General features: G+C 72.1%; 231 protein-coding genes, 1 tRNA gene, 4 pseudogenes and 1 riboswitch (2 of these 237 cut by a window edge). Of the genes and pseudogenes, 138 read left to right on the forward strand and 98 right to left on the reverse strand.

All coding sequences use genetic code 11. The annotated features are described in order from the left end of the window. From ACERZO_RS23340 to ACERZO_RS23355, 4 genes are all read right to left on the reverse strand, one after another. A protein-coding gene (locus ACERZO_RS23340; protein ID WP_372666848.1) for a haloalkane dehalogenase crosses the window boundary here: on the reverse strand, positions 1-697 show its 5' portion. The gene continues 131 nt to the left of window position 1, outside the view; the window shows 697 of its 828 coding nt (coding positions 1-697); it begins with the start codon at positions 695-697; its stop codon lies beyond the left edge, outside the window. Continuing rightward, the gene (locus ACERZO_RS23345; RefSeq protein ID WP_372666849.1) at positions 694-1137 is read right to left on the reverse strand and encodes a MarR family winged helix-turn-helix transcriptional regulator; all 444 of its coding nucleotides are present in this window, start codon (positions 1135-1137) and stop codon (positions 694-696) included. Before ACERZO_RS23345 ends, ACERZO_RS23340 begins: the two co-directional genes overlap by 4 nt. Before the next feature lie 97 nt (positions 1138-1234). After that, the gene (locus tag ACERZO_RS23350; RefSeq protein WP_372667214.1) at positions 1235-2428 is read right to left on the reverse strand and encodes a kynureninase; all 1194 of its coding nucleotides are present in this window, start codon (positions 2426-2428) and stop codon (positions 1235-1237) included. Further along, entirely contained in the window at positions 2425-2796 is a 372-nt protein-coding gene (locus tag ACERZO_RS23355) for a DUF5997 family protein (RefSeq protein ID WP_372666850.1), read from the reverse strand. Before ACERZO_RS23355 ends, ACERZO_RS23350 begins: the two co-directional genes overlap by 4 nt. 42 nt (positions 2797-2838) lie before the next feature. Between ACERZO_RS23355 and ACERZO_RS23360 the strand changes: the two genes are divergently transcribed. Beyond that, the gene (locus ACERZO_RS23360; RefSeq protein ID WP_372666851.1) at positions 2839-3549 is read left to right on the forward strand and encodes a LysR substrate-binding domain-containing protein; all 711 of its coding nucleotides are present in this window, start codon (positions 2839-2841) and stop codon (positions 3547-3549) included. Position 3550: 1 nt separating this feature from the next. Here the strand turns inward: ACERZO_RS23360 and ACERZO_RS23365 are convergent, their stop codons facing one another. Beyond that, positions 3551-3832 carry an isoamylase gene (locus tag ACERZO_RS23365; protein WP_372667215.1) on the reverse strand — a complete coding sequence of 94 codons (282 nt, stop codon included), beginning with the start codon at positions 3830-3832 and terminating at the stop codon, positions 3551-3553. Positions 3833-3990: 158 nt separating this feature from the next. Between ACERZO_RS23365 and ACERZO_RS23370 the strand changes: the two genes are divergently transcribed. Together ACERZO_RS23370 and ACERZO_RS23375 are read left to right on the forward strand one after the other, a co-directional pair. Next, the gene (locus tag ACERZO_RS23370; RefSeq protein ID WP_372666852.1) at positions 3991-4554 is read left to right on the forward strand and encodes a hypothetical protein; all 564 of its coding nucleotides are present in this window, start codon (positions 3991-3993) and stop codon (positions 4552-4554) included. A 62-nt stretch (positions 4555-4616) separates the two neighbouring features. Further along, positions 4617-4898, forward strand: a complete 282-nt coding sequence (locus ACERZO_RS23375; protein ID WP_372666853.1) for a hypothetical protein — start codon at positions 4617-4619, stop codon at positions 4896-4898. 35 nt (positions 4899-4933) lie between these two features. On the opposite strand, the gene ACERZO_RS23380 is transcribed toward ACERZO_RS23375, so the two are convergent. Continuing rightward, entirely contained in the window at positions 4934-6007 is a 1074-nt protein-coding gene (locus tag ACERZO_RS23380; protein WP_372666854.1) for a hypothetical protein, read from the reverse strand. A gap of 123 nt (positions 6008-6130) precedes the next feature. Here ACERZO_RS23380 and ACERZO_RS23385 point away from each other — a divergent pair, with 123 nt between their 5' ends. From ACERZO_RS23385 to ACERZO_RS23395, 3 genes and pseudogenes are all read left to right on the forward strand, one after another. Further along, positions 6131-7087, forward strand: a complete 957-nt coding sequence (locus ACERZO_RS23385) for a hypothetical protein (protein WP_372666855.1) — start codon at positions 6131-6133, stop codon at positions 7085-7087. A gap of 44 nt (positions 7088-7131) precedes the next feature. After that, entirely contained in the window at positions 7132-7923 is a 792-nt protein-coding gene (locus tag ACERZO_RS23390; RefSeq protein WP_372666856.1) for a metalloregulator ArsR/SmtB family transcription factor, read from the forward strand. After that, positions 7920-8406 (forward strand): annotated as a pseudogene (locus ACERZO_RS23395) (dihydrofolate reductase family protein). Before ACERZO_RS23390 ends, ACERZO_RS23395 begins: the two are co-directional and overlap by 4 nt. A 144-nt stretch (positions 8407-8550) precedes the next feature. Here the strand turns inward: ACERZO_RS23395 and ACERZO_RS23400 are convergent. Continuing rightward, positions 8551-8624: transfer RNA gene (locus ACERZO_RS23400), tRNA-Ile, on the reverse strand. A gap of 187 nt (positions 8625-8811) precedes the next feature. On the opposite strand from ACERZO_RS23400, the gene ACERZO_RS23405 reads away from it, so the two are divergent. Next, entirely contained in the window at positions 8812-9087 is a 276-nt protein-coding gene (locus ACERZO_RS23405; RefSeq protein WP_372666857.1) for a hypothetical protein, read from the forward strand. Between the two features lie 154 nt (positions 9088-9241). Then, a complete protein-coding gene (locus tag ACERZO_RS23410) occupies positions 9242-10225 on the forward strand; it encodes a phage baseplate protein (protein WP_372666858.1) in 984 nt (327 codons plus the stop codon). Here the strand turns inward: ACERZO_RS23410 and ACERZO_RS23415 are convergent, their stop codons facing one another. Both ACERZO_RS23415 and ACERZO_RS23420 read right to left on the reverse strand, forming a co-directional pair. Further along, positions 10226-10747, reverse strand: coding sequence for a dihydrofolate reductase family protein (locus tag ACERZO_RS23415; protein ID WP_372666859.1), 522 nt, complete (start codon positions 10745-10747; stop codon positions 10226-10228). It abuts the gene before it with no gap. Between the two features lie 69 nt (positions 10748-10816). Then, positions 10817-11785, reverse strand: a complete 969-nt coding sequence (locus tag ACERZO_RS23420; RefSeq protein ID WP_372666860.1) for a bile acid:sodium symporter family protein — start codon at positions 11783-11785, stop codon at positions 10817-10819. A 96-nt stretch (positions 11786-11881) separates the two neighbouring features. Between ACERZO_RS23420 and ACERZO_RS23425 the strand changes: the two genes are divergently transcribed. Beyond that, positions 11882-12715: a LysR family transcriptional regulator gene (locus ACERZO_RS23425; protein WP_372666861.1), complete on the forward strand. Its 834-nt coding sequence runs from the start codon at positions 11882-11884 to the stop codon at positions 12713-12715. On the opposite strand, the gene shbA is transcribed toward ACERZO_RS23425, so the two are convergent. After that, the gene (gene shbA / locus ACERZO_RS23430; RefSeq protein WP_372667216.1) at positions 12712-13308 is read right to left on the reverse strand and encodes an RNA polymerase sigma factor ShbA; all 597 of its coding nucleotides are present in this window, start codon (positions 13306-13308) and stop codon (positions 12712-12714) included. The two genes, ACERZO_RS23425 and shbA, sit on opposite strands and share 4 nt — an antisense overlap. Positions 13309-13454: 146 nt before the next feature. Further along, a complete protein-coding gene (locus tag ACERZO_RS23435; RefSeq protein ID WP_372666862.1) occupies positions 13455-13940 on the reverse strand; it encodes an RNA polymerase sigma factor in 486 nt (161 codons plus the stop codon). A gap of 159 nt (positions 13941-14099) precedes the next feature. Between ACERZO_RS23435 and ACERZO_RS23440 the strand changes: the two genes are divergently transcribed. Both ACERZO_RS23440 and ACERZO_RS23445 read left to right on the forward strand, forming a co-directional pair. Next, positions 14100-14732, forward strand: a complete 633-nt coding sequence (locus ACERZO_RS23440; protein ID WP_372666863.1) for an endonuclease — start codon at positions 14100-14102, stop codon at positions 14730-14732. 193 nt (positions 14733-14925) lie between these two features. Continuing rightward, the gene (locus ACERZO_RS23445) at positions 14926-15189 is read left to right on the forward strand and encodes a WhiB family transcriptional regulator (RefSeq protein WP_086679434.1); all 264 of its coding nucleotides are present in this window, start codon (positions 14926-14928) and stop codon (positions 15187-15189) included. 145 nt (positions 15190-15334) lie between these two features. On the opposite strand, the gene ACERZO_RS23450 is transcribed toward ACERZO_RS23445, so the two are convergent. Continuing rightward, positions 15335-16309 carry an RNA polymerase subunit sigma-70 gene (locus tag ACERZO_RS23450; protein WP_372666864.1) on the reverse strand — a complete coding sequence of 325 codons (975 nt, stop codon included), beginning with the start codon at positions 16307-16309 and terminating at the stop codon, positions 15335-15337. Between the two features lie 344 nt (positions 16310-16653). Between ACERZO_RS23450 and ACERZO_RS23455 the strand changes: the two genes are divergently transcribed. Then, positions 16654-17379 carry an SDR family NAD(P)-dependent oxidoreductase gene (locus tag ACERZO_RS23455; RefSeq protein ID WP_372666865.1) on the forward strand — a complete coding sequence of 242 codons (726 nt, stop codon included), beginning with the start codon at positions 16654-16656 and terminating at the stop codon, positions 17377-17379. Positions 17380-17565: 186 nt separating this feature from the next. Beyond that, on the forward strand, positions 17566-18762 hold the full coding sequence (locus tag ACERZO_RS23460) for an LCP family protein (protein WP_372666866.1): 1197 nt from the start codon (positions 17566-17568) through the stop codon (positions 18760-18762). A 4-nt stretch (positions 18763-18766) separates the two neighbouring features. Here ACERZO_RS23460 and ACERZO_RS23465 read toward each other — a convergent pair whose 3' ends face one another. The 7 genes from ACERZO_RS23465 to ACERZO_RS23495 all read right to left on the reverse strand — a co-directional run bounded on the left by ACERZO_RS23465 (position 18767) and on the right by ACERZO_RS23495 (position 25082). Further along, positions 18767-19957 (reverse strand): acyl-CoA dehydrogenase family protein, encoded by a 1191-nt coding sequence (locus ACERZO_RS23465; RefSeq protein ID WP_372666867.1) that lies wholly within the window; start codon positions 19955-19957, stop codon positions 18767-18769. Position 19958: 1 nt separating this feature from the next. Beyond that, positions 19959-20864 carry a 3-hydroxyacyl-CoA dehydrogenase NAD-binding domain-containing protein gene (locus ACERZO_RS23470; RefSeq protein WP_372666868.1) on the reverse strand — a complete coding sequence of 302 codons (906 nt, stop codon included), beginning with the start codon at positions 20862-20864 and terminating at the stop codon, positions 19959-19961. Continuing rightward, the gene (locus ACERZO_RS23475) at positions 20861-21607 is read right to left on the reverse strand and encodes an acetoacetate decarboxylase (protein ID WP_372666869.1); all 747 of its coding nucleotides are present in this window, start codon (positions 21605-21607) and stop codon (positions 20861-20863) included. Before ACERZO_RS23475 ends, ACERZO_RS23470 begins: the two co-directional genes overlap by 4 nt. Further along, positions 21604-22347, reverse strand: a complete 744-nt coding sequence (locus ACERZO_RS23480; protein ID WP_372666870.1) for a crotonase/enoyl-CoA hydratase family protein — start codon at positions 22345-22347, stop codon at positions 21604-21606. Before ACERZO_RS23480 ends, ACERZO_RS23475 begins: the two co-directional genes overlap by 4 nt. Positions 22348-22362: 15 nt before the next feature. Continuing rightward, positions 22363-23499 (reverse strand): CaiB/BaiF CoA transferase family protein, encoded by a 1137-nt coding sequence (locus ACERZO_RS23485; RefSeq protein ID WP_372666871.1) that lies wholly within the window; start codon positions 23497-23499, stop codon positions 22363-22365. 115 nt (positions 23500-23614) lie between these two features. After that, on the reverse strand, positions 23615-24520 hold the full coding sequence (locus tag ACERZO_RS23490) for a LysR family transcriptional regulator (protein WP_372666873.1): 906 nt from the start codon (positions 24518-24520) through the stop codon (positions 23615-23617). A 10-nt stretch (positions 24521-24530) separates the two neighbouring features. Continuing rightward, on the reverse strand, positions 24531-25082 hold the full coding sequence (locus tag ACERZO_RS23495; protein WP_372666874.1) for a TetR/AcrR family transcriptional regulator: 552 nt from the start codon (positions 25080-25082) through the stop codon (positions 24531-24533). A gap of 80 nt (positions 25083-25162) precedes the next feature. Here ACERZO_RS23495 and ACERZO_RS23500 point away from each other — a divergent pair, with 80 nt between their 5' ends. Then, positions 25163-25576 (forward strand): ester cyclase, encoded by a 414-nt coding sequence (locus ACERZO_RS23500; protein ID WP_372666875.1) that lies wholly within the window; start codon positions 25163-25165, stop codon positions 25574-25576. Here ACERZO_RS23500 and ACERZO_RS23505 read toward each other — a convergent pair. The 5 genes from ACERZO_RS23505 to ACERZO_RS23525 form a co-directional block, all read right to left on the reverse strand. Next, the gene (locus ACERZO_RS23505; protein WP_372666876.1) at positions 25530-26903 is read right to left on the reverse strand and encodes a sensor histidine kinase; all 1374 of its coding nucleotides are present in this window, start codon (positions 26901-26903) and stop codon (positions 25530-25532) included. The genes ACERZO_RS23500 and ACERZO_RS23505 overlap by 47 nt on opposite strands. Further along, positions 26900-27586, reverse strand: a complete 687-nt coding sequence (locus ACERZO_RS23510; protein WP_372666877.1) for a response regulator — start codon at positions 27584-27586, stop codon at positions 26900-26902. The genes ACERZO_RS23505 and ACERZO_RS23510 overlap by 4 nt, the downstream gene beginning before the upstream one ends. A 45-nt stretch (positions 27587-27631) precedes the next feature. Beyond that, complete coding sequence (locus ACERZO_RS23515; protein ID WP_372666878.1) at positions 27632-27817, reverse strand: hypothetical protein; 186 nt, start codon at positions 27815-27817, stop codon at positions 27632-27634. Then, complete coding sequence (locus tag ACERZO_RS23520) at positions 27814-28212, reverse strand: hypothetical protein (RefSeq protein ID WP_372666879.1); 399 nt, start codon at positions 28210-28212, stop codon at positions 27814-27816. The genes ACERZO_RS23515 and ACERZO_RS23520 overlap by 4 nt, the downstream gene beginning before the upstream one ends. Before the next feature lie 121 nt (positions 28213-28333). Next, complete coding sequence (locus ACERZO_RS23525; RefSeq protein WP_372666880.1) at positions 28334-28867, reverse strand: TetR/AcrR family transcriptional regulator; 534 nt, start codon at positions 28865-28867, stop codon at positions 28334-28336. Between the two features lie 23 nt (positions 28868-28890). On the opposite strand from ACERZO_RS23525, the gene ACERZO_RS23530 reads away from it, so the two are divergent. The 6 genes from ACERZO_RS23530 (at position 28891) to ACERZO_RS23555 (ending at position 32907) form a co-directional block, all read left to right on the forward strand. After that, on the forward strand, positions 28891-29325 hold the full coding sequence (locus ACERZO_RS23530; protein WP_372666881.1) for an SRPBCC family protein: 435 nt from the start codon (positions 28891-28893) through the stop codon (positions 29323-29325). Positions 29326-29391: 66 nt separating this feature from the next. Next, on the forward strand, positions 29392-29964 hold the full coding sequence (locus ACERZO_RS23535; RefSeq protein ID WP_372667217.1) for a TetR/AcrR family transcriptional regulator: 573 nt from the start codon (positions 29392-29394) through the stop codon (positions 29962-29964). A gap of 40 nt (positions 29965-30004) precedes the next feature. Continuing rightward, positions 30005-30376 carry a winged helix-turn-helix transcriptional regulator gene (locus ACERZO_RS23540; RefSeq protein WP_372666882.1) on the forward strand — a complete coding sequence of 124 codons (372 nt, stop codon included), beginning with the start codon at positions 30005-30007 and terminating at the stop codon, positions 30374-30376. Positions 30377-30418: 42 nt separating this feature from the next. Next, positions 30419-31168: an isocitrate lyase/PEP mutase family protein gene (locus ACERZO_RS23545; RefSeq protein ID WP_372666883.1), complete on the forward strand. Its 750-nt coding sequence runs from the start codon at positions 30419-30421 to the stop codon at positions 31166-31168. Positions 31169-31199: 31 nt separating this feature from the next. Next, a complete protein-coding gene (locus ACERZO_RS23550; RefSeq protein ID WP_372666884.1) occupies positions 31200-32198 on the forward strand; it encodes an aminotransferase class V-fold PLP-dependent enzyme in 999 nt (332 codons plus the stop codon). 88 nt (positions 32199-32286) lie between these two features. Continuing rightward, entirely contained in the window at positions 32287-32907 is a 621-nt protein-coding gene (locus ACERZO_RS23555) for a hypothetical protein (protein ID WP_372667218.1), read from the forward strand. 82 nt (positions 32908-32989) lie between these two features. On the opposite strand, the gene ACERZO_RS23560 is transcribed toward ACERZO_RS23555, so the two are convergent. Then, positions 32990-33922 (reverse strand): ferritin-like domain-containing protein, encoded by a 933-nt coding sequence (locus ACERZO_RS23560; protein WP_372666885.1) that lies wholly within the window; start codon positions 33920-33922, stop codon positions 32990-32992. A gap of 121 nt (positions 33923-34043) precedes the next feature. Between ACERZO_RS23560 and rimP the strand changes: the two genes are divergently transcribed. From rimP to ACERZO_RS23595, 7 genes are all read left to right on the forward strand, one after another. Then, positions 34044-34577 carry a ribosome maturation factor RimP gene (gene rimP / locus ACERZO_RS23565; RefSeq protein WP_372666886.1) on the forward strand — a complete coding sequence of 178 codons (534 nt, stop codon included), beginning with the start codon at positions 34044-34046 and terminating at the stop codon, positions 34575-34577. Further along, a complete protein-coding gene (nusA, locus tag ACERZO_RS23570) occupies positions 34574-35620 on the forward strand; it encodes a transcription termination factor NusA (protein ID WP_361094747.1) in 1047 nt (348 codons plus the stop codon). The genes rimP and nusA overlap by 4 nt, the downstream gene beginning before the upstream one ends. A 77-nt stretch (positions 35621-35697) precedes the next feature. Further along, positions 35698-36015: a YlxR family protein gene (locus ACERZO_RS23575; protein WP_364271753.1), complete on the forward strand. Its 318-nt coding sequence runs from the start codon at positions 35698-35700 to the stop codon at positions 36013-36015. A gap of 78 nt (positions 36016-36093) precedes the next feature. Continuing rightward, positions 36094-39072: a translation initiation factor IF-2 gene (gene infB / locus ACERZO_RS23580; protein WP_372666887.1), complete on the forward strand. Its 2979-nt coding sequence runs from the start codon at positions 36094-36096 to the stop codon at positions 39070-39072. A 73-nt stretch (positions 39073-39145) separates the two neighbouring features. After that, positions 39146-39439, forward strand: a complete 294-nt coding sequence (locus ACERZO_RS23585) for a DUF503 domain-containing protein (RefSeq protein ID WP_372666888.1) — start codon at positions 39146-39148, stop codon at positions 39437-39439. A 113-nt stretch (positions 39440-39552) separates the two neighbouring features. Then, a complete protein-coding gene (gene rbfA, locus ACERZO_RS23590) occupies positions 39553-40029 on the forward strand; it encodes a 30S ribosome-binding factor RbfA (protein WP_372666889.1) in 477 nt (158 codons plus the stop codon). Positions 40030-40033: 4 nt separating this feature from the next. After that, positions 40034-40852 (forward strand): alpha/beta hydrolase, encoded by an 819-nt coding sequence (locus ACERZO_RS23595; protein WP_372666890.1) that lies wholly within the window; start codon positions 40034-40036, stop codon positions 40850-40852. Here the strand turns inward: ACERZO_RS23595 and ACERZO_RS23600 are convergent. Both ACERZO_RS23600 and ACERZO_RS23605 read right to left on the reverse strand, forming a co-directional pair. After that, positions 40844-41467, reverse strand: a complete 624-nt coding sequence (locus ACERZO_RS23600) for a class I SAM-dependent methyltransferase (RefSeq protein ID WP_372666891.1) — start codon at positions 41465-41467, stop codon at positions 40844-40846. The genes ACERZO_RS23595 and ACERZO_RS23600 overlap by 9 nt on opposite strands. After that, positions 41464-42006: a TetR/AcrR family transcriptional regulator gene (locus ACERZO_RS23605; protein WP_372666892.1), complete on the reverse strand. Its 543-nt coding sequence runs from the start codon at positions 42004-42006 to the stop codon at positions 41464-41466. Before ACERZO_RS23605 ends, ACERZO_RS23600 begins: the two co-directional genes overlap by 4 nt. A gap of 138 nt (positions 42007-42144) precedes the next feature. Here ACERZO_RS23605 and ACERZO_RS23610 point away from each other — a divergent pair, with 138 nt between their 5' ends. Then, entirely contained in the window at positions 42145-42372 is a 228-nt protein-coding gene (locus ACERZO_RS23610) for a hypothetical protein (protein ID WP_372666893.1), read from the forward strand. A gap of 19 nt (positions 42373-42391) precedes the next feature. Then, positions 42392-43537: a flotillin family protein gene (locus ACERZO_RS23615; RefSeq protein ID WP_372666894.1), complete on the forward strand. Its 1146-nt coding sequence runs from the start codon at positions 42392-42394 to the stop codon at positions 43535-43537. Here the strand turns inward: ACERZO_RS23615 and ACERZO_RS23620 are convergent. After that, complete coding sequence (locus ACERZO_RS23620) at positions 43534-44565, reverse strand: TRM11 family SAM-dependent methyltransferase (RefSeq protein WP_372666895.1); 1032 nt, start codon at positions 44563-44565, stop codon at positions 43534-43536. The genes ACERZO_RS23615 and ACERZO_RS23620 overlap by 4 nt on opposite strands. Before the next feature lie 25 nt (positions 44566-44590). Between ACERZO_RS23620 and ACERZO_RS23625 the strand changes: the two genes are divergently transcribed. Next, positions 44591-45580, forward strand: a complete 990-nt coding sequence (locus ACERZO_RS23625; RefSeq protein WP_372666896.1) for a DHH family phosphoesterase — start codon at positions 44591-44593, stop codon at positions 45578-45580. Positions 45581-45694: 114 nt separating this feature from the next. Then, complete coding sequence (locus ACERZO_RS23630) at positions 45695-47014, forward strand: MATE family efflux transporter (RefSeq protein ID WP_372667219.1); 1320 nt, start codon at positions 45695-45697, stop codon at positions 47012-47014. A 123-nt stretch (positions 47015-47137) separates the two neighbouring features. On the opposite strand, the gene ACERZO_RS23635 is transcribed toward ACERZO_RS23630, so the two are convergent. Continuing rightward, complete coding sequence (locus ACERZO_RS23635; RefSeq protein WP_372666897.1) at positions 47138-47950, reverse strand: SDR family oxidoreductase; 813 nt, start codon at positions 47948-47950, stop codon at positions 47138-47140. A 154-nt stretch (positions 47951-48104) separates the two neighbouring features. Between ACERZO_RS23635 and ACERZO_RS23640 the strand changes: the two genes are divergently transcribed. Further along, positions 48105-49430: an MFS transporter gene (locus tag ACERZO_RS23640; protein WP_372666898.1), complete on the forward strand. Its 1326-nt coding sequence runs from the start codon at positions 48105-48107 to the stop codon at positions 49428-49430. On the opposite strand, the gene ACERZO_RS23645 is transcribed toward ACERZO_RS23640, so the two are convergent. Next, positions 49375-49884 (reverse strand): GNAT family N-acetyltransferase, encoded by a 510-nt coding sequence (locus tag ACERZO_RS23645; RefSeq protein WP_372666899.1) that lies wholly within the window; start codon positions 49882-49884, stop codon positions 49375-49377. The two genes, ACERZO_RS23640 and ACERZO_RS23645, sit on opposite strands and share 56 nt — an antisense overlap. 66 nt (positions 49885-49950) lie before the next feature. On the opposite strand from ACERZO_RS23645, the gene truB reads away from it, so the two are divergent. The 11 genes from truB to ACERZO_RS23700 all read left to right on the forward strand — a co-directional run bounded on the left by truB (position 49951) and on the right by ACERZO_RS23700 (position 59600). Continuing rightward, positions 49951-50856 (forward strand): tRNA pseudouridine(55) synthase TruB, encoded by a 906-nt coding sequence (gene truB / locus ACERZO_RS23650; RefSeq protein ID WP_372666900.1) that lies wholly within the window; start codon positions 49951-49953, stop codon positions 50854-50856. Between the two features lie 28 nt (positions 50857-50884). Then, the gene (locus ACERZO_RS23655) at positions 50885-51868 is read left to right on the forward strand and encodes a bifunctional riboflavin kinase/FAD synthetase (RefSeq protein WP_372666901.1); all 984 of its coding nucleotides are present in this window, start codon (positions 50885-50887) and stop codon (positions 51866-51868) included. An 84-nt stretch (positions 51869-51952) separates the two neighbouring features. Beyond that, positions 51953-52426: a helix-turn-helix domain-containing protein gene (locus tag ACERZO_RS23660; RefSeq protein WP_086683272.1), complete on the forward strand. Its 474-nt coding sequence runs from the start codon at positions 51953-51955 to the stop codon at positions 52424-52426. Beyond that, positions 52426-52929 (forward strand): RNA 2',3'-cyclic phosphodiesterase, encoded by a 504-nt coding sequence (gene thpR / locus ACERZO_RS23665; protein ID WP_372666902.1) that lies wholly within the window; start codon positions 52426-52428, stop codon positions 52927-52929. The genes ACERZO_RS23660 and thpR overlap by 1 nt, the downstream gene beginning before the upstream one ends. A 145-nt stretch (positions 52930-53074) precedes the next feature. Further along, entirely contained in the window at positions 53075-53344 is a 270-nt protein-coding gene (gene rpsO, locus ACERZO_RS23670; RefSeq protein WP_003084034.1) for a 30S ribosomal protein S15, read from the forward strand. A 221-nt stretch (positions 53345-53565) separates the two neighbouring features. Next, on the forward strand, positions 53566-55815 hold the full coding sequence (locus ACERZO_RS23675) for a polyribonucleotide nucleotidyltransferase (RefSeq protein ID WP_372666903.1): 2250 nt from the start codon (positions 53566-53568) through the stop codon (positions 55813-55815). A 79-nt stretch (positions 55816-55894) separates the two neighbouring features. Next, positions 55895-57259, forward strand: coding sequence for a M16 family metallopeptidase (locus ACERZO_RS23680; RefSeq protein WP_372666904.1), 1365 nt, complete (start codon positions 55895-55897; stop codon positions 57257-57259). Next, the gene (dapB, locus tag ACERZO_RS23685; RefSeq protein ID WP_372666905.1) at positions 57256-57996 is read left to right on the forward strand and encodes a 4-hydroxy-tetrahydrodipicolinate reductase; all 741 of its coding nucleotides are present in this window, start codon (positions 57256-57258) and stop codon (positions 57994-57996) included. The genes ACERZO_RS23680 and dapB overlap by 4 nt, the downstream gene beginning before the upstream one ends. Then, positions 57993-58439 carry a tetratricopeptide repeat protein gene (locus tag ACERZO_RS23690; RefSeq protein WP_372666906.1) on the forward strand — a complete coding sequence of 149 codons (447 nt, stop codon included), beginning with the start codon at positions 57993-57995 and terminating at the stop codon, positions 58437-58439. Before dapB ends, ACERZO_RS23690 begins: the two co-directional genes overlap by 4 nt. A gap of 82 nt (positions 58440-58521) precedes the next feature. Then, positions 58522-59355, forward strand: a complete 834-nt coding sequence (locus ACERZO_RS23695) for a Scr1 family TA system antitoxin-like transcriptional regulator (RefSeq protein ID WP_372666907.1) — start codon at positions 58522-58524, stop codon at positions 59353-59355. An 8-nt stretch (positions 59356-59363) separates the two neighbouring features. Continuing rightward, the gene (locus tag ACERZO_RS23700) at positions 59364-59600 is read left to right on the forward strand and encodes a DUF397 domain-containing protein (protein WP_372666908.1); all 237 of its coding nucleotides are present in this window, start codon (positions 59364-59366) and stop codon (positions 59598-59600) included. On the opposite strand, the gene ACERZO_RS23705 is transcribed toward ACERZO_RS23700, so the two are convergent. Further along, positions 59565-60083, reverse strand: a complete 519-nt coding sequence (locus ACERZO_RS23705; RefSeq protein ID WP_372666909.1) for a hypothetical protein — start codon at positions 60081-60083, stop codon at positions 59565-59567. The genes ACERZO_RS23700 and ACERZO_RS23705 overlap by 36 nt on opposite strands. 245 nt (positions 60084-60328) lie before the next feature. Here ACERZO_RS23705 and ACERZO_RS23710 point away from each other — a divergent pair. After that, positions 60329-60631 (forward strand): annotated as a pseudogene (locus ACERZO_RS23710) (GtrA family protein); the annotation flags it as partial. A 72-nt stretch (positions 60632-60703) separates the two neighbouring features. Here the strand turns inward: ACERZO_RS23710 and ACERZO_RS23715 are convergent. Further along, entirely contained in the window at positions 60704-61261 is a 558-nt protein-coding gene (locus ACERZO_RS23715; protein WP_372666910.1) for a GNAT family N-acetyltransferase, read from the reverse strand. 58 nt (positions 61262-61319) lie between these two features. On the opposite strand from ACERZO_RS23715, the gene ACERZO_RS23720 reads away from it, so the two are divergent. Continuing rightward, complete coding sequence (locus ACERZO_RS23720) at positions 61320-62534, forward strand: winged helix-turn-helix domain-containing protein (RefSeq protein WP_372666911.1); 1215 nt, start codon at positions 61320-61322, stop codon at positions 62532-62534. A gap of 133 nt (positions 62535-62667) precedes the next feature. On the opposite strand, the gene ACERZO_RS23725 is transcribed toward ACERZO_RS23720, so the two are convergent. Together ACERZO_RS23725 and ACERZO_RS23730 are read right to left on the reverse strand one after the other, a co-directional pair. Then, positions 62668-63582, reverse strand: coding sequence for a DUF4097 family beta strand repeat-containing protein (locus ACERZO_RS23725; protein ID WP_372666912.1), 915 nt, complete (start codon positions 63580-63582; stop codon positions 62668-62670). A gap of 11 nt (positions 63583-63593) precedes the next feature. Beyond that, a complete protein-coding gene (locus tag ACERZO_RS23730; RefSeq protein WP_372666913.1) occupies positions 63594-64109 on the reverse strand; it encodes a toxin-antitoxin system HicB family antitoxin in 516 nt (171 codons plus the stop codon). 74 nt (positions 64110-64183) lie between these two features. Here ACERZO_RS23730 and thyX point away from each other — a divergent pair, with 74 nt between their 5' ends. From thyX to ACERZO_RS23770, 8 genes are all read left to right on the forward strand, one after another. Continuing rightward, positions 64184-64936 carry an FAD-dependent thymidylate synthase gene (gene thyX, locus ACERZO_RS23735; RefSeq protein WP_372666914.1) on the forward strand — a complete coding sequence of 251 codons (753 nt, stop codon included), beginning with the start codon at positions 64184-64186 and terminating at the stop codon, positions 64934-64936. Beyond that, entirely contained in the window at positions 64936-65331 is a 396-nt protein-coding gene (locus ACERZO_RS23740) for an ACT domain-containing protein (protein ID WP_372666915.1), read from the forward strand. Before thyX ends, ACERZO_RS23740 begins: the two co-directional genes overlap by 1 nt. Positions 65332-65459: 128 nt before the next feature. Beyond that, the gene (locus ACERZO_RS23745; RefSeq protein ID WP_372666916.1) at positions 65460-66701 is read left to right on the forward strand and encodes an Nramp family divalent metal transporter; all 1242 of its coding nucleotides are present in this window, start codon (positions 65460-65462) and stop codon (positions 66699-66701) included. Between the two features lie 4 nt (positions 66702-66705). Beyond that, positions 66706-67140: a hypothetical protein gene (locus tag ACERZO_RS23750; RefSeq protein WP_372666917.1), complete on the forward strand. Its 435-nt coding sequence runs from the start codon at positions 66706-66708 to the stop codon at positions 67138-67140. 77 nt (positions 67141-67217) lie between these two features. Beyond that, on the forward strand, positions 67218-68702 hold the full coding sequence (locus ACERZO_RS23755) for a serine/threonine-protein kinase (protein ID WP_372666918.1): 1485 nt from the start codon (positions 67218-67220) through the stop codon (positions 68700-68702). A 101-nt stretch (positions 68703-68803) separates the two neighbouring features. After that, positions 68804-69817, forward strand: a complete 1014-nt coding sequence (gene dapA, locus ACERZO_RS23760; RefSeq protein ID WP_372666919.1) for a 4-hydroxy-tetrahydrodipicolinate synthase — start codon at positions 68804-68806, stop codon at positions 69815-69817. Then, positions 69814-71511, forward strand: coding sequence for a ribonuclease J (locus ACERZO_RS23765; protein ID WP_372666920.1), 1698 nt, complete (start codon positions 69814-69816; stop codon positions 71509-71511). Before dapA ends, ACERZO_RS23765 begins: the two co-directional genes overlap by 4 nt. 341 nt (positions 71512-71852) lie before the next feature. Next, positions 71853-73493 (forward strand): substrate-binding domain-containing protein, encoded by a 1641-nt coding sequence (locus ACERZO_RS23770; protein ID WP_372666921.1) that lies wholly within the window; start codon positions 71853-71855, stop codon positions 73491-73493. Positions 73494-73524: 31 nt separating this feature from the next. Here the strand turns inward: ACERZO_RS23770 and ACERZO_RS23775 are convergent. From ACERZO_RS23775 to ACERZO_RS23795, 5 genes and pseudogenes are all read right to left on the reverse strand, one after another. After that, positions 73525-74295, reverse strand: a pseudogene (locus ACERZO_RS23775) (amino acid permease); the annotation flags it as partial. A gap of 31 nt (positions 74296-74326) precedes the next feature. After that, positions 74327-75274 carry an EamA family transporter gene (locus ACERZO_RS23780; protein ID WP_372666922.1) on the reverse strand — a complete coding sequence of 316 codons (948 nt, stop codon included), beginning with the start codon at positions 75272-75274 and terminating at the stop codon, positions 74327-74329. Between the two features lie 49 nt (positions 75275-75323). Beyond that, the gene (gene wrbA, locus ACERZO_RS23785; RefSeq protein ID WP_372666923.1) at positions 75324-75938 is read right to left on the reverse strand and encodes an NAD(P)H:quinone oxidoreductase; all 615 of its coding nucleotides are present in this window, start codon (positions 75936-75938) and stop codon (positions 75324-75326) included. A gap of 59 nt (positions 75939-75997) precedes the next feature. Continuing rightward, positions 75998-76453, reverse strand: a complete 456-nt coding sequence (locus ACERZO_RS23790; RefSeq protein WP_372666924.1) for a hypothetical protein — start codon at positions 76451-76453, stop codon at positions 75998-76000. Between the two features lie 88 nt (positions 76454-76541). Further along, complete coding sequence (locus ACERZO_RS23795) at positions 76542-77357, reverse strand: lysophospholipid acyltransferase family protein (protein ID WP_372666925.1); 816 nt, start codon at positions 77355-77357, stop codon at positions 76542-76544. 157 nt (positions 77358-77514) lie between these two features. Here ACERZO_RS23795 and ACERZO_RS23800 point away from each other — a divergent pair, with 157 nt between their 5' ends. Then, entirely contained in the window at positions 77515-79995 is a 2481-nt protein-coding gene (locus tag ACERZO_RS23800) for a DNA translocase FtsK (RefSeq protein ID WP_372666926.1), read from the forward strand. A 36-nt stretch (positions 79996-80031) separates the two neighbouring features. Next, positions 80032-80460: a hypothetical protein gene (locus ACERZO_RS23805; RefSeq protein WP_372666927.1), complete on the forward strand. Its 429-nt coding sequence runs from the start codon at positions 80032-80034 to the stop codon at positions 80458-80460. On the opposite strand, the gene ACERZO_RS23810 is transcribed toward ACERZO_RS23805, so the two are convergent. The 3 genes from ACERZO_RS23810 to ACERZO_RS23820 form a co-directional block, all read right to left on the reverse strand. Then, positions 80453-81064: a nitroreductase family protein gene (locus tag ACERZO_RS23810; protein ID WP_372666928.1), complete on the reverse strand. Its 612-nt coding sequence runs from the start codon at positions 81062-81064 to the stop codon at positions 80453-80455. The genes ACERZO_RS23805 and ACERZO_RS23810 overlap by 8 nt on opposite strands. 49 nt (positions 81065-81113) lie before the next feature. Further along, on the reverse strand, positions 81114-81548 hold the full coding sequence (locus ACERZO_RS23815) for a phospholipase (protein WP_372666929.1): 435 nt from the start codon (positions 81546-81548) through the stop codon (positions 81114-81116). A 128-nt stretch (positions 81549-81676) separates the two neighbouring features. Then, positions 81677-82180 carry an amino-acid N-acetyltransferase gene (locus ACERZO_RS23820; RefSeq protein WP_372667220.1) on the reverse strand — a complete coding sequence of 168 codons (504 nt, stop codon included), beginning with the start codon at positions 82178-82180 and terminating at the stop codon, positions 81677-81679. Between the two features lie 99 nt (positions 82181-82279). On the opposite strand from ACERZO_RS23820, the gene rimO reads away from it, so the two are divergent. The 7 genes from rimO (at position 82280) to ACERZO_RS23855 (ending at position 89374) form a co-directional block, all read left to right on the forward strand. Beyond that, positions 82280-83716, forward strand: coding sequence for a 30S ribosomal protein S12 methylthiotransferase RimO (gene rimO / locus ACERZO_RS23825; RefSeq protein ID WP_372666930.1), 1437 nt, complete (start codon positions 82280-82282; stop codon positions 83714-83716). Next, positions 83713-84354, forward strand: coding sequence for a CDP-diacylglycerol--glycerol-3-phosphate 3-phosphatidyltransferase (gene pgsA, locus ACERZO_RS23830; protein WP_372666931.1), 642 nt, complete (start codon positions 83713-83715; stop codon positions 84352-84354). The genes rimO and pgsA overlap by 4 nt, the downstream gene beginning before the upstream one ends. Before the next feature lie 2 nt (positions 84355-84356). Beyond that, positions 84357-84818 (forward strand): CinA family protein, encoded by a 462-nt coding sequence (locus tag ACERZO_RS23835; RefSeq protein ID WP_372666932.1) that lies wholly within the window; start codon positions 84357-84359, stop codon positions 84816-84818. 99 nt (positions 84819-84917) lie between these two features. Next, on the forward strand, positions 84918-85376 hold the full coding sequence (locus ACERZO_RS23840; RefSeq protein WP_372666933.1) for a helix-turn-helix domain-containing protein: 459 nt from the start codon (positions 84918-84920) through the stop codon (positions 85374-85376). Positions 85377-85751: 375 nt separating this feature from the next. Next, positions 85752-86594: a PspA/IM30 family protein gene (locus tag ACERZO_RS23845; RefSeq protein ID WP_285998191.1), complete on the forward strand. Its 843-nt coding sequence runs from the start codon at positions 85752-85754 to the stop codon at positions 86592-86594. A 25-nt stretch (positions 86595-86619) separates the two neighbouring features. Beyond that, positions 86620-87612, forward strand: coding sequence for a phage shock envelope stress response protein PspM (gene pspM, locus ACERZO_RS23850; RefSeq protein WP_372666934.1), 993 nt, complete (start codon positions 86620-86622; stop codon positions 87610-87612). A 331-nt stretch (positions 87613-87943) separates the two neighbouring features. Beyond that, positions 87944-89374 (forward strand): allophanate hydrolase-related protein, encoded by a 1431-nt coding sequence (locus tag ACERZO_RS23855; RefSeq protein WP_372666935.1) that lies wholly within the window; start codon positions 87944-87946, stop codon positions 89372-89374. Here ACERZO_RS23855 and ACERZO_RS23860 read toward each other — a convergent pair. From ACERZO_RS23860 to ACERZO_RS23880, 5 genes are all read right to left on the reverse strand, one after another. Next, positions 89340-90383, reverse strand: coding sequence for a quinone-dependent dihydroorotate dehydrogenase (locus tag ACERZO_RS23860; RefSeq protein WP_372666936.1), 1044 nt, complete (start codon positions 90381-90383; stop codon positions 89340-89342). The genes ACERZO_RS23855 and ACERZO_RS23860 overlap by 35 nt on opposite strands. 65 nt (positions 90384-90448) lie before the next feature. Beyond that, positions 90449-91009, reverse strand: coding sequence for a GNAT family N-acetyltransferase (locus tag ACERZO_RS23865; protein ID WP_372666937.1), 561 nt, complete (start codon positions 91007-91009; stop codon positions 90449-90451). A 387-nt stretch (positions 91010-91396) separates the two neighbouring features. Beyond that, positions 91397-92443 carry an adenosine deaminase gene (add, locus tag ACERZO_RS23870; protein WP_372666938.1) on the reverse strand — a complete coding sequence of 349 codons (1047 nt, stop codon included), beginning with the start codon at positions 92441-92443 and terminating at the stop codon, positions 91397-91399. 123 nt (positions 92444-92566) lie between these two features. Continuing rightward, positions 92567-93376 carry a DNA-formamidopyrimidine glycosylase family protein gene (locus ACERZO_RS23875; protein WP_372666939.1) on the reverse strand — a complete coding sequence of 270 codons (810 nt, stop codon included), beginning with the start codon at positions 93374-93376 and terminating at the stop codon, positions 92567-92569. A gap of 3 nt (positions 93377-93379) precedes the next feature. Further along, a complete protein-coding gene (locus ACERZO_RS23880; RefSeq protein ID WP_372666940.1) occupies positions 93380-94273 on the reverse strand; it encodes a ParA family protein in 894 nt (297 codons plus the stop codon). Between the two features lie 106 nt (positions 94274-94379). Between ACERZO_RS23880 and ACERZO_RS23885 the strand changes: the two genes are divergently transcribed. From ACERZO_RS23885 to ACERZO_RS23895, 3 genes are all read left to right on the forward strand, one after another. Beyond that, positions 94380-95105: a methyltransferase domain-containing protein gene (locus ACERZO_RS23885; RefSeq protein ID WP_372666941.1), complete on the forward strand. Its 726-nt coding sequence runs from the start codon at positions 94380-94382 to the stop codon at positions 95103-95105. Between the two features lie 96 nt (positions 95106-95201). Then, a complete protein-coding gene (dinB, locus tag ACERZO_RS23890) occupies positions 95202-96416 on the forward strand; it encodes a DNA polymerase IV (RefSeq protein WP_372667221.1) in 1215 nt (404 codons plus the stop codon). A 748-nt stretch (positions 96417-97164) separates the two neighbouring features. Continuing rightward, positions 97165-97569, forward strand: coding sequence for a DUF3040 domain-containing protein (locus ACERZO_RS23895; RefSeq protein ID WP_372666942.1), 405 nt, complete (start codon positions 97165-97167; stop codon positions 97567-97569). A gap of 194 nt (positions 97570-97763) precedes the next feature. Here ACERZO_RS23895 and ACERZO_RS23900 read toward each other — a convergent pair whose 3' ends face one another. The 3 genes from ACERZO_RS23900 to ACERZO_RS23910 form a co-directional block, all read right to left on the reverse strand. Then, the gene (locus ACERZO_RS23900; protein ID WP_372666943.1) at positions 97764-100262 is read right to left on the reverse strand and encodes a transglutaminase family protein; all 2499 of its coding nucleotides are present in this window, start codon (positions 100260-100262) and stop codon (positions 97764-97766) included. A 130-nt stretch (positions 100263-100392) separates the two neighbouring features. Beyond that, positions 100393-101667, reverse strand: a complete 1275-nt coding sequence (locus tag ACERZO_RS23905; protein ID WP_372666944.1) for a DUF58 domain-containing protein — start codon at positions 101665-101667, stop codon at positions 100393-100395. A 28-nt stretch (positions 101668-101695) separates the two neighbouring features. Further along, positions 101696-102766 (reverse strand): AAA family ATPase, encoded by a 1071-nt coding sequence (locus ACERZO_RS23910; RefSeq protein WP_372666945.1) that lies wholly within the window; start codon positions 102764-102766, stop codon positions 101696-101698. Positions 102767-103072: 306 nt separating this feature from the next. Here ACERZO_RS23910 and ACERZO_RS23915 point away from each other — a divergent pair, with 306 nt between their 5' ends. The 4 genes from ACERZO_RS23915 to ACERZO_RS23930 are packed head-to-tail and all read left to right on the forward strand — an operon-like array spanning position 103073 to position 105277. Next, complete coding sequence (locus tag ACERZO_RS23915; RefSeq protein ID WP_372666946.1) at positions 103073-103423, forward strand: hypothetical protein; 351 nt, start codon at positions 103073-103075, stop codon at positions 103421-103423. Further along, positions 103416-103982 carry a DUF3558 domain-containing protein gene (locus tag ACERZO_RS23920; RefSeq protein WP_372666947.1) on the forward strand — a complete coding sequence of 189 codons (567 nt, stop codon included), beginning with the start codon at positions 103416-103418 and terminating at the stop codon, positions 103980-103982. The genes ACERZO_RS23915 and ACERZO_RS23920 overlap by 8 nt, the downstream gene beginning before the upstream one ends. Positions 103983-103994: 12 nt before the next feature. Next, on the forward strand, positions 103995-104552 hold the full coding sequence (locus ACERZO_RS23925; protein ID WP_372666948.1) for a PPE domain-containing protein: 558 nt from the start codon (positions 103995-103997) through the stop codon (positions 104550-104552). Continuing rightward, positions 104549-105277: an ESX secretion-associated protein EspG gene (locus tag ACERZO_RS23930; protein ID WP_372666949.1), complete on the forward strand. Its 729-nt coding sequence runs from the start codon at positions 104549-104551 to the stop codon at positions 105275-105277. Before ACERZO_RS23925 ends, ACERZO_RS23930 begins: the two co-directional genes overlap by 4 nt. Positions 105278-105343: 66 nt before the next feature. Here the strand turns inward: ACERZO_RS23930 and ACERZO_RS23935 are convergent, their stop codons facing one another. After that, a complete protein-coding gene (locus ACERZO_RS23935; RefSeq protein WP_372666950.1) occupies positions 105344-106300 on the reverse strand; it encodes a hypothetical protein in 957 nt (318 codons plus the stop codon). A gap of 529 nt (positions 106301-106829) precedes the next feature. Here ACERZO_RS23935 and mraZ point away from each other — a divergent pair. The 13 genes from mraZ to ACERZO_RS24000 all read left to right on the forward strand — a co-directional run bounded on the left by mraZ (position 106830) and on the right by ACERZO_RS24000 (position 122554). Then, positions 106830-107261: a division/cell wall cluster transcriptional repressor MraZ gene (gene mraZ / locus ACERZO_RS23940; protein ID WP_086670270.1), complete on the forward strand. Its 432-nt coding sequence runs from the start codon at positions 106830-106832 to the stop codon at positions 107259-107261. Between the two features lie 207 nt (positions 107262-107468). Then, positions 107469-108422, forward strand: a complete 954-nt coding sequence (gene rsmH / locus ACERZO_RS23945) for a 16S rRNA (cytosine(1402)-N(4))-methyltransferase RsmH (protein ID WP_372666951.1) — start codon at positions 107469-107471, stop codon at positions 108420-108422. Continuing rightward, positions 108419-109141 carry a hypothetical protein gene (locus ACERZO_RS23950; protein ID WP_372666952.1) on the forward strand — a complete coding sequence of 241 codons (723 nt, stop codon included), beginning with the start codon at positions 108419-108421 and terminating at the stop codon, positions 109139-109141. Before rsmH ends, ACERZO_RS23950 begins: the two co-directional genes overlap by 4 nt. Beyond that, on the forward strand, positions 109141-111063 hold the full coding sequence (locus ACERZO_RS23955) for a peptidoglycan D,D-transpeptidase FtsI family protein (RefSeq protein WP_372666953.1): 1923 nt from the start codon (positions 109141-109143) through the stop codon (positions 111061-111063). The genes ACERZO_RS23950 and ACERZO_RS23955 overlap by 1 nt, the downstream gene beginning before the upstream one ends. A 227-nt stretch (positions 111064-111290) precedes the next feature. After that, on the forward strand, positions 111291-112835 hold the full coding sequence (locus ACERZO_RS23960; RefSeq protein WP_372667222.1) for a UDP-N-acetylmuramoyl-L-alanyl-D-glutamate--2,6-diaminopimelate ligase: 1545 nt from the start codon (positions 111291-111293) through the stop codon (positions 112833-112835). Next, positions 112832-114334, forward strand: coding sequence for a UDP-N-acetylmuramoyl-tripeptide--D-alanyl-D-alanine ligase (locus ACERZO_RS23965; protein ID WP_372666954.1), 1503 nt, complete (start codon positions 112832-112834; stop codon positions 114332-114334). Before ACERZO_RS23960 ends, ACERZO_RS23965 begins: the two co-directional genes overlap by 4 nt. Beyond that, complete coding sequence (gene mraY / locus ACERZO_RS23970) at positions 114331-115413, forward strand: phospho-N-acetylmuramoyl-pentapeptide-transferase (protein WP_372666955.1); 1083 nt, start codon at positions 114331-114333, stop codon at positions 115411-115413. Before ACERZO_RS23965 ends, mraY begins: the two co-directional genes overlap by 4 nt. A gap of 1 nt (position 115414) precedes the next feature. Next, complete coding sequence (gene murD / locus ACERZO_RS23975) at positions 115415-116821, forward strand: UDP-N-acetylmuramoyl-L-alanine--D-glutamate ligase (protein WP_372666956.1); 1407 nt, start codon at positions 115415-115417, stop codon at positions 116819-116821. Beyond that, the gene (gene ftsW / locus ACERZO_RS23980; RefSeq protein ID WP_372666957.1) at positions 116808-118310 is read left to right on the forward strand and encodes a putative lipid II flippase FtsW; all 1503 of its coding nucleotides are present in this window, start codon (positions 116808-116810) and stop codon (positions 118308-118310) included. The genes murD and ftsW overlap by 14 nt, the downstream gene beginning before the upstream one ends. Beyond that, positions 118307-119431 carry an undecaprenyldiphospho-muramoylpentapeptide beta-N-acetylglucosaminyltransferase gene (gene murG / locus ACERZO_RS23985; protein WP_372666958.1) on the forward strand — a complete coding sequence of 375 codons (1125 nt, stop codon included), beginning with the start codon at positions 118307-118309 and terminating at the stop codon, positions 119429-119431. The genes ftsW and murG overlap by 4 nt, the downstream gene beginning before the upstream one ends. Further along, positions 119424-120812 carry a UDP-N-acetylmuramate--L-alanine ligase gene (gene murC / locus ACERZO_RS23990; RefSeq protein ID WP_372666959.1) on the forward strand — a complete coding sequence of 463 codons (1389 nt, stop codon included), beginning with the start codon at positions 119424-119426 and terminating at the stop codon, positions 120810-120812. The genes murG and murC overlap by 8 nt, the downstream gene beginning before the upstream one ends. 4 nt (positions 120813-120816) lie before the next feature. Then, complete coding sequence (locus tag ACERZO_RS23995; RefSeq protein ID WP_372666960.1) at positions 120817-121650, forward strand: cell division protein FtsQ/DivIB; 834 nt, start codon at positions 120817-120819, stop codon at positions 121648-121650. A gap of 79 nt (positions 121651-121729) precedes the next feature. After that, a complete protein-coding gene (locus ACERZO_RS24000) occupies positions 121730-122554 on the forward strand; it encodes an NAD(P)H-binding protein (RefSeq protein WP_372666961.1) in 825 nt (274 codons plus the stop codon). Here ACERZO_RS24000 and ACERZO_RS24005 read toward each other — a convergent pair. Further along, positions 122551-123720 (reverse strand): MFS transporter, encoded by a 1170-nt coding sequence (locus tag ACERZO_RS24005; RefSeq protein ID WP_372666962.1) that lies wholly within the window; start codon positions 123718-123720, stop codon positions 122551-122553. The two genes, ACERZO_RS24000 and ACERZO_RS24005, sit on opposite strands and share 4 nt — an antisense overlap. Before the next feature lie 74 nt (positions 123721-123794). Between ACERZO_RS24005 and ACERZO_RS24010 the strand changes: the two genes are divergently transcribed. Then, complete coding sequence (locus ACERZO_RS24010; RefSeq protein ID WP_372666963.1) at positions 123795-124325, forward strand: CGNR zinc finger domain-containing protein; 531 nt, start codon at positions 123795-123797, stop codon at positions 124323-124325. 52 nt (positions 124326-124377) lie between these two features. Here ACERZO_RS24010 and ACERZO_RS24015 read toward each other — a convergent pair whose 3' ends face one another. Beyond that, a complete protein-coding gene (locus tag ACERZO_RS24015) occupies positions 124378-124812 on the reverse strand; it encodes an OsmC family peroxiredoxin (protein ID WP_247024743.1) in 435 nt (144 codons plus the stop codon). Then, the gene (locus ACERZO_RS24020) at positions 124799-125257 is read right to left on the reverse strand and encodes a MarR family winged helix-turn-helix transcriptional regulator (RefSeq protein ID WP_372666964.1); all 459 of its coding nucleotides are present in this window, start codon (positions 125255-125257) and stop codon (positions 124799-124801) included. The genes ACERZO_RS24015 and ACERZO_RS24020 overlap by 14 nt, the downstream gene beginning before the upstream one ends. Before the next feature lie 77 nt (positions 125258-125334). Here ACERZO_RS24020 and ACERZO_RS24025 point away from each other — a divergent pair, with 77 nt between their 5' ends. Beyond that, positions 125335-125838, forward strand: coding sequence for a DinB family protein (locus ACERZO_RS24025; protein WP_372666965.1), 504 nt, complete (start codon positions 125335-125337; stop codon positions 125836-125838). On the opposite strand, the gene ACERZO_RS24030 is transcribed toward ACERZO_RS24025, so the two are convergent. Together ACERZO_RS24030 and ACERZO_RS24035 are read right to left on the reverse strand one after the other, a co-directional pair. Further along, entirely contained in the window at positions 125825-126586 is a 762-nt protein-coding gene (locus tag ACERZO_RS24030; RefSeq protein ID WP_372666966.1) for a DUF1295 domain-containing protein, read from the reverse strand. The two genes, ACERZO_RS24025 and ACERZO_RS24030, sit on opposite strands and share 14 nt — an antisense overlap. Beyond that, on the reverse strand, positions 126586-127851 hold the full coding sequence (locus ACERZO_RS24035; RefSeq protein WP_372666967.1) for a class I SAM-dependent methyltransferase: 1266 nt from the start codon (positions 127849-127851) through the stop codon (positions 126586-126588). The genes ACERZO_RS24030 and ACERZO_RS24035 overlap by 1 nt, the downstream gene beginning before the upstream one ends. 82 nt (positions 127852-127933) lie before the next feature. Here ACERZO_RS24035 and ACERZO_RS24040 point away from each other — a divergent pair, with 82 nt between their 5' ends. The 11 genes from ACERZO_RS24040 to ACERZO_RS24090 all read left to right on the forward strand — a co-directional run bounded on the left by ACERZO_RS24040 (position 127934) and on the right by ACERZO_RS24090 (position 137071). Next, positions 127934-129202 (forward strand): NAD(P)/FAD-dependent oxidoreductase, encoded by a 1269-nt coding sequence (locus ACERZO_RS24040; protein ID WP_372666968.1) that lies wholly within the window; start codon positions 127934-127936, stop codon positions 129200-129202. Next, the gene (locus tag ACERZO_RS24045; RefSeq protein ID WP_372666969.1) at positions 129196-129930 is read left to right on the forward strand and encodes a DUF1365 domain-containing protein; all 735 of its coding nucleotides are present in this window, start codon (positions 129196-129198) and stop codon (positions 129928-129930) included. The genes ACERZO_RS24040 and ACERZO_RS24045 overlap by 7 nt, the downstream gene beginning before the upstream one ends. After that, entirely contained in the window at positions 129923-130528 is a 606-nt protein-coding gene (sigK, locus tag ACERZO_RS24050; RefSeq protein WP_372666970.1) for an ECF RNA polymerase sigma factor SigK, read from the forward strand. Before ACERZO_RS24045 ends, sigK begins: the two co-directional genes overlap by 8 nt. Further along, positions 130525-131295 (forward strand): anti-sigma factor, encoded by a 771-nt coding sequence (locus tag ACERZO_RS24055; RefSeq protein ID WP_444843228.1) that lies wholly within the window; start codon positions 130525-130527, stop codon positions 131293-131295. The genes sigK and ACERZO_RS24055 overlap by 4 nt, the downstream gene beginning before the upstream one ends. A 245-nt stretch (positions 131296-131540) precedes the next feature. Next, positions 131541-132842, forward strand: coding sequence for a cell division protein FtsZ (gene ftsZ / locus ACERZO_RS24060; protein WP_372666971.1), 1302 nt, complete (start codon positions 131541-131543; stop codon positions 132840-132842). A 74-nt stretch (positions 132843-132916) separates the two neighbouring features. Then, positions 132917-133621: a peptidoglycan editing factor PgeF gene (gene pgeF / locus ACERZO_RS24065; protein ID WP_372666972.1), complete on the forward strand. Its 705-nt coding sequence runs from the start codon at positions 132917-132919 to the stop codon at positions 133619-133621. Continuing rightward, positions 133618-134349, forward strand: coding sequence for a YggS family pyridoxal phosphate-dependent enzyme (locus ACERZO_RS24070; RefSeq protein ID WP_372666973.1), 732 nt, complete (start codon positions 133618-133620; stop codon positions 134347-134349). The genes pgeF and ACERZO_RS24070 overlap by 4 nt, the downstream gene beginning before the upstream one ends. 96 nt (positions 134350-134445) lie before the next feature. Next, entirely contained in the window at positions 134446-135042 is a 597-nt protein-coding gene (locus ACERZO_RS24075) for a cell division protein SepF (RefSeq protein WP_372666974.1), read from the forward strand. A gap of 115 nt (positions 135043-135157) precedes the next feature. Continuing rightward, positions 135158-135433: a YggT family protein gene (locus tag ACERZO_RS24080; protein ID WP_072477845.1), complete on the forward strand. Its 276-nt coding sequence runs from the start codon at positions 135158-135160 to the stop codon at positions 135431-135433. 52 nt (positions 135434-135485) lie between these two features. Beyond that, the gene (gene wag31, locus ACERZO_RS24085) at positions 135486-136340 is read left to right on the forward strand and encodes a DivIVA-like cell division protein Wag31 (protein ID WP_372666975.1); all 855 of its coding nucleotides are present in this window, start codon (positions 135486-135488) and stop codon (positions 136338-136340) included. A gap of 122 nt (positions 136341-136462) precedes the next feature. After that, the gene (locus ACERZO_RS24090; RefSeq protein WP_372666976.1) at positions 136463-137071 is read left to right on the forward strand and encodes a hypothetical protein; all 609 of its coding nucleotides are present in this window, start codon (positions 136463-136465) and stop codon (positions 137069-137071) included. Here ACERZO_RS24090 and ACERZO_RS24095 read toward each other — a convergent pair. Further along, positions 137068-137814 (reverse strand): ArsR/SmtB family transcription factor, encoded by a 747-nt coding sequence (locus ACERZO_RS24095; protein ID WP_372666977.1) that lies wholly within the window; start codon positions 137812-137814, stop codon positions 137068-137070. The genes ACERZO_RS24090 and ACERZO_RS24095 overlap by 4 nt on opposite strands. 64 nt (positions 137815-137878) lie before the next feature. On the opposite strand from ACERZO_RS24095, the gene ACERZO_RS24100 reads away from it, so the two are divergent. From ACERZO_RS24100 to ACERZO_RS24145, 10 genes are all read left to right on the forward strand, one after another. Then, entirely contained in the window at positions 137879-139168 is a 1290-nt protein-coding gene (locus tag ACERZO_RS24100; RefSeq protein ID WP_372666978.1) for an MFS transporter, read from the forward strand. Between the two features lie 232 nt (positions 139169-139400). Next, positions 139401-142580 carry an isoleucine--tRNA ligase gene (ileS, locus tag ACERZO_RS24105; protein WP_372666979.1) on the forward strand — a complete coding sequence of 1060 codons (3180 nt, stop codon included), beginning with the start codon at positions 139401-139403 and terminating at the stop codon, positions 142578-142580. Between the two features lie 86 nt (positions 142581-142666). Next, entirely contained in the window at positions 142667-144283 is a 1617-nt protein-coding gene (locus ACERZO_RS24110) for a penicillin-binding transpeptidase domain-containing protein (protein ID WP_372666980.1), read from the forward strand. A 43-nt stretch (positions 144284-144326) separates the two neighbouring features. Beyond that, positions 144327-145010 carry an ArsR/SmtB family transcription factor gene (locus tag ACERZO_RS24115; protein WP_372666981.1) on the forward strand — a complete coding sequence of 228 codons (684 nt, stop codon included), beginning with the start codon at positions 144327-144329 and terminating at the stop codon, positions 145008-145010. Positions 145011-145105: 95 nt separating this feature from the next. After that, positions 145106-146584 carry a potassium/proton antiporter gene (locus tag ACERZO_RS24120; RefSeq protein ID WP_372666982.1) on the forward strand — a complete coding sequence of 493 codons (1479 nt, stop codon included), beginning with the start codon at positions 145106-145108 and terminating at the stop codon, positions 146582-146584. A gap of 363 nt (positions 146585-146947) precedes the next feature. Further along, positions 146948-147553 carry a M23 family metallopeptidase gene (locus tag ACERZO_RS24125; protein ID WP_372666983.1) on the forward strand — a complete coding sequence of 202 codons (606 nt, stop codon included), beginning with the start codon at positions 146948-146950 and terminating at the stop codon, positions 147551-147553. 81 nt (positions 147554-147634) lie between these two features. Then, positions 147635-147749, forward strand: a riboswitch (SAM riboswitch). Between the two features lie 37 nt (positions 147750-147786). Then, entirely contained in the window at positions 147787-149181 is a 1395-nt protein-coding gene (locus ACERZO_RS24130) for an aminotransferase class V-fold PLP-dependent enzyme (RefSeq protein ID WP_372666984.1), read from the forward strand. Between the two features lie 52 nt (positions 149182-149233). Continuing rightward, positions 149234-149851 carry a hypothetical protein gene (locus ACERZO_RS24135; protein WP_372666985.1) on the forward strand — a complete coding sequence of 206 codons (618 nt, stop codon included), beginning with the start codon at positions 149234-149236 and terminating at the stop codon, positions 149849-149851. A 98-nt stretch (positions 149852-149949) separates the two neighbouring features. After that, positions 149950-150522 (forward strand): signal peptidase II, encoded by a 573-nt coding sequence (gene lspA, locus ACERZO_RS24140; protein ID WP_444843230.1) that lies wholly within the window; start codon positions 149950-149952, stop codon positions 150520-150522. Continuing rightward, positions 150519-151448 carry an RluA family pseudouridine synthase gene (locus tag ACERZO_RS24145; protein WP_372666987.1) on the forward strand — a complete coding sequence of 310 codons (930 nt, stop codon included), beginning with the start codon at positions 150519-150521 and terminating at the stop codon, positions 151446-151448. The genes lspA and ACERZO_RS24145 overlap by 4 nt, the downstream gene beginning before the upstream one ends. Here the strand turns inward: ACERZO_RS24145 and ACERZO_RS24150 are convergent. Beyond that, the gene (locus ACERZO_RS24150) at positions 151445-152437 is read right to left on the reverse strand and encodes an AsnC family protein (RefSeq protein ID WP_372666988.1); all 993 of its coding nucleotides are present in this window, start codon (positions 152435-152437) and stop codon (positions 151445-151447) included. The two genes, ACERZO_RS24145 and ACERZO_RS24150, sit on opposite strands and share 4 nt — an antisense overlap. A 122-nt stretch (positions 152438-152559) precedes the next feature. Between ACERZO_RS24150 and ACERZO_RS24155 the strand changes: the two genes are divergently transcribed. The 4 genes from ACERZO_RS24155 to ACERZO_RS24170 all read left to right on the forward strand — a co-directional run bounded on the left by ACERZO_RS24155 (position 152560) and on the right by ACERZO_RS24170 (position 160905). Further along, the gene (locus ACERZO_RS24155) at positions 152560-157515 is read left to right on the forward strand and encodes a DUF885 domain-containing protein (RefSeq protein ID WP_372666989.1); all 4956 of its coding nucleotides are present in this window, start codon (positions 152560-152562) and stop codon (positions 157513-157515) included. 66 nt (positions 157516-157581) lie between these two features. Beyond that, positions 157582-158778: a fumarylacetoacetase gene (fahA, locus tag ACERZO_RS24160; protein WP_372666990.1), complete on the forward strand. Its 1197-nt coding sequence runs from the start codon at positions 157582-157584 to the stop codon at positions 158776-158778. Between the two features lie 82 nt (positions 158779-158860). Beyond that, positions 158861-159778, forward strand: coding sequence for a YhjD/YihY/BrkB family envelope integrity protein (locus ACERZO_RS24165; RefSeq protein WP_372666991.1), 918 nt, complete (start codon positions 158861-158863; stop codon positions 159776-159778). A gap of 86 nt (positions 159779-159864) precedes the next feature. Next, positions 159865-160905, forward strand: a complete 1041-nt coding sequence (locus ACERZO_RS24170; protein ID WP_372666992.1) for an LLM class F420-dependent oxidoreductase — start codon at positions 159865-159867, stop codon at positions 160903-160905. Positions 160906-161028: 123 nt separating this feature from the next. On the opposite strand, the gene ACERZO_RS24175 is transcribed toward ACERZO_RS24170, so the two are convergent. Next, the gene (locus ACERZO_RS24175) at positions 161029-161613 is read right to left on the reverse strand and encodes a class F sortase (protein ID WP_372666993.1); all 585 of its coding nucleotides are present in this window, start codon (positions 161611-161613) and stop codon (positions 161029-161031) included. A 225-nt stretch (positions 161614-161838) separates the two neighbouring features. Here ACERZO_RS24175 and ACERZO_RS24180 point away from each other — a divergent pair, with 225 nt between their 5' ends. Continuing rightward, positions 161839-162783 (forward strand): Ppx/GppA phosphatase family protein, encoded by a 945-nt coding sequence (locus ACERZO_RS24180; protein WP_372666994.1) that lies wholly within the window; start codon positions 161839-161841, stop codon positions 162781-162783. A gap of 40 nt (positions 162784-162823) precedes the next feature. Continuing rightward, positions 162824-163006 carry a hypothetical protein gene (locus ACERZO_RS24185; protein WP_372666995.1) on the forward strand — a complete coding sequence of 61 codons (183 nt, stop codon included), beginning with the start codon at positions 162824-162826 and terminating at the stop codon, positions 163004-163006. Positions 163007-163010: 4 nt separating this feature from the next. Here the strand turns inward: ACERZO_RS24185 and ACERZO_RS24190 are convergent, their stop codons facing one another. From ACERZO_RS24190 to ACERZO_RS24200, 3 genes are read right to left on the reverse strand one after another with little or no spacing between them, the layout of a single operon-like run. After that, entirely contained in the window at positions 163011-165419 is a 2409-nt protein-coding gene (locus ACERZO_RS24190; RefSeq protein WP_372666996.1) for a glycoside hydrolase family 65 protein, read from the reverse strand. Further along, positions 165419-166147 (reverse strand): HAD family hydrolase, encoded by a 729-nt coding sequence (locus tag ACERZO_RS24195; protein WP_372666997.1) that lies wholly within the window; start codon positions 166145-166147, stop codon positions 165419-165421. Before ACERZO_RS24195 ends, ACERZO_RS24190 begins: the two co-directional genes overlap by 1 nt. 9 nt (positions 166148-166156) lie before the next feature. Then, entirely contained in the window at positions 166157-166525 is a 369-nt protein-coding gene (locus ACERZO_RS24200; protein WP_372666998.1) for an ArsR/SmtB family transcription factor, read from the reverse strand. A gap of 123 nt (positions 166526-166648) precedes the next feature. On the opposite strand from ACERZO_RS24200, the gene ACERZO_RS24205 reads away from it, so the two are divergent. Further along, positions 166649-167155, forward strand: a complete 507-nt coding sequence (locus tag ACERZO_RS24205) for a PaaI family thioesterase (protein WP_372667000.1) — start codon at positions 166649-166651, stop codon at positions 167153-167155. On the opposite strand, the gene ACERZO_RS24210 is transcribed toward ACERZO_RS24205, so the two are convergent. Both ACERZO_RS24210 and ACERZO_RS24215 read right to left on the reverse strand, forming a co-directional pair. Then, a complete protein-coding gene (locus ACERZO_RS24210; RefSeq protein ID WP_372667001.1) occupies positions 167139-167453 on the reverse strand; it encodes a nuclear transport factor 2 family protein in 315 nt (104 codons plus the stop codon). The two genes, ACERZO_RS24205 and ACERZO_RS24210, sit on opposite strands and share 17 nt — an antisense overlap. A gap of 63 nt (positions 167454-167516) precedes the next feature. Next, entirely contained in the window at positions 167517-168674 is a 1158-nt protein-coding gene (locus tag ACERZO_RS24215; RefSeq protein WP_372667002.1) for an ROK family transcriptional regulator, read from the reverse strand. 142 nt (positions 168675-168816) lie between these two features. Between ACERZO_RS24215 and ACERZO_RS24220 the strand changes: the two genes are divergently transcribed. Then, on the forward strand, positions 168817-169557 hold the full coding sequence (locus tag ACERZO_RS24220) for a DUF427 domain-containing protein (protein ID WP_372667003.1): 741 nt from the start codon (positions 168817-168819) through the stop codon (positions 169555-169557). A gap of 28 nt (positions 169558-169585) precedes the next feature. On the opposite strand, the gene ACERZO_RS24225 is transcribed toward ACERZO_RS24220, so the two are convergent. After that, positions 169586-170344 carry a hypothetical protein gene (locus ACERZO_RS24225; protein WP_372667004.1) on the reverse strand — a complete coding sequence of 253 codons (759 nt, stop codon included), beginning with the start codon at positions 170342-170344 and terminating at the stop codon, positions 169586-169588. Here ACERZO_RS24225 and ACERZO_RS24230 point away from each other — a divergent pair. After that, positions 170343-170894 carry a sigma-70 family RNA polymerase sigma factor gene (locus ACERZO_RS24230; protein ID WP_372667005.1) on the forward strand — a complete coding sequence of 184 codons (552 nt, stop codon included), beginning with the start codon at positions 170343-170345 and terminating at the stop codon, positions 170892-170894. The genes ACERZO_RS24225 and ACERZO_RS24230 overlap by 2 nt on opposite strands. On the opposite strand, the gene ACERZO_RS24235 is transcribed toward ACERZO_RS24230, so the two are convergent. From ACERZO_RS24235 to mgrA, 4 genes are all read right to left on the reverse strand, one after another. Further along, positions 170891-171166 carry a cyclic-phosphate processing receiver domain-containing protein gene (locus ACERZO_RS24235; protein WP_372667007.1) on the reverse strand — a complete coding sequence of 92 codons (276 nt, stop codon included), beginning with the start codon at positions 171164-171166 and terminating at the stop codon, positions 170891-170893. The genes ACERZO_RS24230 and ACERZO_RS24235 overlap by 4 nt on opposite strands. Beyond that, the gene (locus ACERZO_RS24240) at positions 171163-172023 is read right to left on the reverse strand and encodes a TIGR03564 family F420-dependent LLM class oxidoreductase (protein WP_372667008.1); all 861 of its coding nucleotides are present in this window, start codon (positions 172021-172023) and stop codon (positions 171163-171165) included. Before ACERZO_RS24240 ends, ACERZO_RS24235 begins: the two co-directional genes overlap by 4 nt. Before the next feature lie 17 nt (positions 172024-172040). Continuing rightward, on the reverse strand, positions 172041-172706 hold the full coding sequence (locus tag ACERZO_RS24245; protein WP_372667009.1) for a TetR/AcrR family transcriptional regulator: 666 nt from the start codon (positions 172704-172706) through the stop codon (positions 172041-172043). An 85-nt stretch (positions 172707-172791) separates the two neighbouring features. After that, positions 172792-173820 carry an L-glyceraldehyde 3-phosphate reductase gene (gene mgrA / locus ACERZO_RS24250; RefSeq protein WP_372667010.1) on the reverse strand — a complete coding sequence of 343 codons (1029 nt, stop codon included), beginning with the start codon at positions 173818-173820 and terminating at the stop codon, positions 172792-172794. 63 nt (positions 173821-173883) lie between these two features. On the opposite strand from mgrA, the gene ACERZO_RS24255 reads away from it, so the two are divergent. Together ACERZO_RS24255 and ACERZO_RS24260 are read left to right on the forward strand one after the other, a co-directional pair. Beyond that, complete coding sequence (locus ACERZO_RS24255) at positions 173884-174765, forward strand: AAA family ATPase (protein ID WP_372667011.1); 882 nt, start codon at positions 173884-173886, stop codon at positions 174763-174765. Next, on the forward strand, positions 174762-176129 hold the full coding sequence (locus ACERZO_RS24260; RefSeq protein ID WP_372667012.1) for a vWA domain-containing protein: 1368 nt from the start codon (positions 174762-174764) through the stop codon (positions 176127-176129). The genes ACERZO_RS24255 and ACERZO_RS24260 overlap by 4 nt, the downstream gene beginning before the upstream one ends. On the opposite strand, the gene add (ACERZO_RS24265) is transcribed toward ACERZO_RS24260, so the two are convergent. Then, positions 176107-177084, reverse strand: coding sequence for an adenosine deaminase (gene add, locus ACERZO_RS24265; RefSeq protein ID WP_372667013.1), 978 nt, complete (start codon positions 177082-177084; stop codon positions 176107-176109). The genes ACERZO_RS24260 and add (ACERZO_RS24265) overlap by 23 nt on opposite strands. Before the next feature lie 175 nt (positions 177085-177259). Between add (ACERZO_RS24265) and ACERZO_RS24270 the strand changes: the two genes are divergently transcribed. Beyond that, complete coding sequence (locus ACERZO_RS24270) at positions 177260-177472, forward strand: antitoxin (RefSeq protein ID WP_444843229.1); 213 nt, start codon at positions 177260-177262, stop codon at positions 177470-177472. A gap of 1 nt (position 177473) precedes the next feature. On the opposite strand, the gene recQ is transcribed toward ACERZO_RS24270, so the two are convergent. Then, positions 177474-179309: a DNA helicase RecQ gene (gene recQ, locus ACERZO_RS24275; RefSeq protein WP_372667016.1), complete on the reverse strand. Its 1836-nt coding sequence runs from the start codon at positions 179307-179309 to the stop codon at positions 177474-177476. A 68-nt stretch (positions 179310-179377) separates the two neighbouring features. Between recQ and ACERZO_RS24280 the strand changes: the two genes are divergently transcribed. Then, a complete protein-coding gene (locus ACERZO_RS24280) occupies positions 179378-179815 on the forward strand; it encodes a DUF6314 family protein (protein ID WP_372667017.1) in 438 nt (145 codons plus the stop codon). Here the strand turns inward: ACERZO_RS24280 and ACERZO_RS24285 are convergent. Then, on the reverse strand, positions 179796-180683 hold the full coding sequence (locus tag ACERZO_RS24285; RefSeq protein WP_372667019.1) for an SDR family oxidoreductase: 888 nt from the start codon (positions 180681-180683) through the stop codon (positions 179796-179798). The two genes, ACERZO_RS24280 and ACERZO_RS24285, sit on opposite strands and share 20 nt — an antisense overlap. Positions 180684-180695: 12 nt before the next feature. Continuing rightward, entirely contained in the window at positions 180696-181436 is a 741-nt protein-coding gene (locus ACERZO_RS24290) for an SDR family oxidoreductase (protein ID WP_372667020.1), read from the reverse strand. A 238-nt stretch (positions 181437-181674) separates the two neighbouring features. On the opposite strand from ACERZO_RS24290, the gene ACERZO_RS24295 reads away from it, so the two are divergent. The 3 genes from ACERZO_RS24295 to ACERZO_RS24305 all read left to right on the forward strand — a co-directional run bounded on the left by ACERZO_RS24295 (position 181675) and on the right by ACERZO_RS24305 (position 183515). Then, positions 181675-182370, forward strand: coding sequence for a hypothetical protein (locus ACERZO_RS24295; protein ID WP_372667021.1), 696 nt, complete (start codon positions 181675-181677; stop codon positions 182368-182370). A gap of 2 nt (positions 182371-182372) precedes the next feature. Continuing rightward, entirely contained in the window at positions 182373-182918 is a 546-nt protein-coding gene (locus ACERZO_RS24300; protein ID WP_372667022.1) for a hypothetical protein, read from the forward strand. An 87-nt stretch (positions 182919-183005) separates the two neighbouring features. Continuing rightward, complete coding sequence (locus ACERZO_RS24305; RefSeq protein WP_372667023.1) at positions 183006-183515, forward strand: mycothiol transferase; 510 nt, start codon at positions 183006-183008, stop codon at positions 183513-183515. Here the strand turns inward: ACERZO_RS24305 and soxR are convergent. Then, positions 183512-183991 carry a redox-sensitive transcriptional activator SoxR gene (gene soxR / locus ACERZO_RS24310; RefSeq protein ID WP_372667024.1) on the reverse strand — a complete coding sequence of 160 codons (480 nt, stop codon included), beginning with the start codon at positions 183989-183991 and terminating at the stop codon, positions 183512-183514. The two genes, ACERZO_RS24305 and soxR, sit on opposite strands and share 4 nt — an antisense overlap. Before the next feature lie 98 nt (positions 183992-184089). On the opposite strand from soxR, the gene ACERZO_RS24315 reads away from it, so the two are divergent. Continuing rightward, a complete protein-coding gene (locus ACERZO_RS24315; RefSeq protein WP_372667026.1) occupies positions 184090-184683 on the forward strand; it encodes an NADPH-dependent FMN reductase in 594 nt (197 codons plus the stop codon). A 34-nt stretch (positions 184684-184717) separates the two neighbouring features. After that, positions 184718-184942, forward strand: a pseudogene (locus ACERZO_RS24320) (class I SAM-dependent methyltransferase); the annotation flags it as partial. Positions 184943-185304: 362 nt separating this feature from the next. On the opposite strand, the gene ACERZO_RS24325 reads toward ACERZO_RS24320, so the two are convergent. The 3 genes from ACERZO_RS24325 to ACERZO_RS24335 all read right to left on the reverse strand — a co-directional run bounded on the left by ACERZO_RS24325 (position 185305) and on the right by ACERZO_RS24335 (position 187906). Further along, the gene (locus ACERZO_RS24325; protein WP_372667028.1) at positions 185305-185793 is read right to left on the reverse strand and encodes a hypothetical protein; all 489 of its coding nucleotides are present in this window, start codon (positions 185791-185793) and stop codon (positions 185305-185307) included. Then, positions 185790-187151 carry an ATP-binding protein gene (locus tag ACERZO_RS24330; protein ID WP_372667224.1) on the reverse strand — a complete coding sequence of 454 codons (1362 nt, stop codon included), beginning with the start codon at positions 187149-187151 and terminating at the stop codon, positions 185790-185792. The genes ACERZO_RS24325 and ACERZO_RS24330 overlap by 4 nt, the downstream gene beginning before the upstream one ends. A 65-nt stretch (positions 187152-187216) precedes the next feature. Further along, on the reverse strand, positions 187217-187906 hold the full coding sequence (locus ACERZO_RS24335; RefSeq protein ID WP_372667029.1) for a response regulator: 690 nt from the start codon (positions 187904-187906) through the stop codon (positions 187217-187219). 110 nt (positions 187907-188016) lie between these two features. Between ACERZO_RS24335 and ACERZO_RS24340 the strand changes: the two genes are divergently transcribed. Then, a complete protein-coding gene (locus ACERZO_RS24340) occupies positions 188017-188913 on the forward strand; it encodes a phosphatase PAP2 family protein (protein ID WP_372667031.1) in 897 nt (298 codons plus the stop codon). Between the two features lie 297 nt (positions 188914-189210). Here ACERZO_RS24340 and ACERZO_RS24345 read toward each other — a convergent pair whose 3' ends face one another. Next, positions 189211-190782, reverse strand: a complete 1572-nt coding sequence (locus tag ACERZO_RS24345) for a hypothetical protein (protein ID WP_372667032.1) — start codon at positions 190780-190782, stop codon at positions 189211-189213. On the opposite strand from ACERZO_RS24345, the gene ACERZO_RS24350 reads away from it, so the two are divergent. Continuing rightward, positions 190777-192153: a pyridoxal phosphate-dependent decarboxylase family protein gene (locus ACERZO_RS24350; RefSeq protein WP_372667033.1), complete on the forward strand. Its 1377-nt coding sequence runs from the start codon at positions 190777-190779 to the stop codon at positions 192151-192153. The genes ACERZO_RS24345 and ACERZO_RS24350 overlap by 6 nt on opposite strands. Here the strand turns inward: ACERZO_RS24350 and ACERZO_RS24355 are convergent. After that, entirely contained in the window at positions 192150-193781 is a 1632-nt protein-coding gene (locus ACERZO_RS24355; RefSeq protein WP_372667034.1) for a thiamine pyrophosphate-dependent enzyme, read from the reverse strand. The genes ACERZO_RS24350 and ACERZO_RS24355 overlap by 4 nt on opposite strands. Positions 193782-193822: 41 nt before the next feature. Here ACERZO_RS24355 and ACERZO_RS24360 point away from each other — a divergent pair, with 41 nt between their 5' ends. Both ACERZO_RS24360 and ACERZO_RS24365 read left to right on the forward strand, forming a co-directional pair. Continuing rightward, entirely contained in the window at positions 193823-194497 is a 675-nt protein-coding gene (locus ACERZO_RS24360; RefSeq protein ID WP_372667035.1) for a GntR family transcriptional regulator, read from the forward strand. A 201-nt stretch (positions 194498-194698) separates the two neighbouring features. Continuing rightward, a complete protein-coding gene (locus ACERZO_RS24365; RefSeq protein ID WP_372667036.1) occupies positions 194699-195439 on the forward strand; it encodes an alpha/beta fold hydrolase in 741 nt (246 codons plus the stop codon). Here ACERZO_RS24365 and ACERZO_RS24370 read toward each other — a convergent pair. The 3 genes from ACERZO_RS24370 to ACERZO_RS24380 all read right to left on the reverse strand — a co-directional run bounded on the left by ACERZO_RS24370 (position 195413) and on the right by ACERZO_RS24380 (position 197814). Then, positions 195413-196417: a pirin family protein gene (locus ACERZO_RS24370; protein WP_372667037.1), complete on the reverse strand. Its 1005-nt coding sequence runs from the start codon at positions 196415-196417 to the stop codon at positions 195413-195415. The genes ACERZO_RS24365 and ACERZO_RS24370 overlap by 27 nt on opposite strands. Before the next feature lie 549 nt (positions 196418-196966). Next, the gene (locus ACERZO_RS24375; RefSeq protein ID WP_372667038.1) at positions 196967-197254 is read right to left on the reverse strand and encodes a hypothetical protein; all 288 of its coding nucleotides are present in this window, start codon (positions 197252-197254) and stop codon (positions 196967-196969) included. A gap of 116 nt (positions 197255-197370) precedes the next feature. Continuing rightward, on the reverse strand, positions 197371-197814 hold the full coding sequence (locus tag ACERZO_RS24380) for a single-stranded DNA-binding protein (protein ID WP_372667039.1): 444 nt from the start codon (positions 197812-197814) through the stop codon (positions 197371-197373). A gap of 126 nt (positions 197815-197940) precedes the next feature. Here ACERZO_RS24380 and ACERZO_RS24385 point away from each other — a divergent pair, with 126 nt between their 5' ends. After that, the gene (locus ACERZO_RS24385) at positions 197941-198525 is read left to right on the forward strand and encodes a PhoU domain-containing protein (RefSeq protein WP_372667041.1); all 585 of its coding nucleotides are present in this window, start codon (positions 197941-197943) and stop codon (positions 198523-198525) included. 22 nt (positions 198526-198547) lie between these two features. Here ACERZO_RS24385 and ACERZO_RS24390 read toward each other — a convergent pair whose 3' ends face one another. After that, positions 198548-198952, reverse strand: a complete 405-nt coding sequence (locus tag ACERZO_RS24390; RefSeq protein ID WP_372667042.1) for a zinc-ribbon domain-containing protein — start codon at positions 198950-198952, stop codon at positions 198548-198550. 101 nt (positions 198953-199053) lie between these two features. Here ACERZO_RS24390 and ACERZO_RS24395 point away from each other — a divergent pair, with 101 nt between their 5' ends. Beyond that, on the forward strand, positions 199054-199479 hold the full coding sequence (locus tag ACERZO_RS24395) for a nitroreductase/quinone reductase family protein (protein WP_372667043.1): 426 nt from the start codon (positions 199054-199056) through the stop codon (positions 199477-199479). Here the strand turns inward: ACERZO_RS24395 and ACERZO_RS24400 are convergent. The 5 genes from ACERZO_RS24400 to ACERZO_RS24420 form a co-directional block, all read right to left on the reverse strand. Continuing rightward, positions 199476-201590 (reverse strand): transglycosylase domain-containing protein, encoded by a 2115-nt coding sequence (locus ACERZO_RS24400; protein WP_372667044.1) that lies wholly within the window; start codon positions 201588-201590, stop codon positions 199476-199478. The two genes, ACERZO_RS24395 and ACERZO_RS24400, sit on opposite strands and share 4 nt — an antisense overlap. 36 nt (positions 201591-201626) lie before the next feature. Next, positions 201627-202448 (reverse strand): ABC transporter permease, encoded by an 822-nt coding sequence (locus tag ACERZO_RS24405; RefSeq protein WP_372667046.1) that lies wholly within the window; start codon positions 202446-202448, stop codon positions 201627-201629. Then, on the reverse strand, positions 202408-203211 hold the full coding sequence (locus ACERZO_RS24410; protein WP_372667048.1) for an ABC transporter ATP-binding protein: 804 nt from the start codon (positions 203209-203211) through the stop codon (positions 202408-202410). Before ACERZO_RS24410 ends, ACERZO_RS24405 begins: the two co-directional genes overlap by 41 nt. Continuing rightward, a complete protein-coding gene (locus ACERZO_RS24415; RefSeq protein WP_372667050.1) occupies positions 203208-203648 on the reverse strand; it encodes a MarR family winged helix-turn-helix transcriptional regulator in 441 nt (146 codons plus the stop codon). Before ACERZO_RS24415 ends, ACERZO_RS24410 begins: the two co-directional genes overlap by 4 nt. A 70-nt stretch (positions 203649-203718) precedes the next feature. Next, positions 203719-204039 (reverse strand): ArsR/SmtB family transcription factor, encoded by a 321-nt coding sequence (locus ACERZO_RS24420; RefSeq protein ID WP_372667051.1) that lies wholly within the window; start codon positions 204037-204039, stop codon positions 203719-203721. Between the two features lie 84 nt (positions 204040-204123). Here ACERZO_RS24420 and ACERZO_RS24425 point away from each other — a divergent pair, with 84 nt between their 5' ends. The 5 genes from ACERZO_RS24425 (at position 204124) to ACERZO_RS24445 (ending at position 207821) form a co-directional block, all read left to right on the forward strand. After that, positions 204124-205113, forward strand: coding sequence for a zinc-dependent alcohol dehydrogenase family protein (locus tag ACERZO_RS24425; RefSeq protein WP_372667052.1), 990 nt, complete (start codon positions 204124-204126; stop codon positions 205111-205113). Between the two features lie 225 nt (positions 205114-205338). Then, positions 205339-205896 carry a PspA-associated protein PspAB gene (gene pspAB, locus ACERZO_RS24430; RefSeq protein WP_372667053.1) on the forward strand — a complete coding sequence of 186 codons (558 nt, stop codon included), beginning with the start codon at positions 205339-205341 and terminating at the stop codon, positions 205894-205896. Between the two features lie 71 nt (positions 205897-205967). Further along, positions 205968-206378, forward strand: a complete 411-nt coding sequence (locus ACERZO_RS24435) for a VOC family protein (protein ID WP_372667054.1) — start codon at positions 205968-205970, stop codon at positions 206376-206378. A gap of 77 nt (positions 206379-206455) precedes the next feature. Continuing rightward, entirely contained in the window at positions 206456-207082 is a 627-nt protein-coding gene (locus ACERZO_RS24440; protein WP_372667055.1) for a hypothetical protein, read from the forward strand. Between the two features lie 61 nt (positions 207083-207143). Then, positions 207144-207821: a GNAT family N-acetyltransferase gene (locus tag ACERZO_RS24445; RefSeq protein WP_372667056.1), complete on the forward strand. Its 678-nt coding sequence runs from the start codon at positions 207144-207146 to the stop codon at positions 207819-207821. On the opposite strand, the gene ACERZO_RS24450 is transcribed toward ACERZO_RS24445, so the two are convergent. Further along, entirely contained in the window at positions 207818-208243 is a 426-nt protein-coding gene (locus ACERZO_RS24450; RefSeq protein ID WP_372667058.1) for a hypothetical protein, read from the reverse strand. The two genes, ACERZO_RS24445 and ACERZO_RS24450, sit on opposite strands and share 4 nt — an antisense overlap. A gap of 135 nt (positions 208244-208378) precedes the next feature. On the opposite strand from ACERZO_RS24450, the gene ACERZO_RS24455 reads away from it, so the two are divergent. Further along, complete coding sequence (locus tag ACERZO_RS24455; RefSeq protein ID WP_372667059.1) at positions 208379-208729, forward strand: hypothetical protein; 351 nt, start codon at positions 208379-208381, stop codon at positions 208727-208729. Here the strand turns inward: ACERZO_RS24455 and ACERZO_RS24460 are convergent. The 6 genes from ACERZO_RS24460 to ACERZO_RS24485 form a co-directional block, all read right to left on the reverse strand. Further along, positions 208726-210150 (reverse strand): APC family permease, encoded by a 1425-nt coding sequence (locus ACERZO_RS24460; RefSeq protein WP_372667060.1) that lies wholly within the window; start codon positions 210148-210150, stop codon positions 208726-208728. The two genes, ACERZO_RS24455 and ACERZO_RS24460, sit on opposite strands and share 4 nt — an antisense overlap. An 84-nt stretch (positions 210151-210234) precedes the next feature. After that, entirely contained in the window at positions 210235-211512 is a 1278-nt protein-coding gene (locus ACERZO_RS24465; RefSeq protein WP_372667061.1) for a sensor histidine kinase, read from the reverse strand. A gap of 85 nt (positions 211513-211597) precedes the next feature. After that, complete coding sequence (locus ACERZO_RS24470; protein ID WP_372667062.1) at positions 211598-213028, reverse strand: carboxylesterase/lipase family protein; 1431 nt, start codon at positions 213026-213028, stop codon at positions 211598-211600. A gap of 156 nt (positions 213029-213184) precedes the next feature. Further along, positions 213185-215359, reverse strand: a complete 2175-nt coding sequence (locus tag ACERZO_RS24475) for a xanthine dehydrogenase family protein molybdopterin-binding subunit (protein ID WP_372667064.1) — start codon at positions 215357-215359, stop codon at positions 213185-213187. Next, entirely contained in the window at positions 215356-216318 is a 963-nt protein-coding gene (locus tag ACERZO_RS24480; protein WP_372667065.1) for an FAD binding domain-containing protein, read from the reverse strand. Before ACERZO_RS24480 ends, ACERZO_RS24475 begins: the two co-directional genes overlap by 4 nt. Next, positions 216305-216757 carry a (2Fe-2S)-binding protein gene (locus tag ACERZO_RS24485; protein WP_372667066.1) on the reverse strand — a complete coding sequence of 151 codons (453 nt, stop codon included), beginning with the start codon at positions 216755-216757 and terminating at the stop codon, positions 216305-216307. The genes ACERZO_RS24480 and ACERZO_RS24485 overlap by 14 nt, the downstream gene beginning before the upstream one ends. A gap of 206 nt (positions 216758-216963) precedes the next feature. Between ACERZO_RS24485 and ACERZO_RS24490 the strand changes: the two genes are divergently transcribed. After that, positions 216964-217530: a TetR/AcrR family transcriptional regulator gene (locus ACERZO_RS24490; RefSeq protein WP_372667068.1), complete on the forward strand. Its 567-nt coding sequence runs from the start codon at positions 216964-216966 to the stop codon at positions 217528-217530. Here ACERZO_RS24490 and ACERZO_RS24495 read toward each other — a convergent pair. Genes ACERZO_RS24495 through ACERZO_RS24505 form a run of 3 tightly spaced genes read right to left on the reverse strand, consistent with a single transcriptional unit; the run spans position 217527 to position 220330 of the window. Then, the gene (locus ACERZO_RS24495) at positions 217527-217886 is read right to left on the reverse strand and encodes a hypothetical protein (protein WP_372667070.1); all 360 of its coding nucleotides are present in this window, start codon (positions 217884-217886) and stop codon (positions 217527-217529) included. The two genes, ACERZO_RS24490 and ACERZO_RS24495, sit on opposite strands and share 4 nt — an antisense overlap. 39 nt (positions 217887-217925) lie before the next feature. Continuing rightward, complete coding sequence (locus tag ACERZO_RS24500; RefSeq protein WP_372667071.1) at positions 217926-219419, reverse strand: CoA-acylating methylmalonate-semialdehyde dehydrogenase; 1494 nt, start codon at positions 219417-219419, stop codon at positions 217926-217928. Between the two features lie 41 nt (positions 219420-219460). After that, positions 219461-220330, reverse strand: a complete 870-nt coding sequence (locus tag ACERZO_RS24505; protein ID WP_372667072.1) for a Cgl0159 family (beta/alpha)8-fold protein — start codon at positions 220328-220330, stop codon at positions 219461-219463. Between the two features lie 119 nt (positions 220331-220449). Between ACERZO_RS24505 and ACERZO_RS24510 the strand changes: the two genes are divergently transcribed. Both ACERZO_RS24510 and ACERZO_RS24515 read left to right on the forward strand, forming a co-directional pair. Continuing rightward, positions 220450-221244 carry a GntR family transcriptional regulator gene (locus ACERZO_RS24510; RefSeq protein ID WP_372667073.1) on the forward strand — a complete coding sequence of 265 codons (795 nt, stop codon included), beginning with the start codon at positions 220450-220452 and terminating at the stop codon, positions 221242-221244. Positions 221245-221335: 91 nt separating this feature from the next. Beyond that, a protein-coding gene (locus ACERZO_RS24515; RefSeq protein WP_372667074.1) for a penicillin acylase family protein crosses the window boundary here: on the forward strand, positions 221336-222830 show its 5' portion. Its footprint extends 869 nt past the window's final position; the window shows 1495 of its 2364 coding nt (coding positions 1-1495); it begins with the start codon at positions 221336-221338; its stop codon lies beyond the right edge, outside the window.

Raw genomic sequence — 222830 nt, forward strand, 5'->3', positions numbered from 1 at the left:
ACCGCGCGACCTTCTCGCCGATGAGCAGTGTGGGGGAGCCGTCGAACGTCATGAGCAGCTTCGGCGTCCCGGTGCTGGTGGCCAGCCACTCGTCGTAGGCCTCGACGCGTGCGACGACCTCGGCCGGCTCGCCGCCGAGGGGCAGCTGCCGCGCCCACGCGAGCACCGGGCGGCGGCTTTCCGGGGTGGGGAACGGCGCGAGGTACGGCTCGAGGTCCGCGACCGGCGTGCGCACGCCGCCGGTGAACGCCTGCCGGACGAACAGGTTCTCCTCGAGCACCATCTTCTCGCCGACGCCGGGGGTGCGGATCTTGCGCGTGCGGTCCGCCGCCTGCGGCGACACGTCGTCCCAGGCCATCGGCTTGACGATCGTCTCGAAGAACGCCACGCCCCGGACGCGGCCCGGGTGCCGGGCGGCGAAGTCGAAGGCGAGCGCGCCACCCCAGTCGTGCCCGACGGGGACGACGTCGTCGAGGCCGAGCGCGTCGAACCAGGTGTCGAGGTGGCGGGCGTGGTCGGCGAAGGAGTACGCGATGTCGGGTTTGGGGGACCGGCCCATGCCGATGAGGTCGGGGGCCAGCAGGCGCCCGCCGCCGACGTGCGGCAGGACGTTGCGCCAGCCGTGCGACGAGCCGGGGTTGCCGTGCAGGAAGACGATTGGGGTGCCGGTGCCGGTTTCTTCGTGGTACAGCGTCATTTCTCGTCCTTCAGCGGAGTGTCGAGGAGGAGCGTGAGTTCGCGGCTCAGGGCCGCGGTGCGGTCGCTTTCGCGGCCGCCGAGGGGTTCGAGCAGGCGGTCGAGCAGTTCGGCGACGGTGGCGATCGCCGGCTCGACGACCTCGCGGCCGCGGGCGGTCAGGCGCAGCCGGATGGTGCGGGTGTCGGCGGGGTCGCGGGTGCGCTCGATCAGGCCGTCGGCGTCGAGGGAGCGCGCGAGTTTGGAGGTGTAGAGGGTTTCCAGCCCGGTCTCGTCAGCGAGTTCCCGCTGGCTCGGGGTGGTTCCGGCGCGTTCCAGGCCGAAGAGCGAGGACAGGAAGACGTACTGGGCGTGCGTCAGGCCCGCGGGGGCCAACGCGCGGTCGACCGCTACGCGCCACTTCATCGACAGCCGCCAGATGAGGTGCCCGGGTGTGCTCATGCCGGATATAGTACATGGCTACTGTTTACATGGCTACTATCGAACCGACGTGAATGACTCATTCATGTCACCTGACGACATGAATGAGTCATTCACGTCAGCCGGCGAGCTCGCGGATCCGGTCCATGGCCGCGCGGACCTCGGTGAACCCCGTCGTGAGCGGGCTCAACCCGATGCGAATACCGTCCGGCCGGCGGAAGTCGATGAGCACGCCGTTGTCGATCAGCACGCGGGAAAGCCGCTCGGCGTCAGGGTGCCGCAGGGTGACGTGCCCGCCGCGACGCTCGTCCTCCCGCGGCGAGGCCACCGTGAACCCGAGCGGGACGAGCCATTCGTCAGCGAGGGCGATGACCCACCGCCCCAGCGCGACCGCCTTCGCCCGCACCCGGTCGATCCCCGCTTCGGCCAGCAGCGCCACGCCTTCCTGGACGCCCACCATGCCGAGCACCGGCGGCGTCCCGGACAACGCGCGGCGGATGCCCGGCGCGGGCACGTACCGCTCGGCCATCCCGAACGTGTCGGCCGCGCCCATCCAGCCGGTGATCGGCTGCCCGAACGCCTCGTGGTGACGTGCGTTGACGTAGAGGAACGCGGGCGCGCCGGGGCCGGCGTTGAGGAACTTGTACGTGCAGCCGACCGCGAAGTCGGCGGCGTCGGCGTCCAGCGCGACCGGGATCGAGCCGACGCTGTGGCAGAGGTCCCAGACCGTCAGCCCGCCGCGCTCGTGCACCAGCCGCGTGATCCCGGCCAGGTCGGTGATCGCGGCCGAGCGGTAGTCCACATGGGACAGCACGACCGCCGCCGTGCGCGGGCCGGTGACCTCGGCGACGTCCTCGGCGCTCTCGATCCACCGGACGGTCAGGCCGAGTTCGGCGGCGACGCTGTCGACGAGGAACCGGTCGGTGGGGAAGTTCGCGGTGTCGGTGACGATCTCGTCGCGTCCCGGCCGCAGCGCGACGGCCGCCCGGAGCACCTTGTACAGGCACACGGACGTCGAGTCGGCGACGATCGTCTGCCCGGGCGCGGCCCCGAGGGCGACGCGGCCCAGCTCGTCCCCGATCCGCTCGGGCAGCTCGAGCCAGCGTTCGTCCCACGACCGGATGAGCCGGGCACCCCACTGCTCGGCGACGACTTCCTGAAGGCGTTCGGCGGTGGCGCGCAGCGGGCGGCCGAGGGAGTTCCCGTCGAGGTAGGCGACGACGCTCTCGTCGGTGATCGGGACGAACCGGTCCCGGAACGCGGCCAGCTCGTCCCCGGCGTCGAGGCGCGCGGCTTCTTCGAGCGTGGTCAGCGGTTCTTCTCCTTGACGCGCTCGGTTTCCTTGCGCACCTCGGCCTGGGTGGCGCGTTCGCGTACCAGCCAGTCGGGGTTTTCCTTCTTGAGCGCGTCGATCTCCTCGGTGGTGAGCGCCTCGGTGATCCCGCCGCGGGTGAGGCCGCCGATGGAGACGCCCAGCTTCGCCGCGACGACCGGCCGCGGGTGCGGGCCGGTGCGGCGCAGCTCGCGCAGCCACTCCGGCGGGTCGGCCTGCAGCGCGTTCAGCTCGTCGCGCGAGACGACGCCCTCCTGGAACTCCGGGGGCGTGGCTTCGAGGTACACACCCAGCTTCTTCGCCGCGGTCGCGGGCTTCATCGTCTGGGTGGTCTTGTGCGACGTCATGCCGTCCAGGGTAGCCAGCGCCCCGCCCGGTAGCCTGACCCGGTGACCTCGTTCCGTCTCGCGTACGTCCCGGGCGCGACGCCTGCCAAGTGGGTGCGGACCTGGGGCGAGCGGCAGCCGGACGTGCCGCTGGAGCTGGTGCCGGTGGCCGCGGCCGACGCGACGGAGCTGATCCGCTCGCGCGGGGCGGACGCGGCGCTGCTGCGCTCCCCGATCGACCGTGACGGCCTCCACGCGATCCCGCTCTACACCGAGACGACGGTGGTGGTCGTCCCGAAGGACCACCTGATCGCGGCGGCCGACGAAGTGTCCACAGCGGACTTGGCGGACGACGTCGTGCTGCACCCGCTGGACGACACGATCGAGTGGCCCGCGTTCCCGGGCCGTCCGGCGGTCTCGCGGCCGGAGTCGACGGCGGACGCGATCGAGCTGGTGGCGGCGGGCGTCGGCGTGCTGGTCGTCCCGCAGTCCCTGGCCCGCCTGCACCACCGCCGCGACCTGACGTACCGGACGGTCGCGGACGCGCCGCAGTCGAGCGTGGCGTTGTCGTGGCCGGAGGACGAGACGACGGAGCTGATGGAGACGTTCATCGGCATCGTCCGCGGCCGCACGGTCAACAGCACGCGCGGACGCCAGCAGCAGCCTGCGCCGGAGAAGAAGCGGCCCGAACGCAAGCCCGCGACCGCGAAGAAGCCGGCTGCCCGCCGGGGCGGCGGTGCCCCGAAGCGGGGCAAGCCGCGCCGGAAGTCCTGACTCAGTTCGTCGCGTACACGCAGTTGCCGTCCGCGCGGTCCGGCAGGTCGGGGTCGTCGAACCAGTGGCCGTCCTCGCCGAGGTAGCGGAACTGCAGCACCGTGCCCGGCGCGACGTCCACCGAAGTCGAGCGGCGGCCGTTGGAGCGCGGGGTCAGGTGGTGGCGGCCGGGCGTCCAGTCGTTGAACGAACCCACGACGCTCACCCGTCCGGGCGGTGCCCCGACCGGGAGGCTGAACGTGACGCGCTGGGTGCCGGCCCGGCTCTTGCTGGTCTTGATCACGTGCGGCGGCCTTTCGAAGAGGGTGGGAAGGAGGGCGTGCTCGGCACTGAGCGCCGACATGATGACACAACCGTAACGGTTCGGTCACCCGCAGTGCCCGAAGGTGGTACCCAGCCGCTCAACGGTTCGCCACCGACCGGGTGGTCCTGCGGTGAACCATGATCATCTTGCTGCCGGACGTGCTTTCCGGTGCGAGACTGGCTGCCGTGACCGTCGCCGCTGATCGTCAAGTCAAGGACCCGTGTGCCTGGCTCAGCGCCGTCACCCTCGAGCTCGCCGGCGCTCATCCCGCCGACACGCGAGGGGTGCTCTTGACGGTGTGGGACGGGTTGGTCGCCGCCCGGCTCGCCGGGTTGCACGCTGCCGCGGCTTCGCCCCGATGGCGGGCGCGGCAGCTCCACGCCGAAGCGGTCGAGTTCGATCTCGCCCTCCAGCTGGCCCGCAACTGCGCCATCGGCCCCGGCCTGGCCATCCCGGCCGGGCTGCCCGGAGCCGCGGTCGCCTGGCCGGTCGCGCGGGCCGACGCCGCCGTCGCCGCGATCATCTCCTTCTGCGCCACGGCCGAAACGATGCTCCGCCGGGCCGGCGAGCTGACGCCGGTGTGGGAGGACAGCCTGCTCGGGCCGGTCGCGCTGACCCGCTGGCTGGCCGACTGCTGGACGGGCCGCCACACGGGCTGCCCGCTGCGGCTGCCGGTGCCCCCGCCGTCGTGGTGGCGGTGACGGCCGTCCGTCAGGGGAAGGCTGGGCCGGCTTCGCCCGGTGCCGGGCGAAAGGAGGCAGGGGTGGCCGGATCAGCTGTCCCGCCCACGAGACTCGCGGAGACAACCCGCGCCGCGGTGCGCGCGGTCCTGCTGGCCGAGCTGACCGCGGCGGACACCCGGGCGCAGGCCGCGGGGTGGTCACGGGAGACGCTGTTCGAGGTACTGGCCGCGCGGTTGGACTCGGTGACCGGGGGACCGAAAACGCGTCCGGCGGCCGGGAACGCTTGCGAGCAGCCGAATCCCGCTCCCGGCGGCCGGCCCTCGATGGTGGACCGCGACCGGCCGGCCCGGTGTCCTGAATGACTCATTCACCTCAACCGAGGACTTGAATGAGTCATTCAAGACGTTCGCGCGCGGCCGAGGATCGCCAGCACCGTCGCGACGATCCGCTCGAGCCGGACCTCGTCGGCGAGGGCGGTGGCCAACCAGTCGTCGAGTGTGGATCCGTGGTGCGGCAACCGGTCCAACGCGCTCCCGCCGGCTCCGAACACCCGCCGGACGACCGCGCCCACCGCCGCCGGCGGGTCTTCGCCGCCGTCCAGCCTCGCCTCGATCGCGCGCAGCGCCTGCTCGGCCAGCGCCGCCAGCCGGGCGTCGTCCGCTTCGGCCGCGTCCACCAGCTGCAGCGGGACCGGCTCGGCCGCGCCGTCCGCCGGCATCGGTGCCACCGGGGCCCGCTTGTGCCCGAGAGGTCGCTCGACGTGCTCGGCGTACCACTTCGGCCGCCTGCCCATCGCCGCCAGCACCTGCCGCACCTCGAGGTCGAGCGTGTCGCGGCCCGGCGGCGGGGCGCCCGTGACCTCGGCCCGGCGCGCCGCCCAGCCGTCCAGGGGCCACAGCTCCGCGCCCGCCGTCGCTGGCACGCCGGCCCACACCAGGATCTGCACGGCGAGGTCGCACAGCCACGGGTCGCGGCCGAGGGCGTCGCCCAGCCAGGCCGGCAGCCGGGGCCGTTGCAGGGCCCCGATTTCGCCGCGGCGCCGCCGGTGCGCGTCGACCGTGGCCGGGCTCAGCCGGGTCGCCAGCCAGCCGTCGAAGTTCTCGATCGGGTCCGTCGCGCGCCGCAGCGCGTGCTCCACGACGGCTTCGACGTCGTCGTGGAAGCGGTCGAGGCAGTCGGGCCGCAGCCATTCCAGCCCGCGGGCGCAGTCCGGGTGCCGCCGCTGCCGTTCCAGTGGTTTGGTGATCCGCGCGAAGACCAGTGGCCAGGCGACCGTGTAGACCGCCCCGCGCAACCGGGCGAGGTCGCCGGGTGGGGCGGCCGACGCGGAGCCGGCGAGCCTGCCGTCGCGGGCCAGCCGCCGGACGCCGTCGACGTCCGCCGGTCCCGCGCACGGAAAAGTGGTGTCGAGCAACCCGTCCTCCCCGATGCCGTCGACCGGGACATGGTCGGTCAGCCGGGGAACGGGCAAAGGCCGTCGGCGGGCCGAATCACCGCGGAACTGGCCACGCGCTGGCCACCGGCGGGAATCACCTGATCGGCGCAGGCGCTGCCGCCGATCGCGCGGAAGTCCGCGTGCCACAATCGAAACCCCATGGCACACGAGGACGGGTTGCTCCGCGAGCTCACGACGTTGCGCCGCGGCTGGGGTCTGGAAGCCGACCGGCTGCGCGACCGGCTCGGCCCGATCGTCGCCGGCTGGTGCGAAATCCACCGCACGGCGAACGACCGCGAAGCGCGGCGGGTGCTGCGTGACGCGATTTCCGCCGCGATCGCGGAGTTCCCGGCCGACGATCGGCTCGCGGTCAACGTCGCGCTGGGCATCGCCCCCGGCTCGCAGCACGCCCTGCTCAGCGACCGGGTCGGCGTCCTCGCCGACCAGCTGCGCGTCTCCGAACGCACGGCGCGGCGCCGCATCGACCGGTCGTTCGCCCGGCTGGCCGCCGAGATCGAAGCCGCCGCGCGGCCCGGCGAAGACGTCCCGGACCCCGACCAGGGCTGGTTCGTCAAGCGGCTGCGGGCCATCGTCCGGCTCGACACGCCCGAGCCGGAGCTGATCGAGGAGCGGCTGATCGTCGCGACCCGCGACGGGCTGAGCCGGATCGCGGCCCAGTTCACCGTGCCCCGCCTCGAAGACGGCCACGACGGCGAGCGCGACGTGGCGGCCGATGCCCAGCACGGCGTCCGGATCACCGACGCGAAACGGGTGGGGCAGCGCCACTTCCGCTGGCTCCTGGACCTCCCGCGGCCGCTGTCACGCGGCGACACCCACACGTACGCGCTGGTGATCCGGATCCGCGACGGCCTGCCGATCCGCCCGTCGTACACGTTCGTGCCCCTGGTGGCGTGCGAGTCGTTCACGGTGCGAGTCCGCTTCGACCCCCGCAGCCTGCCGTGGCGGGTGTGGCGGGTCGACCGGGTGCCGCCGTCGGTGCTGGCCGACCCACCACAGCCGGGCGCGCCGCTCCCGCTGGACGGCGCGTGCGAGGTGGCGCAGGAGTTCACGGCCCCGCAGCTGGGCTACGCGTACGGCCTCCGCTGGCTCACCTGAAGTATTCCTTGACCTGAATATTCCACTGTGTGAATACTGTCCGCATGGACGGAATCGCGGCAGCACTCGGGGACGCGTCGCGCTGGCGTCTGGTCGAGCTCTTGGCCGAGCGTCCCCGATCGGTCGGCGAGCTGGCCGAGCTGACCGGCCTACGCCAGCCGCAGACGACGAAGCACCTGCAGACGTTGGCGCGCGCCGGCCTGGTCACGGTGTTCCCGCTGGGTCAGCGCCGGGTGTACGCGCTGGAAGCCGAGCCGCTGGCGGCATTCGCGGGCCGCCTGACGGACCTGGCGAAGGAGACCGAGGCGCACAAAGGGGAGCGAGACGTCGTAGCGCGATACCGCGAAGCGGTGGAGGCGGAGACGTCGGCCGCGGACCGAGACCAATGGGCGGACGGCCGCGCATTCGGCTTCGAACGAGCGCTACCGGCAGCGCGTGACGTGGTCTGGCGGTACTGGACGGACCCGGCGCTGCTGGCCTCGTGGTGGGTCCCACCATCGATGACGATCACCAGGTGCCTCCTGGAGCCACGCCCAGGTGGCAAGGCAGCACTGGCCTACCGAGACGCGGACGGCGAGTACCTCGCCGAAGGCTGGGTCCGAGTCGCGGACGTGCCAGGGCGCCTGGCATTCGACCTGGCGGTAACCGGCCGGGCGTCGTTCACCGGCCACTACGACCTGGAGCTGACCCCACTGCCAGGCGGTACCCGCCTACGACTGGGCCTGCGGATAACGGCGACAACGGTCGAGGCGGCACCGGCGATAGCCGGAATCGAAACGGGCTGGAGCCAGGTGCTGGACCGCCTGACGGAAGTGCTGACACAGCGAAAGGACTGACAAGTGCCTCGCAGAGTAACGGCAAACCAGGCGGGCCGGCGGACATGAAGGCAATAGTCTCGTACGCAACGACAGAGGTGGCCCGACGCCACTTGACGCGAATCTGGGAGAACGGGACAACAGCGCTACTGGGCCGCCTGAACGCAGAAGGATTCCTGGGATTCTGGCCAACGGTAGCGGCAGACGAGAGCACGGGTACGCAAAGTGGCTGGCAGAGGCGGAAAAGGTGGTCTTCTCAAGAACGCTGACGGAGGCCCCCTGGCAGCGAACGCGAGAAATCCCGATAAACAGCAGCGCAAGCATAATCAAGCCACTTTGGCAGCAAACCTACTGGACAGGCTGTACTTGATGATCTGCCCGGAAATAGCGGGCGGAGAAGAGCGCCTGTTCGAGAAGGGCCTACCACCCTCGACGTGGAGGTTGACCCACCACGAAACAGGCGACCTGGGAGAACTGGCCTTGGTATACGACAAACAAGCCTGAGGTCCTCTTTAGACGAACCCGGCAGACCAACCCGACCACAAGGACGGGGGTCCGGGGGCGCGCCCCCGGGCGGGGTGTGGGGGTCGCACCCCCACAGGGAGGAAGCGAACCGAGGGGTGCGAGCGAAGCGAGCACCGTGAAGGGTAGGGCGGGCGGGGCTCGAACCCGCGGCCAAGGGATTATGAGTCCCCTGCTCTAACCAACTGAGCTACCGCCCCCTGGCCCCGGCGCGCTGGCGGCTCGGGGATGTGCGTTTGCACAGAAGACCCAGTTCGCTTCAAGTTATCACAGCGGCCATCCGGGCAGATCCGGTAGGCCAAACAGGTTGAAGTGGCCACCAAGCGGCGCAGGCTCGTCTAGGTTGCAAGGGCGTCGCCGCTGAACGGAACGGCGGGAGGGTGAGCGATGGTCGCGGGACCGCGAGCCACTCCGTACGAACCGCGCGCTGTCCGGTTGGCGCTGCTGGACGCACTCACCGTCGGGTCGGGTCTGGGGTACCTGGCGCACCAGTACCGGGAGGCGCTCGTGGCGAACCTCGCGGCCATCGGCCTGGGCTTGTTGCTGGTTTTCGCGTTGGGGTACGTGGTCCGGGTGTCGGTGCGGTCGTTGCGCCGCGCGAATCGGCGTATGGAGGGGATTTTCGCGGAGGAACTGCGGAAGCCGTCGCCGCGGCCGCGGTGAGGGTGCGGATTCCGTTCAGGTGCTGTCGTCTGCCGGTGCCCGCGCGCCGGTAAGCCGGGGCGTCGTCCGGCGGCCCTTCGTTGCCACGCGCGAATCCTCGGATGTACACCCGGTTTGTACGGCGTGTGTACGCCGCCGTTGCAACCTCCGTCCCATGAACCTCTTCCCGACCACCGCCGGCCGGACGTTGTCCCGGCGGACGCTCCTCCGCGCGACCGCCGCCACCGCCGCCACGCTCGGGGCCGGCGCCGCCCTCGGAGCCGGGACCGCGCGCGCCGACGTCCCCGCCTCGCCCTACTTCGACATCACCCAGCCCTCCTACGACCTCTTCCGGAGCAAGATGCTCCACGAGTCCCACCACGTCATGCAGGGCTTCGCCTTCGACAACGTCAACCGCCGGCTCTTCGTCGTCCAGGCCCAGAACGGCACCTCCGGGGACGACCTCTGTGTCAACCAGCTCAGCTTCAGCGGCGAGCTGCTCGGCTCGATGCACCTCGCCCACGCCGGGCACGGGGTGTCGATCGGGGTGGAGCCCGTCGGCACCGCCTCCTACCTCTGGATGGAGTGCGACGCCGACGGCACCACCACCGACGCCCGCGGCACCGCGCTGGCGCGCTTCAAGTTCGTCGACGGTGGGACGCCGTCGGTGAAGAAGTTCCTCACCGGCAGCAAAACCATCACCTGCGCCACCGACCCCGTCTACCACCGGATCGCCGTGCGCCGCAGCGAAGGCGGCAAGATGTGGTACAGCGTCTTCCCCCTCGCGAGCGCGGCCGCCGGGGACTTCTCCGCGCCGCTCGCGCACTTCCCGCAGCCCGCGCTCAGCACGGAAAGCGTTGTCTTCCAGGGCTACACCATCTTCGGCGACCACCTGTACACATTGGACGGAGAGGGTCACGCCGACGCCGCGGACATCGACTCCTACGTGACGCGCATCGACATGAACACCGGCGCGGTCAAGAGCCGCGCGCTGACCAAAGCCGGGCAGTCGCTCGTCTACCGCGAACCGGAGGGCATGGCGATCTACCGCACGGCCGACGGGGAAACCCGGCTCTTCCTCGGCTTCGGCTCGCGCAGCAGCCTGGACAACGTCAACCGCTACGCCAACATCTTCTACAAGAACGTCCTCGTGGGGTGATCACCGGACGCGGTACCAGGCGTTCGCAACCGGCCCGGCGTGGCTCAGTTCCAGGACCTCGAGCCGCACCGGTGCACCGCCCGGCCGCTCGAACAGCCGCACGCCGTCGCCGAGCAGGACCGGGGCGATGTGCACCAGCACCTCGTCCAGCAGCCCGGCTTCCCAGCACCGCCGGGCCGTTGTCGCGCCCAGCACCGCCACGTACCCGTCACGCGCCGCCTCGGAAGCCGCCGACACGGCCTCCGCGAGGTCCGGGACCAGCGTGAACCCGGGTGACGGCGCCGCCGAGCGGGTCACCACGAAGATCGGGCCGTCCCAGCGGCCGCCGTAGACCTTGCCCTCCGCCGTCGTCGCGGGTGCGTACGTCCGGTGCCCCATCACGATCGCCCCGATCCCGCCGATCACCCGCTCGACGACCGGGTTCGGCCCCGCGTGCAGGCCGGACAGCCACGTCATGTCGTCGCCGGGTGCCGCGACGAAGCCGTCGAGGGACATCGTGATGTGGTAGAGGACCTTCGCCATGGTGCCGCCTTCCGTAGAGGTGTCACCCCGTACCGACGAAGGCCGCCGGAAAACTCATCGGTCGGAAGATCAGGCCGGGACGAGTTCCGGGGTGGCGGCGTACCGCCGCGCCAGCGACGCGCAGACGATCAGCTGGATCTGGTGGAACAGCATCAGCGGCAGCACGATCAGCCCCACCTGCGCGTGCCCGAACAGCACCGTCGCCATCGGCAGCCCGCTCGCCAGGCTCTTCTTCGACCCGCAGAACACGATCGTGATCCGGTCCGCCCGCGCGAACCCGAGCAGGCGGGCGCCCCAGCCGGTCGCCGTCAGCACCGCCGCGAGCAGCACGCCGCAGAGGCCGACGAGGACCAGCAGCGGGACGACGTCGAGCCGGTGCCAGATGCCTTCGGTCATGCCCGCGCTGAACGCGGTGTACACCACCAGCAGGATCGAACCGCGGTCGAACAGCTTGAGCGGCGCGGAATTGCGGGTGATCCAGTCGCCGATCCAGCGCCGCGCCAGCTGGCCCGCGACGAACGGCGCCAGCAGCTGCAGCACGATCCCGAGCACGGCCGAACCGTCGACGCCGGCGCCGTCGCCGGCCAGCAGCAGCGCCACCAGCAGCGGGGTCAGCACGATCCCGGCCAGGTTGGACAGCGACGCGCTGCAGATCGCCGCCGCGACGTTGCCGCGGGCGATCGAGGTGAACGCGATCGACGACTGGACCGTCGAGGGCAGCACGGCGAGGAACAGCACCCCGGCCGCGAGCTCGGCGGGCAGCACCGACGACGGCAGCAGCGTGAGCGCCAGGCCGAGTAGCGGGAACAGGACGAACGTGGCCGCCAGCACCACCGCGTGCAGCCGCCAGTGACGTAGCCCGTCGAGGGCCTCCTGCGTCGACAACCGGGCGCCGTACAGGAAGAACAGCAACCCGACGGCGATGGTCGTGGCGGTGCTGAAGCCGTCCGCCACGACGCCCGAAGCGGGCAGGAGGGTGGCGACCCCGACCGTGGCGAGGATGGCGAGGACGAAGGGGTCGAGACGTAACCGGGACATGGATCTCCTTCCAGAGCAATTCTCGGCTCCGCCACGCTCATTGTGAACCCCGATGACCGGACTGACTGTCATCGCGAATCACGATAAAGTGGCCGCGTGCTCGACCCGCGCCTGTGCCGTTCGTTCCTCGCCGTCGCCGAGACGCGCAGCTTCACCGCGGCCGCGCGGCGCCTGGGCGTCGGCCAGCCGACCGTCAGCCAGCACGTCCGGCGCCTGGAGCGCGACTCCGGCGGGCTGCTCTTCGCGCGCGACACGCACACCGTCGAGCTCACCGCGCGCGGCCAGGCGATGCTGGGCTTCGCGCAGACGATCGTCGACACCGAGGAACGCGCGGAGCGGCACTTCCGCGGCGCCGAGCTGCGCGGCCGCGTGCGCTTCGGCGTCTCGGAGGACTTCGCGCTCGGCGAGCTGCCGGAGATCCTGAACCGGCTGCGCCGCAGCCACCCGCTCGTCGACGTCGAACTGACCGTCGAGCTGTCGGACGTCCTCGCGCAGCGGCTGCGCGCCGGTCAGCTGGACCTGGTGCTGGGCAAGCGCCGCCCGGGGGCGCACCACGGGCGGCTGCTCTGGCGGGAGCCGCTGGTCTGGATCGGCTCGGCGGCGACGGTGCTGGAGCCCGGCCTGCCGGTGCCGCTGGTGCAGTACCCGATGCCGTCGATCACGCGGCAGCTCGCCGTCGAGTGCCTCGAACGCGCGGGCCTCGAGTGGCGCGCCGCGTGCCAGACGTCGAGCCTCACCGGCCTGCGGGCCGCGGCCGCCGCCGGGCTCGGCGTCACCCTGCACGCGCGCAGCCTGGTGCCCGCCGACCTCGTCGAGCTGGCCGGCCTGCCCGAACCCGGCGACATCGAGTTCATGCTGCTGGCCCGCGAGTCGAAGGAGGGACCGGCCGCGGCGCTGGAGGAGTTCGTCCTCGACTACGTCCGGCGCTAGTCCTCTTCGCCCGTCAAGAGCCTGCGCAGCCGCCCGAGCGCGCGGTGCTGGGCGACGCGGACCGCGCCCGGCGTCGAGCCCACCGCGTCCGCCGTCTCCTCCGCCGACAGCCCGACGACCACCCGCAGCACGACGATCTCGCGCTGCTTGGCCGGCAGGACGTCCAGCAGCCGCGCCAGCCGCTCGTTGAGCTCGAACCGCAGGGCGTGCTGCTCCGGGCCGTCCGCGTCGGACACGCCGTCGGGGATCTCCGGGACCGGGTCGGAGCGGTTGCGGGCCGCGGCGCGGTGGGCGTCGGCGACCTTGTGCTGCGCGATGCCGTAGACGAACGCGAGGAACGGCCGGCCTTGGTCGCGGTAGGACGGCAGCGCGGTGAGCACGGCGACGCACACCTCCTGGGCGACGTCGTCGGCCGAGGCGAACGACCGCTCGTGCCGCCCGACGCGGGCGCGGCAGTAGCGCACCACCAGCGGCCGGATGGTGGCGAGCAGGCGGGCGGTCGCGGCGTCGTCGCCGGCGATCGCGTCGGCGACCGGCTCGTCGTGGCGCCGCCAGTGCGCCGGGAACGCCTGCGCGGGCTGCGTCGCGGCGATCTCGCGGACGAGGGCGCGGCTGCGCACCCGCAGCAGCGTGCCCTCCACGTCGAGGCCGACCCGCAGCGAGTCGTGCAGCGCGGTGTTGGACTCCCGCAGCAGCTCGGTGATCGCCCGGTCCCCGTACTCGGTTGCCGGCATGGTGCTCACCCTTCCCTGTCCCGCTGGTCGCCGGGCGGTGCGGCCCGGTGGCGCCTGAGGCGTTCCCGCACGTGGCGGAGGTTGGAACGGACGGTCGCGGGGGCGATGCTCAGCGCGTTCGCGATCTGGGTCGGCGTGAAGCCGTCGAGCGACCACGCGAGCACCATCCGCTGCTGACCGGGCAGGGAGGCGAGCAGGTCGATGAACGCCGCGTGCTGGTCGACGAGCACGGCCAGCTTCTCGTCGTCCTGCGGGTCGTCCGGCGTCCAGTCCGCGCGCGCGTCGTCCACCGCGTCGAGCAGCCGGCCGGCGACGCGGCGCACCCAGGCCCGCGGGTCCTCGGCGACCGGCCACGCCTCCAGCGCGTGGAGCATCGCTTCGACGGCGACGTCACGGGCGATTTCGACCTCGAACCCGGCCTTGCACAGGAACGCCACGAGCGGGGGGAAGTCGGCGCGGAAGAACGCGTCGAAATCGTCGTCAGCGCACACGGACCCCTCACCACCCCTCGCCTCCACTGGAACAAGTGCGCCGAGATGACTCCCACGTGTAACGATTCGATCAAGACTGCTCGGTCGGAGTAATGGCCTGCTCCGGATCGGTGACGAGCGGTGACGAATGGGCGAGGGCATCTCGGGTACCCGGACCCGATGACCCAGCGAGACACGGTCCGGCGCCTGCTGGCGGAGGCAGGTCCGACCTACGCCGCCCAGGCGGGCATCAAGCTCGCCGACCAGCCGGCGCCGCTCTACCGGCTGCTGGTGCTGTCGGTGCTGCTCTCGACCCGGATCAAGGCGGGCATCGCGGTCGACGCGGCCCGGGAGCTGCGGGCCGCGGGGATGGGCACGGCGAGGGCCATGGCGGACTCGACGTGGCGGCAGCGGGTGGCCGCCCTCGGCCGCGCGCACTACAAGCGCTACGACGAACAGACCGCGACGGCGCTCGGCGAGGGCGCGCGGTACCTGCTCGACGAGTACCGCGGGGACCTGAGGCGGGTGCGCGAGGCCGCGAACGGCGAATTCCGGACACTGGCCGGGCTCCTCGGGAAGGTGCCGCGGCTCGGCCCGGTGGGTGCGGACATCTTCGCCAGGGAGGTGCAGCTGGTGTGGCCGGAGTTTCGTCCGCACCTGGACGGGAAAGCGTTGCAGGGGGCCGGAAAGCTCGGCCTCCCGACGCAGCCCGGTCGGCTCGCGAGGCTGGTCGGTCCCGGCGAGCTGGCGCACTTCGCGGCGGCTCTCGTGCGGGTCGCGCTGGAGCGCGGTCTCGCCGATCGGGTGACGTGATCGACATCGAGATCCCGGGAAGAAGGGCGTACTCTCATGTGTTGCAGTCTTGGTTGCCCGGAGGGTGAGCCGGGGACCGAAGCCAAAACCCCCTTGACCCACGCGGATGCGCTCGCGCGCCCGCGAGCGTCAAGTCGGTTGACGCGCCACGACAATGGGAAACAGAAGAAGTAGAGGGAGGTGAACGAAGGAAATGGAAGCCACGATGACGGGCTGGGCGGAACTCGCGGCCTGCAAGGACGAGGACCCGGAACTGTTCTTCCCCATCTCCGCGGTGGGCCCCGGCGCCCGGCAGACGGCGCAGGCCAAGGCCGTGTGCGCGCGCTGCCCGGTGCGCGCCGAATGCCTCGGCTACGCGCTGGACAACGGCCTGGACCACGGTGTTTTCGGCGGAACCACCGCCGAGGACCGACGCCGGCTGGCGCGTACCGCGCCGCAGCGGCACCGAGCTGCTTGATCGCCGCCCGGTGACCTCTTCCCGGCGGCCTCGAGGACGAACCCGAATCGGAAGAATTACTTTCCGGATGGGTGTGCGCCCGGGCGGGTGATTCCCCGTGAATCGCCCGCCCGGGTTTTTTCACGCCCGCCCGTGGTCATCGTGCTCATTCACGCAGGATTTCCGGCAGTCCCCACGCCGCCGCCGGGACGGACTCGAAGGCGGCCAGCTCCGTGATCAGCCCGTGTTCGATCGTGAGCAGGGAGACGCCGAACCAGCGGTACTCGGCCTCGCCCGGCCGTCGGAGCCAGGTCGCCACGGCGGGCTGGCGGTTGGCGCGCGTGGGGCGCATCCGGAAGCGGCCGACGCAGTGCGGCGACGCCGGGTCCATCGACAGCGACAGCGCGCGCACGATCGCCGCGGCGCTGCCGAACCAGAGCTCGTACGGCGGCATGACCGCGCGGGCGTCTTCGTGCAGCAGCCGGGCGACGGCTTGCGGGTCACCCTGTTCGTAGGCGGCGATGAACCGCTTGAGCAGCGCGGTTTCCTCGGCTGTCGGATCGCCGGCCGTCCACTCGGTACGGTGGGCGGGCAGTCGTTCACGCAGGGTCGCGCGGGCCCGCTGGAGGGCGCTGTTCGCCGACGCGACGCTCGTCTCGAGCAGTTCGGCGGTCTCCTTGGCCGACCACCCGAGAACGTCCCGCAGGACGAGCGCGGCCCGCTGCCGCGGCGGCAGGTACTGCACGGCGGCGAGGTAGGCGAGTTCGATGGTCTCCCGTTCGACGACGGCGGCGTCCGGCCCGGCCTCGTCGAGCAGGCGGTCGGGGAACGGCTCGAGCCACGGCAGATCGGCGGCCGCGATCGGGCCGTCGGGCTGCCCGGCGGGACCGAGCTGATCGGGCAGCACCCGCCGCGGCCGCCGCGCGAGGACGTCGAGGCAGGCGTTGGTGGCGATCCGGTAGAGCCAGGTCCGCACACTGGCCCGGCCTTCGAAGCGATCGCGGGCCTTCCAGGCGCGCAGGAAGGTTTCCTGGGCGAGGTCTTCGGCATCCCCGAGCGAGCCGAGCATCCGGTAGCAGTGCACCTGGATCTCCCGCCGATGCCGTTCGACGAGAGTCTCGAAATCCAGCGCACGCCCCACCGGGGCAAGGTAGCGCATGCGGGGGTGGGATTGAGGGCTTCGCGGCTGGTGGCGGGCGTCGGGGCCGCGGGGTGAGCGCTCGGGTTCGCGCCTGCCCGCCGCCCCCACCCCCGCCCCAACGGTCTTGAATGACTCATTCAAGACATCGGGTCGCGCGGTAGGCGCGCCCCCGCGGGTCCGGTGCTTGGCCTGCCTTGCGCCACCGCGTGCCTCGGCTCGCGCTCGCCCCCGCGGATCCCCGGCCAACGGTCTTGAATGAGTCACTCAGGACCTCCAACGCCCTGAATGACTCATTCAAGACAGGCGGCCCGCGCCCGGCCACCCACAGCTGGAAGACTGCCCCCGTGAGCGGAACAGTCCTGGTCCTCGGCGGCCGCAGCGAAATCGGCCTGGCCGTGGCGCGACGCCTGGCGAACGACCACGACAAGGTCGTCCTCGCCGCGCGCCCCGGCACGGACCTCACCGCCGCCGTCGCGAGCCTCGGGAAGGCCGAAACCGTCGACTTCGACGCCGACGACCTCGCCGGCCACGGCCCCTTCCTCGAGAAGGTCGCCGCCGAACACGGGCCGCTCGACGTTGTCGTGCTCGCCTTCGGCATCCTCGGCGACCAGGCCCGCGCCGAAGAAGACGCCGCCCACGCCGCCGCCATCGTGCACACCGACTACGTCGCCCAGGTCGGCGTCCTCACCCACGCCGCGAACCTGCTGCGCGCCCAGGGTCGCGGCAGCCTCGTCGTGTTCTCCTCCGTCGCCGGGGTTCGCGTGCGCCGCGCCAACTACGTCTACGGCTCCGCGAAGGCCGGCCTCGACGGCTTCGCGAGCGGCCTCGCCGATGCCCTCCACGGCTCCGGCGTCCACCTGCTGCTCGTCCGGCCCGGCTTCGTCATCGGGCGGATGACCGAAGGCATGAGCCCGGCGCCGTTCTCGAGCACGCCGGACCAGGTCGCCGACGCGACCGTCGCCGCGCTGCGGAAGCGGCGCGGGGTCGTCTGGGTGCCCGGTGTGCTCCGTCCGGTCTTCTTCGCGATGCGCCTGCTGCCGCGCGCGGTGTGGCGCAGGATGCCGCGCTGACCCACTGTGGCCGCAACCACAGCACTCGCGCGTACGCGTTCCGGCACAGTGCGTCGCGAAACTCCCCGGAACGCTCGGCCGTTCGGCTAGCGTCACAGTTTTTCGACAACTTTCTCAGCTGATTCCCAGCTAACGCGGTGATCCTCGAAGGAGGGGATCCACCAGAGGGAAGCAAGGGGAAGTGTCGTGCTGCTGTCGTCCCGGGGGCGTCGCATCGGCGGGCGGGTCGCGCTCGGCGTCGTGTCGGCGCTCGTGCTCGGCGCCACCGGGTACGCCTGGTCGCAGCTGAGCAAGCTGGACGACGGCCTCGTCACCGCCGACGTCATCCCGCCGTCGGCGCAAGTGGACGAAGAGGACACCATCCCCGGCGAACCGCTCAAGGTCGCCCAGAACATCCTGCTCGTCGGGATCGACGCGCGTACCGACGCGTACGGCAACCCGTTGCCACAGAACGTGCTCGACGCCCTCCACGCCGGCAGTGGCGACGACGGCGGCGACACCACCGACACGATGATCGTCGTCCACATCCCGGCGGGCGGTGCCGCCGCCACCGCGATCTCGATCCCGCGCGACTCCTATGTGGACATCGCGGGCGGCTACGGCAAGCACAAGATCAACTCCGCCTACAGCCGCGGCAAGAACGCCGCGATGTCCGGATTGCGCGCCCAGGGTCTCTCCGGCGCGCAGCTGGAGGTGGCGGCGAACGAGGCGGGCGCGAAGACCGCGATCCAGACCGTGCAGAAGTTCACCGGGCTGACCATCAACCACTACGCGGCCATCAACCTCGCCGGCTTCGACGCGCTGTCGCAGGCCGTCGGCGGCGTCGAGGTCTGCCTCAAGGAGCCGGTGCACGACAGCTACTCCGGCGCGGACTTCCCGGCCGGCCCGCAAACGCTTTCCGGCGCGCAGGCGCTCGCGTTCGTGCGGCAGCGCCACGGCCTGGCCAACGGCGACCTCGACCGCATCGCGCGGCAGCAGGCGTTCCTGTCCGGGATGGCCAAGAAGGTCCTGAGCGCGGGCACGTTCACCGACGTGTCGAAGCTGAACGCGCTGGTCAACGCCGTGCAGGGCGCCGTGGTCCTCGACAAGGGCTGGGACGTGCTGAGCTTCGCGCAGCAGCTGCGGGGCATGAGCTCCGGCGCGATCGCGTTCGCCACCATCCCGGTGCAGAGCCTCTCGCTGGCGACGCCGTCGGACGGCGACGCGGTGAAGGTCGACCCGGCGCAGGTCCAGCAGTTCGTCCGGACGGCGATCAGCACGCCGGCGGTCCAGGCCTCGGGTGACGACACCGCCGGTGGCGTCAAGCCGGTGGCGGCGACCACCACCAGGACCGCGGACAGCAAGCAGCCGGCGACCACGGCGGCCGCCGGCTGCGTCAACTGAGTGATCAGACGAACGCGGACTGTCCCGTGATCGCCTTGCCGACGATCAGGGTGTTCATCTCGCGCGTGCCTTCGAACGAGTAGATCGCCTCGGCGTCGGCGAAGAACCGCGCGACGTCGTAGCCGAGCACGATCCCGTTGCCGCCGAAGATCTCCCGGCTCCAGGCGACGACCTCCCGCATCCGCGAGGTGACGAACGCCTTGGCCAGCGACGAGTGCTCGTCCTTGAAGATCCCCGCGTCCTGCAGCCGGGCGAGCTGCACGAGCATGCCCCACGACGCGGTGATGTTGCCGAGGCTCTTCACGAGCAGGTCCTGCACCAGCTGGAACCGCGCGATCGGCCGGCCGAACTGCGTGCGCTCCTGCGCGTAGGCCAATGCGGCTTCGTACGCGCCGATCATCACGCCCAGCGCCTGCCACGCGACGCCGCCGCGGGTGGCTCGCAGGATCTCGGCGACGTCGCGGAAGCCGTTGATGCCCTGCAGCCGGTTGGCTTCCGGGACGCGCACGCCGGTGAGGGTGATCTCGGCGTTCTCGACGATCCGGAACGCGGTCTTGCCCTGGATCTTCTCCGGCACGAAGCCCGGCGTGCCCTTCTCGACGACGAACCCCTTGACGTGGTTGTCGTCGACGTCCCGCGCCCAGACGACGACGTAGTCGGCGAAGGTGGCGTTGCCGATCCACTTCTTGGCGCCGTCGAGGACCCAGGTGTCGCCGTCCCGCTTGGCTGTAGTCCTCATGCCGCCTGCGACGTCCGATCCACCCAGGGGCTCGGTCATCGCGAACGCGCCGATCTTGTCCATGGCGGCCATCTCGGGCAGCCAGCGGTCACGCTGCTCCTGGCTCCCTCCACTGTGGATGGAGTACATCGCGAGTCCGTTGTGGACACCGAAGAACGTCGCGACGGACGCGTCCGTGCGGCTCATCTCCATCGCCATCATGCCGGTGAGCAGGTGGCTGACCGCGGGCTTGTGCTCGCCGTAGCCCTCGTACGGCAGGCCGGCGAGGCCGCTTTCGCGGAACATCCCGATGAGTTCCTTCGGGAAGGTGCCGGCTTCCCAGTTCTCGTTCACCAGCGGCTTGACGTCATCGGTCATGAACTCGCGCGCCTTGACGAGCAGCTTGCGCTCGTCGTCGGGGAGCAGCGCCTCGAAGTCGTAGAAGTCGGCGGTCAGCTTGTCCTTGAGCGGTTCCATGTCAGTTCTCCTCCACTGCGTGCAGAACGGCGAGCTGCTTGCGGTCGCGCGTCTCGGCCAGGTCCGAGTACGTGGCGGAGCCGTAAGCCTGTTCGACGGCTTCGATGAGCCGTTCCTGCTCTTCGGGGCTCTGGCTGGGGTTGCCCAGGCCGGCCCACATCTTCTTCATGGACTTGCCGATGTGCTCGGCCATGTGCCGGTAGCCGCCGGGACCGCCACCGAGGTGCGAGCCGAGGAACGGCCCGACGGTCGCCCAGCGGATACCGAGCGACCTGGTCAAAATGATGTCCAGTTCGGCTGGAGTCACCACTCCCTGCTCGACGAGGTAGATCGCCTCGCGGCTCAGCGCGTTCTGCAGCCGGTTGCCGACGAACCCGGGGATCTCCTTGCGCTCCACGACCGGCGTCCGGCCGAGGGAAGTGTAGAACTCGACGGCGCCTTGCACTGAATCGTCGCTGGTCTGCTCGCCGGGGACGACCTCGACCAGCGGGATCAGGTGCGGCGGGTTGAACGGGTGTCCGATGAGGACACGCGTCCCGTCGATCTCTTCGGTGAACGCCGTCGACGGGATGGCGCTCGACGAGCTGAGCAACAACGCGTGGTCCGGGGCTTCCGCGACGAGCTGCTTGAACAAGTCCTTTTTGAACTCGACGTTCTCGGGACCGTTCTCCTGCACGACATCCGCGTCTCGCACGGCTTCGGTCACGTCGGCGGCGATGCTCACCCGGCTCGCCAGATCGGCGGCGGTCGTGCCCAGGTGTGGCGCGAACGTCTTCAGCGCGTCGGCGACGGCCTCGGCGAGGTCGGGCCGGGGATCGGTGACCCGGACGATCAGGCCGTGGTGGGCGAACAGTGCCGTCCAGGACAGGCCGATGGTGCCCGCGCCGATCACAGCGGCGTTCTTCATGACCGGGCTCCCTTCAGGTAGTCGAAGACCGGCTTGACCGGGGCGAGCGTCAGGTCGGTGCGGATGTGACTGGCGGAGACCACCTCCAGGACGGGCAAGTCCGCCAGCGGTGCGAGGACGTGCTGGAACAGCTGCAGCCGCGCGGGGCCGGTGTAGGCCTCCTTGACCACGACGTCGGTGATCTCGGTGCGGACCAGTTCCTGGACGCGCGGCGCGCCGTCGTAGCCGGGGATCGTCTTGAGCATGAAAGTCGGGACGGTGATCTGGCGTTCCGCCTCGCGGGCGTCCAGCTCGTGGTGCTTGTAGCCCATCGTCGCGGTCGCGACCCGCAGCGTCCCGTAGTCCAACGTGCCCACCAGGACACCGTTGTCGACATAGAGGTTCGGGCTGCCGACGGTCTTCGGGTACGCGCTCACCTCGCGCCCGGACGCGGTCGCCGGGAAGTTGTCGAGGTACATCGCGTGCAGGTACTCGCCGCGTTCGCCGTCGAAGCTGACCTCGATCGCCTGGCCGGACTCGGTGTACGGGCCGTAGCCGGAGACGTCGCCCATCTTCATGACTTCGAAGCGCACCAACGGTTCTTCGACCCGCAGCGGTTCCGGGACGACCGCGCGCAGGGCGTCGGCGTCGGTGCGGTAGACGATGTTCAGGTACTCGCGGTTCGTGAACCTCGGGACCACCGGCGCGAACGCCGGGGCGGTCAGGGGAGTGGTCACGTGCTGCCGGACTTCTTCGATCTTCATTCGCCTGTCCACTTCGGAGCGCGGCGCTCGGCGAAGGCGGTCATGCCTTCGCGGACGTCGGCGGACTGCATCAGCTTCTTGATTTCTTCGCGCTGCACCGCCGCGGGATCCGCGGCACGCACGATCTTCTTGACGGCGGCGAGCGCGAGCGGTGCGTTCTCCGCCAGCTTCTCGGCCAGCTGCAGCGCGACGGCGGCGGCGTCGCCGGCCGGCGTCACGCGGTTGACCAGGCCCAGCTCGCCCGCGCGGCGGCCGGTGACGGGCTCGCCGGTCAGCAGGAACTCCATCGCCAGGTGGTGCGGGATCCGCTGGGGCAGCCGGAGCACGCCGCCGCCCGCGGCGATCAGGCCGCGCTTCACTTCGGGGAGGCCGAACTTCGCGTCTTCGGCGGCGACGATCAGGTCGCACCCGAGGGCGAGTTCGAACCCGCCGCCCATCGCGAAGCCTTCCACCGCGGCGATCAGCGGCTTGGCCAGTTCGGCTTCGGTGAGGCCGCCGAACCCGCGTCCCGGGATGTCCGGGGACTCGCCCTTCAGCGCGGCCTTGAGGTCCATGCCGGCGCTGAAGGTGTTGTCGGCACCGGTCAGGACGCCCGCCCGGAGCGCGGGGTCGGCTTCCAGTTCGTCCAGGGCGGCGGCCAGCTGGGCGGCGACGGCGGCGTTGACCGCGTTGCGGGCCTGGGGCCGGTCGATCGTGATCAGCAGGGTGCTGCCGATCCGCTCGGTGCGTACTTCGGTCATGGTCGTGCTTCTTTCTCAGAGTTCCGCGAGGACTTCGGCGGTGTCCTCGCCGGCCAGCGGGGCCAGGCGGCGGATCGAGCCGGGCGTCGCGGAGAACTTCACCGGGATGCCGACCGTGCGGATGGTGCCCTCGCTCGGGTGCTCGACGGTGTCGAGCAGGTGGCCGTCGCGGACGTAGGGGTTCTCGTGGGCCTTGTCCAGCTCCAGCACCGGTGCCATCGGGATGCTGTGCTTCGCGCAGACCTCCGCCCACTCCTCGGTGGTCAACGCCGGCGCGCAGGCGGCGATCTGCTCGGTCAGCCACTCGTTGTCGGCGCGGTCGATGGCCTCGCCGTTGACACGCGGGTCCTCGGCGAGGTCCGGGCGCTCGGCGGCGGCGAAGAAGTCGCGGAAGTTCTTCGGGTTGTAGGGGATGACGCAGGCGAGACCGTCCTTGGTGCGGACCGCCGCGTGGCCCTTCGTCATCGACAGCGCGAACCCGGTGGGCCCCTCGGCCGGCTCGTAGGTGTGGCCCGCGAGGTGCTCGACCAGGTTGAACGCGAGCAGCGTGTCGGTCATCGGGATTTCGATCTGCTGACCCTGCCCGGTCCGGTCGCGGTGGACCAGCGCGGCGAGCACGCTGTAGGCGATGGTCAGCGACGACACCTTGTCGCCGATGATCGTCGGCAGGTAGACCGGCTCGCCGAGCGCGCGGTTGGCGACGTCGACCAGGCCGGAGGAGGCCTGCACGGTCTCGTCGTAGGCGGCGTTGCCGGCCTGGGGCGAGTCGCCGCGGAAGCCCTGCGCGTGGGCGTAGACCAGGCGCGGGTTGCGTTCGGCGACGTCGGCGTAGTTCAGGCCGAGCCGGCTCAGCGCGCCGGGGCGCATGTTGGTGATCAGGATGTCGGCGGTGTCGATCAGCTTGCACGCTTGCTCGCGCTCGGTGTCGTCCTTGAGGTTGAGGGCCACGCTGCGCTTGTTGCGGTTGACGTTGAGGTTGAGCGCGGTCATGCCCGGCGTGGTGCGGTACTGGCCCACCCGCACGGTGTCCGCGGGGGACTCGATCTTGATCACGTCGGCGCCCAGGTCGCCCAGGATCTGAGCCGCGTACGGGCCCATCACCACGGTCGAGAGGTCGATCACGCGCACGCCGTCCAGCGGTCCGGTCGTCATCTTTCCGTCCTTTCGCGCCTTGCTCTTTCGCTCTACTTACGAACGTAGGCGCGGTCGGCACGAAAGGGAATGATCATGATACGAACAATGGTGTGACCGCAGTGGTCATACCATTCTAGGTGGTCAGCGGCTCCGCGAAGATCTCTTTCGCGGCCTCGACGAGCTCACGCAGGTCGCCGTCGGCGCGATCGCGGCGCCAGAGCAGGCCGGTGTCCAGCTGCGGGCGGAAATCGGTGAAGGGCAGGACGATGACGTTGTCGAGCCGGTAGCCGTGCATCGGGCTCTTCTCGTCGAGCATCGAAATGGAAAAGGCTTCACCGCTGGAAATGATTTCCGACGTCCCGCCGTAGCCGGTGTTGGTCAGCCGGATGCGTTTCTTGACACCCAGTTCGGTCAATTGGTGGTCGAGCTGGTCGAAATACGCGGGGGTGATTTCCCCTGGTGAGGCCACGTACGGGAATTCGGTCAGCTCGGCGAGGCTCACCGAGTCCCGCCCGGCGAAGAGGTCGGCCGGGACGACTGCGCCGAGCCGTTCCGACATGACGGGCACCTGCTCCAGTGCCGGATCGGTGACGGGCAGCCGGGCCAGGGTGAGGGCGAGCTTGCCCTCGTGCACGCCCTGCACGAGATCGGCGGTGGTGCCGGGCCACCGTTTCAGCTCGTAGCTTTCGTGAACGCGCCCGGCGAGGGCGTTGACGCGGTCCCGCAGGTCGGGGTGCACGCCGGCAGGCATGCCGAGGAAGACGGTGCTGCGCCGCGGCCGGGTCGCTTCCCGCATCTTCCAGGGAATCGCGCTGACCCGTTCGAGGACGTCCCGCGCGAGCGGCAGCAGCGCGGTCCCGGCGGCGGTGAGGGTGACGTGGTGGGTGCTGCGGTCGAACAGCTGCTGGCCGAGCTCGTGTTCGAGGTCTTTGATCCGCTGCGAGAGGGGAGACGCGGCCATGTGCAGCTTCCGCGCGGCCGCGGAGAAGTTCAGTTCCTCGGCGACCGCGACGAAGTAGCGCAGGTGCAGCATCTCCATGCCCCGAACCCTACGGCCCGCCCGGGATCGACACGCCCCGGCGGACCAGGTCCAGGAGGCGGCCGCTGCGGTCCGCCGCGCCCGAGAGCGCGACGCCGGTGGCGAGCAGGAGGAGGTCGAGGGCCTCGGTGTCGGCGGCGATGGCGCCGGCCGCCTTCGCGCGGTCCACCAGGGCCGCGGCCGTCTCGTTCACCGCCGCGTGCCACTGGGCGAACAGCGTTTCGTGGTCGCCGGCCGGCGTGGTCAGCGACATGGCGAGGTCCCGCTTGTCCCGGACGTGCTCGACGAACGCCGCGAGCCAGGCGAACAGCTCCGCGCCCGGGTCGGCCGAGTCGAGACGCGCGTTGGCCGTCAGTGAAGCGACTTCGCTCGCGTACACGGCGATGACCAGTTCGCGGCGGCTGGGGAAGTGCCGGTACATCGTCGCGTTGCCGATGCCGGCGCGGCGGGCGACGCGGTCGAGTGGGGCGTCCGGGCCGTCCTCGGCGAACACCTCCTTCGCCGCGGCGAGGAGGAGCGCGTGGTTGTCGCGGGCGTCGGACCGGCGGGCTCGTGCGGGCATCGCGCTCCTTGCCAAACGGGGACTTCCCCGGTTAGCGTAGCCGCACCCTATCCGGGGAACTCCCCACTTAAGGAGCGAGCATGGACGCCGCCGAAGTGCACCGCCGGTTGATCGCACTGACGCCGTTCACGGCCGAGAGCGTCGCGGAAGGCCTGCGCTACATCGACCCGGACGTCGTCGACCACCGCGGCGGCGCCGGGGGCGACCACCACGGCATCGACGCCTGGCGGGCGAAGTGGGAGGCCATGCTGGACGGCGGGATCTTCGCCGGCTTCCGCGACATCGGCGTGCGGGTCGAGCAGAACGTCGCCGCCGGCGAGTTCTCGGTGAACCGCTACACGAGCACCGGAACGGAGATCGCGACCGGGCGCAGCTACGCCGTGACCAGCATGGACATGATCCGCGTCCGCGACGGCCGGGTGGTCGAGCACTGGGCGCTGATGGACGTCACCGACCGCGCGGCCCAGCTGGCGCCAGGGGGAACGCCATCGTGAACGCTGCGCCGCCTTCCGGGGCCGGGCCCGCCGTCAACGCCCCGCCCATCCGCGTCACCAGCCCGTGCACCAGGGCCAGCCCGATCCCGGACCCCACCGGCCGCCGGTCGCGGTAGCGCGCGTTCAGCACTCCCCGCTCGAACGCCACCGGGTAGTCCTCCGGCGCCAGCCCCGGCCCGCCGTCGCGGACCGACAGGTGCGCCGCGGACCCGTCGGTGGAAAGCGCGAACACCATGGGCGCGCCCGACGGCGTCACCCGCAGCGCGTTCTCCGCCAGCCCGTCGACCACCTGGCGCAGCCGCCGCGCGTCCGCCACCACCACTACCGGCGAAGGAGGCGCCGAGATCCGCAGCTCGACGTCCTCCCGCGCGCACCGCAGCTGCCACACCTCCGCGCAGTCGCGGACCAGCGCACCCAGATCCAGCGACGTCACGTCGAGGCGGAACTCGTCCGCGCCCAGCCGGGCCAGCTCCAGCAGGTCCGTCACCAACCGCTCCAGCCGCACTGCCTCGCGCTGGATCGTCTGACCCGCGCGCACCGCGTCGTCACCGGAAGCGACGCCGTCCGCGATCGCCTCGGCGAAGCCCGTCACCGCGGTCAACGGCGTCCGCAGCTCGTGCGACACCGACAGCAGGAAGTCCCGCTGCCGGGCCTCGCTCACCGCCAGCGCGTCGGCCAGCGAGTTCAACGACCCCGCGACCTCCGCCACCTCGCGCGGCCCCTGGACCGGCACCCGCACGTCCCGCCGGCCGGCCCGCAACGACCCCGCCGCCGCGGCCGCCCGGCGCAGCGGACGGCCCAGCAACCGGCCCGACACGAAGCCCGCGAGCGCGGCCACCAGCAGCCCGATCCCCAGCGCCAGCGCGATGTTGCGCACCAGCGCCTTTTGCGTCGCTTCGGCGTTGCGCGCCGGCAGGACCAGCGCGAACGCCGCGCCGCGCGTGCCGACCACCCGCGTCTCGACGAGGTACTGCGAGCCGCCGACCGTGACACGTCCGGAGTGGTCCGCGCCGAGCCCGAGCTTGCCCGCGGCCTGCACCGCGACCGCTTCGCCGAGCACCTGCGCGCCGCCCGCGCGCCGGACCACCACCGAGATGCCCTGCCCGCGCACGACGTCGGCCACCTTGCCGACGCCCAGCCGGTTGCCGATCCCGGTGTCGTCGAGCTGCGTCGCGACCACGTCGGCCTGCGCGGACAGGGACGACTGCAGCACGTTGTCCGCCGTCGTCCGGATCAGCCGGGCCGCGACGAGGCCGGCGACGATCACCGCCACGCCCGCCACCGCCAGGCACACGAGCGTGATCCGCCCGGCCAGGGTGCCCTTCACGCCGGGTCCGCCGCGTAGCCGATGCCCCGGACCGTCCTGATCGGACTGGCCGGCCCGAGTTTCGCGCGCAGCTGCGCCACGTGGACGTCGACCGTGCGCGTGCCCGCCGCGGCGGCGTACCCCCAGACGGCGCTCAGCAGCTGGTCGCGCGAAAGCACCTGCCCCGGGTGCCGGAGCAGGTGCGTGAGGAGGTCGAACTCCGTCGACGTCAGGGAAATCTCGGTGTCGCCGGCCCAGGCGCGGCGGCTGGTGACGTCGACGCGCGCGCCGCCCACGGCGAACGTCTCCGCCGCCGGCGTCGCCCCGGAAGCGCGCCGCAGCACGGTCCGGACGCGGGCCGCCAGCTCGCGCGGGCTGAACGGCTTGGTCAGGTAGTCGTCGGCGCCGATCTCCAGGCCCAGCAGGCGGTCCAGCTCGTCGTCGCGGGCGGTGACGAACAGCACCGGCGTCCAGTCCCCGGCCGCGCGCAGCGCCTTGCAGATCTCGATCCCGTCCATTCCGGACAGTCCGATGTCGAGCACGACCGCCACCGGCTTGAGCCGCCGGACGGCGTCCAGCGCGCGGCCGCCGTCGGCCTCGACGTGTACGCCGAAGCCGTCGCGCTTGAGGTACAGCGCGGCCAGCTCGGCGATCGCGGCCTCGTCCTCGACCACGAGGACGAGGCCGCGTCCCGGTGACCCCATGCCCGCTCCCGTCGCCGCCGTCACCAACGGGGAGACGCTAGCGGGTCAGGGGGAGCCATCGCTGTTCATGTCGGATTCGATGCCGTTGAGCGTCGACTCGATGCCGCTCAGTTCCGAGGACGCGGGCGGGTTGCCGGACGGCGAGCCGACCAGGTTGTCCCGGCAGGCCGAGCAGCCGAGCGCGATGAGCGCGGCGGCCCCGACCGCCGCCGCGACCCTCGCGCCCCTCACTTGGCCGGCTTGCAGTGCGCGGACGCGAAGGCGTCGAGCTTCTGCTTGGCCGCGTCGATCTCCCCGATCCGGCCCTGGCGCTTGGTGGCGCGGTCGTCGAGTTTCTTGGCGCGGTCTTCGTGGCCCTTGGCGCGCTGGTCCTGGGCCCGCGCCTTGAGGTTCGCGACCGAGCCGGGCACCTCCGGGCCGCCGTTGATCCGCGTCTTCAGGTTGTCGGCCTTCTTCTGCAGCTTCGGCACCCAGTCCGAGCAGACCTGCTGCGACTCCTCGGGGCTGAGCGTGATCGGCGCTACCGGCGCCGTTGTTTGGGCCGAGGCCAGTGGGGCCGCCACCAGGAGGCAGGCCGCGGTTCCGCAGCCCGCCAGTGCCAGCCTCGTCCAGGTGGTTCGTCGCATCGTTTCTCCCTTGGGTTCGTCGGGTGCGGGGAGAACTTTTGCGGGGTGGTGTTCGGGGGGCGTCCGTTCAGTGTTCGGGGTTTGTAAGGGCGTTTTTGCCCGGCACCCCGAAGCTCTCGCGTCACGTGGTCCGCTCGTACATTGACAGGAACTGCGCCATTGCCGCGTTCACCGCTTTGCGGTCGCCCGTCGTGACGAGGTCCAGTAGCAGACCTCGCGTTACGGCCAGGCCTAGGCGGGCGTGGGCGGGGCGGTCGGCTTCGGGCACGCCGCGCTCGGCCAGCAGCGCCTCGATCGGGGCCAGCCAGTCTTCGATGATGCCGTTCAGGAACTCTCCCGTGCCCGGCGTGCCGCCCAGGGCCTGGCCGTAGAGCTGGAAGAACAGCTTTTCGTTCGCGCGCAGGTCGTCGGCGGTGAGCCGGTGCCAGAAGTCTGCCGGGTCCAGGTCGGCCAGCGCTGCTCGCTGGCGGGCCTCGACCTCGCGCGCCACCGCTGTGAGCAGGCCTTCCTTCGAGCCGAAGTGGTAGATCAGCATGCGGTGGCTGGTGCCTAGGTCCGCGGCCAGCGCCCGGAGGCTCTGCCCGGCGCCGCCGTGGTGGGCGATGCGGTCGATCGCCGCGTCGAGGAGCTTCGCGCGCGGGCTTGCGTCGATCATGTACCGAATGGTACACGTACCAAATGGTACAGAAAATCTCGGTGCGCGGGGTGACCGCTGCGGACCCCGACACCGTGTACGCGCTGCTGCGGGACGGCGCGAGCTGGCCGCGCTGGTCGCCGCTGGGGTCGTTCGAGCTGGTTCGCGAGGGTAGGGACGAACCGGAGGGGCTCGGCGCGATCCGGCTGTTCCGGACCGGCGGCGTCCGCTCGTACGAGGAGATCGTCGCGCTCGAGCCCGGTCGCCGGTTCGGCTACGCGCTCGACCACGGGTTGCCGCTGCGGGACTACGTCGCCTACGTCGACCTCGCGCCGGTCGATGGCGGCACCGAGATCCACTGGCACTCGTCGTTCACGGCGAAGGTCCCCGGCACCGGCTGGTTCTACCGCCGGTTCCTCGCCCGCTTCATCGGGCGGGTCGTGGCGGGGCTGGTCGAGGCGGCGCCGGTGGCCCCATAAAGTAGGCGCATGTCAGCGCCACGACGGGGATCGACCGGCCGCACCCAGGAGGAACGCAGCGCGGCGATGCGCGTCCGGCTGCTCGACGCGACGATCGACTGCCTCGTCGAGTACGGCTACGCGGGCACGACGACGACCCGGGTGGCCGACCGCGCCGGCGTCACGCGCGGTGCGCAGGTGCACCACTTCCCGACGAAGGCCGACCTCGTGACGTCGGCGGTCCGGCACCTCGCGCGCAAGCGCACCGAGGTCGCGATGGCCGAGCTCGACCGGCTCCGCGCGTCCAGCGACCCGGTCGGCGACGCGTTGCAGCTGATGTGGGAGATGCACCAGGGGCCGGTGTTCTCGGCGACGGTCGAACTGTGGGTCGCCGCCCGGACCGACCCGGACCTGCGCGGCCAGATGGCGGCGGTCGAGCCGATCGCGACGTCGAGCCTGGTCGAGTTCGGCAAGGCGCTGCTGCCGGAGCACGCGGAGCACCACGAGTTCCTGCATGCGGTGTACACGGCGATGGACGTGGTGCGCGGCATCCTGATCGCGAGCTGGGCGACACGGGACCAGGACGAGCTGGAGGCCCGTTGGGAGCGCGGCCGCCGCCACCTCAGGCTGCTGTTCACGACGTTGATGGCCACTGTCTGAACGGCGTGTTACTCTCCCGCGGAAAGTAAGGAGACACGCCGTGCTGCCGAACCCGTTCGACCGCAACTGCCCGACCCGCCAGCTGCTCGACCGCATCGGCGACCAGTGGACGGTGCTGATCGTCGGCGCGCTGAGGGACGGCCCGCTGCGCTTCACCGAGATCGCCCACCGGGTGGACGGGATCTCCCAGAAGGTCCTGACGCAGACGCTGCGGAGCTTGGTCCGCGACGGGATCCTGACGCGCACGGCGTACGCGGTGATCCCGCCGAAGGTGGAGTACGAGCTGACGGCCCTGGGACGCAACTTGTCGGAGCCGCTGGACATGCTGGACCGCTGGGCCCGCCGGCACATGACGGCGGTCCAGGAGGCCCGCGAAGCCTACGACGCGGAGCACACCCCCGCGTCGGCCTGAGTTCGGCGTCCACCGAAGCGTCCCGCTCCTAGGTTCGGGGGCATGGACGAATTCCGCGCCCTCCACATCCCCGGTTCCCCGCTCCTGCTGCCGAACGCGTGGGAGTTCGGCGTCGGCGCATTCCTTGCCGCCCAGGGCTTCCGCGCCCTCGGGACCACGAGCCTCGGCGTCTCCGCGGCCGCCGGCGAACCCGACGGCGCCCCCTCGACGCGGGACGCCACCGTTGCCCTCGCGAAGCGCCTGACCCGGCTGGACGTCCTCGTCAGCGTCGACATCGCCGACGGCTTCGGCGCCGATCCCGCCGCCGTCGCCGATCTTGCCGCGGAACTCGCCGAGGCCGGCGCCGTCGGGGTCAACCTCGAAGACGGGCTCGGCCCGGCCGACCACCACGTCGCCCTGATCAAGGCCGTCAAAGACCGTGTGCCGGCCCTCTTCCTCAACGCCCGCACCGACACCCACTGGGCGGGCGACCACTCCGTCGAAGAAGCCGAACAACGGGCGAAGGCCTACGCGGACGCCGGCGCGGACGGCATCTTCGTCCCCGGCCTGGCCGCACCGGCGGACATCGAGAAGATCGTCGACCTGGGCCTTCCCGTCAACCTGTTGTTCCTCCCCGGCAAAGTCACCTTCGCCGGTTTGGCGGAGCTGGGCGTCGCGCGGGTCAGCCTCGGCTCGCTCCCGTACCGCATGGCCCTCCGAGCCGCGGCCGGGACGGCGGTGGCGATCCGCGACGGCCGGGACCTGCCGCCGAGCCCGCCGACCTACGCCGACGTCGTCGCGCTGCTGCCGTAATCGGCTTGCCCGGTCTGCCAGCCTGAAGCCCATGACCGACTTCGCCGTCCCGCCCGGATACCTGAACACGCCCAGCGTCGGCATCCCGCCGGCCCCGGTGGCGGCGGCGGTCGCCGAGTCCGTCGAACGGTGGCGCACCGGTGCGACGCGGCCGGGGGAGTTCGACCAGTACGTCGACCGGTCGCGGGCCGGGTTCGCGCGCCTGCTCGGCGTCGAGCCCGGGCGGGTCGCGATCGGCGCGTCGGCCTCGCAGCTGGTCGCCAACGTCGCCGCCGCGCTGCCCGCCGGCACCCGCGTGCTCGCCGCCGAAGGGGATTTCACCAGCGTGACGTTCCCCTTCGCGGCGCAGGGCCTCGCCATGACCGAGGTGCCGCTCGAGGCACTGCCGGAGCGGGTCGAGGGCCACGACGTCGTCGCGGTGAGCGTCGTCCAGTCCGCCGACGGCCGGCTCGTCGACCTCCCCGCCCTGCGGGCCGCCGCCGAGGCCGCGGGGGCGGCGGTGCTGCTCGACGCGACCCAGACCGTCGGCTGGCTGCCCCTGGACGTCGCCTGGGCGGACTGGGTGGTCGCCGCGGGCTACAAGTGGCTGCTGTCCCCGCGCGGCTGCTCGTGGCTGTACGTGCGGCCGGACGCGCACGAGCGCACCCGGGCGGTCGCGGCGAACTGGTACGCGGGGGAGGACCCGTGGACCACGGTCTACGGCCTCCCGCTGCGCCTGGCCGGCGACGCCCGCGCGTTCGACCTCTCGCCCGTCTGGCTCGCCCAAGTCGGCGCCGCCGCCGCGCTGGAGTACCTCGGCGGGCTCGACCTCGCGCAGGTCGCGGCGCACAACACCGGCCTCGCCGACCTGCTGCTCGAGAAGCTCGGGCTGCCGCCGCGCAGCACCGCGATCGTCTCGCTCGACGCCGATCCGGAGCGGGTCGCGGCGGCGGGCATCGTCTCGAGCGTCCGCGGCGGCCGGGTGCGCGTCGGCTTCCACCTCTACAACACCGCTGACGACGTCGAACGCGTCTTACGCGCATTGGAGTGAACGCCGCCGGGGCGGTGAACTACCGTATGGCCCCGTGGTTGGTGCGCATTTCACCCCAGGCCCGTCCGACACGGCCCCGCTGGGCGCGGTGCCCCCGCAGCCGCGGCCGCCCGCTCCCGGGCCGCCGCCGAGGGACACCAAGGCCCTCGCGCTGCGCGGCGCCGGGCTGGTCGCCATCGCCGTCGTCGCCGGGCTGCTGTGGTACCTGATCCGGCACGACTCGACGCCGGACGAGCCCGTCGCGCAGCCGCCGGCCCAGAACACCGGGCAGTACCAGTTCACCAAGGTCGCCGGGCCGGACCGCGTCAACGACTGCTCGGCCAAGTCCTACGGCGACACCCAGAAGTTCTTCGAAGACTCGCCGTGCCAGTCGCTGGCCCGCGCGCTGTACACGACGGAGACGGGTGGCGCGAAGGCGCTGGTGTCGGTGGTCGTGGTGGGCATGCCGGACTCGACGAAGGCGAAGGCGCTCAAGAGCCTCACCGAGAAGGACGGCACCGGCAACGTGACCGACCTGGTCCGGGACAAGACGTTCGCCGGCTCCGGCGTCCCGAACCTGAGCGGCAAGAACTCGGCCTACTCGTCCAAGGTCGAGGGCACGAACACGACGATCGTGCTGGCCGACTTCTACGACAAGCACACGGACAAGGCCCTGATCGAGAAGATCGCCGACGACGCCCTCCGCCTGTCGGCCGACCTCAAGGGCTGACCGGGCCCGATCCCCATGACATGAATGACTCATTCATGTCGCCTGACGACATGAATGAGTCATTCACTACATCGGTGCCGGCTCAGCTCGCCTGGCCGGGCATGGCAATCGCCGCCGGCTTCTCGCCCGCCTCCGCGCGCCACGGCGTCCCGCGCCGCGAAGCCGCCACCAGCGCGTGCAACGCCGTCGTCCGCAGACCCGCGTCGTCGGTGTGGTTGATCACCGCCAGCCACGCGTTCGCGCAGTCGGCCTCGGCCGTCGCGACGACCAGCGACGCCGACTTCGCGTCCGTCACCGGCTTCTTCGGGACGTACGCCGCTTCGGGCGCCACCGGGGTCGCTCCGGCCGCCGACAGCATCGTCTGCAGCAGGTCGCGACGCACCGCGTGCTCCGCCGCGCCGGCCTTCTCGGCGTCGCCGAAGTCGCCCGGCAGGAATGCGCTGACCAGGCCGTACACCCAGACGGCGGCGTGCTCGGCGGCGAGCGCGGTCTGCAGCGGGTCCACCGCCTCCGCGGGCGCCGCACCGGCGGACGCCACCGGCGCCGGCGCGTCCTCGCCGGGGCCCAGCGCAGGCGCCGTGCGCTGGAGCGCCGCGCAGCCCGCCGCCACCGCCGCGACCAGGCCGGCCCGGTAGCGCGGCAGCCCGCCGACGAGGTCCTCGGCCTGCTTGCGCGCGGTCGCCAGCCGCTCCTTCAGATCGCTCAGCGCGGCCGGCGCCGGCGGCGGCGCGGACGTCGACGGCTTCGGCCGGTTCAGCCGGTCCACTTCGGACTTCAGCGCGGCCGCGTGGGCCGCGCGCGCGTCGGCGAGCTGGCCGGCGGCGTCGGCGTTCTCGCCCTTGGCCAGCGCCCGCGCGGCGGCGGCGTCCGCCTCGGCGGCGGCCAGCAGCGGCTGCAGGGGGTCGGGGCTCTCGTCGTAGCCGGGCCCGCACGCGGCCAGCGGGACGGCCAGCGCGGCCAGCGCCCCCGCGCGGAGGGCGGCACGACGGGTCAGGTCGGTCGGTCTTCCGGTCACGTCGGCCCATCCTGCCAGGCCCCGGGGCGGCCCCGCCGCTCGCGCGGAGGGAACGGGGGACCGGATAAGCTGGTCCACCACCGACCCGCGCAACTCCAGCCCGAAACAAGGAGAGCCCCACGTGCCAGGAGAACTCGCCAGCCGGCTTCAGCCGATAGTGGCCGAAGCCGTCACCGCCGCGGGTTTCGACCTCGACTCGTTCGAGGTGCAGCAGGCCGGCCGGCGGCAGCTGGTCAAGGTCGTCGTCGACGCCGACGACGGTGTCGGGCTGGACGAGGTCGCCGAGGTCAGCCGCAAGGTCTCGGCGGCGCTCGACGAAAACGAGCACGTGCTCGCGAGCGCCTACACGCTGGAGGTCACCTCGCCGGGCCTCGACCGCCCGCTCACCCAGCCGCGGCACTGGCGGCGCGCGCGGTTCCGCCTGGTGAAGATCACCCCGGTCGAGGGAACGGCCTTCATCGGGCGGGTCGGCCACGCGGGCGAACACGCCGCCCGCGTCCTCGACGGCGGCAAGATCCGCGACGTCCGCTACGCCGACGTGGCGAAGGCGGTCGTGGAGATCGAGTTCAAGCAGCCGCCCGCCGAGGACCTGAAACTGCTCGAAGACGACGCGTCCGGCATGATCGCCGCCGAGACGGAGAAGGGGTCGAAGTGAACGTCGACATCGCCGCGCTGCGGGCGATCGAACGGGACAAGGACATCCCCTTCGAAACGGTGATCGAGGCCATCGAGACGGCCTTGCTCACCGCGTACAAGCACACCGAGGGCCACCAGCCGCACGCCCGCATCGACATCGACCGCAAGACGGGCCTGGTGCGCGTGCTCGCGCACACGCTGACCCACGACGGCCAGGTCGACGAGGAGTGGGACGACACCCCCGAGGGCTTCGGCCGGATCGCCGCCACCACCGCGCGCCAGGTCATCCTGCAGCGGCTGCGCGACGCCGAGCACGAGAAGACCTTCGGCGAGTTCTCCACCAAGGAGGGCGAGATCGTCGCCGGGGTGATCCAGCGCGACGCCCGCGCCAACGCCCGCGGCATGGTCGTGGTCCAGGTGGGTGACACCGAGGGGGTGCTCCCGTCCGCCGAACAGGTGGCGGGGGAGTCCTACGAGCACGGCAGCCGGATCAAGGCGTACGTGGTCACCGTCTCGCGCGGCAACCGCGGCCCGCAGATCACGCTCTCGCGCTCGCACCCCAACCTGGTGCGCAAGCTGTTCGCGCTCGAGGTCCCGGAGATCGCCGACGGGACCGTCGAGATCGCCGCCGTCGCGCGCGAGCCCGGGCACCGCACGAAGATCGCGGTCAAGTCCACCGTGCCGGGCGTCAACGCCAAGGGCGCCTGCATCGGCCCGGTCGGCGCGCGCGTGCGCAACGTGATGAGCGAGCTCGCCGGCGAGAAGATCGACATCATCGACTACTCCGAGGACCCGGCCCGGTTCGTGGGGAATGCCCTGTCGCCGGCGAAGGTTGTTTCGGTACGAGTCGTGGACGAGCGGGCGAAGACCGCCCGGGTCGTGGTGCCGGACTTCCAGCTGTCGCTGGCGATCGGCAAGGAGGGCCAGAACGCCCGCCTCGCCGCCCGCCTGACCGGCTGGCGGATCGACATCCGCAGCGACGCCGCACCGGCGGACGACGAGGGTGATCAAGACCACGCCCGTCCGCCGCGGCCCGCCGCGACAACCGGTTCGGCTGAGTGAAGGTCGAAGCGCTAGACTCAGGAGTGGTTCGAAGCCCGCGGCGGGTAGCCGAGCACCAGCCCCACCGGAATTCCCCGGTGCGGACTTGTGTCGGCTGCAAGCGGCGGGCATTGATCGGTGAGCTGCTGCGCGTGGTCGCGGTGGCCGGGCGGGTGGTCGTCGACGAACGTCGGCGGCTGCCGGGCCGGGGGGCTTGGCTGCACCCCGACCCGGACTGCCTGGCCAAGGCCGAACGGCGGCGAGCCTTCCCGAGAGCCTTGCGGGCTCCCGGGGCGCTCGACGCCCGCGAGGTCCGCGAGCACGTCGGGCGCACCACCCCGCACCACGAACCCGGGACGTCCCCGGGGTCGCGAGGAATCAAGGAAGCAGGTCGACCCGTCATGAGTCAGCCGTGAAGCTGAAGCCATGAGCGTCAGACAATAAGGACGAGGTCAGCGGGATTTCCGCCTGGCCTCCCCTAGATGAGGAGAGTTGTGCCAGGCAAGGCCCGCGTACACGAGCTCGCGAAGGAGCTCGGCATCACCAGCAAGGACGTTCTCGCGAAGTTGAAGGAACAGGGCGAGTTCGTCAAGTCCGCGTCGTCCACGGTCGAGGCGCCCGTCGCCCGCCGTCTCCGCGACGCGTATGCGCCGAAGGGCGCGAAGAAGCCCACCCCCGGCCCGTCGGCGCGCCCCGGCCCGCCGGCCGCCAAGCCCGCCGCCCCGAAGCCCCCCGCACCTGCCCAGCAGCAGGCTCCGGCGGCCCAGGCGGCGCCCGCTCCGGCTCCGGCCGCACCCCAGCAGCAGGCGCCCGCGGCGGCGAAGCCGGCCACCCCGGGGCAGCGCCCCGGCCCCCGGCCCGGCCCGCGTCAGCAGCCCGCCGCGCCCGCACCCCAGGAGCAGGTCCCGGCCGCGAAGGCCGAGGCGCCTGCCGCACCCAAGCAGGACACCCCGGCCGCGCCCGCGCAGGGCACCGGCTCGGTCGTCCCGCCGAAGCCGCAGGGCCCCAAGCCCGGCGGTCCCAAGCCCGGTCCGCGCACCCCGCGGGTCGGCAACAACCCGTTCGGCGTCGGTTCCGGCGCCCCGCCGCGTCCGCAGGCCCCGCGCCCCGGTGGCGGTCAGGGCGGCGACAACCGCCCGCCGCGTCCCGGTGGCGGTCAAGGCGGCGGTGACCGTCCGGCCCCGCGGCCCGGCGGCGGCGCCGGTGGCAACCGGCCGAGCCCGGGCAACATGCCCCCGCGGCCGAACCCCGGCATGATGCCGGGTCGCACGCAGCGTCCCGCCGGTCCCGGTGGCGGCGCCCGCGGTGGTCCCGGCGGCGGTGCTCGTGGCGGCCCCGGTGGCGGTGCTCGTGGCGGTCCCGGTGGCGGCGGCGGCGGTTTCCGCGGCGGTCCCGGTGGCGGTGGCGGCGGCGGTGGCTTCCGCGGCGGTCCCGGTGGCGGTGGCGGCGGCGGCGGTTTCCGTCCCGGCGGTGGCACGGGTGCCCCGGCCGGCGGCGGCGGTTTCCGCGGCGGTGGCGGTGGCCGTGGTGGCCCCGGTGGCCGTGGCGGTACCGCGGGTGCCTTCGGGCGTCCCGGTGGTCCCTCGCGCAAGGGCCGCAAGTCGAAGCGGCAGAAGCGCCAGGAGTACATGGACAACATGCAGGCGCCCAGCGTCGGCGGCGTCCGCCTGCCCAAGGGGCAGGGCGAGACGATCCGGCTGCCGCGGGGTGCTTCGCTGACCGACTTCGCCGAGAAGATCGACGCCAACCCGGCTTCGCTGGTGCAGGTGCTCTTCCACCTCGGCGAGATGGTCACCGCGACGCAGTCCGTGTCGGACGACATCCTCGAGCTGCTCGGCGGCGAAATGAACTACACGGTTCAGGTCGTCAGCCCCGAGGAAGAAGACCGCGAGCTGCTGGAGACCTTCGACATCACCTACGGCGACGACGCCGGTGGCGAAGAGGACCTGCAGGTCAGGCCGCCGGTCGTGACCATCATGGGTCACGTCGACCACGGTAAGACCCGCCTGCTCGACACGATCCGGAAGACGAAGGTCCGCGAGAGCGAGGCCGGCGGCATCACGCAGCACATCGGTGCGTACCAGATCGAGACCGAGCTCGAGGGCAACCCGCGGCTGATCACCTTCATCGACACCCCGGGTCACGAGGCGTTCACCGCCATGCGTGCCCGTGGTGCGAACTCGACCGACATCGCGGTGATCGTGGTGGCGGCCGACGACGGTGTGATGCCGCAGACGGTCGAGGCGATCAACCACGCGCAGGCCGCCAAGGCCCCGATCGTGGTCGCGATCAACAAGATCGACAAGGAAGGCGCGAACCCGGACAAGATCCGGCAGCAGCTGACCGAGTACGGCCTGGTCGCCGAGGAGTACGGCGGCGACACGATGTTCGTCGAGATCTCCGCGCGGCAGAACATCAACATCGACGGCCTGCTCGAGGCGATCCTGCTGACCGCGGACGCCGCTCTGGACCTCCGGGCCAACCCGGACATGGAGGCCCAGGGTGTCGCGATCGAGGCGCACCTCGACCGCGGCCGCGGCCCGGTGGCGACCGTCCTGGTCCAGCGCGGCACGCTGCGCGTCGGCGACTCGGTCGTGGCGGGTGACGCCTACGGCCGCGTCCGCCGGATGGTCGACGAGCACAACGTCGACGTGACCGAGGCGCTGCCGTCGCGTCCCGTCCAGGTCATCGGGTTCACCTCGGTGCCGGGTGCGGGCGACACCTTCCTGGTGGTCGACGAGGACCGCGTCGCCCGGCAGATCGCCGAGCGCCGTGCCGCTCGTACGCGCAACGCGCTCAACGCGTCGCGCCGCAAGCGGGTCAGCCTCGAGGACCTCGACTCCGCCTTGAAGGAGACGAACAGCCTCAACCTGATCATCAAGGGTGACAACTCGGGTACGGTCGAGGCCCTCGAAGCCTCGCTGCTCCAGCTGGACGTCGGCGACGAGGTCGAGCTGAACGTGGTCCACCGCGGTGTCGGTGGCGTGACCGAGTCGGACATCGACCTGGCGACCGCGTCCGACGCGATCGTCCTCGGGTTCAACGTCCGCGCCCAGGGCAAGGCGACCGAGCGGGCCACCCGCGAGGGCGTCGACGTCCGGTACTACACGGTCATCTACCAGGCGATCGACGAGATCGAGCAGGCCCTCAAGGGCATGCTCAAGCCGGAGTACGAAGAGGTCGAGCTGGGCCGCGCGGAGGTCCGCGAGGTCTTCAAGTCCTCCAAGATCGGCACGATCGCGGGTTGCCTGGTCATGTCCGGCGAGATCCGGCGCAACGCCCGGGCCCGTCTCCTGCGCGACGGCACCGTCGTCGCGGAGAACCTGCCGATCAGCTCGCTGCGGCGGTTCAAGGACGACGTGGTCGAGGTCCGCGAGGGCTACGAGTGCGGTCTGACGCTCGGTTCGTACGGCGACATCAAGGTCGACGACGTGATCGAGACGTACGAGCAGCGCGAGAAGCCGCGTTCCTGATGTTCGGGGCCGGGTGCGTGCGGGAAGTCCCGCACGCACCCGGCGCTTCCCTACTACACCACCAAAACTGCCTATGTTCGTCGGAGCTCTCGAGCTCGACATCCTGCTCGGCGACGTCCATTCGCTGAAGCAGAAGCGATCCGTGGTCCGTCCGGTGCTGGCCGAGGTGCGCAAGCGCTTCGCCGTGTCGGTGGCCGAAGCCGGGCACACCGATCTGCACCGCCGGACCCTCATCGGGGTCGCCGTGGTCGCCGAAGGTGGCGAGCACGTCCGGGACGTGCTCGACTCGTGTGAGCGGTACGTGGCGGGCAGGCCGGAGTTCGAACTGCTCTCCGTCCGCCGCCGGCTGCTCGGTCCAGACGATTGAGGCTTATTCTGGTTAGGCCGCCACGCCCCGCCCACACACTGTTGTTCAGGGCGAAAGTTGTGTGGCGGCCGACGGCTGAATAAGCCTCACCAGATCTTTTCTAGGAGAACGACATGGCTGATCCGGCTCGGGCTCGCAAGCTCGCCAAGCGGATCTCGCAGATCGTGGCGTCCGCGATCGAGCACGAGGTCAAGGACCCCCGGCTGGACCACGTGACCATCACGGACACGAAGGTCACCGGCGACCTGCACGACGCCACGGTGTACTACACGGTGCTCGGCGAGAAGCTGGACTCCGTCCCGGACTTCGCCGGTGCGGCGGCCGCGCTCGAATCGGCGCGCGGTGTGCTCCGCACGAAGGTCGGCCAGGGCACGGGGGTCCGCTACACGCCGACGCTGACGTTCGTCGCGGACACCATCCCCGAGGAGTCGAAGCGGATCGAGGACCTCCTCGCGAAGGCCCGCGAGGCCGACGCGGAGGTCGCGCGCCGCGCGACCGGAGCCCAGCACGCGGGCGACGTCGACCCGTACAAGGCACCGCGCGAAGACACCGAAGACGACGACTTCGCCGAGGAGGAGAGCCGGGGCTGACCCCGTGCTCTCCCGCCGCGGTCTGCTCGCCGGCAGCGCACTGGCGCTGCTGGCGGGCTGCTCGTCGCCGGAACCGGCGCCTGGTCCGCCCACGGTCCCGCAGCCGACCCGCCCTTCGCCGCCGCCCGACCCGGTGACGGTCGAGCGTGTGCACTCGGCCGCCCGCGGCACGGACGTCGACCTGGTCCTGATCACGCCCGAAGGCGTCCCGGCAGCGGGCCTGCCGGTGTGCCTGGCCCTGCACGGCCGCGGCGCCCGCGCGCGGACGTTCCTCGACCTCGGAGTTCCCGCGGCGTTGACGCAGGCCGTGCGCGAGGGCGTCCCGCCGTTCGCGGTGGCCGCCCTCGACGGCGACCACTACTGGGTCGACGTCGGCGGGGACGACGACCCGCAGCGCATGCTCACCGACGAAGTCCCGGGCTGGCTGACGGCCCGCGACCTGCGCCCGGCGTCGGCGGTGTTCGGGATCTCGATGGGCGGCTTCGGCGCGTTGCGCTTCGCCCGGGCACACCCGGACCTGAAGGCGGTCGCGACGGCGAGCGCGGCCCTGTTCGTCAGCTGGCCGGATGCCCGCGGCCGCAAGGTGTTCGCGGACGAGGCCGGCTGGCGTGCCGAGGAACCGTTGCTGCACACGGGAGAACTGCGCCCGGCGGCGTTGGGCGTCTGGTGCGGCGAGTCGGACCCGTTCCTGGGCGCGGATCGCAAGCTGGTGAAGGCGGTTCCGCCTGCCGTGTCGAGGTTTTCCCCGGGCGGGCACAAAGACGAGTACTGGCGTGGGATCCTGCCGGACGTCCTGAAGTTCGTGGGGCAGCGGCTAAGCTGACGCGCGCGCGAAGAGAATCGCTTGTGACACTTCGTTTCCCGGGTTGAGCGCCCAATCGGCTTCGATCGTGAACCCGGCCTCCCGGACCCGCCGCGCCAGCCACCACGGTTGCCGCAGGTGGACGTGGACCCGCATCGGGTGCCCGCCGTAGCCCTGGGTCTTCAACCGCGTCCCGACACCCACGTGGTGCCCGATGACCAGCAGCCCGCCGGGCCGCAGCACGCGCCGGAAGTGCCCCAAGGCGACCGGGACCGCGTCGTCCGGGACGTGGATCAGCGACCAGAACGCCAGCACCCCCGCCATCGACGCGTCGGGCAGCGCCAGGTCCGTCATCGAGCCGACGTCGAACCGCAGTTCCGGGTGCGCCTGGCGGGCCAGGTCGATCATCCCCGGCGAAAGGTCGATGCCGGACGCCTCGACGCCCAGCGACGCCAGGTGGGCCGTGAAGTGGCCCGGGCCGCAGCCGACGTCCACGGCCGGCCCGTCGACCTCGGCCGCGAACAGCGCCAGCGCCGCCCGCATGTACGGCTGCTTCTCCAGGGCGTCGGAAACGAATTCGGCGTAGCTCGACGCCACCGTGTCGTACGACGTGCGGGTGTCCGCGAGCCAGGTCATCGCGCCCGCAGCCCGTCGAGGACCATGCCGAGCGCGCGCCGCCAGTCCGGGGTCGCCGTCGCCGCGGCGAACACCATCGCCAGGTCCTCCGCGCGGAAGTCCTTCCGCAGCGCGCCGGCCTCCTGGGCGCGCGAAATGATCCGGTTCATCCCGGAGCCGTTGGCCTGCTTGGCTTTCTCCAGCGCCGACGCCGGGTCGAACGTCCGCGAGCACACCTCGGTGAAGCCGCGGTCGGAGACCTGCATCAGCACCGAACGTTCGAGAAACAGGACGAAACCCGCCCAGGGGTCCTCGCACGCGAGTGCCTCCGCCACCACGGCCTGGGCTTCTTCCAGCGTCGGCAGGAACGCCGCCTCGACCAGGTCGGCCCGGGTCGGGAACCGGTTGTAGAGCGTCCCGATCGCGACCTCGGCGCGGCGCGCGACCTCGTCCAGCGGCGCGTCGACGCCCTTGGTGCCGAACACCTCCCGGGCGGCCGCCACCAGCGCTTCCCGGTTGCGCCGGGCGTCCGCGCGCAGGGGGCGTTGCTCGACGGTCACGGTCGGAGAGTATAGCCGCGGAGGTTGCCTTCTGATCGGAACCTCACAGTGCCCACGGCCCGCGCCCGCCGGGAGCACAATGGGGGACAGCGGGGGCGATCCCCGCGTCGAGGCGGCCACCGAGGGAGGTCGGCACCCGTGCACTCCGATCTCTCCCCGGCCGGGCGCACCGGAGTCCTCCTGGTCGGCACCCGCGGGCAGCGGGGCCCCGGGGAGGTGCTGATCAGGATCAGGGGCGGCGTGGAAACCTTCCTGGCCTGGTCCGACACGGAGCTGCCGAAGGGCACGACCGTCCTGGTCGTGGAAACCCGGGGCCGGCGCACGGTCGACGTCGTGGCGTGGGACGCCTCGGAACCCACTTCCTAGTGTGCGAAGAAGGACAGCCATGTTCGGGTACCGCGTTCCCGCGCCCAACGAGGCGATGCTGATCTCCGGGGGCAAGCGCAGCCACGGCGACTCGCCGTTCCGGGTCGTGACCGGTCACGGCGCGTTCGTCATGCCGGTCTTCCGGAAGGTCCGGTTCCTCACGCTTTCCATGTGCGAGGCCGAAGTGACCGAAGTGTGCGTCACGAAACAGGCCATCGCCCTGACCGTGCGGGCGGTGATCGCGTTCAAGGTCGGCAACGACACCGAGAGCATCGTCAACGCCGGCCAGCGGTTCCTCTCCGACCAGGACCAGATGTCCGTGCTGACCGGCCGGATCTTCGCCGGCCACCTGCGTTCGATCATCGGGTCGATGACGGTCGAGGAGATCATCACCGAGCGGCAGAAGCTCGCCACCGAGGTGCTGGACGGCTCGGCGGTGGAAATGGCGAAGATCGGGCTCACCGTCGACGCGCTCCAGATCCAGTCGATCGACGACATGAAGCTCGGCTACATCGCCGCGATGGCCGCGCCGCACAACGCCGCCATCCAGCGGGACGCCCAGATCGCGCAGGCGGTGGCGAACCAGACCGCGGCGGAAGCCGAGCAGAAGTCCCAGCGCACGCAGGCGGAGTACGCCCGGCAGACGTCGATCGTCCAGGCGCAGTACCGCGCCGAGGTCGAGGCGGCGCAGGCCGAAGCCGCCCAGGCCGGGCCGCTCGCGCAGGCCAAGGCGCAGCAGGAGGTCATCGACGCGCGCACCGAGCTGGCCCAGCGCGAAGCCGAACTGCGTCAGCAGCAGCTCGTCGCCGAGGTGATCAAGCCCGCCGACGCGGAGGCCGAGCGGATCCGCATCCTCGCGCTGGCCGAGGCGGAGCGGATGCGCGTGCAGGCCGAGGCGGCCGCGTCGAACAACCGGGTCGCGCTCGACCGGATGCTCATCGACCAGCTGCCGCAGATCGTCAAGGAGGCCGGGCGCGGGCTGTCCGGGGCGAACGTGAACATCCTCAACGGCGCCGACGGCCTGGGCGAGATGGCCGCCGGGCTCGTCGGCCAGGGACTGTCCATCTTGGACTCGGTGAAGCGCGGGCTGAGCACGTCGCCGGCCCCCGCCGTGGCCCCCGAGGAGAACGGGCAGGTGACCAAGCCCGAGCTGACGCAGTCCTAGGAAGCGGGCTTCACCGCGACGACCAGGTCACGCAGGATGGCCTGGTCGACCCGGTGGGTGAAGTCGTCCCACGGCCCGCCCTCGCGGACGTCCAGCCCGGCCTTGCGCAGCACCTCGACGAGTTCTTCGCGCGGCAGCACGGTGGTGTTCCACGAGATGCCGAGCGCCCCGCCGGGCCGCAGCACGCGCGTCCACACCGGAACGGCCGCGGCGAGCAGGTCGCGCGGGCTGCGCTGCAGGCCCGCTTCGCGGTGGCTGCCGTGCTGGACGCCGTACGGCGCGTCGGTGACGATCACGTCGCACGAGTTCGCCCGCAGCACCTCGTCGGTGGTCAGCGTGTCGGCCTGGAAGTAGGTGAGCTTGCGCGTGTCGCCCGCTTTGTACGCTTCCTTGTCCAGCGCGTACTCGATGTCGAGTCGCCGGCCGAGCCGGACCTTGTTGCGCCGCAACTGACCCGAGTCCGCGGTGTGCTTGACGCGCTTGGTCCGCAGCCACGTCTTGATGAACGCCTCGTAGGCCTCGAAGTCCTTGGCGTCGACGTCCAGGCCGGTGGCGTGCAGGCCGTACATCATCGCCTGGTTCAGCGTGGTGCCGCGGCCGCACAGCGGGTCGAGCAGGTACTTCGGCCGGTCGGAGAACGGGTCCGCGGTCGCCAGCAGCGTCACGTTCAGCAGCAGCTTCGTGAACGACTCGTTGGTCTTGCCGGGGTACTTCTGGATGGTCAGCAGGTCCGAGTCCGCCTTCGCCAGCGGCGTCACGGTGACCGGGCGCAGGACGCCGTCGCCGAGCTCGAACAGCGCGTACAGCGACGAAAGGTTCGACAGCAGCGCGAGGTCGCGCTCGCCGAGGGGCACCGAGCTGGTGAAGCGCACGTACCCGACGCCGCCGAGCTCGACCTCCTCGATCCCGGACAGTTCGGCCGGCAGTGCCGCGCCGAACACCGCCAGCTCGGCGCGCAGCAGCGCGGGGGAGGAGGCGGCGTAGACCCGGTTGGCTGACGGGTGGACCAGGATCACGTACTCAGGCATCCCGCAGAGCGTAGCGTGACGCACCGTGACCCCTACTTTGGCGCAGGACATCCGGGACGCGGCCGCGCTGCTCGCGTCGGCGACCGACGTGACGGTGCTCGGCCACGTCCGCCCGGACGCGGACGCCCTCGGCAGCGCGCTCGCCCTCGGCCGGGCGCTGGTCCAGCGCGGCGCTCGCGTCCGCGTGTCGTTCGGCGAGCCCGACGAGGCGCCGGAGACGCTGCGGTGGCTGGACGAGGACGGCCTGCTCACCCACCCCGACGACCTGCCGGCCGGCGAAGCGCTGCTGGTCTGCGTCGACACGCCGGTGCCGCAGCGGCTGGGCCGGCTCGCCGGGCGCGTCGCGCTGGCCGGCTCGGTGCTGGTGATCGACCACCACGCGACCAACACGTTCTACGGCGGCTGCAACGTCGTCGACGAGACCGCCGAGGCCAGCGCGATCCTCGTGTTCCGGATCCTGGACGCGATGGGCGTCGAGCTCGACGAGCCGATCGCGCGCGGGATCTACGCGGGGATCGTCACCGACACGAGCGGGTTCCGCCGGGCGAGCCCGGAGACGCACCGGATGGCCGCGCGGCTGCTGGAGGCCGGCGTCGACCCGGAGAAGGTGGTGCGGCGGATCGTCGACGAGCGGCCGTTCGGCTGGCTGCCGATGCTGTCGTCGGTGCTGCGCGACGCTTCGCTGGAGCCGGAAGCGGCGCAGGGGCGGGGTTTCGTGCACGCGGTGGTCCGCATCGACGACGCGCGGGCGGTGCGTGGCGAAGAGGTCGAGTCGGTGATCGACGTCGTCCGCTCAGTGCGCGAGGCGGCGGTCGCGGCGGTGCTCAAGCAGGACGTGACGAACCCGGCCCAGTGGCAGATTTCCCTGCGTTCGATCGGGGTCGACGTCTCGGCGGTGGCATCGGAGTTCGGCGGCGGCGGGCACCGGCAGGCCGCGGGCTGCACGATCGCCGGGACCGCGCCGGAGGTCCTCGCCGGGTTGCGGGAGGCGCTGGAGCGGGCGCCGCTGCTGTAGGCACTCGCCTGACGAGGTGACGTTCGGCCGCCGGCGTCGGACGGCGGGCCGGGAAAGTTCCCGCGTTCCCGCCGGTCAGAACTGTCGGTGGGGGCGGTTAGAGTCCGGTTCGTGGTGAACGTGGAGGAGACGGAGCGGATCCCGGCGAAGCGCGTGCTCGGCCTGGCCGTGCCCGCGCTGGGGGTGCTGGCCGCCGAGCCGTTGTACGTGCTGGTCGACACCGCCGTGGTCGGCCACCTGGGCGCGCTGCCGCTGGCCGGGCTCGCGCTCGGCGGCGTGGTGCTGGCCCAGGTGTCGAGCCAGCTGACGTTCCTGTCGTACGGCACGACGTCCCGCACGGCCCGGCTGCACGGCGCGGGCCGCCGCGCCGACGCGGTGCGCGAGGGCGTCCAGGCGACGTGGCTGGCGGTGCTGGTCGGGCTCTTCGTGCTGGTGGCCGGGCAGCTGCTGGCGTGGCCGATCGCGCGGGCGCTGTCGGGCAGCGACGAGGTCGCCGGTGCGGCCGTGTCGTGGGTCCGGATCGCGCTGTTCGGGGCGCCGCTGATCCTGGTCACGATGGCGGGCAACGGCTGGATGCGCGGGGTGCAGGACGCCGCGAAGCCGTTGCGGTACGTGCTGGCGGGCAACGGGATTTCGGCGGTGCTGTGCCCGGTGCTCGTCTACGGGGCGGACCTCGGGCTGGAGGGCTCGGCGATCGCGAACGTCGTGGCGCAGGTGATCTCGGCGTCGCTGTTCATCGTGGCGCTGGTGCGCGAGAAGGTGGGGCTGCGCCCGGACTTCAAGGTGATGCGCGCCCAGCTGGGCCTGGGCCGCGACCTGGTGCTGCGCAGCTTGGCGTTCCAGGCGTGCTTCATCTCGGCGGCGGCGGTGGCGGCCCGCACCTCGACCGAAGCCGTGGGCGCGCACCAGGTGGTCCTGCAGTTGTGGACGTTCTTGGCGCTGGTCCTGGACTCGGTGGCGATCGCGGCCCAGTCCCTGGTGGGCGCGGCATTGGGCGCGAACGCGGCCCGCCAGGCCCGCGGGGTGGCGGCGCAGATCACGGGGTACGGGCTGCTGCTGGGGTGCTTCTTGTGCGTGCTGTTCGCGGCGTTGTCGTGGGTGCTGCCGCACGCGTTCACGTCCGACCCGGGGGTGCTGGCCGAGATCCCGCACGCGTGGTGGTTCTTCGTGGCCCTGCAGCCGATCGCGGGAGTGGTGTTCGCACTGGACGGCGTGCTGCTGGGAGCGGGTGACGCGGCATTCCTGCGCAACGCAACCCTCGGCAGCGCGGCGCTCGGCTTCCTGCCGCTGATCTGGGCCTCGCTGGGCTTCGGGTGGGGACTGACGGGGATCTGGGTCGGGCTGTCGCTGTTCATGGTGTTGAGGTTGGTGTTCGTGCTGGTCAGGTGGCGCTCGGGCAACTGGGCGGTGACCGGCGCGATCCGGCCGGCGTGAGGGTGCGGCCGGGGCGGGCGCGGGGCGAATTGGGCGGTACGCCATGGCCGCGCGACCTGCCCGCTGGTCGCGCGCCGGTAACCGCCGTTGAGCCCGAGTCACCCCGCGCGCCACAACACGCTCTCAAGCCCGAGCCCGGCGGGCCAGCCGGATCCGCCGGTCCACCAACCGCCTCAAAAACGGCGCCGCCAGCGGACCCAAAGCCGCCAGCAAAGCCACCGACCGGTCCGGATAAACGGCATACCGCTCCCGCTCCACCGCCCGCACGATCGCCGACGCGACAGCCTCCGCCGCCATCGGCCGGATCGTCCCGCTGATCGCCGCCGTCTCCGCCGGCTTCCAGCGGTTCTCCTCGGCCAGCTGCGGCGTGTCCACGTCCGGCGGATACACGCAAGCCACATGCACCCCGGCCGGGTTCAGCTCGTCCCGCAACGCCTCCATCAACCCGCGCACCGCGAACTTCGCCGGCGCGTACGCCGTATACCCGTAGATCCCCAGCACCGCCGCCGCCGACGAGATCGCCACGATCGACCCCGACCGCCGCCGGACCATCGACGGTGCCACCTCGCGGACCGCGTGCAACGTCCCGAAGTAGTCCACCTCCACCATCCGCCGGAACACCTCGTCGTCCAGCGAAAGGAACTCGCCCGGACGCGCCTGCCCGGCGCACGTCACCAGCACGTCGCACGGCCCGGCCGCGGCCACCAGCGAAGCGAAAGCCGCTGCCACTTCCCCCTGCGAAGAGACGTCGGCCACCGCCGTCCGCACCGCATAGCCGCGTGACTTCAACGACACGGACGCCTTCCGCAGCCGGGACTCGTCCCGCGCCACCAAGGACACCGACGCGCCACGCGCTCCCAGCGCGGCCGCCGTCGCCAACCCGATCCCGCTGGACCCGCCCGTGATCACCGCGTGCGCCCCGTGGAGCCCGGTCACCACACCACCCCCGAACGTGAAGGAGATTCACATAAAACCATGTGGTGAACGCCACCGGGATAACAGCTATGTTTCGCCGTTGCTTAGGCGCTACAAGTAGTAGGGACGGCAGCGCAGGCGTCCGCCACGAAACGCCGAAACCCTGGAGGAACTTGTGCCGCCCGCCACCGGCCGCGCCACCGCCCGGTCCTGGCTCATCTGGCTCGCCGCCGTCACCGTCTACCTCCTCGCGGTCTTCCACCGCACCTCCTTCGGCGTCGCCGGGCTGCAGGCGGCCGAGCGCTTCGGCGTGGGCGCGGCCGCGCTCGGGACGTTCACCGTCCTGCAGGTCGGCGTCTACGCCGCGATGCAGATCCCGACCGGCGTCCTCGTCGACCGCTACGGCCCCCGCCGCGTCCTCACCGCCGCCGTCCTGATCCTCGGCGCCGGCCAGCTGCTCCTCGGCGTCGCCCACTCCTACGGCCTCGGCCTGCTCGCCCGCGGCGTCCTCGGCCTCGGCGACGCGCTCACGTTCGTCAGCGTGCTGCGCCTGGTCGCCGCCCACTTCCCGGGCCGCCAGTACGCACTGCTGACGTCGTTCACCGCGGCCGTCGGCTACATCGGCAACCTCGCCGCCACCGTCCCGCTCTCGCTGGTGCTCGACAGCGCCGGCTGGACCCCCACGTTCCTGGCCGTCGGCGCGATCACCGTCCTCTACACCCTGGTCGTGACGCTCCGGGTCCGCGACGTCCCGGCCGGCGAACAGCCACCCGTCCGGGAGGAAGTCCGCCCGCGCCAGCTCGCCCACCAGGTCGCCGAGGCCTGGCGGACGCCGGGCACGCGCCTGGGTTTCTGGGTCCACTTCAGCACGATGTTCGCCCCCAACGCCCTGACGCTGCTGTGGGGCGTCCCGTGGCTGGTGCAGGGCCAGGGCCAGTCGAAGGCGACGGCCAGCGCGCTGCTCACCGTGTTCGTCTTCGGCTCGATGGCCGGCGGCCCGCTGCTCGGCGGCGTCATCGGCAGGCACCCGTCGCTGCGGATGCCGCTGGTCGGCGGCTACATCGGCGGCGCCGCGCTGATCTGGGCGGTGCTGCTGAGCTGGCCGGGCACGGTGCCCGTGCCGGTCCTGGTGCCCGCCTTCGCGTTCCTCGCCCTGGGCGGCCCGGCGTCGATGATCGGCTTCGCGCTCGCCCGCGACTACAACCCGCTCAGCCGCGTCGGCACGGCGACCGGCGTGGTGAACGTCGGCGGTTTCGTGGCGACGACCATCGCCGCCCTGCTCGTCGGCGTGCTGCTGCAGTGGACGGGCGGCAGCTTCCGGCTCTCGCTCCTGGCCATCGTCGCGATCCTCGCCCTGGGCACGTTCCGGATGCTCGTGTGGTGGCGCCGCACCCGCGCCCACCTCTTCCTGGCCGAGGCCCGCGGCGAGGAGCTGCCGGTCCGGATCACCCGCCGCCGCTGGGACGCCGCCCTGCCGGAGACACCGATCGTGGCCGCGTGACCGACGCCTGCAGCAGCTGCGGCGCGACCGCGAACCCGCGCCGCTCGTAGGCGGGCACGGCCGACCCCGAAGAGTGCACGGTGACGCGCTCCAGCCCCAGCTCCTCGGCCAAGCGCAGGACGGCTTCGATCAACAGCCCGCCGAGCCCGCCGCGACGGGCTTCCGGCACGACGTAGACGCTCTGCACGTCACCGGCGGCCCGCGCGAACGCCGTCGGGGTCGGCACGCGCGGGGTGACCGCCAGGAACGCCATCCCGAGCACCCGTCCGTCGCGCACCACGACGAGGCAGTGGTGGGTGGCCGCGTTCTCCCGCGCCCACACGGCGAACTCGCGCACGAACTCCGCGCGGCCGTCGCACGGGAGGCCGTCCTGCTCGGCCACCCAGCGCCACCGGAGTTCGGCGACGGCGGCCAGTTCGGCGGGCCGGGCGGCCCGGGCTTCGATCTCCGTCACGTCCCCATCCTGGCGGGTCGCGGCGGCCTGATCGACCCACGATCGGTGGCCGCTAGGGTTTGCCGCGTGTCGAGCCCCAAACCGCCCCGCCGTCCCGCCCCGCCGCCCGGTCTCCTGATCGTCGACAAGCCCGCCGGCATGACGTCGCACGACGTCGTCGCCCGCGCCCGCCGGATCATGGGCACCCGCAAGGTCGGGCACGCCGGCACGCTCGACCCGATGGCGACCGGCGTGCTGGTGCTCGGCATCGAGCGCGCGACCAAGCTGCTCGGCCACCTGGCGCTGGACCGCAAGACCTACCTGGCCACCCTCAGCCTCGGCAGCAGCACCACGACCGACGACGCCGAGGGCGAGGTCCTCACGACCGGGGACACCGAAAAGACCACCGACGACGAGATCGCCGAAGGCGTCGCGAAGCTGACCGGCGACATCCAGCAGGTGCCGAGCGCGGTCAGCGCGGTCAAGATCGACGGCAAGCGCGCCTACGCCCGCGTCCGCGCCGGCGAGGACGTCGTGATCCCGGCCCGCCCGGTGACCGTCTACCGCTTCGACGTCCTGGGCATCCGCCACGAGGACGACCACGTCGAGGTCGACGCCGTCGTCGAGTGCTCGTCCGGCACCTACGTCCGCGCGCTGGCCCGCGACCTCGGCGCCGACCTCGGTGTCGGCGGGCACCTGAAGGCGCTGCGGCGCACCACGGTCGGCCCGTTCACCCTCGCCAAGGCCCGGACCCTCGACCAGCTCGAGGAGAAGCCCGAACTGAGCCTGGACCTCGACGCCGCCGTCGCCGCGGCCTTCCCGCGCCGCGACCTCGACGCCGCCACGGCGAAGGCGGTCCGGCACGGCCAGCGCATCCCGGCCGCCGGCGTCGAAGGCACCTACGGGCTCTTCGGTCCCGACGGCCGCGTGCTCGCGCTGGCCGCCGACGAAGAAGGCGTGTCCCGCGCAGTGGTCGTTCTGCTGCCCGCCTAGGGTGGCTCTTGAGAGACGGGAGTCTGACGTGCTGCGGTGGCGTGGGCTGGGGGACCTCCCCGGCGGCTGGGGCCGGTGCGTGGTCACCATCGGCGTGTTCGACGGTGTGCACCGCGGGCACCAGGAGCTGGTCAGCCGGACCGTCGCCGCGGCGGCCGAGCGCGGGCTGCCGAGCGTCATGCTGACGTTCGACCCGCACCCGTCGGAAGTCCTGCGCCCCGGCAGCCACCCGGCGCAGCTGACCACGTTGCGGCGCAAGGCGGAGATCGTCGAAAGCCTCGGCATCGACGTCTTCTGCGTGCTGCCCTTCACCCTGGAGCTGTCCCGGCTGCTGCCGGAGGAGTTCGTGCACGAGGTGCTCGTCGACCGGCTGCACGCGGCCGCGGTGATCGTCGGCGACAACTTCACCTTCGGTGCCAAGGCCGCCGGCGACGTCGCGCTGCTGCGCACCCTCGGCCGCCGGTTCGGCTTCGCCGCCTACGGCGCCGAACTGCAGGGCAAGGAACTGTCCGAAGAGGACCAGTCGGCGATCACGTTCTCCAGCACCTACGTCCGGTCGTGCATCGACGCCGGTGACGTCGTCGCGGCGGCCGAGGCGCTCGGCCGCCCGCACCGGCTCGAGGGCATCGTCGTGCGCGGCGACGGCCGCGGCCACGAGCTCGGCTACCCGACGGCGAACCTGTCGACGCCGCGCTTCGCCGCCGTCCCGGCCGACGGCGTCTACAGCGCCTGGTTCACCCGCTCGGCCGACCCGTCGCGCCGGCTGCGCGCCGCGGTCTCGGTCGGCACGAACCCGACGTTCTCCGGGCGCGAGCGGACCGTCGAGGCGTTCGTCCTCGATGTCGACGAGGACTTCTACGGCCAGCACGTGGCGATCGACTTCGTGACGCGGCTGCGCGACCAGGTCCGGTTCGCCGACTCGGCCGGGCTGGTGACGCAGATCGACGACGACGTCATCGAGACGAGAAAGGCACTGGAACTGCCCTCGGACACCCCTACCGGGGGCGAATAGGGGATTTCGCGTTCACGCACGTGACAGCGATGGCAAAATGCTCACGGACGGTGTGCGCGAGCGGGGACAAGGGGAGCGGAACTGGTGGAGGACCACAAGATCGTCCAGCGGAACATCGCGTTGCAGCGCGAGTGGTACGGGGAGCCGCTCGGCGACCGCGTGCGCCGGCTCGTGGTCGCGTTCGACGTTTCGCAGGCGTTCCTGGCCGAGGTCCTCGGGATCAGCGCCCCCATGCTCAGCCAGGTGATGAGCGGGCGGCGGGCGAAGATCGGCAACCCCGTCGTGCTGGCCAGGATGATCATGCTCGAGCGCAAGATCCTGGTGCCCGAGGTCGCCGCCGGCAACCGCGACGCGATGCTGGCCGCGATGGAGGACGTCCGCGACTCCCGGCCCACCGTCGGCCGCGACAACATCCCGGTGATCAACGAAGACCGGCGCGTGCTCGCCTACCTGCGTGACGTCGCCGAGGACGAGGACCTCGGCGAGGCCGCCAAGCGCCTCGACGACGACTTCCCGGCCATCGCCGACCTGCTGCGCCGGGCGGGCAACGGCTCCTGATGCCGGTCCTGTTCAGCGCGCTGCTCCCGCCGGACGACGTCGTCGAGCAGGTCGCCGCGGCCCTCGGCGATCCCGGCGACGGCCTGCGCTGGGAGCCGCCGGAGCGCTGGCACGTCACCCTCGCCTACTACGGCCACGACGACCCGGGCACCCGCGCGGCCTGGCTGGCCGACCGGCTGGCCGGGCGGCGCGCCGTCGACGTCCGGCTGGAAAAGGCCGCGACGTTCCCCGGGGTGCTGTGGTTGACTGTCGCCGGATCGGAGCTGACACCCCTCGCGCACGCCGCGGGGGCCGACGCCGAGGCGAGGCCCTACACGGCCCACCTGACGCTCGCGCGGTTCCCCCGGGAAGATCCGGGGCCCGCCACGCGTTGGACCGAAAGGCTGGCCCGCTTCACCAGCCGCCGCTGGACGGCGGGCGAGGTGGCGCTGGTGACCAGCGAGCGCGAACCGGGTGGCCCCCGCTACCGGGTGGTAAGCGTCTTCGAGCTGGACCGTGCCTGAAGACCGCGCCTGAAGACGCTGTTCAGCGGGCTGGTAACCTCAACGTTCGGGTCCGGCTGCAGTCCGTGGCGGCCGTGACCGTCTTCCCGGCGTGCATCCGGCGTCCGGGGCCGCACGGCACTGATTATTTCGAGGAGCAACACAAGTGGCGCTGTCCACCGAAGAGAAGAAGTCGATCCTGGCCGAGTACGGCGTGCACGACTCGGACACGGGATCCCCCGAGGCCCAGGTCGCGCTGCTGACCAAGCGGATCGTCGGCCTCACCGAGCACCTCAAGGCTCACAAGCACGACCACCACTCGCGTCGCGGGCTCCTGCTGCTGGTCGGCCGTCGCCGCCGGCTGCTGAACTACGTGATGAAGGTGGACATCGAGCGTTACCGTGCGCTGATCCAGCGCCTCGGCCTGCGCCGATAGCTTTACCCGAGGGGGAGTGACCACGCGGTCGCTCCCCCTCGCCACACAAACGGCGCGAGCGCGCACGAGGGTCCGTCCGCCGGTCCTCGGTAGTGGTTCCCGGGAAGAGTCCCGGGGGCTTCGATCGAAGACCGGCCTCATTCCTCGAGCGTCCTCAGGCGAAACGGGTCCCAGGGTGGGAGACTCGCGCCGTACAGAGGAACCAAAGAGGAGAACAATCTATGACCGACTCCACCGGAGTCACCGTGCACGAGACCGAAGCCGTCATCGACAACGGCAAGTTCGGCACTCGCACCGTTCGTTTCGAGACGGGCCGCCTGGCCAAGCAGGCCGCCGGCGCCGTCGTCGCGTACCTCGACGAAGAGACCATGCTGCTCTCGGCGACGACCGCGTCGAAGCACCCGAAGGAGCACTTCGACTTCTTCCCGCTGACCGTGGACGTCGAAGAGCGCATGTACGCCGCGGGCCGCATCCCCGGCGCGTTCTTCCGCCGCGAGGGCCGCCCGTCGACCGACGCGATCCTGACCTGCCGCCTGATCGACCGGCCGCTGCGCCCGTCGTTCGCCGACGGTCTCCGCAACGAGATCCAGGTCGTCATCACCGTCCAGAGCCTCAACCCGGACGACCCGTACGACGTGCTGGCCATCAACGCCGCCTCGGCGTCGACCCAGATCGCCGGCCTGCCGTTCTCCGGCCCGGTCGGCGGCGTCCGCGTCGCGCTGATCGAGGGCCAGTGGGTCGCGTTCCCGACCTGGTCGCAGCTGGAGAAGGCGACCTTCAACATGGTCGTGGCCGGCCGCATCGTCGGTGACGACGTCGCGATCATGATGGTCGAGGCCGAAGGCACCGAGAACACGCTCGACCTGATCGCCGAAGGCGGCAAGGCGCCGGACGAGGTCGCCGTCGCCGAGGGCCTCGAGGCCGCGAAGCCGTTCATCAAGGTCCTGTGCGAGGCGCAGCAGCGCCTGGCCGAGGCCGCCGCGAAGCCGACCGGCGAGTTCCCGGTCTACCCGGCCTACCAGCAGGACGTCTACGAGGCCGTCGCCGCCATCGCGACCGACGACCTGGCCCGCGCGCTGCAGATCGCCGGCAAGCAGGACCGCGACGCCGCGACCGACGAGGTCAAGGCCGCCGTCCTGGAGAAGGTCGGCCTCGGCGAGGGCGAAGCCTTCGAGGGCCGCGACAAGGAGATCGGCGGGGCGTTCAAGGCCCTGACGAAGAAGATCATGCGCCAGCGCGTCCTCACGGAGAAGATCCGCATGGACGGCCGTGGCCTCACCGACATCCGGTCCCTTGCCGCCGAGGTCGCCGTGATCCCGCGGGCGCACGGTTCGGCGCTGTTCGAGCGCGGCGAAACCCAGATCCTGGGCGTCACCACGCTGAACATGCTTCGCCTGGAGCAGCAGATCGACTCGCTGTCCCCGGAGACGCACAAGCGCTACATGCACCACTACAACTTCCCGCCCTTCTCCACCGGTGAGACCGGCCGCGTCGGTTCGCCGAAGCGCCGCGAAATCGGCCACGGCATGCTCGCCGAGCGCGCCCTGGTGCCGGTGCTGCCGAAGCGCGACGAGTTCCCGTACGCGATCCGCCAGGTCTCCGAGGCGCTGGGCTCCAACGGCTCGACCTCGATGGGCTCGGTCTGCGCGTCCACGATGAGCCTGTACAACGCCGGCGTGCCGCTGAAGGCGCCGGTCGCGGGCATCGCGATGGGCCTGGTCTCCGATGAGGTGGACGGGGAGACGCGTTATGTCGCGCTCACCGACATCCTCGGTGCCGAGGACGCCCTGGGCGACATGGACTTCAAGGTCGCCGGCACCAAGGACATCATCACCGCGCTGCAGCTCGACACGAAGCTCGACGGCATCCCGTCGGAGGTCCTCGCGGCCGCGCTGAAGCAGGCGAAGGACGCGCGCATCACCATCCTGGAGGTCATCGCCGAGGCGATCGACAGCCCGGACGAGATGAGCCCGTACTCGCCGCGCGTCACCAGCGTGAAGATCCCGGTCGACAAGATCGGCGAGGTCATCGGCCCGAAGGGCAAGATGATCAACTCGATCACCGAGCAGACCGGCGCCGACATCTCCATCGAGGACGACGGCACGATCTACGTGGGCGCTTCGGACGGCCCGTCGGCGGAGGCGGCGATCGACCTGATCAACGCCATCGCCAACCCGCAGCTGCCCAAGGTCGGCGAGCGCTTCCTCGGCACCGTGGTGAAGACGGCCGCGTTCGGCGCGTTCGTCTCGCTGCTGCCGGGCAAGGACGGCCTGGTGCACATCTCCAAGCTGGGCAACGGCAAGCGGATCGCCAAGGTCGAGGACGTCGTCAACGTGGGCGACAAGCTCCGCGTCGAGATCGCCGACATCGACAACCGCGGCAAGATCAGCCTGATCGTGGTCAAGGACGAGGACGCGGCGGCCCCGGCCGACGCGCCCGCCGCCGACGCCAAGAAGGCCGACGCCAAGTAAGCACCGCTTGTTCGATCCGTGAAGGCCATCTCGGGGGTATCCCTGAGGTGGCCTTCACGGCAAGTTGAGTAAGGAACCCATGGCACGGCAGGTTTCCGGGCACGAGCAGCCCGTCGGCACCACCCGCACGCTCGAGTCCACCCCGGACGGCGCGGTCGTCAAGCGCAGCGTCCTCCCCGGCGGCCTGCGCGTGATCACCGAGCACGTCCCGGCGTCCCGCTCGGCCACGGTCGGGCTGTGGGTCGGCATCGGCTCCCGCGACGAGCCGGCCGCCGTCGCCGGCGCCGCGCACTACCTCGAGCACCTGCTGTTCAAGGGCACGAAGCACCGCGACGCCACGCAGATCGCCGAGGAGATCGACGCCGTCGGCGGCGAGTTCAACGCCTTCACGGCGAAGGAGCACACCTGCTACTACGCGCAGGTGCTCGACGCCGACCTCCCGCTCGCCGTCGACCTGGTCACCGACGTCGTGTTCGAGGCGCTCTGCACCGACCGCGACATGGACATGGAACGCAGCGTCGTCCTCGAAGAGATCTCGATGCGCGACGACGACCCCGAGGACCTCCTCCACGAGACGTTCGTGACGGCGGTCCTCGGCGACCACCCGCTCGGCCGCCCGGTGCTGGGCACCGAGAAGTCCATCATCGGGATGTCGCCGTCGGCGCTGCGGAACTTCTACAAGCGCCGCTACACGCTGCCGCGGATGGTGCTGTCGGTCGCCGGGAACATCGACCACAACCAGGTGCTCCGGCTGGTCCGCAAGGCTCTCCGCGAGAAGCTGACCGGGTCCGCGACGCCGATCGCGCCGCGCGAAGGCCGCGCCCGGATCAAGACCCTCCCGAAGCTGGCCCTGCACACCGACGACACCGAGCAGGCGCACGTCATGCTCGGCCTGCGGTCGATCTCGCGCCACGACGACCGCCGCTTCGCGCTGTCGGTCCTCAACGCGGCCCTCGGCGGCGGCATGTCGTCGCGGCTGTTCCAGGAGATCCGCGAGCAGCGCGGGCTGGCCTACCAGGTGTACTCGTCGGTCGCGAGCTACGCCGACACCGGCCACCTGGCCGTGTACGCGGGCTGCCAGCCGGAGAAGCTCGGCGACGTCGCCGGCGTCATCCGCGAGGTCCTCGACAAGGTCGGCGTCGACGGCCTGACCGACGCCGAGGTGGCCCGCGCCAAGGGCCAGCTGCGCGGCGGGATCGTGCTGGGCCTGGAGGACACGTCGTCGCGGATGTCGCGGATCGGCAAGAACGAGCTCAACTACGGCCGGTACCTGGGCGTCGACGACACGATCGCCCGCATCGACGCCGTCACCACCGAAGACGTGTGTGCGCTCGCTCGCACTTTGTTCGCGCGGCCGGGCGGGGTCTCGGCGGCGGCGGTCGTCGGGCCGTACGCTCACGCCGACGACCTTCCTGACGACCTGCACGAGGTGATCGCTTCATGACCGTCAACGTCGGTGTGCTCGGTGCGCGCGGCCGGATGGGCGCGACGGTGGTGAACGCCGTCGAGAACGCGGCGGACCTGAAGCTGGTGGCCGCGCTCGACGCGGGCGACGACTTCGCGGCGCTGGCGGACGCCCAGGTGGTCGTCGACTTCACCCACCCCGACGCCGTCATGGGCAACCTCGAGTACCTGGTCGAGCACGACATCCACGCGGTCGTCGGCACGACGGGCTTCAGCGAAGACCGGCTGGCCTCGCTGCGGACGCTTTTGGAGCCGAAGCCTTCACTCGGTGTGCTGATCGCGCCGAACTTCGCCCTTGGCGCGGTTCTGGCGATGCGGTTCGCGGCCCAGGCGGCGAAGTTCTACGCCTCGGCGGAGATCATCGAGCTGCACCACAACCGCAAGGCCGACGCGCCTTCGGGCACCGCCGCGCACACCGCCCGGATGATCGCCGCGGCACGCGCGGAGGCGGGCGTGACGCCGGGCCCGGACGCGACGACGGCCGAGCTCGACGGCGCCCGCGGCGCGACGGTCGAGGAGGTCCGCGTGCATTCGGTCCGCCTGCCGGGCCTGGTCGCGCACGAGGAGATCCTGTTCGGCGGCGAGGGGGAGACCCTGACCATCCGCCACGACTCCCTCGACCGGACGTCGTTCATGCCGGGCGTGCTGCTCGGCGTGCGCGAGGTGCTGAAGCGTCCCGGCCTGACGGTCGGCCTGGAGAACGTGCTCGACCTGTGAAGGCCCGCAATGTCGCGCTGCTGCTGACGGCGGCGCTGGTCGTCTACCTGTTCCTGCTCGCGGACCGGGCGTTCGCCCTGTTCGCTTCCGGCACCGGTGCGGGCATCGCCCTGGGCGTCGGCGTGCTACTGCTGCCGATCCTGGGGATCTGGATCGTGGTGGTGACCTGGCGCAACGGCCTGCAGATCCAGCGGCTGTCCCGTCGGCTCGATTCGGAGGGCGCGCTCCCGGACGTCTCGGACCTCCCGCGCCGGCCCTCTGGCCGCGTGGACCGCGACGCGGCCGACGCGTGGTTCGCCGAGCGCCGCGCGGAGGTCGAGGCGGACCAGGAGAACTGGCGGACCTGGTACAAGCTGGCGTACGCGTACGACATCGCGGGCGATCGTCGGCGCGCGCGAGAGACGATGAAGAAGGCTGTGGAGCTGGAAGCTTCCGACCGCTGAATCTTCTTGAAACTGTGGTGTGGCATTTCGCTGACAGTTGTCGTTCATTCGGGAAATGCGCGGTGTTCGTAGTATCCGCGGCATGAAACCGACTTCATCGTCACCGGGGTTGCGTGCGTTGTCCGCTTCGCTGCGCGAAGTGCGCGAAGCAAGGAAGTTCGGGTTACGAGAGCTGGCGCGAGCGCTGGAGATCGACCCGAGGTTGTTGTCCCAGTGGGAGCTGGGGTTGCGGGTGCCGCCGGTGGAGGAGGTGGCCCGCATCCTCGGCTACCTCCGCACCACGAAGGAAGTCGCCGAGCGCATCCTGTTCCTGGCCAAGCACGCCAAGGACCCCAACTGGCTCGACTCCAACCCGTCGGATCTGCCCGCGGCCCTCACGGCGGTCATGCAGTGCGAGCGCACGGCAAGCCTGATCACCAACTGGTCCCCGCTCATCGTCCCGGGCCTGCTGCAGACTCCCGACTACGCCCGCGAACTCCTGAATGCCTCCGACATCCGGGTGCAAGATGCCGATGCACGGCTCGTGGTGCGGCTGAATCGGCAGAAGGTACTTTTCAAGCGCGCCCCGGTGCGGCTCAAGGCGATCATCTCCGAGTTGGCGATCCGTGAGGCGGTCGGCGATGCAGCCGTCATGTCCGACCAGATCGACCACCTGCTCGCCTTGAGCGCTGCCCCGAACATCTCAGTGCGGATCGTGCCAGCGGATATGGGCTACTACCCGGGCAAGATCGGCATGTTCACCCTTTACGACTTCTCCGATGCGCCGCCGATCGTGCTGCTCGAGCACTACCACGCAAGCGGCTTTGTCCACGATTCGGAGGGTACCGCCCCGTACCAGAAGCTGGTAAAGCTGTTACAGGGCAAGGCATTGACCGAGGAAGCTTCGCAAGCCCTGCTTCGGGAGGCTGCGAGATAGGGGGCAGGGTGTTCACCTGGCGCAAGTCGAGCCACAGCGCGAATGAAGCCGAGTGCGTCGAGGTGGGCTTCGCCTGGCGGAAGTCGAGCTACACCGCGAAGGACGAGTGCGTCGAGGTGCTCCTCGCCGAAACCGTCGGCGTCCGGGACACCAAAGCTCGCCACCTCGGCCAGCTCACCGTCTCCCGCGCCGCCTGGACCGCCCTGACCTCAGTGGTGCAGCCACCCCGCGAACACCGCAGGTGAAGCCGCTATCAAACTGAAGCGGATCCACCTTCCGGCCAAACCCGTGGTCAGGAAGGTCGCGAGCCGCATGCGCACCACGCCGGCCAGCACGCTCGTCGCCATGAACGGGGGCAGGCCCACCAGGGAACTGACCCCGTAGGTGCCCGCCATCCAGTGCGGGTGCCGGTGGCAGCGCTCGCGCAGCGCCTCGACCCAGCCGCGCATCCGCTTGGTGCGCAGCTGCCAGCGGACGCGTCGCTCGGTCAGCGGCCGCTCGCGGTGCAGGCGGTCGTGCAGGGCCTTCGGCAGCTTGATCGTCCCGCGCGCGGCCAAAAAATACAGCGTCTTCCCGGCGATCTGCCCGACGGCCACCGCCGCCCCGAGCCACAGCCAGTGCAGTCCGGGCTGGCTCGCGCACAGCCCGAGCAGGAACACCTCGGCGTTGATCAGCGGCACGATGGCCGAACCGAACGCGACGCCCAGCGTCAGCAGGATCCAGCTCATCGTGTCACCTCCGCAAATTCGCTCGTGTACTCCAAGTTATCAGTTCGAAATCTCCGCGCACTGGGGTTAACCCCCCTCTTCGGCGGGTGGTCCGCACCAGAAGATCACCTGCGCGACGTCTTCCGGCCACCTCCCGCTGGAACCCTGACCGGGTGGCCGCCGAGCAATCCCGAACGCCCGCCGACCGATTCGGCGCCCTCTGCCAGGCGATCGTGCGCGTCCTTCCCTTCGGCCTGTCGCGGATCGTGGCGCCGACGTTCCTGGGTTTCTGCGTCATCAACGGTCTGACGTTCGGCGTCGACCTCGGGTTGCTGACGATCTTCCACGGCTTGCTCGGCTGGCCGGTGTGGCTCGCGATCACGCTGGCGTACGTCTGCGCGTTCGGGCTGAGCTTCGTGCTGAACCGGACGTTCAACTTCCATTCCCACGCGGCCGTCGGAATGCAGCTCGTGCTTTACATCGGTGCGATTGCTGTCAATTACGCGGCGTTTTTGCTGGGTGTGGGCGCGGGGCTGACGGCGCTGGGCGTCGAATACCACGTGTCGCGGCTGCTCGCGGGCGCGTGCGAGGGCGTGTTCATGTACGCCGTGATGCGGTGGGTGATCTTCCGGGACGCCGGCTCAGGTGAGAGCGAGGTCGAGGGTGCCGGTGAGCCGGACCTCGCGGACCATGCGGTCGCCGGTGTCGAGGGTGCGGACCGTGCCGTCGGGGTTCCAGCCGGCGCGGCGGTAGAAGCCGAGGGAGGCGTGGTCGCCCTGGGCGACCCACGCGATGCCGCGCGTGGCGCCGTCGGCCCGGAGGCCTGCGGCGGCCGTCGCGAGTAGCCGTCCGGCGTGCCCGCGCCGGCCCCACCGCGGCTCGACGAGCAGGGTGGCGATCAGGCCGGTGGTCTCCGCGTCTTCGGGCAGGCTGCCGTCGGCGGCGGCGACCTCGCCCTCGGGCGCCCGGCCGGCGACGCAGAAGCCGACGGTGAAGTCACCCTCGGTGGCGACGTAGACCTGGCTGCCGGGGTACTCGATGGTCTCGGCCCAGGTGCCGTCGAGGTCGGCGGCGTCCAGCTCGGCCAGGGCGTTCTTGCCCAGCAGGTCCTCGTAGGCGGCGTGCCAGGTGTCGCGCTGGAGGCGGGCGATCTCCGCGGCGTCGGACAGGTCGGCGGGACGGACGGCGGCGTCGCTCATGCCCGTGAAGATAGCGGTGCCGGTTTTTGTCGGTGGTGGGTGGCACCATGACGGCACCATGCAAACGATCAGCGTCTCGACGGCCCGGAAGACCTTCCTGGCCGCACAGGGCTTCGCCGACCCCCGTCCGTCCGTGGCGCCTTCGCGGCGGCATCTGAAACGCGTGCTGTCGCGGGTCCAATTACTGCAGCTGGACTCGGTGAACGTGGCGGTCCGGGCGCACTACATGCCGGTGTTCTCCCGCCTGGGAGCGTACGAGCCGTCGGTGCTGGACGGCGCGGCGTGGTCGCACTCGGCACGTCAGCCGAGGTTGCTGGTGGAGACGTGGGCGCACGAGGCGAGCCTGCTCCCGATCGAGGACTGGCCGCTGATCCGTTCGGGCGCGAAGCGCGACGGCTGGTGGAAGCACTACGGCCCGCTGATCGAGAAGTCCCCGGGCCTGGTCGACGAGATCCTGTCGGTGGTGAAGGAACTGGGCCCGATCGGCGCGGGCGGCATCGAGCGCGAGGTGGCGGCGGACGCCCAGCGCCGCGGCCCGGGCTCGTGGTGGGAGCGGTCGGAGGTCAAGCGCGTCTGTGAGTACTTGTTCGGCATCGGCCAGCTGACGACGGGCACGCGCCGGTCGTTCGAGCGGCTCTACGACTTGACGGAGCGGGTGGTGCCTCCGGAGATCCTGTCGGTTTCGGTGTCGCCGGAGGAGGGCGCGCGGGGCTTGATCGAGCGTTCGGCCCGGGCGCTGGGGGTGGCGACGGAGACGGATCTGCGCGACTACTACCGCTTGGGCCCGGCGCCGGCGCGCCAAGCGGTGGCGGAGCTGGTGGAGTCGGGCATCCTGGAGCCGGTGCAGGTCCGCGGCTGGAAGGCGCCGGCGTACCGCCATGCGGAAGCCCGCATGCCCCGCACGGTGACGGGCCGGGCGCTGCTGTGCCCGTTCGACCCGCTGATCTGGGAGCGCGCCCGCACGGAGCGGCTGTTCGGGTTCCACTACCGCATCGAGATCTACGTCCCGGAGCCGAAGAGGGTGTACGGGTACTACGTGTTCCCGTTCCTCCTGGACGGCGAGCTGGTGGCCCGGGTGGACCTGAAGTCCGACCGGACGGCGGGGGTCCTGCGGGTGCAGGGAGCGTTCGCGGAGGAAGGCGCCGACGTGGCCCGGGTGCTGCCGGAGCTGGCGGCGGAACTGAAGCACATGGCGGAGTGGCTGGGCTTGTCCGGCGTGGCCGTGGGCACGCGCGGGGATTTGGCTCCGGCGTTGAAGAAACTGGTGCGCTGAAGCCGAAACACGAAGAAACGGGCCGTTCCCGGAGATCCCCGCCGGGAACGGCCCGCCACCCCCTTCGACCGGACGGCCGCGGGAAGCCCGCCCGGTCGTGCGAGTCGCTCCCGGCCCCCGCCGGGAACGACCCTCAGCCGGCCGCGCGCGTCACGACCGCGTTGCCGGAGCCCGTCCGGGCCCGCACCTTCAGCTGCACCCCGCCCTCGGGCGCGCTGTCCGCGACGTCCAGCTCGCTGGACACCCGCCCGCCGCTCGACGTCAGCTCGACCTCGGCCGCGGTGCCACCGCGGATGCCGACCCGCACCTCGCCGGACCCCGTGATCAAGTCCAGCGACCCCGAAGCCGCGTCGGCCACCGAAAGGTCGCCGCTGCCCGTGCGGGCCATCACCTCGCCCGACACCGCCCCGAGCCACACGTCGCCCGTGCCCGTCGCCAACGTCGCCGACCCGGCGATCGACGACGCCTCGACGTGGCCGCTGCCGCTGCGCAGCTGCAACCCGCCCAGCGTCGGGCCGAGCTTGATCGCGCCGCTACCCGTGCGGACCGTGGCCGAGCCGTCCGCGCGGTCGAGCTTGACCTCGCCCGAACCCGTCAGCAGGTCGACGCGCCCGGCCGAACCGGTCACCGTCACGTCCGCCGCGCCCGCCCGGACGTCGACGTGCGAACCCGCCGGTGCGCGGACGATCACCGACAGCGCCACGTTCCGCAGCTGCCACGCCTTCGGCGCCTGGACGACCAGGCGGTTGCCCAGCTTCTCGATCCGGCTCTGCCGCACCGCCTCGGCCGGGTTGGCCCCCGACGGGTCGACACCCAGCTGGTCGCCGAACCGCTCACCGACCCAGGACAGCAGGCTGTTGACCCCCGCCACCCACGGCTGCTGCTCGCCCTGGTCGTGGCGCAGCTCGACGCGGGCGCCGGAGTCGCCCTCCAGGACGACCTCCACACGGCCGATCGTCACGCCGACGTCCAGGTCCAGCGGGCCTTCCGCCTCGAACTCGTCGATGCGGACCAGTTCGTCGTTCGAAGCAGTCTCTTCGTCACTCATTTCGAATCCCCTCAGCTCTCGACCCAGCCGTGCAGGTGCGACCCGGGCCGGTCGCCCTTGCCGTGGTGCTTGGGGCCGCCGCCCAGCGAGCCGTGCCCCAGCGCCCCCTGCACCGCCTGGGAGACGAACGTGTTCAGCGAGACGCCCTGCGCCGCCGCCGCGCGCTCGGCCTGGCCCTTGATCTGCTCGACCAGGCGCAGCGTGATGCGCGAGATGTCGCCGCCGTCGATCGGCGGTGGTGGCGGCGTGGTGTCACGTGGTGTCGCGCGTGACGTCGGCTCCTCGGCAGAACCGGTGACGACCACGCGGACGTCCCGGCCGTCCAGCCGCACGTCGACCACCTGGCCCGGCAAAGCGGCCGTGACCTCGGCGGCGAGGTCGGCGAGGGCGTTCATGAGCGTCAGGCGGACGGCGGGTTCGAGCGCGGAAGACAGCAGCGCGGCCGCCCGCCGGGTGTGCTCGTCCCCGGCGGCAGCCGTGTTCGCGAGGTCCTCGCGAAGGTTGGCGATGTACGGCGTCAGGTCCATGACACCACTATGACGTCACTCGTGGTGTCAGTCAAGGAAGCGGTTAGGCTCACGGGAGAGCTTGTGGAAGGAGCGTGAACGTGGCCGTGTCCCCACGGGTGCAGCTGATCGCGAAGACGGAGTTCTTCCCGCCGGAAGACGTGCCCTGGTCGACCGACGCCGAAGGTGGCGAAGCGCTCGCCGAGTTCGCCGGCCGCGCCTGCTACCAGGCGTGGGACAAGCCGAACCCGGCCACCGCCACCAACGCCGGCTACGTCGAACACGTCATCGACGTCGGTCACCTCGCGGTGCTCGAGCACGGTTCGGTGACCTTCTACATCACCGGGATCTCGCGCTCGCTGACCCACGAGCTGGTCCGGCACCGCCACTTCTCCTACTCGCAGCTTTCGCGCCGGTACGCGCCGGAGCGCGACGCCGCCTTCGTCGAGCCGGAAGTCATCGCGAACGACCCCGTGCTGCACGAGAAGTTCGTCGCCGCGACCCAGGCGAGCGTCGACGCCTACACCGAGCTCCTCGCCGGCCTCGAAGAGAAGTTCGCCGACGTCCCGAGCGCGACCCTGCGCCGCAAGCAGGCCCGCCAGGCCGCCCGCGCGGTGCTGCCGAACGCGACCGAGACCCGCATCGTCGTAACCGGGAACTACCGGGCCTGGCGGCACTTCATCGCGATGCGGGCCACCGAGCACGCCGACGTCGAAATCCGGCAGCTGGCCGTGGAGTGCCTGCGGCACCTGCAGAAGGCCGCGGCGAACGTGTTCGCCGACTTCACCATCTCGACGCTGCCGGACGGCACCGAGATCGCAACGAGCCCGAAGGTGTTCGAAGGCTGATGAAACGACTGGCGATCGACGTCCGGCCCGGCGACTACGCCGTGGTCCGGCTGCCCGCGGACGCCCCCGTGCCCGCCGAGCTGCTCGCGCCCGGCGAACCCGCGTTCGTCTCGGTGACCCGCACGCCCGAGGAGCTGTCCATCATCTGCCCGGCCGGGCGGGAACCGGCCGGCGGCACGGCCGAGGACGGCTGGCGGCTGCTCTCGGTCCGCGGGCCGCTGGAGTTCACGCTCACCGGCATCATCGCCGCGCTGGCCTCGGAGCTGGCCGCGGCCGGCGTCGCGCTGTTCTCGATGTCCACGTTCGACACCGACCACATCCTGGTCCGCGGCACCGACCTCGACCACGCGGTGAAGGCGCTGCGGGAGTCCGGTCACGAAGTCGCGCACTCCTGACGCTTTTCGGCGGGCGATTCACGGGTACTCCCGGCGCGAGGGTGGGAGCCGTCACCCTTGAAATCGAAAGTTCGGCACGCCTAAACTTCGATTTGGGATCCCCGACACCCCGTTGAGAGGCAGGCGCCATGGCGGTCACCGAGGCTGTCCGGCCGAGACTCGCGTCGCGCCTGCGCACCGGGTCGGCCCTGCTCGGCCCGGCGTTCGTCGCCGCGATCGCCTACGTCGACCCGGGGAACGTCGCCTCCAACATCAGCGCCGGCGCCCGCTACGGCTACCTGCTGGTCTGGGTGATCGTCGCGGCGAACCTGATGGCCGTGCTCGTCCAGTACCTGTCGGCGAAGCTCGGCCTGGTCAGCGGGATGTCGCTGCCGGAAGCCCTGCGCGCCCGGCTGTCCCGGCCCGCGCGGCTGGCCTACTGGCTGCAGGCCGAGGTCGTGGCCATCGCGACCGACCTCGCCGAGGTCGTCGGCGGCGCGATCGCGCTCTACCTGCTGTTCGACCTGCCGCTGGTCGCCGGCGGCCTGATCACCGGCGCGGTCTCGCTGACGCTGCTCGCGGTCCAGGACCGCGGCGGCCAGCGGACGTTCGAACGCGTCGTCACCGGCCTGCTGCTGGTCATCGCGGTCGGCTTCCTGGCCAGCCTGTTCGTCGAGCCGCCGTCCGCCGCGGACACGCTCGGCGGGCTGGTGCCGAAGTTCGACGGCGCGGGCAGCATCCTCATCGCCGCCGCGATGCTGGGCGCGACCGTCATGCCGCACGCCGTCTACCTGCACTCCGGCCTGGTCCGCGACCGCCACGGGCTGCCCGACGTCACCACCCGCCGCCGTCTCCTGCGCGCCACCCGCGCCGACGTCGGCCTGGCGATGCTGCTCGCGGGCGCGGTGAACCTCGGCATGCTGCTGCTCGCCGCGACGAACCTCCAGGGCCAGGACGGCGTCGACAGCATCGAGGGCGCACACCACGCGGTCTCGCTGGCGCTCGGCCCGGGGATCGCGCTGATGTTCGCGATCGGCCTGCTGGCCTCGGGTCTCGCGTCGACGTCGGTCGGCGCGTACGCGGGCGCGATGATCATGCAGGGGCTGCTGCACAAGCGGATCCCGCTCGTCCTGCGCCGGCTCGTCACCCTCACCCCGGCGATCGTGGTCCTCGCCCTCGGCGCGGATCCGAGCGCGGCGCTGGTCGTCTCGCAGGTGGTGCTGTCGTTCGGGATCCCGTTCGCGCTGGTGCCGCTGATCCGGCTGACGGCGGACCGGCGGCTGATGGGCGCGGACGTCAACCGCCGGCTCACGACGGTCGCGGCGTCGGTGGTCGCGGGCGTTATCATCGCGTTGAACCTGGTCCTGATTTACCTCACCTTCACCGGCTGATCGGATGGCCCGGATCTACGCCCTCAACGCGGAATGCGGCGGACGGGAAACCCACGCCCGCGACCTCGCCCGCCACTTCGAAAGCCGGCCTGCCCGGGTTTTCTCGGACGGCGCCGGCTGGTGGTGCGGAGTGGCGCCCGAGGGCCTGAGCCGCACCGGCGCGCACACCGCCGAGGAGGCGGCCGCCATGACCGCGGCCGGGCGGCAGCTCTACTGGCTGCTGCGGACCGCCCCGCCGGTCTACCGCTACGCCCTCGCCGGCGTCGAGACCGACGAATTCCGCACGTACGCCGAGCTGATGGCCGAGAAGGACCTGACGATCTTCCCGGGGCTCGTGGTCAGCGAGGACATCTGGGCGGCCACCGGCGGACGCGCCGAGTTCAGCGACTTCGCACCGGGCTACCGCTGGATCCCGTACCGGGGCGAAACACACCGCTGAGTCACGATTGCGCGGAACCCCGAACGCTCCGCGGCGGTCCGACTAGCATCTGCGCGACCGCCGCCAAAAGGAGCACCGTGACCGACGAACAGACCCGGCCGTATCCACCCCAGGCGCCCGCCACGCCTGGTCAGCGGGTGGTCGCGGGCCGTTACGCGCTCCTCGGCGAACTCGGCCGCGGCGGCATGGGAGTCGTGTGGCGGGCGCAGGACCAGGTCATCGGCCGCCAGGTCGCCGTCAAGGAGCTGCGGCTGCCCGACGCCGAGTCGGCCGCCGTCTTTTCCGAGCGCGCGCTGCGCGAAGTGCGCACCGGCGGGCGGCTCAACGACCCCGCCGTCGTCACGGTGTACGACGTCGTCACCGACGGCGGCACCACGTTCATCGTCATGGAGCTCGTCGAAGCGCCCTCGCTGGCCGATCTCGTGCGCCAGCGCGGCCCCATGCCCGCCGCGCAGGCCGCGCTGATGGGGGAGCGGGTGCTGGCCGCGCTGCAGGCGGCGCATGCCGCCGGGATCGTGCACCGCGACGTCAAGCCGGCGAACATCCTGGTCGCGCCGGACGGCCGCGTGAAGCTCACCGACTTCGGCATCGCCCACGCCGTCGACGACCCGCGCCTGACCACCAGCGGCATGATCGTCGGCTCGCCCGCGTTCATGGCGCCCGAGCGCGTCGAAGGCCGCGAAGCGATGCCCGCGTCCGACCTGTGGTCCTTGGGCGCGACGCTGTTCTTCGCCGTCGAAGGCACGCTCCCGTTCGAGCGCGCGACCACGGCGGCGACGCTGCACGCGATCATGACCGAGATCCCGTACCTGACCCGCGGCCACGGCCCGCTCGCCGCGGCCATCCTCGGCCTGCTCGTCGCCAACCCCGACGCGCGCCTCACCGCGGCGCAGGCGCAGAACCTGCTGACCACGGCGCAGGGCATGCGCCCGACCCCGCCCGGCGGGACGGCGATGGTCCAGCCCATGACGCGGCTCGCGCCCCAGCCGCCGAAGAAGAACCTGCGCGCGCTGTGGCTGTCCCTGGCCGCGGTGGCGGTCGTCGGCGCCCTGGTCGGCGGGTTCTTCGCGGGCAAGGCGTTCGAGGCGCCGGCCGTCGACGAGCAGAAGCTGCCGACCGTGACGTTCGGCCTCGGCGGGCAGATGCGCGTGGACGCCAGTTCCAGCTACCCCTGCTACAACGCCGCGGTCCAGGACGGCGGCGTCATCAGCGACGCCAACGACGGCGACTGCAAGGAGAGCCACACCCTCGAGATCTACGACGGCGGGGACGTCATCGGCACCGCGAGCTGGTCCGACAGCGACGCGACCATCGCCGGCTACCCGGGCCTGGGCGCCGTCACCGCGGCCGCCGAAGCGCGCTGCGCGGCCTCGTTCCGCTCGTCGATCGTCCCCGAGACCAAGCGCGACGGCCTGAAGTACCGGGCGCTCGTGCCGACCCAGGCGCAGTGGCAGAGCGTCCCGACCGAGAGCGGCGAATACCCGACGCGCGAGTTCTACTGCGTGCTGGCCAAGTCCGATGGCGGGCCGATCTCCTCGCCCATCGTGACCAAGGTCAAGTAGAAGTTCCGCGACGAGCGGCCGGGCTCCGGAAATCCTACGCACTTCGCCGCCCACGACCAGGTCGGCGCGGTTTTGTCGGTGCGACGGGGTACCGTCTCAGCATGTCCAACCCACCTACCGCAGCGCCCGGACGGCCGTTCGGGCGCGTGCTCACCGCGATGGTCACCCCCTTCGACGCCGAGGGCGCGCTGGACCTGAAGCGGGCGCAGGAGCTGGCCGAGCACCTCGTGGAGCTGGGCAACGACGGTCTCGTGGTCAACGGCACCACCGGCGAGAGCCCGACCACCACCGACGCGGAGAAGCAGGAGCTGATCCGCGCCGTGGTCGAGGCCGTCGGCGACCGCGCGACGGTCGTGGCCGGCGCGGGCACCAACAACACGGCGCACAGCATCGAGCAGGCGAAGCAGGCCGAAGCGGCCGGCGCGCACGGCCTGCTGGTCGTCACCCCGTACTACTCGCGGCCCAGCCAGGCCGGCCTGCACGCGCACTTCACGACCGTCGCCGACAGCACCGGGCTGCCGGTGATGCTCTACGACATCCCGCCGCGCTCGGTCGTGCCGATCGAGGTCGACACGCTGCTGCGGCTGGCCGAGCACCCGCGGATCGTCGCGGTCAAGGACGCCAAGGGCGACCTGATCGCCGGCTCCGAGGTCATCGCCAACACCCACCTCGCGTACTACTCCGGCGACGACGGCCTGAACCTGCCGTGGATCTCCGTCGGCGGGACCGGCGTGGTGAGTGTGATCGGTCACGTCGTCGCGGGCCGGATCCGCGCGATGATCGACGCCTACGAAAACGGCGACACGTCCACCGCGCGCACCAACCACCGCGGCATGCTGCCGGTGCTGCGCGCGATGTCGCGGGTCGGCGGGGTCGCGTTCAGCAAGACGGCGCTGCGGCTGCGCGGCTTCGACGTCGGCGACCCGCGGCTCCCGATCGTCGCCCCGACCGCCGAGCAGACCACCCTGATCGCCGCCGATCTCGGCCAGGGCGGCGTGCCGCTGGGCGACACGGCGGCCCAGGACTGGCATGGTGAGCGGGTGGCACAAGCAGACTCGAGGGCCGCCTACGTGGCGCCGACCTCGCACACCAGCGTTGGGACCCTGCCTCGGTGAGCTCACTTCCCCCAGGTCCAGGCCCCACCAACGCCCCGCCCGCACTCCCCGAGGGAGCCCTGCGCGTCGTCGCGCTGGGCGGCATCGGAGAAGTCGGGCGCAACATGACCGTCTTCGAGTTCGGCGGCCGGCTGCTCATCGTCGACTGCGGGGTGCTCTTCCCCGAGGACGACCAGCCCGGCGTCGACTTGATCCTGCCCGACTTCCGCGCGATCGAGGACCGCCTCGACGACATCGACGGACTGGTGCTCACCCACGGGCACGAGGACCACATCGGTGCCGTCCCGTTCCTCCTGCGCCTGCGGCCGGACCTGCCGATCTACGGCTCGAAGTTCACGAACGCCCTGCTCGCGGCGAAGGCCAAGGAGCACCGGCAGCGGCCGAACCTCATCCAGGTCCGCGAGGGCGAGCGCCGCGACGTCGGCGCGTTCAACCTGGAGTTCTTCGCGGTCAACCACTCCATCCCGGACGCGCTCGCGGTGGCGATCCGCACCCCGGCGGGCGTGGTCCTGCACACCGGCGACATCAAGCTCGACCAGCTCCCGCTCGACGGGCGCCTCACCGACCTGGCCGGCTTCTCCCGGCTCGGCGACGAGGGCGTCGACCTGTTCTGCGTCGACTCGACCAACGCCGAGGTCCCCGGGTTCGTCATGCCCGAGCGCGACATCGGCCCGGTGCTCGACGACGTCATCCGCCGCGTCGACCAGCGCGTGATCGTGGCCTGCTTCGCCAGCCACGTCCACCGCGTCCAGCAGGTCCTCGACGCCGCCGAGCGGCACGGCCGCCGGATCGCGTTCGTCGGCCGGTCGATGGTCCGGAACATGGGGATCGCGGCCGAGCTGGGCCTGCTGAACGTGCCGGACGGCCTGCTCGTCGATCTCGACCAGGCGAGCACGCTGCCGGAGAGCAAGGTCCTGTTCGTCTCGACGGGTTCGCAGGGCGAGCCGCTCTCGGCGCTGTCACGGATGGCGCGCGGCGAGCACCGGCAGATCTCGATCCGCGCGGGCGACACGGTCGTGCTGGCCAGCTCGATGATCCCGGGCAACGAGACCGCGGTGTTCGGCGTGGTCAACGGCCTGACCCGGCTCGGCGCCAACGTCGTCCACCAGGGCAACGCGAAGGTGCACGTGTCCGGCCACGCGTCGGCGGGGGAGCTGCTGTACCTGTACAACGCGGTGCGCCCGAGCAACGTGATGCCGGTCCACGGCGAGTGGAAGCACCTGCGCGCGAACGGCGAGCTGGCGATCCGCACCGGCGTCGCCCCGGAGAACGTGGTCATCGCCGAGGACGGCGTGGTCGTGGACCTCGTGGACGGCAAGGCGGCCCGCACCGGCCGCGTCGAGGTCGGCCACGTGTACGTGGACGGCCTGTCGGTCGGTGACGTCGGCGAGTCGACGCTGTCGGACCGGCTGGTCCTCGGCGAGGGCGGGTTCATCTCGATCAGCGTCGCGGTGGACTCCAGCACGGGCCGCGCGGTCAGCAGCCCGACGGTGTCCGGCCGCGGCTTCTCCGACGACCCGAAGGCGCTCGCCGCCGTCGTGCCGCTGGTGGAGATGGAGCTGGCGCGCACGGAGTCCGAGGGCATCACCGACACGCATCGGATCGCCCAGGCGGTCCGCCGGGTGGTCGGCCGCTGGGTGGCCGACACCTACCGCCGCCGCCCGATGATCGTCCCGACGGTCATCCCGGTCTAGCGCCCCAAGGCGGCCTTCGGTGCGTCAGACGCACCGAAGGCCACATTGGGGCGCTTTCCTCAGCGCGTCACGGTAGCCAAGCCCAAGGCGAAAGCGACCGCGGCGATTTGGCGGAACAGCGCGCGGCGTGCCCGGCGCTGGTCGGTTCGTGTCGGTTTCATGCGTGCCCCCAAGCGGTAGGCATCCAGTGTTCCGCGCCCGCGGGGCCGGCACATCCCGCTCCGGGACGACAGGCGCCTCCCTCCCCGGTATGAGCCGTTGTTAGGCCGTCCGGACCACGAACCGGTGCTTTGCCCGGCGCTAACCTTGGTCCCAGCCCGCCTCGGGAAGAGAGGCCGCCGATGGGACGTCACTCCGACGGGAAGCGCCGGTTGCTGGTGCCCGTCGTCGCGACCGGGCTCGTCGTCGTCCTGGGGGTCGCGGCCTGGGTGACCGTCTCGGCGGTGCGGTCCCGGCCCACCTGCGTACAGCCGGCGAAGGTCCTGGTCACCGCGTCCGCCGACGTCGCCCCGGCGCTTTCGCTCGTCGCCCGGGGTCTGGACCTCCAGTGCGGTTCCGTCGAGGTCCAGACCAGGGAAGCGGCGTCGGCCGCCGAGCGGCTCGCGATGTCGGACGGCAGCCCGCGGCCGCAGGTGTGGGTGCCGGACTCGACCCTCGCCCTGCGGCGCGCCCACCGGCTCGGCGCCGGCGACGTCCCCGAGAGCGGGGCGTCGGTGGCCAGCTCGCCGGTCGTGCTGGCCACCGCGGAGGACGTCGTCAAGGGCATCGGCTGGCCCGAGCGCACTCCGACGTGGGCCGACGTGCTGGGCGCGCAGGGGGCGGTCCCGGGGATGTCCGACCCGGCCCGCGACGCGGTCGGCGCGCTGGCGTTGCTGGGGCTGAAGGAGAGCGTCCGGTCGGCCCCCGAGCCCGCGGGCGCGTACGTCGCGTTGCTGCGGCGGGTGTCGGCCAACACGCTCGGCGCGGAGACGGACCTGATCGCGCGGCTGCCGGGCTCGAGCGGCAGTGGGGGCACGGCCTCGGTGACGGCGTTCCCCGCGTCGGAGAATTCGGTGCTGCGCCACAACATCGAGGACCGGACGTCACCGCTGGTCGCCGTCTACGCGACGGCAGTGCCCACTTTGGACTACCCGTTCGCGGAGCTGGGCGGGATCACCCCGCAGCAGCGCCCGATAGTCGACGCGCTGCGCACCGCGGTCCTCGGCGACGCGGGCGCGGACGCGATCGCGAAGACGGGCTTGCGCGCGGCGGGCGGCCAGGCGCTGCGCGACCACACGGACGACCCGCGCGTGTCACCACCGGGCATCCGGACGGCGAACCTCCCGCCGGCGGGGTCCGTCGACGAGCTGCTCAACCAGTGGGCCGGGGTCAACCTGAGCGCGCGGGTGCAGGTGCTCGTCGACGTGTCGGGGTCGATGAACGCCCAGGTGCCGGGGACGGGACTGAACCGCATGCAGGTGTCGATGCAGGCGACGGAGAAGGCCCTGCACCTGTTCAAGCCGACGACCCAGCTGCGCATGCTGGCGTTCTCGACCCGCCTGGACGGCGACAAGGACTACCGAGAGCTGTTGCCGATGGCGTCGGTGGCCCAGCACTTGTCGAGCGGCGCGTTGCAGCGGCTGGCCCAGGTGAAGGCCACACCGGACGGCGGAACGGGGTTGTACGACAGCGTCCTGGACACGTACCGGACGGCTCGCCGGGAGTGGGAGCCGGGCCGGCTGAACCTGGTGATCGTCCTGACGGACGGCCGCAACGAGGACGCGCACAGCATTTCCCGCGAGGAGGTGCTGGCAGAGCTGACGAAGCTGCAGGACCCCCACCGCCCGATCCCGTTGATCGGAGTGGGCATCGGCCCGGACGCGGACAAGGCGGAACTGGACCAGCTGACCGCGGCGACGGGTGGTCAGGCGTTCGTGGCCCCGGACCCGGCGAAGATCACGGACGTGTTTTTCGGAGCGCTGAGCCGGATCGCCGGCGGTTAGCTGAACCAGGCCCCGAACATCGAGCCGTGGGAATCGCCTTCCACGGCACCCACGCGCGTTCGTGTCCGCAATCCACGAGGGCGCCCACCCGTGCCGCCGCAGGGCGAACAGCATGCGGGATGCCGTGTACAGCCCCGAATTCAGCATCGACAGCGCCGCCGTCAACACCACCGCGCTGACCAAAGTGGACGCCGCCGGGACGCCGAAACGGCCGAACGCCGACGCGAACGGGCTTGTCTCGCTCGGGATTTCGCGCCACGGCGTGATCATCACCAGCAGTGCCACCGAACCCACGTAGAACACGATCACGCGCCACACGATCGTCGACGTCGCCTTGCGGATCGCCGTCTCCGGCTGGTCGGACTCCGCCGCTGCGATCGTCACGATTTCCGCGCCGAAATAAGAGAAAATCACGATCACCACGCCGTGGACGACCGAGAACCCTCCGTTCGGCACGAATAAGTGCGCGTCCGGCCAGAGCCCGAGCACGAACAGCAGGCCCAGCACCAGGAACACCACGATCGTCGCGACCTTGATCGACGCCAGGTTCGTCGCCGTCAGCAACAGCATCAGCGCCAGCGAAAACACCCACTGCGGCACGCCGGGAAGCCAGCCCTGCAGGATCTTCGCGCCGGCGACCGCCTCGAACGCGACCACGCCGACCCAGAAGTACCAGTACAGCCAGCCGATCGTGAAACCCGCCCAGCGCGTAGGACAGCACGGCCGCCGGACCCACCGTGTGGATCACCGCGCCGCTGCCGGAGTTCGGGCCGCAGCCCCGACGTCGTAATGGTGGGGGGATTCTCGCATTCCGACGCCAGTTCGTGAAGAACTCAGCTCGTCAGGATCTCCGACTTCCGCTGCACCAGGTACGCGCCGCCCAGCAGGATCGCCGAACCGAGCAGCTGCAGCCACGTGAGCTCCTCGCCGAGCAGCGCCCACGCCGTCACGGTGACGATCACCGGCTCGACCAGGCCGACCACGCTCGCGACCGACGCCGGCAGGTGCCGCAGCGACGAAATCCCGAAGACGTAGGCGAACACGGTCGCCACCAGCACCAGAAGGACGAGCAGCAGCCACACCGGTGGCTGCCACGGACCGAACGCGACGTCCGTGCCGAGCAGCTCGACCGGCCACGTCCACGGCGGTGCGACGATGCCCACCAGCACCGCGCCGATCACCATGCCCCAGGTGACCAGGCCCAGCGGGTCGATGTCGGCCACCGCGCGCTCGCCGAGCAGGAAGTACCCGGCCGAACAGAGCGCCGCGCCGAAGCCGGCGAGCAGCCCGAGGCCGTTCAGCGTGACGCCCTGCCAGACCTGCGCCACCAGCGACAGCCCGAGCATGGCCAGCGCGATGCCGCCCCACACCGACCGCGGCAGCCGGTGGCGCCGCACGAACCGCACCCACAGCGCGATGAGCACCGGCGAGACGAACTCCAGCAGGATCGCGATGCCGACCGGGATCCGGCCCGCCGCGACGAAGTAGAGCAGCTGCACCCCGGCCACGCCGAGCAGGCCGTAGCCGGCCAGCACCGGGAGCTCGGCCCGGCGCACCCGCAGCTTCCGCGGCGCGACCAGGGCCACGCCGGCGAGCAGCACGAGCCCGGCGACGCCGATCCGCATCGAGGCCACCTGCTCCGGGCTGAAGCCGGCGGACATCGCGGACTTGCCCAGCGTGCCCGACGTGCTGAAGAACAGCGCGGCGAGCAGGACGAGGGTGGTCCCGCGGCCGCGGTGGGCCACCCGGGGTGGGGCGAGGACGGGCAGCTCGGTGGTCACCACCGCGACTGTAGGGCCCGCCGCGTCACTGCCAAAGCGCTTTTTCCGGTTATTCGGACTGCTTGAGCCCGGTGGCGACGTGGGTGGTGATCGTCGCGAGCCGGCGTCCCTGGACGCGCAGCGCACCGAGCGCGAGGTCGTCCGGCGCCGCCGACTTGCGGGAGACGAAGGAGCCGCCGTAGGGGTTGCCGGACTCCATCAGGTGCGGGTCGGTGTAGCCGAGCGGGACGACGATCGCGCCCCAGTGGTAGAAGACGTTGTTGATCGCCAGCAGCGTCGACTCCAGGCCGCCGTGCCGGGTGGACGCCGTCGTGAACGACGTCGCGACCTTGTCGGCCAGCTTTCCCTGTGCCCACAAGCCACCCGTGCTGTCCAAATAGGACTTCAGCTGCGCCGCCGGGCCGCCGAACCGGGTCGGGCTGCCGACGGCGAACCCGTCCGCCCACTCGAGGTCCTCGAGGGTGGCGAGCTCGTGGTGCGGCCCCGAGTCGATCCAGGCCTGCCACCGCGGGTTCTTCGCGATCGCCTCGGCGGGCACGGTCTCCGGCACGGTCCGCACCCGCACCTCGGCCCCGGTTTCCCGCGCTCCGGCGGCGAGCGCCTCGGCGAGGGCGGCGGTGTTGCCGGTCGAGCTGTAGTAGACGACGAGTATCCGTGTGCTCACGCCCACCGACTCTAGGGGAGCCGCGCGCGAGTCCCAGGATCCGGACGGGGGCGACGGGATCAGCAGCCCTGGCGGCCGCTGCTGATCCCGTAGTACTCGCCGCCCCAATAGACCCAGCCGACGGCGGCCACGCAGCGGTTTGCCGTGCCGGTGACCCCTCGGGGGCCCGCGTAGTACTTGTAGGTGCCGGTGTCCGGGCTCGACGAACGGTCGGGAGTGCAGTACTGGCCCTCGCCGCTGGTTTCGACGCAGCGCTCGATCCGCACGTAGGTCTCCGCGGCCACCCCGTAGAGGGAGCCGCGGTGGTAGAAGCAGGCGCTGTTGGTCCCGCCGTCGGCGCTGTTGTAGTAGATCGTCAGCTCGCCCAGGCCGAGGGCGCCGCTGCTGTTGTCGTAGGTCTTCGTCCCCGAGCACGACACCGCGGCGTTCGCCGGTGCCGCGGTGACGGCTGCGGTGGTCACCGCGATGCCGAACGCGGCCAAGATCGAGCCCACGGTCTTCGCGATCCTTCGCATGGGTACCTGCCCCTCCACGTCACCGACGAGAACGCAGCACCCACGTCCGCGGCGGGCAAAGGGTTTAGCCCGTGCGCGGAACCAGACGTCAGGACCCGGACTTCGGCTTCCAGGGGCTGACCGTGTCGGTGGGGCGCGTCGGGTCGTGGAAGCGCGGCCGGTCCAGCTCGCCCGCGCGCAGCGGGACGAGGCCGTCGGTGATCGCCTGCATGATCTTCGCGTGCGCGCGGACTCCGGCGCCGGGGCGTTCCGGCTCGACGTCCGACAGGTCGACCGGGTCGCCGAAGTGGACCCGGAACTTCGGGCGGCGCAGGGGAGCGCTGAGCCCGGACCGGGCGAGCGGGACGAGGTCGGCCGGGCCGTTGACGGTCTCGGTGCCCCAGTAGACCGCTTCGTGTGCGCCCCACTGGCTGATCGGGATCACCGGCACGCCCGAGGCGAGGGCGAGCCGGGCCGCGCCGGTCTTACCGCGCTCGGGCCACAGGCCGGGGTCGTGGCTGATCCGGCCCTCCGGGTAGACGATGATCGGCTCGCGCGTGGTCTTGAGCGCTTCGACGGCCTCGGCGAACTGCCCGACCGCGGTACCGGCGTGCTTACGGTCGACGCGCAGGTGGCCGCTGACCCGCAGCGCCGGCCCGATGACCGGGGCGTCCAGGATGCCGCCGGCCAGCATGAACCGCGGGTTGATGCCGATCCGCTTGCACGCCGCCATCAGCACGAACGCGTCGAACACGCCGATGTGGTTGGCCGTCATCAGCAGCGGCTTGCCGCGCAGCTGGGCGGGGATCCGCCCGGTGACGGTCAGCCTGCCGACCAGGTTCACCAGCCCGCGGTCGATGTTCAGCATGGTCCGCCAGATGGCGGGGGCCCGGCGGGAGGTGTTGTCGGAGTGCAGCGCGACCATGGGGCAGAGCATGGCAGACGCCGTTTTTCACCCGGATGCGCACCGGGCGGACCGATTCACCCGGATGGCCGCTCAAGCCCCCGTGTGAGGCAGAAGTTCACCCTGGGCCGAGAGTGGCGCATGGGACGAACGCCGACGGCCGGTTACCGTAAAAGGCATGGCTGGGTCGGCGACGAGGAAGCGAAGCACGAGTAGCGGCGCGAAGGGGGCAGCGGCGCGTAAGCCGCGTACACCCGCGAAGTCCCGTCCAGCAGCACGCAAGCCGGCCCCCCGCTCGCGCCGCAAAACGCCCGGGATCTTCGGCAAAGGCGTCCGCGGCACCTGGAACCTGCTGGCCAAGGGCATCGGCACGCTGGCCCGCACGGTCGGCCGCACCCGCGAACTCGAACCCGAACACCGCCGCGACGGCGTCGCCCTGGGCCTGATCGCCCTGGCCATCGTCGCGGCCGTCGGGGTCTGGTGGCGCGCCGCCGGCCCGATCGGGGCCGGGGTCGAGATCGCCACCCGGACCGTCCTCGGCGCCGGGGCCGTCACGCTGCCCCTGGTCCTCGTGGTCGTCGCCGTCGCGCTGATGCGGTCCGAGCCGCACCCGGAAACCCGCCCGCGGATGGTGATCGGGACGATCATGGTCGTCCTGTCCGTGCTGGGGATGCTGCACATCTTCACCGCGCTCCCGGCCACGAACGACGGCCGCATGTACGCCGGCGGCATCATCGGCGCCTTCTCCGGCGGCCTGCTCACCATGGGCGTCACGACCTGGGTCGCCGTCCCGCTCCTCATCCTCGCGCTCGTCTTCGGCGTGCTCGTCTTCACCGGCACCCCCGTCCGCGAGATCCCGCACCGCCTGCGCAACTGGGGCCTCGACGAAGACGAACTCGCCGAAGCCGAGCAGCAGAAGTCCGGCTTCGCCACCGACGAGGACACGGTCACCGAAGCCGACCCGAAGGCCGCGCGCCTGCGCAAGCCGTCGCGCCGCCGTCAAGCCAGCGACGCCAACCCCGAGCAGCTCGACATCGACGCCGCCCTCGCCGAGGTGCCGACGCCGATCAAGCCGCCCAAGCCGAAGCCGGTCGCCGAGGTTCCCGAGAAGAAGCCGAAGAAGGCGCCGGAACCGCCGCTGGCCGTCACCCGGACCGTCGAGGGCGACTACCAGCTCCCGCCGCCCGACCTGCTGAAGCTCGGCGACGCGCCGAAGTCCCGGAGCAAGGCCAACGACGCCATGATCGAGGCGATCACCGGCGTGCTGGAGCAGTTCAACGTCGACGCGCAGGTCACCGGCTTCACCCGCGGCCCGACGGTCACGCGCTACGAGGTCGAGCTCGGCCCGGGCGTGAAGGTCGAGAAGATCACCGCGCTCACCAAGAACATCGCCTACGCCGTCGCGACCGACAACGTCCGGCTGCTGGCGCCGATCCCCGGCAAGTCCGCGGTCGGCATCGAGGTGCCGAACTCCGACCGCGAGATGGTCCGGCTGGGTGACGTCCTGCGGGCGCCGTCCACGGTCAAGGACAACCACCCGATGGTGATCGGCCTCGGCAAGGACATCGAGGGCCACTTCGTCACCGCGAACCTGACGAAGATGCCGCACCTGCTGGTCGCCGGTTCCACCGGTTCCGGTAAGTCGAGCTTCGTCAACTCGATGCTGGTGTCGCTGCTCGCGCGCTCGACGCCGGACGAGTGCCGGATGATCCTGATCGACCCGAAGATGGTCGAGCTGACGCCGTACGAGGGCATCCCGCACCTGATCACGCCCATCATCACCCAGCCGAAGAAGGCCGCCGCGGCGCTGGCCTGGCTGGTGGAGGAGATGGAGCAGCGCTACCAGGACATGCAGGTCAACAAGGTCCGGCACATCGACGACTACAACAAAAAGGTCAAGTCCGGCGAAATCACCGCGCCGCCGGGGTCCGAGCGCGAGTACCGGCCGTACCCGTACATCATGGCGATCGTCGACGAGCTCGCCGACCTGATGATGACCGCCCCGCGCGACGTCGAGGACGCGATCGTCCGGATCACCCAGAAGGCCCGTGCCGCGGGCATCCACCTGGTCCTGGCGACGCAGCGGCCGTCGGTCGACGTCGTGACCGGCCTGATCAAGACGAACGTGCCCTCGCGGCTGGCGTTCGCGACGTCGTCGCTGACCGACTCGCGGGTCATCCTCGACCAGCCGGGCGCGGAGAAGCTGATCGGCATGGGCGACGCGCTCTACCTGCCGATGGGCGCCGGGAAGCCGGTCCGCATCCAGGGCGCGTTCGTCGGCGACGAAGAGATCGCGGCCGTCGTCAACTACGCCAAGGAGCAGGCGCAGCCGGACTACCAGGACGGCGTCACCGCGCAGAAGGCCGGCGAGAAGAAGGAGATCGACCCGGACATCGGCGACGACCTCGACGTCCTGCTGCAGGCGGCCGAGCTGATCGTGACGTCCCAGTTCGGCTCGACGTCGATGCTGCAGCGCAAGCTGCGGGTCGGGTTCGCCAAGGCGGGGCGCCTGATGGACCTGCTGGAGAGCCGCGGGATCGTCGGGCCGTCGGAGGGTTCGAAGGCCCGCGACGTGCTGATCAAGCCGGAGGAGCTGGACTCGGTCCTGTACCTGATCCGCGGCGGCGACCCGTCGCCGTCGGACTCCGACGACGAGTAGTGCAACCCGCCGGCGGGCCCGTTCCGTCCTGAGCGCATGGACCCGCAGCGCATCGCAGCCGGACTGTTCGCCATTGCCGTCGTCGCGGTGGGTGCCGGGAGCACGGCGGCCGCCCAGCAGGCCGCTCCTCCGCGGCCGTCGTCGCCGTCGACCGTCAGCACCGCCCCGCGGGGCGACGTCACCCTGCACGTCGGGCAGGAGGCCGCGATCCAGGGGAAGGACCTGGCGGTGCGGTACACGCGCCTGGTGAGCGACTCGCGGTGCCGGCCGGACATGACGTGCGTCTGGCAGGGCGAGGCGACGCTGGCGTTCCTGCTGAGCGAGCCCGGCCGCGGCGAGAGCACGACGGCCGAGCTGCACAGCGGCCCCCGGACGGGCCCCCAGGCGACGACGTACGCGGCCAGCCGGATCGAGCTGGTGTCGGTGAGCGAGGACAGCCTGGAGGCCACGATCCGGGTCAGCTGAGGGGCGTGCCCCAGTGGTCGAGGTAGGCCACTTCGGCCAGCGGGATCCGCTCGGCCGGCTTGAAGTCGGGGGTCGTCGTGTAGGCGACCGGCAGCAACCCGGCCTGCGTGTAGCCGTCGGGCACGCCGAGGATCTCCGCGGCCTCGGCCTCACGCGAGAGGTGGTACGTCGTGAGCGTCGAGCCCAGACCGCGGGAGCGCAGCGCCAGCTGGAAGTTCCAGACCGCCGGGAAGATGCCGCCGTAGAAGGCCGCGTCGGTCGCGTTGTCGCCGGTGGGACGGCCGCGCAGGCAGGGGATCACGAACACGGGCACCCGCTCGATCACGTCGATCAGGTGCCGCCCCGACGCCAGCGCCCGCGACGGGCCCTCGGCCGCCCGCCCGGCGAGGTAGGCCTCGCCCACCTCGCGGAAGAGCGCGCCGAGCCGCTCCTTGACGCCCTGGTCGCGCACGACCAGCCAGCGCCACGCCTGGGCGTTGCCGGGGGTCGGGGCCTGCAACGCCAGGTTCAGGCACTCCTCGAGGACCGCGGGCTCCACCGTCCGGTCGAGGTCGAGCTTGCGCCGGACGGCGCGGGTCGTGGACAGCAGGTGATCGATCTCCATGACCCCATCCTGGCCCGGGTCCGGCACGACCCGGGCCAGGGGAGCGGGCTCAGCCGCCGAACTTGCGCACCGCCTGGTAGTACGTCCAGGCCGCGCCCTTGCAGGCGATGTTCGACCCGCACACGCTCTTCAGGTCCGAGTACAGGTTGTCGTCGATCTTCAGCCGGTTCGCCTCGGTGAACCGGCCCTGCTTCTTGTAGTTGCGGTACCCGAAGTCGTGCCGGTGGCAGCCGGGGAGGAACTTCCAGCCGAACGGGTTGTCCGGGGCCCACGAGCAGCCGTCGGACGACCAGTCGAGCTGGCCGTTGTACGGCGCCTGGCCGCGGATCGTCTCGAAGCTCGAGAGCGAGGTGCTGAAGAGGTACTGGTCGGTCACGGTCGGGATGTCGACCGCCGCCGCCGTGCCGGCGCCCAGCAGGGCGCCCCCGCCGACAGTCGCGGCCACCGCGATGGTGGCCCCCAGGTTCCGCAGAGTCGTGCGCATCTTGTGCGTTCCTTGCTGATCAGGTGAGGAATTGACCGGATCATCCTGGGACACCGAGGTGGCGCGCGTCACCGCCCGGAAGGATGTTAAGGGGAAACCTTCAGAATCCGGGCGGTGAATAGGGGTCTTCAGAGCTCGAGCAGCATCCGGGAGTTGCCCAGGGTGTTCGGCTTGACGTAGGGGAGGTCGAGGAACTCGGCGACACCGGTGTCGTGCGAACGCCGCATCTCCTCGTACACCTCGTGCGACACCGGGGTGCCCTGGATCTCCACGAAGCCGTGGCCCTGGAAGAAGCTCGTCTCGAAGGTCAGCACGAACAGCCGCTTGAGACCCAGCTCACGGGCCTCCTCGACCAGCCGCGCGACCAGCACCCGGCCGACACCCTGGCCGCGGACGGCCTTGTCGACCACCACGGTCCGGAGCTCGGCGATGTCCTCCCACAGCACGTGCAGCGCGGCCGCGCCGACGACCTCGCCGCCGACGTCGGCGACCCAGAACTCCTGGACCGCTTCGTACAGCGTGACCAGGTCCTTCTCCAGGAGGACGCGGCCGGCGTCGGAGTCGACGAGGGCTTTGATCTTGCGAACGTCGGCGATCCGCGCGCGGCGGACGGCGGGGGAGGCGGACGGCACGATCGTCAACACTGCCACATCGACGGGAGCCGGCTTCTCCGGCACGACCGGGCTACGCCGTCGTCGGGCCGCGCGGGACCGGCGGCTACCCTGAACGTCGTGCCTTCTCCTGCCGTTGACCCTGCCGCCACCCGACGCGTCTCCCTGCTGACCCTGGGCTGCGCCCGCAACGAGGTCGACTCGGAGGAGCTGGCGGGCCGGCTCGCGGCCGGCGGCTGGGAGCTGGCGGCCGATCCGGAGGACTCCGACGTCGTGGTGGTCAACACCTGCGGCTTCGTCGAGTCGGCCAAGAAGGACTCCGTCGACACGCTGCTGGCGGCCTCCGACACGGGCAAGAAGGTCGTCGCGGTCGGCTGCATGGCCGAGCGCTACGGCCACGAGCTCGCCGACAGCCTCCCCGAGGCCGACGCCGTGCTGGGCTTCGACCACTACGCCGAGCTCTCCGACCGGCTCGACGACGTCGTCGCGGGCCGCAAGGTCGCCTCGCACACCCCCGGCGACCGGCGCAAGCTGCTGCCGATCAGCCCGGTCCAGCGGCCCGCCGCCGCGGAGAACGTCGAGGTCCCGGGCCACGCGCAGCACGGCTGGGGCCCCCGGGTGCTGCGCACGCGCCTCGACGACTCGCCGGTCGCCGCGCTGAAGATCGCCTCCGGCTGCGACCGGCGCTGCTCGTTCTGCGCGATCCCGTCGTTCCGCGGCTCGTTCGTCTCGCGGCAGCCCGACGAGGTCGTCGCCGAGGCGATGTGGCTGGCCGAACACGGGGTCAAGGAGCTGTTCCTGGTCAGCGAGAACTCGACGTCCTACGGCAAGGACTTCGGCCGCGACGGCGCCACCGCGCTGGAGCGGCTGTTGCCGCGGCTGGCGGAGATCGACGGCGTCGAGCGTGTCCGCGTCTCCTACCTGCAGCCGGCCGAGACGCGCCCGCAGCTGGTCAAGGCCATCGCGACCACGCCGGGCGTCGCCGAGTACTTCGACCTGTCCTTCCAGCACTCCAGCGAGCAGGTGCTGCGCCGGATGCGCCGGTTCGGGTCGACCGACTCGTTCCTCGCGCTGTGCGAGCAGATCCGCGAGTACGCGCCCGAGGCGGGCATCCGCACCAACGTCATCGTCGGCTTCCCCGGCGAGACCGAGCACGACCTGAGCGAGCTCGAACGGTTCCTGACCGGCGCGCGCCTCGACGCGGTCGGCGTCTTCGGCTACTCCGACGAGGACGGCACCGAGGCCGAGACCTTCGACGGCAAGCTCGACGCCGAAGAGGTCGCGAAGCGCGTCACGCGGATCTCCGCGCTGGTCGAGGAGCTGACCGCGCAGCGCGCCGAGGACCGGATCGGCACGTTCGTCGACGTCCTCGTCGAGCTGGACGACGACGGCGAGCTCACCGGCCGCGCCGCGCACCAGGCCCCCGAGGTCGACGGCGAGTGCGTGATCCTCGACGCGCCGGAGAAGACCGAGGTGGGCGACTTCCTCCGCTGCGAGGTCGTCGACTCCGCGGGCGTGGACCTGATCGTCCGCGCGTCACCGGACGCCGACCGGTGAGTGCGCTCCCCAGCGACGCCGCCGACGAGGGCACGGCCCACGACGGCCCCGCTCAGGTCCCGGTGGCGACCCCGGTCCCGACGCTCAACGTCGCCAACCTGCTGACGCTGTCCCGGCTGGTCCTGGTCCCGCTGTTCGTCGTCGCGCTGTTCACCGGCGACGGCCACGACACCACCTGGCGCGCGATCGCCACCGGCCTGTTCGCCGTCGCCTCCTTCACCGACCAGCTCGACGGCTGGGTGGCCCGCAAGTACGGCCTGATCACCGACTTCGGCAAGATCGCCGACCCGATCGCCGACAAGGCGCTGACCGGCGCCGCGCTGGTGGGGTTGAGCGTCCTCGGTGAGCTGGGCTGGTGGGTCACGATCGTCATCGCCGTCCGCGAGATCGGTGTCACGCTGCTGCGCTTCTGGGTGATCCGGCACGGCGTGATCCCGGCCAGCCGGGGCGGCAAGGCCAAGACGATGGCGCAGATCGCCGCGATCGTGGCGTACCTGCTGCCGCTGCCCGCGGGAGCGGACCCGGTCCGGTGGGCGCTGATGGGCCTCGCCCTGGTGCTGACCGTCGTGACCGGCGTGGACTACCTGGTCCGGGCCGTGCGGCTGCGCGCGGCCGGGCGCCGGGCCACCGGGAGCTGAGAGTGGACGAAAAGGCCCTGGTCGCGGCCCTGACCGCGCGGGGCGAGACGGTCGCGGCGGCCGAGTCGCTGACCGCGGGGCTCGTCTGCGCCACCCTCGCCCGCGTTCCCGGCGCGAGCGCGGTCCTGCGCGGCGGCCTGGTGGTCTACGCCACCGAGCTGAAGACCGCGCTGGCCGGCGTCGACGCGGCCCTGCTGGCCGAGCACGGCGCCGTCCACCCGGAGGTGGCCGCCCAGCTGGCCGAGGGTGCGCGCGACCGGTGCGGGGCGACGTGGGGCCTCGGGCTGACCGGCGTGGCCGGGCCGTCGTCCCAGGACGGCGTCGAGCCGGGCACCGTGCACGTCGGGCTCGCCGGGCCGGGAACACGGACAGTCCGTACCCTGGCCTTGTCCGGCGACCGGGACTTGATCAGGACTCAAGCGGTCCGGTCCGCGTTTGCCCTGCTCGGGGAACATTTGAGGTGAAACGGGCGTTCGCCCTTGGCGTACGGGCACACCAACTCCTGCGCTCGGGGCACCGCTCTGGGTAACGTAGGGAGTACTTGTACGGAAGGGAGGCGCGTGATGACCGTGCTGTTGCGTGAGGCGATCGGTGATCGGCTCCGTCATGCCCGCACCAACCAGCGTCGTACGCTGCGCGACATCTCCCGCGCCGCCAGGGTCAGCCTCGGCTACCTCTCGGAGGTGGAACGGGGCCAGAAGGAGGCGTCGAGCGAGCTGCTCGCGTCCATCTGCCAGGCCCTGGACCTTCCGCTCGGCGAGCTGCTGCACAACGTGGCGGCGGACGTTTCGGCCCTCGACAACGTCGAGGTCGCACCGGTCGACGAGCGGATCGTGGAGGGCGCGCCCCGGGAGAAGAGGGGCGCCGAGGCCTCGGCGGCCGGCATCGAAGGCGGTCGCCTGATGTCCGGGCTGATCGGGAACGACCTCGCCGACCTGCGGGTTTCCCCGGCGCCGAGGATGAACACGACGTTGCGGACGACGATCGGGCAGCCCAAGCTGGCTTCGACGATCGCTGCATAACCACAGGTCGGACACGACGACGGCCCCGGGCGACCCGCCCGGGGCCGTTCGCGTCCGACTCTGCTCCCGGCCGCCGGCTTGGCGAGGTCTTGAATGACTCATTCAGGACCTCCGACGTCCTGAATGAGTCATTCAGGACGTTTCCGGCGGGCCCCGATTTCGCCCTCCGGCCCGGGCAACCCGCCCGGGGCCGGCCGCGTTGTCTACGGGTGGTGATCGGGGCGATCCCTGAATTCCGCCGGGTCGCCTGGAACGGACGTGGCCGACCTGACACGATGGAACCCAACGCCGGGGTCGGTGCGTTGCACATGCAGGGGAGCGACGCCCCACCTCGAGGACCTAGGCCCGTGGGACGCAAGAAGGCAGGCGGAGGAGATGGCCAACCCGTTCGTGAAGTTCTGGAAGTACATGATGGCGGCGTTCTCGTCGAAGATCGACGAGCACGCCGACCCGAAGGTACAGATCCAGCAGGCCATCGAGGAGGCGCAGCGCAACCACCAGGCGCTGACGCAGCAGGCCGCCTCCGTGATCGGCAACCAGCGTCAGCTGGAGATGAAGCTCAACCGGCAGCTCGGCGACGTCGAGAAGCTGCAGGCCTCGACCCGGCAGGCGCTCGTCCTCGCGGACGAAGCCCGCTCCAAGGGTGACGAGCAGAAGGCCGTCGAGTTCGAGAACGCCGCGGAGAGCTTCGCCACGCAGCTCGTCACGGCCGAGCAGAACATCGAGGACCTGAAGACGCTGCACGACCAGTCGCTGCAGGCGGCGGCCCAGGCCAAGAAGGCCGTGGAGCGCAACTCGCAGATGCTGCAGCAGAAGCTGGCCGAGCGCACGAAGCTGCTCTCGCAGCTGGAGCAGGCGAAGATGCAGGAGCAGGTCTCCGCTTCGCTGAACCAGATGAGCCAGCTGGCCGCGCCGGGCAACACGCCGTCGCTGGAAGAGGTCCGCGACAAGATCGAGAAGCGCTACACCACGGCGCTGGGCTCGGCGGAGCTGGCGCAGAACTCGGTCCAGGGGCGGATGATGGAGGTCCAGGCCTCCACCACGCAGCTGGCCGGCCAGTCGCGGCTGCAGCAGATCCGCGCGTCGATGCACGGTGACTCGGTCGCCCAGGTGACCGACGGCGGCAAGGCGGCCCAGGCGCCGGCCAGCAGCTCGGCCGACATCCAGCGCGAGATCCAGGCGCGCGTGCAGGCCGAGCAGGGCAAGAACCCGGCCTGACGCCGGCAGTCCGAAGGGGGCGAGCATGGGGCAGCAGGGCAGACGACGCGACTTCAGCGAGTTCGGCGCGAAGCTGGAGAAGCACATCGAGAAGCTGCCCGACTACGCCGTGCGCGCCCAGGAGAAGCTCCAGAAGGTGCAGAAGTACTTCCCGCCGGCCGACCAGGCCGGCGGGAAGCCCGCACCGCAGCGCCCTCGGCCGAACCCGTTGCAGCGGCCGCCGGTCCGCCGGCCCGACGTGTCGGCGACGTTCTCGACGATGGCGAACCAGGTGCCCGCGTTCGCCGAGGCCCGCGCCAAGTGGGACCGCTGGAACCACCCGGCCGCGAAGCTGGAACGCCGCAAGCGCCGGACGTCGCGTGCGATGACGCTGTGGATCATGCTGACGATCCTGTGCGGCGTCCTCACCGTGGCGGCCGGGATGGGCTGGATGAGCGCCACCGGCGCCGCGATGATGCCGCAGGCGATCATGGCGTTCGCCGGCGCCGTCGTCTTCGGGACGTTCGGCGTCCGAAGCGGACTCAAGCTCCGCGAACTCAAGAACACCCCGCTCCCGTCCGCGCCGGCCGGCCCGCCGCCGCTGCCGCCCGCCGGGTCCGCCGCCCGCGAGCCGATGGAACGGCTGGCGGAGTGCGAAGCGTCGCTGGCCGAACTGCTGCGCCAGCTCTCGGTACCGTCCTCGGTGGGCACGGCGCCGGTGTCCGAAGTGTCCGTCGCGGATGCCCGGCAGACCGCGACCGAAGCCGCCGCCGCCCTGCGCGGTCTCGCCGGACGCGTCCAGGCGATCGAACGCGGCCGCAACTCCGCGCCGGCCCGCGAGCAGGCGGCTTTGGACGCGGCGGTCGGCAAGCTCCGCGAACAGCTCGACGACGGCCTCGAGGGCTACCGCGGCCTGGTCGCCGCGGCCGGCCACACGGTCGCCGCCTCGAGCGACGGCCTCGTCACGTCCAAACAGGCCCTCACCGACGCCACCGACCGCTTGGCCGGCCTCGCGATGGCGTTGCGCGAGCTTTCCTAGTCCGAACCGGCGCCGATCACGCGAATCGGGCCCTCGTTGCGCCGCCCGAGGTTTCAAACTCGGCCGTTCGGGTGCCGCCGACCGGGCGAATCGGATCTTCGTCACCCGGCGTGCGTGATCGTGCGTTTCACCGCGGCGACGCGCCCTGTTCACCTCCCGGCTCCGAAACCCGCACGTAATCGGAAACTGATCGCGACGGAAACGTAAGCCAGCTAACGTTTCCGTCATGCAGGTAGAGGTGTCACTCGTCGGGAGGCCCGCCGTGGACTGAGGTTCGGCGGCGCCGACCGTACACAGTGGACTTTCTCGACCGCCGAGGAAAGGACGCCCCGTGAACACGCTCCCGCCGGATCCGGACCCCGTCCCCGCCACCCCGCCCACCGCCTCCCGCCGTGTCATCGAGGCCTTCGAGCGCATCACCGAAGCCGACCGCCCGGACCTCTGGTCCACCCTCCGCGCCGTCGAGGACGTCCTCGTCGACGCGAAGGCCGTCGACGAGCGCGTCAAGGCGGGGGAGGACCTGCCGCTCGCGGGCACGGTCTTCGCCGTGCCGGAGCTGATCGACGTCGCCGGGCAGCCGTCCGGCCGCTCGGTCCCCGAATCGAGCGCCACGATCGTCTCGCGGCTCACCGCGGCCGGCGCCGTCGTGCTCGGCAAGACCGGCGCGGGCACCGTGGCCTCGGCCTGGGACCGCACCAAGGTCGGCGGCCGCGGCGCGGCGGTCGCCGTCGCGCTCGGGATCGTCGACCTCGCCCTGAGCACGGCGGGCGCGGTCCCGGCCGCGCTGAACGCCGTCGTCGCGGTGAAGCCGACCCGTGGCCTGCTGCCGATGACCGGCGTCCGCTCCGCCGACGCCGTCGCCGTGTACGCGACCGGGCTGGTCGCCGCCCGCCGCGCGCTCGCCCTGATGACGGGACCGGACGGCGTCTCGCCGGCGCGCACCTGGCCCGCCGACGTCCGCCTCGGCGCCGGGGAGCACCCGCGCATCGCCTACCCGAAGAACCTGCCCCTGAGCGCGGCCGCGGCGATGGCGTTCGACAACGTCGTGAAGCGGCTGACGGCGGCCGGCGCGGTCCTGGAGCCGGTCGTCCTCGGCGAGCGGGACTTCGAGGACGCGCTCCTGCTGCCCACCGTGCCCGACCACCCGGACCTGGTCGAGGCGCTGGCCGACCCGGCCGCGGTCCAGCACCGCCTGGCCGCGTGCACGGCGTTCGCGAACCTGCTCGACCTGGCCGCGGTCACCGTCCCGGTGCTGCCGGGGGACAAGCGCCCCTTCGGCGTCACGTTCCTGACGCGGGCGTTCGAGGACCAGATCGGTCTGGACCTCGCGACCGTCTGCACCGACGAGCCCATGACGCCCTACCCGGAACCAGGCGAGGACGTCGTCGTGTTCGGCGCGCACCTGCGCGGGCAGCCGCTCAACGCCGACCTCACCGCGCTGGGCGCCCGGTTCACCGGACCGGTCCGGACCACCGAGGGCTACCGGATGGTCCTGCTGGACACCGAACCCCCGCAGCCCGGCGTCCTCGAAGGCGGCACCACCCTCGACGGCGAACGCTGGCGCCTGTCCCCGGCCGCGTTCGAGCGGTTCGCCGCCACGCTCAAGGAGCCCTTCGTGCTCGACCGCGTCGTGCTGGACGACGGCACCGCGCCCCTGGCCGTCCGGTGCCTGGCGGCCGAGGGACCCGGTCTGGACCGCTACGAGTCCTGGCGCGGGTACGTCCGGTTCACTTCGACGGCCGGGCTGCGAGTCCCCGGCTGACCCGGCGCACCAGGCCCGGGCCGTGCAGCGCGAACCCGGTGTAGAGCTGCACGAGCGACGCCCCGGCGTCCACCAGCCGGACGGCGTCGTCGGGCCCGGTGATCCCGCCGACGCCGATGATCGGCAGGCTCCCGCCGGTGTGGTCGTGCACGAACCGCACGACCTCCGCCGCGCGGGCGGTCAGCGGCCGGCCGGACAGTCCTCCCGCCTGTCCGGTCAGGCCGCTCTCCGACGGCGCGATGCCGGCGCGGGACAGCGTGGTGTTGGTGGCGATGATCCCGGCGACGCCGTGCTCGAGCGCGACCTCCAGGAGCTCGGCGAGGGCGTCGTCGGTCAGGTCCGGCGCGACCTTGACCAGCACCGGCGTCGGGGTGCCCGCTCCGGCGAGGTCCGCGGACGTCGTGCGCAGCTCGCCGAGCAGCTCGGCGAGCGCGGCGCGGTCCTGCAGCTGCCGCAGCCCCGGCGTGTTGGGCGAGCTGACGTTGATCGCGAAGTAGTCCGCGTACGGGTACAGCGCACGCAGGGAGAAGCGGTAGTCCTCGACGGCCTCGTCGAGCGGCGTCACCTTCGACTTCCCGATGCTGACCCCGAGCGGCACGCCGGGTTTCCCGTCGCGCGCGAGCTTGGCGGCGAGGGCTTCGGCGCCGTCGTTGTTGAAGCCCATGCGGTTGATGATCGCGTCGCTGGCGGGAAGGGTGAACAGCCGCGGCTTCGGGTTGCCGGGCTGCGCCAGCCGCGTCACGGTGCCGACTTCGACGAACCCGAAGCCGAGCGCGGCCCACGCGGGCAGCGCGCGCCCGTTCTTGTCCATACCGGCGGCCAGGCCGACGCGGTTGGGGAACCGCAGGCCCAGCACGGTCACCGGATCGTCGACGCGCAAGGCGCCGCCGAGGGCGGGCGCGACCTTCCCGAGCCGGGCCAGGACGCCGACCGTGCGCTCGTGCACGAGCTCGGGGTCGTGGTAGGACAGCCGGTACAGCGCCGGGCGGACGATCTTGTCGAAGAACACGCCCCCATGCTGCCAAACCGCCCGGAGACCGCTACCCGAGCGTCACTTCGGCGTGAACGCGACCACTAGCCGCGGTCCTTCCACTCGTCCTCGAGCATCGCGTAGACGAGCTCGTCGGTCCACTCGCCCTTGACGATCTCGTTCTCCCTCAGGTGCGCTTCGCGGCGCATCCCGAGGCGTTCCATCAGCGCGGCGGAGGCTTCGTTGCGGCCGTCGCACCGGCCGATGATGCGGTGCAGCCCCAGGTCCTCGAAGCCGAGCCGCAGCAGCTCGGTCGTCGCCTCGGCGGCCAGGCCCTTGCCGTGGTGGTCCGGGTGGAAGACGAACCCGATCTCGCCCTGGCGGTGCTCGCTGCTGAGCCACTCGAGGTTCAGGTCGCCGATCAGCTGCCCGGTCGACGCCAGCTCGACCGCGACGGCCAGGAACTGCCCTTCCTTCGTCAACGTCGAGCTGTGCACCCGTTTCGCGAGCGCGGCGGCCGATTCGGCGCGGCTTCGCGGGCCCCAGTACAGGTAGCGGGCGACGTCGGCGCGGGACTGGAAGGAGTTCAGCGCGTCGAGGTCGTCGGGCGTGAACGGGCGCAGGAGCAGCCGATCCGTGGTGATCGGGTAGTCGGGCCTGAGCATGGCTCCAGGCTAGCGAGTGACAGTCGTCGGCGGGACGGAACAGCGCACCGCGATCGTCGAATCCCGCGGTCGGATCGCCGGACGGTCGTTCGACGGCGATCGGCGGCCTGACCTGCACAAATGAGCGCATGAAGGAACCCCCGGGGGGCCTCTCGGACGCCGTCAAACGGCCGAGCCCGAGCCGGACTGGTGCTCGGGAACCCCGGGGGCACGGTGACTGCCTGGTATTCGCTATCAGGCATCACGTGAAGCAGGCGATGAGCCAGAAGGTGGCTCAGTTGTAGCGCTGCTCAAAGTCCTTCACGTGCCATCCGCTAGCGGACAGCCACCTCACGAGTCCTGTTGGAATACAACTTAGGACCACCTCCTTTCTCGTGTACTGCCACGCTAGGCGAAGATCCCGGTGCCCGGCAACGTCATTTCTGTGATCTCGGTCCGCAGGACCGCTTTCCGCCGCTCGTCGAGGAAGGACGCGTCGACGGCGTTCTCCGCCAGCCGCCCCAGTTCGGCCGCGGTCAGCCCCAGTGCCTCGGCGACGGCGACGTACTCGCCGGTGAGCGTCGCGCCGAACATCGGCGGGTCGTCGGTGTTGAGCGTGACGACGACGCCGTGGTCGAGCATCCGCCGCACGGGGTGCGCGGCGACGCTCGGCACCTGCCCGGTGCGCACATTCGACGTCGGGCACACCTCCAGGGGGATCCGGTGTGCCGCAAGGTGTTCCAGCAGTGCGGGGTCGGCGGCGCAGCTGGTGCCGTGGCCGATCCGCTCGGCGCCGAGGTCGTGCAGCGCGGACCAGATCGTGGCCGGGCCGGTGGTCTCGCCGGCGTGCGGGACGCTGTGCAGCCCGGCTTCCCTGGCTCGCGTGAAGAACGGCTCGAACCGCGCCCGGCCGACGCCGAGTTCGGGGCCGCCCAAGCCGAACGACACCAGGCCGTCGGGGCGTTCGCGCAGCGCGAACACGAGCGTTTCCCGTCCGGCCTTCGTGCCCTTTTCGCCGGGAATGTCGAAACACCAGGCCAGTTCGACGCCCAGTTCCGCGGCGCGGGCGCGGCCGGATTCGAGGCCGGCCAGGAGGTCGTCGCCGGGCATGCCGTCGAGCAGGTGGTTGTACGGCGTCACGGTGACTTCGGCGTAGCGACAGTTCTGCGCCGCCAGGTCCGCGGCCAGGCCGGCGACCAGCGTGTGGATGTCGTGGCGGTCGCGTACGAGCGAGGTGACCGCGAGGTAGACGGTGAGGAAGTGGTCGAAGTCGCGGAAGGTGAAGAACTCCGCGAGCTCGTGCTCGTCGGTGGGGACGCCGGCGGCGGGGCGGCGCCGGGCCAGTTCGAGCACGGTCGGCAGGCTCGCCGAGCCGACGAGGTGGACGTGCAGTTCGACCTTGGGCAGGGCGTGCGCGAAGGCGCGCAGGGCCTGCCCGGCCGGGATTCCGGGCATGACTGAGCTCCCTGGGGGTTTCGGAAGTGGGTGACGGGAAGCGCGCGCGGCTCAGGGAGCGAGGTCGCCGCGTTCGGTGTCGGCCCCGTAGAGCGGGAGCTTGAACGTCGTCACCGGGCCAGCTTACTGCGGCGGGTACGGCCCGTGCTGGTCCTTCGGGCAGAACCACGTCGGCCGCCGCTGGACGTCGTGGCCCTGCGTGCGCACCAGGAGCTTGCCGCCGCAGCGGAAGCAGCCCTGGCGGGTCCGCTCGTAGACCCAGTTCTTGCGGTTGCGGTCGAGGTGGCCGGTGGTGCTCTGGTCGAAGCGCCCGGAGCGGGCGTTGGCCAGCAGCAGCTTCCGGGCGAGCGTGACCGTGTCGCCGGCGTCCACTTCGGACACCGGTGTCCACGGGGTGACGCCGAGCAGGAAAGCGATTTCGCACTTGTAGAGGTTCCCGACCCCGGCCATGACGCGCTGGTCGAGCAGGGCCAGCCCGAGTTCGCGCTCCGGCTCGGCGGTGAAGTTCGCGATGGCGCGGTCCGCGTGCTCTTGCGTCCACTGTGGATCGAGCAGGTCCGGGCCGAGGTGGGCGACCAGGTCGGTTTCCTTCGGTGTGGCCACGAGTTTGAGGTCGTGCACGCGGAAGCCGATCACCTGGGTGTCCGCCGCGGTGAAGATCACGCGGGCGTGGTGCCCGGGCCGGCGCCACTTCGCGCCGGCCGGGTAGACGTCCCACATGCCGTCCATCATCAGGTGCGAGTGCAGCGTCAGGTCGCCGGAGAAGCGGGTGAACAGGTGCTTGCCGACCGTCCCGACGCCGAGCACCTCGCGCCCGGCGAGGTCCACAGTGGCCAGTTGCGGCACGCGGAACTCGCCGCGCAGCAGCGTCTTCCCCGCCAGCGCCCGGTCAAAGCGCTTTCCGACGAGGTAGACGGTGTCACCTTCGGGCACGGCTCACCCCGCGGATTCGGACACCTCGGCGGGGGCCTCCGGGGTCTCCGGCGCCGGGCCTTCGGGCCAGTCGGGGCCTTCGGGTTCCTCGCCGGCGATGCGGTGGCGGCCCGCCCGGTTGGAGCGCAGGATCTTCGCCAGCACCATGTTGAACGTCAGCGCGATCTCCTGGGCGCCCGGCGAGTGCCACTCGTGGATCGGGCTGCACGCGCCCTGGGCCTGCTGGACGGCCAGCCGGTCGGTGATCGCGGTCGGCATCACCAGGGAGCCGAAGTTCTCGCGCAGCTCGGCGATCCGGAACTGGTGCTCGTAGGACCGCACGCGCAGCTTGTTGACCAGGACGCCGATCGGGCGCAGGTCCGGGTTGAGCTCCTTGCGGATCTTCTCGATCGCTTCGAGGGCCCGGTGCGCGCCGGCGACGGCGTACATCGTCGGCTCGGTGACGATCAGCGCGCTGTCCGCGCCGACGAGCGCGGACTTCGTCAGCCGGCCCAGCGACGGCGGGCAGTCGAGGATCACCAGCTCGTACGGCGTTTCGCGCAGCGGCTCGCGGTGCAGCTCGTCGAGCGCGCGGGAGAAGTTCGCGAGGCGCTCGGGGTCGGCGTCGGGGTCGTTGAGCATTTCCAGCTCTTCGGCGCCGACGAGCACGTCGACGTCCTCGCTCCAGACGCTCGGTGCGATCGCGCGTTCGAGCATCTCCCGGGTGGGGGTTTCCAGTACGTCGGCGAGGGTCGCGTCGGTGTACGGCGGGTCCAGCGAGGTCGTGGCGTTGCCCTGCGGGTCGAGGTCCACGACCAGCGTCCGGGTGCCCCTACGCAGGGCGGCGGACGCGATACCGAGAGCGACCGTCGTCTTGCCGACGCCTCCCTTGAGGCTGAGTACGGCGACCGTGTGCACGTTCACCAGCCTACGGGTGTGCGCGAGAGGTGCCGCCGGGCAAGGGCCGTTCACTCGAAGGGAGGAGGCCGGGAGGCGGCCGCGCGCGGGCACTACCCTGTGCGGCATGAAGACGGAGACCGTGGCCGCCCGGGGTTCGGGCGCCGTCCGCCGGGTGCTCGAGGCCGAGATCGAGGCCGCCCGCGCCCGGGGCGCCGAGCACCCCCGCGTCGTCGACGTGGGCGGCGGCAGCGGCGGCTGGGCGGTGCCGTTCGCGGCGGCGGGCTGCCGGGTGACCGTCGTCGAGCCGAGCCCGAACGCCCTCGCGACGCTGCAGCGGCGGGCCGAGGAAGAGGGCGTCTCCGAGCTGATCACGGTCGTCGCGGACGACTCCGACGCGCTGGGCCGGTACGTCGAGGCGGGCTCGGCCGACCTGGTGCTGGCCCACGGGCTGCTGGAGATCGTCGACGACCCGGCCGCGGTGCTCACCGCGCTGGCCACGGCGGTCGCCCCGGGCGGCGCGGTGTCGGTGCTGGTCGCGAACCGGCACGCGGCGGTCCTGCACCGCGCGCTGGCGGGCCGGGTCGGCGAGGCGAAGCAGCTGCTCGAGAGCGTCGACGGCGTCGTCGCGGGCGACACGGTCCTGCGCCGCTTCTCCGCGGCCGGCCTGCGGGCCGACCTGGAGGCGGCCGGCCTGGACGTCACGCTGCTGCAGGGCGACCGGGTGATCTCCGACCTGGTGCCCGGCGACGTCCGCGAGGACGAGCTGGCGGAGTTCGAACGGGCGGCGGCGGGGTCGCCGGCGCTGCGGGACATCGCGGGCCGGCTGCACGCCGTCGCGCGGCTCGCCTGACCACTCCTGCGGCGGGTTCCCGCGCTTGATCCGAAACTGTCGGTGGTGCCGGGTAGCGTCCTCGACGTGGGGCGAAATGCTGAGTTGCCGGGCGGGATGGCCCGGTTCCGGATCCGGCCGGGGGAACCGCCGCCGGACGACACCGGGTGCGGGATGCTGCACGTCGACATGGACGCGTTCTTCGTGTCGGTCGAGCTGCGCACCCGGCCCGAGCTGGCGGACAAGCCGGTCGTGGTGTCCGGCGGAGGGCCACGCGCGGTCGTGGCGGCGGCCAACTACCCGGCGCGGAAGTTCGGCGTGCGCTCGGCGATGCCGTTCTCGACGGCGAAGCGGCTGTGCCCGCACCTGATCAACATCCCGCCGACCGGCGGGCTCTACAGCGAGGTCTCCCGCGGGGTGATGGGGATCTTCCGCGAGCTGACGCCGCTGGTCGAGCCGTTGAGCCTGGACGAGGCGTTCCTGGACGTCAGCGGAGCGTTGCGGCGCTTGGGGGCGACGCCGGCGGCGCTGGGCGCGGAGATCCGTTCCCGGGTGGCGGCGGAGCACGGGATCACGTGCTCGGTCGGGGTGGCGAAGGTCAAGTTCGTCGCGAAGCTGGCGTCGGGGATGGCGAAGCCGGACGGCATGGTGGTGGTGCCGGCGGCGGAGACGCTGGCGTTCCTGCACCCGCTGCCGGTGTCGGCGCTGTGGGGAGTGGGCGCGCGCACGGAGGAGAGCCTGCGCCGGCTGGGGCTGGACACGATCGCGGACGTGGCGGCGTTCCCCCCGGACCGCCTGCGGAAGTCGCTGGGGGCGGCGGTGGGCGAGCACCTGTACCGGCTGGCCCACGGCATCGACGAGCGCGCGGTGGTGGTGGATTCCCCGGAGAAGTCGATCGGCGCGGAGCACACGTTCGACGTGGACCGCCACGACCGCGGAGCGCTGGGGCTGGAGCTGCTACGGCTGTCCGAGCGAGTGGGGGCGACGCTGCGGGAGCGCGGGGTGCGCGGGCGGACGGTCTCGATCAAGGTGCGGTTCGCGGACTTCCACACGATCACGCGGGCCCGGACGCTGGTGTCGGCCACGGACGTGGCGAGGGAGATCCACGCGGTGGCGGTGTCGTTGCTCACGGAGCACGCCCCGACGGGGGCGGTCCGGTTGATCGGGGTACGTGTCGAGGGGCTCGACACGGGGGAGGCGGGGGAGCAGCTGGTGTTCGACTCCCCGGCACCCAGGTGGAGGGACGCGGAGGTGGCGGCGGACGTGGCGAGGTCGAAGTACGGGTCGGCGGCTGTTCGGCCGGCTTCGCTGCTCGGGCCGCGGGAGGGGTGAGGCTCTTCCGGGCCCGGCCAGGCTGGCGGTATGGGTGGGGCTGCCTTCGCGCTCCAGGCGGAGGGTCCGGCAGATCTTTCGCGGCCCAGGCGGGCGGGCGGCGGCTGGCGGCTCGCACGGCAGCCGCCTCGGCGGCGAGCGCGGCGCCCAGCCCGCGCCTCGGGTCGGTTTGGCGAGGCTGGATCCGGTGCCTGGGGTTGGCTTGGCGTGCCTGGATCCGGTGCCTGGGGTTGGCTTGGCGTGCCTGGATCCGGTGCCTGGGGTTGGCTTGGCGTGCCTGGATCCGGTGCCTGGGGTTGGCTTGGCGAGCCTGGATCCGGTGCCTCGCGCCGGCCTGGCGTGCCCGACCCCCGCCCCTCCCTATCCCGCACCGATTCACCCACATTCCCCGCAACTCGCCGCTGCCGACCTCGCTGCGCCGAGCCCGCCGGAGCGCCCCTCCGTTCCCGCGGCAACCGCCGCCACCGCGCCCGCGCCGCGCCGTGCACAGGCAGTGATCTTCACCCTCGGCAGCCGTCCCCCACATCGCCGCTCACCCCGTAAATCGGTCACAACCCGCGACGGTGACCGTCCGCAACCCCGATCCGGAAGGATTTAGCCCAATTCGATCCCTTCTGGATGCGGGATCGGGTAGTCGTCCGGGCGCGGGCCTCGTATCCTGGACAGTGCCACCCCGCCTGGGGTTGGCTGTTGGGTCCAGGACGTTGCGCGGCCCGGCGCCCGCGACAGCTGTGCCGGAGGAGGAAAGATGCCACTCTCCGAGCATGAGCAGCGGCTGCTCGATCAAATCGAGCGCGAGCTCTATGCCGAGGACCCCAAGTTCGCATCCACGGTGCGTGGCACCCGGTTGCGTCGCCCCGCTCGCCGACGGCGTATCCAGGGCATCGCCCTGTTCGTAGTGGGCGTGGCCCTGCTGGTGCTGGGCGTGGTGGTGCCGCAGTTCCGGGTGGCCGACATCCCGCTGATCAGCGTGCTCGGGTTCCTCGTGATGTTCTTCGGGGTCATGTTGGCCGTCACATCGATTCGGCACGGCGCCGACGGGGACGGCAAGGGCGGTGGATCGGGATCTCGCGGGGCCAAGCAGTCGGGCCGCCGGAGCTCGTTCACCCAGCGGATGGAAGAGCGCTTCCGCCAGCGCTTCGAGGAGCAGTAGCGCCGCAAGACCAAAGAGATCCGCGTCCCGGCCGGGACGCGGATCTTCTTGTGTGCTCAAGTCGACAGCCACGCCCGCGGTGACAACGGGTGACCCCCGGCCGGGTGACCCAGTCGCGGCGCCGACGACGTGAATGACTCATTCCTGTCGTCAGGCGACAGGAATGAGTCATTCACTACAACGATCGGCCGATGTCAGTCGCGGCCGCGGAACAGGGACTTCGGGAACAGCCGGCCCTTCCACGACAGCGGCGCGTTCCGGTGCAGGCTTCGCCGCAGGTGGTCGAACGCCGACGGCAGCGTCGGGTCTCCCTGGCCGTCCTCGCCGTACCAGGACTTCTCGACCACGCCGATCACCGTGCGGAGACCGTCGCGGCCTTCGTCGTCCAGGTGGTGCTTCGCCGCCAGCTTCTGGCCCGCCACGCGGACCGTGTCGCTCGGCGGGATCGGCAACCCGCGGTCGGCGCACTCGGCCCGCAGCTCGGACCACGCCGCGTCGGCCGCACCCGGGCGCTGCGAGACGATCTCCTGCAGCCGGCGGCGCCGTCCGACGTCGCGCGCGGCCGACGGGCCCAGCAGACCCGCCAGCAGCAGCACCACGATGAGGCTGAACCACCAGGCCACCAGCCAGGTCAGCACGCCCAGCACCGCCACCCACAACGCGGCCGCGATCAGCGGCAGCCAGTTCTTGAGCACCGCACCCAACCCGGACGCCGCGGGCTCGCGGTCCGGCCGTCGGCGACGCCCGCCGACGACCACCAGGACCGTCGCCACCAGCGCGAGCGCGACCAGCACGCCCACGAGCACCCACACCGCGGCCGGCGTGCCCTCGTCGGTGTCCTGCGGGCCCTGCGCCTGCTGGTTCTGCTCGGTGTCGCGGGGCGCGCCGGTCGGCGCCGCGCTCGACTGGACCGTGCTCGGCGCCACCTGCGTGTCGTCGGGCTGGTTGCCGTCCTGGGTGCCGGCCTGCAGGTACGACGGGGTGATGCCGCGGCCGTCGGACAGCGGCGTCGGGTCGAACGTCACCCAGCCCTTGTCGCCGAAGTACGCCTCGACCCACGCGTGCGCGTCCTGCGTGGTGATCGACAGGTAGTCGTTGACCTGCACGCCCGGCGTGAACCCGATCGCCACCCGCGACGGGATGCCCGCCACCCGCAGCATCACGGCCATCGCCGACGCGAACTGCTCGCAGAAGCCGCGTTTGCCGTTGAGGATGAAGTCGGCGAGCGCGTCGGAGTCGTTCGCCGGCGCGGTTTTCGTGTCGTAGACGAACCCGTTCTGCGCCGTGAAGTAGCGCCAGATCGCCGACGCGCGGTCGAAGTCGTTGGACTCGTTCGCGATCAGCTGCTGGGTCTTCGCGCGGACGCGGTCGTCGACGCGGTCGAGCTGCGTGTAGCGCGGCGGCAGGTCGTCGACGCGCGGGGTCACGCGCAGCTCCTGGGCCGTGGGCTCCTTCAGCGACGCGTATTCGGTGTAGGCGGGCGGGACCTCGCTGCGCGTGGTGAAGACCGTGCCGCTGACCTGGTCGTAGAGGTAGCCGTTGGCGGCGCCGTCGATCACCCGCGGCGCGCCGTAGACCGGCAGCCAGTTGTCGCGCCAGCTCGCCGGTTCGACGTCGATCCGCCGCGCGGCGCCGCTGCCGTCGTCGCCCGGCGCGGGCGGCAGCTGCGGCCCGACCGGGACGCCCTGCTGCGAACGGCCTTCGTCGTGCAGGCCCCAGCCCTTGTTGGGGTAGTAGGTGTCCAGCGTCATCGCGCGCAGCAGCCGCCGGTCGGTGCCGAGGCCGCGGACCTTGAACAGCTCGCGGTTGGCGCCCTGGTCGAGCATGCCGCGCAGCTCGGTGAACGGCTGGATGCCGAAGCCGCCGGCGCCGGCGCCGGGGCCGTCGCCGCCGTTGCCGAACGGGATCCGCCCGACCGTGCCGACCCACGTGATCGCCCCGCCGAACAGGCCGAGCACGATCGCCGCGGCCACGACCGCGACGGGCGCGGACAGCACGCCCGGCTTGCCGCTGCGCCCGGGTGCTTCCCGGGTCCGCCAGCGGCGGTGCCGGTGGTTGCCGTCGACGGCGAGCAGGCCGGCGAACGCGGCGCCGCCGAGCAGGAACGTCCACCACGGCAGCATTTCTTCGGAGAGGGCGGCCGGTACGGCGTAGACGCAGAGCAGGACGAGCCCGGTGGCGGCGGGCGCCGCGGCGGCGACGGTCAGCGTGTCGACCAGGACGGCGACCAGGCCGATCAGGATCGTCACGAGGCACAGGATCGGCTGGCTGCCTTCGACGGGCGGCAGCCCGACGCGGATCTGCTCGGCGGCGGCCGACAGCGTGTTGCCGATCTCGCCGAACGCTTCCGGACCGGGGATGACCTGCAGGATGCCGTGCGTGGTGAAGGCACCGGTGATGAGGAAGAGCAGGACGACGAGCTGCCCGAGGCCGACGAGCACGGTCGGCACCTGCAGCGAGCGCAGCGCGAGCCCGGTGGCGGCGATCAGCAGCACGGCGACGAACAGGTAGCCGAACCAGGCGAGCCCGGAGACGACGCTGGTGACAGAGGTGGCGGCGCAGAGGGTGGCGATCCCGGCGGCGGCGGGCGCGAGCAGGCTGCCGCGCCAGGCGGAGAGGGGGTGCTGCGAAGCGGGACGCCGAGGCGGGGTCGCGGCGGAACCGGACGGCCGCGGCGGGGCGGTGGTGCTCATCGCGAACCGCCGATCGGCGAGAAGGGATTGGCTGGATGGCGCCTGGCGGCCGGCTCGACGGTGCTCATCGCGGACCGCGGCTCGGTGAGCGGGCTGTGGTGGCGAGGCGTGCTCGGCTCTACGACGGTGCTCATCGCGGACCGCCGATCAGCGTGCCGCGGCGGGCGCCGCTGCGGCACAGCTCCGCCCACACCTGGGGCATCGGCGAGCCCGGTCCCGCGATCACCACGCCCCAGCCGGCCGCGCGCAGCAGCGCCGCCGAGTCCTCGGTCGCCGCCGCGCGCTGCTCCGGGGCGCTCACCCCCGCCGACCACGTCGGCGTGTCCAGCAGGACCGCGAGACTCCGGATCCCCCGTGGGCGGTACTGGGCCAGCTCGTGCACCGCTTCCGTGCTGACCGTGCCGAGCACGGCGATCAGCTCCTGCCCTTCGCCCGGGTCGCCGGCCAGCGTGATGTCGCGCTGGTGCGCCGGCTGCAGCGCCGCCAGCGCGTCGAGCACCACGTTGTCGTAGTGGTCGCCGCCCTCGCCCGGGGTGTCCGCCAGCGTCACGCCGTGCTCGCTGACCAGCCGGACGCGGTGCCCGGACCGGCGCAGGTGCACCGCGGCCGACGCCGCGAACGACACCGCCCACTCCAAGCTCGCCGCGGGACCGCTGCCGTGGTGCGCGGCCGCGCGGTGGTCGAGCAGCACCGTCGTGCCGCCGCGCCACGGCCGTTCCTCGACGCGGACCATGATCTCGTCGCGGCGGGCCGTCGAGCGCCAGTGCACCTTGCGCAGGTCGTCGCCCTGGCGGTACTGGCGGACGATCACGTCGGCCTCGCCCTGCCCGGCGTGCAGCCGGACCGTGCCGTCGTCGCCGACGCCGATGCCCGCGCCGCTCGGCAGGCCCCACAGCGGGACCACCCGGGGCACGACGACCAGCCGTGAGTGCCCGATCAGCTCGCGCTCGAACTCGCACAGCCCGAACGGGTCGGTGATGGTCGCGCGCAGCGGCCCGACCTGCTGGATCCCGCGCAGCACCGGCTGCAGCGGGTAGCGCAGCGCGACCTTCCGGTCGTGGGGGAGGCGTTCGACGACGAACCGCGGCCGCGAGCCCAGCGCGTACGGCACGCCGTCTTCCAGCAGGATCTCGCCGGCCGGCAGCCGCCCGCTGCGCCACAGTTCCAGCTGCACTTCGCCGTTGCCGCCGACCGCGACCCGCTGGGGGTGCAGCGCGCGGGTGGCGCCGATGCGCAGCCGCGTCGCCGAGATGAACACGGCGACCAGCAGCGGCAGCGCCACCACGAAGACGGCGACCCGCAGCAGGTCGCGTTCGTTGAGCACGAACGAGCACACCGCGGCCGCCAGCCCCGCGGCCAGCAGGCAGCGGCCGCGGGTGGTCAGGCCGGACAGGGCACGCAGCACGTCGTTGTTCTCCCCTTCGCCGGTGCGTCTACTGGGACCGGGAGCCCTGCGGCACCGGCACGCGGTGCAGCACCGCCCGCACGACGTCGGTCGCCGACCGGCGCGCCGCGTGGGCCTCGGTGGTCAGCACCAGGCGGTGCGCGAGCACCGGCACCGCGACCGTGTGCAGGTCGTCCGGCACGACGTAGTCGCGCCCGGACAGCGCCGCCTGCGCCCGCGCCGCGCGGACGAAGTGCAGCGTCGCGCGCGGGGACGCGCCGAGCCGGATCTCCGGGACCTGGCGGGTGGCCGCGACGACGTCGACGGCGTAGCGGCGGACCTCCGGCGCGATGTGCACGCCGCGGACGGTCTCGATCAGCCGGTGCACGGTCGCGCCGTCGGAAACCGGCTGCAGGTCGTCCATCGGGTTGTGGCCGGCGTGCTCGTCGACCATGGCCAGTTCGGCCTGCTGGTCGGGGTAGCCGATGGAGACCCGCGCGGTGAACCGGTCGCGCTGGGCCTCGGGCAGGGCGTAGGTGCCTTCCATCTCGATCGGGTTCTGGGTGGCGATCACCATGAACGGCTCTTCGAGGTGGTAGGTCGCGGTGTCGACGGTGACCTGGTGCTCTTCCATGCACTCGAGCAGCGCCGACTGCGTCTTCGGCGAGGCGCGGTTGATTTCGTCGCCCACCACGATGTTCGCGAACACCGGGCCGGGCCGGAACTCGAACTCGCCGCTCTGCCGGTTGTAGATGGAGACGCCGGTGACGTCGCTGGGCAGCAGGTCCGGGGTGAACTGGATGCGGCTGACCGTGCAGTCGATCGACCGGGCGAGGGCCTTCGCCAGCGACGTCTTGCCGACGCCGGGCACGTCCTCGACCAGGAGGTGGCCTTCGGCGAGCAGCGTGACCAGCGCGATCCGGATGACGTCGGGCTTGCCGACCAGGACCCGCTCGACGTTGGCGGCGATCCGCCGCGCGGTCTCGTGCAGTTCGTCCAGCGACACTCTGGCGGGGCGGCCGGGGGCCCGGCCGTTGCCCGTGGACTCCGCCGGATAAGGCGGCCGCCCGGATGCCTGCTCGCCCGATCCGGGCGCCGCAGACTGGATTCTCGACGTCACTCGACCTCCTGGTGGCGCATGGCCGCGCGCACTGTGCGCACCGCCGGGCCGAACGGCCCCCATCGCTGCTGTCCGCGCGCAGCGACCAGCCTTCCATCCAGTGTGTCAAACCCGGGCGAACCTGGGGGCGGAACCCCGCGAAGCCCCGGCGATCACGCCCGGCACGACGGTCGATGACACTGCGCAAGCAGGGACGATACCCCGAACGGGTGTGTTGTCACCCGATTCTGGGCGCTCCCGCTGACACCCCGCGCTGTTCTATGCTCCGATACGAGTTCGCCCGGCTACGGAGAGGCGTGATCGCTCATGAGCGAGGTCCGGACGCAGCCGCCGTTCGACCTGCGCGGCTTCGCGGTCGCGCCCGAGCTGGCCACGGACGCCTACACGAAGCTCGGCCAGCTGCAGGACGTCGTCGGCGAGATGGTCCGGGAGGCCAAGGTGCTCGGCCGGACGGTGCCGCTCGGCGGCGGGTACGCGGGGGAGATCGGCAAGTTCATGGCCGAGTACGGCATCGGCGGGCGGGGTTCGGCCGTCCAGCAGCTGACGGCGTTCGGCAAGGAGCTCGACACGCTGAAGCACCGGATCGGCGAGGCGCTCGCGAAGTACCAGCACGCCGACGAGCAGGCGGCGGACGGGGTGGACTGCACGGGTGGCTGACCGGGTGCACGAGAAGAAGGCCGGGCCGCGCCGGTGGTGGGCGCTCGCTCTGCTGCTCCCGCTCGCCGCGTGCGGGCAGCAGCCCGCCCAGCCTGCCACCGCCGGGCACACGTCGGCTTCCGCTTCCGCCGCCGCCGAACCCCCGCCCGTGGCCTGGACCGGTCTCGCCGCGATGGATCCCTGCGCGTTGCTCTCCCCGCAGGACCGTTCGGCCGCGGGGATCGGCGTCATCGGCAAGCCGAAGGAGATCGCCGGCGCCCGCGCGTGCGACTGGAGCGTGCCCGGCACGTTCGGCGTCACCGTGACCCTCAGCGACACCGACGGCCTGGCCGACCTCGAGGTCGCGAAGAAGACGGCCACGAAGACCAAGGTCGGCGTCCACCCGGCGCTGCAGGTGGCGGACAAGAAGGCCGCCGACGGCACCTGCGCCGTGCTGCTCGGGGTGGGGGACGCGGCCAGCGTCCAGATCGACGTCAGCAACACCGGCTTCTCGGACACCCCGCTCGCGTGCCGCCGCGCGGGCACGGTGGCCGGGCTGGTCGAACCGAAGCTGCCCTGAGGAAGGTGCGCCGTGCCCGAACCCCCCGTTCCGACCGCGCGGTACGAGTCCTACAGCCACGAGGCCATGGCCGCCGAGGTCGAGCGGGACAACGACCCGGTCGCCGCGGGCGAGGCGGGCGCGCGCTGGGACGGGCTGGCGAAGCGGCTGCACGAGTCGACCGCCGACCTCGCCGCGCTGGTCGCGTCTTCGGAGGAGAACTGGCGTGGCCAGGCGGGCGACGCGGCGCGGGCGGCGCTGGGCCGGGCCGCGCGGTGGCTGTCGCATTCGGCCGCGGTCTCGGCGTCGGTCGGCAGCGCGGTCGGCGCCCAGGCGGACGCGGCCGCGCGCGCCCGCGCCGACATGCCGCCGCCGGTGGTCTACGACCCGGCGTCGATGATCCGGGACGCGGCGTCGTCCGGGAACGTGCTGGTCCTGGCCGGGCTGGCCGACGAGATGGCGGCCCGCCGAGCGGAGGCGGAAGCGGCGCGCCAGAAGGCGATCGACGTCCTGCGAACGCGCGACGCGGCGTTGCGCGGCCACGTGCCGGCCGCGGACTTCGAGGATCCACCGACGCTGGGGCCGGCTTGATCCGCGTCTCGGCGTCGGCGTTCGACATCCTCTGGACGGACCTCGGCCACGACCGCCCGCCGGAGCCGCTGACGGTGCGCAGCGTCGGCGGCACGGAGGAGGAGCGCGCCGAGGTGCGGAAGGCGGTGTACGAGAACCTGGCCGGCCGCGGGTTGTACGACGGATCCCGCCTCGAGCCGGCGCTGGCGGCGCGGTTGGAGGTCCTCGCGGGCGGCGAGGTGTACGTGGCGTGCGAAGCACTGGCGGACATGACGTCGGACTTGCCGTTCCGCGCGGTGACGGCGGTTTGTGGCCGACGCGGGGTGCTGGCGACCCAGCCGGAGCAGACGATCGCGCTGGATTCGATCGGCGCGGGCGAGTTGTGTTCGGCGATCGTGGACGTGTTGCCGGAGTTGACGGCCGGGCCGGGATACGGGATCAACCTGTCGGCTTCGGCGTTGACGGACCCCGGCGCGGCTTCGGGGGCGGCTGCGGCGCAGTTGCAGGAGGTGCTGGCGATCCAGGCGCGGCCGGTTTACGCGGCGGGGCAGTTCAGCGTGAGCCGGCGGGCGGCGTCGGGGCGGGTCGAGCGGGTGGGCGGGTTGACTTGGTTCGACACCGACGTGGGTGCTTACTGCGCGACGAAGACCGCGGGGCGGGGTGGGCAGGAGTGGGTCACCGTGAGCCCGGTCGACAGCGCCCGGTTGGCCGCGCGCATCGCCGCGGTGGTGGCGCCCGACGACTGACCCGCCCGCTGCCGCAGGTGGTCTTGAATGACTCATTCAGGACCACCGGAGACCTGAATGAGTCATTCAAGACGCCAACCGGACCGAGGGACGGGGGCGGATCGACGAGGCGCGGTATGCATCGACCAGTTCGGCGACGACCGCGGCCGGCTCAGCGCGGAGCCGGCTGGGCACCGTCTGCACCACCGCGACGCCGGCCGCGGCGTAGCGGTTGTTGCGCGCCAGTGTCGCGGCGTAACCGGGTTGTCCGAAGTGGAACTCGTAGGAGTCGATCTCCCAGGCGAGGGCGACTTCGTCCCACCACGCGTCCGGAGTGGCGACGTACCGGCCCCGTTCGTCGCGCAGCTCGAGATTCCAGACCGGCTGCGGGAGCCCCGAGCGGCGGACCAAAGCCATGGCATCAGCCTCGGCGGCCGACCGGGCGCCCGCGGCGATCTCCCGCAGCGCCGCACGAGACAGGGCACTGCCGCGGGAACTCCCGTTCTCCAGCTCGGTCGACAGGTCCACCGGGGCGACCTTCAGCTGCTGGACCGCTTCGGCGAGCAGGGCCCGGACATCGCCCGGCACGGTCAACCGCCGGCATGCGTCGAGTACCGACCGGACCGCCGGGGCGCAGGGCAAGCCGTCCACGGGAACCGCGACGGGCATCCGGGTCGTCCGTTCGACGAGAACGTATCCACTGCTCATGACCTTGAGGTGGGCGGGCAGCAGAAGATGGATCGGGTCACCGGGTTTCGCGGGACGACGGAGCCCTTGGTGCCGGCACGACTCCAAACCCGTGATCACGGCCTCCTCCCCGCCGTAGAGGAGAGCTCCTTCGAGCAGTTGCCGGCGAGTCGGCTCGCCGCTGCGCAGCAGGACCACGCCGGGCAGGAGCCGTTGCCACGGCCGGCCGGGTAGGCAGCGTCGGTAGCTGGTGCGCTGCGGTACGCCGAGCGACTCCAGGTGCGCCACGGTGATGACACCCAGCCTGCTGGCGGCGAAAAGAGCCTCGGCGTCACGCGCCCACGTCCGTCTGACCACGCCTCGATCGTCGCGGCGGGAACTGCCGAACGGAAGGCCCCTCCGTGATCTGTGGACTACTGACGGTTATATCGGGTGACTGTGGACAACTCGCGGACCATGTCCCATGCCTTGAATGAGTCATTCAGGACCTCTGAAGACCTGAATGACTCATTCAAGACACTTGGGGGCGGCCGACGGTCCCCACCGAGCCCCACCCGTGTCCCCACTGGCCCCCACCCCGGGGCCCCCACCGGTCCCCACCGGAGCCCCCAGGGTTCTTTCGCGGCCGTTATGCGGACGCACGGCATACAGCTGAGGTTGCTCCGGCCCCCGGCAAGGGGGATCTTGGCCACCGTCCCCCACAGCACCCCCCACCTGCCCCCACCCTGCTGACCTGCGCAAACAGAACACACGACGGAGTGAGCCGCCGGTTTCACGCGTTGACTGTGGTGAAAAGTGGGGTACGGTGGTGGCCAGTGGGGCGGAAGGGAAGCCCCGGAGCCGCAGACGGAGGTTCGCCACCGGGTGCGGTAGGGAGGTGGAGGCCGTGTTTCTCGGCACCCACACCCCGAAGCTGGACGACAAAGGGCGGCTCGCGCTGCCCGCGAAGTTCCGTGACGCCTTGGCGGGTGGGCTGATGCTTACCAAGGGGCAGGACCACTGCCTCTTCGTCTTCCCCCGCGCCGAGTTCGAGCAGATGGCGCGCAAGGTCGCCGAGGCCCCGTTCACCAACGAGGCGGTTCGGGCCTACCAGCGCTACCTGTTCGCGGGCACGGACGAGCAACGGCCGGACGGCCAGGGGCGCATCAGCATCGCGCCCGAGCTCCGCCGCTACGCGGGGCTCAGCAAGGAGTGCGTGGTGATCGGGGCGATCACCAGGCTGGAGATCTGGGACGCCCAAGCGTGGCAGGGCTACCTGGAGGAACACGAAGACAGCTACGCGAAGGCTCGAGAGGAAGTACTGCCGGGCGTCTTCTAGACGTGCGGTCGCGGTGCACCGTCGTCGTCGGGGGACGAGGGGTTCGCCGCCCGCGCCACGGGGGAAGCCCACCCGGATGCCGTGAGGCCTCTGTCCGCTCAACAGCCCTGGTGCACCTTCCCCGGTACCAGGTCGGCAGCGGGCGGACAGGGACCTGACGGCATCCGCCATATTTCCCCCGGGCCAGGCGAGAAAGGGGGAGGGAACATGACGGCACCCGAGCACGTCCCGGTGCTGCTCGACCGTATCGTCGAGCTGTTCACTCCCGTGTTCGCCGAGCGCGACGGCGTCCTCGTGGACGCGACCGTCGGCCTCGGCGGCCATTCCGACGCCCTCCTCGACGCCTTCCCGCGGCTGCACCTCGTCGCCCTCGACCGCGATCCCGCCGCTCTCGAAAAGTCACAAGAGCGCCTCGCCCGGCACGGCGACCGCGTCGACTTCGTGCACACCGTCTACGACGGACTCCCGGAAGCCCTCGACGGGCTGGGCATCGCCAAGGCCGACGGCATCCTGTTCGACCTCGGCGTCTCGTCGATGCAGCTGGACCGCGCCGAGCGCGGTTTCGCCTACTCGAAGGACTCGCCGCTGGACATGCGGATGGACCCGACCACCGGGTTCACCGCCGCCGACGTGCTCAACACCTACGCGCCCGGCGAGCTGATCCGGATCCTGCGCGACTACGGCGAGGAACGCTTCGCGCAGCGGATCGTCAAGAGCGTCGTCAAAGCCCGCGAACAGGAACCGTTCACGACCAGCGGGCGCCTGGTCGAGCTGCTCTACGACGCCGTCCCGGCCGCCACCCGCCGCACCGGCGGGCACCCGGCCAAGCGCACCTTCCAGGCGCTGCGGATCGAGGTCAACGGCGAGCTGGAGGTGCTTCGCCGCGCCATGCCGGCCGCGCTGGGGGCCCTGAAAACGGGCGGGCGGATCGTCGTCGAGTCCTACCAGTCCCTGGAAGACCGGCTGGTCAAGCAGGCGCTGGCCGAGCTCGCGAAGTCCCGCACCCCGGAGGGACTCCCGGTCGAGCTGCCGGGACACGGACCGGAGCTGAAGCTCCTGACCCGGGGCGCCGAGAAGGCCGGCGAAGAGGAGATCGAACGGAACCCGCGCGCCGCCTCGGTGCGGCTGCGGGCCGCAGAGAGGATCGGAGAGCCGCGATGACCGCTCCCGCGAAGTCCCGCCGCCCGGCCGCGCCGGCGACGCGGGGCCGCAGCGAGGCCGCCCGCACCTCGACCACCGTCGAGCCGGACCCGCAGACCACCCAGCCGGGCAAGGCCGCGCCGCGCCGCGCGTCGCGGGGCCGCACGTCCGCGGCCGAGCGCGCCTACGCGCGCCGCGCCCAGCGGGCCGACCTGCTCAAGGAGCGCGAGCCGCGGCCGCGGCCGAAGGCCGAGCCGGCGGAGCCGAAGCCCCGCTTCAAGCTGCGGCTGCCGAAGTCGCGCGCCTCGTTCGTGCTGATGATGATGGCGCTGCTGGCCGCCGGCGTGGCGACCACGCTGTGGCTGACCACGCAGGCGATCGCCGACTCGTACCGGCTCGAGCAGCTGCGCACCACGAACGCGAACCTGGCCGAGACGAAGGAACAGCTGCAGCGCGACGTCGCGAAGGCCGAGTCGCCCGCGTCGCTGGCCCCCGCGGCCCAGCAGCTGGGCATGGTGCCGGGCGGCGACCCGGCGCGCATCGTCGTCGGCCCGGACGGGAAGACGTCGCTCGTCGGCGAGCCCAAGAAGGCCAAGGCGGACACGCCGGCGGCACCGGTCGCGCCGCCCGCCGCGCCCGCGGCGGGCACGCAGTCGCAGCAGGGCGCGCCGATCGAGGGCGACCAGCCCGCCGTGCCCGCCGACGCGCAGCCGCCGGCGCAGCCGGGAGCCGGCCAGTGATGGCTTCCGGCCGGGGACAGGCCCGCGCCCGCACCAGGGGCAGCGCCCGGCGGACCTACGCCGCCGGGACGCGCAGCGCGGCCGCCCGGCGGGGCAACGGCGGCCACCGCGGCCGGTTCTCCGCCGTGCGCCTGATCCTGGTCGCGATCCTGCTCGTCGCGGGCGTGAAACTGGTGCAGGTGCAGTGGTTCGACGCCGCGGCGCTGTCGGCCGCGGCCGAGCGGCAGCGCACCCAGACCATCGACATCCCGGCCCAGCGCGGGTCCATTGTGGACCGCAGCGGCGCCAAGCTGGCGTTCAGCGTCGAGGTGCGCTCGCTTTCGGTGAACCTCAAGGCGTTCCACAAGAGCATGGACGACTTCGCCGCGAAGAACCCCGGCACGAAGAAGACGTTCGACAGCGAGACCGCGGCGGCCGCGAAGTACATCGCGGCCAAGGTGCCGAACCAGCTCACCGAGCAGCAGCTGCTCGACCTGTTCCACAAGCCGGCGTCGTTCACCTACCTGGAACACAACGTCGAGCCGTCGGTCGCCGCCGGCATCGTCAAGAACTACCCGTGGATCGGGGTGGAGAAGCGCGCGCTGCGCGAATACCCGGGCGGCAGCCTGGCGTCCAACATCGTCGGCGCCGCGAACTGGCGCTCCGACGACCCCGACGTGTCCAAGCACAACCTGCACGGCCTGGTCGGGCTGGAACTCGTGCGCGACAACGACCTCGCGGGCACGCCGGGCCGGATGCTGGTCAACACGAAGAACGGCAGCGACAACGTCGTCATCCCGGGCACCGAGCGCGACCTGCAGGCCGCCGTGCCGGGGTCGGACCTCGAGCTGACCATCGACTCCGACCTGCAGTACGAGGTGCAGCGGCAGCTGTCGGACTACGTCCAGCAGTCGCACGCCAAGGGCGGGCAGGCGGTCGTCCTCGACGCCAAGACCGGCGAGGTCTACGCGCTGGCCAACGACACGACGTTCGACCCCAACGACCAGAGCACGTGGACCCCCGACGACCTCAACAACCCGGCGGTCACCACGCCGTTCGAACCGGGGTCGGTCAACAAGGTCGTCACCGCCACCGGGGCGATCGACTACGGCATCGCGACGCCGGAGTCGACGATCCAGGTGCCCGGCGCGCTGCAGGTGGCCGACAAGACCGTGCACGACGCCTGGACCCACGGCACGCAGACGTTCACCACCGCCGGGATCTTCGCCAAGTCGTCCAACATCGGGACGCTGCTGCTGGCGCAGAAGATCGGCGAGGAGCGCTACGCCGACCTGCTCAAGAAGTTCGGTCTGGGCCAGCGCACCGGCGTCGGCCTGCCCGGCGAGAGCGCGGGGGTCGTGCCGGCGCGCAGCCAGTGGTCGGCGACGACGTTCGGCAACCTGCCGATCGGGCAGGGCCTGTCGATGACCGTGCTGCAGATGGCCGGGATGTACCAGGCGATCGCGAACGACGGCCTGCGCGTCGAACCCCGGATCGTGAAGGCGAAGGTGAACCCGGACGGGACGACCGTGCCGGAGCCCGCGCCGAAGCAGGTCCAGGTGGTCAGCCCGCAGACGGCGAAGACGGTGCGCGACATGATGCGCGCGGTCGCGCAGAACGGCAAGGGCCTGCAGAAGGGCACCGCGCCGTCGGCCGCGGTCGAGGGCTACCAGATCTCCGGCAAGACGGGCACCGGCCAGCAGGTCGACCCGCGGACGAAGGCCTACAGCGACCACCTCTACAACATCACCTTCGCCGGCATCCTGCCCGCCGACCACCCGCGGTTCGTGGTCGGAATCCGGCTGGACGCGCCGGACACGACGCTGCCGGTCGGGCACTCCGCCGCGCCGCTGTTCCACACCATCGCGTCGTACCTGACGCAGCGGTACCAGATCCCGCTGTCGGACGGCCCGTCGCCGGAAGTCCCGCTCATCATCCCGTAGGCACGGTCCGTGAAGGCCCCCTCACCTGCGTGAGGGGGCTTTTCGGCGTCCACTGTGCACAGCGGACGCGGAAAGCGTTGCGCTGCAACGGAGTGCGTGACGTCACCTAGCACATGTGCCTCAGCCACGCGCAATCGCCGTACCGCGTGCGGGTGCCCCAACCGGCCGCCGGTAGCCTCTTGGCCGTGTCCGTGTCCTCGTCCAGTTCCCAGGTGCCGGAAAGCCCGGTGAAAGCGGTCCCCGCACCGCCCCGCCCGGCGCGCATCGACCCGGTCCCGCTGGCGACGCTGCTCGCCAGGGCGGACGCGCGGCTGATCGCCGGCTCGCCCGACGCCGCCGACCTCACCGTCACCGGCACCACCCTGCGGGCCCAGCACGTGCTGCCCGGCGACCTCTTCGCCGCCCTGCCCGGCGCCCGCGCGCACGGCGCCGACTTCAGCGACCAGGCGGTCGCGGCCGGGGCCGTCGCGGTGCTCACCGACGCCGAAGGCGCCGAGCGCCCCGCGCTGCGCGACGCCGGCGTCCCGATCCTCGTGCACGCCGACCCGCGCGCCGCCCTCGGCGAGATCGCCGCCTGGATCTACGGCGAGCCCTCCCTGCGGCTGGCCGTCCTCGGCGTCACCGGCACGTCCGGCAAGACCACGACGTCGTACCTGGTCGACGCCGGCCTGCAGGCCGCGGGCCTGACCACCGGCCTGATCGGCACGGTCGAGACCCGGATCGCCGGCGAACGGCTGGTCAGCGGCTTCACCACCCCCGAAGCGCCGGACCTGCAGGCGCTGCTCGCGGTGATGCTCGAACGCGGCGTCACGCACGTGCCGATGGAGGTCTCCAGCCACGCGCTCGCGCTCGGCCGGGTCAACGGCACCCGGTTCGCGGTCGGCGCGTTCACCAACCTCTCCCAGGACCACCTGGACTTCCACAAGGACATGCAGGAGTACTTCGCCGCGAAGTCGCTGCTGTTCGACGGCCGCTCGACCACCGAGGTCGTCGTGGTCGACAGCGCCTGGGGCCAGGCCCTGCTCACGCCGCGGACGATCACCGTCAGCACGGACCCGGGCACCGACGCCGCGTGGAAGGCCACCGACATCGAGGCCACCCCGCACGGCGAGCAGACGTTCACGCTGCACGGCCCCGACGGCGTCAGCGCGCCCGCCCGGATCCCGCTGCCCGGCGAGTTCAACGTCGCCAACGCCGTGCTCGCCGCCGCCATCCTCGGCAGCGCGGGCATCGCGCTGGAGCACATCGTCACCGGGCTCGCCGAGGTGCAGGTCCCGGGCCGGATGGAGCGGGTCTACGTCGGCCAGGAGTTCACCGCCGTCGTCGACTACGCCCACAAGCCGGCCGCGGTCGCTCAGGGCCTGGACGCGCTGCGGGCCCGCGCCGAGGGCCGGATCATCACCGTCCTGGGCTGCGGCGGGGACCGCGACACCGCCAAGCGCCCGATGATGGGCGAGGCGGCGGCCCGGCGCAGCGAGGTCCTGATCGTCACCGACGACAACCCGCGCTCCGAAGACCCCGCGGCGATCCGCGCCGCGATGCTCGCCGGCGCCCGCGCCGTCGGGCCCGCCGAAGGCGGCGAAGTCATCGAAATCGGCGACCGCCGCGAAGCCATCGAGCACGCCGTCGCGCTGGCCGGGCCGGGCGACATCGTCTTCCTCGCCGGCAAGGGGCACGAGTCCGGCCAGGAGGCCGGCGGTGTCGTGCACCCGTTCTCCGACCGCGACGAGCTGGCCGCGGCCATCCGCAACAAACTCGAGGTGAGTGTGTGATCGTGCTCAGCCTGGCCGAGATCGCCGACGTCGTCGGCGGCCGGCTGCACCGCGCCGACCCGGGCGCGCAGGTGACCGGCACCGTGGAGTTCGACACCCGGAAGCTCACGCCCGGCGGCCTGTTCGTCGCCCTGCCGGGGGAGAAGGTCGACGGCCACGACTTCGCCGCGCAGGCGGTCGAGGCCGGCGCGGTGGCCGTGCTGGCCGCCCGCGAGGTCGACGCCCCCGCGATCGTCGTCCCGCCGATCGGCGCGGGCGAGGCCCACGAGCGGTCGGTCGCGCTGACCGGCGACAAGGACGGCTCCGGCGCCGCCGTGCTGGCCGCGCTGGCCAAGCTCGCCCGGTTCGTCGTCCAGCGCCTCGCCGAGGGCACCCTGACGGTCGTGGGCGTCACCGGCTCGTCCGGCAAGACCTCGACGAAGGACCTGATCGCGCAGCTGCTGGAGCCGCTGGGGCCGACGGTCGCGCCGCCCGGGTCGTTCAACAACGAGCTGGGCCACCCGTGGACGGCGTTACGCGCCGACGCCGAGACCCGCCACCTGGTGCTGGAGCTGTCCGCGCGCGGGCCCGGCCACATCGCCCACCTCGCCGAGATCGCCCCGCCGCGGATCGGCGCGGTGCTCAACGTCGGCAGCGCGCACGTCGGCGAGTTCGGCTCCCGCGAGGGCATCGCGAAGACCAAGGGCGAGCTGGTCGAGGCCCTGCCCGAGGACGGCGTCGCGGTGCTCAACCTCGACGACCCGCTGGTCGCGGCCATGGCGAGCCGCACGAAGGCCCGCGTGGTGTTCTTCGGCGAGAGCGCGTCCGCGCAGGTCCGCGCCGAGAACATCACGCTCGACGACCAGGCCCGCGCGTCCTTCCGGCTGGTCACCCCGGCCGGGGCGGCGGACGTGGCGCTGCCGCTGCACGGCGAGCACCACGTGAGCAACGCCCTCGCGGCCGCCGCGATCGCCCTGGAGCTGGGGTCCTCGCCGGACGAGGTCGCCGCGCGGCTGTCGGCCGTGCAGCGGCGCTCGGCGCGGCGGATGGAGGTCGTCACCCGCGAAGACGGCGTCACGATCCTCAACGACTCCTTCAACGCCAACCCCGAGTCGATGCGGGCCGGCCTGAAGGCCCTCGCGGCGATGACGCGGGACTCCGGCCGCCGGTCCTGGGCCGTGCTCGGCGTGATGGGCGAGCTCGGCGCGGACGCGGTGACCGCGCACGACGAGATCGGGCGCCTGGTCGTCCGGCTCAACATCGCCAAGCTCGTCGTGATCGGCCCCGAGGCGGCGGCCATGCACCAGGGCGCGCACCAGGAGGGTTCCTGGGGCGAGGAGTCGGCACTGGTACCCGACGTCGAGGCCGCGATCGCCCTGCTGCATGATCAGCTCCGCCCGGGGGACGTGGTGCTGGTGAAGGCCTCCAAGGCCGCCGGCCTCTGGCGGGTCGCCGAGGCCCTCCTCGAACCCCGGGAAACCGACAACTCCGAGAATCGCTCGAACGGTGGTGACGCGTGATCAGCATCCTGATCGCGGCCGCGGCGGGCCTGCTGATCTCCATCCTGCTCACGCCCTACCTGATCCGGGTGTTCTCCCGGCAGGGCTTCGGCCAGGAGATCCGCGAGGAAGGCCCGCAGGGACACAAGTCCAAGCGCGGTACCCCGACCATGGGCGGGGTCGCGATCATCGTCGCGATGGTCGTCGGGTACTTCGCCGCGCACTTGATCAACTGGATGTTCAACTCCCGCAGCGGCGCGCCGACGGCCTCCGGGCTGCTGGTCCTGATGCTCGCGGTGGGCCTGGGGATCGTCGGGTTCCTCGACGACTTCATCAAGATCCGCAAGCAGCGCAACCTGGGGCTGAACAAGACCGCGAAGCTGGTCGGCCAGCTGGTCGTCACGGTCGCGTTCGCGGTGCTGGCGCTGAACTTCGCGGACTCGCGCGGCATCACGCCGGCGTCGGAGAGCCTCTCCTACGTCCGCGACCTGGCGCTGATCACGTTCCCCGCGGTGTTCTTCGTGATCTTCTGCTACATCGTGATCTCCGGCTGGTCGAACGCGGTGAACTTCACCGACGGCCTCGACGGCCTGGCCGGCGGCTCGGCGGCGATGGTGCTGGCGACCTACGTCGTCATCGCGTTCTGGCAGGAGCGCCTCAACTGCGCCAACGGCCCGGCGCCCGCCTGCTACGACGTCCGCGACCCGCTCGACCTGGCCGTGGTCGCCGCGGCGGCCACCGGCGCCTGCGTCGGGTTCCTCTGGTGGAACGCGGCCCCGGCGAAGATCTTCATGGGCGACACCGGCTCGCTGGCCCTCGGCGGCCTGGTCGCCGGCCTGTCCATGACCACCCGCACCGAGCTGCTCGCCATCGTCATCGGCGGCCTGTTCATGGTCGAGATGATCTCGGTGGTCGCGCAGATCGCGGTCTTCCGGACGACCCGGCGAAGGCTCTTCCGGATGGCCCCGTTCCACCACCACTTCGAGCTCGCCGGGTGGGCGGAAACCACGGTCATCATCCGGTTCTGGCTGCTCTCGGCGATCTGCTGCATGTTCGGCCTGGGCCTGTTCTACAGCGAGCAGCTCGGCTTCGGCGGCTGACGTGGAGATCTCCGGTCGTCACGTGCTCGTCGCCGGTGCGGGGGTCACCGGCAAGTCGATCGTGCCCGTGCTGGTCGACCTCGGCGCGCGCGTCACGGTCACCGACGGCAACGCCGAACGCCTGGCCGAGCTGGAGGGCCTGGGCGCCGAGCTGGTGCCGGGCCTGACCGAGCCGCCGTCCGACGTCGTCCTCGTCGTCACCAGCCCCGGCTGGCGGCCGACGTCGCCGCTGCTGGTGGCCGCAGCCGAGGCCGGCGTCGAGGTGATCGGCGACGTCGAGCTGGCCTGGCGGGTCGGGCAGCTGCGCGAGCACCCGCCGGCGTGGCTGGTGGTCACCGGCACGAACGGCAAGACGACCACCGCCGGCATGCTGGAGTCGATCCTCAAGGCGGCCGGCAGCAACGCCGTGGCCTGCGGGAACATCGGCTACGCGGCGCTCGACGCGGTCCGGGCGGGCTACGACGTGCTGGCCGTCGAGCTGTCGAGCTTCCAGCTGCACTGGTCCTCGACCCTCGCCCCGGACGCGGCCGTGGTGCTCAACCTGGCCGAGGACCACATCGACTGGCACGGCTCGATGGACTCCTACGCCGCCGCGAAGGGGCGCGTCTACACCCGCGCCAAGGTCGCGGTGCACAACGCCGACGACGAGTGGTCGACCCGGATCGCCGAGGCGCACGCGCCGGAGAGCGCCCGCCGCATCGGTTTCCGGCTGGACACCCCGCGGGCCGGTGAGCTGGGGATCGTCGAGGACCTGCTGGTCGACCGCGCTTTCGTCGCCGACCCGGCGACCAGCGCCGAGGAGCTGGCCACGCTGTCGGACGTCCGCCCGGCCGGCCCGCACAACGTCTCGAACGCGTTGGCCGCGGCCGCGCTGGCCCGCGCCCACGGCGTCTCGCCGGAGGCCGTGCTGAAGGGCCTGCGCGAGTACCAGCCCGCGCCGCACCGGGCCGTCGAGGTGGCCGAGGTCGGCGGCGTCCGGTACGTCAACGACTCGAAGGCGACCAACCCGCACGCGGCCGCCGGGTCGCTGCGGGCCCACGAGTCGATCGTGTGGATCGCCGGGGGCCAGCTCAAGGGCGCGTCGGTCGACGAACTCGTGAGCAGCATCGCAGGCCGTCTGCGCGGGGTTGTGCTACTCGGCGTCGATTCACCCGTGATCGCCGCCGCGGTCGCGCGACACGCGCCGGATGTCCCGGTGAACAGCCTCCGTCCGGGTGACCATGAACCCATGACTGCGGCGGTGAGTGCGGCCAGCGCGATGGCCCGGCCAGGTGACGTGGTGCTGCTGGCACCCGCCGCGGCGTCGTTGGACATGTTCCGCAACTACGGCGAGCGCGGCGACGCGTTCGCCGCGGCGGTGCACGTCCTCCGCGACGACGCAGCGGGGGAGCCGAGTGACGGTCACTGAGCCCAAGCCCAAGACACCGCCGAAGCGGCCGCGCCGCGAGCGCAAGGAAAGCGGCTTCGTCGCGTTCCGGACCGCGCTGACCGCGTGGCTCTCGCGCCCGCTGGCGTCGTTCCACCTCGTGCTCGCCCTCACCGGCGTGCTCACCGTCATCGGCGCCGTCATGGTGCTCTCGGCGTCGTCGGTCGCGTCCTACAACCCGAAGACCGGCAGCGGGGTGTACTCGCTGTTCGTCAAGCACCTGGTGTTCGTCGCCATCGGCTCGGTCGTGTTCTGGCTGGGCCTGCGGGTCAAGCTGGAGCGGATCCGCGCGATGTCGGCCACCGCGACGGTGATCTGCCTCGGCCTGCTGGTCCTGGTGCTGACGCCGCTGGGCTCGACGGTCAACGGCTCGCAGGGCTGGTTCAAGCTCGGTGACTTCACCTTCCAGCCGGTCGAGGCCGCGAAGGTCGCGCTGGCCTTCTGGGGCGCGCACATCCTGGTGATCAAGTACAACGTGATCCACCAGTGGCGGCACCTGCTGGTGCCGGTCGTGCCGATCGCGCTGCTGATGTTCGCCCTGGTCATGCTGCAGCCCGACCTCGGCGGCACGGTCACCCTCGCCGTCGTCCTGCTCGCCCTGCTGTGGTTCGCCGGCGCCCCGAAACGGCTGTTCGGCGTGATCCTCGCGGGCGGCCTGGCCGGGGTGCTCGTGCTCGCCCTCATCGCGCCCTACCGGCTCGCCCGGGTCATGTCGTTCCTCTCGCCGGACGCCGACACGACCGCCGAGGGTTTCCAGGCCAACCAGGCCAAGCTGGCGCTGGCCGACGGCGGCTTCTTCGGCAAGGGCCTCGGGCAGGGCGCGTCCAACTGGGGCTACCTGCCGAACGTGCAGAACGACTTCATCTTCGCCCTGATCGGCGAGGAGCTCGGGCTGATCGGCTGCGTCGTCGTGCTCGCCCTCTTCGCCGGGGTCGCGATCGTGGGCCTGCGGATCGCCACCCGCAACATCGACCCGTGGATCCGGATCGTCTCCGGCACGCTGACGGTGTTCCTGGTGGCCCAGGCCGGCATCAACATCGGCTACGTCGTCGGCCTGCTGCCGGTCACCGGCGTCACGCTGCCGCTGATCTCCTACGGCGGGACGTCGCTGGTGATCACCATGCTCATCATGGGGGTGCTCGCGAACGCCGCCCGGCACGAACCGGAGGCGGTGGCCGCACTGCGCACACAGGGGCCGGGTAAATTCGGACGCCTGCTGCGGCTGCCCGCGCCCGACCCGTACCGCCCGCCCGCCACGCGCAAGGGGGCGGGGCGCAGCGGGGCGAAGGCGGCCAGGCCCGCGCCCCGTGCGGCGCGGCCCGCCCCGGCGCAGGAACGACGCAGGTCGGTCCGCGAACCGGTGCGCCGCAGCGCGGCACGGACGAGCACGGCCACGTCTCGCGGCGGGGCCGCGCGGACAACAGCGAGCCGTGGTACCCGGAGTACCGCGAACCGGAGAGGTCATTGGTGAGTAAGCCCGTCAAGGGAACCGAGCGATCCGCCGAGGGCAGAGGGCCCGTGGTGGTGGTCGCCGGAGGTGGCACCGCAGGACACATCGAACCCGCCCTCGCCCTGGCCGACGCCGTCAAGCGGCTGCGCCCGGACGCGACGGTCGTGGCGCTGGGCACCGAGCGCGGTCTGGAGAACAAGCTCGTCCCGGCCCGCGGCTACGAGCTGGAGCTGATCCCGCCGGTGCCGCTGCCGCGCAAGCCGACGCCGGAACTGCTGCGGCTGCCCCTGAAGGTCCGCGACTCGGTCCGTCGCACTCGTGAGGTGCTGGAGCGGGTCGGCGCGGACGTCGTCGTCGGCTTCGGCGGCTACGTCGCCCTGCCCGCCTACCTGGCCGCGCGCGGACGCGTCCCGATCGTCGTGCACGAGGCCAACCAGTCGCCGGGGCTGGCGAACAAGGTGGGCGCGCGGTTCGCGCGCCGCGTCGCGGTGGCCGTCCCGGGGACGCCGCTGCCGAAGGCCGAGGTCGTCGGGATCCCGTTGCGGCGCTCGATCACGTCGCTCGACCGCGCCGCGTTGCGTGCCGAGGCCCGCGAGCACTTCGGGCTGGACGCGGACGCGCCGACGCTGCTGGTGTTCGGCGGCTCGCAGGGCGCCCAGTCGATCAACGCCGCGGTGTCCGGCGCGGCCAAGGACCTGGCCGACGCCGGCGTCGGCGTGCTGCACGCGCACGGCCCGAAGAACACGCTGGTCGTGCAGGAGTTCCCGGGGCGGCCGGCGTACGTGCCGGTGCCGTACCTGGAGCGGATGGACCTGGCCTACGCGGCGGCCGACGTCGCGATCTGCCGCTCGGGCGCGATGACGGTCGCCGAGGTGACCTCGGTCGGGCTGCCCGCGGTGTTCGTCCCGCTGCCGATCGGCAACGGCGAGCAGGCCACCAACGCGCGGCCCGCGGTCGACGCCGGGGCGGCGCTGATGGTCGCCGACCCCGACCTGAGCCCGGCCAAGGTCGCCGAGCTGGTCGTCCCGCTGGTCACCGACGCCGACCGCGTCGCGAAGATGGGCGCGGCGGCGGTCGGCATGGGTCACCGCGAAGCCGACGAGACCCTCGCCCGCATCGTTTTGGAGGCCGCCGGTGCTTGAACTGCCTGAAGAGCTGCGCCGGGCGCACCTGATCGGGATCGGCGGCGCCGGCATGTCCGGCATCGCGCGGATCCTGCTGGCGCGCGGGGCTTTCGTGTCGGGCTCGGACGCCAAGGAGTCGCGCGCGCTGCTGTCGCTGCGGGCCCAGGGCGCCGAGCTGTTCGTCGGCCAGCAGGCCTCGAACATCTCGTCGCTGGCCGAGCCGCCGTCCGCGGTGGTCGTTTCGACGGCGATCAAGGAGACCAACCCGGAGCTGGTCGCGGCGCGGGAAGCGGGGATCCCGGTGCTGCACCGGGCGCAGGCGCTGGCCGGGCTGATGGCGGGCCACCGCGTCGCCTGCATCGCGGGCACGCACGGCAAGACGTCGACGACGTCGATGCTGACCGTGGCGCTGCAGCACTGCCGGCTCGACCCGTCGTTCGCCATCGGCGGCGACCTCAACGAGTCCGGCGCCAACGCCCACCACGGCGAGGGCGGCATCTTCGTCGCCGAGGCCGACGAGAGCGACGGCTCGTTCCTGACGTATTCGCCGTCGGTCGCGGTCGTGACGAACGTCGAGCCGGACCACCTGGACCACCACGGCACCGCCGAGGCTTACACGAAGGTGTTCACCGAGTTCGTCGGCCGGATCGTGCCGGGCGGGCTGCTGATCGTCTGCGCTGACGATCCCGCTGCGGACGAGCTGGGGTCGCAGGCCGAGGAGCAGGGCGTGCGCGTGCGCCGGTACGGCCGCACGGCGACGGACGCCCGGGTCCTCGATTACACCCCGGCGCCCGACGGCGGCGTCGTGCGGCTGCTGCTGGACGGCTCGGAGCTGTCGGTGCGGGTCGCGGTGCCGGGCGAGCACATGGCGTTGAACGCCGTCGCGGCGCTGCTCGCCGGGCTGGAGCTGGGTGCGCCCGCTGCCGAGCTGGCGGACGGGCTCGCGGCGTTCGGCGGCGTCCGTCGTCGCTTCGAGTTCAAGGGGCGGGCGGGTGACGTCCGCGTCTACGACGACTACGCCCACCACCCGACCGAGGTGGCCGCGCAGCTGCGCGCGGTGCGGACCGCGGCCGGGTCCGGCCGGGTCGTCGTCGTGTTCCAGCCGCACCTGTACTCGCGCACGAAGATGTTCTCGGCGGAGTTCGCCACGGCGTTGTCGTTGGCGGACGAGGTCGTCGTGCTGGACGTCTACGGCGCGCGGGAAGAGCCCGAGCCGGGCGTCACGGGCGCGCTGATCGCGGACCAGGTGACGGCGCCGGTGCACTACGAGCCGGCGTTCGACGTGGCCGCGCCGCTGGTGGCGAGCCTCGCTCACGCGGGCGACCTCGTCGTCACCATGGGCGCGGGGGACGTGACGCAGCTGGGGCCGGAGATCCTCGCCGAGCTGGACAAGCGCTGAGCCGATGAGTCCGACCAGGGAACGCCGCCGTCCGTCCTCCGACGAGGAGGAGACACCGGATCGCGCCACCCTGGCCCGCCAACGGAGAGGGCGGCGCTCCGAGGAGGAGCGCCGCCGCACCCGGGTCGCGCGCTCGGCCCCGCGCAACCGGCCCAACCGGCGGGTCGAGATCCGCCGCCGGTGGGTGGCGCTGCTGTCGGTGCTGACCGTGATCGCCTTGGTGTACTTGCTGTTCTTCAGCTCGATGCTGGGGGCGCAGGAGGTCTCGGTCAGCGGCTCCCGGACTGTTTCCGCCGACGCGATCCGCGGGGTGGCGGCGGTCCCGCTGGACAAGCCGATGCTGCGGCTGAGCACGGACGAGATCCGCGACCGCGTGGCGGCGATGCCGGGGATCGCGACGGTCGAGGTGTCGCGGTCCTGGCCGAACACGGTCGAGATCACGGTGACCGAGCGAACGGCGATCGCGTTCTTCGACAGCGGCCCCGGAGGCGACGGAGTCCACCTGGTCGACGGCGGCGGCGTGGTGTTCAAGACGGTGCCCGCGCGGCCGTCGGGGTTGCCGGAGCTGAAGCTGCCGAAGGTGTCGGCGGACGACCCGGTGACCCGCGCGGTGACGGCGGTGCTCGGGGTGATCCCGGAACAGCTGCTGAAGCAGGTGACGACGGCGACGGCGAAGACGCCGGCGAGCGTGGAGTTCACGTTGTCGAGCGGGAAGATCGTCCGCTGGGGGACGGCGGAGCAGACGGACCGGAAGGCCAAGGTCCTGGCGGCGCTGCTGACCCAGGAGGGCAAGGTCTACGACGTCGCGGCGCCCGAGCTGCCGACCATCACTTCCTGAAGTTGTGCTTTTGGGGTGCACCCGGGTTCCCGTATGCCGTACGATCTCGTACGACATACGGGAATGAGGAGGGTGCTCGATGACAGTTCTGGTTACGGGGGCGACGGGCAGCGTCGGGCGGCTGGTGGTCGACGAGCTGCTCACCGCGGGAGCCTCGGTGCGAGCCCTGACCGTGGACCCCTCGCGCGCTCAGCTGCCTCCGGAGGCCGAAGTGGTCGTCGGGTCGCTGGCGCGGCCCTCGACGCTGCCTCTCGATGGCGTCTCCGCCGTCTACCTGGCGCCGATGGCGCGGACCGTCGGACGGTTCTGCGAACTGGCGACCGACGCGGGCATCAAACGGGTCGTGGCGCTGTCGGGGAGCAGCGTCGGCGACGGGCACGAAGGCTCCAGTGGCAACGAGTACGGCGCGGTCGAGGCGGCCGTCCGCGAGGCGGGGTTCGCCTGGACCTTCCTGCGCCCCGGCGTCTTCATGAACAACACCCTCGACTGGGCGGACATGGTCCGCGCGGGCGAGGTGGCGATGGCCTACGGAGACGCGACGCAGACCCCGATCGACCTCGGCGACATCGCGGCGGTCGCGGCCCGGGTGCTGCTTTCGGAAGGGCACGTCGGGGCCACGTATGTCCTCAGTGGACCGGAGGCGATCAGCCTGCGCGGGCAGGTCGCCACCTTGGAATCGGTGCTGGGCAGGGAAATCCGCTTCCACGAGCTGACCCGCGACGAACAGCGCGCGCGGTGGATCGGGTACGGCGTCCCCGAGCAGGCCGTCGACTGGCTCCTCGACGGCTTCGAAGAAACTTTGCGCCATCCGCAGGTGCCGACCGGTGTGGTCGAGGAGCTGCTGGGCCGCCCCGGGACGACGTACGCCCGGTGGGTCGAGGCGAACCGTGAGGTGTTCGCTTAGACCTCAGTGCGGGTCATCCCGGCCAGCCCGAGCAGCGGGAGCGCGCCCGCGAAGACGACCACCGCCGTCCAGCCGCCGAGGTGGTAGGCGATCGAGCCCGCCTGGGAACCGATCGCGCCGCCGATGAAGAACGTGCCCAGGTAGACGCTGTTGACGCGGGCGCGGGCCGACGGGTCCAGCTGGTAGATCACGTGCTGGCCGGTCACCAGCGTCGCCTGGACCGCCATGTCCACCGCGATCGCCGCGATCGCCAGCAGGACGACGCTGTGCGCGCCGAAGCCGGCGAGCGCGAAGGCCGCCGCGCACAGCACGAACGCGCCCGCGGTGAGCCGCCGGCCGTGGCCGTGGTCGGACCAGCGCCCGGCCAGCGGGGCCACCAGGGCACCGGCCGCGCCCGCCAGCGCGAAGAGCCCGACGCCGAGCTGGGTGTAGTTGAACGGCGGCGCCGTCAGCACGAACGCGATCGTCGTCCAGAAGGCGCTGAACGCCCCGAACATCGCCGACTGGTACAGCGCGCGGTGGCGCAGCGCGGGGTGCTTCTTCGCCATGGCCAGGGTCGAGCGCAACAGCTGTCCGTAGTGGACGTCCGTTTTGGGCGCCCGCGTCGGCAGGATGAACCGCAGGACGACGGCGAGCGCGGCCATCGCGGCCGCCGAGATGAGGAAGACGACGCGCCAGCTGGTCACCTCGGCCAGCAGGCTGGCGACGACGCGCGAGAGCAGGATCCCGAAGAGCAGCCCGCTGACGACGCGCCCGACGATCCGGCCGCGGATGGCGTCGGGGGAGATGTCGGCGGCGAACGGGATGAGGATCTGCACGACGACCGACGCCGCCCCGACGACCAGCGAAGCGATCAGCAGCACGGCGAACCCGGGCGCGACCCCGGTGACGACGAGCCCGGCGCACGCGACCGCGAGCAGCGTCGCGACGAGCCCGCGGTTTTCGAGGCGGTCGCCGAGCGGGACGAGCAGCAGCATCCCGGCGGCGTAGCCGAGCTGGGTGGCGGTGACGACCCCACCGGCGGCGGCCTCGCCGACGCCGAAGGTGTGCCGAAGCTCCGCGAGCAGCGGCTGGGCGTAGTAGAGGTTCGCGACGGTCAGTCCACAGGAGACGGCCAGCAGCAGCACGAGCCACCCGGGCGGGGCCTTTTGCTCGGTCTCGGTCATCGTTACCCCCTGGAACCGGTTTGATCGGTTCCCGACGGTACCAGTCAAACCGGTTCCGGCGTACTGTGACCCGTATGACGGACCGATTCCGCAGTGGCGCGGGCAGGCTGTGCCTCGACTTCGTCCGGACGTTGCGCTATCGAGGCACGCCTTCGGAGTCGGAGGAGCTGCCGGACACCGAGGCGTGGGGAGCGTGGATCGACCAGCTGGGCCCGTTCACGACCCCGGTCCGCCCGGCTTTGGTCGGTGACGCGCAGGCGCTGCGAGAGGCGATTCACGAGCTGCTGACCGGCGAGGTGCGAGAGGCGGTGCGCCGCCGGGTGAACCGCTTCGCGGCGCTGCCGGTGCCTGCGCCTTCACTGACGACTGCGGGTCAAGTCCGTTGGCAGGCGGCGGATCCCGCGGAGGCGATGCTGGCGCTCTTGGCTCGAGACGCGTTGGAGTTGGTGACGTCGCCGGAGTTCGCGCGAGTGCGCCGGTGCGCGGGTCCGCAGTGCGGGGCGTTGTTCCTGGACACGTCGAGACCGGGGACGCGGCGGTGGTGTTCGATGGAGATCTGCGGCAACCAGGCCAAGAAGTCGACTTATCGAGCCAGGGTGCACTGACGTGGAACGGCCCCCTCGGTGAATCCGAGGGGGCCGCGTTCGAAGCCGAGCCTCAGTTGAGCGCCGCGTCCAGTGTGATCGTCGTGCCGGCCAGTGCCTTCGACACCGGGCACGTCTTCTCCGCCGTCTCCGCGTACTCCGCGAACTGCTCCGCCGTCACGCCCTCGATGGACGCCCGCAGTGTGATCGCGATGCCGCTGATCTCGAAGCCGCCCCCGGCGGCCGGGCCCAGGGTCACCTCCGCGCTCACGTCGATCGAGTCCGCGGTGAGCTTCTGGGCCTCCAGCACGCCCGACAGGTTCATCGCCAGGCACGACGAGTGCGCTGCCGCGATGAGTTCCTCGGGGCTCGTCTGGCCGTCCGGGTTGCCCGCGCGGGTCGGGAACGACACGCTGAACGTGCCGGCGTTGGACGAGTCCAGCGTGACCTCGCCCTTCCCGTTCTGCAGTCCGCCGACCCAGTGGGTGGTCGCGTCACGGCTGGGCATCAGGGCCTCCATGTGTGTAGGCGGTGGCCGACGCCGTCAGCCGCCGCAGGGTCGCTATCAGTTCCCGCCGCACGACGTCGTCGAGGCCCAGCGCGCAGCCGATGGCCGAGGGGACGCCCGCGGCGCGCGTGCGCGTCGAACGGCCCTCCTCGGTCAGGCTGACCACCACCGTGCGTTCGTCCTCGGGCAACCGCGCCCGGGTGACGAGCCCGTTGACCTCGAGCCGCTTGAGCAGCGGGGAAAGCGTGCCGTAGTCCAGGTGCAGCGCCTCGCCGATCTCCTTGACCGGCCGGGCGTCGGACTCCCACAGCACCAGCAGCACGAGGTACTGCGGGTAGGTGAGCCCCAGTTCGCCGAGCAGGGGACGGTAGGTGTCCGTCACCGCGCGCGACGCCGCGTACAGCGCGAAGCAGGCTTGCTCGTCCAAGAGGAACTCATCCGGCACGTCCGTAAACCTAGCCCACGATTACATCGTGTGCAAGGTATCCGGAACTGTCGGACCCCTCTGGCAAAGTCCCCGGCATGACCAGACCCGACCGCCCGCAGGTCCCGCTCACCGGCGGCGAGCGCGAAGTCCTGACCGCCCTGCTCGACTACCACCGCGCCACCGTCGCGTGGAAAGCCGGCGGCCTCACCGAAGACCAAGCCCGCGCCGCGCACCTGCCGAGCGAACTGATGACCGTCGCCGGCCTGGTCGCGCACCTCACGCTCGACGAGTGGTTCTGGTTCGGCGTCGTCGTCGACGGCGAGGAGGACACCTGGGAGGAGAAGCTCGAGCAGGACCCGGACGCGGAGTTCCGGGTCCCGCCGGACACCGAGCTCGAAACCCTCCTCGCCGACTACGAGAGGCAATGCGCCCGCAGCCGCGAGATCGTTGCGAAGCACGACTTCGCCGACGAAGTGACCCACAAGGACGAGACCTTCAACGTCCGCTGGGTGCTCACGCACATGATCGAGGAGACCGCGCGGCACGTCGGTCACCTCGACGTGCTGCGCGAGCTCACCGACGGCCTCACCGGGGAGTGACCTTCTTCGGCGGCAACGGGAAGAACCCGCTCGTGCGCTCGACGTAGTGCGCGTACGCCGGGCGCGTGCGCGCCATTCCCTTCTCCAGCATGGGTTTTCCGGTCCCGCGGGCCAGGGTGAACGTCATTGCCACGGGGGAGAGGATCGTGAGCGCGCCCGGCCACGTCGAGCACGCCAGCAGGTAGAGGCCCCACCACACGCACGCGTCGCCGAAGTAGTTCGGGTGGCGCGTGTAGCGCCACAGCCCCGTGTCGAGCACCTTGCCCTTCGAAGCCGGGTCGGCCTTGAACCGGCGCAGCTGGTCGTCGCCGACCGTCTCGAAGGCGAAGCCGACCGCCCACACCGCCACCCCGATCCAGCCCAGGACGCCGATCCCCGTGCCGTCGACCGCGAACTGCACCGGAAGGGAAACGAAGTACAGCACCACCGCCTGGAACAGGTAGATCCGCACGAACATCTTGAGCGGCCCGTAGCCCATCCGCGCGTACCGCGGGTCCTCCGGCAGCTTGTGGTTGCGCAGGTGCAGGTGCACCGACAGCCGCACGCCCCAGACGACCGTCAGGAGCACCACCACGAGCCGCAGGTACAGCGGCCCGTCGCCGAACGGGAACGCCGCCACCGCGACGATCGCGAACCCGAGCCCCCAGAACGTGTCGATCGTGTCGTAGCGCTTGCGCGCCCGCGCGATCCCGAAGGTCACGACCACCGCCACGAGCGTGACGGCGGCCGTGACGAGCAGCTGCGGCATCAGCACCACTCCCGCGTCGCGGGCATCCCGGACCGGCCGTGCTCGTCGGGCCGCACGGAAAGGATCTGGTCCACGCCCATCCGGTTCTCCTCGAACGCCAGTGCCCCGCCCACCAGGTACAGCCGCCAGACCCGCGCGCCGGTCTCGCCGATCAGCGCGACGACGTCGGCCCAGTTCTCCTCCAGGGTGTCGGCCCAGGCGCGGACCGTCCAGACGTAGTGCTCGCGCATCGCGTGCACGTCCCGCACCTCCAAGCCGGCTGCTTCCAGGTGGTCGACGGTGCGGCCCACCGGCCGCATCGTCATGTCGGGGGCGATGTACCGCTCGATGAACGCGCCGCCGCCGGGGGCGACGTTCCCGCGGGACATCTGCTGGATCAGCACGCGCCCGCCGGGTTTCACCATGCGGTGCAGCGTCGCGGCGTACGTCGGGTAGTTGATCTCGCCGACGTGCTCGCCCATCTCGATGGACGCGACCGCGTCGAACGGCGCGTCCGGCAGCTCGCGGTAGTCCTGGCGGCGCACCTCGACGCGGTCCTCGAGGTCGTGCTGGGCGAGCCGGGCGCGGATGTGCTGCAGCTGCTCGGCCGACAGCGTGATGCCGACGGCGTGCACGCCGTGGTGCTTGGCCGCGTGGACCAGGAGCGAACCCCAGCCGCAGCCGATGTCCAGCAGCCGCATGCCCGGCCGCAGGCCCAGCTTGCGGCAGATCATCTCCAGCTTGTCGTGCTGGGCCTGTTCGAGGCTCTGGGACTCCGAGGTGAAGTACGCACTCGAGTAGGCCATCGACTCGTCCATGAGCAGCTGGTAGAAGGCGTTGCCCAGGTCGTAGTGGTGCGCGATCGCGGACTTGTCCCGCCGCAGGCTGTGCAGCTTGCCCGACAGCCGGGCCTCCTCGGCGGGCGGCTTCGGCGGCGGCCCGACGACACCGAGCGCGGCGGCGAGCCGGACGGCTCCGGCCCATTCGCGCGGGCCGAGTTTCGCCCGCTTCAGCTCCCCCGTGCGGGTGAGGGACCAGATGCGGCGGAAGCCGTCCGTCAGGTCCCCCTCGACATCGAGGTCGCCGGTGACGTAGGCGCGGGCGAGCCCCAGCTCGCCGGGCGCGTAGAGGAGACGGCGGAGGGCACGGCGGTTGCGCAGCACCACCGTGGGCGCGTCCACTGGGCCGGCGCGGGTTCCGTCCCAGGTCCGCAGGCCGACGGGGAGCTGCCCGCCGAGGAGCTTTTCGGCGAACGAGGCGAGGCGGTGCGCGGTGCTGTTCGGCATGTCCGGGATTCGCTCTCCGCGGCGGCGTGGATTGGTCGCCGCGCGCGCCAATCCGGGCGGCCCGCGGTCCCGAAGGACCGGTGTGGAGATCACGGGAGAACGCATCGCCGTCATCGGCAGCGGGGTGGCCGGGCTGACGGCGGCATACCTGCTGCAACGCAAGTACGAGGTGCTGCTCTTCGAGGCGGACGACCGCCTCGGCGGGCACGCGCACACGCACGACGTGCCGAGCTCGCACGGCGGCACGATCGGCGTGGACTCCGGCTTCATCGTCCACAACGAGCGCACCTACCCGACGCTGCTGCGGCTGTTCGGCGAGCTCGGGGTGCGCACGCGCGACACCGAGATGTCGATGAGCATCCGGTGCGACGGCTGCGGCCTGCAGTACGCCGGCGCGAAGGGGCTGGCCGGCCTGTTCGCCCAGCGCGGCAACCTCGCCCGGCCCCGCTACCTGCGGATGCTCACCGAGGTGAAGCGGTTCCACCGGCACGCGAAGCGGCTGCTGGCGGAGAAGGACGCCGGCGACGTCACGCTCGGCGCGTTCCTCGCCATCGGCGGCTACACCCGCTACTTCGTCGACCACTTCATGCTGCCGCTGGTGTCGACGGTCTGGTCGGCCGACCGCAGCGACACCCTCCGCTACCCGGCGCGGTACCTGTTCGAGTTCCTGCGCAACCACGGCATGCTGAGCGTCAAGAACTCGCCGGCCTGGCGGACCGTCGTCGGCGGGTCCCGCGAATACGTCGAACGCGCGGCCAAGCAGCTCACCGCCGTCCACCTGTCGACGCCGGTGCGCTCGGTGCTGCGGACCGCGGGCGGCGTCGAGATCCGCGACGACGCCGACACGCCGCACCGGGTCGACAGGGTCGTCGTCGCCACGCACGCCGACCAGGCCCTGTCCCTGCTGGGCAACCCGACCGACGCCGAGCGCGAGGTGCTCGGCGCGTTCCGCTACTCGGCCAACGAAGCCTGGCTGCACACCGACACGAGCGTCCTGCCTTCGCTGGCCGACGCGCGCGCGGGCTGGAACTACCGCGCGCCCGTCTGCGGCGCGCCGACCGGGGCGGTCCAGGTCAGCTACGACATGAACCGCCTGATGCGCCTCGACGAGCCGACCGGGTACGTCGTCACGCTCAACCCCGGCGACGGTCCCGAAAAGGAGCACCTCGTCGCGCGGATGGAGTACGAACACCCCGTCTACACGCCGGAATCCGTTGCGGCGCAACGACGGCTGCCCGAGCTCAACGACGGCGTGCTCGCCTACGCCGGTGCCTACCACGGCTGGGGCTTCCACGAAGACGGCTGCTCTTCGGGGGCCCGCGCCGCCGAAAGCCTGGGAGCCGTGTGGTGACGAACGCGCTCTACGACGCCACGGTCGCGCACGTGCGGCGGATCGACCCGCCGCACGCCTTCGCGCACCGCGTGTACCTGTGGCTGGTCGACCTCGACGCGCCGCCGCGGCTGCCCTGGTGGTCGCGGCCGTTCGCCCGGTTCGACCGCCGGGACCACTTCATGGCCGGCGACCCGCGCGGGATCCGGGAAAAGCTGGACTCGTGGCTGGCCGAACGCGGGGTCGACCTGCGCGGCGGCAAGGTCGTCATGCTCGCCGCCGCGCGCGTGCTCGGGTACGTGTTCAACCCGATCAGCGTCTACTGGTGCCACGACGCGCAAGGCCGCCTCGAGTGCGTCGTCGCCGAGGTGCACAACACCTACGGCGGCCGGCACGCCTACCTGCTGCGCCCCGACGAAGCCGGGCTCGCCCGCGCGGCCAAGGAGTTCTACGTCTCGCCGTTCCAGGAGATGGACGGCGAGTACCGGATGCGCCTGCCCTGCCCGGAAGCGTTGCTCGACCTCACCGTCGCGTTGCGCCGCGGGACCTCGACGCCGTTGGTCGCTACGCTGCGGGGAGTTCGCCGCCCGGTGAACCCGCGGTGGCTGGCCCGGCTCGTCCTGGCCCGGCCGCTGCTCCCGCAGCGGGTGTCCGCGCTGATCCGCCGCCACGGCGTCGCGTTGTGGCTGCGCAAGGCCGCGGTCGTGCCGCGCACCCCGCAGACCGCCGGAGGACAGCTCCATGGATGAGCAGGCCCGCCAGCGTTCCCTGGCGCCCGTGCCCGAAGCGGCCCCGGCCGGTCCGACCGCGGAGGAGCTGATGGTGCGCGTCGCGAAGGGCGACGAGCGCGCCTTCGAGCTGCTCTACGACCAGCTCGCCGGGCCGATCTTCGGGCTCGTCCGGCGGATCGTGCGCGACGCGGCGCAGTCCGAAGAGGTCGCGCAAGAGGTCCTCGTCGAGCTGTGGCGCACCGCGACGCGGTACGCCCCCGACAAGGGCTCGGCGCTGAACTGGGCGATGACCCTGGCACACCGCCGCGCGGTCGACCGCGTCCGCTCGGCGCGCGCCAGCACCGAGCGCGAGCAGAAGGCGACCTTCGAAGCCGCCCGCGGCCGCCCGTTCGACGAGGTCGCCGAGTCCGTCACCGCGCGGCTCGAACGCTCCCAGGTGCGCCGGTGCCTGTCCTTCCTGACCGATCTGCAGCGCGAGTCCGTGCTGCTCGCCTACTACCAGGGCTATACGTATCGCGAGGTGGCCGAAGTGCTGTCGACGCCGCAGGGAACCATCAAGACGCGGCTGCGGGACGGGCTGATCCGCCTGCGGGACTGCCTGGGGGTGACCGCTTGAGCACGCCCGAAATGCACACCCTGGCCGGCGCCTTCGCCCTCGACGCGGTCAACGACGTCGAGCGCGCGGAATTCGCCCGCCACCTCGAGCAGTGCGACTCCTGCGCGCAGGAGGTCGCCGAGCTGCGCGCGACCGCGGCCCGGCTCGGCGCGGCGATGGCCGAGGACCCGCCGCCGGAGTTCAAGGAGCGCGTCCTGGCGGCCATGCACGCCACCCGCCAGCTGCCGCCGCGGACGCGGCCCGGCGCGCACGAGCGGTCCCGCCGCTCGGCGCGGGCGCCGCGCTGGGCGGTCGTCGTGGCGGCCGCGGCCGCCGTCGTCGGGCTCGCCGCGGGCGGCGTCTTCGGCGGCATCGCGCTGACCCAGCAGCAGGAGCTGCAGTCCGCGCAGACCCGGCTCGACCAGGCCCGCGACCGCTACGAGCCGGTGGCGGCGCTGCTCGCCGCGCCGGACGCGAAGACCGCGCACGGCGAGGCACCCGGCGGCGGCGGGGTGACGGTCATCCTGTCGAAGTCGCTGGACCGCGTGATGGTGATGGACGCCGGGCTGCCGGCGCAGCCGGGCGGGAAGGTCTACGAGGCCTGGCTGATCACCGGGACCTCCGCGCCGCGCTCGGCCGGGGTGATCGCCCCTTCCGCCGACGGCGGCCTGGTCGTGGCCCAGGGGATCGGCAACGCCGACCACCTCGCGGTGAGCGTCGAACAGGCCGGCGGATCACCCAGCGGGGCGCCCACCGACGTGCTCATGAGCATGCCCGCGCCGGCCTGACCGGACCGCCATAGCAGATCGGGCCGGGGCCGTGTTCGCGACTCCTCGCTCTTGCGCGCTCGAACGTGTTGTGGCAAAACACCTTTGCGACACACGGCGTGCCTACTGGATTAGAGCCTGCCTGGTGCCTACCGTCCTGCCTAACGTCGGCGGTTGACATAACTCTCGATCTGGGGTTGAGGTCGAGAGTTCGGATCTTCGGCCGGCGGGCTGTACGGGCACAACGATCAGGAAGGCGGACTTCGATGACGCCCCCGCACAACTACCTTGCGGTGATCAAGGTGGTCGGCATCGGCGGTGGCGGCGTGAACGCCGTGAACCGCATGATCGAGGTCGGCCTCAAGGGTGTCGAGTTCATCGCGGTGAACACCGACGCACAGGCACTGCTCATGTCCGACGCCGACGTCAAGCTCGACATCGGCCGTGAACTGACCCGCGGCCTCGGCGCGGGCGCCGCCCCCGAGGTCGGCCAGAAGGCCGCCGAAGACCACCGCGAAGAGATCGAAGAGGTCATCAAGGGCGCCGACATGGTGTTCGTGACCGCCGGTGAAGGCGGCGGCACGGGTACCGGTGGCGCCCCGGTCGTGGCGCAGATCGCCCGCAAGCTGGGCGCGCTGACCATCGGCGTCGTGACGCGCCCGTTCACCTTCGAGGGCAAGCGCCGCGGCAAGCAGGCCGAGGACGGCATCCAGCAGCTGCGCAACGAGTGCGACACGCTGATCGTGATCCCGAACGACCGGCTGCTGCAGCTCGGCGACATCGGCGTGTCGCTGATGGACGCGTTCCGCTCCGCGGACGAGGTGCTGCTGTCCGGTGTCCAGGGCATCACCGACCTGATCACCACCCCGGGCCTGATCAACCTCGACTTCGCCGACGTCAAGAGCGTCATGTCCGGCGCGGGCTCCGCGCTGATGGGCATCGGCTCGGCGCGCGGCGAGGGCCGGGCCATCCAGGCGGCGGAGAAGGCGATCAACTCGCCGCTGCTGGAGGCGTCGATGGACGGCGCCCACGGCGCGCTGCTGTCCATCGCCGGCGGCTCCGACCTGGGCCTGTTCGAGATCAACGAGGCCGCGTCGCTGGTGCAGGAGTCCGCGCACCCGGACGCCAACATCATCTTCGGCACGATCATCGACGACTCCCTCGGCGACGAGGTCCGCGTCACGGTGATCGCGGCCGGGTTCGACGCGGGCGCGCCGACCCACAAGAAGCTCGACCCGCCGGCCTTCGGCTCGCGGTCGTCGTCGAACACCGCGTCCGCCTCGGCCGGGCAGGTCTCGAACCCGCCGACCCCGCCGTCGGGCGCCACCCCGGTGCCGTCGGCCGGCAGCTCCGGCTACCCGGTCGCGCCGCCGCGGTCGCACTCGCCGCTGCCCTCGGCCACCGGGAACCCGCCGTCGGGCGGGCTCCCGCAGCCGGGCGGCGGCTCGCGGGGCTACTCGCCGCTCGGCTCCAACGCCACGCAGGGCAGCCTGCCGGGCCGCGCGATGCCGGTGCACGACGACCCGTCCGACGACGAGGTCGACGTCCCGCCGTTCATGCGGCGCTAGCCACCACGCTGAAGGCCATCGCCCGCTGACTAGAGTCGGTGGGCGGTGGCCTTCATCCACGTTCGGGAGGATTCGTGCGGGTTCGGCGAGTGGTCACGACCAGGGCGGGCGGCGCGTCACGGCCGCCGTACGACACGTTCAACCTGGGGGACCACGTCGGCGACGACGAGGGGAACGTCTACGCCAACCGCAAGCGGCTCGCGGCCGAGCTGGGCCTGGCCGAGGACAAGCTCGCCTGGATGGAACAGGTCCACGGCCGCACGGCGACCATTGTGGACGGCTCGGAGACCCGGGCCGCCGAGGCGACCGACGCCCTGGTGACGGCGACCCCGGGCGTGGCGCTCGTGGTGCTGGTCGCCGACTGCGTCCCGATCCTCCTGGCCGACGCCGAGGCCGGGGTGGTCTCGGCGGTGCACGCCGGCCGCGTCGGCGCGCGTGTCGGAGTCATCCCGGCGGCGGTCAAGGCCATGCAGGAGGCCGGTGCCGAGGTGGGCCGCATCGAGGCGTTGCTGGGGCCGGCCATCTGCGGCGACTGCTACGAAGTCCCGGCCGACATGGCCGCCGACGTCGAGAAGCACGTCCCGGGCAGCGCCTGCAAGACCCGCAAGGGCACGCCCGGCCTCGACCTGCGCGCCGGGCTCTGGCGGCAGCTGGCCGACCTCGGCGTCGGCAAGATCGGCGTCGACCCGCGGTGCACGAACGAGGACAAGACGCTCTTCAGCTACCGCCGCGACGGCACCACCGGCCGGATCGCCGGCATCACCTGGATCGAGGCATGAGCACCGACCGGAAGGCCGAGCTGGCCGCGAACCTGGCCGAGGTCGAGGAGCGGATCGCCGCCGCCTGCCGGGCCGCCGGCCGCGCTCGCGACGAGGTCAAGCTGATCGCGATCACCAAGACGTTCCCCGCGTCCGACGCCGCGCTCCTGACCGACCTCGGGGTGGCCGACCTCGGCGAGAACCGCGACCAGGAGGCCGGCCCGAAGGCGGCCGAAGTCGCCGAGCTGCGGCCGGACGCTGCGCCGCGGTGGCACATGGTCGGGCGTCTGCAGCGCAACAAGGCACGGTCCGTGGTCGGGTGGGCACACGAAGTGCAGTCCCTCGATTCGGCCCGGCTCGCCGACGCGCTCGCGAAGGCCGTACGTGCGGCTCGGGACGCCCAGATACGTGACGAACCCCTCGACGTGCTGATCCAGGCGAGCCTCGACGACGACCCGGAACGCGGCGGCTGCCCGCTGGACGAGCTCGGCGCGCTCGCCGAGCGCGTCACTCACACGGGTGAACTGCGGCTTCGCGGCCTGATGGCCGTCGCCCCCCTCGGCGCCGACCCCGCGGCCGCCTTCGAACGGCTCGCTCGCGCGGGTGAGGGCCTCCGCAAAGATCACCCGAATGCCGCAGACGTGTCCGCCGGGATGAGCCATGATCTCGAGCAGGCGATCACGCACGGCTCGACCTGTGTGCGTGTCGGAACCGCGTTGCTCGGTGGACGCGGTTTAGCCTCGCCGTAGGGAGCTCGCGCGGTCGTCACGTTTAGTGGTCGCCCGTGCGGGGCACTGACGGCGTGGAAACAGTCAGTGCGGGAGCGGCTAGGGCTAGGGAGAGGCATGAGCGCGCTGCAGAAGCTGAAGGCCTACTTCGGGATGGTGCCCGCGGACGACGACGGCTACGACGACGGGGACGACTACCGGCGCGGTTACGACGACGACTACGACTCCTACGAGGAGCCGGCGCCGCGGACGTCCCGCTCACGGTACCGCGACGTCGACGACACGTACGACGAGCCCGTCAGCCGCAGCCGGTCACGCTCCGTTGCCACTGCCGAGCCCACCGTCCACGGCGCGCTCGCGGTCGACCGGCAGCCGGAACCCGTGGCGCGCCTGCGCCCGGTCACCGAGCCCGTCCGGCCGCCGCTGCGTGATCCGCTCAGCCGGATCACGACGCTGCACCCGACGAGCTACGTCGAGGCGCGGGCGATCGGCGAGCACTACCGCGAGGGCATCCCGGTGATCATCAACCTCACCGAGATGGAGAACGCGGACGCCAAGCGGCTCGTCGACTTCGCCGCCGGGCTGGCGTTCGCGCTCCGCGGGTCGATGGACAAGGTCACCAACAAGGTGTTCCTTCTCTCACCGCCCGATGTGGACGTGACGGCGGAGGACCGTCGGCGGATTGCCGAGGGCGGATTATTCTTGCGCGGCTGAAGTCGCGCTTACCGCTGAGCGCAAGCAGACGTGATTTTGTCGACCCGATGCCGCGTCGACCCCCTCAACTGCGTCTTCTGCGAGGACGCCCGGTTAGAGTAGGTACGTGGAAGCTGTGTGGCTGGTCGTCTGGTACGTGCTGTTCGCCTTCTGGCTGCTGCTGACGGCGCGGATCGTGATCGAACTCGTCCGGACCTTCGCGCGTGAGTGGCATCCGGCCGGGGGGGTTGCGGTGACGCTCGAGACCATCTACACAGTGACGGACCCGCCGGTTCGTCTGTTCAGACGAATCATTCCGATGGTTCGAATCGGCGGCGTCGGACTGGACTTGTCGATTATGGTGCTGCTGTTGGTTGTGTTCTTCGCGATGCAACTGGCGACTCCAAGTTGATCGGGGAGACTTGGGTGGACCCTGCAGGCCATGGAGTGCGTGAGGTGATCTGATGTCGTTGACCCCCGCTGACGTGCATAACGTCGCGTTCAGCAAGCCGCCCATCGGCAAGAGGGGCTACAACGAGGACGAGGTGGACGCGTTCCTCGACCTGGTGGAGACCGAGCTGGCCCGCTTGATCGAGGACAACAACGAGCTGCGCCAGCAGATGGAGCAGCTCGACGCCGAGCTCGAATCGACTCGTTCCGAGCTCGAGAACGCCAAGGCGAACGTCGGCGCGCCCCCGATGCGCGAAGAGCCGTCCCGGCGCCTCGCGCCGGTGCCGCCGCCGCAGTCCGCCATGGAGCAGACCCAGGCGCACTCGATGGTCGGCGACAGCGCCGAGCCGAACGTGCAGGCCGCCAAGGTCCTTGGCCTGGCCCAGGAGATGGCCGACCGGCTGACCGCCGAGGCGAAGACCGAGTCCGACGGGATGCTGGCCGAGGCCCGCACCAAGTCCGAGCAGCTGCTCTCGGACGCCCGGGCGAAGTCCGACTCGATGGTGAACGAGGCGCGCACGCGCGTCGACACGATGCTGAACGACGCGCGGACCCGGGCCGAGACGCTGGAGCGCCAGGCGCGCGACAAGGCGACGACGCTGGAGCGCGAGTCGCAGCGGAAGTACACCGAGACGATGAACAGCCTCAACGCCGAGAAGGGCGGGCTGGGCAAGAAGATCGAAGAGCTGCGCACGATCGAGCGGGAGTACCGCACGCGGTTGCGCGGGTTCCTCGAGTCCCAGCTGCGCGAGCTCGACGACCGCGGCTCCGCGGCCCCGGCGTCGGCCTCCTCGGGCTCCGGCCAGTCGTCCGGTTCGTCCAGCGGCGGCCAGGGCTACTCGTTCGGCCCGCGGGCCGAAGCCGGCTGAGTTTCGTCCCGTGCCCGCCCCGCCGACCCGGTCGGCGGGGCGGGCCACGGTTCGGAGTCGATCCGGTACCGCACGTGGGCGGGTCGGCGGACGATCTTGCCCTGTTCGTGCTGTAATTCAGCGTGCTTTACATCGTGCTGGTACTGGTACTGGCGGCTCTGGGGTTGCTCGTCACCGCGCTCATCACCGCGTCTTCGCTGTGGGCGTGGGTTTCCATCGGCCTCTCGGTGCTGGCGGGGCTGATCCTCGTCGCCGACTGGCTGCGCCGCCGTCGCCGGTCCGCGGCTCCGGCTCAGGCTGCTGCCGAGCCCGAGGTAGAGGCCGAGCAGGCGCCCGCCGACGAACCCGAACCGGCCCCGGCCGTCGAGAAGCCGGCCGAGGAAGAGCAGACCGTCCTCATCCCGGCGGCCGGTGACCTGGGCGGCCCCGCCGACACGCCCGAGCCGGAACCGGCCGCGGCCGTCGAGAAGCCGGCCGAAGCCGATGGCGAGACCGGCGCCGAAGGCGAGCCGGGCGAAGAAGAGACACCGGCGGCCGACCTCGCCGTGCTGGCCGACCTCGAGGACGAGGTCGTCGTGGTCGACGAACACCCGCGCTACCACCTGAGAACCTGCATCTGGCTGGGCAGCCGCGACACGATCCCGATCGGCGTCGGCGAAGCCCGCCAGCTCGGCTTCACCCCGTGCGACCGCTGCAGCCCCGACGCGACGTTGGTGGCCGCGCACCGCTAGGCGGCGAGACCGGCCAGGCCGAGGTGGGTCTCCAGGGCCCGCACCCCTTCCGGCGTCAGCCGCAACGCGCGGTGGGCCTGCCCGCGCCGGCGCACCCAGCCCGCGGCCACGAACCGCGTCGCGACCGCCGCGCCCAGCGCGCCCGCCAGGTGGTGGCGCTGCTCGCTCCAGTCCAGGCAGAACTTCAGCAGCGGACGCCGTCCCGCCGCGACCGCGTCCAGGTCGACGCCCAGTTCGCCGAACACCGCCCGCGCGGCCGGACCCAGCGTGTACGGGTGTTCGCGCAGCGGAGCCGAAATCCGGTCACCCGGCCGCCGTCGCGTGTCCGGAGCGCCGGACAGCGCGCCCCGCTCGAGCAACGCCGACGTCACCGCCACCCCGAGCCGGCCCGCCAGGTGGTCATAGCACGTCCGGGCCGTCCGCAACGCCTCCGCTCGCGTCCCTTCGCGCAGCGAAGACACCGGTTGCGCCGGCGAGAACCGGGCCAGCGTCTCCAGCAGCTCCGCGGTGCCCGGCCCGGCCAGCCGGTAGAACCGGTGCCGCCCCGACTTCTCCGCGACGACCAGTCCCGCGTCCCGCAGCTTGGCCAGGTGCGCGCTGACGCCTTGCGCGGACAGCCGCGCCTCGGCCGCCAGCACGGACGCCGCCAGCGCCCGGCCGTCGGCCAGCGCGAGCAGCACGCGGACCCGCGCCGGGTCCGCGAACAGCGCCGCGGTGCGGGCGATGTCGGCGTCGCCTTCCATGACTCCAGGATGCCCCCGGCACACTTCCACCGCGACGGAAGCGTCCGCGCGGTCCACTGGGGACATGCTCCTGTTCACCATGTGCGCCGGGATGTTCCTGGTGCAGCTGGACGTCACGGTCGTCAACGTCGCCCTGCCCAGTATCGGCGCGGACCTGGACGGCGGCCTCGCCGCGCTGCAGTGGGTGGTCGACGGCTACGCGGTCGTCCTGGCCGCCCTGCTGCTCACCGGCGGCGCCCTCGGTGACGTCTTCGGGCACCGCCGGGTGGTCGTCGCGGGCTTCGCGCTGTTCGGCGCGGCATCGGCCGCGTGCGGGCTCGCCGGGTCGGCACCGTGGCTCGTCGCCGCGCGAGCCGGTCAGGGCCTGGGTGCCGCGCTGCTGCTGCCGGGCACGCTGGCCGTGATCACGAACGCCCACCCCGGACGCGCCGAGCGCGCGCGAGCCCTCGGCATCTGGGCCGGGGTGTCGGCGCTGGCCCTGGCGGCGGGCCCGGTCCTCGGCGGGGCGATCGTCGCCGCGGCGGGCTGGCGGCCGGTGTTCTGGCTCAACGTCCCGATCGTGCTGGCGGCCGCCGTCGCGACCCGCCGGCTCCTGCCGCGCGGCGACCGCGGGCCGGGCCGGATCGACTTCGCCGGCATCGCGACGGCCGCGCCCGCGCTCGGCGCCGGGGTCTACGCGGTCATCGACGAAAGTGTGCTCGCCGGGGTGTTCGCGGTCGTCCTGCTGGCGGCGTTCCTGGTCGTCGAACACCAGTCGGCGCACCCGATGCTGCCACTGGACGTCGCCCGGCGAACGGCGGCGGCGAACTTCGTCGCGGCGGCGATGAACTTCGTCGGCATCGGCACGATCCTCGTGCTCACGCTGTACCTGCAGGGTGTGCGGCACGCGAGCCCGCTGCAAGCCGGCCTCGAAGTCCTGCCGCTGTTCGGCCCGCTCGCGCTCCTGGCCCCCGTCGCGGGCCGGCTCACCGGCCGTTTCGGACCCCGCCCGCTCATGGTGACCGGCTTGGCCCTGGGCGCGCTCGGAATGCTGAACCTCCTGCGGCTCAACGAAAACAGCGGGTACCCGGCCCTGCTGCCGACCCTGCTCGACCTCGGCGTCGGGATGGGCCTGCTGACGACGGCGGTCGTGACCGCCGCGCTCACCGGGATCCCGGCCGGGCGTGCGGGCGTCGCCAGTGGCATCAACAACACGGCCCGCCAAGCCGGTGGTGCGTTCGGGGTGGCCGTGCTGGGCGCGGGTGGGCCGCACCGGGCCGGCCTGATCGCCGCGGTGCTGTGGCTGGCCGCGATCGGCGTGACGCTGGCCTGGGTACGTGCCCCTCGTGACAACCCGGTTGCGCGGGCCGGTTAACCTGGTACCAGCAAGGCGTCGATCCGGCCATCACCGGGGAGCCTCCGGAAGAACCGAGCGCCACGCTCTCAGTAGAACCGGACGGGTGCGGCCCGTGACAGCCGTCAACGAAGCGGCCTGTGAGAGCAGGCAAGCGGGGTGGTACCGCGGTGCGCCGCCAGGCGTTTCGTCCCCGTGTGGGTGACCGGGAACCGGTCGTCCGTACGAGAGCGACGAACCGAGGAGCACCGGGATGTACCCCCAGGCCCAACTGGACGACGGCGCGACAGGCGTTCCGTCGCAGCCGTCCTTCCCCGCGCTGGAGAAGCAGGTCCTCGCCTACTGGGAGACGGACCGGACGTTCCAGGCGACCATCGACGCCCGCCCGGCCGGCGAACACGGCGACAACGAGTACGTCTTCTACGACGGCCCGCCCTTCGCCAACGGCCTCCCGCACTACGGCCACCTGCTCACCGGGTACGTCAAGGACCTGGTGCCGCGCTACCAGACCATGAAGGGCCGCAAGGTCGAACGCCGCTTCGGCTGGGACACCCACGGCCTGCCCGCCGAGCTCGAAGCGATGCGCCAGCTCGGCATCACCGAGACGTCCGAGATCGAAGAGATGGGCATCGCGAAGTTCAACGCGGCTTCGCAGGAGTCCGTCCTCCGCTACACCGACGAGTGGCGCGACTACGTCACGCGCCAGGCGCGCTGGGTCGACTTCGACAACGACTACAAGACCCTCGACGTCACCTACATGGAGTCGGTGCTGTGGGCGTTCAAACGCCTGTGGGACAAGGGACTCGTCTACGAGGGCTACCGCGTCCTGCCGTACTGCTGGCGCGACGCGACGCCGCTGTCCAACCACGAGCTGGGCATGGACGCCGACGTCTACCGCAACCGCCAGGACCCGGCCGTCACGGTCGGTTTCCGGTTGGAGGGCAACGACAACGACGGTGTCGAACTTGACGGAACGTACCTCCTGATCTGGACGACGACCCCGTGGACGCTGCCGTCGAACCTCGCGACCGCCGTGCACCCCGAGGTGGACTACGTCGTAGTCGAGAGCGAAAGCTTGCCCGGCAAGCGGTTCCTGCTCGCCGAAGCGCGCGTTGCCGCGTACGCGCGTGAACTCGGCGAAGAGCCGGCGGTCGTCGCGCGCTACACCGGTTCGCAGCTGCTCGGCACCCGGTACGCCCCGCCGTTCCCGTACTTCACCGGCACCGAGAACGCCCACCAGGTGCTGGCGGCGGACTACGTCACGACCGACGACGGCACCGGGATCGTCCACATCGCACCCGCCTACGGTGCCGACGACAAGGTCGTCACCGACGCCGCCGGCATCCCGCCGGTCACGCCGGTCGACGCGCACGGCAAGTTCGACGCGACCGTGCCGGACTACGAGGGCCAGCAGGTCTTCGACGCCAACCCGAACATCGTGCGGGACCTCAAGAACGGCACGGGATCGGCGGGCCGGCAGGGCGCTTTGCTGCTGCGCCACGAGACCTACGACCACTCCTACCCGCACTGCTGGCGCTGCCGGAACCCGCTGATCTACCGCGCGGTCTCGTCGTGGTTCGTCGCGGTGACGCAGTTCAAGGACCGGATGGTCGAGCTCAACCAGCAGATCACCTGGTACCCGGAGAACGTCAAGGACGGCCAGTTCGGCAAGTGGCTGGAGAACGCCATCGACTGGTCGATCTCCCGCAACCGGTACTTCGGCACGCCGATCCCGGTGTGGCAGTCCGACGACCCCGAGTACCCGCGCACCGACGTCTACGGCTCGCTCGACGAGCTGGAGGCGGACTTCGGCGTGCGGCTGGACAACCTGCACCGGCCCTACATCGACGAGCTGACCCGGCCGAACCCGGACGACCCGACGGGTCAGTCGACCATGCGCCGCGTGCCGGACGTCCTCGACGTCTGGTTCGACTCCGGCTCGATGCCCTACGCCCAGGTGCACTACCCGTTCGAGAACGCCGACTGGTTCGAGCACCACTACCCGAGCGACTTCATCGTCGAGTACATCGGGCAGACCCGCGGCTGGTTCTACCTGCTGCACGTGCTCGCGACGGCGCTGTTCGACCGGCCCGCGTTCCGCACCTGCGTCTCGCACGGCATCGTGCTGGGCTCCGACGGCGCGAAGATGTCGAAGTCGCTGCGCAACTACCCGGACGTCAACGAGGTCTTCGAGCGCGACGGCTCCGACGCCATGCGCTGGTACCTGATGGCGAGCCCGATCCTGCGCGGCGGCAACCTCGTCGTCACCGACAAGGGCATCCGCGACGCCGTCCGCCAGGCCGTGCTGCCGCTGTGGAACTCGTACTACTTCCTCGCGCTGTACGCCAACGCCGAAGGCGTGGAAGGCAAGTGGCGCACGGATTCGCCGAACGTGCTCGACCGGTACGTCCTGGCGAAGACGCACGAGCTCGTCACCGACGTCGAGTACGCGATGGACCACTACGACGTCGCCGGCGCGTGCCAGACCGTGCGGGACTTCCTCGAGGTCCTCACGAACTGGTACGTCCGCCGCTCGCGGGACCGCTTCTGGGCCGGCGACCAGGACGCCATCGACACGCTGCACACCGTGCTGGAGGTGACTTCGCGGGTGACGGCGCCGCTGCTGCCGCTCACCACCGAGGTCGTCTGGCGCGGCCTCACCGGCGGCCGCTCGGTGCACCTCAGCGACTGGCCGAACGCGAACGACCTGCCCGCGGACGCGGCGCTGGTCACCGCGATGGACCGGGTGCGGCAGGTGGCGTCGTCGGCGCTGTCGCTGCGGAAGGCGAACAAGCTGCGCGTGCGGCTGCCGCTGTCCTCGCTGGTGGTCGCGGCCGACGACGCCGAGACGATGGGTGCCTTCGCCGACATCCTGCGCGACGAGGTGAACGTCAAGGCGGTCGAGCTGACCACCGACGTCGCCGCGCACGGCGGGTTCGAGGTCGCGGTCAACGCCCGCGCCGCCGGCCCGCGGCTGGGCAAGGACGTCCAGACCGTGATCAAGGCCGTCAAGGCGGGCGACTGGTCGTTCCAGGGCGGCGCCGTCGTCGCGGCCGGCTTCACGCTGCGCGAAGGCGAGTTCGACCGGCGGCTGGTCGCCAAGGGCGGCGGCGCGGCGGCCGAGCTGCCCGGCGGGTCCGGCCTGGTCCTCATCGACACCGAGGTGACGCCGGAACTGGCGGCCGAAGGCCTGGTCCGCGACCTGATCCGGGTCGTGCAGCAGGCGCGCCGCGACGCCGGGCTGGACGTCGCCGACCGGATCGCGCTCACCGTGGACGCGCCGGCCGGCGTCGTGGAGGCGGCCCGGACGCACGAGGAGTTCCTGGCGTCGGAGACCCTCGCCACGTCGGTGACCTACGGCGCGGTGTCCGACGGTTCCGCCGGCACGGTCGGCGACGGCACGAAGGTCACGGTCGCGGTCGAAAAGGCCTGAACTGTCGGAGGTGGCCGGTAAGGTGATCGCTTGACCGGCCACCCCGACGCTTCGTGGGCGGCTTCCTTGGGGGAGGGGATCGCGAAATGAGTCCTGCCAGAAGACGCGGCATCCTGATCGGCGGCGCCCTGCTCGTCGTCGTGGCGGTGGTGGCGGCGTTCTTCCTGCTGAACGGCGGTTCGACGCCCGAGGCGGAGGCCGGGGCGACGAGCGTCGAGAGCCCGGGCGCGGCCGACCCGCGCACGGCGATCACCGAGTACCTGCAGGACGTGGCCGAGAACAACCCGGACGCGGCGGCCAAGCTGACCGATGCCGCACCCGCGGCCGGGGTGGCGCTGCGGGACGCGCGCAACACGCTGAACCCGAGGTCGGTCGTGGCCAAGCTGACCGTCCTGCAGCCGACCCCGGCCGGGGCCAAGCGGACCAGCGGGACGTTCAGCATGTCCTGGGCGCTGAAGCCGGGGAACTGGACCTACGACGTGCCGTTCGAGCTGACCCAGGCCGACGGGAAGTGGCTCGTGCACTGGGCGCCGTCGCTGCTGCACCCCAAGCTCGAAGCGGGACAGCGGCTGGTGGTCAGCACGGCGGTGCAGGACACGACGGCGGTCGCCGACCGGGACGGCAAGCCGCTGCTGATCAACGGGGCCGGCGGCCTGCGCGTCGTCGACGGCGACCCGGCGCCGCTGCTGCGGTCGGCGCTCGGCGGGCAGGTCACGGCGGCGAGCGGGAGCGGCTTCGCCGTCCAGCGCGTCGACACGAGCGGGAAGAGCGTGGAGACGCTGTTCGGGAAGGCCGACGGCGAGGCGAAGGCGCTGACGTCGAGCCTGAGCCTGACCGCGCAGAACTCCGCGCAGGCCGCGGTCGACAGCTTCAAGGGCTCGGCCATGATGGTCGCGCTCGACACCGGCTCGGGCGACATCCTGGCCGTCGCGCAGAACTCGGCCGCCGGGAAGGACCCGAAGGCGCTGCACGGCCTGTACGAACCCGGTTCGTCGTTCAAGATCGCGACCTCGGTTGCGGCGGTCCAGCAGAGCGGCCTGAACGCGCAGTCGCCGGTCGACTGCCCCGGCGTCGCGACGATCGGGACGCGGACGGTCAAGAACGAGGGCTTCGAGCTGGGCGCGACGAACCTGCAGACGGCGTTCGCGCGGTCGTGCAACACGACGTTCGGGCAGCTGGCGCTGGACCTCCCGGCCGACGGGCTGGTGAAGGCCGCGAACGAGCTGGGCCTCAACGCCGACTACGAGATCCCGGGGATCGACACCGAGCTGGGCAAGGTCGAGCCGGCGGCGAGCAAGGACGAGCAGGTCGAGGACGGGTTCGGCCAGGGCCGGATCCAGGCGAGCTGCCTCGGGGGAGCGCTGATGGCGGCCACGGTCGCGTCCGGCAAGGCCATCACGCCGCGGCTGTGGCACGACCTGGACACGAACGTCGTCAAGGGCTATTCGCCGCCGCCCGCGGCGGTGCTCGCCCAGGTGCGGAAGATGATGCGGGCCGTCGTGACCAGCGGGACCGGCCGCGGCGCCGGGGTCGCGGGCGAGGTCTACGGCAAGACCGGCACCGCCCAGTTCGGCGACGGTTCGGACGCCACGGGCTGGTTCGTCGGGTACCGCGGAAACGTGGCGTTCGCGGTGCTCCTGGAGGAGTCCAACGACTCGGGCCCGGCGGTCACCGTGGCGGCGAAGTTCCTGAAGGGGATCTGACGCTTCGGCCGCGGCTGAAGAGCGCGGGTCGTAGCGTGGGGGCATGGAGACGATCGCCCTCGCCGAGGTCGCCGCGGTGCTCGCCGACCCGAGCCGGGCCACCATGTGCCTCGCGCTGCTCGACGGCCGGGCCTGGACCGTCGGCGAGCTGGCCAAGGCGGCCGGGATCGCGCTCTCCACGGCCAGCGAGCACGTCACCCGGCTGGTCGACGCCGGGTTCGTCGTCCGGGTCAAGCAGGGCCGCGCGAGCTACGTCCGGATCGCCGACCCGCGCGTCGCCGAGCTGATCGAGCACCTGGCCCAGCACGCCGAGCACCGACCGGTGACCGGGCTGAGGTCGTCGCTGCGGGTGAAGCGGCTCGGCTTCGCGCGCACCTGCTACGACCACCTCGCCGGCGTGCTCGGCGTCGCCGTCCGCGACGGCATGCTGGCCACCGGTCTCGTCGACACGGCCGACGGGCTGACGCTGACCGGCCGCGGCCGCGAGGTGCTGGCCGGGCTCGGCGTGCCGGTCGCGGCCGGCCGCCGGCCGCTGCTGCGCGACTGTCTGGATTGGACGGAACGCCGCGACCACCTCGCCGGCGCCCTGCCCGCGGCGTTGCTCGACCGGGCGGTCGAAGCAGGTTGGGTCGGCCGGGACGGCCACCGCGCGGTGAAGGTGCATCCGAGTGCCGTCAAGCCGTTCGCGGCGCTCGGTGTCGATCTCGCTGCGCTCGGTGGTCCTTAACACACCAAGTGTCCGACTCGGGCCGGCGGTACACGAACGAGTTAACCCACCCGCTTCACTATTCTGAGTGCCCACGGCACTCGGAGGGAGGCGGCATGGACCAGCTCCCCGTGTTGCTCGGCGTCGGCGGCGTCGTGCTGCTCGCGTCCGTGCTCGCCGTGCGCGTCTCCATCCGGCTGGGCCTGCCGTCGCTGCTGCTGTACCTCGGGATCGGCGTGCTGCTCGGCGAAGCCGGCTTCGGCATCCGGTTCGACAACCCCGAGCTGACCCAGTCGCTCGGCCTCGCCGCGCTCGTCATGATCCTCGCCGAAGGCGGGTTGACGACCCGCTGGTCGGCCGTGAAACCCGCGCTGGGCCTGGGAATCGCACTGTCCACAGTGGCCGTTGTGGTGAGTGTCGCGGTCACCGGCGCGGCATTGCACTTCCTGCTCGGCCTCGACTGGCGGTTCGCTCTGCTGTGGGGCGCGGTGCTCGCGTCGACCGACGCGGCGGCGGTGTTCTCGGTGCTGCGCACGGCGGGGATCGGCAAGCGCCTGGTCGGGGCGCTGGAGCTGGAGTCCGGCATCAACGACGCGCCGGCGTACATCGCCGTCGTCGTGCTGGCCGAAGGCACCACTGTGGACTGGACGTTGCCGCTGCTGGTGGTCTACGAACTCGGCGCGGGCCTGGCGATCGGGCTCGCCTTCGGCTGGCTCGGCGGGATCGCCCTGCGCCGGGCCGCGCTGCCGGCGACCGGGCTCTACCCGCTCGCGACGGTCGCGGTCTGCGTGGTGGCGTACTCGTCCGGGCAGCTGGCGCACGCGTCCGGCCTGCTCGCGACGTACGTCGCCGCGCTGGTGCTGGGCAATTCGCGGCTGCCGCACCGGTCGGACACGCTGTCGTTCGCCGAGGGGCTCGGCTGGCTGGCGCAGATCGGGCTGTTCGTGCTGCTCGGGCTGTTCGCGTCGCCGAGCCGGCTGTTCGAGACGCTGATCCCGGGCCTGGTCGCGGGCGCGGTCGTGCTGCTGCTGGCCCGGCCGATCTCGGTGGTGCTTTCGGTGCTGCCATTCCGGCTGCCGTGGCGGGAGCAGGCGTTCCTGTCGTGGGCCGGCCTGCGTGGCGCGGTACCGATCGTGCTGGCGATGATTCCGCTGTCCCAGGGGTTGCCGGGCGCGCAACGGCTGGTCGACGCGGTGTTCGTGCTGGTGATCGTGCTGACGCTGGTCCAGGGCGCGACGCTCGGCCCCCTCGGCCGCAAGCTCGGGCTGGCGAAGAAGTCCGAGCCGCACGAGGTCGAGGTCGACAGCGCACCGCTGGACGAGCTGGGCGCGGAGCTGCTCCAGGTCCGCATCCAGCCGGGCTCCAAGCTGCACGGCGTGTACCTGTCCGAGCTGAGGCTGCCGACGGGGGCGACGGTGAGCTTGGTCGTCCGCGAGGGCGCGGGGTTCACGCCGCAGAAGACGAGCCGGCTGCAGGAGAACGACCAGCTGCTGGTGGTGACGACGGCGGCGGTCCGCGACGCGGTCGAGCGCCGGTTGCGAGCGGTGGACCGGGCCGGCCGGCTGGCCCGGTGGCGCGGCGAGTCGGGGCGCTAGCCCGTTCGTGGCGTGGCCGGGCTGTGGCCCGATGGGACGAGTCCGCGCCGGCTCGCCAAGCGCGCGCCCGACCAAACCTGCTACTGCGAGGGGCCACCTTCCCAGCGCGCCCGCTCACCCGGGCGCACGAGCCGCCCCAAGCCGGTGCGCCGATCCGCCAAGCGCGCGACCGAACCTCTGCTTGCTGCCTCGACCCGCGCGTTGTCCGGTCCCTGTCCACTCTCCGCGCCGACCTGGTGATCTTTTCCCGCCAGGGTGATCTTCCCCGTCCAAGATCTTCCCCATGATCCAACCTTTGGCCTACTCTCCGCCCGATCGAGTTAGTTCGAATGGGTGAGCGTTAAGCCAAAGGGAGTACGCACGGTGACAAAACTGCACGTCCGCAGGACCGCCCTGGCCGTCGCGATGACCGCCGTCCTCGGCCTGCTCGCCACCCCCACCGCCACCGCCGAAGCGGCTCCCTTCCCGGCGCTCGCCCTTCCGTTCAAAGCCGGCCAGCAGGTCTACTCTGCCGGCATCCACTCCGACGACGGCGGCACCGGCGTCGAGAACGCCATCGACTTCAGCCCGGCCGACAGGACCGTGCGCGCGCCGCTGGCCGGGACCGTGCACCTGCGGCACTGCGCCGGCGGGGACTGGGTCACCGTCGACCACACCGGCGGCTGGCGGACCGGCTACTACCACCTGGAAGGCATCGCCGTCACCGACGGTGAGCACGTCGAGGCGGGGACCGTCCTCGGGTCGACCGGCAACGCGCTCCCGTGCGGCGGCACCAGCTCCGGTGCCCACGTCCACTTCACGCTCTGGACCGTGAGCGGGGACGGCCAGGCGGTCGCCGAACCCGTCGACGGCAAGAGCATCGGCGGCTGGCGCTTCACCGCGGGAGCCGAGCAGTACACCGGCACCGCGACGCACCTCGCGGACAACGCCGTGACGCAGCTCCCGGGCCACTTCCGCGCCAAGCTCTGACGCTCACGGGCTGTGAGCGGCGTCTCAGAATGTGAGTCGGGGGTTGGCCGCCGGCCGCGTTCTCGGTTACCTTCGGGCTCAGGTCATGAGTGCCAGCGATAAGCCCCGGCTTGCTGGCCGGCAACCCTCCTACCGCGGTGGGGTGCCCCGGGTGAAGACCGGGCCGGTCGCGCCGTGCGACGGGCAAGCGCGGGCCCCTCGCCGGGGTCCCCCGGACCGCCGAGGAGGCACCGATGACCCTCGCCATCGACCGCACCAGCACCACCACCGCACTGGCCGGACCCGGCACGCTCACCGAAGCCGCGCCCGTCGCCCTCCAGCCGGAACCCGTTGCCACGCCGGACATCCCGGCCGTCGCCGGGGCCGCCCTGCGCGTCCCGCTCGTCACCGGCGAGACCATCGGCTACGCCAACCTCGACCACGCCGCGAGCGCTCCCTGTCTCGACGCCGTCCGCGCGAAGGTCGACGAATTCCTGCCCTGGTACGCCAGCGTCCACCGCGGCGCCGGCTTCGCTTCCCAGGTCTCGACGAAGCTTTACGAGCGCACCCGCGACGTCCTGCGCCGCTTCGTCGACGCGCGCCGGACCGACACCGTCGTGTTCACCCGCAACACCACCGACTCCTTCAACCTGCTCGCCCGCAGCCTGCCCCGGCACACGACGGTGGTCGTCTTCGACACCGAGCACCACGCCGCGCTGCTGCCGTGGCAGGGCCCGAACGTCCGGCGGATCCCGACCCCGCGCACCCGCCTCGCGGCAGTGTCCGCTGTGGACGAAGCGCTCGCGGACGCCCCGCAGGGACCGCGGTTGGTCGTCGTCACCGGAGCGTCCAATGTGACCGGTGAGCTGCTCCCGGTCGCCGAAATCGCCGCCGTCGCGCGGAAGCACGGCGCGCGCATCGCGCTCGACGCCGCCCAGCTCGCGCCGCACCGCCGGATCTCGATCAAGGATCTGGACGTCGACTACGTCGCGCTGTCCGGCCACAAGCTCTACGCGCCCTTCGGTGCGGGCGCACTGATCGGCCGCGCCGACTGGCTGCGTGCCGCCCGGCCGTACCTCGCCGGCGGCGGCGCGACCAAGCTCGTCACCGAGGACGCCGTCGTCTGGAACACCGGGCCCGAGCGCCACGAAGCCGGCTCGCCCAACACCGTCGGCGTGTACGCGCTCGGCGTCGCCTGCGAGACCCTGGCCGAAAACTGGGCCGCGATCGAACACCACGAGCAGGCCCTGCTGACCCGGCTGCGCAAAGGGCTCGAGGGCATCCCCGGCTGCGCCGAGCTCCGGCTGTTCGACGCGCCGGTCGACCGGGTCGGCACGGTCAGCTTCGTCGTCGACGGCTTCGACCCGGGCTGGGTCGCCGCGGTGCTGTCGGCCGAGTACGGCATCGGCGTCCGCGACGGCGCCTTCTGCGCCCACATCGCGGCCAAGCGCCTGATCGGCACCACCGGCGGCAGCGGGCAGCAGGCGATCCGCGTCAGCCTCGGCCTGGGCAGCACGGAGGAGCACGTCGACCGGGTGACCCGGGCGCTGCGCCAGATCGTCGCGCGCGGGGCCCGCTGGGAGTACGCGAAGGTGGACGGCCGCTGGGCCCCGGTCGGCGACCCGCGGGAGCTGCCGCCCTTCTGCTGAGCGGCCGGCCCGGGCCGGCGAGCTGCTCGCCGGCACCCGATACCCTGCGGTGATGGGGAAAGCGCGACGGTCCTGGTTCCCGTTGGCGGCGCTGGGGTTCGCCCTGCTGGTGATGGTGGCGGTCGAGCTGCTGCCGGAGGACACCGCCCGGGGCCACCAGCTGACCCAGGGCCTCGGCACGGGCGGGATCAGCGGCACCGGACTCGCCGACAACCAGCTCTCGGGCATCGCCTTCGCCACCGCCACCGCCACCGACGTGGTCCCGTCGGCGAAGCTCGGCTGGCTCGCCTGCCTCGCCTGCGTGGTGCTCGCCGTGGCCGGCTGGTACTGGCTGTCCCTGCGCCGGGCCGGGACGCCGCCGCGGCCCGTCCGGTTCGTGCTCGGCACCCTCGGCGCGCTGGCGGCCGTCCCGCTGCTCGACCTCGTCGGCGCGCTGGAGCTGCGGCTGCCCGGGGACGTCCGCGGCGCGCTCCTGGCCGCGCTCGGCCTCCTGGTGCTGGCCGCGTACGAGCGCAGCTGGTTCCTCGCCGCCGTCGACGCGGTGTTCCTCCTGGTCGCGACGGTCTTCCCGACCGCGTCGGCCGGTGCGCTGGTCTCGGCGGGCCTGCTGTTCGCCGCCGCGTTCGCCGTGCTCCTGCGCGGCCCGGTCACCGCCGCCGACACGGCCTGACCAGCACCGTGGAGAATGGAGCGGTGAGCACCGAGCCCAGCCACTCCGAACCCGACACCGAATCCGACGCGGTCGCCGCCGAGGCGCTGCCCGAGACCGTGCAGGAGACGCCGGAAGAGCCGGCGAAGCCGCTGCCGAAGCGCCGCGTGGGCTGGGTGTTCGCCGTCGCCGTCGTGTTCTGGGCGATCGACCTGGTGACGAAGAACCTGGTCGTGGCCAACCTGGAGGGCAAGGAGCCGGTCAAGGTCCTCGGCGGGCTCGTCTACCTGCAGGTGATCCGCAACCCCGGTGCCGCGTTCTCGATGGCCACCGGCATGACGTGGGTGCTCGCGCTGGTCGCGCTCGCCGTCGTCATCGCGATCATCTGGCTGTCCCGGCGGCTGCGCTCGATCGGCTGGGCCATCGGTCTCGGCCTCGTGCTCGCCGGCGCCACCGGCAACCTCACCGACCGCATCTTCCGCGCGCCCGGCGGGCTGCAGGGCCACGTCGTCGACTTCATCTCGGCGTTCGCCCCGAACGGCAAGGGCTTCGCGATCTTCAACATCGCCGACTCGGCCATCTGCGTCGGCGGCGCGCTGATCGTGCTGCTTTCGCTGCTGGGCAAGGACTACGACGGCACGTCGACGAAGGACAAGAAGAAGGTCGAGAAGGCTCAGGAGGAGCAGGCGTGAGCGCGCGGATGCTCCCGGTGCCCGACGGGCTCGACGGGATGCGGGTCGACGCCGGTCTCGCCAAGCTGCTCGGCCTGTCGCGGACCGTCGTCGCGGAGCTGGCCGAAGCCGGGGACGTGCTGCTCGACGGCCGTCCGGCGGGCAAGTCCGACCGGCTCTCCGGGGGCGGCCTGCTGGAGATCACGCTGCCGGAGCCGGCGAACCCCGTCGAGGTCGTCGCCGAGCCGGTCGAAGGCATGCAGATCCTCCACGACGACGACGACATCGTGGTGATCTCGAAGCCGGTCGGCGTCGCCGTGCACCCGAGCCCGGGCTGGACCGGCCCGACGGTCGTCGGCGGCCTCGCCGCGGCCGGCCTGCGCATCGCGACCTCGGGCGCGGCCGAGCGCCAGGGCGTGGTCCACCGGCTCGACGCGGGCACCACCGGTGTGATGGTGGTGGCCAAGAGCGAGCACGCGTACACCGTGCTGAAGCGCGCGTTCAAGGAACGCACGGTCGACAAGGGCTACCACGCGATCGTCCAGGGCCACCCCGACCCGACGCGCGGCACGATCGACGCCCCGATCGACCGCCACCCGCGCCACGACTACAAGTTCGCGGTCGTCCAGGGCGGCCGCGAGAGCGTCACGCACTACGAGGTCGTCGAGGCGTTCCGGGCGGCGTCGCTGGCGCACATCAAGCTGGAAACCGGGCGGACGCACCAGATCCGCGTCCACTTCTCGGCGCTGCGCCACCCCTGCGTCGGCGACCTGACGTACGGCGCGGACCCGGTCCTGGCCCGCCACCTCGGCCTGAGCCGCCAATGGCTGCACGCGAAGACACTGGCGTTCGCGCACCCGGCGGACGGCCGCTGGGTCGAGTTCGAGTCCGAGTACCCGGACGACCTGGCGAAGGCCCTCCAGATCCTGCGGGACGAGAGCTATTAGTCCTCGATCGACCAGGTCAGCGTGCGCTCGTCCGGCTCCGGCCGCGGGCTCCAGCGCACCGACACCACCCGCGTCGCGTCCGGCAGGACGTACACCGTGTGGCCGCCCAGGGTTTCGCCCGGCTGGACGCCGATCTTGTGCGGCGGCCGGGACGTCAGCGACACCGGCGCCTTGCCGATCGCGGAGCCGTCGGCGGCGAGCAGCTCGAGGTAGTTGTCCGGCAGCGACGCGAACGGGATCGACCCGCGGTTGGTGATCTCGGTGTGCACGACCACCGCGCGTTCGCCCGCCTCGAGGCGGTACCCCGCCGCGCTGAACAGGTAGTCGGCCGGGTCCTGGACCTCCAGCAGCTGCACCGTCAGCTGTTCGCCCTCCAGGCCCTGGGTCTCCATGACCTCGCCGAGCTTGCCCTTCTTGCCGGTGCCGGCCGGCCGGGCGGGCTCGTCGCCGCGGGCCCACGACGCCGTCTGCGGCAGGCCCCACGTGCTCACCACGGGATCGACCGGAACCGGCGGCGGGGCGAACTGGGGCCGCGGCGGCGGGCCGGGATAGCGCCCGGATGGCGTGCCCTGGACGTTGTAAGGGCCCGAAGGCGCGCCCTGGACGGTGTACGGACCCGACGGCGCGCCTTGCACGTTGTACGGCCCCGAGGGCACCCCCTGCGGGCCCGGGCCGGGCGGCGGCATCGGCGGCGCGGGCTGCTGGGGCACCGGGTGCGACGGCGGCGCGAACTGCTGCGGGGCCGGGCCCTGCGGCCGCGGCCGGTTCGCCCACGACGGAGGCGCGCCCGCGATCGCCGCGCGCAACCCCTGCGGGTCGCTCTCGACGCCGACGAGCAGCGGCAGCCCGCTGCCGGACAGCGCGACCAGCCGGTAGGCGACCTCGCGGGGATCCATGCCGACCTTGGCCGCGAGCTCGTGCACCGCGGTCTTGCCGAGATCGGCGAGCGCGGCGAGCAGGCGGATGTCCACGGGATCGGTCACGGCCACCCGCAGAACGCTACCGCCTCGCCGATCCTCCCGTACCAGGCCCGTCCGGCGGCTCACCGTTCTTGTCGGTGATCTCCGTTAGGGTCGGTACGAGCACAACATCGAAGCTGGGGGTCCTGCCCATGACCGCGGTCACCGAACTCGCCGAGGAGTTCGTCGAAGCCCTGTTCGCCGCCGATCCGCTGACGCCCGCCATCCTGGGCATCCGGCCGGCCGAGCCCGGCCTGCCGGACTTGTCCGCCGAGGCCGAGCAGGCGCACCGGGCGACGCTCGCGGGGTTCGCCGACCGGGCCCGCGCGCTGGACGCCGGGGAGCTGTCGGCCGAGGACCGCGTCACCCGCGACGTCCTGATCGCCACGGCGGAAGACCGCGTGGCGGCGATCGACAGCCGGATGGCCGAGTTCACCGTCACCGACATCATGGTCGCGCCGGCGGCGTCGCTGCTGATGGTGCTGCCGATGACGACGGTGACCGCGGGCGAAGCCGCGGAGGCGCAGCTCGGGCGACTGGCCGCCGTCCCGGGGTACCTGCGCCAGGCCGCCCGGCGCCACACCGAGGGCATCGCCGCCGGCCGCACCCCGGTGGCGCACCTGGTCGAGGCCGCGATCGCGCACCTCGACCGCTACCTCGCCGCCCCGGAGGCGGACCCGCTGCGCCGCCAGCCCGCGCCGGACGAGGAGTTCGGCCGGCGGCGCGACGAGCTGCTGGCCGACGTCGTCCGCCCGGCCTTCGCCGAGTACCGCGCGTTCCTCGACACCGAGGTGCGGCCGCACGGGCGGCCCGCCGACCGGCCCGGCGTGAAGTGGCTGCCCGGCGGCGAAGAGGCGTACGCGCGGCTGGCGAAGGTGCACACCACCACCGACCGCACGCCCGAAGAGCTGCACCGGACCGGCCTCGACGTCATCGACTCCCTCTCCGCCGAGTACCGCGAGCTGGGGCAGAAGGTGTTCGGCACCGACGACCTGGCCGAGATCTTCGAGCGGCTGCGCACCGACCCGGCCCTGCGCTGGACCGACGCCGAAGAACTGCTGGAGACCGCGCGCACGGCGGTCGCCCGCGCGACGGCCGAAGCCCCGAAGTGGTTCGGCTCCGTGCCGTCGCAGCCGTGCCTGGTCGAGGCGGTGCCGGAGGAGGCCGCGCCCGGCGCGCCCCCGGCGTACTACCTGCGGCCGGCCGCCGACGGCTCACGCCCGGGCATCTACTTCGCGAACACCTACGAGGCCACCGAACGGTTCCGGCACTCCGCCGAGTCGGTCGCGTTCCACGAAGCCGTGCCGGGCCACCACTTCCAGCTGAGCGTCGCGACCGGCCTGACGGACCTGCCGCTGCTGCGCCGCATCGGCACCTTCACCGCCTACACCGAGGGCTGGGGCCTCTACAGCGAGCGCCTCGCCGAGGAGATGGGCCTGTACTCCGACGACGTCGCGCGGCTGGGCATGCTGACCGCCGACTCGATGCGAGCGGGCCGGCTGGTCGTCGACACCGGCCTGCACGCCCTCGGCTGGAGCCGGCAGCAGGCCGTCGACTACCTGGCCGAGAACACGCCGATGGCCCGCGTCGAAATCGAGGCCGAGGTCGACCGCTACATCGCGTGGCCCGGCCAGGCGCTGGCGTACATGGTGGGGCGGCTGGAGATCCAGCGGATCCGCGCCGGCGCCGAGGAGCGGCTCGGCTCCCGCTTCGACATCCGCGCGTTCCACGACCTGGTGCTCGCCGGGGGTGCCCTGCCGCTGTCGGCGCTCGCCGCCACCGTCGACGACTGGGTGGCCGGCCACGGCGACACCGCCAACGGCCTGGCCGCCGAGCTGGTCGAGCTGACCTTCGAGCACGAGCCGCTGTACCCGTCGGTCTTCGGGCTGCCCGGCGACCACGACCGGCTGGCCGACCAGTCCCGGGCGGCGCAGGAGCGGTACCGCGTCGCCTATCGCGAGCTCGCCGCCCGGGCCCGGGCGCTGCCCGCGGACGGGCTGACGGCGGAAGAGGCCGTGACGCGCGAAGTCGTGGTCGCCGCCGCCGAGGTGGAGGCCGACCGGCTCGGCGCCCGCAGCGCCGACATCGCGGTCAGCGACGGGCTGACCGCGCCCGCGCTGGGGCTGCTGCTGTACCTGCCGTACTACAAGCTGGACGACGAGAAGAAGGCACGCGGCTACCTGGCCCGGCTCGCGGCGAGCGCGACCTTCCTCGAGCAGCTGACCGAGCGGCAGCGCGAAAGCCTGGCCGACGGGCTCGTGCCGGCGGCCTACCTCGCCCGCGTCGGTGTCGAGTACATCGACCGCTACCTCGCGGCGCCGGAGTCCGACCCGCTGAAGGTGGGCACGACCGCGGACGTCGAAGGCTTCGAGGCCGAGCGCGACCGGCTGCTCGCCGAGGTCGTCCACCCCGCGTACGCCCGTTACCGGGACTTCCTGCGCACCGAGGTCGAGCCGGTCGGCCGGCCCGACACCGCGCCCGGCATCGGGCACGTGCCGGGCGGCGCCGAGCGGTACGCGGCGCTGATCCGCGCGGAGACGACGACCGAGCGCACCGCCCAGGACCTCCACGACACCGGGCTGGCGATCATCGAAAAGCTCGCGGACGAGTACCGCGAGCTGGGGCGGAAGGTGTTCGGCACCACCGATCTCGCCGAGATCTTCGAGCGGCTGCGCACCGATCCGGCGTTGCGCTGGCGCGACGGCGAGGAGCTGCTGTCGGCGGCCCGCGACGCCATCGCCCGCGCCGAAGCCGTGGCACCGCGGTGGTTCTCGAGCATCCCGGCGGAGAAGTGCGAAGTCGCGCCGGTGCCCGAGGCCGACGCGGCGAGCGGCACGATCGCGTACTACCTCCAGCCGTCGCTCGACGGGACGCGGCCGGGGACCTACTACGCCAACACCTACGAAGCCGACAAGCGCCCGCGCTTCACCAGCGAGGCGATCGCGTTCCACGAAGCCGTGCCGGGGCACCACTTCCAGCTCAGCCTGGCCCAGGAGCTGACGGACCTGCCGCTGCTGCGGCGGATCGGCATGTTCAACGCCTACGCCGAAGGCTGGGGGCTCTACGCGGAGCGGCTCGCCGACGAGATGGGCCTGTACTCCGACGACGTGGCGCGCCTGGGCATGCTGACGCAGGACTCGATGCGGGCCGGCCGGCTCGTCGTCGACACCGGGATGCACGCGCTGGGCTGGAGCCGGCAGCAGGCGATCGACTACCTCGTCGACCACACGCCGATGGCGCGGATGGAGATCGAGGCGGAGATCGACCGGTACGCCGGCTGGCCGGCCCAGGCCCTCGGGTACATGGTGGGGCGGCTGGAGATCCAGCGGCTGCGGGCCGAGGCCGAGGAGGCGCTCGGTGACCGCTTCGACATCCGCGCCTTCCACGAAGTCGTGCTGGGTCACGGCATGCTGCCGCTTTCGGCGCTGGCCAAGGTCGTCACGGACTGGGTCGCGGCCCGGGGCGACACCGCCGACCGGCTGGCCGACGAGTGCCTGGAGCTGATGTTCGAGGCGCAGCCGCTGCTGCCGTCGCTCTACGGCCTGCCCGGCGCGCACGACAAGCTCGCCGACCAGTCCGCCGAAGCGATCGCCCGGCAGCGCGCCGGGTTCGCCGCGCTCATCGCGCGGGCCGAGGCGCTCGAGGCGCCGTCGCCCGCCGAGCGCGTCACGCGGGACGTCGTGATCTGGCAGGCCCGCACGCTGATCGACACGCTGGACTCGGGCCGCGCGGACATCGCGGTGAGTGACGGGCTGGCCGCGCCGGCGCTGGAACTGCTGATGATGCTGCCGCAGACGGTGCTCGACGACGAGGCCAAGGCCCGCGGCTACCTGAGCCGGCTCGGCGCGATCGGCACGTACCTGGACCAGCTGATCGAGCGGCAGCGGGCCGCGCTCGCCGAAGGTCTGACACCGCCGGAGTTCCTGGCGCGCATCGGCGTCGGCTACGTCGAGCGGTACCTCGCCGCGCCGGAGGGCGACCCGCTGAAGGTGCCGGTCCACGGGCTCGAGGCCGAGCGCGACCGGCTGCTGGCCGAGGTCGTGCGACCCGCCTACGCGCGCTACCGGGACTTCCTGGCCGACGAGGTGGTCCCCGTCGCGCGGCCGGAGACGTCCCCGGGCATCGGCGACCTGCCGGGCGGCGCGGAGCGGTACGCGAAGCTGATCCGCGCGGAGACGACGACCGAGCGCACGGCCCAGGACCTGCACGACACCGGGCTGGCGATCATCGAGCGGCTGGCGGGGGAGTACCGCGAGCTGGGCGCGAAGGTGTTCGGCACCACGGACCTCGCGGAGATCTTCGAGCGGATCCGCACGGACCCGGCGCTGCGCTGGCGTGACGGCGACGAGCTGCTGAACGCGGCGCGGGAGACGATCGCGCGGGCGGAAGCCGTGGCGCCGCAGTGGTTCCTGCGGGTGCCCGAGCAGAAGTGCGAGGTCGCGCCGGTGCCGCCCGCCGAGGCGGAAAGCGGCTCGATCGCGTACTACATCGACGCGTCGCTGGACGGTTCGCGGCCGGGCACGTACTACGCCAACACGCACGAGGCCGACCAGCGGCAGCGGTCGCTGGGGGAGGCGGTGGCGTTCCACGAAGCCGTGCCGGGGCACCACTTCCAGCTGACGCTCGCGCAGCAGCTGACGGGAGTCCCGCTGCTGCGCCGGATCGGCATGTTCAACGCCTACGCCGAGGGCTGGGGGTTGTACGCGGAGCGGCTCGCCGACGAGATGGGGCTGTACTCCGACGACGTGGCCCGGCTCGGCCTGCTGACGCAGGATTCGATGCGCGCGGCCCGGCTGGTGGTCGACTCGGGCCTGCACGCGCTGGGCTGGAGCCGGCAGCGGGCGGTGGACTACCTGGTCGAGAACACGCCGATGGCCCGCATCGAGATCGAGGCGGAGATCGACCGGTACGCGGGCCACCCGGGCCAGGCGCTGGGCTACATGGTGGGCCGCCTGGAGATCGAGCGGCTGCGGGCGGAGGCGGAGCAGGCACTGGGCGAGGAGTTCGACATCCGCGAGTTCCACGACACGGTGCTGGGCAGCGGAACGGTTCCGCTCCCGGTACTGGCGGACGTGGTGGCGGAGTGGGTGGCGGCCCGCGCGAAGTGAAGGGCGCCCGGGCCCGGCGGCGGTGACTCGTCGCCAGGCCCGGGACTACCAAGACGAGGAGCACACGTGACCTGGCTCGACCTCGCCGACGACACCGCGTTCGGCCTGGACAACCTGCCCTACGGCGTCTTCTCGGTCGGCGGCGCGCCCGAGCGGCGCGTGGGCGTGCCCGTCGGTGAGCACGTCCTCGACCTCGCCGCCGCGGCCGAAGAGACCGCCGCCGCTTTCGCACCACTGCTCGGCGAAGGTGTCCTCAACCCCTTTCTCGCCGCCGGGCCCGACACCTGGCGGGAAGTGCGCGAAACCCTCCGGGAGTGGCTCACCGAACCCCGGTACGCCGACCAGCTCCGCCCGCACCTGCACCCGCTGACCGAGGTCACCACGCACCTCGCCTTCGATGTCGCCGACTACGTCGACTTCTACTCCAGCGAGCAGCACGCCCTCAACGCCGGCCGGATCTTCCGGCCCGACGCTGCCGAGCTCCCGCCGAACTGGAAGCACGTGCCCATCGCCTACCACGGCCGGGCGGGCACGGTCGTCGCGTCCGGCACCCCCGTCGTCCGCCCGCACGGGCAACGCAAGCCGCGCACCGCCGACGCCCCCTCTTTCGGACCCTCGAAGCGGCTGGACATCGAAGCCGAAGTCGGGTTCGTGGTGGGCGTTCCGGGCGCGCGGGTGTCCACTGAGGACTTCGCCGCCCACGTCTTCGGCGTCTGCCTGGTCAACGACTGGTCGGCCCGCGACATCCAGGCGTGGGAGTCCCAGCCGCTGGGCCCGTTCCTCGGCAAGTCGTTCGCGACGTCGGTGTCGCCGTGGATCGTCCCCCTCGCCGCGCTCGACCACGCGCGCGTCGACGGCCCGCCGCAGGACCCGGAGCCGCTCGACTACCTCCGCACCCCCGAAAAGCAGGGCCTCGACCTGGCGATCGAGATCCGGCTCAACGGCCACCTCGTGTCCAGCCCGCCCTTCGCGACGCAGTACTGGACGGCGCCCCAGCAGCTGGCGCACATGACGGTCAACGGCGCGAGCCTGCGCACCGGCGACCTGTTCGCCTCGGGCACCGTCACCGGCCCGGACCGCGACCAGCGCGGCTCGTTCCTGGAACTGTCCTGGGGCGGCCGGGAACCCCTGGAACTCCCGGACGGTCGGACCCGCACGTTCCTGGAGGACGGCGACGAGGTCACGATCACCGCGACGGCCCCCGGGCCGGGCGGCGCGCGGATCGGCTTCGGGGAGGTGCGCGGCACGGTCGTCCCCGGCTGACGCGTGCCGATCCGCCCGCCGCCGGGTCCGGACTGCGGGGGACACGTGCGGATGAGAGGGTCGGCCGGTGGGGAAAGCCGTCGTGAAGAAACCGCTGAGGCGTGCCGGTGCCACGCTCGCCCGGTACCGCGAACGCGACGGCGACCACTACGCCGCCGCCGTCACGTTCTTCAGCCTGCTCGCGCTGGTGCCGCTGGTCATGGTCGCCGTGTCGGTGGCCGGGTTCGTGCTGGCCGGCGACCAGCTGCTCGCCGCCGAGCTCGACCGGGTCATCGACGGCGCGCTGCCGCCGGAGATCGCCGGGCGGGTCAACGACGTCGTGCACACCGTCGTGGGCGAACGCGGGCGGATCGGGCTGCTCGCGCTGACCGTCGCCGCGTACTCGGGGTGGAGCTGGATCAGCAACGTCCGCGACGCCGTCACCGCGATGCTCGGGCAGGAGCGCACCACCCGGCCGCTGCTGCGCGGGATCGCCGCGGACGTCCTCGCGCTGATCGGCGTCGGGCTCGCGATGGCGGTGTCGTTCGGGCTGGCGGCGCTCACCGGCGCGGCCGGGTCGTGGCTGCTCGGCCTGACCGGGCTGACCGGCGGGTTCGCGCAGTTCGTCCTCGTCGCCGGTTCGCTGCTGCTCGGCCTCGCGGCGAACTGGCTGGTCATCGCGTGGTGCCTGGCCCGCCTGCCGCGCCGTCCGCTGCCGTTGCGGTCGACGTTGCGCCCGGCCGGGGCCGCCGCGGTCGGGCTGGCCGCGCTCCAGCAGGCCGGCGGGCTGTACCTGCACCTGCTCGGCCGCTCGCCCGCGGTCGCGGCGTTCGGCACGCTGGTCGGCGTGCTGCTGTTCGTCTACCTGGTGGTCCGCTGGCTGCTGATGGTGACGGTCTGGCTGACGGTCCGCGACGACCCACCGGCGGCCACGCTCGCTGCCGACGTCCGCTACGCCGGGACGACGCTCGGAGCGGGGGCATCGGCGGAACTGGTGGTCCGCACCCTGACCGGCCGCTGAGTGGCGGCGCGCACATCGTCCCCGCGTGAGGCGCCGGGCCCCAGTAGGCTCTCCGGCTAAGCGCTTGCTCAGCAACGGAGGTGGCCATGCGGATCGGGACCGCGATCAACTACGCCGGAGGCTTCGCCGACAGCGTGGCGGACATCGTCGAGCTGGAGAAGGTGGGACTCGACGTCGCGTTCGTTCCCGAGGCCTACTCCTTCGACGCCGTCAGCCAGCTCGGCTACCTCGCGGCGAAGACCGAACGCGTCCAGCTCGCGTCGGGCATCTTCCAGATCTACACCCGCACGCCGACGCTGACCGCGATGACCGCGGCCGGGCTCGACTTCGTCTCCGACGGGCGGTTCATCCTCGGGCTCGGCGCCTCCGGGCCGCAGGTCATCGAGGGCTTCCACGGCGTGAAGTACGACGCGCCGCTGGCTCGCACCCGCGAGATCGTCGAGATCTGCCGGCAGGTGTGGCGCCGCGAACGCGTGGTCCACGACGGCAAGCACTACACGATCCCGCTGCCGCCGGAGCAGGGCACCGGCCTCGGCAAGCCGCTCAAGCTGATCAACCACCCGGTGCGCGAGCGCATCCCGGTGCTGCTGGCCTCGCTCGGCCCGAAGAACGTCGCGCTCACCGCGGAAATCGCCGAGGGCTGGCAGCCGATCTTCTTCCACCCGGAGAAGGCGGCCGACGTCTGGGGCGAGTCCCTCGCGGCCGGCAAGGCGAAGCGCGATCCGGCGCTGGGCGAGCTGGACACGTTCGTCAGCGTGGCGCTGGCGATCGGCGACGACGTCGAGCCGCTGCTCGACCACCTGCGCCCGATCGTGGCGCTGTACGTCGGCGGCATGGGTGCGCGCGGCAAGAACTTCTACAACGACCTCGCCTGCCGCTACGGCTACGAGGCCGAGGCGAAGCTGATCCAGGACCTGTACCTCGACGGCAAGAAGGAGGAGGCCGCCGCGGCAGTGCCGGTCGAGCTGCTGCGCTCGATCTCGCTGGTCGGCCCGGCGGGGTACGTGAAGGAGCGGCTGGCGGCGTTCGAGGAAGCCGGCGCGACGACGCTCGTGGTCAACCCGATGCTGCCCGGCCGCGAGGCGCGGGTGTCGGCGGTGGCCCAGCTCCGCGACCTGCTCGCCTGAACGAGGGCGGACCACCGCGGCCGACCCGCGCCGCACCGGCTCGCCAAAGGTCTTGAATGAGTCATTCAGGTCTTCGGAGGTCCTGAATGACTCATTCAAGACGTTCCCGGAACCGGCACCGGGTCAGACTGGCGTTGCGTAGACCGCCACCCGGGGCGAATCCATCCCGGCGAAGTCGTGGCTGCCGTCGCTGGTGATGAGCCGCAGCTCCGGGCCCGTTCCCTCCGGGGCGACCAGCGAGCTGTCCGGTTCGTCCGGCGCGAACGTCTCCGTCCGGCGGACCGTGAACCGAGCTTCGCGGCCTTCGTCGTCGCGGACCAGGACCGCCGCGCCGGGCCGCAGGGTGCCGAGGCGGGCGAACGCGCCGCGCGAGAACCCGAACCCGGCGTGCCCGGACAGCACCGCCACGCCCGGGGCGCCCGGGGCCGGTCCGTCGGCGAACCAGCCGACGCCGAGCGCCGTGCCGGGCTGCTCGCGACGGCCGGCGACGTGGCCGAGGTCGACGAGGTGGTTCACGGCGAGCCCCAGGTCGGGGATCACCAGCGCGGTCGGCAGGACGCCCGTCGCGGGCCGGTCCGCGGCCGCCGCGCCGGGGGCCGTCGAGGCGGCCGGCGCGAGCACCGTCGTCACCCCGAGCAGGACGCAACCGAGCCCGGCCACCACCGCGAGCACGGCGGCGGCCGGACCGACGAGCTTCCCCTGCCGCACGCCGGTAAGTCGGGACCGCGGGAGCGGGCGTTACCGAATCGTGTCCGGAAGTGGTCCGGTTCACTCGATCGGGCCCCCCACTGTGACCTTCATGTCAACAAGGCACTTCCGGACGAGGTAAATCCGACATTTCCCGGCGAACCGAGACGAACTCCGGCAGAATTACCGGTTTCGACCTGTCGAACTGGGGTTATCCACCGGGGCGGAAGCGAGGTGCGCCGAGTCGTGCGAAAAATCGAAGAACCCGCGGTGGGCGTACTGGACGTCGGATCGTTCAGCGCCCGCCTGGTCGTGGTCCCGGTGGACGGCTCGCCGCGCGAGCCGCTGCTGAACCACCAGACGCGGCTGCGCCTCGACCGCGCGCTCGACGACCGCGGCCGGCTCACCGACCGCGGCATCGCCGACGTCACGGCCGCCGTCGCCGCGGGCATGACGGCCGCCTACCGCCACGGCGTGAGCGACGTCTACCCGTTCGCGACGTCTTCGATCCGCGACGCCGCCAACGCGGCCGACGTCGTCCGGCACGTCGCCGGTGAAACCGGCGTCGAGCTGCGGTTCCTCTCCGGCCGCTGCGAAGCCGAGCTGACCTACCTGGCCACCCGCCGCTGGTACGGCGCGGAGGCCGGCCCGCTGCTGGTGCTCGACATCGGCGGCGGCACGGTCGAACTCGCGGCCGGCCGCGGCGACCAGGCCACCTTCGCGCGGTCGCTGCCGCTGGGCGCGCGGTCGATGACCCGTGACTGGCTGCCGGGCGAGCGCGTCTCGACCAAGCAGGTCAAGGCGCTGCGCGCGCACGCGCTCGACGTCGTGACCACCACGCTCGGCGCCGCGGACGTCGACGACCCGACGGTCGTCGGCTGCTCGAAGGTGCTGCAGCAGCTCGCGCGGCTGGCCGGGGCGCGGCCGAACAAGTGCAAGGAGCTGCGGCTCGAAGACCTGCGCGCCTGGATCCCGCGGCTCGCCGGGCTGCCGCCGTCGAAGCGCGCGAAGCTGCCCGGCATCTCGCGCAGCCGCGCGCACCAGGCGCTCGCGGGCGCGATCGTCGCGGAGGCGCTGCTGACGGTCGCCGGCGGCAAGGTCGCGATCTGCCCCTGGTCGACCCGTGACGGCCTGCTGCTCACCCTGCAGGACCGCGCGCGGGAGAAGGCGGCCAACGGCGTCGCCGCCTGACCTCTGGCCGTGGCGGGGAAAACCGGGTATTCCGGAGAGCATGAGCGAGCAGCAGCGCATCCACGCCCTGGACGACGAAGACGAAGAACTCCCGAAGCTGCCGAAACCCGGTCAGCTGACGCACGACGTGCCGACCGCGCCCGACCCGGACGTCAGCCCGGGCGGGACCGAGGAGATCCCGGCCCCACCCGGGCGGGAGGCCGCGAGCGACCTCCCGCAGTGACGGCTCAGCCGTAGTAGACCTCGCTGATCGGGTTCGCCGGTTCCGCGTACTGGCGCACCTTCTCCGAGTCACGCCGCATCGGGGCGCGGCCCGGCGGCTGCACCGGCGGCTCGCCGGCGTCGATCTTCGGGATCGCGAACCGGCCCGGCTCCGCGGTGAGCGTGATGCGCTCGCCGTGGTGCAGCACTTCCAGCGGGTCGCCGTCCAGCACGTGGTAGGTCGCCTGGTCGCGGTCGATCTCGACCTGGAACCGCGTGCCGCGGAACATCAGGCGGAAGGTGATCCGGTCCAGCTGCGCCGGCAGCCGCGGCGCGAACGCCAGCGTCCCGCCGTGGTCGCGCAGGCCGCCGAAGCCGGCCACCGCGCCCTGCCACGCCCCGGCCAGCGACGCCATGTGCAGGCCGTTGCGCACGTTGTTGTGCACGTCGTGCAGGTCGGTCAGCGCCGCTTCGGCGAGGTAGTCGTAGGCCAGGTCAAGGTGCCCGACCTCGGCCGCGACCACCGCCTGCGTCCCCGCCGACAGCGACGAGTCACGCACGGTCCGGGCTTCGTAGTAGGCGAAGTCGCGGGCCTTCTCCTCCGGGCTGAACGAGTCGCCGCACAGGTGCAGCGCCAGCACCAGGTCCGCCTGCTTCACGACCTGCTTGCGGTAGAGGTCGAAGTACGGGTAGTGCAGCAGCAGCGGGTAGTGCGCGAGGTCGGTGTTCTCGTAGTCCCACTCGTCGTGGTCGAGGAACCCCTCCGACTGCGGGTGCACGCCGAGCTCCTGGTCGTACGGCAGGTACATCGCCGCGGCGGCCGCGCGCCAGGTGTCCAGCTCGACGGTGTCGACGCCGAAGTGCGCCGCCACGTCCGGGTGCCGCTCGCACGACTCCGCGGCGGCCAGCAGGTTCCGGCGCGCCATCAGGTTCGTGTAGACGTTGTTGTCCGCCACGGCCGAGTACTCGTCGGGCCCGGTGACGCCGTCGATGCGGAAGTCGCCGTGCCGGTCGTGGTGCCCGAGCGACGCCCACAGCCGCGCGGTTTCCAGCAGCAGCTCGGTGCCGTAGTCGCGTTCGAACTCCTCGTCGCCGGTCGCGTTGAGGTACCGCAGGACGGCGTCGGCGATGTCCGCGCTGACGTGGAACGCCGCCGTGCCCGCCGGCCAGTACGCCGAGCACTCGGCGCCGTTGATCGACCGCCACGGGAACGCCGCGCCGCGCAACCCCAGCTGGTGCGCGCGTTCCCGCGCTTTGTCCATTGTGGAATGCCGCCAGCGCAGGGCGTCGCGCGCCGCGTCCGGCATCGTGTAGGTCAGCACCGGCAGGACGAACGACTCGGTGTCCCAGAAGGCGTGCCCGTCGTAGCCCGGCCCGGTCAGGCCCTTGCCGGCGATCGCGCGGCTTTCGCCGCGGGCCCCGGCCTGCAGGAGGTGGAACAGCGCGAAGCGCACCGCTTGCTGCAGCTCGGGATCGCCCTCGACCTCGATGTCCGAGGTGGCCCAGAAGTCGTCGAGGAACTGCCGCTGCTCGGTGACCAGGCCCTTCCAGCCGGTCTGGCGCGCGCCCGCGAGCGCGGCCTCGACCTGCGACCGCAGGGCGGGCACCGAGCGCTGCGCGGACCAGCCGTAGGCGAGGAACTTCGTGATGCGCAGCCGCCCGCCCTTCGGCACGTCGACCGCGACGGTGAGCCGAGCGAGGTCCTCCTCGGAGTGGATGCGGGCGCGGATCCCGTCGTCCACCTCGATCTTGTGGTCCATCGCCGCGGCCATCCGCAGCCCCGAGCGGCGGGTCTGGTGCACCAGCACGGCGTTGTAGTCCGACGCGCGGTGGAACTCGCCGACCAGCGGCGAGTTCAGCGCGGCGGCCACCCGCGGGTCGCTGGTGTCGGACTCGATCGGCTCGTTGGCCAGCAGGTCGGACTGGACGACCAGCTGCAGGTCCTCGTCGAGCGGCTCGACCTCGTACCGGATCGCGGCGATCGCGCGCTGGGTGAACGACACCAGCCGCTCGGTGCGCACTCGCACGCGCCGCCCGGTCGGCGACGACCACTCGGTGGTCCGGCTCAGCGTGCCCTTGCGGAAGTCGAGCACGCGGTCGTGCGCGGTGGCCGCGCCGTAGCGCATGTCCAGCGGTTCGTCCTCGACGAGCAGCCGGATGATCTTCCCGTCGGTCACGTTGACGACGGTCTGGCCCTCTTCGGGGTAGCCGTAGCCCGCTTCGGCGTAGGGGAGTTCGTGCTGCTCGTAGAAGCCGTTGAGGTAGGTGCCGGGCAGCCCGCGCGGCTCGGCTTCCTCGAGCGTGCCGCGCAGCCCGATGTGCCCGTTCGACACCGCGAACGCGGACTCGGTGCGCTGCAGCGCGTCGACGTCCATGCCGCGCCAGCGCAGCTCCCACGGCGAGCACTCGTAGCCGCGGGGTTCTTCTTCGGTCATCAATCCTCCAGCAGGTCGGCGAGGTCGTCGACGACGATGTCGGCCCCGTGCGCCTTCAGCTCGGCGGCCTGGTCGGCCCGGTTCACACCCACGACGTAGCCGAAGCCGCCGGCCTTCCCGGCCTGGACCCCGGACTGGGCGTCCTCGAACACCGCCGCGTGCGCGGGTTCGACGCCGAGCGCCGCGGCGCCGGCCAGGAACGAGTCCGGCGCGGGCTTGCCCTTGAGTCCGCGTTCGCGGATGACGAGCCCGTCGACGCGGGCTTCGACGTACTTGCTCAGGTCCGCCGCGTCGAGCACCTTGGCGCCGTTCGCGGACGACGTCACCACGGCGATCCGCAGGCCGGCGGCCTTGACCGCCTCGAGGTAGCGGATCGAGCCGGGGTAGGGGTTGACGCCCCGTTCGTCGATGATCTTCAGGACCAGTTCGTTCTTGCGGTTGCCGACGCCGTTGACGGTCGGGGCGTCCGGCGGATCGTCGGGGGTGCCTTCAGGCAGCTCGATGCCGCGCGAGCGCAGGAATTCGCGGACTCCGTCGGCACGCGGGCGGCCGTCCACAAAGGTCGCGTAGTCCTGGGCGGTGAACTCACGGAAGTCAGCACCGTCGCGGGCGCGCAGGAATTCGTCGAAAGTCCGTTTCCAGGCTTCGCTGTGGAGTACGGCCGTACCGGTGAGCACTCCGTCGAGATCGAACAGGCACGCGGTGATGGTCTCGGGCAATCCCGTCATGCGAGCACGCTACCGGTCACCCCGATCGGGGGTGGGCTCCTGGGGGTGCGGGCGCACCCGGTGGATGAGTTCGTGCACGGTCGCGTCCGCGAGCCGGTAGCGCACGACGCGTCCGGTGCGCTGCGCGGTGACCAGCCCGTGCGCCCGCAGCAGCCGCAGGGCCTGCGACACCGCGGTGTCGGTCATGCCGGTGACCGCGGCGAGGTCGGTGACGCTGATTTCGCGGGCGTAGTGGATCGAGACCAGCAGCGCCAGCCGGGACGGGTCGGCCACGACGGAGAAGCGCTGGGCCCACTCGTCGATGACGGCGCGGTCGCCCAGCCCGTCGACCGCCGCCGCGACGCGTTCCGGGTCGATCAGCTTGCGGTCGGTGCTCACCCCCGGATGATTCCACCCGGCCCGCGGGCGGACCACCGGTGGCCTGGGTCACGCCGCGCTTGACGGCGGCGGCCGCGCGGGCGAAGCTGCGATTAAGACAGTTGTCATAGTCGAGGAGCCGGGATGACCGACGTCGAAGCGCAGGTCCGTTCGAAGACCATCACGTGGCAGGACCCCCTGGCGACGGCCCGGCTCGGCGCCACCATGTCGGGGTTCGACTACCTGACCGCCGTCGCCGAGGGCCGCGTCCCCGGCCCGCCGATCGCCGCGCACTTCGGGCTGCGCTGGGAGCACATCGGCCACGGCGAGGTCGTCGCGGTCGCCGAGCCGGACGAGTCGCTGTACAACCCGATCGGGATGGTCCACGGCGGGGTCGCGGCCACGATGCTGGACTCGGTGGTCGGCTGCGCGGTGCACACGACGCTGCCGGCCGGCGTCGGCTACTCGTCGGTGGAGCTGAAGGTGAGCTACCTGCGCGCGATCCACGCGGGCCGCGGCGAAATCCGCGCGACCGGCCGCGTCGTCAAGGAGGGCTCGCGGATCGCGTTCGCCGAAGGGGAGATCCGCGACGCCGAGGGCAAGCTGCTGGCCACGGCGTCGGGGACGTGCGTGATCACCCGCTCTGCTTGACGTCCCAGTGCTCGACGAGCAGCCCGTCCTCGACGCGCACGATGTCGACGACGGCCGTGCCGGCCACGTGCAGGTGCACCACGACGAGGTCGTTCTCCGCGACGACGTGCTCGATTTCCGCGGTCGCGCCGGCCAGTGGTGAGTTCTTGACGGCGTCGGCGAAGGCGTCGCGGCCGTTGGGCAGGCCGGGGCTGTGGGTGACGAAATCGGGGTGGAGCGCGGCTTTGGCTGCGTCGAAGTCCTTGTGTACGAACAGGTTCTCGAGGCAGCCTAGGACGATTTTGCGGTTTTCGTTCATGCGCCCATGGTCGGCTGCCGGGGCTCCGCGGTCGATTACGTCAGGGGTAATCAGCTGGGGAGCCTAAACGGCACCCACGCGGCGGTCGAAGACCAGCCCTTCGGCCGCCCGCAGCCCCACACTGATCGCGCCGGTCAGCACCGCGTCCTCGCCCAGCTCGCCCTGGACCACCTTCGGCACCAACGGCGTGAACGCCCGCAGCGCCCGGTCCAGCGGCTCCAGCAGCAGGTCCGCCGCGGTTCCCATCCCGCCGCCCAGGACGATCAGCTCCGGGTCGATCACCGCCGCGACCGAGGCCACCGTGTACGCCAGCCGGTCCGCCTCCGCCTCCAGCGCCTGCTTCGCCAGTTCGTCGCCCTCGCGGGCCAGGCGGAACACCTCGCGGGCCGATTTCGCCGTGCCCAGGCCGAGTTCGCGGGCGCCGCGGACCACCGACTGGGCCGCCGTCGCCTCCTCCAGGTGGCCGCGGGCCGGCGGCGTGCCGTCCTCCGACGACGACCGCGTGCGGCCGTAGGGCAGGTAGCCGATCTCGCCGGCCGCGCCCGTCGCGCCGCGGAACACCCGGCCGTCGACCATCATGCCCATGCCGACGCCGGTGCCGATCGTGATGCAGCCGAACACCGACGCCCCGCGCGCGGCGCCGCTCTCGCCCTCGCCGACCGCCGTCAGGTTCGCGTCGTTCTCCACCATCAGGTCCGGGCCCAGCGCGGCCTCGAGGTCGTCGATCAGGCCCGCCCGGCCCCAGCCCGGCAGGTTCGGCGCGTGCCGGAAGCAGCGCTTCTCCGGATCGGCGACGCCGGGGGAGCCGACCACGCGGACAACGATGTCGGCGGCCGACAGCCGTGCCTCCGCGACGGCCGAAGCCGCGATCTTGCCGACCGCCGTCACCAGCGCGGCGCCGGAGCGGGCGGTGTTGCGTTCGTCGCGGCGGGCCACGATCCCGCGGCCGAGGTCCGACACCGCGACGCGGATGTGCTCGCGCCCGATGTCGACGCCCAGCACGTACCCCGCGGTCGGGTCGGCCTCGTACAGCACGGCCGAGCGGCCGGTGCCGGTCGACGTCTGCCCGGTCGGGCGCGCCAGCCCGGCGGCTTCGAGTGCCAGCAGGGCCTGGCTCACCGTCGGCTTCGACAGCCCGGTTTCCTTCGCCACCTGGGGCCGGGTCGCGGCCCCGCTGCGGCGCAGCAGGTCGAGCACCGCCCGCTGGTTGATCTTGCGCATCCCGGCGGGGGTCCCGACCGTTGGAGCATCTACGCCGGCCACCCGTGCCCGCCTCCACTCGTCCTCGTGCTTCCTGCCACGCTAGCCGTCCGCGCCCCGGTTTCGCCGGAATACGCCCGCTTCGGGACCCGTTGACCGGGGCATGAGCACTCCGGTACGCGGCCGGGTCCGCGTGGCACAAGGCGCGAAGCGGGTACGGGTGTTCCTCGGCGGGCAGGTCGTCGCGGACACCGTGCACCCCCTTCTGGTGTGGGAAGTCCCGTACTACCCCACGTACTACTTCCCGCGCGCGGACGTCGTGAGCGGCGTTCTCGCCCCCTCCGGCCGGACGTCGCACTCGCCCAGCCGCGGAGAAGGTGTTCTGTCGACGATAAAGGTTGGCCGAGCCGAGGCGGTGGACGGCGCGCTGGAATACCCGGATTCGCCGATCGACCAGCTGCGGGACCACGTCCGCTTCGAGTTCGGCGCCTTCGACTGGTTCGAAGAGGACGAACAGATCTTCACGCACCCGCGCGACCCCGGCGTGCGCGTCGACATCCTCCCGAGCTCGCGTCACGTGCGGATCGAGGTCGACGGCGTCACGGTCGCCGACACGGTGCGGCCGCACCTGCTGTTCGAGACCGGCCTGCCGACCCGCTACTACCTGCCCCGCGTGGACGTCCGGATGGACCTGCTGGACAAGATCGACACCGTGACGCACTGCCCGTACAAGGGCGCCGCGGAGCACTTCGACGTGAGCGGGCACGAGGACCTCGCGTGGAGCTACCCGACGCCGCTGCCGGAGAGCACCCGCGTCGCCGGCCTGGTGGCGTTCCTCGACGAGAAGGTCGACGTGTTCGTCGACGGTGTGCGGCAGGACCGGCCGAAGACGAAGTTCGCCTGAGCCCCCACCTCGTATAACGGCCTATACGTCAGGCCGCGTGCCGGCCGTGGGCCTGGCGCCGGAAGACGCGCGGCCGCGGCCGGGCCGCCGGGGCGTCCACAGTGGACCCCGACACGGTCGGGCCGCCGCCGTCGTCGGCCGTCGCCGCCGGGAGCGGTGCGCCGCCGTGGTCGCGGTGACCTCGGTGGACCGCCCACAGCAGCACCAGGCCCGCCACCACGAGGACGTGCGTCGCGAGCCGGGCCAGCGTCACCTGGCCCGCCGCCAGGTCACCCGCCGACAGCACGAGCAGGACCCCGACGAACCCGGCCAGCACCGGCAGCTGCCCGCCCGCCGTCTTCGGGCGCAGGACCGCCGTCAGCAGGCCGATGCCGATCGCCAGGTTCCACGCGCCGCTCTCGTGGCCGAGGTGGGCGGCGCCGTGCCCGCCGTCCGTGCCCAGCAGCTGCGCGAACGCCAGGCCGAGCTGCCCGATCGCCACCAGGGCCAGCGCGATCCGCGGCCCCCAGCCCTCGCCGGACGGTGCCGGCGTGCCCTCGAGGATCGCCGCCGTGAGGTCGGGGACCGGCGGGGCCGCGCGCAGCACCATCGCCCGGCGCAGGCCGGACGCGGCCGCGAACCACTCCCGGCACGCCGCGCAGGCCTCCAGGTGCCGGTCGACGCCCACCGGCTCGTCCTCGCCGTCCAGCCGCGCCGAAAGCCCTTCGCGGCACTCCTCGCACTTCACCTCCCAGTAGTCGGACGGCGGGTCCCGCCGGTTCCCGGTTACTGCTAGGTTCCGGACCATGACCCGCGGTGAAGACGACGAACGCGTCACGGGCTTGGCGATGGCCGCCGGCCGGGGCGACCGGCGTGCCCTCGAAGAGTGGGTCCGCGAGACGCAGGCCGACGTCTGGCGCTTCCTCGCCCACCTGACCGATGCTGCCGCGGCCGACGACCTGACGCAGGAGACCTACCTTCGCGCCTTCGGCAGCCTTCGCCGCTTCGCCGGACGCTCGTCGTCCCGGACGTGGCTGCTCTCCATCGCGCGCCGGGTCGTCGTCGACCAGATCCGGGCCGCCGGCGCCCGCCCGAAGATCGCCGACACCGACTGGGAAGCCGCCGCCGAGCGCACCCGCGATCCCGCGGCCGGCTTCGAGGAGCTCGTCGAGCTGGGCCTGCTGCTCGACGGCCTGGAGCCCGAGCGGCGCGAAGTCCTCGTGCTGACCCAGGTCCTCGGCCTGTCCTACGCCGAGGCCGCCGACGTCTGCGGCTGCCCGGTCGGCACCGTCCGCTCCCGGGTCGCCCGCGCCCGCGACGACCTCATCCAGGCCCGGCGGGCCCGGGGTACGGGCTAGCGGACGCCCGGACCGTAGCGCCGCGCCATCCCGACGAGCCACTCCCGGCCCACCGGGTTGGCCGTGTGGACGCGCACTTCCGGTGGCCAACGGTCGTTTTCGCACAGCCACAGCACCACCGGGCGGGTCGTGTCGTCGCCGCCCAGGTCATGGTCGAGGGAGATCGCCGTGAACTCGCCGGCGGCGAGCAGCTCGATCGCCGCGGCGCTCGTCTTCGCCCACGTCCAGCCCGGCGGGGCCGGCCGCAGGTCGTCCACCCAGAGACCGGTCATGCGGCGAGCAGTTCGCGGGTGCGGGCCTGCTCCGCGGGTGACCCGAACGGCATCACCAGCAGCTCGGTCGCGCCGGCGTCTTCGAGCGACTTCACTTGCCGGCGCACGGTTTCCTCGTCGCCGACGAGGACGCTGTCCGACACGCGTGCGTATCCATCGCGGTCCAAAATGGACCGATAGGCGGGCACCTGTGCCGCCGCACCGTAGGTCTCCTCGACCCACGACCGGCGTTCGTCCACTTCGGACGTCACGCAGATCAGCTGGCCGGCGACCACGCGGCCGTCGCCCAGGGCCGGCACCACGAACTCGCCGATCGCCCGCGGGCCGGCCCACGTCGTGATCACGCCGTCCGCCAGCTCGCCCGCCAGCCGCGTCGAGCCCGGGCTCACCGAGCCGACCAGGACCGCCGGCCGGGCCGCGCCGGGCGTGGTCAGCCCGCCGGACGCCGTCAGCGCTTCGCCGTGGACGTCCGCCTTTTCCCCGCGCAGCAACGGGTTCAGCGCTTCGAGGTACTCGCGCAGGTGCCGCAGCGGGCGGTCGTAGGAGTACCCGAACTCCTGCTCGACGATGTGCCGATGACTCAGCCCGACGCCGAGGTGGACGGGCACGCCGGTCGCGGCCTGGACGGTCAGCGCCTGCGCGGCCATCGTGATCGGGTGGCGCGGGTACGTCGGCACGACGCACGTCCCCAGTTCCACGCCGGTCACGCCGAGCGCGGGCAACGCCGTGAGCGCGTCCCAGCCGCCGCGCTGTGCCAGCCAGAGCGTGCGGTAGCCGAGCTTCGCGGCTTCGCGCGCCTGCGCGCGCATGCCGTCGAAGCCGACGCCCAGTTCGTCGATCAGGATGCCGGTGCGCATGGTGTCCTCCCAGTTTTTCAGTACGCGCGCTCGAGCTGCTTCCGGTCGAGCGCGGCGGATTCGGTGAACAGCGCGACCACCCGCGGTGCGACAGCCCGCAGCCGCATCGTCGAGACCGCGACCGGCTCGAAGGCGTGCGCGATGGTGTCGGCGATCAGGGCGGGGGTCGGCGGGGGAGCACCGACGAGGAACCCGTGCAGCACCGCCCGGTAGGCGACGGCGAGCTCCCGGGCCGGCCGGTCGGTGCGCAGCAGGTCGTTCTCCGCCAGCAGTTCGAGGTACTCGACGAACGCCTCGTCGTGGCGCGGGTCGAGCTTGGCGTGCAGCTTCGGCAGGAGCTTCCCGAGCGTGTCGGCGTCATCGGCGTACCCCGCGCGCAGCAGCGGCCGCCCCAGCACGTTCGCGTACTGGACCTCGGTCAGCCGCGACAGCCGCGCGGCGAGCGGGTCGGCGTCGACCGCCCGGACGAGGTCTTCGATGCTGCGCACGGACTCCCGCAGCAGGACGGCGAGGAACAGCTCTTCGCGGTTCTTCCAGTGCAGGTAGACGGTCCCCTTGCCGACACCCGCGCGCTCGGCGACGTCCTCGATCGTCGTCCGCCGGTAGCCGGCCCGCAGCAGCAGTCCGGCGGCCGCGTCGAGGATCCGCTCGGCCCGTTCGGCGCGGTCTTCGGCAGGAGGCATGCGGTCATCATATGACCAAGTTCGAAATTTGGTCAAACGTCGGGCCGGAAAGGGCGGGACGCGCGCAGCGCCCCGCCGCCGGGCCTCAGGAGTCCGAGGACCGCTTCCAGAGGTTGATGTCCGCGTCGGTCGCGTGCCCGTCGATCTCGGTCAGCTCCTCGGAGGAGAAGTCGAGGTTCCCGAGCGCGCCGACGTTGTCCTCCAGCTGCTTCACGCTGCTGGCGCCGATCAGCACCGACGTCACGCGGCTGTCGCGCAACGCCCACGCGAGCGCCAGCTGCGCCAGCGACTGGTCGCGCCGGGAAGCGATGTCGTTGAGCGCGCGGACGCGGTTCAGGCGGTTCTCGTCGAGCGTGTCCGGGTCGAGCGACTTCCCCTGCGCCGCGCGCGAATCCGCGGGGACGCCCTTGAGGTACTTGTCGGTCAGCAGTCCCTGGGCGAGCGGCGAGAACGCGATGCAGCCGGCGCCCACCTCTTCGAGGGTGTCCAGGAGGCCGTCCTCTTCGATCCAGCGGTTCAGCAGCGAGTACGACGGCTGGTGGATCAGCAGCGGCGTGCCGAGCTCGCGCAGGAGCCGTGCGGCCTCGGCGGTCCGTTCCGAGCTGTAGGACGAAATCCCGACGTAAAGCGCTTTCCCGGCACGGACGGCGGCGTCGAGCGCCCCGACCGTCTCCTCCAGCGGCGTCTCGGGGTCGAAGCGGTGGGAGTAGAAGATGTCGACGTAGTCCAGGCCCAGCCGGCCGAGCGACTGGTCCAGTGAGGACAGCAGGTACTTGCGGGAGCCCCACTCGCCGTACGGGCCGGGCCACATGTCGTAGCCGGCCTTTGTCGAGATCACCAGCTCGTCGCGGTAGGGCTTGAAGTCGGTGGCCAGCAGCCGCCCGAAGTTCTCCTCCGCCGAGCCGTAGGGCGGGCCGTAGTTGTTGGCCAGGTCGAAGTGCGTGATTCCGAGGTCGAACGCGCGGCGCGTGATGTCGCGCTGGGTCTGCAGCGGCCGGTCGTGGCCGAAGTTGTGCCACAGCCCGAGCGAGATCGCGGGCAGCTTGAGCCCGGAACGCCCGCAGCGGCGGTAGGGGATCGTTTCGTATCGGCCGGAAGCGGCAACGTAGGTCACGCGGCCGATGCTAGCCCGAAGGTCGGGTACGCTCCTGGTGAGCGACCGCTTAGGAGGCACGTGGTGGGCACCGGATTCTTCACCTCCGTCGACGACGTGTCGGCCAAGCTGGCCGAAGCCGGCTACCTGGCGTCGACGGCCGTGGCGACCACCGTGTTCCTCGCCGACCGGCTCGGCAAGCCGCTGCTGGTCGAGGGGCCCGCCGGCGTCGGCAAGACCGAGCTCGCCAAGGCCGTCGCCCAGGTCAGCGGCTCACGGCTGGTGCGCCTGCAGTGCTACGAGGGCATCGACGAGGCCCGCGCGCTGTACGAGTGGAACCACGCGAAGCAGCTGCTGCGGATCACCGCCGGCCGCGACGAGACGTGGGAGCAGGCCCGCACCGACATCTTCGGCGAGGAGTTCCTGCTGCGCCGCCCGCTGCTGACGGCGATCTCGTCGGACGAGCCGACCGTGCTGCTGATCGATGAGACCGACAAGGCCGACATGGAGGTCGAGGGCCTGCTGCTGGAGGTGCTCGGCGACTTCCAGGTGACCGTGCCGGAGCTGGGCACGATCACCGCGACTCGCGCGCCGTTCGCCGTGCTGACCTCCAACGCGACGCGCGAGCTGTCCGAGGCGCTGCGCCGCCGGTGCCTGTTCCTGCACATCGACTTCCCGGACGAGGACCTCGAGCGCGACATCGTCCGGCTCAAGGTCCCGGGCATCGACGCCGCGCTCGCCGATTCCGTCGTCCGGGTGATCGCCGCCCTGCGCGCGATGGACCTCCGCAAGCTGCCTTCGGTCGCCGAGACCATCGACTGGGCGCGCACGCTCCTCGCGCTCGGCGCCTCGACCCTGGACGACCAGGTCGTGCGGGAGAGCCTCGGCGTCGTCCTCAAGCACCAGGACGACATCGCCAAGGCCGGCGCCGGCCTGAAGCTCGAACAGGTCCTGGACGCGTCGTGACCGGCGGCGTGCCGGAGCGGCTCGCGTCGTTCGTGCGGGCCCTGCGGGCGCAGGGCATCCCGGCCGGCCCCGCCGAGACCGTCGACGCCGCCGCCGCGCTGGAAGTCCTCGGCATGGACGACCGCTCGCTCGTCCGGGAGGGGCTGGCCGCGGCACTGGTCCGCCGCGGCGGGCAGCGCGCGGTCTTCGACGCCGCCTTCGACCTGTACTTCCCGGCCGGCATCGGCACGCCCGAGCGGGCCCGCGAGGACCAGCCCTCGACGCTGGAGGAGCTGCGCGCGGAACTCGCGACGGCGCTGGCCGACGGTGACCAGCAGGCGCTGGCCCAGCTCGCCGGGCTCGCGGTGGACATGCTGGGCCAGTACGGCTCGGCGTCCGGACCCGGCGGTGGCTTTTCGGCCCACCAGACGCTGGAGCGGCTCCAGCCGCAGACGCTCATCGCGCGGGTGCTGGCCGCGGTGCGCGGCGGCGGCGCGCGGGGGGAGTTCACCGACCGGCTCGACCGCGACGAGATCCGCCGCCGCGTCGAAGGCTTCCGCGGCCAGGTCCGCACCGAGGCGCGCCGGCGCGCCGCCGAGGTCCGCGGCCGCGAGCGCGTCGCCAAGCACGCCATCGCACCCGCGCCCGACCGTGTCGACTTCCTGATCGCCAGCCGCAACCAGCTCGCCGAGCTGCGGCGCACGATCCAGCCGCTGTCCCGCAAGCTCGCGACGCGCCTCGCCGCCCGCCGCAAGCGGACCACGCGCGGGCAGATCGACCTGCGTCGCACGCTGCGCAGGTCGCTCTCGACCGGCGGGGTCCCGCTGCGCCCGGCCTACCGCCACCGGCGGCCCGGCCGGCCGGAGATCGTGCTGCTGTGCGACCTCTCGGGCTCGGTGGCCGGCTTCGCGAACTTCACGATGCTGCTGGTGCAGGCGCTGCGCGACCAGTTCAGCAAGATCCGCGTGTTCGCGTTCGTCGACAGCGCGGACGAGGTCACCCACCTGGTCACCACCGGCGTCGCCGACCCCGAGCACCTGGGCGCGCGCATGCTGTCCGAAGCGGCGCTGGTGCGCTGGGACGGCCACAGCGACTACGGCGGCTCCCTGCGCCAGTTCACCGCGAACTGGCTGGACGCGGTCGGCCCGCGCACGTCGGTGCTGATCCTCGGCGACGCCCGCACCAACGGCGGCGATCCCAACCTCGACGCCGTCCGCGAGATCAAGGCCCGCGCCCGGCACGTCTACTGGCTGAACCCCGAGCGGCGGTCCCTGTGGTCGACCGGCGACTCGGCGGCGCTGGAGTACGCCGAGGTCGTCGAGATGCACGAGTGCCGCACGGTGCACCAGCTCAGCACGCTGGTCACCCGCCTGCTGCCGGTGTGAGCCAGGCGTCGATGTCTTCGAGGGCCTTTCGCTTCGTCGCTTCGGGTGCGAAGGACGCCGTGACGCTCGCCCGCGCGAAGCCGGCCATCGCGGTGTCGTCGTAACCGAAGGCGTCGCGGACGCGCGCGTACTCCGCGGCGAGGTTCGCGCCGGTGACCGACGGGACGTCGGTGTTGAGCGTGACCGTCAGCCCGGCCTCGACGAGCCGGGGGAGCGGGTGCTCGCGCAGCGACGGGACCAGCCCGAGCGTCACGTTCGACGACGGGCAGACCTCCAAGGCCAGGCCTCGTTCACGGACTTCCGCGACGAGCGACGGGTCGTCGAGGACGCGGATGCCGTGGCCGAGCCGCTCGGTGCGGCCGACGTCGAGGGCTTCGCGGATGCTGTCCGGGCCGGCGTCCTCGCCGGTGTGGTGCAACAGGCGGAGGCCGGCCGCGCGGGCCTTTTCGAAGACCGTCGCGAAGGGACGGAGGGAGTGGTTTTCCTCGCCCGCCATGCCGATCGCGAACACTTCGCCGTACTTCAGCGCCAGGTCGAGGGTGCGCTCGGCGCGGTCGACCGGACGGCGTCGCGAATGGTCCAGCAGCAGCCGCCAGCCGAGGCCGGCCGTGCTCTCGTTCAGTCCTTTGAGGACGGATTCGAGCGGCATCGCGAGATCGCCGAGGCGTTCGCCGTGCGAGGCCGCGGTGAACGTGATCTCGGCGTAGCGCGTGCCCTGGGCGACTTCGTCTTCGCAGTATTCGCGAGCGATCCGTTCGAAGTCTTCGGGCCGCCGGAGACACGAACGGATGAGCGCGTTGTAGTCGGCGAAGGCGCGGAAGCCGTCGAACACCGGCGCCTCGGCGGGGACGCCGACGCCGTTGGCTTCGCCCAGCTCGCGCAGGGTGTCCGGCCGGATCGTGCTCTCCAGGTGGACGTGCAGGTGGGCCTTCGGCAGGGCCGCCAGGTCGCGCATGATCGCGAGCCTAGAGGCGCGTGGTGGCGGCCCGCGCGGCATTTTCCGGAGCCGGTCACGGGCCGGTCACTCTCCGCGCCCGGGGTTTGGCCGCCGTCACACGGGGAACCTCCGGGTGGTTCGTCCGCGTTGTCAGGATGACCGGAACCGATGAGGGAGGGCCACCGTGCCTCTGATGAAGAAGCTGACCATGCTGGCCGGCGCTGCCGGCGCGGCCCGGGCGTACGCCAAGAAGAACCCCGAAAAGGTGAACCAGGTCGTCGGCAAGGCCGCGAAGTTCGTCGATGACAAGACCAAGGGCAAGTACCACCAGCAGATCGCCGGCGCGGTCCGCAAGGTCAGCTCGGTGACGGGGCCGGACGGCCGCCCGGGACCGGCCGCCCGGTAGGTCATTCCGCCGTCAGGACCTCGAGGACGCCTTCGCCGTACTTGGCGAGCTTGTTCTCGCCGACGCCGCTGACCGTGCCCAGCGCGGCCAGGGACGTCGGCCGTTGCGTGGCGATCTGACGCAGGGTCGCGTCGTGGAAGACGACGTACGCGGGCACGCCCTGCTCCTTCGCCACGCCGGCCCGCCAGGCGCGCAGGCGTTCGAACAGCGGGGCCGCCTCCGCCGGCATGTCCGCCGCGGGGGCGGTTTTCCGCGCGCTGCGGACCCGGGCGGCCGCGGCTCGCTCGGGCTCGCGGCGCAGCAGCACTTCGCGGCCACCGCCCAGCACCTCGGCACTGGCTTCGGTGAGCACCAGCGAGCCGTAGTCGCCTTCGACGGCCAGCAGGCCCTGGGCCAGCAGCTGCCGGACCACCGCGCGCCACTCCGGCTCGCGCAGCTCGGTGCCGATGCCGAACGTCTTGAGCGTGTCGTGCTGGAACTGCTTGACCTTCGGCGTCTCCTTGCCGAGCAGGATGTCGATCGCCTGCCCGGCGCCGAACTTCTGCCGCCGTTCGTTGCGCAGCCGCACGATCGTCGACAGCAGCTTCTGCGCCGGGATCGTGCCGTCCCACTTCTCCGGCGGGTTCAGGCACGTGTCGCAGTTGCCGCAGGGCTCGGCCTGCTGCCCGAAGTAGTTGAGGATCTGCACGCGCCGGCATTCGACCGTCTCGCACAGCGCGAGCATCGCGTTCAGGTGCGCCCCGAGCCGGCGGCGGTGCGCGTCGTCACCGTCGGAATTGTCGATCATCTTGCGCTGCTGCACGACGTCCTGCAGCCCGTACGCGAGCCACGCGGTCGACGGCAGCCCGTCCCGGCCCGCGCGCCCGGTTTCCTGGTAGTAGCCCTCGACCGACTTGGGCAGGTCCAGGTGCGCGACGAACCGGACGTCCGGTTTGTCGATGCCCATGCCGAACGCGATCGTCGCGACCACGATCAGCCCGTCTTCACGCAGGAAGCGGGCTTGGTGCTCGGCGCGGACGCGCTTGTCGAGCCCCGCGTGGTACGGCACCGCCGGAATCCCGTTCTCCACCAGGAAGGCGGCCGTCGCGTCCACCGACTTCTTCGACAGGCAGTAGACGATCCCGGCGTCGCCCTGGTGCTCGGTGCGCAGCAGCTCCAGCAGCTGCCGCTGCGGGGAGTTCTTGCCGACGATCCGGTACTGGATGTTCGGCCGGTCGAAGCTCGCGACGAAGTGGCGGGCCTCGTCGAGCTTCAGCCGGGCCGAGATCTCCTGGTGCGTCGCCTCGGTCGCCGTCGCGGTCAGCGCGATGCGCGGCACCTCCGGCCAGCGCTCGTGCAGCGACGACAGCGCCAGGTACTCCGGCCGGAAGTCGTGGCCCCACTGGGAGACGCAGTGCGCTTCGTCGATCGCGAACACCGAGATCTTCCCGCGGTCGAACAGCCGCGCGGTGGACTCCATCGACAGCCGTTCCGGGGCCAGGTAAAGCAGGTCGAGCTCGCCGGAGAGGAACGCCGATTCGACCTCCTGCCGCGCCGCGTAGTCCTGGGTGGAGTTGAGGAAGCCGGCGCGCACGCCCGCGTTGCGCAACGCGTCCACCTGGTCCTGCATCAACGCGATCAGCGGCGAGACCACCACGCCGACCCCCGGGCGCACCAGCGCGGGAATCTGGTAGCACAACGACTTCCCGCCGCCGGTGGGCATCAGCACGAGCGCGTCGCCACCGGCGATCACGTGCTCGACGATCGCCGCCTGGTCGCCGCGGAAGCTGTCGTAGCCGAACACGCGCCGGAGGGTCTCCAGCGCGTCGGACACGGTTTCGATCTCGGGTGCTGCCACGCGGCCGAGTCTAGAGCCGGGGTCCGACAGTTCCGGCCCGGCCCGCCGCGCAGTGGCAGACTGGACGCGTGGAGTACTGGCCCGTTCCCGATCTCGCCGCGCATTTCGCCGGTGCCTGGCAGTTCGACCGGGAAATCCGCACCGCCGACGGCGATCCGGCGGGCGATGTCACCGGCACCGCCACCTTCACCGAAGAGAGCGGCGTCCTCGTCTACCGCGAAGCCGGCGAACTGCGGCTCGGCGGGTACACCGGACCCGTGACGCGCGAGCTGCACTACCGGCCCACCGCGCCCGGCCGCGCCGACGTGCACTTCGACCACGGCGGGTTCTTCCACGCCGTCGACCTGCGCGCCGGGCACTGGGACGCGGACCACCCCTGCCGCGACGACTTCTACCGCGGGAGCTACCGCGTGCTCGACGCGCGCCGCTGGCGGCAGGAGTGGGCGGTCCGCGGCCCGGCGAAGGACCACGTGATCGTCACCCGGTTCAGCCGGCCGCCGGGCTGAGCAGGTCGGCCAGGTCGATCCGGCGCAGGAACTCGCTCCGGATGCGGTCGCCCACCTCGGCGACCAGCCGGCCGCCGTCGTCGGCCGGGTCGATGTGCACCCGGAACGGCCGTTTCCCCTTGGGCAGGTCGACCACGCGCGCCAGCTCTTCGGCGACGACGGCGACGTCCGCGTCCGCCGGGGTGATCTCGGCCAGCTTCGCCGCGACGTGGTCGGTCAGGCCCGCGTACCGCTCTTCGTAGGCGGCCGCGACAGCCGTGTCGGCCGGGTGCCCGGAGTTCGGGAAGTGGTTGGTGCCCGCGGTGAACGCGCCCGGCACGACGATCGTGGTGTCGATGCCGAAGCGCGCCACCTCGGCGGCGTAGGAAACCGCGAGGCTGTCCATCGCGGCCTTCGCCGCGAAGTACGGCGCCAGGTACGGCGGGGTGCCGCCGCGGACGCTGCTGCTCGACACCCACACCAGCAGCCCGTCGCCCTGCGCGCGCAGGTGGGGGAGGGCCGCGCGGTTGACGCGCTGGGTGCCGATCGCGTTGGTGTCGTAGAGCTGCGCGAGCTGCTCCGGCGTGAACGCCTCGGCCGGGCCGAGCACCATGTGCCCGGCGTTGTGCACGACGACGTCCAGCCGGCCCTGCTCGGCCACGATCCGCTCGATGGCCGCGTCCGCGGAGTCCTGGCCGGCCACGTCGAGTTCGACGCTCCGCAGGTCGACGCCGTGTTCACGGGCGTACGCGGCGGCGGCTTCGACCTGGGGCGCGTTGCGGCCGGTGGTGGCGCGCATGCCCGCGTAGACGGTGTGCCCGGCGCGGGCCAGCGCCCGGGCGGAGAGGGCGCCGATCCCGCTGGAGGCGCCGGTGACGACGATGATCACGGCTGTCCCCTCTCAGACGATTCCGCCGTTGGCGCGCAGCACCTGGCCGTTGACCCAGCGGGCCGGACCGGCGAGGAACGCGACGACCTCGGCGATGTCCTCGGGCTTGCCGAGCCGTTCGAGCGGCGGCTGCTTGGCCATCCGGTCGATGGTCTCCTCGTCCTTGCCGTCGAGGAACAGCGCGGTCGCCGTCGGGCCGGGCGCGACCGTGTTGACGGTGATGTCGCGGCCGCGCAGCTCGCGCGCCAGGATCATGGTGATCGCCTCGACCGCGCCCTTGGTCGCGTTGTAGATGCCGTAGCCGGGCAGGTTCAGGCCGAGCACCGAGGTCGACGTCGTGATGACCGCGCCGCCCTCGCGCACCCGCCGCGCGGCCTGCTGGGCCACCGCGAACGTGCCGCGGATGTTGGTGCGGTGCACCCGGTCGAGGACCTCGAAGTCGGTGTCGGCGATCGGGGTCGGCGCGTTCATCACGCCGGCCAGGTGGGCGACGACGTCCACGCCGCCGAACGTGGTCTCCGCGGTGTCGAACAGCTCCGCGACCGCGGCCGGGTCGGCCACGTCGGCGCGCACGGCGATCGCCCGGCCACCCCGTTCGGTGATGGTGTCGACCGCGGCCTGCGCCTCCTTCTCGTTGCCGGCGTAGTTGACGACGACGGCCATGCCGTCGGCGGCCAGGCGCTCGGCGACCTGGCGGCCGATGCCGCGGGAGCCGCCGGTGACGATCGCGACCCGGGTTTCGGTGGTGCTCATCGCTGCCTTCTTCCTGCTTGGTAACACTGCTTCCGTCTTGCTGTTATCGACGATAGCACTTCGATGGTAACATCGCTAGTCTTCGGTTGTTATCGTCGTTACACCGCTGTGGGCGGCTCGGCATCCGGCGGTATCCGCGCCGCCGGTCGGCCGAATCGCGGATAAACGCGGTTTTCGGCGCTCCGGATACGGGCACACCGGTCGCATCGGGGGCGACATCCGTGAAGGAGTTTGCGCAATGCCCACATGGCTGATCATCGTGATCGTCGTCGTGGCCGTCGCGGTGCTCGGCGCCGTGATTTGGCTTGTGACGCAGGAGATGCAGCGGAAACGCCTGCAGCAGCGGTTCGGCCCGGAGTACGAACGGGTCGTCAAGGAGAGCGACAATCCCCGTGCGGCGCAACGGGAACTCGCCGAGCGCGAACGCCGGCACAAGGAGCTCGACATCCGGCCGCTGTCGGCCTCGGCGCGCGAGCGCTACGCCCGGGAATGGGCGCAGGTGCAGGAGAAGTTCGTCGACCAGCCGGCCGAAGCGGTCAGCGAAGCCGACCGGCTCCTCGTGGCGCTGATGGGCGAGCGCGGGTACCCGACCGAGGGCTACGAGCAGCAGGTGACCGACCTTTCCGTGCGGCACGCCAAGACGCTGGAGCACTACCGCGCCGCCCACACCACGCAGCAGAAGCGGGACGGAGCGTCCACTGAGGACCTGCGCGACGCGATGGTCCGCTACCGGACGGTCTTCGAGGACCTGCTGACCGACGGTGCCGACGACGAGCACCACGACCGCGACCGCGATCGTGACCACGACCGCGAGCACGACCACCACGACCGCCGGAACGGTCACGACCACGACGGCGCCGACCGTCGCGACACCGCCAAGGAAGAACACCAGGCGTCCGCGCAGCCGCGGACCGAGTGGAACGGAGGACGCTGACCATGACCGAGCACCTGACGCGGCACAGCACTGACCACGACGACGACTTCGCCCGTGACGACGTGCCCCGCGACGACGCCGCGGAAGTCCCCGACCAGGAGCGGACCGGCTTCCGCGAGCCGGGCACCGACGCGGACCGCGACGACGACGTGGACCGCGGCACCGGCCACGACCAGAACCTGAGCACCGCCGACCTGGCTTCGGCCTCGGCGGGTCCGGACACCGCCGGCTCCGCGCCGGACACGGACACCCGTCCCGCGGATTCGGGCGGTGACGTGGAGACGCCGCCGCTGATCGACGAGGACAAGGTCACCGGGTTCCGCGACCGCTGGCAGAACGTGCAGACCGGCTTCGTCGACGACCCGAAGCAGGCCGTGCAGCAGGCCGACGAGCTCGTCGCCGCCGTGATCAGCGCGCTGGCCACGACGTTCGCCGAGCACAAGGGCGAGCTGGAAGCCCAGTGGCAGCAGGGCGAACCGGCCACCGAGGAGCTGCGGATCGCGCTGCGGCGCTACCGCTCGTTCTTCGACCAGCTGCTCCCGCGCTAGACGCTCCCGCGGTGGCCGGGTCCGTTTGCCGGCGGGCATGATCGGGTAGCACGCCGGTGAACGGGTTCCGCAACGGGAGGCAGCCGAATGAACGTGGCCGATCTGCTCGTCGACGGCTTCGGCCGGGTCCGGGAGAACGTGCACGCGGCGGTGGCAGGGCTCACCGCCGAGCAGCTCCGGACCCGGCTCGACGACGAGGCCAACTCGATCGCCTGGCTGGTCTGGCACCTGACCCGGGTCCAGGACGACCACGTCTCGGACGTGGCCGGGACCGAGCAGGTGTGGACCGGCCAGGACTGGCTTTCGCGCTTCGGTCTCCCGTTCCCGGCGGGCGACACCGGCTACGGGCACCGCCCGGCCGACGTCGAGGCGGTCCGGGTCGACGATCCCGCCCTGCTCACCGGCTACTACGACGCGGTGCACGAGCAGACCGTCCGGTTCTTGGAGAACCTCGACGACAAGGCGCTCGACCGGATCGTCGACGAGGCCTGGGACCCGCCGGTGACCCTGGGCGTACGGCTGGTCAGCGTCCTCGACGACGACATCCAGCACGCCGGGCAGGCGATGTTCGTCCGCGGCGTGGTGGAACGCCGCTAGCTTTCGTAGCCGTCCCCGCGGTGGCCGTCCAGGCGCTGCGGGCCCGGCCCCTCGGCGCCGAGGCGGTCGCCCGGGTTGGCGAGCCGGCACTTGGCCAGCGACATGCACCCGCAGCCGATGCAGTCGGTGAGCTGGTCGCGCAGCTGTTCCATCTGGCGGATCCGCGCGGTGAGGTCCTCCTGCCAGCACTTCGAGATCCGCGCCCAGTCGGCCCGGGTGGGCGTGCGGTCGTCGGGCAGGAGCGCGAGCACCTCCCGGATCGCCGACAGCGGCATGCCGACCCGCTGCGACATCCGGATGAAGGTCACCCGCCGCAGCGCGTCGCGACAGTAGCGGCGCTGGTTGCCCGCGGTGCGGCGGCTGCGGATGAGACCTTCGTCCTCGTAGAACCGCAAGGCCGACGCGGGCACCCCGCTGCGCCGCGAGAGTTCGCCGACGCTCAGGTCGGGCAACGGCCGGGCTGTGGCGTTCACCATGCTTCCCAGCCAACCACAGGCGCGCGCTTGACTTCAAGCGAGCTTGAAGTCTGATCCTGGCCTGGACGGCAACAACGCCGCTGTGCCAAGGAGGAAGTGTGTCCGAAGCTCCCGTGCGGGTCGCGGTGATCGTGGGAAGTGTCCGGGAAGGACGGTTCGGCCCGGTGGTCGCGGACTGGCTGGCCGGTGTCGCCGGCGAGCACGGCGGGTTCGCGGTCGACGTGGTCGACCTGGCCGAGTCCGACCTGCCGATGGTGCTGCCCGCGTTCGGCGCGGCACCCCCGCCGGCGGTGGTCGCCGAGGTGGCGAAGGTGACGCCGCGGCTCGAGGCGGCCGACGCGTTCGTCGTGGTCACCCCGGAGTACAACCACAGCTACCCGGCCTCGCTGAAGAACGCGATCGACTGGCACCGGGGCGAATGGGCGGCGAAGCCGGTCGCGTTCGTGTCGTACGGCGGGATGTCGGGCGGCCTGCGCGCGGTCGAGCACCTGCGGGCGGTCTTCGCCGAGCTCCACGCGGTCACGATCCGCGAAACGGTCAGCTTCCACGGCGCCCACACGCGCTTCGGCCCGGACGGCACCCCGACGGACGACGCCGCACCGATCGCAGCGAAGACGATGCTCGACCAGCTCGGCTGGTGGGCGCGGTCGCTGACGGAGGCCAGGGCGGTCCGCCCGTACCCCGGAGCTTGACTTCACGTGCCCTTGAAGGCCGACGATGGCGGGCATGACGTCGGAGCTACTGGCTCGCCTCGACCTGGCGGACTCGCTGCCGGGAGCGGCCGACCTGCGCGAAGCGACGTATGAGCTGTTGCGCTGCGGTCCGGCCGACCGGGTACTGGACGTCGGCTGCGGCGGGGGACGAGCGGTCGCGGAGCTGCGCGCCCGCGGGCTGCGCGCGGTGGGGGTGGACAGCGACCCGCGGATGCTGGCCGCGGCCCGGGCGCGAAGTGGCGGTGGTCCGGTGGCGGCTGATGGCCCGGCGCCGGGTCTTCCGGCCTCCGTTCTCGCGGCCCGTGCGCGAAGTGCGGGTGGAGCGTCGGTTGCTTCGCCGGGTTTGTCGGCACCTGCCTCCGCGGCTCAGGCGCGAAGTGCGGGTGAGCTGCCGGGCTTGCCGGCACCTGCTTCCGCGGCCCGGGCGCGCGGGTCGTCTCCGCCGGCCGAGTTCGTCGAGGCCGATGTGCTCCGGCTGCCGTTCGCCGGCGGCGAGTTCCGCGGCTACCGCGCCGACAAGGTGCTGCACGAACTCGCCGACCCGGCCGGCCGTCCCGATCTTCGTCGCTTCGGCGACCGTGCGTCCACAGTAGACGGTGGTCAGGACGCCTGGCACGCCTGGTACGGCAGCAGGACGTCCGGCCCGGAGACGCCGAGCGTGCCGTCGACCGGGTACTGGCCTTCCGCCGCCAGCGCCGCGAACGCCGTGCAGACCAGCTGGTTGACCCCGACCGCGCCGACGGGCTTCAGCGGGAACGAGACGGTGATCGTCGCGGGCGAGCCGGGGACCAGCGCGATCGAGCCGGCCCGGCGCGGCAGGTCCGTCACGTACCCGTCGGACCGCTCGGCTTCGGTCGGTCCGTCCAGCAGCGTCGACAAGGCCGCTTCGGCACCCCTCCCGCTGACGATCGGGCGCGTCACCGGGGCGGCCCGTCCGTCGAGGACGAAGTAGAGCACCATCTCGGCGTCGCGCCCCGGGTTGCCGGGGTTGCGCAGCGTCGGCGCCGGCCCGGCCGAGACGACCCCGGTCGGCTTGACGCCGCACGCGCCCACCAACAGGACCACGGCCAGGACGAGGAGCTTCTTCACCGCACCTCCCCGGACCGGGCTTCGCGGGGCAGGCGCAGCTCGAACCGGGCGCCGTTGCCGGTGTCGGCCGCGACGATGTCGCCGCCGTGCAGCCGCGCGTTCTCGCGGGCGATGGACAACCCGAGCCCGCTGCCCTCGGACCGCGCCCGGGACGTGTCCGCCTTGGCGAAGCGGTCGAAGATCCGGGGGAGCACCTCGCCGGGGATGCCCGGGCCGTGGTCGGTGACGGTCAGCACGATGCCACCGGGGTCGGCCCGCAGCACCACCTCGACCGGCGGCGCGCCGTGCCGCACCGCGTTGCCGACGAGGTTCGCCACGACGATGTCCAGCCGCCGCCGGTCGAGCGCGGCCGTGATCCCCGCCGGCAGGTCGGCGACGACGCCGGAGTTTTCGGCTCCGGGTCCCCAGCCGCGCGCGGTGAGGCTGTCGGTGACCGCGGCGGCGACGTCCAGCTCCTCCCGGCGCAGCTCGGCCCGGCCGGCGTCGAACCGGGAGATCTCGATCAGGTCCTGCACGAGCCGCGTCAGCCGTTTCGTCTCCGCCGAGACCAGCCGCGCGGCCACCGCGGTGTCCGCCGGCAGCGTGTCCGCGTCCTCGTCGAGGACGTCGGTGACCGCGTTCATCGCCGCCAGCGGGGTCCGCAGCTCGTGCGAGACGTCCGCGACGAACCGCCGCGCGTCGGCCTCCATCGCGCGCAGCGTGCCGACCGTGCGCTCCAGCTCCGCGGCGGTGTGGTTGAACGTCGTGACCAGCTGCGCGAGCTCGTCGGAGCCCTTGACGTGCAGCCGCACGTCGAGCCGGCCGCGGCCGAGCTGGTCCGCCGCGGTGTTCAGCGCGCGCACCGGTCGCAGCACCTGCCGCGCGGCCAGCAGCGCGACCGCCACGGCGAACGGGAGCGCGAGCGCGGCCGTCTGCCACGCCGTCCGGGACAGTTCGTCGATCGCGGCCTGCTGCTGTCCCAGCGACACCCCGGAGTAGACCTCGAGCCCGCTCGTCCGGCCCGATCCGGTCTGCACCGGGATCCCGACGAAGAACATCGGATACCCCTGCGTGTCGACCCGCTGGAACTGGATGTTCGTGCTGTTCGCCACGGCCTCGCGCAGCGTCCCGGGCACGTCCTGTGGCGTCATGCCCGACGTCGAGTGCAGGTCGTGGTAGACGACCAGTGCCCCACTGGGCTTGAGCGCGGCCGCGAACGCGTCGAGCGTGGCCTGGGTCGGCGGCAGCGAGACGGTCGGCAGGTACGCGACGATCTGGTCGCGCAGCTTCAGCATCGTCTGGTCCTGGATGCCCTCGAGGATCGCGGTGCGCGCGGAGACGTAGCTCGCTCCGGCCGCGGCGGTGGCGCCGAGGATCATGATGACCGCGAAGGCGGCGACCAGCCGCGGCCGCAGCCCCGTGAGCCACGAGCGGACGCGCCCGATCACGACCGGCCGAACCGGTAGCCGAACCCCCGGACCGTCTGCACGTACTCCGGCTTCGCCGGCAAGTCTTCGATCTTCGCGCGCAGCCGCTGCACGCACGCGTCGACCAGCCGCGAGTCACCGAGGTAGTCGTGGTCCCAGACGGCGGAGAGGATCTGCTGGCGGCTGTACACCTGCCCGGGCGTGCGCGAGAGCTCCAGCAGCAGCTTCAGCTCGGTCGGGGTCAGCGACACGGCGGCACCGCGCTTGGTCACCTCGAGCCCGGCCCGGTCGATCACCAGGTCGCCGTGGCGTTCCTGGGGTTCCGGCGGTTCGCCCGGCCGCTCGGCGACGGCCCGCCGCAGCACGGCCCGGATCCGCGCGTCCAGCACCCGGGGTTCGACCGGCTTGGCGACGTAGTCGTCCGCGCCCGCTTCGAGCCCGGCCACGACGTCGAAGTCGTCGTTGCGCGCGGTGAGCATGATGATCGGGATCGGCCCGGACGCCCGCATCCGGCGGCAGGTCTCGAACCCGTCCATGCCGGGCAGCATCAGGTCGAGCACGACGATGTCGGGCCGGTGCCGCACGAGCACCTCGATCCCGAGCTCACCCGATTCGGCCGTGTGCACCACGTGTCCCTGCCGGCGCAGGGCCAGCTGCAGTCCTTCCCGCACCGCCGCGTCGTCCTCTACCACCAGTACCTCGGCCACGGCGCCATTATTCGGAAAAGCGCACGTCATGGCGACCCGGGCGGATCTTGTAGCAAAACCATGACATCGCGCTGACGGGATCTCGAAATGCCGTCACCAGACTCGGGGACATGGCAGTGACTATCTCCGAGACGCGACCCGCTCCCGCCCGCCACACGCTCGTGACCAGCGCGGTGTCCCGCACCGCCGTGCTCGCGGCGAGCGCGGCCGGGTTCGCCTTCGCCTTCGTCGCGGCCTACGTGCTCTTCGTCCGCACCGAGGCCGGCCGCAGCGTCGAGAACGGCGTCGTCCGCAGCGCCCAGTCCGCGGGGACCACAGTGGACTGGGCGGGCCCGCTGCGGCAGGCCGACCAGGTAGTCCTGCTCGGCGGCGTGGCGGTGCTGGTGGTGGTGATCGCCCTGGTGCGACGCCGGTTCGCCCTCGGGGTGACGGCGCTGCTCCTGCTCACCGCGCCGCTGGTGGTGGCGCAGCTGCTCAAGCTGTACGTCCTCGACCGGCCGAGCACGGGCGACCGCTTCGGCGTCGCCGCCCACAACAGCTTCCCGAGCGGGCACGTCAGCGCGGCGATGGCCGTGCTGGTGGCGCTCGCGATCGTCCTGCCGCGCCGCTACCGCCCGCAGGCCCTGGTGCTCGGCGGCGTCGGCGTCGCCTGGGTCTCGGCCGCGACGGTGGCGCTGGGCTGGCACCGGTTGAGCGACACCGTCGGCGGCTGCCTCCTGGTCGCCGCGGTCACCTGCGCCGGGGCGGCGGTGGTGTCCGCCCGCCGCCCCGACGGTGACCGGGTGCCGCCCCTGCCGGTGCTGTGCGGGCTGCTCGCACCGGTCGCCCTGGTGCTGGTGGGGTACCTGGTGCTCGGGACGGCGACGTCCGGCGCCGCCCAGTTCGTCGCCGCGATGGTGCTCGCCGCGCTGTCGGCGATGGCGGTGGTGGTGCTGCTGGTGGGGCCGCTGCGCCGGGTGGCGTTCGACCCGGCCGAGGCCCGGGTCCGGCGGCTCCTGCGCCGCTGACCCGGACCGGTTCGGCGCGTCACCGTGCTACCCTCGACCTCGCCTTCCGGGATCGTCAGCACATCGGGTGCCCGATTGCGGGACAACGGCACGAGCATCGTTGCACCTGCTCGGGTTCGAGCGATTCGTACCCGGGCCGATCCTAGTGATCATCAACGAAAGTAGCCGACAAGTAATAAGGTAAGCGGTGCCAATCCCCGTTCAAAGTCCGAGTTCCGGACCGCGGGGAGAAACCGCTGGTTGCGGGTCTGGTGCTTCCCCGGTCGTCCGTCATCGGCTGGGGGCTACCCCCGGCGGCTACAACCCGAGTGCCGTCCGCAAGGCCGTCACCGCGGCGGCCACCGCGCTCCCAGCTCCACCCGCGCTCGAAGCGAGGGTGATCAAGGTGTTGAGCCGGCGCAGCACCCCGGGCTTGTCCGGTTCCTTGGCCGCCAGCTCGGTGCTCACGCTCGCGGCGGTGTCCGCGGCCTGGTCCGCGACCTCGTCGGCGACCGTACCGCGCAGTCCGTTCACCTCCGCCATGAGCTTCTTCACCAGGTCCGCGATGTCGGCACCCTGGGTTCCCATGTTCACGTCGTGCACGGTGATCGTGGACTTGGACCCGACGACTCCCGCCGGGCCGTTGACCACGATTTCGTTCTTTTCTCGCACGAGATCTCCTTCGACTATCTGGTAGAAGTTCGCCGGGGGGCGAGTCAGCGCCTGGGACAGCACGGTCGCGGTGTCGGTCAGCTTGCGGGCCAGGCCCCGGCTCGAGACCTGCTTGCTCAGCACTTGCAGCATCCAGATCCGGTCGGCGTAATAGCCGTGCGCGGCATCGATGACTTCGGTCAGATATTCTTGCTGTCTCAGTCCATTCCGTTCCTTCCGCAGCAGCTTGCCGCACAGGGAATCGAGAAAATCCTCGATCCCGTGGCCGGTCGTCAACCGCCCGGACCGGCAGAATCCCAGTACCGTCTCCAAAGCCGCGAGTTCCGCGTGCAGGTGGGACACCTGAACGCGCAGGCGGCGGAGGAGCTCACGATCGGGGTCCGCCGTTTCGGCGATGGTCCAGCACGACACCGGTGTGTTGGCCACGATGGGCGACGTGTGCCAAAGCCGAGCCGGCGGCCGCTCGTCTTTCGAGCGCTGCTGCAACTCGAGGAACACGGCGGGCGTGCTGGCCGAGACCCACCAGCGCGGTGGTTTGAACCCTTCGGCCGTCCGACGGGTCGTGGCACTCAGCAGGTGGCTGGCCAGAGACGGACCGAAGTGCGCCAGAGGTTGCGCCGCCTCGGCGCCGCCCCGAATGCGCGCGGACACGCCGAGTGTCGCGCGGACGGCCGTGCTGACCGTCGGCAGGTTGAGGCCGCGGAAGTCGAGGTCGCAGAAGAACCCGATCTCGAACCTGCCGACGACACCGTCGCTGTAGAACCTCCGGAACAGGGGTTTGAGCCTCACCTTGAACGGAAGCTGCGGTTCCGACCTGATCAACTTCGACAGCACGATCCGGTTTCGCGCGTCGACGTAGTAGGACTCATTGAGCCACGGGGACGGGTTTCCCCGCATCCGCCGCCGAACCGGGCCGAGACCGCGGATGAAGTCGGTTCGGCAGTCGTCCTGTGAGCCGCGGGGGTGCACGCGGAGCGGCTGCGGCCACTTCGGCGAGTCGATCCGGTGGTCCGAGGTGGTCAGCAGCTCCCGGACGTCGACGACTGGGTGCTGGACCACCAGCAGCATCCGGCCCCCTCTCCCGATCACCTGGAGCGCCCTGGGGGAGTCGGCTGGAAGATCGCCACCGTTACAGCCGGCCGGGCGGCCGGCAGGCCAGTTTCGGCGGATTGGACCGCGACAACGCCGTTCGCGGTGCTTAGCGTCGGGGACGTGCATCCGAGGCTCGCCGAAGACCTGGACTCCCTGCCCGACCTGCTCGACGCCACGCGGAAAGCCGCCGGTGCGGCGCTCGCCGGTCTGGCCGAGCGGCCCGCCGCCGTTCCGTCCGGGGACGTCGATCGGGCGCCCCTGCCGCTCGAAGGTGCTGGAGCCCGGGGTGCGCTGACTGAGTTCTCGCGGCGCTGGGAAGGCGGCTTCGCCGGTAGCGCCGGGCCTCGCTACCTCGGGTTCGTCACCGGTGGCGCCACCCCGGCGGCACTCGCCGGGGACTGGCTCACCGCCACCTACGACCAGAACCCCGCGAGCAGCTTGGATTCCACGGCGGCGGACCTCGAGCGCGAGACCGTCGGCTGGCTGGCCGAGCTGTTCGGGCTCGGCGCGGACTTCTCCGGCGCCTTCGTCACCGGGGCCACCATGTCCACCGTCACCGGCCTTGCCATCGCCCGCGAGTGGCTCGGTGAACGCGCCGGGATTTCGGTGTCCGAAGACGGCGCCGCCGCGCTCGGCCCGGTCACCGTGCTGTCCGGCTCGGCGCACTCGAGCGTCCTAAAGGCGTTGTCGTTCCTCGGGATGGGCCGGTCGGCGCTGCGGAAGGTGCCGGTGCTGCCGGGCCGCGAAGCCGTCGACGTCGGCAAGCTGGCCGAGGTGCTCGAAACGCTCGACGGGCCGGTCGTCGTCGTCGCGAACGCGGGCACGGTGAACACCGTCGACTTCGACGACCTGCGCGCGATCGCCGCGCTCAAGCAGCGGTACGGCTTCTGGTTGCACGTCGACGCCGCGTTCGGCGGGTTCGCCGCCCTGTCGCCGGAACACGCGGCGCTGACCGCGGGCCTCGACCAGGCCGACTCGGTGGTCGTCGACCTGCACAAGTGGCTCAACGTGCCCTACGACTCCGCGGTCCAGTTCACCCGCCGCCGCGACCTGCAGCTGCGCGTGTTCAGCAACAACGCCGCCTACCTCGGCGAAATCGGCGAGACGCCCGACTTCCTGCACCTCACCCCGGAGAACTCCCGCCGGCTGCGCGCCCTCCCGGCCTGGTTCTCGCTCGTGGCCTACGGCCGGGACGGCCACCGCGAGATCGTCGAGCGCTGCGTCTCGCTCGCCCGGGACCTCGGCGCGCGGCTCGACGGCTCGCCGCACTGGCGGCTGCTCGCGCCCGTGCGGCTCAACGTCGTCTGTTTCGCCCCGGCCGTCGAACGGGACGTCGATGCCCTCGTCCTTGCCATCGCCGAGGACGGCACCACGTTCCTGACCCCGACGGTGTACGACGGCCGCCCGGCCCTGCGCGCCGCCTTCAGCAACTGGCGGACGACCGCGGCCGACGTCGGCCGCGTGTTCGCCGCGCTCGAGCGCGTGATCGCCGGCTAGCTGCGGTCCGACTTCGGCATCAGGTACTTCCACGGCGAGGCACCGGCGCCCAGCTCGCACGGCACGTGCACCAGCGCCGGCCGGCCCGCGGCGAACGCCTTGTCCAGCGCGCCGCGCAGGTCGTCCGGTGTGCGCGCGGTCAGGCCGAGCGCGCCGAACGTCTCGGCGAGCCGGGCGAAGTCCGGGTTGCCCAGCCGGCCGCCCAGCGCCCGGCCCTCGAACAGCCGCTCCTGGTCGAGGTGGACGTTGCCGTAGTAGCCGTTGTCGAACACGACCGCCACGACGTTCAGTCCATATTGGACGGCCGTGGCCAGCTCCTGCGCGGCGAACATGAACCCGCCGTCCCCGGCCACCGACACCACCGGCCGGCCGGGGAAGGCCGCCTGCACGCCGAGCGCCGTCGGGTAGCCGAAGCCGAGCGTGCCCTGGTGGCCGCACGTGACGAAGGTGCGCGGCGAGTAGACCTCGAACCCGAAGTAGGACGCGAAGCCGACCTGGCAGATCTCCTCGACGAAGAAGCCGTCGCGCGGCAGCACGTCCCGGATCGCCCGCAGGTACTCCAGTTCCGGTCCGACGTCGGCGAACCGCTCGGCCACGGCTGCCTTCAGCGCGGCGAACTCCGCGGTCCGGTCCGTCCTCTGTGGACCGACGGCCTCGGTGAGCGCGGCCGTGGCGTCGGCGGCGTCGGCCACGATCGCGACGTCCGCCTCGAGCCGGGTCGCCTGCCTCGGGTCGATGTCGAGCAGGACCGTCCTGAGGCCGGCGGGCTTGTCGGGCCAGCGGAACCAGGACAGCTCCATCCGCGAGCCGATACCGATCACGACGTCGGTCTCCGCCCACCGCTCGAAGCCGGAGACGCAGGTGAAGCCGAGCGGGTGGTCGTCGCCGACGATGCCCCGCCCGCCGCGGAACGGCACCACCGGCGCCTGCAGCCGTTCGGCCAGCGCCCGGACCTCGGCGGCCGCGTGCCGGGCGCCGCCGCCCACCATGATCATCGGGTGCTTCGCGCCGCTCAGCAGGTCCGCGGCTCGCTCCACGGCGACCGGGTCGACGACCGGGCGCGGGAGCGGCCGCGGGCCGGCGGGTTCGGCCGGGCCACGCAGGCCCAGCACGTCCCACGGCACCGCCAGCGAGACCGGCCTCGGCCGCCCGCCCGCGGCCTCGCGGAAGGCCGTCGCCACCGCGTCCGGGATCTCGGCCGGGTGCTCGACCAGCGCCGACCACTTGGTCATCGTCCGCAGGGTGGCGAGCTGGTCGGGCATTTCGTGCAGGTGCCCGAGCCCGCGGCCGAGGTACTCGCGGGGGATTTCGCTGGTCAGGCACACGACCGGGGCGCTCGCGCCGTGCGCCGAGAGCAGCGCCGCCGAGGAGTTGAGGACGCCGGGGCCGGGCACGACGGTGTAGACGCCGGTGCGCCCGGTCGCCTGCGCGTAGCCGAACGCCATGTAGGCCACGGTCTGCTCGTGCCGGGCGCCGATCACCCGGATGTCCTCGCCGGCGCGGGCCAGGCTGTCGAACAGGTCGTAGGTCTGCACGCCGGGCAGTCCGAAGACGGTGTCGACGCCGTGGGCCCGCAGGCCGTCGACGATCAGGTCGGCCGCGGTGGGGGCGGGCGGGGAACTCGGCATCGGCGCGGCCTCCTGGGCGTCATCCGTCGACGGGACCATATATGGTTTCCTACATGATCAGCGCGTCCTCGGGAAGACCGGTCACGAAGTCCCAGCTGGCCTACGAGACGATCAAGGCCAGGATCCTGGACGGTCGCTATGGGCCCGGCTACCGGCTGGTGCTCGACCAGATCGGCCGCGAGCTCGCGGTCAGCGCGGTGCCGGTCCGCGAGGCTCTGCGCCGGCTGGAGGCCGAGGAGCTGATCGAGTTCGAGCGGAACGTCGGGGCCCGGGTGGTGGCCATCGACCCCACGGAGTACCGGCACGCGATGCAGACCGTGGCGATCGTCGAGGGCGCGGCGACCGGCCTGGCCGCACCGCTGCTCACGCCGGCGGACCTGGCGCGCGCCCGGGCGCTGAACGAGCGGATGCGCCGGAGCCTGGCCGAGTTCGACCCGCTGGCGTTCACCGCGCTGAACGCGGAGTTCCACGAGGTGCTGTTCAGCGCTTGCCCGAACCCGAACCTGGTGGAACTGGTGCAGCGGTGCTGGACGCGGCTCGCGGCGGTGCGGGACAGCACGTTCGCGTCGGTCCCGGGGCGGGCACCGGCGTCCGTGGAGGAGCACGAGCGGCTGCTGGCGCTGATCGAGGGTGGCGGTGGGCCTGCCGAGGTCGAGCAGTGCGCGCGGGAGCACCGGCTGGCGACCTTGGAGGCGTACCTAGCGCGGGAGCGGTGACGGCGGCCGCGCGAGGGAATGGCACGGGCTTGAGCGGGCCGGGCTCGTGCGGGTTGCGTCGCGTTCGTGAGGGTTGCTTGAGCCGCCTTCGGAGTGTCAGGGTCGGGGATGCCGATCTTCTCCGCGCCGGACGGGACCGCGCTCTCCTTCCGTCTTCTCGGTTCCGGTGGTGCGCCCGTGGTTTGCCTCCCTGGTGGACCGATGCGCGCCGGGGCGTATCTCGCGGACCTCGGCGGGCTCGAGCGCTTGGCCGTTCTCGACCTGCGGGGGACCGGGGATTCGGACGTACCCGCCGATCCCGGTACCTACCGGTGCGATCGGCAGGTCGAGGACGTCGAGGCACTGCGCAAGCACCTCGGCCTCGACCGGCTCGACCTGCTCGGGCATTCGGCCGGGGCCAGCCTCGCCGTCCTCTACGCCGCCCGGTACCCCGGCCGGCTGCGGCGGCTGGTGCTCGCCGCACCGAGCCCGCGGGCCGTCGGGTTGCAGCTGTCCGTCGACGACCGGCGGCGGATCATGGCCCGGCGGGCCGGTGCGCCCTGGTTCGACGCCGCCGCCGCGGCCTACGACGCGATCGCCGCGCGGACGGCGACCAGCGCGGACTGGGCCGCCGTCGCGCCGATGTACTACGGCCGCTGGGACGACGCCGCCCGGCGGCACCAGGCCACCGAGGCCGGCCAGCGCAACGGTGCTGCCGCGCGCGTCTACAACTCCGAGGGCGCTTTCGAGCCCGAGGTCACGCGGGCTGCGCTCGGGGCCGTCGAGGCTCCGGTTCTGGTGCTCGCCGGCGAACTGGACTGGATCGCCAGCCCGGCCGTCGCCGGTGAGTTCGCCGGGCTGTTCCCGGACGGCCGGGTCGTCGTCCTGCCCGGCGCCGCGCACTACCCCTGGCTGGACGACGCCGCCGGCTTCGGGTCAGCTGTCTCGGGTTTCCTGGTGTGACACGGGGTTCCGGCGCGGCTTGATGCGGACCGCCGGCAGCTGGGGCGCCGGCAGCCGCTGCGGCGTGCCCGTGTAGCCGGTGACGCTGCCGAACTGGTCGGACTCCGCCTCCCACGCCTCGCGGAAGGCCGCGATCTCCTCGTGGGTCCGGCCGACGAAGTTCCACCACATCAGGATCTCTTCGTCGAACGGGGTGCCGCCGAGCAGCAGGAACCGGGCCGGGGCCGTGCCGCGGTTGCTCAACGTAAGCGAGCGCACGCCGGTGCCGACGTAGCCCAGCTCCGCCGCGCGGACGCGGGTGCCCGCGACGACGACGTCACCCGTGTCGACCAGGACGCCGTGCTCGAAGCGGGGGTCGACGCCGAGGGACATGTGGGCGTCCGGGCCCAGCACGATCTCCGCGCCGAGCAGCGGGGTGTAGGTCGGGATCGGGGAGGTGCGCCCGGCCAGGGACCCGAGGAACACCCGGATTTCCGCGCCCTCGATCCGGTTCACCGAGGGCACGTAGTGGTCGAACGCGCGGGCCGTGTGCCGGTGGCGTTCGGGCAGCGCGACCCAGAGCTGGACGCCGTGCAGCGTCTTCGCCGCCGGGGTCGAGACCTCGGAGTGGCAGATGCCGTGGCCGCCGGTCATCAGGTTGAGCTCGCCGGGGCGGACGAGCTCGTGGGTGCCGAGGCTGTCGCGGTGCTCGATCTCGCCGGCGAACAGCCAGCTCACGGTCTGCAGGCCGGTGTGCGGGTGCGGGGCGACGTCCATCGCGCCGGTGACCTCGGTCGGGCCGTAGTGGTCGGCGAAGCACCAGGCGCCGATCAGCGACCGGGACCGCTGGGGGAGCGTCCGCCGGACCCGCATCGCGCGCGGGCCGCCGAGGGGGACCTCGCGCGGGGTGAGGATTTCGACGGCGGGGTGCTCGGGATCGGCGGTCGTGGGCCGGTCACCACATTCGAGCTCGGCGGGGGCGGCCTCGGTGTTGCTCATGCCCGCCACGGTAGTCGCGTCGCTCGCCGGGGCTCGGGTGCGAGGTGGACGGGGCCGGCGGTGGGCGGGCAGGCGCGGGTTGGGCTCGGTGGGCGCCCCGGCCGGACAGCCGCGGCCGGGGCGGGCCAGGAGGTTGCGGATCGGGATGGCATCGGCCGCACCGGTGCACTCGGGGCGGCCTCCCCGCCCGCCCGGCCCGGCCGGACAGCCGCGGGCCGCGCGGACCCGGTGGCGGACGCCGGTGCTCCGGACGCCCGCCGGGCCGGGAGGTTGCGGGTTGGGGTGGGCGCGGCGGCAGACCGGTGGCGTTCGCATGGCCGTGGTGGGCGGTGTGGGCGGGGCATGGTCGGCCGCGTGGGCCGCCCGTGCCAAGTCGCGGATCGGAGGGGAATCGGCCGCGCCGGTGCATTCGGGGCAGCCGCCCGGCCCGGCCCGGCCCGGCCGGGGCCGGTCAGCGGGAGGCCGGATGGCGCCCACCGGCGCCGCCGACCGCGGCCCGCCGCGGTGGCCGCCTTCGTTTGTGGAGTTGTCAAGCTTCGCGTCGCCCCTTCAGGCGGCGTGGTGCTGCTGGCGGGCCGCCACAATCGCCTGGCCCTCCGCCGTCAAGATCGCCGGGACCAGCTCGCCCGGCGAGCCCGGCCGGGCCGCGCGGACCAGGCCCTGGTGGGCCAGTGCGTGGGCCGCGAACTGGTCGCCGCACGAGAGGCCGTCGATGAACAAGTCCGGCTCGCTGCTGCACGACACCCGGCCTCGGCCGGCTCCGACCGCTCGCAGCATCGCCAGCATGCGGTGGTTCACCAGGGGGCGCACGGCCGGTGTTCCGGTTTGCTCGTTCATCTCGGTCCCTCCCGCTCGTGGTTCGACCTCGTCCTGCCTGTGCGTCGAACCAGCTGCCGGGATTTCGACAGAAGTTTCCAGCCATGGTCACCGCCGGCGGTCGAGCCCGGGTCGGGTCAGAACGGAGGATCCACCCCGGCGGCCACCGGGACCGGCTCCGGCGTCCACGAACTGGTCGCCTCGCCGCTCGCGGCCCGGCTCAGCCTGGTCACCGTCGCCGTTGCGTAGCGCAAGGCCGGGCCGACCTCGTCGACGTCCAGCTCCGTCACCGTGCGCTTCTCGCCCTCCTTCGTGTCGAACGACCGCTGTCTCAGCCGGCCCTGCACGATCACGCGGGCTCCGCGCCGCAGCGACTCCGCGACGTTCTCCGCGGACTGCCGCCACACGTTGCAGCGCAGGAACAGCGCGTCGCCGTCGCGCCAGGCGCCGGATTCGCGGTCGAACGTCCTCGGGGTCGACGCGACCGTGAAGTTCGCGACCGCGGCGCCGGACGGCGTGAACCGCAGCTCGGGGTCGCTCGTCAGGTTGCCGACCACGGTCACCAGCGTTTCGCCTGCCATCGGGCTCCTCCTTCTCCTCCGGGTGCGGGGTGCACCGCTCTTGCCGATGAGGAGAGCACGGGGGTCCGACAGTTCCGGGCCGGGCGACGAGATGCCGGTACCCGTCCGGGCTGGTTTCCTGCCGCCATGCCGACGGCGTTCCAGAAGGAGCTGAGCACGCTCGCCCAGCGGCTCGCGGACCTCTGCGCGCTGGTCGCGATCGCGGTCGGTGAAGCCACGCGGTGCGTCCTGGAAAGTGACCGCACGCTGGGCGGACGGGTGCGGGAAGACGCCGCCGCGATCGCCGCGCTCGGGGTCGCGTGCGAGGACCAGGCGTGTGCGCTGCTGGCCCTGCACACGCCGCGGGAAGAGGGCGTCAAGGCGGTCGTCGCCGCCGTGCACGCCGCCGCGGATCTCACTCGGATGGGTGGTCTTGCGCTGGAGGTCGCGGAGCCGCGGTGGCGGGTGCCGGTGGAGGCTCGGCCCGCGCTCGGGCGGCTCGGCGAGCACGCCGTGGCCGCCGCCCGGGCGCTTCGAGGACAGCTCGCCGGCGAGGACGGCTCCGGGGTGACTGACGCGGTCGCGCTGGCCGGCACCGCGGAGCGGGAACTACGGGAACAGGCGCGCGGGACGGCCGACGTCGTCCTGCTCGCCGCGGCCTACGGGCGCTTCGCCGGGACCGCGGCGTCGATCGCGCGCCGGATGGCGAAGTTCGTCCCGGTCGCCACCTGAATGTCCGAAATGGACGCTCGGGTCACTGTCCCTGCTGGGGGAACTGGCCCGGGTACTGCTGCTGCGACGGGTGCTGCGGCTGCGGGAACCCCTGCGGCTGCGAAGGGTGCGGCTGCTGCAAGCCCTGTTGCGGGAACCCGCCCGACGGCGGCTGCTGCGGGTAGCCCGCCTGGGCGCCCTGCTGCTGACCCTGTTCCTCCTGCGCCTGCAGGCGGACGGCGTCCTCCTTCGGGATCCGGTTCTCGATCCCGCAGAACGTGCACTGCGCCGAGTACTTCACGCTGATCGGGAAGAGCGGGATGAAGAACAGGGTGAACTTCGTGACCGCCTTCCGCACCGCGTGCGAGGCGGGGTTGCCGCACCGGCCGCACAGGAAGGTCGTCATCGCCAGCACGTAGATCCGCGTCCGCCAGCCCCAGATCAGCATCGGTACTTCTTTCTCCCAAGTCTTCTGTTCGCCGGGCAGCCTCGCACACCGGCACGCCGCCGCGTGGCGGTTTCGCCGAACTCGGGGTCTAGATTGTGATCATGCCGAGCGACTTCGCCCTCAAGACCATGAACGCCGTGCACCGCGGCCTGATCAAGCTCTCCGGCGGGCGGGTGGGCTGGCAAGCCGGCATGCCCGTCCTCGAGCTCACCACGATCGGCCGCAAGAGCGGGCAGCCGCGGACCGTGCTGCTGACCTCCCCGCACCAGGACGGCGAAAAGCTGGTCGTCGTGGCCTCGCGCGGCGGGGACGACACGCACCCCGCGTGGTTCCTCAACCTGCGCGACAACCCGGACGTCGAGGTGTCGCTCAAGGGCGCGCCGAAGCGGCCGATGCGCGCCCGCGTCGCCGACGCCGACGAGCGCGCGAAGCTGTGGCCGAAGATCTCCGGCCAGTTCAAGAACTACGCGCAGTACCAGACCAAGACCGAGCGCGAGATCCCGCTCGTCTTCCTCGAACCGCGCTAGTTCCGCGCGGTCAGGTACGCCGGGTCCGGTCCGGGGATCGGCTGGTCCGGCACGCCCGCCAGCAACTGGCTCATCGCGTGGAAGTACGGCGGCGCGGCAACCGTGCCGCCGAACGCGCCGTGGCCGCAGTTGCCCAGGTGCACCGGGGTGCCCGGGCAGATCTCGCGCGGGCGCGGTCCGTCGGCGAAGACCATGGACGACACCGCGTAGCCGTCGACCCCGCCGACGAACGCGACGGATTCGCTCTGCTGCGTCGTGCCCGTCTTGCCGATGTCGGGCCGGGTCCAGCCGGCCGCGCGCGCCGCTTCGGCCGACGTGCCGCTCGTCGTGTCCTTGCTCAGGCCCGCTTCGAGGGTGTTCGCGACGCCGGTCGGGATGACCTGCTCGCACGCCTGCTGCTGGACCGCGACGGCGTTGCCGTTCCGGTCGGTCACCGAAAGGATCGGGTTCGGCGGGCACCAGACGCCGCCGCTCATCAGCGTCGCCGACACGTTCGCCATCTCCAGCGGGCTCACCGGGCTGTTGCCGAGGGTGAACGAGAGCAGGTTCTGGAAGTACTTCGACTGCGGTTCGCTGTACTGCGGGTTGCTCGAAGCCGGGTTCGGCGCGGCCCCGGCGTCGTTGGTGGCGAGGGTGTTGCGCAGGCCCAGCTTGTACGCCATGTCGAGCACGGCGGGCATCCCGACCTGGCTCTCCAGCCCGACGAACGCGACGTTCGGCGACGTCGCCAGCCCGTCAGCCAGGCTGATCGGATCCGCGTAGTGGCCGTCGTTGTGGACGGTGTAGCACGCCGAATGCGAGTCGGGCACGGGGAAGCACTGGCTGTCCGGGTTGGGCAGCGGCGTCTCCAAGCCCGCTTTGCCGGTGACGAGCGCCGCTGCCGAGGTGAAGATCTTGAACGACGAGCCGGCACCGAACTCGTTGCTCGCGTCCGCGACGATGTCCGTGGACGTCTCGCCCCGCGCGGGATCGGTGCCGTAGTTCCGGTTGGCGACCATGGCGAGCACCTGGTGGCCGGCCGAACCCGGCTGCACGACGGCGAAAGTGTTCGCCACGCCGTCCTGCGTGGTCGGCACGTTCGCGTCGACGGCGTCCTTGGCCACCTGCGAGACGCGCGGGTCGAGCGTCGTCTTGATCGTGTACCCGCCGGTGGCCAGCTGGTCCGCGGTGAACCCGGCGTGCACGAGGTAGCTTTCCGCGTAGGCGCAGAAGAACCCGGCGTCCGGGGCCGCGCCCAGGCAGGTCGAGGACGGCGCGACCGGCCCGTTCGGCAGCACGCCGAGCGGCGCCGCCTTCGCCGTCGGGGCGTAGGACGCGGGCAGCGACCCGTTGGTGACCATGTCGTCGATGACCAGATTGCGGCGCTGGAGCGCTTTGTCCGCGTGCGTGTACGGGTTGTAGACGCTCGGGTTGTTCACCATTCCGGCGAGCAGTGCCGCCTGCGGAACGGTCAGTTTGTCCGCTGTCGTCCCGAAATAGGCTTTCGCGGCCGCGCCGACGCCGTACACCGTGCCGCTGAATTCCACGACGTTCAGGTAATCGGCGAGAATGTCGTCCTTGCTCGTGGTGTCGTTGAGCTGGACGGCCATTTTGGCCTCCCGCAGCTTGCGCGCGACGGAGTCCTCGCGGTCGGCCGCCTGGGCCACCGGGTCGGTGCGGTCGACGACGTTCACGAGGTAGTTCTTGACGTACTGCTGCGTGATCGTCGACGCGCCCTGCAGCGCGCCGCCGGTGCTGTCGTTGACCGCCGCGCGGAGCATCCCCTGCAGGTCGACGCCGCCTTCGGTGTAGAACCGGCGGTCCTCGACCGCGATGATCGCGGCCTTCATCGTCGTCGCGATCCCGGCCGCGGTGACTGGGAGCCGGTACTGCGCGTAGAGCGTCGCGATCGGGGCGCCGGTGCGATCGGTCACCGTCGTGGTCAGCGGCGGGTCCGCCGCGGCGAGCTGCGCGGAAATGGCGTTCACGGAATCGCTCACCTGATTTGACAGCAGGCCGGCGCCGAGCGCGACGGGCGCCATCGTGCCCGCCACGAGAATTCCGGCGAGAACGCACAATCCGACCAAAGAGAACACGCCAGGACGACCATTCACGGAACCGAGATTAGCCATCGGGGAATGAAGCTTCCGTTCGGTGAGACATGTGCCTCAACGGGCCAACCTGCCCAGCAGTGCGGAAGCGACGGCGATCGCGGCGACGGTCGCGACGGCCAGCACGCCGAAGTCGAGCCCGAGGTGGGCGGGCGTGCCGATCAGCAGTCCGCGCAGCGCGTCGACCTGGTAGCTCAGCGGGTTGACGTGGCTGAGCACCTTCAGCCACGACGGCATCAGGTCCACCGGGTACAGCGCGTTGGAGCCGAAGAACAGCGGCATCGTGATCGCCTGGCCGATGCCCATCAGCCGTTCGCGGGACAGCACGATCCCGGCGATCACGATGGACAGGCAGCAGAAGAACGCCGACCCGAGCACGAGCACGACCGCCATGGCCAGCAGCTTCAGCGGGTTCACGGTCAGCCCGACGCCGAGGATCGCGGCCAGGATCAGCACCATCAGCGCTTGGACGAGCGCGCGCACCCCGGCGGCGAACGCCTTCCCGGCGACGAGCGCGGCCCGCGGCGTCGGCGTCACCAGCAGCTTGGCGAGCACGCCCGCGTCGCGTTCCCAGATGATCTGGATGCCGTAGAAGATCGAGATGAACAGCGCGGACTGCGCGAGGATGCCGGGCGCGAGGTAGTCGAGGTAGGGGGTCGAGCCGGTCGGGATCGCCTTCAGCCGGGTGAACGTCTCCCCGAAGATCAGCAGCCACAGCGCGGGCTGGATCGCCCGGGTGAGCAGCTCGGTCTGGTCCCGGCGCAGCTTTTGCAGCTCCACCAGGCACATCGCGCCGACGCGGGCGGCGAGGATGCGCGCCTGGCGCAGCGGGCCGGGGTCAGCCGAGACGGCGGGCGGTGCGGCGAGCGGCACGGACACTGCGGATCCCTCCTTCGTCGGTTTCCAGGCGGTCGCCGGTGACCGCGCGGAACACGTCGTCCAATGTGGACCTCGGACCGAGGTCGGTCTCCAGCTCGGCGGGGGTGCCCAGCGCCCGGATGCGGCCGGTGTGCATGAGCGCGACGCGGTCGCAGTACTGCTCGGCCTCGTCCATGTAGTGCGTGGTGACGAGCACGGTCATGCCGGTGTCGGTGCGGATCTGCGTGATCCGCTCCCACACCGCGGAGCGGGCGACGGGGTCGAGCCCGATCGTCGGCTCGTCGAGGATCAGCAGCCGCGGCGAGCTGACCAGGGCCTGGGCGAGCTCGAGCCGGCGGATCATGCCGCCCGAATAACCCTTCGCGACGCGGTCGGCTTCGTCGGCCAGCCCGACGAGGTCCAGGGCGCGGCGCACTTCGCCGTCGCGCCGCGCCCGGGGGACGTCGAAGAGCCGCGCGAACAACGCGACGTTCTCGCGGCCGGTAAGCGCGCCGTCGGCGGACAGCTGCTGCGGCACGTAGCCGATCAGCCGCCGCACGGCCATCCGGCGGCGCGCGACGTCGACGCCGAAGACGGTGATGTGCTCCGGCGCGGTCGGCAGCAGCGTGGTGATCATCCGGAGCGTCGTGGTCTTGCCGGCGCCGTTCGGGCCGAGCAGGCCGAACACCTCGCCGGGCGCGATCTCCAGGTCGACGCCGTCGACCGCGCGGGTCGTGCCGAACGAGTGGCTGAGCCCGGTGCACCGCACCGCGGGTTCGGTCATGGCTGCTCCTTCAGGATGCCCATGAGTTTTTCGAGCGCCGGCAACGCCTGTTCGATCGCCGCGGTGTCCTCTTCGGACAGTCCGGCGAGCGCGTCGGCGACGAGCCCGGTGCGGGCGCGCCGCCAGGTGGCCATCCGCTCGCGCGCCGCGCCGGTGATCTCCAGCCGGGTGGCGCGCCGGTCGGCCGGGTCGGGCTCGCGGCGCAGCAGACCGGCGTCGACGAGCTGGTTGACCAGCGTGCTGACGGAGTTGGCGGCCAGGTGCAGCTCCCGTGCGGCCGCCGCGACGCCGATGCCCGGCCGGTCGGCGACCACCCGCAGGACCTCGACCTGCGCGCCGGGCAGCGGAGAGCCCGGTACGTCGGCGCGCACCCGGCGGCGCACCACGCGGCGGATCCCCTGGACGGCACCCAGGAGCCGGTCGGCGAGTTCGGTCATGTCGCCAAGGTAGCTCTGACTCAGATCTATTAGCAACGCTAAATGTCTGGTTGGCGCGGAAGATCCCGGATCAGCGGGCGGCTTCGGCGAGAGCGAGGTCGAGCAGGCCGGGGAAGCGGGCGTCGAACTCCTCGCGGCGCAACGCGTTGAGCCGCTGCGTGCCGCTGTCCCACTGCTTCAGCAGGCCGGCCGCGCGCAGGATCTTGAAGTGCCGGGACGCCGCGGGCTTGCTGACCGGCGGCATGATCGCGCCGCACGACTGCCCGGGTTCGCGGGCGAGGGTGGCGACCATGGCGAGCCGGTGCGGGTCGCGCAGAGCTTCCAGGGCCTCGGCGAACGTGACGTCCTCGAGGGCCGGGTGCTCCAGGGGGGTCGCGGTGCGGCTGGCCATGGTCCGAGTATCCCTCGGTTGCCGGAGCGCGCGCGGCTGTGCCATGGTCGATGTTAGTCATTTGGTTAACATGAGGAGGTCCTGGTGCGCGCTTACCGTCCCGAGTCCGGCCGCCTGGTCGCGCGGGAAGAGCCCGTGCCCGAGCCGCAGCGCGGGGAGGTGCTCGTCCGGGTCCGGGCGACGTCGCTGAACTACCGGGACCTGCTCATCCTCGACGGCGTCCACTTCACCAACGCGTCCAGCGCCCTCGTCCCGCTCTCCGACGCCGCCGGCGAGGTCGCCGCGGTCGGCGAGGGCGTCACCCGCTTCGCGGCCGGCGACCGGGTGCTCAACGCCTTCCACTCGAACTGGATCGCCGGCCGGCTGCCGGACTCGCTGGTCGGCTACGGGAACGGCCAGGACGGCTGGCTCACCGAATACCGCGCCGTCTCCGAGCAAGCGCTCGTCGCGCTGCCGGATTCGCTCACCTACGAGCAAGGCGCGACGCTGCCGTGCGCCGCCGTCACCGCTTGGACGTCGCTCGCCGGGGTACGGCCGGGCGACGTCGTGCTCACCCTCGGCACCGGCGGGGTGTCGCTGTTCGCCCTGCAGCAGGCGAAGGCGCTCGGCGCGCGCGTGGTCGCGACGACGTCCAGCCCGGAGAAGGCGGCGAAGCTGACGGCGCTCGGCGCGGACACGGTCATCGACTACCGGGCGACGCCCGAGTGGGGCAAGGCGGTCCTCGACGCCACCGGCGGCCGGGGCGCGGACCGGATCGTCGAGGTCGGCGGGCCCGGCACGTTCGCGCAGTCGCTCGTCGCGGCCGGGACGCACCACGCCGACATCGCGCTCGTCGGGTTCGTCGGCGCCGACGGCCCGCCGGTGGAGTTCATGGACCTGTTCCGCAGCGGCGCGACCGTGCGGAAGATCTGGGTCGGCAGCCGGGAGGACACCGAGGACCTCGTGCGGCAGCTCGCGGTGCGCCCGATCGAGCCGGTGGTCGACAGCGTGTTCGCGTTCGACGACGCCCCGGCGGCGCTCGAGCGGTTCCGGAGCCGCGAGAACTTCGGCAAGGTCGTGATCACCACCGCGTGAGGCGAGAGGGATACCGCTGATCGGCTGAACCTGACTCGGAGTGACCGTTCGGCGGCGAAGTGCTGCCGTTCGCCGCGTGATCGCGTGGTTCTCCCCGGGAACCGGGGTGCGCAGGCGCATGCTGTCCTTTCCGACCCCGCGTCCCCGCGCCTGACGTCCACTGTGGACATTGCCAGTGCGCCCGGCCCGGCGGTCTTTCTCTACCCGAGATAGGACACAACGCCCGTGACCCTGCTGGACAGCAAGCTCGTCCGGTGCTGGACGTCCCGCCCGCACCTGCAGTCCCTCTACGCCCTCGCCGCGGCCGCCCCGCGGATGCGCGCCGCGCTCGGCCTCGCACCCACCGGCGGCGGCACGGTCGGCTTCAAGGTGGACGGGGATGCACTGGCCCGCACCGAGGCGGAGCTGATCGCCGCGACCTCGGCCCGGCTGCCGGTGCACCCGCTGGTGACGCAGGACCTGCACGGCCGCTCGACGGTCCGGTGCTGGCGCCGCGACCACGACCTGCGCGTGCTGACCGGCGACCTGGTCGACGTCGCCGACCGGCTGGCCCGGGCGGGCTACGGCGGCTGCCTGCGGTCGGCGACGGTCGAGTTCGCCGAGCAGACCGGGCGCCGTGACCGCAAGCTCGCGCTGGTGTACCTGTTCGGCCGCGGCACGTTCCACACCGCGGCGGCGTCCGGGGCCGCGCCGCTCGACCGCGCGCTGGAGCTGCGCGCCCGCGCCGCGCTGCACGGCGCGCTGCCGTTGGAACCGCACGCGCACCGCCGGTTCGTCGTCTGAAATTCTCGCGTTTGTCGAGGTCACGGGCTTCTGCGAGGATGCTGCTCTCGTTCGAGGAGAAGGAGATCGCAGTGGCTTCCGTGCTCAACCCGTATCTGAGCTTCCGCGCCGAGGCGCGGCAAGCCATGGAGTTCTACAAGAGCGTCTTCGGCGGCACCCTGAAGGTGAACACGTTCGGGGAATTCGGGTCACCCGAAGGGGCGGACGCGGACAAGATCATGCACGCCCAGCTGGAGACCGACCAGGGCTACACGCTCATGGCGTCCGACACCCCGGCCGGCATGGAGTACAACCCCGGAACCAACATCACGGTCAGCCTCAGCGGCGACGACGCCGACACGCTGAGCGGCTACTGGGACAAGCTGAGCGAAGGCGGCACCGTGACGGTTCCGTTCGAAAAGCAGATGTGGGGCGACGAATTCGGGGCCTGCGTCGACAAGTTCGGCATCCCGTGGATGGTGAACGTCGTCCACCAGGGGTAACCGGGCGTTGCAGCCCGCGCCCCCGTCGGTGACGATGAGGTGCCGGCGTGCTCCCGCGCCGGGGCGAAGGAGGCCCGATGGCGGGTTCCCCCTGGACGTGCGCGCAGTGCGGCGCGGTCAACGACCCCGCCGCCGGCCGGTGCGGCACCTGTGCGAGCCTGGCACCGGGCCGGGCTCGCGCGCGGGCGCTGTGGGTGCTGCTGACCCTCATGCTCGTCGCCGGCGTCGCGGTGGGCGGAGTCCTGCTGTTCACCGGCCGCTCGAAGCCGTCGCCGGACGCGGCCGGGCCGTTCCCGTCGTACACCACCCCCGCCGTGCCCACCACCAAGACCGTGGTCACGACCGCGAACGCCCTGACCCCACCGCCGTCGACGACGACCTCCGCGGCACCGGACGGGAAGCCGTGCCCGGGCGACGCGGCCCGCTACCTCCCGGGTGGCCAGGGCACCGCGCTGCTGGTCGCGCAGACGGCGAAGTCGCTGATCACGATCTGCCGGGTGCCCGACGGCCGGATCTTCTACGACGGCCAGGCCCGCGGGCAGGCGGCTTCGGACGACACGCACATCATGCTGCCGGCGCAGGCTTCGGGCGACGGTTACGTCGCGAAGAACGGGGACTACACCTACCAGGTCGGCGGCGGCAGGCTGGTCGTCTCGGCCGGGTCCGGCGTGCTCTCGGACGAGGAGCTGACGACGATCGGCTGAGCGCTCGCTCAGGATGTGGGAGCACTGCCGGACGGTCGGTCGTTTTCAGCATCCTGGACGCATGGCTTCTCCGCTGGACAACCCGACGTGGACGTCGCTGAACGGCCCGCACGCCCGCTTCGCCGAACGGCGTGGGCGCGTGCTGCGCTACCCCGAGGATGTCGCACCCTTCCTCGGCCTGCCCGACGACCCGGGCGAGCAGGACTGGCGGGACGTCGCCGCGCTCGGCGGGCCGGGCGCGGTCGTCGTGCTCGCCGCCACCGCCGCTCGGCCGCCGGAAGGCTGGGAGGTGCTCGACGCGCTCCCCGGGGTCCAGCTGGTCGACGAGGGCGTCGCCGCGGCACCGGAGCCGGAGGCCGTGCGGCTGGGGCTCTCGGACGTGCCCGAGATGCTCGACCTCGTCGAGCGGACGAAGCCCGGGCCGTTCCGCAAGCGGACCGTCGAACTCGGCACGTACCTGGGGATCCGGCGCGAGGGCGCGCTGGTCGCGATGGCGGGGGAGCGGCTGCACCCGCCCGGCTACACCGAGATCAGCGCGGTCTGCACCGACCCGGCCTATCGCGGCCAGGGCCTCGCGACGCGGCTCGTGCTCGCCGTGGCGGCGGGCATCCGCGAGCGCGGTGAGACGCCGATGATGCACGCCGCCGCGAGCAACACCTCGGCGATCCGGCTCTACCTCTCGCTCGGGTTCGCCCTGCGGCACCGGCCGGACTTCGTCGCGGTGCGCGTCCCGGGCTAGGCGCCGGTCGAGGAGCCGGGCCGCACGATCATCAGCACCGTCACCGCCGCCCACAGCAGGTTGAACACGCCGGTGACCATCGCGAGCCGCCCGAGTTTGTCCGAAGTGGACTCTTCGGCCAGGAACCGCTGCTGCCGCGGCAGCACCAGGAGCGCGAGCACCGCGGCGGCGACGGCGGTCAGCCCGATCGACGTCAGCAGCCACGGGTCGCCCATCACGTGCATCGTGCCGGCGACGCCGAAGCCGAACACGGGCACCGCGATGGCGGCGTAGGCGTACACGCGGCAGATCCGGTGCAGCATCGTCGCGACCTTGACGTCGCCTTTCCGGACGGCGGCGGGGAACATGCTGGCCGCGACGGCGACCGGGCCGACGGCGAGGATCGCCGCCAGGACGTGGACCGAGAGCAGGATTTTCGACACGCGCCGAAACTAGTGGTCCCCGGGTGAGCCGAGGAGTGGCTGGAATGCCACAAACCGCCGGGTTCCGGCCAACTGTGTCCGGATGTCGAATCCGCGTGCCTCCCTTCGACGAACGGGTAGGGAAAGGGGAACGCGATGACCACCACGACTCGCAGCCGGGTCCGCAGCCTGCCGGTCCTGCTCGCCACCGAAGACGACGCCGAGGACATGGGCCTGCTGGCGCCGGACGACCGCCTGACCTGCCACGTGCACGGCCGGTGGATCCACCAGTGCGTTGCCTCGCCCGCGCACGTCAGCCCGGTCACCCGGCACCGCTGGTGCCGCGGCTGCCGCACCGAGCTGTGCGTCGCCGTCGACGAGCTGACGCAGCGGGTCGCGATGACCTGCCCGCGCTGCGGCCACGGCGGCAGCGCCGCCACCACCCGGCTGACCGCGGCCTGCCGGGCGAGCCTGGCCGCCGAGCGCGACGCCCGGCGCGCGGCTTAGGAAGTCACGGTTTCGAGCCCGAGGTCGTCCAGTCCCGCGTAGACGTCCGGACGGCGGTTTCGCAGCCAGGCCGCCAGCGTGAGCCCGCCCGCGACCGCGACGGCCAGCAGCCACGGCAGCAGCGCGATCGCCGGCGCGTCGGACCCGGCGAGGGTGGGGAAGTTGAGGAACGCCAGCGTCGTCACGGCGATCAGGCCGAGCCCGCCGAGGCCGGGGGCGACCACGGTGCGCCAGACCCGGGGGTCGCGGCGCTTGCGGAAGAAGGCGACGACGGCGACCCCGGCCAGCGCCTGCAGGGCGATCACACCGAGCGTGCCGATACCGGTCATGCTGGCCGTGAGGTCGGCGAGCGGGTCCAGCCCGGCCAGCGCGTAGCCCGCCGCGATCAGCGTCGCCACGCCGATCTGGGTCCCGCTGGCGACGTACGGCGCGCCGTTGCCCGCGTTGGTCCGGCCGAGGACCGCGGGCAGCACCCGGGCCCGGCCGAGCGCGAACAGGTAGCGCGTCGCGGAGTTGTGCAGCGCCAGCAAGGCCGCGAAGAGGCTGACGACCAGCAGCAGCATCATCACGTCGGTGAGGAACGAGCCCAGGTAGGTGCGGCTGATCGAGAACACGAGGTCGCCGGTGGCGAGGTGGTCCTGCGCGGTCTTCCCGGCCTCGGCGACGCTCGTCGCGCTGACGATCGCCCACGTCGTGAACGCGGCGAAGACGCCGATGAGGACGATCGCGGTGTAGGTCGCGCGGGAGATCGTCCGGTGCGGGTCCCGGGCCTCCTCGCTGAACAACCCGGTGGCTTCGAAGCCGACGAAAGCGTTGAAGGCGAACAGGAACGCGATCCCGACCGAGCCGGAGAAGACGACGCCGGGCGCGAACGCGTGGACGTCCAGCCCGGTCCGGACGGCGACCGCGACGTCGAGGACGAGCAGGATCGACACCTCGAGGACCAGCGAAACGCCGAGCACCTTCGCGCTGACGTCGACCCCGCGCCGCCCGAGCGCGAACACCGCGGCGGCGGAGGCGAGGCTCCACAGCTGCCAGGGCGTGTGCCAGCCGAAGACCTGCTCGACGACGTTCGCCGTGAAGAACCCGCTCGTCCCGACCGCGCCGGCGACGAAGCAGTTGTAGCCGAGCAGCGCGATCAGCGCGGCGACCAGGCCCATCGGGCGGCCCAGCCCCTTGGTGACGTAGACGTAGAAGCCGCCCGCGCCGGTGACGACCTTGCTCATCTGCGCGTAGCCGACGCCGAAGAGCACCAGGATCACGGCGGCGAGCAGGAACGCGCCGGGCATGCCCCCGCCGTTGCCGAGCGCGATGCCCAGCGCGGCGATGACGACGATGCCGGTCAGGGGCGCGACGGCGGCCAGCACGAGGAAGACGACCCCCGGCGTGCCCAGCGCGTCGCGGCGCAGTGCGTCGGACATGGGATGCTCCTCCCGCGTGGCTTGTCCGGGCATGGTGCGCCGCCGGAGAGGCCGCGGTCTTGGACTCGGGCGCACGGCCGTTGCCTAGCCCGGCACCCACATCGTCACGCGGGTGCCGCGGCCCGGCTGGGAGTCCACCGTGCCGTGCCCGCCGACCTCGGCCAGCCGGGCCACGATCGACTGGGTGATGCCGAAGCCCGGCGGCCGCTCGCGGACGTCGAAACCCTCGCCCTGGTCGCGGGCGACGACCGCGATCCCGCCGTCGCGCTCTTCCACGCGCAGCACGACCTGTTTCGTCCCGGAGTGCTTGACGGTGTTGCGCAACGCTTCCCGCACCGCCTCGCACATCGCGGTGCGGCGGTCCTGGGACAGCTTGTGGTCGTCGGCGAAGTCCGCGGCGACGAGCTGGGTGCGCAGGCCGTCGCGCGCCATTTCGGTCGCGACGTCGGCGAGCTCGACCGCGAGCCCGCGCGTCAGGCCGGTCGGCACCGGCTCGGTGATCCGGCGGCGGATCTCGGCGGCCTCGGCCTTGGCCACCGACCGCACCTCCGACAGCCGGCTGACGGCGTGCGTGTCGTCGCCTGGCGCCGAGATGGCGAGCGCTTCCAGCGTTTGCAGCACGTGGTCGTGCATGAGCCGCCGGGTCCGGCGGCGCTCGGCCTCGCGCCCGCGCCGGATCCCGATGTCGACCGCGAACCGGGTACCGGCGCCGAGCAGGATGAGGATGCCCGCGGCGATGACGATCGCCACCGCCAGCGCGACCATGCAGCCGATCGAGCGGGTCACGGAGAGCTGGTCGGTCAGCGGCAAGCCGCCGGCCAGCGTGAGGAGCGCCCGCAGCGGCGCGGCCGCCACCAGCAGCCACAGCGCCGAGGGCAGCCCGGACGTGCCCGCCCACATGGCCACGGCACCGACCAGCCACGTCCACGACACGTCGACCGCGAACGGCTGCACCGACGCCGGGGCCGTCGCGGCGACGGCGAAGTTGAGCGCCACGCCGACGGCGAGGTCCAGGGCCAGGGCGCGCCCGGTGATGCGGTGCCGCAGGCCGCCCACGCGCAGCACCCAAGCCACCGCGGCGGTGTTGGCCGCGACGGCGAACACGGTGGCGGCCAGCACCGGCCCGAGCCCGAGCTTGCCGTTGGCCGCGGCGAACCCGATGAACACCTTGACGAACGCCGCGATCCGGTAGGTCAGCGGCACGACGACCCAGTAGCGCGCGGCGCGGGCGAGCGTCGCGTCGCCGACGGCGGCGAGGTCGCTGTTCTCGTCCGGGGGCTCCGCGGGTTCCGGGGGTGTGCCGCTGCGCAGCAGCGTGCGAACGAGCGCGCGCGGCGGTGCGGCGGAGCCCGCCTCGGGCATCGGTGGTCCCCATTTCGTCCGGCCGTCCGGGCGGTCTGAGCCTGGCAGCGCGGCGGGGGCGTCGTCAACCGCTTGTGGGGTGGGGTCAGTACGTGTGGAACAGCGTGTCTTCGCCCGTGTACTCCGGCCAGCCGGGCGACCCGGTGGCGGCGAAGCGGTACCACGCGCCGTTGAGGTCGTGGGCCAGTTCCCGGGGCGCGTGCTCGCCGAGCAGGCCCCGCGGTCCGGACAGCGGCCCGAGCGCGTCGAAGACGAAGGGCAGTTCGAGCCCGTGGCACGCGCCCAGCGCGCCCTCGTGCAACGGCGAACCCCACTCGAACTCGTACCGGAAGGTCCGGCCGCCGTGGTTTTCCGCGAGGTCGCGCACGCCGTCGCGGAAGACCAGATCGGTCAGCGCCGCCACGAGGACCTCGCCCGCCGGCCCGTCCGAGCCGAGGCCGTACCGCTCGAGCACGCCGGCCGGGTCGGGGTGCGACACGGCCAGCGACGCCACGGCCTGGTCGTCGGTGACCGCGTCGAGCGCGCCGGTGGGCACCAGGTAGAGCCGCATCTCCTCGCTGCAGCTGCCGACGACCAGGTCGACGTCCCGGCCGGCGCCCGCCTTGATCGCCTTGGCCGGGTGCTGCGGCAGGACGTCGTCGCCGACCACCGGGAGGAACGGGCTGAGCCCGTACCCGCGGTCGTAACCGAGCGCGTCGCGCAGGTCGGGCGCGCCACCCGGGCGCAGGACGGCGTCCTGGGCGTCGAGCAGCTGCTCGGTCGACACCTTCCGGAACGCCTCGGCGGTCGGTTCGACCTTCAGCTCGTCGGCGATCACCCGGGCGAGCCGGCGCGCCTGGACGCCGTCGCGCACCATGTCCGGGTGTCCACTCTGGACGATCGCGCGGTGGAAGAGCCCTTGCGAGAGCGGGGAAGCGAGCAGGCAGGCCACGCTCACCGCGCCCGAAGCGGCGCCGAAGAAGGTGACGTTACCGGGGTCGCCGCCGAAGCCCTCGATGTTCTCCCGGACCCACCGCAGGGCCGCGAGCTGGTCGCGCAGCCCGAGGTTCGTCGTCCCGCCGTCCAGCGGCAGGAAGCCGTCGACGCCGAGCCGGTACTGGACGGTCACGAGCACCGCGCCGGCGTGGTTGAACGACGTGCCGTCGTAGACCGGCGCCGAGCCGGTGCCGCCGAGGAACGCGCCGCCGTGCACGAACACCAGCACGGGCAGGCCGGCCGGGCCGAGCCGCGGCGTCCAGACGTCGACCGTCAGGTATTCGGGGCCCGGCCGCCAGCCGGTGCCGGTGAGGGGCGTCAGGTCGAGGCCGGGGACGTCGTGCCGGCGCTGCGGCGCGGTCGGCCCCGGTCTCAGCGCGTCGCGCACGTCCTCCCACGGCGGGGCCGGGACGGGTTCGGCGAAGCGCAGGTCGCCCTCCGGCGCGGCGGCGTACGGGATGCCGCGGAACAGCGCGAAGCCGGCGGCGGTGACTTGACCGCGGACCGCGCCGGACGTGGTGGGGACGACGGGGTCGGTCATGCCGGGTGGTCCCTTCGGGGAAGATCGGGGAGAGTGCCCGACAGCCTAGGACCGGGGACGGGCCGCCGTCATGGGCGAACCGTCGCGGGAGTTGTCGCGGATGGATAACGGCGCCGGTGCGTTCGGCCACCTGGCCGAACGCACCGGCGCGGCCGGTCAGTCTTCGAGCAGATCTTCGATGGTGATCGGGATGTGCCGGACCCGGATGCCGGTGGCGTTGTACACGGCGTTGGCGACCGCCGCGGCCATGCCGACCGTGCCGATCTCGCCGAGCCCGCGCGCGCCGACCGCGTTGTGCAGCGTGTCCGGGTACTCGACGAACTGGACGTCGACCTCCGGGATGTCGGCGTTGACCGGGAGCAGGTAGCTCGCGAAGTCGCCGTTGGCGAGCCGGCCGTTCGCCTCGATCTCCAGGCCCTCGTGCAGCGCCGCCGAGACACCCCAGATCATGCCGCCCATGATCTGGCTGCGGGCCGCCTTGTCGTTGATGATCCGGCCCGCGTCGAAGACGCCGAGCATCCGCGACACGCGGGCCTCGCGCGTCCACTTGTGCACCCGGACCTCGACGAACTGGGCGCCCCACGAGGCGAAGGAGTGTTTGGTCAGCTCCTCCCCGGGTGCCGACGTGCCGGTCACCTCGAGCGATTCGCGTCCCACGGTCCGCAGCAGCTCGCCGAAGGACATCGACTCGCCGTCGGCGAAGACGCGGCCGTCGGCGTAGGTGACCTCCCGCCCGGCGAACGGCGCGCCGGGGTCGGCGGCGAGCGCGGTCAGTTCGTCGATCGCCTTGGTGGCGGCGAGCATGATCGCCGTGCCGGCGCTCGCCGTCGCCGTCGAGCCGCCGGACATGCCGCCCGGCGGGAGGGCCGAGTCGCCGAGGCGCGGGGTGATCCGGTCCGCCGGGATGTCCAGCGATTCGGCGCCCACCAGGGAGAGCACGGTGAGCAGGCCGGTGCCGGGGTCCGCGCCGCTCGTCGCGACGACGGCGGTGTCGTCCGCCCGCAGCGTGATGCCGACGGTGGCCGGGAACCGCAGGGCGGGGAACACCGCGGTGGCCACGCCCATGCCGACGAGCCAGTCGCCGTCGGTGCGCGAGCCCGCCGGGCGGTGCGCCCAGCCGAAGCGGTCCGCGCCGACGCGGAAGCACTCGTCGAGGTGCTTGCTCGACCACTGCAGGTCGTGGCCGGGCGGGGCGGTCGAGTTGTTGCGGACACGCAGCTCGATCGGGTCCATGCCCAGCTTCACGGCGAGCTCGTCGACCGCGCTCTCCAGCGCGAACGACCCGGGTGCCTCGCCGGGAGCCCGCATGAACGTCGTCGGCGGGACGTTCAGCGGCACGATCTTCTGGGAGATGGACAGGTTCTTCGTGGCGTACCACTCGCGCGAGGTGCCGTGCGACGTCGGTTCGACGAACGACCGGGCGGTGTCGGTGTGGCACCACGAGTCGTGGCGCAGGGCCACCAGGGTGCCGTCCGGCTCGGCGCCGAGCGTGAGCTTCTGCACTGTCGCGGCCCGGCCGGCGGTGGCGGTGAAGACCTGTTCGCGGGTGAGCGCGGCCTTCACCGGCCGGCCGAGGGCGCGGGCCGCCGCCGCGGCCAGGAACGCCGGTGTGGACGTCCGGCCCTTGCCGCCGAACGCGCCGCCGACGAACGGGTTGATCGCGTGGACGGCCTCCGGCGCCAGCTCGAGGGCCATGGAGACTTCCGCCGCCTGCATGTTCGACGCCTGGTTCCCGCTGTAGACGGTCAGTTCGCCGTCGTCCCACACCGCGACCGCGGAGTGCGGCTCCATCGCGGCGTGGTTCTGCGTCGCGGTCGTGTAGGTCGCCTCGACGACCACCGGGCTCGCGGCCAGGGCGGCATCGAAGGATTCGACGCCGTCTTCGAGCACCTCGATCTCCGGCGGTGCGCCGTCCATGGCCGGGGGCGCGGGTTCGGCCGAGTCGAGGTGTTCGGCGAGCGAGGTCCGGGCGGGCCGCTCGCGGTAGGTGACCGCGACGAGGCTCGCGGCGTCCCGGGCCTGCTCGAACGTCTCCGCGACGACGAAGCCGATCGGCTGGCCGTAGTAGGTGACTTCCTTGTTCTGCAGCGGAACCCACGTCTCGCCGAAGGGCGGCATGCTCGGGGTCTGCAGGGTCAGCGGGTCGAACGGCGTGTAGACCTCGAGCACGCCGGGTGCGCTCTTCGCCGCGGTGGCGTCCACGGCCTCGATCTCGCCGTGCGCGATCGTGCTGAGCAGGACGTAGCCGTAGACCATGCCGGAAAAGGCGTGGTCGGCGCCGTACTTGGCCTCGCCGGTGACCTTCAGCGGCGCGTCCAGCCGGGTGATCATCGGGAGCTCCCCTCGGTCAGTTCGAGCAGCGCGCGGACGATGGTCCGCTTGAGCAGCGGCACCTTGAAGGCGTTGTCCCGCAAGGGCCGGGCACCGTCGGCGGCGACGGCCGCGGCGGCTTCGAACGACGCCTGCGTCGCCGGGGCGCCGCGCAGGGCGTCCTCGACGGCGGGCAGGTGCCACGGCACGGTGCCGACGCCGCCGGCCGCGACCCGCGCGTCGGCGATGACGCCGTCGCGGACGTCCAGCGCGACCGCGGCCGAGCACAGCGCGAACTCGTAGGACTGCCGGTCGCGCACCTTGACGTAGGTGGAGTTCGCCGCCCAGTCCAGCCGCGGCACGACCACCTCGGTGATCAGCTCGCCGGGCCGCAGGTCGTTCTCCAGCGCCGGGGTTTCGCCGGGCGTCTGGTAGAAGTCGCGCAGCGCCACTTCGCGGGTGCCTTCGGCGTCGGCCAGCTTCACGCGGGCGTCGAGCGCGACGAGGGCGACGGCGACGTCACTGGCGTGCGTCGCGACGCAGGAGTCGCTGGTGCCGAGGATGGCGTGCATCCGGTTGGCACCCTCGATCGCGGAGCAGCCGCTGCCGGGCTCGCGCTTGTTGCACGGCATCGCGACGTCGCGGAAGTACGAGCAGCGGGTACGCTGCAGCAGGTTCCCGCCGATGCTGGCCATGTTCCGGATCTGCTGCGACGCGCTCAGCAGCAGCGCGCGCGAGATCGCCGGGTACACCTGCGGGTGCGCGGCGATGGCGCTCATCCGCTCCAGCGCGCCGAAGCGCAGGCCGTCGCTCGTGTCGATGCCGCGGAGCGGGACCTGGTTGATGTCCAGGACGTGCTGCGGCGTGAGGACGTCGAGCTTCATGAGGTCGATCAGCGTCGTGCCGCCGGCCAGGAAGGTGCCGGACGTCGCGAGCGCGTCTTCGACGGTGGTGGGGGCGGTCAGCTCAAAGGGACGCATCGGCCCGCCTCGCCTGGTCGACCGCCTTGACGATGTTCGGGTAGGCCGCGCACCGGCAGAGGTTGCCGGACATGAACTCCCGCACGTCTTCGACGTCCTGCTCGACGGCGGCGACCGCCGACATGATCTGCCCGGCGGTGCAGAACCCGCACTGCAGGGCGTCCTGGTCCACGAAGGCCTGCTGCACGGGGTGCAGCTTGTCCTCTGTGGACAGTCCTTCGACGGTGGTCACCGGCTCCCGCACGGTGGCGGCGAGCGTCAGGCACGAGAGCACGGGCCGGCCGCCCACGTGCACGGTGCAGGCACCGCACTGGCCGCGGTCGCAGCCCTTCTTCGGGCCGGTGACGTCCAGGCGTTCGCGCAGTGCGTCGAGGAGTGTGACGCCGGGATCGACGTCCAGGTGTTCGGTACTGCCGTTCACTTCGAGTGAGATGTCCACTGGTCTCTTTCCGCAGCTCGTCCGGATCGGTACCCGACGGTGGTGGTGGCGGCGAACAAGGGGAGCGGATAGTCATCCGCTTCACCCGGTCGCGAGGCTAGCGGATTACAATCCGCTTCGCAACGAAGTGGTCACGCTGGAGTTGCTCCAGGTCTGGGTTAGATTCGGCGGACGGCGCTTCGCACTGGAACGGGACGGGAGGGACGATGACGACGGGATCGGTCAGCCCCCGGCGCGCGGACACCCGGCGCAACCACGAGCGAATCCTCGTCGTGGCCGGGGAGTCGCTGGCCCGGACGGGCGAGGTCTCGTTCAACGCCATCGCGAAGCAGGCCGAGGTCGGCGTCGGCACGGTGTACCGCCACTTCCCGACGCCGGAGTCGCTGATCCTCGCGGTCTACCAGCGCGAGGTGCGGCACATCGTCGACATCGTGCCGGTGCTGCTGGAGAAGCACGGCCCGGCCGAGGCGTTCCGGGTGTGGGTCACCGACCACCTGGCGCACTACATGATGACGAAGAAGGGACTCGCCGATGCGTTGCGCCGCGCGACGGCGTCCCGCGGTGAGCTGCCGGCGAGCGCCTACGAAGCGATGATCGGCGCGATGGCGGAGCTGCTCGAAGCGAACGCGGCGGCCGGCACGGTCCGGCCGGACCTCGAACCGGTCGTGGTGCTGCGCGGCCTGGCGGGCCTGCTGCTGCTCGACCCGGCCGGCGACTGGCGCGGCGAAGCCGCGGGCCTGGCCGACCTGCTCTGGCACGGGATGGCCCGCTAGCCGGCTTGGTCCAGCCGGACGGTCACCGTGACCCGGCCCTTGTCGTCGCGCCGGGCCACGGCGTGGCCGGTGCGCTCGGTGTCGTCGAGCTCGAGGGTCAGCGGACCGCCGTCACCGGTGAAGTTGCGCCACCACGACTTCGCGTCGGGCAGCCGGACGCCGATGGTGACGACCTCGCCCGCCCGCCGGTAGCCGACGGGGGTGCTGAAGGTGCGCCCCGACCGCCGGCCCGTGTAGGTGACCTGGGTGAGGTGCCGCCGGACGAGCCGCCCCCACCGCGGCGACGTCCGGAGCGAGCCGACGCAGTTGTTGACGCGGTCGACGGTGTTCTTCGGAAGGGGACCTCGGTAACCCATGGCGGCCACGATACCAAAAACCGGAGGCAGGTGTTCCGGTTAGCTCGAGGTGGGGAAGGTGAAGGCCGCCGCGGACGCGCTCGTGTGCGGCCACCGCGTCGTGACCACCTTGGCGCGGGTGTAGAAGCGGACGCCCTCGGGGCCGTGGATGGGGCTGTCGCCGATGAGGGAGTCCTTCCAGCCGCCGAAGGAGTAGTACGACATCGGGACCGGGATCGGCACGTTGACGCCGATCATGCCGACCTTGACCTCGCGTTGGAACTTCCGCGCCGCCTCGCCGCTCCCGGTGAAGATCGCGGTGCCGTTGCCGTACGGGTTGGCGTTGATGATCGCGATGGCTTCGTCCACGGTCTCCGCGCGCACGACGGCCAGTACCGGGCCGAAGATCTCCTCCCGGTAGGCGTCCATGTCGGTCGTGACGTGGTCCAGCAGGGACGGTCCGACGAAGAAGCCCTCCTCGCGCCCCTCGACCTTCAGGCCGCGGCCGTCGACCACGACCGAAGCACCTTGCTCGCTGCCGCGCGCGACGGCGTTCACCACGCGCTCGCGGGCGGCCTCGGTGACGACCGGGCCCATGTCGCTGGCCGGGTCCGAGCCGGGGCCGACCTTCACCTCGCGGGCCTTGCGCTCGAGGATCTCGACGAGCCGGTCGCCGGCCGCGCCGACGGCCACGCCGACCGAGATCGCCATGCACCGCTGCCCGGCCGAGCCGAACGCGGCCGCCGTCAGGTGGTCGGCCGCGTACTCCAGGTCGGCGTCGGGCAGGACGACCGCGTGGTTCTTCGCCCCGCCGAGGGCCTGGACGCGTTTGCCGGACGCCGTTCCGCGCTCGTGGACGTACCGGGCGATGGGGGTCGAGCCGACGAACGACACCGCCGCGACGTCCGGGTGGTCGAGGAGTGCGTCGACCGCGGTCTTGTCGCCGTGCACGACGTTGAACACGCCGTCGGGCAGGCCGGCCTCGGCGTACAGCCGCGCGACGAAGTTCGACGCGGACGGGTCGCGTTCGCTGGGCTTGAGGACGAACGTGTTGCCGGTGGCGATGGCGATCGGGTGCATCCACAGCGGCACCATGATCGGGAAGTTGAACGGCGTGATCCCGGCGACCACGCCGAGGGGCTGCCGGAAGTCGTGCACGTCGACGTCGTGCGAGACCTGGTCGGAGAAGCTGCCTTTGAGCGCGTCGGCGATGCCGCAGGCGTACTCGACGACTTCGCGGCCGCGCACGATCTCGCCGCGGGCGTCGTCGACGACCTTGCCGTGCTCGCCGGAGATGATCCGCGCGAGCTCGTCCTCGTGCTTCACCAGCAGCTCGCGGAAGGCGAACATCACCTTGGTGCGCTGGGACAGCGAGGAGTTGCCCCACGACTCGAAGGCCTTGCCCGCGGCCGCGACCGCGGTGTCCACATCGGACGCTTCGGCGAGGAGGACCTCGGCCTGCCGCTGCCCGGTCGCCGGGTCGAAGACCGGCGCCGTGCGGGTGGAGCCCGCGGACGTGGCGGTGCCGTTGATCCAGTGGTCGATGGTGTGCACGGTGCTCCTCCGGGTAGTGGCGCTGAGCTGGGGTGCGGGGTTCACAGCAGCCCCACCGCGGTGTCGACGGCCTTGGCGACGTCGCCGTCGTGCGGGTAGAGCAGGGACCGCCCGACCACGAGACCCTGGACGGTCGGCTGGGTCAGGGCGCGCTGCCAGGCGGCGAACGCCGCGTCCGGATCCTTGACTTCGCCGCCGAGCAGCACGGCCGGCAGCGTCGAGGACGCGAGCACGCGTTCCATGTCGTCGACCACGGGCAGCTTGAGCCAGGTGTAGGCCGACGACCGGCCGAGCGCGGCGGCGATGGTGATCGACGTGCTGACGGCGTCGGGGGAGAGGTCGTTCTTGAGCCGCCCGTCGGTCCAGACCGAGAGGAACGGTTCGACCATCGCGATCAGCTTGCGGTCGGCGAGGTCGTTGATCGCTTTCGCGGTGTTTTCCAGGACGCTCGGCGTGGCCGGGTCGTCCAGGCAGATCCGGGTGAGCGTCTTGCCGCCGTCGAACCGCATCCGTTCGATCGCTTCGGCGTCGTAGCAGGCGAACCGGTCGTCGATCTCGAAGCTCGACCCGGCCAGCCCGGTGCGGTTCATCGACCCGATGACGGTCTTGCCGTCCAGGACGCCGAGCAGCAGCAGGTCGTCGATGACGTCCGCGGTGGCCAGCACGCCGGTCACGCCGGGGCGTTCCAGGGCGAGGCACAGCCGTTCCAGCAGCTCACCCCGGTCGGCCATGGCCGACGGGTTGCCGCCCACGGCGTTGGCGCCGCGGGCGGGATGGTCCGCGGCGATGATCATCGTCCGGCCCTTGTCGTTGAAGGGCGATTCGGCCTGAACCCGGTTCGCGGCCGCGTCGGCGATCGCTTCCGGGTCGCGCACCCGTTTGGCGACGAGACGCCGCACCACGTCGGTCACAGTTGCCCTCCTCTTCGGCCGGTGCGTGATCGACACTGCCAGCGCCGATGCGACTTTGTCAAGACATATGGACATCAGGTCATCCCTACTGATGACTCGATGGCGGTAGGCTGCCGGCGATGAGCACCCCGCCGCCGTCGTCCCGCGTGGACGTGACGTTCCCCCCGGCCTGGGACCCCGGCCGGGAGATCGTGCTGGACCCGGGCAGCCCCGAGCCGCTGTACTTCCAGGTCTCCCGGCAGCTGCAGCACGCGATCGAGGACGGCCGGCTCCCGGCGGGGGCCCGGCTGGGCAACGAGGTGGACCTGGCGGCGAGCCTGCGGCTGTCCCGGCCGACCCTCCGCCAGGCGATCCAGACGCTGGTCAACCAGGGCCTGCTCGTGCGGCGCCGCGGCGTCGGCACGCAGGTCGTCCGGACGAAGGTGGCGCGGCCGCTGCGGCTGAGCAGCCTGTTCGACGACCTCGCCGGGCTCGGCGGCAGGCCGGAGTCGGTGGTGCTGGCCAACGGCGTCAAGGAGGCCGACGCCGAGGTGGCCGAGCTGCTCGAGGCGCCGGGCCTGACCCGCGTGCGGCGGCTGACCCGCATCCGCTCCACCGACGGCGAGCCGCTGGCGCTGATGAACAACTACCTGCCCGACGGCGTCATCGACCCGACGGACGACGAACTGCGCGAACGAGGTCTCTACCAGCTGTTGCGCTCGGCGGGAGTGCGCCTGCACGCGGCGGAGCAGAACATCGGCGCCCGGCTGGCGTCCGAGGAGGACGCGGAGCTGCTGGGCGAGGAGCCGGGCGCGGCCCTGCTGACGATGCAGCGCACGACGTACGACGATTCGGGCCGCGTGGTCGAGTACGGCTGGCACGTCTACCGGGCGTCGCGCTACTCGTTCAACCTGTCGCTGACGAACGGCGCCTGAGCGCACCCCTAAGGGGCTCGTGGACCCGCGCCGGCGGCGGGTAGAACTCGAACGGCCACCCCGATCCCCAGCCCCGAACGAGGAGATCACCATGGCCACACGCCGGCCGGCCCTGCGCGGCCTGATCCTCGCCCTGGTCGTGCTCTGCCTGGCGCCCGTCCCGGCCGTGGCGGCGGTGACCGGCCCGAAGTACGCGGTCGCCGGCCTGCACCGGCCGGCCGAGCTGCTCGTCGACAAGTGGGGCGTGCCGCACATCTACGCGGCCGACGCCAGTGACCTCTTCTTCGCCCAGGGCTTCAACATCGCCCGCGACCGCCTGTTCCAGATCGACACCTGGCGCCGCCGCGGTCTCGGCACGCTCAGCGAGGTGCTCGGTCCGTCCTATGTGGAGCAGGATCGGGCCGCCCGGCTGTTCCTCTACCGCGGCGACATGGACGCCGAGTGGGCGTCCTACGGTCCGGAGGGCAAGCTGGCCGCCACCCGGTTCGCCGAGGGCATCAACTCCTACGTCGACTGGTTGGGCCGCAACCCGTCCGCGGTCCCGCCGGAGTTCGCCAGGCTCGGCTACCAGCCCGCTCGGTGGCGCCCGCAGGACGTCGTGCGGATCCGCACGCACGCCATCGGGGAGAACCTGATGTGGGAGGTCGCCCGCGCGAAGCTGGTCTGCTCGGCCGGTCCCGGCGCGAGCCGCTACTTCCGCGCCCTCTACCCGGCGCACGAGGCGGCGGTGCCGGAGGGGCTCGACCCGTGCTCGGTGCCGGACGACGTGCTCAAGGTGTACAACCTCGCGACCGCCGCGGTGAACTTCACCGGCAGCGGCTTCCAGACCAAGGACATCGCCGACGCGACGTCCGGCAGCAACGCCTGGACGATCGGGCCGGGCCGGACCGCGTCGGGCCGGCCGATCCTGGCCAACGACCCGCACCGCGGCGCAGACGCGCTGCCCTCGGGCCGGTACGTCGCGCAGCTGTCGGCGCCGGGGCTGAACCTCGCCGGCGCGGGCGAGCCGTGGAACCCGGGGATCGCCATCGGGCACAACGAAAACATCGCGTTCGGCCTGACCAACCTGCCGATCGACCAGACCGACCTCTACGTCTACGAACTCGACCCGAACGACCCCACCCGCTACCGCTACGGCACCGGCTGGGAAAAGATGACCACGGTGACGGAACCCATCCCGGTCCGCGGCGGCACGCCGGTCGCCGGGGCGCTGTCCTTCACCCGGCACGGCCCGGTCGTCAAGGTCGACGCGGCGGCGCACCGGGCGTTCGCGGTCCGCACGGCGTGGACGCAGCCGGGCAGCTCGGCGTACCTGGGCAGCCTGAACTACCAGCGCGCGACGAACTTCGGCGAGTTCACCGCGGGCATGCGGAACTGGGGCACGCCGGGCTCGAACCTGGCCTACGCCGACGTGCGCGGCAACATCGGCTACGTCCCGGCGGGCCTGACGCCGCGCCGCACGGGAGACGGCTACGACGGCCTGCTGCCCGTTCCCGGCGACGGGCGCTACGACTGGAACGGCTTCTACGCCAACAGCGAGCTGCCGGGGCAGTACAACCCGGCGTCCGGGTTCTTCGCCTCGGCCA

The organism is Amycolatopsis kentuckyensis, assembly GCF_041679295.1.
GTDB lineage: Bacteria > Actinomycetota > Actinomycetes > Mycobacteriales > Pseudonocardiaceae > Amycolatopsis > Amycolatopsis kentuckyensis_A.

Coding starts and splice junctions, on each gene's coding strand:
- ACERZO_RS24100 (WP_372666978.1), top strand. CDS start 137,879: ATGCTCCTGTTCACCATGTGCGCCGGGATGTTCCTGGTGCAGCTGGAC.
- ACERZO_RS23490 (WP_372666873.1), bottom strand. CDS start 24,520: ATGGAGATGCTGCACCTGCGCTACTTCGTCGCGGTCGCCGAGGAACTG.
- ACERZO_RS23535 (WP_372667217.1), top strand. CDS start 29,392: ATGCGCGTCCGGCTGCTCGACGCGACGATCGACTGCCTCGTCGAGTAC.
- ACERZO_RS24195 (WP_372666997.1), bottom strand. CDS start 166,147: ATGACGGGATTGCCCGAGACCATCACCGCGTGCCTGTTCGATCTCGAC.
- ACERZO_RS23470 (WP_372666868.1), bottom strand. CDS start 20,864: ATGAAGAACGCCGCTGTGATCGGCGCGGGCACCATCGGCCTGTCCTGG.
- ACERZO_RS23810 (WP_372666928.1), bottom strand. CDS start 81,064: ATGGAGATCGATCACCTGCTGTCCACGACCCGCGCCGTCCGGCGCAAG.
- ACERZO_RS23950 (WP_372666952.1), top strand. CDS start 108,419: ATGACCGCTCCCGCGAAGTCCCGCCGCCCGGCCGCGCCGGCGACGCGG.
- ACERZO_RS23915 (WP_372666946.1), top strand. CDS start 103,073: ATGAGCGAGGTCCGGACGCAGCCGCCGTTCGACCTGCGCGGCTTCGCG.
- ACERZO_RS23445 (WP_086679434.1), top strand. CDS start 14,926: ATGGAAGCCACGATGACGGGCTGGGCGGAACTCGCGGCCTGCAAGGAC.
- ACERZO_RS24360 (WP_372667035.1), top strand. CDS start 193,823: ATGGTTTCCTACATGATCAGCGCGTCCTCGGGAAGACCGGTCACGAAG.
- rbfA (WP_372666889.1), top strand. CDS start 39,553: ATGGCTGATCCGGCTCGGGCTCGCAAGCTCGCCAAGCGGATCTCGCAG.
- ACERZO_RS23525 (WP_372666880.1), bottom strand. CDS start 28,867: ATGATCGACGCAAGCCCGCGCGCGAAGCTCCTCGACGCGGCGATCGAC.
- ACERZO_RS23385 (WP_372666855.1), top strand. CDS start 6,131: ATGGCACACGAGGACGGGTTGCTCCGCGAGCTCACGACGTTGCGCCGC.
- ACERZO_RS23885 (WP_372666941.1), top strand. CDS start 94,380: ATGAAGACGGAGACCGTGGCCGCCCGGGGTTCGGGCGCCGTCCGCCGG.
- ACERZO_RS24470 (WP_372667062.1), bottom strand. CDS start 213,028: ATGACCGACCCCGTCGTCCCCACCACGTCCGGCGCGGTCCGCGGTCAA.
- ACERZO_RS24340 (WP_372667031.1), top strand. CDS start 188,017: ATGGCAGTGACTATCTCCGAGACGCGACCCGCTCCCGCCCGCCACACG.
- add (WP_372667013.1), bottom strand. CDS start 177,084: ATGCGCGACCTGGCGGCCCTGCCGAAGGCCCACCTGCACGTCCACCTG.
- ACERZO_RS23530 (WP_372666881.1), top strand. CDS start 28,891: ATGGTACAGAAAATCTCGGTGCGCGGGGTGACCGCTGCGGACCCCGAC.
- ACERZO_RS23415 (WP_372666859.1), bottom strand. CDS start 10,747: ATGGCGAAGGTCCTCTACCACATCACGATGTCCCTCGACGGCTTCGTC.
- add (WP_372666938.1), bottom strand. CDS start 92,443: ATGCCCGGAATCCCGGCCGGGCAGGCCCTGCGCGCCTTCGCGCACGCC.
- ACERZO_RS23695 (WP_372666907.1), top strand. CDS start 58,522: ATGAAACCGACTTCATCGTCACCGGGGTTGCGTGCGTTGTCCGCTTCG.
- ACERZO_RS23800 (WP_372666926.1), top strand. CDS start 77,515: ATGGCTGGGTCGGCGACGAGGAAGCGAAGCACGAGTAGCGGCGCGAAG.
- ACERZO_RS24380 (WP_372667039.1), bottom strand. CDS start 197,814: ATGGCAGGCGAAACGCTGGTGACCGTGGTCGGCAACCTGACGAGCGAC.
- ACERZO_RS23740 (WP_372666915.1), top strand. CDS start 64,936: ATGAAACGACTGGCGATCGACGTCCGGCCCGGCGACTACGCCGTGGTC.
- ACERZO_RS23705 (WP_372666909.1), bottom strand. CDS start 60,083: ATGAGCTGGATCCTGCTGACGCTGGGCGTCGCGTTCGGTTCGGCCATC.
- ACERZO_RS24035 (WP_372666967.1), bottom strand. CDS start 127,851: ATGCCGAACAGCACCGCGCACCGCCTCGCCTCGTTCGCCGAAAAGCTC.
- ACERZO_RS23545 (WP_372666883.1), top strand. CDS start 30,419: ATGGACGAATTCCGCGCCCTCCACATCCCCGGTTCCCCGCTCCTGCTG.
- ACERZO_RS23410 (WP_372666858.1), top strand. CDS start 9,242: ATGAACCTCTTCCCGACCACCGCCGGCCGGACGTTGTCCCGGCGGACG.
- ACERZO_RS23390 (WP_372666856.1), top strand. CDS start 7,132: ATGGACGGAATCGCGGCAGCACTCGGGGACGCGTCGCGCTGGCGTCTG.
- ACERZO_RS24205 (WP_372667000.1), top strand. CDS start 166,649: ATGACCGACGTCGAAGCGCAGGTCCGTTCGAAGACCATCACGTGGCAG.
- ACERZO_RS24375 (WP_372667038.1), bottom strand. CDS start 197,254: ATGAACGAGCAAACCGGAACACCGGCCGTGCGCCCCCTGGTGAACCAC.
- ACERZO_RS24400 (WP_372667044.1), bottom strand. CDS start 201,590: ATGGCTAATCTCGGTTCCGTGAATGGTCGTCCTGGCGTGTTCTCTTTG.
- ACERZO_RS24510 (WP_372667073.1), top strand. CDS start 220,450: ATGAGCACCCCGCCGCCGTCGTCCCGCGTGGACGTGACGTTCCCCCCG.
- ACERZO_RS24495 (WP_372667070.1), bottom strand. CDS start 217,886: ATGGGTTACCGAGGTCCCCTTCCGAAGAACACCGTCGACCGCGTCAAC.
- ACERZO_RS24155 (WP_372666989.1), top strand. CDS start 152,560: ATGACCGCGGTCACCGAACTCGCCGAGGAGTTCGTCGAAGCCCTGTTC.
- thpR (WP_372666902.1), top strand. CDS start 52,426: ATGCCGGTCCTGTTCAGCGCGCTGCTCCCGCCGGACGACGTCGTCGAG.
- ACERZO_RS24480 (WP_372667065.1), bottom strand. CDS start 216,318: ATGCGTCCCTTTGAGCTGACCGCCCCCACCACCGTCGAAGACGCGCTC.
- ACERZO_RS24415 (WP_372667050.1), bottom strand. CDS start 203,648: ATGACCGAACTCGCCGACCGGCTCCTGGGTGCCGTCCAGGGGATCCGC.
- ACERZO_RS24130 (WP_372666984.1), top strand. CDS start 147,787: ATGACCCTCGCCATCGACCGCACCAGCACCACCACCGCACTGGCCGGA.
- ACERZO_RS24215 (WP_372667002.1), bottom strand. CDS start 168,674: ATGCGCAAGATCAACCAGCGGGCGGTGCTCGACCTGCTGCGCCGCAGC.
- ACERZO_RS24235 (WP_372667007.1), bottom strand. CDS start 171,166: ATGACCGGTCTCTGGGTGGACGACCTGCGGCCGGCCCCGCCGGGCTGG.
- ACERZO_RS24015 (WP_247024743.1), bottom strand. CDS start 124,812: ATGCCCAGCCGTGACGCGACCACCCACTGGGTCGGCGGACTGCAGAAC.
- ACERZO_RS24290 (WP_372667020.1), bottom strand. CDS start 181,436: ATGAGCACCACCGAAACCCGGGTCGCGATCGTCACCGGCGGCTCCCGC.
- ACERZO_RS24270 (WP_444843229.1), top strand. CDS start 177,260: ATGAAGAAGCTGACCATGCTGGCCGGCGCTGCCGGCGCGGCCCGGGCG.
- ACERZO_RS23465 (WP_372666867.1), bottom strand. CDS start 19,957: ATGGAACCGCTCAAGGACAAGCTGACCGCCGACTTCTACGACTTCGAG.
- ACERZO_RS23795 (WP_372666925.1), bottom strand. CDS start 77,357: ATGGTCGCGCTGCACTCCGACAACACCTCCCGCCGGGCCCCCGCCATC.
- dapB (WP_372666905.1), top strand. CDS start 57,256: ATGACCGTCAACGTCGGTGTGCTCGGTGCGCGCGGCCGGATGGGCGCG.
- ACERZO_RS23475 (WP_372666869.1), bottom strand. CDS start 21,607: ATGAAGATCGAAGAAGTCCGGCAGCACGTGACCACTCCCCTGACCGCC.
- ACERZO_RS24115 (WP_372666981.1), top strand. CDS start 144,327: ATGGAGACGATCGCCCTCGCCGAGGTCGCCGCGGTGCTCGCCGACCCG.
- dinB (WP_372667221.1), top strand. CDS start 95,202: ATGGCCCGGTTCCGGATCCGGCCGGGGGAACCGCCGCCGGACGACACC.
- ACERZO_RS24410 (WP_372667048.1), bottom strand. CDS start 203,211: ATGACCGAACCCGCGGTGCGGTGCACCGGGCTCAGCCACTCGTTCGGC.
- ACERZO_RS23620 (WP_372666895.1), bottom strand. CDS start 44,565: ATGCCTGAGTACGTGATCCTGGTCCACCCGTCAGCCAACCGGGTCTAC.
- ftsZ (WP_372666971.1), top strand. CDS start 131,541: ATGACGCCCCCGCACAACTACCTTGCGGTGATCAAGGTGGTCGGCATC.
- ACERZO_RS24300 (WP_372667022.1), top strand. CDS start 182,373: ATGACCGAGCACCTGACGCGGCACAGCACTGACCACGACGACGACTTC.
- ACERZO_RS23510 (WP_372666877.1), bottom strand. CDS start 27,586: ATGGGGTCACCGGGACGCGGCCTCGTCCTCGTGGTCGAGGACGAGGCC.
- ACERZO_RS23865 (WP_372666937.1), bottom strand. CDS start 91,009: ATGCTCAGGCCCGACTACCCGATCACCACGGATCGGCTGCTCCTGCGC.
- ACERZO_RS24030 (WP_372666966.1), bottom strand. CDS start 126,586: ATGCCGCAGCTGCTCGTCACGGCCGCCGTCACGCTCGTGGCGGTGGTC.
- ACERZO_RS23495 (WP_372666874.1), bottom strand. CDS start 25,082: ATGCCCGCACGAGCCCGCCGGTCCGACGCCCGCGACAACCACGCGCTC.
- ACERZO_RS23420 (WP_372666860.1), bottom strand. CDS start 11,785: ATGTCCCGGTTACGTCTCGACCCCTTCGTCCTCGCCATCCTCGCCACG.
- ACERZO_RS23585 (WP_372666888.1), top strand. CDS start 39,146: ATGTTCGTCGGAGCTCTCGAGCTCGACATCCTGCTCGGCGACGTCCAT.
- ACERZO_RS24230 (WP_372667005.1), top strand. CDS start 170,343: ATGACCCGCGGTGAAGACGACGAACGCGTCACGGGCTTGGCGATGGCC.
- ACERZO_RS23500 (WP_372666875.1), top strand. CDS start 25,163: ATGGACGCCGCCGAAGTGCACCGCCGGTTGATCGCACTGACGCCGTTC.
- ACERZO_RS23895 (WP_372666942.1), top strand. CDS start 97,165: ATGCCACTCTCCGAGCATGAGCAGCGGCTGCTCGATCAAATCGAGCGC.
- ACERZO_RS24210 (WP_372667001.1), bottom strand. CDS start 167,453: ATGAACGAAAACCGCAAAATCGTCCTAGGCTGCCTCGAGAACCTGTTC.
- ACERZO_RS23355 (WP_372666850.1), bottom strand. CDS start 2,796: ATGACGTCGCACAAGACCACCCAGACGATGAAGCCCGCGACCGCGGCG.
- ACERZO_RS23805 (WP_372666927.1), top strand. CDS start 80,032: ATGGACCCGCAGCGCATCGCAGCCGGACTGTTCGCCATTGCCGTCGTC.
- ACERZO_RS23995 (WP_372666960.1), top strand. CDS start 120,817: ATGAGTCCGACCAGGGAACGCCGCCGTCCGTCCTCCGACGAGGAGGAG.
- ACERZO_RS23485 (WP_372666871.1), bottom strand. CDS start 23,499: ATGACGACCGGACCGCTGGACGGCGTGCGCGTGATCGACCTCTCGACC.
- ACERZO_RS24225 (WP_372667004.1), bottom strand. CDS start 170,344: ATGGTCCGGAACCTAGCAGTAACCGGGAACCGGCGGGACCCGCCGTCC.
- ACERZO_RS23815 (WP_372666929.1), bottom strand. CDS start 81,548: ATGCGCACGACTCTGCGGAACCTGGGGGCCACCATCGCGGTGGCCGCG.
- ACERZO_RS24245 (WP_372667009.1), bottom strand. CDS start 172,706: ATGCCTCCTGCCGAAGACCGCGCCGAACGGGCCGAGCGGATCCTCGAC.
- ACERZO_RS23345 (WP_372666849.1), bottom strand. CDS start 1,137: ATGAGCACACCCGGGCACCTCATCTGGCGGCTGTCGATGAAGTGGCGC.
- sigK (WP_372666970.1), top strand. CDS start 129,923: ATGGATGAGCAGGCCCGCCAGCGTTCCCTGGCGCCCGTGCCCGAAGCG.
- wag31 (WP_372666975.1), top strand. CDS start 135,486: ATGTCGTTGACCCCCGCTGACGTGCATAACGTCGCGTTCAGCAAGCCG.
- ACERZO_RS24170 (WP_372666992.1), top strand. CDS start 159,865: ATGCGGATCGGGACCGCGATCAACTACGCCGGAGGCTTCGCCGACAGC.
- ACERZO_RS23900 (WP_372666943.1), bottom strand. CDS start 100,262: ATGAGCACCACCGCCCCGCCGCGGCCGTCCGGTTCCGCCGCGACCCCG.
- ileS (WP_372666979.1), top strand. CDS start 139,401: ATGTACCCCCAGGCCCAACTGGACGACGGCGCGACAGGCGTTCCGTCG.
- ACERZO_RS23770 (WP_372666921.1), top strand. CDS start 71,853: ATGGGACGTCACTCCGACGGGAAGCGCCGGTTGCTGGTGCCCGTCGTC.
- ACERZO_RS24370 (WP_372667037.1), bottom strand. CDS start 196,417: ATGAGCAACACCGAGGCCGCCCCCGCCGAGCTCGAATGTGGTGACCGG.
- ACERZO_RS24445 (WP_372667056.1), top strand. CDS start 207,144: ATGGCTTCTCCGCTGGACAACCCGACGTGGACGTCGCTGAACGGCCCG.
- ACERZO_RS24460 (WP_372667060.1), bottom strand. CDS start 210,150: ATGTCCGACGCACTGCGCCGCGACGCGCTGGGCACGCCGGGGGTCGTC.
- ACERZO_RS24365 (WP_372667036.1), top strand. CDS start 194,699: ATGCGCGCCGGGGCGTATCTCGCGGACCTCGGCGGGCTCGAGCGCTTG.
- rsmH (WP_372666951.1), top strand. CDS start 107,469: ATGACGGCACCCGAGCACGTCCCGGTGCTGCTCGACCGTATCGTCGAG.
- ACERZO_RS24345 (WP_372667032.1), bottom strand. CDS start 190,782: ATGCACGTCCCCGACGCTAAGCACCGCGAACGGCGTTGTCGCGGTCCA.
- ACERZO_RS24475 (WP_372667064.1), bottom strand. CDS start 215,359: ATGATCACCCGGCTGGACGCGCCGCTGAAGGTCACCGGCGAGGCCAAG.
- ACERZO_RS23675 (WP_372666903.1), top strand. CDS start 53,566: ATGACCGACTCCACCGGAGTCACCGTGCACGAGACCGAAGCCGTCATC.
- dapA (WP_372666919.1), top strand. CDS start 68,804: ATGTCCAACCCACCTACCGCAGCGCCCGGACGGCCGTTCGGGCGCGTG.
- ACERZO_RS24440 (WP_372667055.1), top strand. CDS start 206,456: ATGGCGGGTTCCCCCTGGACGTGCGCGCAGTGCGGCGCGGTCAACGAC.
- ACERZO_RS24490 (WP_372667068.1), top strand. CDS start 216,964: ATGACGACGGGATCGGTCAGCCCCCGGCGCGCGGACACCCGGCGCAAC.
- ACERZO_RS24135 (WP_372666985.1), top strand. CDS start 149,234: ATGGGGAAAGCGCGACGGTCCTGGTTCCCGTTGGCGGCGCTGGGGTTC.
- ACERZO_RS23370 (WP_372666852.1), top strand. CDS start 3,991: ATGATCATCTTGCTGCCGGACGTGCTTTCCGGTGCGAGACTGGCTGCC.
- pspM (WP_372666934.1), top strand. CDS start 86,620: ATGGGGCAGCAGGGCAGACGACGCGACTTCAGCGAGTTCGGCGCGAAG.
- ACERZO_RS23600 (WP_372666891.1), bottom strand. CDS start 41,467: ATGACCTGGCTCGCGGACACCCGCACGTCGTACGACACGGTGGCGTCG.
- ACERZO_RS23745 (WP_372666916.1), top strand. CDS start 65,460: ATGGCGGTCACCGAGGCTGTCCGGCCGAGACTCGCGTCGCGCCTGCGC.
- ACERZO_RS23725 (WP_372666912.1), bottom strand. CDS start 63,582: ATGAGTGACGAAGAGACTGCTTCGAACGACGAACTGGTCCGCATCGAC.
- ACERZO_RS24465 (WP_372667061.1), bottom strand. CDS start 211,512: ATGCCCGAGGCGGGCTCCGCCGCACCGCCGCGCGCGCTCGTTCGCACG.
- ACERZO_RS23615 (WP_372666894.1), top strand. CDS start 42,392: ATGTTCGGGTACCGCGTTCCCGCGCCCAACGAGGCGATGCTGATCTCC.
- ACERZO_RS23405 (WP_372666857.1), top strand. CDS start 8,812: ATGGTCGCGGGACCGCGAGCCACTCCGTACGAACCGCGCGCTGTCCGG.
- ACERZO_RS23520 (WP_372666879.1), bottom strand. CDS start 28,212: ATGCGACGAACCACCTGGACGAGGCTGGCACTGGCGGGCTGCGGAACC.
- ACERZO_RS24355 (WP_372667034.1), bottom strand. CDS start 193,781: ATGCCGAGTTCCCCGCCCGCCCCCACCGCGGCCGACCTGATCGTCGAC.
- ACERZO_RS23715 (WP_372666910.1), bottom strand. CDS start 61,261: ATGAGCGACGCCGCCGTCCGTCCCGCCGACCTGTCCGACGCCGCGGAG.
- ACERZO_RS24010 (WP_372666963.1), top strand. CDS start 123,795: ATGACGGACCGATTCCGCAGTGGCGCGGGCAGGCTGTGCCTCGACTTC.
- ACERZO_RS24120 (WP_372666982.1), top strand. CDS start 145,106: ATGGACCAGCTCCCCGTGTTGCTCGGCGTCGGCGGCGTCGTGCTGCTC.
- ACERZO_RS24190 (WP_372666996.1), bottom strand. CDS start 165,419: ATGACCGAAGAAGAACCCCGCGGCTACGAGTGCTCGCCGTGGGAGCTG.
- ACERZO_RS23730 (WP_372666913.1), bottom strand. CDS start 64,109: ATGGACCTGACGCCGTACATCGCCAACCTTCGCGAGGACCTCGCGAAC.
- ACERZO_RS23680 (WP_372666904.1), top strand. CDS start 55,895: ATGGCACGGCAGGTTTCCGGGCACGAGCAGCCCGTCGGCACCACCCGC.
- ACERZO_RS23845 (WP_285998191.1), top strand. CDS start 85,752: ATGGCCAACCCGTTCGTGAAGTTCTGGAAGTACATGATGGCGGCGTTC.
- ACERZO_RS24305 (WP_372667023.1), top strand. CDS start 183,006: ATGAACGTGGCCGATCTGCTCGTCGACGGCTTCGGCCGGGTCCGGGAG.
- ACERZO_RS23750 (WP_372666917.1), top strand. CDS start 66,706: ATGGCCCGGATCTACGCCCTCAACGCGGAATGCGGCGGACGGGAAACC.
- ACERZO_RS24075 (WP_372666974.1), top strand. CDS start 134,446: ATGAGCGCGCTGCAGAAGCTGAAGGCCTACTTCGGGATGGTGCCCGCG.
- ACERZO_RS24185 (WP_372666995.1), top strand. CDS start 162,824: ATGAGCGAGCAGCAGCGCATCCACGCCCTGGACGACGAAGACGAAGAA.
- ACERZO_RS24390 (WP_372667042.1), bottom strand. CDS start 198,952: ATGCTGATCTGGGGCTGGCGGACGCGGATCTACGTGCTGGCGATGACG.
- ACERZO_RS24070 (WP_372666973.1), top strand. CDS start 133,618: ATGAGCACCGACCGGAAGGCCGAGCTGGCCGCGAACCTGGCCGAGGTC.
- ACERZO_RS24110 (WP_372666980.1), top strand. CDS start 142,667: ATGAGTCCTGCCAGAAGACGCGGCATCCTGATCGGCGGCGCCCTGCTC.
- ACERZO_RS23790 (WP_372666924.1), bottom strand. CDS start 76,453: ATGCGAAGGATCGCGAAGACCGTGGGCTCGATCTTGGCCGCGTTCGGC.
- ACERZO_RS23480 (WP_372666870.1), bottom strand. CDS start 22,347: ATGACCGAAGTACGCACCGAGCGGATCGGCAGCACCCTGCTGATCACG.
- ACERZO_RS23720 (WP_372666911.1), top strand. CDS start 61,320: ATGCAAACGATCAGCGTCTCGACGGCCCGGAAGACCTTCCTGGCCGCA.
- ACERZO_RS24005 (WP_372666962.1), bottom strand. CDS start 123,720: ATGACCGAGACCGAGCAAAAGGCCCCGCCCGGGTGGCTCGTGCTGCTG.
- ACERZO_RS24240 (WP_372667008.1), bottom strand. CDS start 172,023: ATGCGCACCGGCATCCTGATCGACGAACTGGGCGTCGGCTTCGACGGC.
- ACERZO_RS24395 (WP_372667043.1), top strand. CDS start 199,054: ATGCCGAGCGACTTCGCCCTCAAGACCATGAACGCCGTGCACCGCGGC.
- ACERZO_RS24420 (WP_372667051.1), bottom strand. CDS start 204,039: ATGGCCAGCCGCACCGCGACCCCCCTGGAGCACCCGGCCCTCGAGGAC.
- ACERZO_RS23550 (WP_372666884.1), top strand. CDS start 31,200: ATGACCGACTTCGCCGTCCCGCCCGGATACCTGAACACGCCCAGCGTC.
- ACERZO_RS23955 (WP_372666953.1), top strand. CDS start 109,141: ATGGCTTCCGGCCGGGGACAGGCCCGCGCCCGCACCAGGGGCAGCGCC.
- ACERZO_RS24095 (WP_372666977.1), bottom strand. CDS start 137,814: ATGGAAGGCGACGCCGACATCGCCCGCACCGCGGCGCTGTTCGCGGAC.
- ACERZO_RS24455 (WP_372667059.1), top strand. CDS start 208,379: ATGACCACCACGACTCGCAGCCGGGTCCGCAGCCTGCCGGTCCTGCTC.
- ACERZO_RS24000 (WP_372666961.1), top strand. CDS start 121,730: ATGACAGTTCTGGTTACGGGGGCGACGGGCAGCGTCGGGCGGCTGGTG.
- soxR (WP_372667024.1), bottom strand. CDS start 183,991: ATGGTGAACGCCACAGCCCGGCCGTTGCCCGACCTGAGCGTCGGCGAA.
- ACERZO_RS24385 (WP_372667041.1), top strand. CDS start 197,941: ATGCCGACGGCGTTCCAGAAGGAGCTGAGCACGCTCGCCCAGCGGCTC.
- ACERZO_RS23840 (WP_372666933.1), top strand. CDS start 84,918: ATGACCGTGCTGTTGCGTGAGGCGATCGGTGATCGGCTCCGTCATGCC.
- ACERZO_RS24295 (WP_372667021.1), top strand. CDS start 181,675: ATGCCCACATGGCTGATCATCGTGATCGTCGTCGTGGCCGTCGCGGTG.
- ACERZO_RS24025 (WP_372666965.1), top strand. CDS start 125,335: ATGACCAGACCCGACCGCCCGCAGGTCCCGCTCACCGGCGGCGAGCGC.
- ACERZO_RS24220 (WP_372667003.1), top strand. CDS start 168,817: ATGAGCACTCCGGTACGCGGCCGGGTCCGCGTGGCACAAGGCGCGAAG.
- ACERZO_RS23440 (WP_372666863.1), top strand. CDS start 14,100: ATGACCCAGCGAGACACGGTCCGGCGCCTGCTGGCGGAGGCAGGTCCG.
- ACERZO_RS24330 (WP_372667224.1), bottom strand. CDS start 187,151: ATGATCCTCGGCGCCACCGCCGCGGCCGGAGCGAGCTACGTCTCCGCG.